Raw genomic sequence first — 230686 nt, forward strand, 5'->3', positions numbered from 1 at the left:
ATCGTACTGAGTGTCACTTCTTCTCTAGCAGCAAGCTCTGAAAGCCTGCTGCTTTCTTCCTTAGAGAATGAAAATGTAACGTGTTCCTGCCTGCTTTTTCCCTTTGTTTTTTTCTGCTTCGGGAGCACGGTTTGCTGTTCGTGGCCGGAAAGATAATGGTCCCAATAAGAAACTGCCTGCTCTTTGTCTTGCTCCATCAGCCATTTGATATACTTTCCGTATGGCTGGACCGGCTCCAATGTTATTGGGGATGCATTTACATAAGATGCGTAAATATGCAGAAACTCCTTTAGCACAATGCTGAGGCACCAACCGTCCATCATGATATGATGAAAGGTCCAAATGCAAGAGTACTGGCTCTCTCCTGTTTGAATCACAGCGATGCGCATGAGCACATCCTTTTGCAAATGAAACCCCTGGTCCCGGTCCTTTTCTTTCCATTGCTCGATAAACTGTGATTGCTCCGCCTCGTTTAAATGAGTAATGTTTTCTTCCAGTACGATGACATTTCGTTCTCTCAGAACAACCTGCTGGGGAGAGGAAACATTTTGGCTGATAAAAATCGTTCTGAAAATATCATGTCTTTCTACAAGAGCGTTGATGCTGTTTTGAAAAAACTGCGGGTTGACTTTTCCTTCTATTGTAAAAGAAGCTTGCTCAACATACGCCTGTGAATCTTTTTGCAGGAGGGAATGGAAAAGCATCCCTTCCTGCATGTAAGACAGCGGATAAATATCCTGAATTGAATTCGCTTTTGTCATGTTCATGTCTCCCTGTCACGATTTTCTACAATTCTTCCACCAAGCTGGATATGCTGTCCAAGTCCTCTGCCGTTAATGATTGACTGCTGAAATCGCTCAGTGTCTTTTCTGCTTTCTGTTGACCGGCGCAGTGTTTCATAATGTCCAGCAAAAAGTGTTCAATCCTGTTAATAAGCTGCTCCATTGTGTTTCTGTGAAAGCGGGCTGGCGGATAACTAAGATTGAAATGGAGCTTTTTGTCTGCTGCCATTGCGCTCATCTCGATAATTTGCTCGCGCTTCCATGTATGAGTGATATCCTTTCCGCTACCAAGGCTTGATGGGCGGAAGGTGTCCTGTCTTTCGATGTCGTTGAACTGGCCCAAATAGTTAAAGCTGATTTCAGGTGTTTTTGAAAACGTAATGCTTTTATTTTCAGGGTGTGTAAGGTATTCCAGCATACCGTAACCTACCCCTTTGTTTGGTATCCGGCCCAGTGTATCTTTAACGGTTTTTACTGCGGTTCCGAGCTCATCCCTATGATTTTCAAAGCTTATGAGGGCCGGATACATGGATGTAAACCAGCCGACCGTCCTGCTGATATCTAACTCTGGCAGAATGTGTTCTCTCCCGTGTCCTTCCATAGCGATACGGAGCTTGCTTCCTCCTGTCCATTCACAAATCGCCAAGGATGCTGCGGTTAACAGAATATCTTGTGTATCTGTGCCATAGGCGTAATTGACGTTTTGCAGCAAGACGGCGGTGTCTGCTTCAGTCAGTGAAAAGCTTAATGAGTCCCTTTTGCTGGAGTCGATGTTCAGATGATGCGGTATTTCATATGGCAGTTCTGCGGCTTGTTGTTCTTCTACACTTCGCCAATACGCCTCTTCGCGAATCAGCTTACTGCTTTGGGCATATTCCTGTATGCGTCTTGCGTATTCCTGATAGGAATCAGTTTTAGGCGGAAGCTGGATCGTCTGGCCTGCAGCAGCTTGTTGATATCCTGCTGACAAATCCTCCAGCAAAATCCGCCATGAGACACCATCAACGACAAGGTGATGGATCGCAAGGAACAAGTAATCTCCGGTCAGTGTTTTAAACAAAGCGGCGTGCAACAATGGTCCTTCCTGCAAATTGATGCTTTGCTGAAGATCTGCAACTTCTTGTTTGATTTGCGTCTCCCAGCCGCTTTCTGACTGTGAAAGATCAGAGGTTCTTAAGCTGTATAGCTGTGACTCATGAATGCCTTGGTTGATTTGAATCCATCGCCTGCCATCGTTGCGATAAACCATCCGAAGCGCATCATGATGCTCCGCCAGTTTTTTCAAGGCTGGTCTAAGGGCGTTTTCAGACAAACGTCCAGAATGGAATAGCATGACAGACTGATTGAAATGGTGTCTTTCTTCAATATCTTGTGAAAAAAACCATTGCTGAACAGGCGTCCAAGGAACGTCTCCCTGAACGGGTCCTTGCTCTATGATTCTCTCTGACTTACAGATAAATGGTGATAAGTCCTTTATCTTTGGATGACGGAATAAATCACTTACCTGCAAGCTTAGCCCATAGCGCCCAAGGCGTGCAGAAACTTGAAGCGCTTTGATTGAATCTCCGCCCAATTCAAAAAACGAATCCTCTATTCCGATCCTCTGGATGCCGAGAACCTCCTGCCAGATCAACACAAGTTGGTCTTCAAGGTCATTTCGAGGCGGAGCGTACGTTTGTTTAGATGTGAAATTTGGTTCAGGAAGTGCTTTTCGGTTCAATTTGCCGTTTGATGTGAGCGGAAGAGTCTCCATTTCAATAATGTACGCCGGGATCATATAGTTTGGCAGCGAACGCGCGAGAAGTGAACGCACTTGTTCAGCATTCGTGCCTGCTTTTACGCTGATATAGCCAAACAGCTCTTTGCTCCCGGTCTGGGCTGTACGTGCTAACACTGCGGCTTCTTTGACCCCGTCTATTTGACGAAGTGCTGATTCGATCTCACCCAGCTCCACACGATAGCCTCTGACTTTTACTTGATCATCAATACGGCCAACGTACTCAATTGTGCCATCAGGAAGCCAGCGTGCCAGATCACCTGTGCGATACAGTCGATCGCCAGGTGCAAATGGATGTGGGACAAATTTCTCTTTCGTTAAATCAGGACGGCCCAAATATCCTCTGGCGACGCCATCTCCGCCGACACAAAGTTCACCGACAGCTCCGACCGGCTGCAGCACTCCCCATTGATTTAAGATAAAAGCGGTGGAATTACCAACCGGCCGCCCGATCGGAATGGAAAGTTCATATGTTTTTTGAATGTGAAGGCATGTCGAAAAAGTTGTATTTTCGGTAGGGCCATATCCATTCCATATAGATACTTCAGGGCAGACATTTCTGATTCGATTGACGTGGCTCGGCGACACAGCTTCTCCGCCAATAATCAAATGTTTCAGCTGTGAAAATGTTTGTTCATTTTGCTCTGTCAAATGATTGAATAGAGAAGATGTCAGCCAAATCGTTGTGATTCCTTGATGTTCTATGTACCTCTTAAGCTGATGGGAATCGAGAAATGTTTGTTGATCGGACAGATGCAAAACGGCACCATTTAGCAGCGGTCCAAAAATTTCAAATGACCCAACGTCGAAACCGATTGATGATGTCATCAGAAGGCGGTCTTCAGGTGTAAATGTAATATAATTGCTGTTTTTAACAAGACGAATTACACTTCGCTGCTCAATCATGACACCCTTTGGTTTACCGGTTGATCCAGAAGTATAAATGATATATGCGAGTGAATGTGGCCCTGCTGAAGAATCAACGTTCTTCGTTTTTCCTTGCTTTTGAATATCTTCGATTATGATTTGTTCACATTCAATGTCTAATAGTTGTTTTTCTGTTTTTTCAGATTGAAGGAGTAATGCCGCCCCGCTGTCTGACAGCATATAAGCTATTCGTTCAACAGGCAGATCAGAAGCAATAGGCAGATAGGCTCCCCCGGCTTTTAGAATGCCCAGCATTCCTGCAATGAGTTCTGGTGTTCTGCCTGTCAACAAGGCTACAACACTATCAGGCCCTACGCCCTTAATCTGTAGAACTGAGGCAATTTGATTTGCCCAGCTGTTCAGGTCCTCGTAAGTAAATACTTGGGTGTCGCTGACAATTGCTACAGCATTAGGCGTTTGTTCAGCCTGCATTTCAAAGAGTCTGCTGATGGTTTCATTTCTTGGATAATCTATTTTTGTACGATTGAGCTCGTGGATAAGGTAATGGGTCTCATCCTCATTCAGGATATTTATTGTTCCGAGAGCGGCTTTGTTGTCTTTGATGATGGAGAGTAACATATTGATGAAGTATTGAAGCCACTTTTCTATCGTTTTTTTCTTATATAAGTCAGTACTAAACTCCATTTGGAACGTCAGCAAACCGTGGAGCTGTTCCTGGGCATATAGGGTTAAATCAAATTTGGACGTTTGATGCCCATTGTTTGCTGCAGGTTTGAGACAAAGTTCATCCAGCTCCAACGATTCCTGATCCATGTTTTGAAGAACAAACATTACGTCAAACAGCGGATTTCTGCTCATATCCCGTGTCAATTCAAGCTTATCAACAAGCTCTTCGAACGGGTAATCTTGGTGCTCAAAGGCTTCCAATGCTTTCTCACGCACTTCCTGCAAATACTGTACGAATGGCTTCCCGCCCTCCGGGCGTGTCCGAAGCGCCAGCGTGTTCACAAACATGCCGAGTATCGGCTCAAGATCCTTGTGCGGACGGCCGGCAATTGGCGAGCCGACGATGATATCCTCCTGTCCGCTTAAGCGTGACAAGAACGCGGTGTAAGCCGCAAGGAGCACCATGTACAGTGTGCTTCCGTTTTCTCGTGCCAGCTTGTGAAGGTCTGATGCAACCTCTTGATCCAGCGTAAATGAGACCTTGTCACCAGCGAAGCTTCGCACCGGCGGGCGGGCATGATCAGCCGGAAGATCCAGCACAGGCAGCTCGCCCTCGAGCTGCTTCAGCCAGTACGCCCCCTGCGTTTTGTACGCGTCTCCTGTTTTGAATCCTTCTTGCCATACGGCATAATCTTTATATTGAATGCGCAGTGCCGGAAGCTTCCGATTATTGTACAGCTCGCCGAATTCCCGAATCAGAATGTTGACAGAAACACCGTCTGAAATGATGTGATGCATATCAACCAGCAACAGGTGCCGCACATCTGATACCTTTACGATTTGGGCACGGAACAGCGGCGCTTGGCTGAGATCAAACGGTTTGATAAATGCAGCTGCTGCCTCCTGTTCGGTTCGTGCGCCGAGAACTGTAGTCTGTAACGTAAACGGCACCTCGTCATGGATGCGCTGCACCGGATCGCCTCCTGCGTCCTGTTCGAAGGAGGTCCGAAGCGACTCATGGCACTTGATCAGCTCTTTGAAAGCTCTGTCCATCCTTTCAGGGTTGAGCTTCCCTTCGAGCTCTAACACAGCCGGCATATTGTAGCCTGTCCCTCCGTCCTCCAGCTGCTGAAGGACATAAATCCGCTTTTGGGCAGAGGAAACCGGATAGGTTTCCTGTTTTTCAGCGGGCTTAATCGCTTCATATGGACTGTCTGTTCCTTCACGGATAACGGTAGCCAGTCCTTCTACCGTCGGATGGGCAAACACATCTTTTAGCGGCACCTGTACATCGAATTCTTTGGCGATCCGTGAGACAAGCGCTGTTGCTTTTAAGGAATGCCCCCCGCGGTCAAAAAAGTTGTCGTGAATCCCGACAGGGCCATTTTTCAGCACGTCCTCCCATAGCTGAGAAAGCTTCATCTCAGTCACGTTTCTCGGCGCCGTGTAGGTCTCCGCATCTGCCGCTCCGTCAGGAGCTGGCAGGGCGTTTCGGTCGAGCTTTCCGCTTGGCGTAACCGGCCACTGTTCCATCTCTATCATATAGGCTGGGACCATGTAGCCCGGCAACAGTCTCTCAAGCTGCGCTCGGATTTCGTTTCTTTGGAGCCCTTCTACATAAGCGCATAATTCCGGCTCGCCGCTGTCTGTCCGTACGGTAACGGCCGCCTCCCTTACGCCTTCTATGCTTCTTAGTGCCGCTTCAATCTCTCCCGGCTCAATCCGGTAGCCGCGGATTTTCACCTGATCATCCGTACGCCCGAGGAATTCAATATTCCCGTCAGGGAGCCAGCGTGCGACATCCCCGGTTTTGTACATGCGTTCCCCCGGGTAAAACGGGTCTTCAAGAAAACGCTCCTCCGTTAATGCCGGCCGATTCAAATAACCTCTGGCAACACCCGCTCCGGCAATGTACAGTTCGCCGGCGACAGCGGAAGGCTGTACGGCTAAATGCGGATCTAAAACATACAAACGCGCACCAGGTACGGGCTTCCCAATTGGAATCCGCAAACGGTCTCTGTCCCGTTCTGGATCCAATACGTAAAATGCCGCGTCTACCGTTGCTTCTGTCGGCCCATAGCCATGGATTAATGATACATGCGGCAATACAGAAGCAAAACGGGCTGCCGTACGGGGCGCAAGCGGTTCACCTCCGGCGAATACACGCTTCAAGCTTGTCCCGTCACGCAGCCTTTCGATTTCCGCTTGATCGAGAAAGCTGTTCAGCATAGCCGGAATAAAATGAGCCGTTGTCACTTTTTCCTGATGAATGGCTTGTACGATCAACGCGGGGTCTTTTTCCCAGCCGGGCGGAAGCAGATACGCCGAAGCACCGGAAAGAGTCCACCAAAACAGCTGCCACACAGACGCATCAAAGGAAAAAGAGGTTTTCACCATGACAATGTCATCTTCCGAAAGTGGAAACTGGTGCTGCATGCCGGTCAGAAAGGAAACAGCCTGGCGGTGCTCAACGGCCACTCCTTTCGGCTGCCCGGTAGAGCCCGATGTATAGATGACATAGGCGAGAGAACCGCCGTCAGCAGGAGTAAACTCATGGTTTTCTGCTTTTTCGCCTGCAAGAGATGTCATGTCCACTTCAAGCATTTCGCCAGAAAAGTTCGGTGCGGAGCATCCCGGCTGTGTCAGCAAGAGTGATGCCCCGCTGTCTTTCAACATGTAGCTCAGCCGCTCCTTTGGATACGCAGGGTCAAGCGGCAAATAGGCCCCTCCAGCCTTCAAGACAGCAAGGACAGCGATCAGCATGTCAGGTGAGCGTTCAGACAGGACACCGACGATACTTTCGTTTGTGACGCCGCGTGCTGCAAGGTGCGCAGCCAGCCGGCTGGCGTACATATCAAGCTCAGCGTATGTCAGCGAACCGCCGGAAAATCGGATAGCCGGCCGCTCCGGTGTGACTGCCGCCTGTCGTTCAAACAGCCCATGCAGGGTTGGGGCTTCAGGTGAAACAGATACTGTCCTGTTATTTTGAGAAACGATTTTCCGTGTTTTGTCCTCATCTAGCAATGTCATCTTTGACACAGGAAGAGATGGATCAGAGATGACGTCAGAGATCATGTGCTGTAAATAATCTTTTATCTCAGACATCATATTTGGTTGATAAGCGCCTGTATGAAAATGAATCCGAACGTACAAAGTACGCCCTGGGATCACTTTGACACTGCATCTATAATTAGTTACCTCTTCCATCTCAAAATCTTTCACGGAGAAATCAAATGATCCAGCTTGATTCAGCTCTTCAATCTCTTGTTGAGTAGGTGTATTTTCAAAGACGATAATATGATCGATCAGCTCTTGTTTAAGAGCGCTCTGCGCCTGAATATCATATAAGGGAAAGTAACTATAAGCTTCTGCCTCAGTCATGTCCTTTTGCATTCTGCTGACTAGGTCAGAAAAAGACAGAAAATCACTTTGGACTCGAATAGGAATGGTATTGATAAAAAGTCCGACCATGTTTTCCACATCTTTTAGCTCAGAAGGTCTGCCTGATATAACTGATCCGAATACGGCATCGTCGCGACGATTGAACTTTTGGAGCATGATTCCCCATAAAGCTTGGAACACAGTGTTAAGTGTCGCACCACATGCTGCAGCGATTTTCTGTAGTTCGGAGGTTTCTTTTTCAGGAATGGTAAACGTGATCTGCTGTAATGTCCCATCCGACATTTGATCTGTTCTTTTAGGCAGAGGCGAAGCTTTTTCGAAATGCTGAAGCCTCTTTTTCCAATACTCAGCTGCTTCTTCACGATCTTGCTGCATCAGCCATTTAATATACGTCCCGTACGGCTGTACGGGAGGCAAATCAGGAAACTGCCCCTTTCCAAGCGCTTGATAAATATGGAGAAAGTCTTTAATGACGATGCCTAAACACCAGCCATCCATTAAAATATGATGGTGGCTCCAGATACAGACATAATGATCAGGCGCCCATTTTAAAATAGATATTCTCATCAGTACATCCGTTTGGAGATCGAAGCCTTTGGATTTATCCTGCTCTTTGAATGCCTCTGTACAATGTTCTTTATCTTTTTCATTGAGATGAGAAATGTCTTCAACATGAACATGGCAATGACGTTGCTTGAGCACGACTTGGCGAGGTTTGGCTACATTTTTATAGATGAATGCTGTTCGAAAGATATCGTACCTGTCAAAAACAGCATCCATACTTTTCTGGAAACGCTCCAAGTCAAGCTGTCCATTGATCGTAAAAGAAGCCTGTTCAAAATAAGCTCTCGACTGTTCATCATACAATGAGTGAAAAAGCATCCCTTCCTGCATAAATGACAAAGGGTATATATCCTGTATTTCGGGTTGCTGCGGCATCAGTGAATCTCCTCTCCCTATAGTTTGTTGACGGCTCCCATAATCTCACTCAATTCATCAAGCGTTAAGTCTTCATCAGTGAAATCAGATGCGCTCCACTCTCGGTTTTCTTTGCTCGTACAATGTTTAATGATGTTTTCCAGAGTCTGTTTAAAATGCCCGGCAAATGTTTGAATGGTTTCTTCCTCAAATTGATGCCTGTTATAGATGATGTGCATGTTCAGGCACCCCGAAGAAACGGCGCCGCTGATATCCAGTGCATAAGGACGCTCCCAGTTCGGGCTGATCTCATTTCCTGGCTTGATGTCAGACACCTCAAAGGCATTTGATTGAATATCCTGATCAAACTGGCCTAAATAATTAAAGCTGATTTCTGGGCTGTTTTTCTCTGAGCCCCATCTTTTGCTGATATATTTCAGCACGCCGTAGCCCGCGCCTTTATGCGGTATACGGTGCAGCATATCTTTTGTCTGTTTAATAAGGTGGCCCAGTCGCTCTTCTTTGTCCTTATGATCGGAATCTCTCATATCAAGCCACACAGGATAAATGGAGGTGAACCAGCCAACAGTTCTGCTAATATCGATGTCCTCAAGATATGATTCCCTTCCATGGCCCTCCATGCTGATTTTAAATTGGTTATTTCCCGTCCATTTCTGCAAAGCAAGACCTAAAGCTGTCAGAAGGATATCATTCATCTCCGTGCTGTAAGCTTTATGTGCAGCCGTTAATAGTAATTCTGTGTGATGGCGAGATAGCTCAAAATCAATCACTTCTGTATCTATGAATGTGTTAGATGCTGCGTCATTGTCTTTTGGAACAGGCTGGATGTGACGGTTCTCGCACTCATCCCAGTACGCTGCTTCGCGCTGCACCTGGCGGCTTTTAGAGTAGTCAGCTATTCTTTGTGAATACGTTAAATATGAATCTGTTTTTTGCGGCAGTTTAATAGATTCTCCTGAGACTGCCTGTTTGTAAGCAGCTGAAAAATCCTCGAACAAAATTCGCCAGGAAACCGCATCAACAACTAAGTGATGAATCGTCAGAAATAAATGGTCACCATTCTCGGTTCTAAACAATCCAGCGTGAAGTAAGGGGCCGGTTTCCAAACGAATATGTTCTTGCATCCGGCTGGCTGCTTCCTCAATCGTGTTCCCTGCTTCTGTTAGGCTATCCTTTACATCAAACAGTTCAAGTGCATATAGCTCCTCATCTAAAAGATCTATCCCTCTGTTTATCTGCACCTGCCTGCCATCTTCATGCCGGCATACGATTCTCAGTGCATCATGATGAGTCACAAGGCTTTTTAGTACTTTTCTAAGCGCAGCCTCATCAAATCGTTCAGCCCGGTAGATCATAACGGACTGGTTAAAATGATGGCTTTCCAGAGATTGCGAGAAAAACCACTGCTGGATAGGTGTCCAAGTAATCTCGCCTTCGACCGGACCTTGGTCAATGGCGCGTACGTCTTTTCGAACCCGGGCGGACAGTTCACCAAGAGTCTGATGTTCAAACATCTCACGTACTGTCGTTTCAAATCCGCGCTGCTTCAGTCTGGCACAAACCTGCAGCGCTTTAATAGAGTCTCCGCCAAGCTCAAAGAAATTGGCGCTTACACCCAGCTCATCCACATTAAGAAGCTCCTCCCAAATTTCAGCCATGACCGTTTCAATCTCATTTCTAGGATTGATATCATCAGCTGTATAAGCGTGTTTTTCAGGTTCTGGCAGGGCTTTCTGATCGAGCTTTCCATTAACAGTCACCGGGATGCTGTCAATTTGTATCATACGGGCAGGCAGCATAAAGTCAGGCAAGGCGTTTTTTAGGTAAGCCCGGATGTCTGATATATTCGCAGCCTGTTGATCTTTTATCACCATGTAAGCATATATAGCTGTTTGCCCTTGCTCGTCTGCTCTGGTAATGACAGCCGCCTCTTTAATCATTGGATACTGAAGAAGCGCCGCTTGGATTTCGCCTAACTCAATACGGTGCCCTCTGACTTTCACCTGCTCATCAATGCGGCCTAAGTATTCCAGCTCGCCATTTGACAGGCGCTTAGCAAGATCTCCTGTTCGGTATAATCTGTCTCCCGGAAGATAAGGATTGGATACAAAACGGTCAGCGGTCAGCTCATCTCTGTTGAGATATCCCCGTGCCACACCTTCACCGCCTATATACAGCTCCCCTGGAACTCCGGTCGGCTGCAGGTTCATATGGGTATCCATCACATGAGCCTGCAGAGTAGAAAGCGGCCGTCCGATATTGCTTTTATTTTTTGCAATGTCTGCTGCGGACAATTTTTTGAATGTTACATGGACCGTTGTTTCTGTAATACCGTACATATTAATCAAATCGGTGTGAGGATATTTTTCATTCCAGCTTTGAAGCAATCCGGGCTGTAAGGCTTCGCCGCCAAAAATCACGTAGCGGATGCTTAAATGATCTGTATGATTTTGATCTTCAAGCATCAAGCCGTAAAAAGCAGTCGGGGTCTGATTGAGTACAGTGACGCGCTCTTTTTTTAACAATAAACGGAATGCATAGGGGTCACGGGCTGTTTCTTTAGAGACCACGACTAATGTACCTCCGTTCAATAACGCACCGAACATCTCCCATACAGAGAAATCAAAGCAATAAGAATGAAATAACGTCCAGATGTCTTCATGGTTAAATTCAAAAGGCAGGTTTTGATGCTTCAAGAGACTGATCACATTGCGGTGCTCGACAATGACTCCCTTTGGCTGACCAGTCGTTCCAGATGTGTATATCACGTATGCGGGCTGATCCGTTACTATTTCTTGAATGTTTACATCAGCCGGAATTGAGTCGTTTTCACATTCATCGATATACAAAATTTGCCCGATGTAGTCTGCAGGTTTGTTTTGACCGCGCTCTGTCAGCAGCAGTTTTGCTCCGCTGTCATTGAGCATAAAGCTGATACGCTCCTTGGGATATTCAGGATCAATCGGCAAATAGGCCCCTCCAGCTTTTAAAATCGATAAAATGCCAATGATCATATCAGGTGACCGATCGAGCATCAGACCGACGATATCGCCAGTTCTGACCCCTTGTTTGATCAGCATAGCAGCTGCCCGCTCGGCTTTTTCATTCAGGTCTCGATACGTAAGCTGAGAATGGCCGCACACCACTGCGATATGCTCCGGATACTGAGCGGCTTGCTTTTCAAATAAGCTTACTATGTTTTCATTTCTCGGATAAGCCGCATACTGCCCCATTTTTTCAAGGAGCAACCTACGCTCTGCAGCAGGAAGCAATTGCATGTCCGAAATTCTCATCTCGGTATCCGCCGTTACCCCTTTCACCAATTCAATAAAATAGGATGCCCACTGCGTAATGGTTTCTTCTTCAAAAAGAGCAGTGCTGTATTCAAAACGGCAGCGTATTCCACTCGGATGCTCCTCAGCGTGTAATGTTAAATCGAATTTGGATATATCATGTTTAGGAGTGACAGACGAAATCGACAGACCAGGCACTTCGAACCGGAAATCTTCACTGCTTTGAAGCACAAGCATCGCATCGAACAGCGGGTTGCGATTTACCTCTCGATTTGTATCGACCTTATCTGCCAGCTCCTCAAAAGGATAATCCTGATGCTCATAAGCGGTCAGAGCCAAGTGGCGAATGTCCTGCAAATAGGAGCTGAACGTTTTGTGGCCCTCGGGCTTGCTGCGCATCGCCAATGTATTGACGAACATCCCGATGACGCGCTCCAGATCGGCGTGCGGTCTTCCGGCAGCAGGCGAACCGACAACAATATCCTCTTGCCCGCTTAGCTTAGATAACAAAATAGAATAGACAGCCAGAAGAATCATATACAATGTTGTTCCCGTTTCAGCCATTAAACGGTGCAGCTCATCAGCCATGTCTTTATCAATGTTGACTTCAATTGTTCCACCGCTGAAATCAGGGAGACGCGGCCTTGTTTTATCAAGCGGTAATTCTAGTGTAGGAAGACTCCCGCCAAGCTGACCGAGCCAGTAGGCCTCCTGTTTTTTGTATAGCTCTTTCGGGTACTTCTCTTGCTGCCAAACAGCAAAATCCTTATAATGCAGGTTTAAAGCTGGCAGCTCTTTTCCGCAATATAAGTCAGTAAATTCTTGGACAAGAGTGCTCATCGAGACACCGTCGGCAATAATATGGTGCATATCGAGCAGCAAAAAGCCGCGATTATTGCCCATTGTAATGACACATGCTCTAAAAAGCGGACCGGATGATAGATCAAACGGTTTGATAAAGGTCTCGATTGCAGACTCAAGCATTTGTTCTGATTCCATTTCAAGCTCTTTTAGATCAAAAGCTATCTCTGGATAAATGATCTGCACAGGCTCGTCTCTGTCAAGCACAAAAACAGTCCGTAATGCTTCATGCCGATTCACTAGTTCTGTGAGAACGCTTCTCAACCGCTGGCGATTCAGATTACCGCGTAATTCAAGTACAGCTGGCATGTTGTAGCCTGTGCTGTCATCTGCCAGCTGATGAAGAGCATATAATCGTTTTTGCGAGAAAGACAGCGGATAGACATCTCTTTGATCCGCAGGTTCAATCTGTGTAAAAGCGTGTTCTTTTAAGCTCATCAATTTGCCCGCCATGCTTTCAACCGTCGGATATGAAAACACCTCACTGAGCGGCAGCTCGACATTAAGCTTTTTATGTATTCTTGATACTAGTGCGGCCGCTTTTAAGGACTGTCCGCTTAACTGAAAGAAATCATCACGAATGCCGATGTGCTGTTTATTCAGCACATCTTCCCAAATATGTGCGAGATCAGCTTCGATTAAGGTTCGGGGCGCCATATATGTGACACTCGTATTGTTTTCTGGTTCAGGAAGCGCAAACCTGTCAAGCTTGCCGCTGGATGTTAATGGCATCCGGCTGATGTTGATAATACTTGCTGGGATCATATAGGACGGCAATGTCCCGGCAAGATGCTGATACAAATCTGGGAGGCTGTTTCCCTTTTCTGGAACGATATAAGCAACGAGCTCCTTTTCCTCAGCAGAAACATCACGGGCCAGTACCGCGGCTTCCTTTACCCCCGGTGCTTGTCGAAGAACTGTTTCAATCTCTCTCAGTTCAATACGGTAACCCCTAATTTTTACTTGATCATCAAAACGCCCAATATATTCAATCGTTCCATCAGGCAAAAAGCGGCCTGCATCACCTGTTCGGTATAAACGCTCCCCTTCAAGGAATGGATGATCGGAGAATGCTTTCTGTGTCAGCTCTTGCTGTTTGTAGTATCCTCTCGCAAGACCCGCGCCGGAAATACACAGTTCACCCGCCGCGCCGATCGGCTGCATTTGATTTCCGTGCAAAACAAATACTTTTGTGTTTCTGATCGGGTGTCCGATCGTGATCCTCTCTTTTTCATTCAGATGCCGCAATATTGTTGTTGCCACACTGTTTTCTGTGGGCCCGTATTCATTTGCCAGTTCAGCAGAAGGACAAATCATTTGACTCAACTCAAGCAGATCAGGCGTGACCGCTTCACCCGCAAATGTCACAATACGAAGACTTTTTGCATCGTCAGCAGTCATCACTTCCAATAACACCCGGTACAGGGAAGGAACAATGATCATGTGGCTGACCTTATAACGGGCTATTTTTCGCTTAAGGGCCAGCACATCCTTCGCTTCGTCATCTGTTGTCAGCAGTACGCACGCACCAGATAAAAGCGGGGTAAATAAGCTCGTTACACAGCCGTCAAACACGTACGAAAACAAATGGAGGGATATATCCTGTTCGGTCATGCCATACTCTTCCCGTCTCCATTGCAATGTATTGGCAATACCGTGATGATCAACTAAAACCCCTTTAGGGCGCCCCGTCGTTCCCGAGGTATAGATCAAGTAGGCTAGGTCACCTGGCGGCATATTTGGAGCTTCTGTTTGGTAACTTTCTGTATGTTCTATCATTATTGTATTTCCTTCATAGGACGGAGGGATCAAGGAAATAAGGTCTTCTTCTATCAGCAATTGAGCCGCTTGACTGTCCTTCAGCAGGAAAGAAAGACGTTCTGCTGGAAAATGTGGATCAAGCGGCATATAAGCGCCGCCTGCTTTCCAAATCCCAAGCAGAGCTGCAGGCATTTCCATTGACCGGCCCATCATTACAGCAACGATATCTCCAGATCCAACGCCTTTTTCTATCAGAGCGTGCGCAATCTGATTGGCTCTTACTTGTAACTGGCGATAGGTCCAGCATTCGTTTCCCATTTTCAATGCAGCAGCTTCAGGTGTTTTGTGAGCTTGTTCCTCGAACAATTGGGGTATCGTTTTGTTCACATAAGGACGCTCAGTTTCGTTAAACAATTGGATAACCTGTTGCTCCTCCGGCGGCACGATATTGATGTCACTGACGGCAACATCGGGATTTGTCAAAATGCAATCCAGTGCTTGCTTTAGATGCCCCTGAATCCTCAGCATCTCCTCCCGCTCGTAAACGTCTGCGTTGTAGCTGAATTTGATATAAAATGATTCTCCCGGAACGATAACGATATTAAAGTCGTAATTGGTTTGTTCCGACATTGAAATGTCACTCAGCTTCAGAGCGCCTTCGTCATTTTCACTCTCCACGCTTAATGCCTGATGAAGCTGTACAGGGTAATTTTCAAAAACAAAAATATGATCGATCAACCCTTGCTTCAATGGACTATGGTTTTGAATCTCATAAAGCGGATAATACCCATGCTGTTCAGATGATAAAATATCCTCCTGCACGGCTTTGACCAGCGAAGAAAACGTTATGCCTTCCGCAGATCGGATTCGCACTGGAACAGTATTGATAAACAAGCCGACCATTGATTCAATCCCGTCAATCGCTGACGGGCGTCCTGAAATGACGGAGCCAAAAACGGCATCATCTGCAGCATTATATCGATGGAGCAGCACGCCCCAAATACTCATAAACAGCGTGTTTAATGTCACTCCCCAGTTTTGGGCAGCCTCTGTCAGTTTCTCAACTATATCCGGCGCTAATGAAAAGCTGACCTGGTCGGCTTTATAATCCCCGTCTGCCGTGCCGTGCCTTATTCTGGGAATAGAAGCAGTATTGCCGTACTCCTTCAAATATTCGCTCCAGTAGGCAGCAGTCTCTTCTTGATCTTGTTCTCCTAGCCATTCAATATAACGGCTGTACGGCACCGTGCTGCCAAGCTGTACAGGTGAGTTATTTTTGAGCGAATCATACATGCTGAAAAACTCTTTAAGAATAATGCCGAGACACCACCCATCCATGATGATATGGTGATGTGTCCAGACACATGTATATTGGCTGTCTCCTCTATCAAAAAGGGCAAGACGCATTAAAGGATCTTTTTGCAAATCAAATCCTTTTTCCCGATCCTTAGTCATAAAAGCATCAATCAGCGTCTGCTGTTCTTGATCAGCCAGGCGAGAAATATCTTCTCTATATACTGTCAATTCACGGTTTGATAGAACTACCTGCTGCGGACCTGTAAGATCTGGTACTTCTTTAATGAAAATCGTTCTGAAAATATCATATCTAGAAACAAGAAGGTTTAAGCTCTTTTGAAACGAGTCGACGCATAGATTCCCTTTGATCGTAAACGAGGTCTGTTCGATATATGCTTTCGAGCTGAAATCCATTAGTGAATGAAACAGCATTCCTTCCTGCATGTGCGATAACGGATAAATATCTTGAATTTGTGCCGATTGTGCCATCAATTCCACACACCTTTTCAAAAGTTAAAGATCTTTCACGAGATCTTCGATGCTAGATAATGCAGACAACGTTAATTCTTTATTGCTGAAATCGCTCAATGTTTTTTCGCGTGCTTTTTTCTGCGAACAATGCTCAATCGTCTCGATAAGATGCCTGTGAAAACGATCCATAAAGCACTCAATTGAGTGTTTGCTGAACACTTGGGTGTATACCGCTTTTACGTGAAGCCGTCCGTCCGTAATGAGAGCATTGATGTCCAGCTCATACTCTCGTTCTCTCTCACCCGCTATTTCGTAACGGGGCTGGTAATATGATAATTGAAACGTTTCAACTTCCTTCTCTTCGCTAAATTGACCGAGATAATTAAAGCTGACCTCAGGCTCTTTATGCCGCAGTTCTCCTATGTGTGTTAACAATCCGTATCCAGTTCCTTTGTTCGGTACTCTTCTCAGCATATCTTTTGTCGTCTTAATTCGGTATGCGAGCTGATCCTCGAAAGGCTCGGGAATACCCATGTCTAGCAGAATAGGATAAATGGAAGTAAACCATCCAACTGTCCTTGAAATATCAATGTTTGGCACATGCCCTTCTCTACCGTGTCCCTCAGTGCTGATCACGATTTGGTCATGCCCAGTCCATTCAGAAAGCGCCATTCCTAAAGCCGTAAGCAAAAGTTCGTTGGCATCAGTACCATAGGCTTGCTGGGTTTCAAACAGCAATTTTTCAGTCCAGTCCCCGGATAGTACAAACGCTGCTGCGTCGCTATTCATTTGGAGTCTGTCCGGCACATTTTCTATGTCCTTAGGAAGAAAAGCAGTGTGAGCGTCTAAAATCGTTTGCCAATACGTTTTCTCTGAAAGCAATTGTTTACTTTCAGCTATTTGGGTAAGACCATCGGCGTAGGATAAATAAGAATCCGTTTTTGGCGGTAATTGGAGTTCTTTCTTTTCTAAAGCCTGTTGATATGCTGCAGCTAAATCTTCAAGCAGAATTCTCCAAGAAACGCCATCTATCACAAGATGATGAAGTGCAATCAGCAAATGATCCCCTTCTGCCGTTTTAAACAAACCTGCTTGCAGCAAAGGCCCTTTTTCTACATTCATTTTGCTTTGAATGACGGTTTCCTCAGCGGCAAGTTTTTCATCAAGGTGAGCCCTTTCCAGCGATGCTTTTGTCCAATCTGAAATATAAAGGCCAAACAGTTCATGATCCTTGTGATTGATTCCGCGATTAAACTGAATGACATGGCCGTTTTGGTCACGTTGGAAAATCATACGAATGGCATCATGATGCTCGGTTATTTTACGCAGCGCTAGATGAAGCGCGTTAGCATTGAATCCTTTTTCACTGAAAAGCATGACGGACTGGTTGTAATGATAGTGAAAAGCATGTACCTGCCCGAAAAATCTTCGCTGAATCGGGGTGAGTTCAGCTTCACCTTCCGCAGGCCCCTGATCCGCTTGAGATGCCAATGGTGTGATATGTCCGCATAGTTCCTGAATCGTTGAATAACGGAATAAGTCGCGTATTGTCATGCTCCAGCCTTCAGCTGCCAGACGTGCTGCTACTTGTAATGCTTTAATTGAGTCTCCGCCAAGCTCAAAAAAGGAATCGTGAATGCCGACTCGTGGCATGCTCAGTACATCTTCCCATATATACGCCATCGTTTTTTGTATGTCGTTAACTGGTGCGGTATATGGACGCGATAACACATTATTTGGAGCCGGCAAGGCATTTCTGTCCAGCTTTCCGTTTAGGGTCAGCGGCATGTTTTCTAAAGGAATCAGATGTGCAGGAATCATATACGCTGGCAGCTCCTTTGTTAAAGCAGCCCGGAGAGCATTCGTATTGACGTCTGAAGGCACAATATATGCTGCCAAACCAGCCTGTCCATTTTTATCATGCCGAACGGCAACAGCAGCTTCTCTGACAAGCCCTGTTTGAAGCAGAACACTTTCAATTTCTTCTGTTTCAATTCTGTATCCATTTATCTTTACTTGATAATCCATTCGGCCAAGAAGCCGGATCGACCCGTTTGGAAGCCAGCATGCTCGATCACCGGTTCTGTACAGCCTTTCTCCAGAGACAAATGGATTTTCTGTAAATTTCATTTGCGTTAAGTCAGGTTTATGATGATAGCCTTTCGCAACACCTGCCCCGCCGATGCACAGCTCGCCGGCAACACCGATCGGCTGAATTTGATCAGTCTGGCTGAGTACATACATGTGTACATTCGGCAGCGGGCTGCCGATTGGCACGTTATCTCCCGTACACTCTCCACCCATACTAGTTTCATAGAAACTCGAATCAATGGTTGCCTCTGTGACACCATAGCTATTAATGATGCGCATGCTTTGGCCAAAGCGATCTGTCAATGTTTTGAAATCTTGAGCTTTCACCATGTCGGAACCAAGAATCAGTATGTCTAAGTCAGGAAGCTTGAACTGGTTACGGTATACATACTCCATCACCGGGATAATGAGAGCCGGTGTCGACTCCATCACCGTGATTCTCTGAAAGTTCATGATTTTATATATTTCAGCAGGTTCCAGCCGTGTTTCATCTGGGCAAATGATTAGAGTCCCGCCGTTGGTCAATGTTCTCGCCAAATCTCCTGAGAAGACATCAAATGAAAAGCTCGCGATTTGAAGCAGTCTGACAGGCTTCCGATCCAGCTCATAAATTTGACGCCAAGCCAGAGCAGCATGAGTAAAGTTCCGATAGGTGACAATGACGCCTTTAGGCGCACCCGTCGTTCCTGACGTATAAATGATATATACCGGCTCTTCAGGAGCAGGAGATAAGTTAAGGTTGCAGCTATTTTCTTCATAAGTGCTTTCATCGTCAAGGCAGATATGAGACATCTCAGATTCAGGCAAGTTTGAAATCAAATGCTTCAACTCCTGCTGTAAAAGAAGAATATCTGCCCCGCTATCACGAAGAATGTATTCAATACGAGCTTTTGGATAATGTGAATCGATTGGGATATACACTCCGCCAGCTTTCATCACTGCCAGCACGCCAACAATTGCATCGATGGAACGCTTGGCTAAAACAGCCACAGTTGGCTTCGGTCCTTTTCTGTTTTGCAATGTTCGTGCCAGACGATTGGCTCTTTCATTTAGAAGCCGATAGCTAATCTCTGTTTCGTTATCAATAACAGCTATATGTTCTGGATTTTCTTCAGCTTTCGCTTCAAATATGCGATGAAAAGGAATATCTTTTTGAGCAAATTCAACTTGAGTTTTGTTAAATTCAAAGACTATTTTTTGTTTTTCTTTATCACTAAGTATGTTTATTTGTGCAAGGCTTGTTTCAGGGGTTGAAAGTGCCGCATGCAGAAATTCGGTAAAATGATCGGCCCAGCGTTCAATCGTAGCTTTCAGGAATACTTCTGTACTAAATTCCATTTCGCAGCAAATAGATCCATTTATTTCCGTAGCTATTAATGTGATATCAAATAAGGAAATGTGATGTGCGAAATTGGCAGGCCGGACTTTTATTTCTCTCAGATCTATGTCTTGTTTTTCCACATTTTGAAGGATAAACATCGCATCAAACACTGGGTTCCGGCTCATATCCCGTGTCAATTCAAGCTTATCGACAAGCTCTTCGAACGGGTAATCTTGGTGCTCAAAGGCTTCCAATGCTGTCTCACGCACTTCCTGCAAATACTGTACAAACGGCTTCCCGCCCTCCGGGCGCGTCCGAAGCGCCAGCGTGTTCACAAACATGCCGAGTATCGGCTCAAGATCCTTGTGCGGCCGGCCGGCAATTGGCGAGCCGACGATGATATCCTCCTGTCCGCTTAAGCGTGACAAGAACGCGGTGTAAGCCGCAAGGAGCACCATGTACAGTGTGCTTCCGTTTTCTCGTGCCAGCTTGTGAAGGCCTGATGTAACCTCTTGATCCAGCGTAAATGAGACCTTGTCACCCGTGAAGCTTCGCACAGGCGGGCGGGCATGATCAGCCGGAAGATCCAGCACAGGCAGCTCGCCCTCGAGCTGCTTCAGCCAGTACGCCCCCTGCGTTTTGTACGCGTCCCCTGTTTTAAATCCTTCTTGCCATACGGCATAATCTTTATATTGAATGCGCAGTGCCGGAAGCTTCCGATTATTGTACAGTTCGCCGAATTCCCGAATCAGAATGTTGACGGAAACACCGTCTGAAATGATGTGATGCATATCAACCAGCAATAGGTGCCGCTCATCTGATACCTTTACGATTTGGGCACGGAACAGCGGCGCTTGGCTGAGATCAAACGGTTTGATAAATGCGGCTGCGGCCTCCTGTTCGGTTCGTGCGCCGAGAACTGTAGTCTGTAACGTAAACGGCGCCTCGTCATGGATGTGCTGCACCGGATCGCCTCCTGCGTCCTGTTCGAAGGAGGTCCGAAGCGACTCGTGGCGCTTGATCAGCTCTTTGAAAGCTCTGTCCATCCTTTCAGGGTTGAGCTTCCCTTCGAGCTCTAACACAGCCGGCATATTGTAGCCTGTCCCTCCGTCCTCCAGCTGCTGAAGGACATAAATCCGCTTTTGGGCAGAGGAAACCGGATAGGTTTCCTGTTTTTCAGCGGGCTTAATCGCTTCATATGGACTGTCCGTTCCTTCACGGATAACGGTAGCCAGTCCTTCTACCGTCGGATGGGCAAACACATCTTTTAGCGGCACCTGTACATCGAATTCTTTGGCGATCCGTGAGACAAGCGCCGTTGCTTTTAAGGAATGCCCCCCGCGGTCAAAAAAGTTGTCGTGAATCCCGACAGGGCCATTTTTCAGCACGTCCTCCCATAGCTGAGAAAGCTTCATCTCAGTCACGTTTCTCGGCGCCGTGTAGGTCTCCGCATCTGCCGCTCCGCCAGGAGCTGGCAGGGCGTTTCGGTCAAGCTTTCCGCTTGGCGTAACAGGCCACTGTTCCATCTCTATCATATAGGCTGGGATCATGTAGCCCGGCAACAGTCTCTCAAGCTGTGCCCGCACTTCGTTTCTTTGGAGCCCTTCTATATAAGCGCATAATTCCGGCTCGCCGCTGTCTGTCCGTATGGTAACGGCCGCCTCCCTTACGCCTTCTATATTTCTTAGTGCCGCTTCAATCTCTCCCGGCTCAATCCGGTAGCCGCGGATTTTCACCTGATCATCCGTGCGCCCGAGGAATTCAACATTCCCGTCAGGGAGCCAGCGCGCCACATCCCCTGTTTTGTACATACGTTCACCCGGGTAAAACGGGTCCTCAAGAAAACGCTCCTCCGTTAATGCCGGCCGATTCAAATAACCTCTGGCAACACCCGCTCCGGCAATGTATAGTTCGCCGGCGACACCGGAAGGCTGTACGGCTAAATGCGGATCTAAAACATACAAACGCGCACCGGGTACGGGCTTCCCAATCGGAATCCGCAAACGATCCCTGTCCCTTTCTGGATCCAACACGTAAAATGCCGCGTCTACCGTTGCTTCTGTCGGCCCGTAGCCATGGATTAATGATACCTGCGGCAATACAGAAGCAAAACGGGCTGCCGTACGCGGCGCAAGCGGTTCACCTCCGGCGAATACACGCTTCAGGCTTGTCTCGTCACCGAGCGCTAACATTTCCGCTTGATCGAGAAAGCTGTTCAGCATAGCCGGAATAAAATGAGCCGTTGTCACTTTTTCCTGATGAATGGCTTGTACGATCAACGCGGGGTCTTTTTCCCAGCCGGGCGGAAGCAGATACGCCGAAGCACCGGAAAGAGCCCACCAAAACAGCTGCCACACAGACGCATCAAAGGAAAAAGAGGTTTTCACCATGACAATGTCATCTTCCGAAAGCGGAAACTGGTACTGCATGCCGGTCAGAAAAGAAACAGCCTGGCGGTGCTCAACAGCTACCCCTTTTGGCTGCCCGGTGGATCCCGACGTATAAATGACATAGGCGAGAGATCCGTCGCTAACAGAAGCAGACACATAACGTTTTACTTCTTCACGCTCAAGAGATGTCATGTCCACTTCAAGCATTTCGCCAGAAAAGTTCGGTGCGGAGCATCCCGGCTGTGTCAGCAAGAGCGATGCCCCGCTGTCTTTCAGCATGTAGCTCAGCCGCTCCTTTGGATACGCAGGATCAAGCGGCAAATACGCCCCGCCGGCCTTCAAGACAGCAAGGACAGCGATCAGCATGTCAGGTGAGCGTTCAGACAGGACACCGACGATACTTTCGTTTGTGACGCCGCGTGCCGTAAGGTGCGCAGCCAGCCGGCTGGCGTACATATCAAGCTCAGCGTATGTCAGCGAACCGCCTGAAAAGCGAATGGCCAGCCGCTCCGGTGTGAAAGCTGCCTGTCGCTCAAACAGCTCATGCAGGGTGAAAGCTTTAGGCGAAACAGCTTCCGTCTTGTTAAACTCATACAACAATTTTTGCTTTTCTCTTGTATTCGTCATATCTAATTCTCTTATAAAGCTGTGCGGATGTTGAAGGGCGTTTTCCAGTATGGTAAGCAAATGAGATTGTATTCGTTTAATATCCTCAAGAGAAAACAAGGTATTTTGATAGTCGAAATTTAATTGAATGGTTCCATTGTCTATCCGTTCTTGTATTTGAACTGAAAGCTCGTTCGCGGTGTATCCGCTGAAATAAAGCGCTGTTTCATAGTCAAAATCATCTGCATTATGCCACTGAAGTGGCTGATACTGCATAGATATACCGATAAGGTTGTGTAAATCCTTCTGTTCATTTCTTAATTCATTTACAAGCAAATTATAAGGAAACCGTTGATGACGCATAACAGAAAGCTGTTCCCTGCCTATTGTGCGGACAAAGGAAAGAAAATCTGTGTCAGGATCAACCGTTATTCTGATTGGAAGAGAACTAACGAACATGCCGAGCATTTCTTTTTCAGCCTTTGACCCTCTGTTGCCATAGTAGGTGCCAATGGCAAGATCTTTTTTAGAAGTGATTCGGCTGATGCATATGTAAAATGAAGCCATAAATAAGGAAATGATATTGATCTTGTGTTCTTCGCAGAAGATTCGAATCGTTTGCTCTAGATCAGGTGAAAGAATGATGGTGTCTCTGGATGCAGATGTGCTCTGTTTTTGTAAGGACGTCTGGTCGGCTAACGAGTGGTATTCCAACGGGTGCTCAAAGGTTTGCGTCCAAAATAAACGGTCCTTTGCAAACCGCGGAGATTGTAGATATTGACTCTCTTTTTCGATGTAGCTCAAGTAAGAAGGTTCCGGCTGATCAGGTAAAGGATCTTTCTTTTTTATTTTTTGATAAAGATCTATAATTTGATTTCCCATCACGTTTAAAGAGATTCCATCCATTATGATATGATGGAATTTCGCAAATAGCCAAACTTCATGAGAGTCAATTCTAAGGAGGTAAAATTGATAAAGAGGCGAGTTGAACAGTTTAAATGGAATGCTCGCTTGATCCTGAATCCATTGCTCTATTTCTATCATTTCAACATTTGAAAAATCAATTATTCTAAGTGGATAATATTTATATTCAGTAAGGTGCAATCGCGGCTCAAGCTCTTCTCCTTCTAACAGCTGAAATCTAATGGCGTCGTTGCGGGAGATGGAATGATTCAGCGCTCCTTCCAGAGTATCAAGCTCAATATTGCCTTTGAATTTCACACAGGCTGTGAGATTGCAAATGCTGGTATCTGGCTCCAGCAGTTCGGTAAACCACACTCTCCTTTGGGCATGGGTTAAAGAATAAGTATGTTCGCTCAACGGATTCCCTCCAGTTCTCATAATAAGAGGATAAGAAAAAGTAGAAAAAAGCAGAAAAATGACAATAAAAGAAATTATATGACTATATAATCCATATATGCACTATATTAACGGATATTTTTTAAAGTACAATAAAAAACATTAAATTTTTATAACATTTTTTTGAATATAGTATTATTTCTTTATTTTTCGTTTCTTTTTTTATCAAATTTCCGGATATAAAGTGATAAAAGTATTGTTTTACATAAGGTCTTATACACTACTTTTTAATCGAACTAATTTGCTTTTGTGCATCATTCTTCTAATTATTGGAAGGTTCGACAAAGACAGACATAAAAAAACCTGTTTTCTCATGGAAAACAGGTCTGCCGCTATTATTGATTTGCCAAAATGACAGCGATTTGATCCTCAATATCTTTTCCATCCTCTTCATCAATCAATCCATTTAGAAGAATAGAGAAAACAAGTTTTTTTCCGCTCTTTGTTTCTGCGTACCCCGATAGAGAGCTTACCGTACTGAGCGATCCGGTTTTTGCTCTTACTTTTCCTTGTGCAGGAGTGTCTTTCATGCGGTTTCTCAGCGTTCCGCCCACCATTCTGTCAGGATTCCCCGCAACAGGTAAAGAATTTAGATAAGCCGAGAACCAACTCTGATCCTGAATGTCATATAACAGCTGTGAAAGTTGATCTGAGGATACAGCATCAATATGTGAGATTCCTGATCCGTCCCTTAAGACGAGTGATTTAGAATCAACACCAAATTCCGGAAGCGTACTGTTTAACACTTCGAGCCCCTTTTCCCAGCTCCCTTCTCCTTTTTTCACTTTCCCCATCTCTTTTACGAGCACTTCGGCATGTCCGTTATTACTTAATTTCATGAACGGCACAAAAAGTTTCGATAAAGGCATTGAGCGATGAGAGAGCAGCACATCTGAAGAACTAGGTGCTTCACCCGTCTTGATGTCCCCTTTCACAGTAATTCCTTGTTTTTTTAGTGACTGCTTAAATAAATCTAAGGCATATCCGGCAGGCTCCCAGACAGAAATCCATTCCTTTGTCTTGTTTGCGTCAACCGGTACGCTCCCTTCAATTGTAATCGTGTTTGTTCCATGCTCTCTTTCGATTGTGAGGTCTTTCTCTGAACCGGCAGCAGTCGTTTCAGCATCGTTCTTTATCGTTATATAATCGGTTTTCGGAGAGACAGACACGGCAGGCTCTTCCCCTTCTTTTTGATTTGGGGTGACTTCAACAATCACAGTGCCTGCATCATAGTCTTCGTTTGGAGACGCTGTTAGAGCGGAGATTGGCGCGCCATAATATGTGTATTCATCGCTCCAAGGCATATCAGGTGATAATCGCATGTCATCATGCCACGTATCATCACCGATCAGATTGCCTTTAATTACTTTTACGCCGGAATGTTTCAATTTCTCAGCCATTTTGTCAAAATCAGATGGTAAAAGTGTCGGATCGCCTTTCCCTTTCAAATAAAGGTTACCATTCAGCTTTTTCCCTTTCAGTGTTCCATCCGTCCGGACCTCGGTTGTAAAAGAATAGTTCTCGCCAAGGACAGAAAGTGCCGCGGCCGCTGTCAAAAGCTTTAGAGAAGAGGCAGGCCTCATTCGGGTGTCTCCTGAATGTTCATATAGAACAGCACCTGTTTCCGCAGAGCGAACGGTGATGCCGGCCATTGCGCCTTCGAGGGCAGGATGATCAGCTAAAATCTTATCGATCTGCCCGGAAAGTGCATCTTGTTTTTCAGCGGCAAGCGCAGCCTGATGCATATAAGGCACCGAAGCAACGACGAAAAGCAGTAAAACAGCAACATAAAGCTTTATGCTTTTTTTCATTAATTTCCCCGCCTCTCTGCGCTTCATCATTGGCTATTGATGATTCAGTTCAATGGTGATACTGCTTTTAGCTGTTGTTTCTTCTCCTGGCTCCAGCACTTGTAAACCAGTGAGTGACGAAGGTAAATCAAGATTCACTGCGTTTGTCACCCATGTGTAAGGTTCAGGGCATAAATACCCTTGTTTTCCGTCAGCATTGTATACAACCCAATGTTTAAACTGTTCATCTGCCTTATAAATAATGCTGATATGTGCATGCTGATGATAAATGACTGCCTGGTTTTCTCCGCCCCTCTTCTGATAAGAAGATAAAAAGACATCATCCAGCTGCTTGTGGCGCAAATCCATTCCTTCATGCAAAGCTTCTTTATTCGGTACATCCATCAGTTTCCCGGTCGGCAGCAGGCGTTCATCCAACTCCCATTGCTGATCTGCTGTCAGGGAGAATAACGAGCTTTCTGCCGGAAACACAAATGTAGTATGATAACCAATTCCCCAAGGAAACGCTTCCTTTCCTTTGTTCATGACCGTCGCATGTTTAAATAGAGTATTCCCTTTTACCGTGTATGTCATCCGAACGACGGCATGGTGAGGAAATTGCTTATACACATGGGGGAGCTCAGAAAGATCAATTTCTGTTTCAACAATCACTTCTTCATCAGTTTTCTTCGCGGTCACTACGTTCCACTTTTCATGGTAAAGAAACCCATGAAGATGGTTGTGTTTATCCTTCTCGTTGATATCAAAATGATACGTTCTGCCCCGGAAACTGAATGTAGCGTCACTTATGCGGTTAGGCGGGAACAGGATTGGAATGCCATACAATGTTGGTGTGTCGTGAAAACTTTCTGCTGTTTCCGGTTCACGCAAAAGCTGGACTTTTGTTGTGTTGTCCACGAGAGAAATGACGTTGCTCCCCCACTCAGGGACAACAATCATTTCTAGATATTCGTTGCCCGCTTTGATGGCCGGCGTTCCCAAATACGTGATTTTCTCAATAAAGTTTGCCATGTTTACTCAACCTCTCCTTGATTCATTGCTAGTATAAGAATTCAATGTACTGTACCATATTTCCTCCATTTTATATTTTCCCCTATCAAATAAAAAAACACCGTTCAAACTTATGAACGGTGTGATTCGAAGGCTATTGGATGAGACGTGTGATTTGTTTCTTTTTCCAGACGAATTGATAATACCCATAAATCAACAGCAAGCTGACGGCAAACGCAGCTGGATAACCAACCCAGACGCCGAGTATTTCAAGCTTTGTATAGTGAGAAAGGACGAAAGCGACAGGCACCTCTACTCCCCAGATTGCAAAAATACTGATGACGGTCGGCCATAAAACCGTTCCGCTTGCCCGCATCGTTGCAGAAATAATTTGGGCATTTCCAAACAGCAAATAGCTCCACAATGTAATCATCAAAAGACGGTGCGCAATGTAAAGCGTCTCTTGCTCGGTTAAAAATAACGATAAAATCTGATGTGAAAAAACATAGATCAGAATGATCAGTACGCCGCCAATGATATAATTCAGCCAAATCCCCACGCGAATGACCTGCTTTAAGCGGTCAAACTCGTTCGCTCCGATCGATTGCGCAGCGAAAATAGAAACCGCAATACCAAGGCTGACGGCCGGCATCTGTACATAGCTGGCCACCTGGTTGACCACTCCGTATGCAGCTGTTGCATTAGAGCCGTAATGATTGACGAATGAAATAACCGCTATCTCTGATAATGAGACAAGAATCATATTGATGCTTGCTGGAACCCCAAGACGCAGCAGGAGAACCAGCAGTTCCTTATCCATTTTCAAATAACGACGCACTGTTTTATCAAATTGCAGCGGGTGTTTTCGCTTTCGTAAATACACCATTAACACGAGAAAAGTCGCAATTGTGGAAATGACAGTTGCATATGCCGAGCCGTATATGCCCAGTTTCGGAAAACCAAACATGCCAAGGATTAAGACAGGCAAAAGCGCAATGTTGATAACCGTGCTCACAATCAGCGTATAAAACGGTGTCTTGGAATCTCCTGTTCCGCGCAAAAAGGTAGTATATGCAAAATATAAAAACATAAACGGCATAGCATAAAATAAAATACGTGCATAGTTAGCGCTGACATGAATGACATTTTCAGGCGTGCCCATTAAACGAAGGATATCCAGGGTGAAAATACTGCCGATGACGGCTAACACAACGCCTAATAAAAATGTAAACGTGAGCGTCGTCCCGACAACAGCCTTTAGCCGTTCCTCATTTTTCGCTCCGTAAGCTTGTCCGATCAGAATCGAACTTCCTGAACCGATCCCAATCGTAAATGAGATTAAAAGAAAAAATAACGGGAAAAAGGATGATACAGCTGCCACTGCATCAACACCGAGCCATCTGCCTACAGCCATCATCCCGACTAGCTGGCCGACTGATTGCAGCACATTGCTCAGCAGAAGCGGCACTAAAAAGAGTGACATCGACCGCCAAACTGATGGTTTGCTTTTCTTTTGAGTTACAAGAGGTTCTTGTGATGTTTCCATATTAAAGGACTCCTTTATTTGAAATCGTTTTTAAACATGCCCTCATTTTTTGACAAAAACAGGATATGTAACATGTTATTATTCATCACTGCACATATGAAACCCTTCCCGATTCTTCTAATTTTACACATCTTTTTAGCTTATGAAGAATAAACTAGCAAGTAATGGCGTATTTTTTGTGAGTAAAAGAATAAAAAATAATTTATGCAAAAGTATTGTAATCTATCCGTAATTATTGTAACATTTGTAACATAAGAGAAAGAGATTTTGAAGGAGAGAGCGATAATGAAAAAATGTCTTCTATTTCTAACAACCATTGCACTTATTCTGTCATTAAGCACAAATGCATTTGCGAAAAATACATCAGGCGATTTATCACAAAAACAAGCATTACAGTTGGCATTATCCGCTAGAGAACATTTTTGGAACACCATGAGCGGCCACAATCCAAAGGTGAAAAAAGCAGTTTGCCCATCAGGCACATTCGAGTATCAAAATCTTCAATATGTATACATGTGCAGTGATCTAGGCACTAAAGCAAAAGCGGTGAATTACTTAACTCCTATTTTTACAAAAACAGCAATCGAAAAAGGCTTTAAAGATTATCATTTCACTGTTTCAAAAGGAAAGCTTGCTGTTCCAATCGGTGACGGAGACAATCTTTTGAATTGGAAAAAATCAACTGCTAAACTGGTCTCTAAAAAAGGCGGCACAATCACATACGAATTTACCGTCCCTACATTAGACGGATCCCCTTCTGCAAAACGGAAAGTGACATTCGTGAAAGAAAATAAAAAATGGAAAGTCAATCAATTTGACGCAGTTATATAAGAAAAACGCCCGGTATAAGCGGGCGTTTTTCTATTTGGTTTGCATAAAGAAAGACAACAGGCGAAAAGTGCCTGTTGTCTTTTTGTGAATATAACGCTCTAGGAGAGATTCGAACTCCCGACCTGCAGTTTAGGAAACTGCTGCACTATCCGCTGTGCTACTAGAGCTTTTGGTATTTATATAGTAGCTCTGATAATCAATATTTTCAAGCGATTTGTATTAAAGCCCTCCAAAAACCTTATACGCGGCTCTTGTCGTATCTTCATCAATACCGATATAGCGCATTGTAATTGATGGTGATGAATGATTCAGTATTCTCTGCAGCTCGGCGATGTCTTTCGTTCGCTGATAAAAATGATAGCCAAACGTTTTCCGGAGTGTATGCGTCCCTATCTCCTCAAGTCCGCACGCCGCAGCGGCCTCTCTTAAAATTCTGTAGGCCTGAATGCGGGAAATCGGCTTCCTGGTCCGCACTGATTTAAAAAGATATTCGTTTTCCTTCATGTCTTTCGTATACTCGTATATTTCCTGTTTCAGCGATTCTAAAATAAGAATCTTTCTTTTCTTTTTCGTTTTGCTTTCAGTCGCCCATAAATGATCTTTATTTTGAACGTCCTTCACTTGCAGCGGCAGAATATCAGAAATGCGGAGCGCGCTGTTGATGCCGAAAATAAACAGAAAATAATCCCGCTTGTTTTTGTTAAGCAAATACTGTTTGACTTCTTGGATTTTCTCTAGACTGCGAATCGGCTGTACAATATGCATCAAAAAACTCCTTAAAAACCGTTATGTAACGTTTTGAGGTCTATGTTACTATTATAGCTGAAAAACGTTGAATGTCAAAGTGCGGCGGCATTTATGTAACATAATATACATAGTGTTACATAAGCTTTTAAAAAAGCTTCTTCAAACCTTCACCCTATAAAATAAGCTTTAAAGCCTCTTATAAAGCTTTTAACCTCTTGGATACTTATTCCCCTACTAATCCTCAAAAATCCTCTTAAAACGAAATCTGACGCTCCCAATTTTCTGGAGCTTCCGCAAAAAAACATAAAAAAAAGACACAACTTCAAATTGTGTCCTAATCCTCATCCTTTACATCAATATCTTCCGGGATTGGTTCATTTAATATTTCCTGCACAAGTGCTTTGTAATTCTCCAGCTGTTCGAGATGCGTTTTGAACTGCTCCTTATAAATCAAAAATTGCTCCCCGTCATGAACGGCTCTGATTTTCCCTTCGAGCACCAAGCTTTTAATATAATCCTCTGAAAGATTTGTATATTCTGCTGTTTCTTCAATCGTTAAATACATATAGCAGTCCCTTCTTAATCCGTATGCTGATTCTAATATAGCACATGGCTCATATCAATATAATCAATTTTGCACAGAAAAACGGCTTTATGCACTATATAATATACCATTTGTCACTTGTGAAAACGCTGTAATTTTTTTACGCTAAGATTGTAACAATACAGCTTCATATAGGAGGGAGAACATGAAAAGAACGTGGAACGTCTGTTTAACAGCTCTGCTTAGTGTTCTGTTAGTCGCTGGAAGTGTCCCTTTTCACGCGGAAGCTAAAAAACCGCCCAAAAGCTACGATGAGTACAAACAAGTAGATGTTGGAAAAGACGGCATGGTTGCGACCGCACATCCTCTTGCTTCTGAAATCGGTGCTGATGTGCTGAAAAAAGGAGGAAATGCTATTGACGCAGCGGTTGCCATTCAATTTGCACTCAATGTAACAGAGCCGATGATGTCAGGTATTGGCGGCGGCGGTTTTATGATGGTGTATGACGGAAAAACGAAGGATACAACGATAATCGACAGCCGTGAGCGTGCTCCAGCAGGCGCAACTCCTGATATGTTTCTGGACGAAAACGGAAAAGCAATACCTTTCTCTGAACGTGTAACAAAAGGTACTGCCGTTGGTGTTCCAGGCACTCTGAAAGGGCTGGAAGAAGCCTTGGATAAATGGGGAACCCGTTCGATGAAGCAATTAATTACCCCTTCTATTAAACTCGCTGAAAAAGGCTTTCCGATTGATTCTGTGTTGGCAGATGCCATTTCTGATTATCAGGAAAAACTTTCACGGACTGCCGCAAAAGATGTATTTTTACCAAATGGCGAACCGCTTAAAGAAGGAGATACCCTTATTCAAAAGGATTTGGCTAAAACATTTAAGCTTATTCGCTCCAAAGGCACTAACGCTTTTTATAAAGGAAAATTCGCCAAAACGCTTTCTGACACTGTCCAGGATTTCGGCGGATCAATGACAGAAAAAGATTTAGAAAATTACGACATTACAATTGATGAACCGATTTGGGGAGACTATCAAGGCTATCAAATCGCTACTACTCCTCCTCCAAGCTCCGGCGGTATTTTCTTATTGCAAATGCTGAAAATCCTTGATGATTTTAACCTTTCACAATACGATGTCCGCTCATGGGAAAAATATCAGCTGCTTGCTGAAACGATGCATTTGTCTTATGCCGACCGTGCGTCTTACGCAGGTGATCCCGAATTTGTAAATGTTCCTCTCAAAGGCTTGCTTCACCCCGATTATATTAAAGAACGCCAGCAATTAATCAACCTAGATCAAGTGAATAAAAAACCGAAAGCCGGTGACCCTTGGAAATACCAAGAAGGATCAGCAAACTATAAACAAGTTGAACAGCCGAAAGACAAAGTAGAAGGCCAAACAACCCACTTTACAGTTGCTGACCGTTGGGGAAATGTTGTTTCCTATACAACAACAATCGAACAGCTGTTTGGAACAGGTATTATGGTCCCTGATTACGGAGTCATCCTAAACAATGAATTAACGGATTTTGATGCGATACCAGGCGGAGCTAACGAAGTACAGCCAAACAAACGGCCTTTAAGCAGCATGACCCCGACGATTTTATTTAAGGATGACAAGCCTGTCCTCACTGTTGGATCTCCTGGCGGGGCCACAATTATTTCATCCGTTTTGCAAACCATTCTCTACCACATTGAATATGGTATGGAATTAAAAGCAGCTGTTGAAGAACCGAGAATTTACACAAACAGCATGAGCTCTTACCGTTACGAAGACGGAGTTCCTAAAGATGTCCTCAGCAAGCTAAACGGCATGGGCCACAAATTCGGCACAAGTCCAGTGGATATCGGAAACGTGCAAAGCATATCGATCGACCATGAAAACGGCACCTTTAAAGGTGTAGCTGATTCAAGCAGAAACGGAGCGGCGATCGGCATTAATTTAAAACGTAAATAAATAAAAAAACTGTACTCGCTTCAAATGAGTACAGTTTTTTTATACACATCTTTAAAATAAAAACTGACAAATGTCTTTATTCTGCTAATGCAGTGTATCAGACCAGAAATCCAACACGTCTATCTTCATCTTTTCATTTCGTTTATCTCATCAAGAAATGTCTGAAACGCACTCGTAATAAAAAAGTCTTTCCTGTGTATAAAGACGATCTCTAAGTCTTGATATGCTGGCGGCAGTTTATGAATCCATACATTTGTACGATGCTCGGAGCCGTCAACAGCGGACTTTGGGAGCAGCGCCGTACCCATCCCGGCGGAAACACCTTTTATAATGGCCTCCAATGTGCCAAACTCTATGATTTTTGGATTGTGTAGGCCTGCTTCCTCTAGTAATCTTTTGACCCTGTCACGATGAGAACAGCCAGCCCCAAAAAAGAGCATCGGCTGCTGAAGCATGTCTTCTGCCGTCCCTTCTCGTGATGAAATCAAAACTAATTCATCATGGGAAACATGGAGTTGTCTAACTGCAGCGTGTTCAACCGGCCCATATACAAAAGCGCCATCAACTTTATGATCAAGAACCTGTTGAATCAAATGATGCGTATCCGCTGTGTTCACTGATAAATCCACTTCAGGAAAACGCCTGAGGAAGGATGCTGCATGCTCAGGCAGATGCGTTACCGCCGTCGTTTCCAGTGATCCGATCCGCAAAGGCCCTTTTGGTTGCCTGCTCATTCGGGTCGATTTTTCAGCTTTGTCTAACAGCGATAATACTTGATCTGCATATTGTAAAAGATTTTCTCCTGCAGCAGTCAGCTTCATCCCCCGATTCGTTCGATGAAAAAGCCTGATATTCAAATCTTCCTCAAGGTTATGCACTCTGGCTGTCACATTCGACTGAACATAATTCAGCATTTGGGCTGCTTTCGTTATGCTTCCTTCGCGGGCGACAGCCTGAAAAATCTTTAAATCTCCGCTTTCCACGCGCTCTCACCTGCTTGCTATGATGAAAAGTGATATTGGCTATCATATTTGTTCATTTTACTCGAAGAAAACCGCTATGTAAAATATGTAAAGATATGAAAATACAATTCAATGAGGAGGCAGACAGCATGAAAGCTGTAATTCACAACGGAAAAGCCGGCCTTCAGGGGTTATCAGTCGAGGATGTTCCATCAACAAAGCCTGGATACGGAGAGGTAAAGGTTAAATTAAAATCCGCGGGCCTGAATCATCGTGACTTGTTTCTTATGAAAAACAAATCGGAACAAGATCCTCACATGATACTGGGTTCTGACGGCGCGGGTATCATCGAAGAGATTGGTGAAGGCGTGAAAAATGTTACTGTTCAGACAGAAGTAGTCATTTTCCCGACATTGAACTGGGATTTAACAGAGAATGTACCACCTGTACCTGAGATTCTGGGAGGTCCTTCGGACGGAACACTTGCTGAATATGTGATCATTCCTTCACAAAATGCAATCAAAAAACCTGCTTATTTATCTTGGGAAGAAGCGGGCGTTTTACCTTTATCCGCTTTAACTGCATATCGGGCTCTGTTTACAAAGGGGCAATTAAAAAAAGGCGAGCATCTATTGATACCCGGCATCGGCAGCGGTGTGGCAACCTATGCTTTATTTATGGCTAAGGCGATTGGGGCAACAGTAAGCGTGACCTCCCGCAGTGAGGAGAAAAGAAAAAAGGCGCTGCAATTAGGTGCTGATTACGCATTTGACAGCTACAGCAATTGGGATGAGCAGTTGCAGGGAAAAAAGGCGGATGTTGTTCTTGACAGCATAGGACCTGCTCTCTTTTCGGAATACTTCCGCCATGTAAAACCAAATGGCCGTATTGTCAGCTTTGGGGCAAGCTCAGGGGATAATCTCAGTTTTCCGGTGCGTTCTCTATTCTTTCCTCAGGTCAATGTTTTGGGAACCTCGATGGGAAGCGGTGAGGAATTTCAAGCTATGCTCGCTTTCATTGACAAACATAAGCTGCGCCCTGTAATTGACCGGATATATCCTTTAGAAAAAGCATGTGAAGCATATAAAAGAATGCAGGAAGGCAGACAGTTTGGAAACATCGGGATCATAATGGAATAAAAAAAGAAACCGGCTGGCAACAAGACCGGTTTCTCTTATATGATAATCCCCTTTATTTACGGAAGAACTGAACTCCCCATCAAATATCGATCCACTTCACGCGCCACTTCACGGCCTTCATTAATCGCCCATACGATTAAGCTTTGGCCTCTTCTTGCATCCCCTGCGGCGAATACACCATCGATATTTGTTTGATAATCCCCATATGCTGCACTGATTTTGTTATTTACTGAATCAACACCGAACTGTTTCAACAGCGGCTGTTCTGTGCCTTCAAAGCCGATAGCGATAAAGACAAGCTGAGCAGGCCATACTTTTTCCGTTCCAGGCAGCTCGCGGAACTCGTATTTTCCATGCTCATTTTTCACTTTTTCCATTTGGATGGTATGAAGCTCTTTCAGCTTTCCGTTTTTATCCGCAACCATTTTTGTCGTTTGAATGGAGTATTCTCTCGGATCTCTTCCGAATTTTGCTTCTGCTTCCTCGTATGCATATTCAAGCGTAAAGACGTGTGGCTGTTCAGGCCACATATTGTCATTCGTGCGGGCTGGCGGAAGTTTCGGGTGTTTGCCGAATTGGTGCACGCTTTTGGCTTTTTGACGCAGAGCAGTAGCCACACAGTCAGCTCCTGTATCTCCGCCTCCGATTACGATGACATCTTTCCCTTTGGCATCAATGAATTGCTTGTCTTTAAAATTAGAATCTAAATAGCTTTTTGTTGCAAGTGTCAGGTAGTCCATCGCGTAATGGACTCCTTTTGAGTCGCGTCCTTCAATTAAGAGGTCCCGCTGTTTTTGAGCGCCTGTGCATAGAATCACAGCATCAAATTGCTCCTTTAGCTCATCAGCTGTAATGTCAACACCGATTTCTGTGTTCGTGACAAAATCAATTCCTTCTTGCGTCAGCAATTTAATTCGGCGTTCTACAATGCCCTTCTCAAGCTTCATGTTTGGAATACCGTATGTTAAAAGGCCGCCCGCTCTGTCTGAGCGCTCAAAAACAGTGACGGAATGTCCCGCTTGATTCAGCTGGTCAGCACTCGCCAGTCCGGCTGGGCCCGACCCGACGATAGCCACTTTTTTGCCTGTTCGTTTTTTTGGAATTCTAGGTTGAATCCAGCCGTTCTCAAATCCTTTATCGATAATGGTCCGCTCGATGTTTTTAATTGATACGGCCGGATCTGAAATCGCTAAAGTGCATGATCCTTCACAAGGAGCGGGACATACCCGCCCTGTGAATTCAGGAAAGTTGTTTGTTTTCAACAGACGTTCCAATGCTTCCTTCCATCTGCCCCGGTAGACAAGATCATTCCATTCAGGAATTAAGTTGTAAATCGGACAGCCGGATGTAAATCCGTTAATGTCCGCACCGATCTGGCAAAACGGTGTACCGCAATCCATGCACCGCGCCCCTTGCCGTTTCGATGCTTCTTCTGAAAAAGGAGCAGAATATTCTTTCCAATCCTTTAAGCGAGTGAGAGGGTCCCGCTCTGCAGGTTTTTCTCTTTTGATCTCCATAAATCCAGTTGGTTTCCCCATGTTCCTCTCCCCTTCCTTACTGTACTACCGCTTGTTTTTGTCCCGAAGCTGCTGTATTCTGCTTTGGCTTCGTGTTGGCCTCAAAAGCGAACATGATGGCTTCTTCATCTGATAAACCTGCAGCTTTTTGCTCTTCGATGCTTGCGAGCATTTGTTTATAGTTTTTCGGAATGACTTTGACGAATTTTTTCACACTGTCTTCCCATTGATCAAGCAGATCTTCTGCTTTTTGGCTGTTTGTATACGCAGTATGTCTTTCAAGCATTGCTTTGATTTGCTGGATTTCTTTCTCATCCTCTAATGATTCAAATAAAATCATCTCAAGGTTGCATTTGCGTTTAAACGCCTTGACATCTTCGGCCAGTACATAAGCGATGCCGCCGGACATACCTGCCGCAAAGTTTTTGCCTACATCACCGAGAACGACAACGCTGCCGCCAGTCATGTATTCACAGCCGTGGTCGCCAATACCTTCTACAACTACGTTCACACCGCTGTTTCGAACGGCAAAGCGTTCACCAGCACGTCCGTTAATATATGCTTCTCCGCTTGTTGCACCGTAAAAAGCCACGTTGCCGATAATGACATTGTCATCCGAAGCAGAGTTGAATCCTTCTGGTGACTTGACGATGATTTTTCCGCCAGAAAGCCCTTTTCCGACGTAATCATTTGAGTCTCCGTCCAAATAAAGCGTCATCCCTTTAGGAACGAAAGCTCCAAAGCTTTGGCCGGCTGATCCCGTAAAGTGCAGCTTGATTGTATCTTCAGGAAGCCCTTCTTCTCCGTAACGCTTTGAGATTTCACTGCCGGTTATCGTTCCGGCTACACGATTTGTATTATTGATTTCAATCGAAATATCAGCTTCTTTTCCAGATTCGATGGCTTCTTGTACAGCCGGGAGAATTGTTGTGATATCAAGCGATTGATCAATTTTATGATTTTGCGGAGCTTGGAATGTCCGCACCCCTTCAGGCTGATAAAGAAGTGTAGACAAATCAAGCTGGCCTGCTTTCCAGTGCCCCTTCGCCCGTTCACTTACATGAAGTACATCAGTGCGGCCGATCATTTCATCAAATGTCTTGAAGCCTAACGCAGCCATGTACTCACGAACTTCTTCGGCAATGAACAGCATATAGTTCACAATATGGTCAGGATCTCCCATGAACTTTTTGCGAAGCTCTGGATTTTGTGTCGCTACACCGACAGGGCATGTATCCAAATGGCAGGCACGCATCATGACACAGCCGAGTACAACTAACGGAGCTGTTGCAAAACCAAATTCTTCGGCGCCGAGCAAGGCAGCCATCACAACGTCGCGGCCCGTCATAAGCTTTCCATCTGTTTCTAATACAACACGGTCACGAAGTCCGTTCAGCATTAATGTTTGATGTGCTTCTGCAAGGCCAAGCTCCCATGGAAGCCCTGTATGTTTAATACTGGTTTTCGGAGAGGCACCTGTACCCCCGTCGTACCCGCTGATCACAATGACATCTGCAGTCGCTTTGGCAACACCTGCAGCAATTGTTCCTACACCTGCTTTTGACACCAGCTTTACGCTGATTCTTGCGTCACGGTTGGCATTTTTCAAATCGTGGATCAGCTGGGCTAAATCCTCAATCGAATAAATGTCATGGTGTGGCGGAGGTGAGATTAATCCGACACCTGGCGTTGACCCGCGGACATCGGCAACCCATGGATATACCTTGTTGCCAGGAAGCTGCCCGCCTTCACCCGGCTTAGCACCTTGAGCCATTTTAATCTGCAGCTCGTCAGCATTGACGAGGTAATGGCTTTTGACACCAAACCGTCCGGATGCAATTTGTTTGATCGCACTTCTTCTATCATCGCCGTTCTCATCTGGAACAAAGCGTTTGGGATCTTCTCCGCCTTCACCGCTGTTGCTTTTTCCTCCAAGACGGTTCATTGCGATTGCTAAAGCTTCGTGCGCTTCCTTACTCAAGGACCCGAATGACATCGCACCCGTTTTAAAACGTTTGACAATCGATTCAGCGGATTCAACCTCCTCCAACTTCAAAGGCTTGCGGTTTCCGTCAAATGCGAACAAGTTCCGCAAAAATCCGATGCGTTCTTCATCAGCCGCTTTTGTATACTGTTTAAACAGATTGTAATCATTTCTGCGGCACGCCCATTGCAAAGTATGAATCGTTTTCGGATTAAACGCATGATGCTCTCCGCCATTTCTCCATTGGAAGTCACTTCCCGGTTCAAGCGTTTTGCTGTAATCATCCTGATACGCTTCCCGGTGGCGGCGCTGTGCCTCTTCTGCAATTGTTTGTAAATCGATGCCGCCGAGCTGTGATGCAGTACCTGTGAAATAGCGATCGATCACATCGCGGCTGATTCCTACCGCCTCAAAAATTTGGGCGCCTCTGTAGCTTTGCACAGTTGAAATCCCCATCTTTGACATCACTTTTACGACGCCCTCAGTAATGCTTTTTCCATATTTGCTGACCGCTTCTTCATAGCTAATATCCAAACGGCCTTCATCAATTTCCTGCTTGTATGTCGCATAAGCGAGATAAGGGTTAATCGCATCTGCGCCATAACCGATTAACGCTGCAAAGTGATGCACTTCACGTGCTTCTCCCGATTCCACAATAATGCTGACCTTCGTACGCAGCCCTTTGCGGATTAAGTGCTGGTGCAGCGCGCTTACTGCCAGAAGCGGCGGAATTGGTGTGAGGCGTTCGTTCATCTTTTTGTCTGATAAAATTAACAAACTTACGCCTTGGCTGATGGCTTTCTCTGCTTGTGTGAACATGTCCTTTAATCCGCGTTCAAGATCCTCTGAAAACAGCACATCAATTTTTTGGCTTTTTAAATCAGGATGAACAATCGTTTTCAATGCGTAAAACTGTTCATTGGATAAAACAGGTGTATACAGTTTAATCCGGCGAACATTTCGTTCACTCGGATGAAGAAGATCGCCTTCCGCACCGAGCCAAGTCATCGTTGAAGTGACAAGCTGCTCACGAATCGCGTCGATTGGCGGGTTCGTTACTTGTGCAAACAGCTGTTTAAAGTAGTTAAACAGTGATTGCGCTCGGTCAGAAAGTACAGCAAGCGGCGCGTCATTCCCCATTGAACCAAGGGGATCTTTGCCTTCTTTAATAACAGGAATTAGATATTTTTGGATATCTTCATATGTGTATCCGAATGCCTTCTGGCGAGTAAGAAGATCACTAAATTGTTCTTCTTCTCTTGACTCCGGATCAGGATTTACTTGTACAAGCTCTTCTTCAAGCCATTTTTGATACGGATAATCAGTTGCAATTTGTGTTTTGACTTCTTCATCGGAGATAATACGGCCTTCTTCCAGGTCGATTAAAAGCATTTTCCCAGGCTCAAGGCGGTTTTTATATAAAACGTTCTCCTGTTCAACTTCAATAACGCCTACTTCAGATGAGAAGATAATATAATCATCTTTTGTGACATAATAACGGGCCGGACGGAGACCATTCCGGTCAAGGATCGCCCCGATTTGTTTACCGTCAGTAAATGAAATGGCTGTCGGTCCGTCCCAAGGCTCCATCAGGGAGCTATGGTACTCGTAGAACGCCCTTTTTTCCTTGGACATATGCGTATTTTCCGTCCAAGGCTCTGGAATGAGCATCATTGCCGTATGTGCCGGTTTGCGTCCAGCCATCACAAAAAACTCAAATGCGTTATCCAAAATGGAAGAGTCACTGCCATCAGCATTGAGAATCGGCAAAATCTTGTTTAAGTCCTCACCGAAGCTTTCAGAAACAAATTGCTGCTCACGTGCTCTCATCCAGTTGATATTTCCGCGAAGGGTGTTAATTTCACCATTGTGAACCAAATAGCGGTTAGGATGCGCTCTTTCCCATGTAGGGAATGTGTTGGTACTGAAGCGTGAATGAACGAGCGCAAAAGCAGAAACGAATGCTTCGTCTTGCAGATCAGAATAAAATGCATCAACCTGTTCAGGTGTTAAAAGGCCTTTGTAAACAATGGTCTGGCTTGAAAGACTGGCAAAATAAAAATCAAGACCTTCCGTTACTCCCCAATTTTCAGCCTGTTTACGAATGACATACAATTTTCGTTCAAAAGATAAATTGTCCTTTAGATCAGAACTTGCGCCGATAAATACCTGACGGACAAACGGACAGCTTTTTTGCGCCACTGTTCCGATTTTTCCGACATTTACAGGTACAGTTCTCCATCCAAGAACGACTTGGCCTTCTTGTTCAATCAGTGCATTGATTTGCTTTTCAATTTTTTTTCTTTCATCTTCTTTCTGTGAGAAAAAGACCATTCCTACCCCGTAACGTTCTTTTTCTGGCAGATTGATGTCTTTGCACTCTTTTCTAAAGAAAGCATCAGGGATTTGAACCAGTAAGCCGGCTCCGTCTCCTGTATCCGGATCACTGCCTTGCCCTCCTCTATGGTCTAGCTGGCAAAGCATCTTAAGTCCTTGTTTGACAATGTCGTGAGTCTGCTTGCCCTTTAAGTGTGCATATAGGCCGATTCCGCATGCATCATGTTCAAATTCAGGACGGTAGAGACCTTGAGCTTTTGGCATTTGATTGTACGTCATAATTCCTCTCCCCCGATCAATTTCCGATAATACCGGTCATAAAATCTAACAACTCTATAATCATTGTAGGTTTTCAAAACGATATAAACAATATATAATTTAGATCAAAAGAATCTCAAAATGAGATAGATGGATGTGAGACAAACATGGAGCTGCGCCAACTGCGTTATTTTATGGAGGTGGCTGAAAGAGAACACGTTTCAGAAGCCGCTGATCATTTGCATGTGGCCCAATCAGCAATCAGCAGACAAATTGCCAATCTTGAAGAAGAATTAAATGTGACCTTATTTGAGCGTGAAGGGAGAAATATCAAACTCACGCCAATCGGAAAAGAATTTTTGATTCATGTGAAAACGGCGATGAAAGCCATTGATTATGCGAAAGAACAAATTGATGAGTATCTTGACCCGCATCGCGGAACGGTAAAGATCGGCTTTCCTACAAGCCTCGCCAGCCAGCTTTTGCCGACTGTCATTTCAGCGTTTAAAGAAGAATATCCGCACGTCGAATTTTTGCTGCGCCAAGGCTCCTATAAGTTTCTGATTGAAGCTGTCAGAAACCGCGATATTGATCTGGCCTTATTAGGGCCGGTGCCGACGAATTTCTCTGACATAACGGGAAAAATATTATTTACTGAAAAAATTTACGCGCTTGTTCCATTAAATCATCCGCTTGCTAAACAAAAAACGGTTCATTTAATCGATTTGCGCAACGACCAATTTGTATTGTTCCCGGAAGGATTTGTACTTAGAGAGATGGCAATTGATACTTGCAAACAAGCAGGCTTTGCTCCTCTCGTTTCCACGGAGGGTGAGGATTTGGATGCTATCAAAGGGTTAGTGTCCGCAGGAATGGGCGTTACCCTTCTGCCTGAAAGTACTTTTGCTGAAACAACACCTCGGTTTACTGTGAAAATTCCAATTGAGTTCCCTCAAGTAAAACGGACTGTCGGAATCATTAAACCGAAAAATAGAGAGCTTGCGCCTTCTGCGAATGATTTTTATGAGTTTGTCATTCAATTTTTCTCTAAGCTGGAGCAGTATCAATAAAAAAATGAACCCGAGCTTCTATATAGAAGCTTCGGGTTTTTTTCTGCAAATTAATTTACAGGTAAAGAAAAATCCACATGGCAAACAAATGCTTCTTGATCAATTAGAGCTCTGTTTGTCAGTTCCTTTTTCTTTTCCGGTTCTTGAAGCTGTACAGAAGAGTAATTGACGATTCCAAGGCCGATTTCCGTCCCTTTTGAATCCATCAGCCGAACAACTGAACCGCTTTTGAATTTCCCTTTAATCTTCTGTACACCGTCCAGGTATAAACTCGATTGGCCGTTTGTTATTTTTCGTGAACAATCATCTGATAAAAACATTTCACCTTCCGGACCGGAATTAAAAGCGATCCATTTCTCCTTTTGATTCAACGGAAGCGTTCCTTCTGCTTCAAAATAGGTGCCTTCCGCCTGTTCATGAACGGCGTGGTATAAAATATCGCCAGCATCTGCCTGACCTAGGAAACCTTTAATGCCAGACGCCATTACGATTTTAAACGCATCAAGCTTAGAGCGCATGCCGCCGGTGCCAACGATGCTCCCAGTGTCACCTGCGCATGCTTCGATGTCAGGTGTTATTTCACTTACCCGCTGTATCCTTTTCGCTTCTGGATTTGTGCGCGGATTGCCGTCATATAATCCGTCTATATCTGATAAAATCACAAGCATATCTGCATCAATCAAACCTGCGACTTTTGCCGCGAGCGTATCATTGTCGCCAAACTTGAGCCGATTGACAGTAACTGTGTCATTCTCGTTTATGATCGGGATGATGCCGCGCTCGAGCAGTACATTCATTGTATTCCTGACATTGTTGTATCGATATTCATCAGAAAAATCGCTTCTCGTAATTAAAATTTGGGATGCGACATAGCCGTGTGCCAAAAACAGCTTTGAATAAGCCTCCATCAGCAATCCCTGACCGATTGAAGCTGATGCTTGTTTTTCTGGAAGCTTCTCGGGCCTTTGGATAAATCCTAGCTTCCGATATCCCGCCGCCACTGCGCCTGAGGAAACCAAAATCACTTCATAACCGGCGTCTTTGAGTTTGACGACCTGGTCGACCAACGCTTCTAATTTTCGAATGCTGATTTCTCCATGAAGGCTTGTTAATGAACTGCTTCCAATCTTCACAACGACTCTTTTCATGCTTGTATCAGGCGTCACTTTATCACTCCTGATAGCGGCGCTGCAGTTTTTTCGATATCTTCGCTGATTTCCTTTGAACGCTTAGCCGCATGCTTTATTGCTTGAGAAATCGCTTCTCCGCCGCCGCTTTTTTTCAAGGCTTGCAGCCCCGCTGCTGTCGTTCCGTTCGGTGACGTGATATTATCTCTTAAGATCTCAGGATGTTCTCCTGTTTCCATGAGCATTTTTGCGGCACCTAAAAGTGTCTGTGCGCCGATGCTTCGAGATAACTGTTTATCGAGGCCCGCTTCCTCGCCTGTCTTTTCAATGAATTCCATTAAATAATAAAAATACGCGGGGCCGCTGCCTGCAATTCCGGTGAATATATCCATTTGATTTTCTTGGATTGTATAGACTTCGCCCATGCATCCGAGCAATGCTTCGGCCAGCTTCTTCAAGTCTTCCGACACATATTTGCCAAGGGCAATAGCTGTTGCAGAAGCGCCAATCATACTGGAAGTGTTGGGCATCACTCTGACAACCGGCTGTTCATTAAGCAATGATTGTTCAATAAAAGAGGTGGTTATGCCGGCAAGGACCGACAATATTAATTGATGGGGTTGAATACGTGATTTTAGTGATGACAGAGCGTTTTCGGCGTCTTTTGGCTTCATTGCCAAAATGAGCACATCCATGTCTTCAATACATAGCTGGTTCGGCAAGGCGCCTTTGATTCCATATTGAAGTTCAAGTTCAGTTAATCGCTCTGTATTGCTGCGGTTTGTAACGCAGATGTTTTGTTTCGGGATTTTGTTGGCACGAACGATACCTGATATCATTCCTTCCGCCATAGATCCTGCTCCTATAAAGGCTACTTTCTTTTGATCAAAGATCGGTAACATCTCCTTTGTTCGCTTTTTTGTTCGCATTTTCACACGTTTAAAATGTTACCACGTGAGGAAATGATGTCAAGTTTGAAGGTCATCATTGATTTGTATTGTTTCTTTTCGACAAATATGTATAATGAAAAGCAGAAAACACCCGGTTCATACTGCTGCGCCGGGTGTTTGTTTCTATTAAAAATTATCTGAGAGAGCTTTTTCAATCAGTTTTTTACAGCGATCCAGCTCTACCTTCAGCTGTTTTTTATATAGCTTGGCAGCTTCGTAATCTTTAAATTGATAGAGGACGACTTCCTGGAGCTTAGCCCCTTCTTTTTTTACTTTAATTTGTTTTAATATCCCGTCATCAAGAAGCTCATGCAAAGACCGGTATACTTCTGTATGATTTGGTTTAAAACCAATCTCTTTAAATTCAGACCGAAGTACTTCAAGCAGCTTTAACCCATAGAGTCTCTCTTGCTCTGTCATCGTTATCATATAAAGCTTCAAAAATGCGCGCTGTTTCACTAAAAAGCCTGTTGAACTCCTTTTTTCTTCTTTCATCATATGCACTCCTTCTTCTGTCACTGACAACACTATGTACTAAATATTCAATTTTCTTTTATTGTTTTCCTTCTTTATATTAAATACTGATAGTCCAGTCATTTCATGTTTACTGATTATAGGTGTAGCGGAGAAAATAAATTCTTACTGAACATTTGGTGCATAGTTTTCTTAGTTCTATTATAGCCTGCATTCACTGCTATCTTCAATTTAAACGATTGTCAGGTTTACATATCGCATTTTACCGGTACGGATTTCATTCAAATAAAAAAACCTGTCTTTCGACAGGTTTTCATTTTTAAGGATTTGTTGACCATAATCCCGCTGTTTTGATGAAAATGCGTGGATCTAATTTCAATTGTGCCACCATGTACTCAGCAAGATCCTCAGGCTGCATAACTTTTTCAGGGTTACCGTCTGTTAAGTTCAATTCGATAGACATATCACTAGCGACAGTGCTCGGCGTTAACGCGCTGACTCTGATATTATGTTTTCTCACTTCTTGCATAAGAGACTCTGTTAACCCGAGAACGGCAAATTTAGAAGCGCTGTAAGCACTTGTTACAGCTGCTCCTCTTTGGCCCGCTGTAGATGAAATATTAATGATGTCTCCGGCTTTGCGTTCGATCATTTCCGGAAGCACCGCGCGCGTGACATGGTACACACCCATTAGGTTGACTTGAATAATATTTTCCCACTCATCGGCTGACAGATCTAAGAAACCGCCAAATTTGCTGATGCCGGCGTTATTAATGAGGATATCGATATCACCAAGCTGTTCCTTCACTTGAGCTACAGCTTGATTAACCTGATCGGCATCTTTTACATCTGCAGCAGCAAATGCAGCTTTTACACCAAGCGCTTTGACTTCTTCAGCCACTTTTTCTACATTGGCGGAAGTCCGGCCAATTAACCCGATATTCACGCCTTCTTTGGCAAGCGCCAGAGCAGTAGCTCGGCCAATTCCTCTGCCTCCGCCTGTGATTAGTGCAGTTTTATGTTGTAAACTTTGCAATTGAAGCACCCTTTCTTTGTTTACATATGTACGATATCACATTATAAGTACAATACATCCAATACGCAAATCAAACGAACTGTGTAAATATCATTTCTTCTGATTAAAAAAACGGATACAGGGTAATGACATAAGAAAAGGAGTGAACATATGATTATTGTTTATATCAGTCTTGCAGTATTAGCAGTTTCTATTATCTTCTTAGGAGTTAGCGTGATTCAAAACAAGAAAAAAATGGACCCTGCACTAAAGGAGCTTTCCTCTGTTACGCAGGCTATGCAAAAACAAATCGAAGGATTAAAAACAGAAACAGAGCTGCTGACGCAAAAACAAAAGAAGATTCAGCAGGATGTCCAAATGAAAAAATCCGCGTTTCAGCAGACCGCAGCTGAAGTGAAAGAAGTTCCTAAAGCCGTTAAAGAGGTGTGGCAGGCTGGCCATTTAAATAGCAGGTAATGATGAATGATATCCCGTTGTTTCGATCAGAATGGACAATGGGATATCATTTTTTGAGGAGGCTTTCGCATGATTGTAAACCGCAGCTGCTTAAAGGAGTTCGAAGAAAAACTACATTCTCTTCCCTCTTCACTTACAAAGTCGGATTTACTTATTTCTCCATTTCATCTCCATCAAGAAAATGAACTTGACATCTACTATTCACCTCATAATGAATATATCAATCGGACTGCTACGATTGTGATTGCCGGGATCACGCCGGGTTTTTCCCAGATGAAAACAGCGTACGAAACAGCAGTCGAAAGTCTGCGGCAAGGCCGCACTCTTGAGCAAATGGCGGTAGATACAAAAATAGCAGCGGGTTTCTCCGGGTCGATGAGACATAACCTTATCACCATGCTGGATTTATGCGGGCTGCCGCAAGCTTTCGGCATTCAAAGCGCTGCAAAGCTTTTTGGAGAATTACGGCATATGCTCCATACAACTTCCGTTATTAAATATCCTGTCTTTATCCAGCAAAAAAACTATACCGGATACAAACCGGCTATCACTCATTCTCCTATTCTAAGCACTTATGCTTTTGGGCACTTCCCTGCGGAGCTTAACCATGTGACGGGACCAGCTCTTCTCATTCCGTTAGGAAAAGCGGCCGAAACAGTATGTGAAACATTGATCAGACAGCACAGCCTCCAGAATTTGATTTGCCTTAACGGCTTTCCCCATCCATCAGGCGCGAACGGCCATCGTTTGAAACAATTCAGCAAAAACAAAGAGCAACTAGAAACACAAATTCGTTCCTTTGCTGCATTGGTTGATTTCGCTATAGAAAAGAGGAAATAAAAGGGATATGATAAACAAAAACACAAACGTGGGGAGTGGTTGAATGTTTCCTATATTAGAAACGGATCGGCTTATACTTAGGCAAATCACAGATCAGGACGCGGAAGCCATTTTTGCTTGTTTCTCAAACGATGAGGTGACACGCTATTATGGGCTTGAAAACATGGAATCTATAGAACAGGCCATTTCAATGATTCAAACGTTTGCTGCCCTCTACAAGAAAAACGCGGTATACGGTGGGGAATTGAAAGACGGGACACTAAAGAACTGATCGGAACAATTGGCTTTCACGCTCTGGCCCAAAAGCATAGGCGCGCGGAAATCGGTTATGAAATCATCCCGGAGCATTGGCGAAACGGATTTGCATCAGAAGTCATTTCAAAGGTCGTATCTTACGGATTTTCTGCCCTTGGACTGACGCGTATTGGCGCAGTTGTATTTACCGCTAATGAAGCATCAAATCGTCTGCTTCTAAAAATGGGTTTTCAAAAAGAAGGCGTTTTAAGACAGTACATGTATCAAAATGGTACTCCATACGATACAAATGTGTATTCTATTGTAAAACCAAGAGAATGACGTCATTCTCTTGGTCTGTGCGCACATCCCTTTTCCTTTAAAATGTCCGATTCATGACCTGCACCAGCTGTGACGTTTTGATTCTTGATCAATCCCTACAAGATTTTCATCTCTTAAAACAAAGCTAATAACTTTTTTCCCCTACTCATAAATCCCTTTATTGGTTCTTCTTCTTGTGATAAAATCCCCAAGAAAACAAAACGCAGCCGACCACATCAAAATATAAATAACCTGAGTTTTGTATTCCCACATTGAATCCCCCATTTCTACCCCGTGAATGAAAGTCATATACGCTTTTTGCGGCAGTATCGCACAAAGAGCATTCAATATTGGATGATGTGGAGCAAAAGAAATAAAACAGCCTGACAATACACACGTGATCACACTGATACCACTCGTCATCAAACTGATGTTTCGATCCATCACAGAAGCCATAAAGATAGCGAATGCTGTTGCAAGCACTGTAAGAACACCCAGTAACCCAGCAAGAATATTTAAACGGAAACCAATTTCAGCATGAAAGAGTACATTTGTAATCAGGATGGCCAAGTAAGTGGGTATGTATAAACATAAAAAAGTAAAGATAAACTGAACCAACAAATATTTCCCCACATGCACGGGAGACACTAAAATCCTTTTGAAGGTTTTGAGCATCCGGTCTTCTGGATATAACGCAGCTAATGCCACACCTTGCATCAATACAAGCATCATGATAAAGCCTAATATATTCGTTCCCGTTCCCCGTTCCGTCCTTAATTCATCCTCTCCCCGGTAGCTGCCTGGCATTTCTCCAGTCTCAAAAAATTGCTGAATCATTTTTTGATCCGCTTTACTTTTCAACGTGGTTACTTTGTAATCAAGTTGATTTTTTTCTACAATGGCTGCGTATTTCCCTAACATCAGATCAGAAAACTTCGGCTTCTGATGTACCGTTACCACTCTAAATGCAGAATCACTCGGCAAATGATGAACTTCGTCCAGTTCTGTAACAAAAGCGATTGTTTCTTTGAAAACCGGCTTCCCGGAAAACATAATCGCAACGCCAATCATCAGAGGGATAATGATTAATGCAATGATAATAATGGCTTTTTTGGTCAGGATTCGCTCCCACCTGTTTTGGAATAAACTCAGCATATATATCCCTCCGGCTTAAATACAACATGAGAAACGGCAATACAAATGATTGAAGCCAATATTAGTCCTGACATAACAGGCAGCAGCATACTGAAATCATGATCATAAATGAGACGAAATGAACATTCTGTTACCCATTTAATCGGAGAAAGAATCGATATCTGATTGACGGTATCTCCAAATCTATGAATTCCGAAAAATACGCCGCCAAAGAAAACAAAAAAAGCTATCGGAATTTGCATAATCCCATTCGCCTGTTCTTCATTCTTGAACAAACTGCAGAACATTGTGCCAAAACAGCAACCGAAAAATAAAAATACATACAATAAAAGCATGAAATACGTAAGATATTGTCCTCCAAAGTTCAAATGAAAAATCGTTTGGGCTATCAACACATTCATGCTGTACATAATGACACTGAATATAAAGGTTGATAGTAATTTAGAAAGATAAATACTAGTTGTCGAAACCGGCGCATACACAATACGAAGGTTCGCCTTCTTCACCTTTTCCTCCATAAACGTATTAGAGGTCGTCATAGCAATCAGAGCTGCAGTGAAAATCATCATATTCACTCCGTAATAATCATAAGAACTGACCCCGCCTGCTCCAAAGCTGCTTTTCGTAACAAAGCCCATGACCAGAATCAGAACAAAAGGAAAGACCGTATTGGCTATTACAAGAACCGGATTCCTTAAAATATTCATAAAATCAAATGTTATTAATTTTAACAAACTCATTTTGCTCTCCTAATCTCTTAAATTTCTTCCCGTCAGCTCTAAAAATACCGTTTCTAACGATGCCTCTTTTTTGTTCATGTTTAGGATGCTGCAGCCTTGGGCACTCAATTCTAATATGATTTCACTCAGGTGATCTTGGTTCTTTTGAACGGTAACATTTAGTTGATGGTCAGAGAAATCAACTCCTGTCACTCCTATGATTTCTCTAATCGAGTTTTTATTTAATCGCTGAACATGCGCCAGTTGAAAAGCGTATGTTATTTCTTTATTGACTTCTCTGTACAGCTCTTCTTTTGTTCCATTGGCAATAATTCTTCCTTCATTCATGATCATAATACGATCTGAAATTGCCTCGACTTCTTCCATATAGTGTGTAGAGTAAATGATGCTTGCGCCTTTTGTTTTCAGCTCTTTTATCGATTCCAAAATGTGATGCCGGGATTGCGGATCGATTCCTACCGTGGGCTCATCCATGATAATCAGTTTCGGCTGATGGGCAATGGCGCACGCAATGTTTAATCTTCTTTTCATCCCGCCTGAAAACGTCTTTGGTTTGTCATCTTTCCGGTCGTATAGCTGTACGAGCTCCAAAGCCTCTTTGACTCGGGCTTTCAGTTCTTCTCCTTTAAGAGAATAAAGACTGGCAAAAAAACGAACATTTTTCTCAGCTGAAATCTCCTCATAAATCGCGATATCTTGAGGCACAATCCCAATGCCTTTCTTCATTTCCTTTGACCCTTTTTTCACACTATGGCCTAATATCGAAACGTTACCGGAACTGGCCGACAATACTCCTGATAAAATATGAATGGTTGTGCTTTTTCCTGCACCATTTGGACCTAGTAAGCCAAGCACTTCCCCCTCTCTCACTTCGAACGAAATCCCATCTACTGCCGTTTTGTTTTCATACTGCATTTTCAAGTTTTCTACTGTTGCTACGTTGTTCATAGTTGGTTCTCCTTTTTACTTTCTCCGTTTTGCGAATTCCTGCAATAAATTTGTTTTCAAATTGTCTCGGTTTTGTTCAATGTCAAAATCAGCAGCGTCTTCTTCAAAACCATCCTGTTCTTCTCCGTCAAAACTGTACAGTTTCTTCAATAAAATCCACAATGTTTCCAGCTCTTCCGTCGAAAAGCCTTTAAATAGATCGGCCATAAAATACACCGCTTTTTCACCGCATTCCTCCATGACACGCTTTCCTGAATCAGTAATCTTCACATTAACTGCACGCTTGTCGCGTTTACTTGGTACAGTGATGACATAACCTCTTTTTTCAATACCGCTGACAAGTCTGTTGATGTTTTGTTTTGAAGTGCCTAATTTTTTTGCAATGTTGTTGAATGTCGTTTCCTCTTCCGGTAAATGCAGTATGGCAACCATCGTCATAAATTGCCTCGACGTTAAGCTTTCATAATAATCGTCTCCGCGTGATTGGATTTTGTTTAAAGTGGAAAAAAATGTAGCGTAAGACTGTTGCATTAAAAATAAATCTTTCAGTTCCTTAGAATAATCCACGATGTTCCCTCCTTGAATGGACAACTTATTGTCTATACATCTTAACATTTCTCGTTACATTGTCAATATGTTGTCTATTTTTCTTTAGACTCCCTCGATAATTTATAGAATAGTTATATACTGATCGATTCAGAAAGAGGTAATGTTGATGGCTCGTCATCGAGAATTCAATGAAGAATAAAGCATTGGAGACCGTTATGAATTTGTTTTGAGAGAACATTCGGGCGAGCTAAGACGTGAAATTAACGTGGAACAAACGGCTCAGACTTATATTCTGTTTCTTATCGGCTGACTGTTATGGTTAAATCCCGTCCAGATCAATCATTTTTGCGTCATTCCGTATCGGAAATCCTTACATTGCTGAACAAATGATAAAAAGCGCCCCGGAAAATGGGCGCTTTCTAATTAAGATGCATATTGAGGAGATGATTCCTCCTTAACTGCTTTTTCCTCAGGTATATGAATACATTTCGTCAAGACCGCACTTGCAAGGTAAAGGACCGCAAAGATCCAGACGACGCCTTGCGCGCCGACGAGACCGATGAACAGCCAAGCGAGTGCAGGGCCGACAAACGCTGATAAACCTGCAGCCAAATTCAATACAGACATGGCTGCCCCTTTGTCTTTTCCGGCCACCGTCGGCACAATTGCACCAATCGGCACATAGCCTGCCAGCAAACCGCCCCAAATAAAGCCGATCACGCTGACAACCGCTAAGCTCCCGCCGGAGAAAACAGGTGCGTAGTATAATAAAACGGTGAAAATGCCGCAGCCGACTCCGCCGAACCAAATAACAGTATTTTTCCAGCCGAATTTATCGCCGACAATACCAAAGATAAGGTTAAACACAATGTTCCCCAGAAAAATCGTTCCCCAAATTTGCAGCCACACATTGGTTGAAATTCCATGCTGGGCCATGTGCATCGGCAAAAAGACTGGAAAACCATATGTACCTATGCTGTTGATGATTCTGATGATTCCGCCTGTAAGCACGCGCGGATTTGTAAATAGTATCGTAACCCCTTTTAAAAGCTCCTCGGCTGTTTCTGATCTTTTTCTTTTCTTCTTTTCAAAACGGTCTTTATTGATAAACAATGCAAAGAATGCACCGAGACATACCCAGAAAATAGAGCTCCAAAGCGTATTCAAATAACCGAACGCTTTGATCGCGTAGCTTGAGTACCAAGCGCCGAACACAAACATGCCGAGGCAATATGCAATCCAAAACCAGCCGACAGCAGTGCTCAGTTTGCTTTGCGGTGTTCTGTAAATGACCCATGTCAAGAAAGAATAAGCAAAAAGCGGGTAACCTAACCCTTTTACGAAGTAAGTCACATACATCACTGGCAGGTTCAGCTGTTCAAATCCACATACGATAAAAGCAGCTGTACCGATCACATAAAACAACAGCCCCATAAACATCGTTCGTTTTGCGCCAAATGCTTCGAGACATACACCCGAAAACCAGGAAGCTATGGCAAGCGCAATTCCGTATATACTAAAAATAGAAGCGGACTGCTGAACGGTGAGCCCGTTTTCGATCAAAAAAGGACTGAGCCAGCCTTGTTCAAGGCCATCTCCCATCATAAACAAAACAACCCCTAAAAATCCCCAGGCAAGCCGCTTCGGTATTCCTATTTTATCCAACATGTCTGTCTCCTCCTTAGATGCTCATATCAATCAATTACCGTATTACCTTATTAAAGTTGAAAATTAAATGATTCCTCAAAACAGCAGAAATGCCGCCTTAAATTAATACTTTGCTTTCTGAACCTGAAAAAAAGCGCTGTGTTTGCTTCCATTTCTCATATAAAGCCAATTCTGTCTGACAGTCCTTCGGTTCAATCACCTGGACATTTGCTGACATCTCCTCCGTTAATTGAAAGGTTTCATTGCAAATGACTGCAGCACCAACGACAGATGCCTGATGATATCCCTCTTGGACATAGACCTTTTTTTGAAGAAGATCCGCGATATATTGAGTGAGCACTTTGCTTTGGAATCCCCCTCCGCACACCCAAACATAGTCACGTTCAAACGGAGTAACCTCTGTTAAAATGTCAAAGTTCCATTTGATTGAAAATGCGATTTCTTCTAGCGCTGCACGTACAAAATGTGCCCTCTTTAAATGTGCTGACAGCGGGGCATCAAAAAGAAAACCGCCTCTCGTTAATGCATTCTTTTCAGCCGATAAATAAGAGCCGAGAGCCGCTACACATGCATGGTCTTCTTTTGCAAGTGCAGAAATCTCCTCCTCCATTACTTCGTACGTTTCATTCGGATAAAAAATCTGTTTTAATTTTTGATAATTCAAGCCGGTAATTCCCGGATTCGTTTCCACAAGCCAATGCCCTTGATCTGTATGACAGTTCAGCCAGGCTTTATGTTTTGTGTCGCCATGATCCGCACTAATTTTGGTTATTGGCGTTGTTGTCCCTGATACAATGACAATGTCCTCAAGTCCAGCTTCGGTGCTTTTGACAGCCAGCTGTGTATCCCCGCCCCCTGCTATAACCTTAGCATTTATTGAAAGGCCTAATTCGGATGTATATTCATTTGCTATCGTTCCAATTGCTGTTCCCGCTCTTACAAGAGGCGGAAGGATAGATGGAGAAAAGCCGAAAATGTCGCACATCTCTTCTGACCAAGTGTTTTGCTTCACATCAAATAGCAGGGTTTCTGTTGCCTGTGATGGTTCATATGTTAATATTCCGCTCAGTTGGTACGTCACCCAATCACTGATGCTTGTAAAGCTTGCAGTCTTTTCCCATAAAGAGGGCTGGCGCTGTTTTAATCCATAAAGCTTGAGCGCAGAAAAAAGTGCGGTCGGCAGGCGGCCTGTGCGACTGTATATCTCTTCCCGATCGGGAATGCCCGCCTCCCACTCTCGGCCGCGATTATCGATGTTCGGCAGCCCGAGAAAAGGATTGCCGTTTTGATCAATCAAAACAATCCCCTGTCTTTGGCTCGTCGATGTCAAACCAATGATGTCAATATCACGCGAACGGGATAGCGCACGTTTTGCCAAATCCATCACCTGCTTCCACAGCACCTGAGGAGAAAAATAACGGCTGTCCGGGTAAAGCGTCTCTGTGGAATACACGATGTCCTCCCGTTCAACTGTTAGAACACTGCCAGTTACACTCACGACCGCTACCCTCGCATTGCCTGTGCCAATATCAAAAACGAGATAGCCTTTTTGTTTTTTCATTCTCTTAGCCTCCTTTCTTATACCCCTGTTTTCAGTTCGTCCTTGTTATACATTGTCGGAATATTAAGAGTTTTTTCACCCTTCCACTTTTTGAGGGCGTTATTCAGTATCGTCACGTGATGATCCTCCACTTCAAATGTTGCTCCAGCGAGATGCGGTGTTGCCAGAACATTAGGCAATGAAATCAATTCATAATCTGATTTCTCTGGAGGTTCATGATAAAAAACGTCTAATATCGCACCTCTGATTTTATGTTCTTTTAATACAGATAAAAGATCTTCACGGTTTACAACAACTGCTCTTGAAGTATTGACGAAAATCGCACTCTGTTTCATCAGATCAAAATGCTTCCGATCAATAAGTCCAAGTGTTTCCTCAGTACGAGGCAGATGTACAGAAACGATATCACTGTCTGAAAACACCGTTTTAAGAGATACTTTTTCATACAGCGGATGATCGTCTTGAATGTATGGATCGTAATACTTTATTTTACAGTCAAACGCAGTCAGCAGTTTTGCAATCCTTTGGCCAACCGCCCCGAACCCAATCATGCCAACCGTTTTTCCTGATAATTCATTTCCTTTAAATTTGATATAAGCCTGTAGGTAATCACTGTCCCACTTTCCATCCTTCAGCCATTGATTCGAGACGCTGGTATGGCGGAGAAAGGTAATCACATTTCCAATAAACATTTCAGCAACGGCTTGTGCATTCCGCCCTGGTGTATAAAAAACAGGTATGCCTCTTTTTGAAGCAGCTGCCACATCCACATTGGAGGGCATTCCCCTGCAAACACCGACAAATGAAAGTTCGGGAACAGAAGCAAATACGCTGTCTGTTACCTGATCAAGCTCAGTAATCAAGCCTGTCGCATTTGTTGCTTTTAGCAGCTGAATGAGTTCATCTTCCCGAAATGCCCGGCCTTGTTCCTTCCAAGATTGATAAGCAACTGAGCCAAACAAGTTTTCTAGCTCTTTTCGTCCTTCTTCGTTGTACGGTGCTGTAACCAAAACCGTCATGGTGCAAAACATCCTTTTCATCGTATTTTTCATAAAAAAAATCTCTTTCCGAAGATGGAAAGAGATTCATATATAGGCGCGCTCTGTTACAGGCAGACGCCGGTATAAACCTTGCTTTCCTATCTTTCAAGCTGACGCTTGCTGGAATTGGCACAATAATGTTGCCGAGGTTTCATAGGGCCAGTCCCTCCACCTCTCTGGATAGAAAATGTTGAGTATGTAATTTTCAGAATAAAGAATACATTTATCATAAAGAAGTCTCAGATTGATGTCAATCTCTTTTTTCAGAATTGACGTTATGATCCGAAATGTTATAATTCTTACAAAATATCTAACTAGAGAGAGGAACTGGGCCATGAAATCTTTTGCCACACAACAAAACGGCATTTTCAAATCCGTTTGCTCGCTGGACTGCCCGGATCAGTGCGGATTGTTAATACATAAAAAAGACGGGAAAATCGTAAAAGTGCAAGGAGACCCTGATCATCCTGTCACAGCCGGAAACATATGCAACAAAGTCCGGAATATGACGGAGCGCATATATGATGAAAAGCGGCTGACTACACCGCTCAAACGAACAGGTGCTAAAGGCCAAGCGATATTTGAACCGATTTCTTGGGAAGAGGCAATCGATACGATCACCTCCCGCTGGAAACAGCTGATTGATGAAGAGGGAGCTGAAAGCATACTTCCTTACAGCTTTTACGGAAATATGGGGAAATTGACAGCTGAAGGAATGGACCGCCGCTTTTTTTACCGCATGGGGTCAAGCCAGCTTGAACGGACGATTTGCAGCAAAGCGGGATCTGAAGGCTATAAATATACAATGGGCATAAGCGCGGGAATCGATCCTGAGGAAACCATTCATACAAAACTATTTATTTTTTGGGGAATCAACGCGGTCAGCACAAATATGCACCAAATTACGATCGCCCAAAAAGCGCGAAAACAAGGTGCCAAAATTGTCGTGATCGATGTGCATAAAAATCAAACAGGACGTCTCGCAGATTGGTTTATTCCGATAAAGCCGGGAACCGACAGTGCACTTGCTCTTGGCATCATGCACATTTTATTTAAAGAAAATATGCATGATGAAGCATTTCTGTCCGAGTACACGGTTGGCTATGAAGACCTCCGTGAACACGTGAAACAATATGATCCTGAAAAGGTATCGACGATCACCGGTGTCAGTACCGAAGATATTTACCGACTGGCAAAAATGTACGGGGAAACCTCCCCTTCTTTTATCAGAATCGGAAACGGACCCCAGCATCACGATAACGGCGGGATGATTGTAAGGACGATTGCCTGTCTTCCGGCGATCACCGGCCAATGGCTGCACACAGGGGGCGGCGCAATTAAGCATAACAGCGGAATTTTAGAATATAACACAAATGCCTTGCAGCGGCCCGACTTATTGAAAGGGCGCACCCCGAGGTCGTTTAATATGAATCAGCTTGGCAAGGTGCTTTTGGAAACAGACCCGCCGATTCGCTCTCTATTTATTTACGGAACGAACCCTGCCGTCGTCGCGCCCGAAGCAAACAAAGTCAGACAGGGCTTGCTGCGGGAAGACTTGTTTACTGTGGTTCATGATTTGTTTTTAACGGAAACGGCTGCATATGCGGACATTGTACTGCCTGCAACATCCGCTTTTGAAAATACTGATTTTTACACCTCCTACTGGCACCATTACATTCAGCTTCAGCAGCCGGTGATTGAGAGATATGGGGAAAGCAAGTCTAACACTGAGGTTTTCCGATTACTGGCTGAAGCAATGGGATTCACAGATCAGGAGCTTAAAGATTCAGATGAAGAATTAATCCGCCAGGCGCTTGACCATCCAGATAATCCGCATTTGGCAGAGATTGATTACGATGCACTTGCTAAGCATTCATTTATGAAAGCGAAACGCGAAAAGCCGCTGTTTCCGGGCGAACTTCCAACGCCAAGCGGAAAAATAGAATTATATTCAGAACAAATGAAACAAGACGGCTTCCCTGCTTTACCGACATATACACCTCTTGTAACCGATAATGAACATCCGTTTATGTATGTTCCGGGGCCAAACCATAATTTCTTAAACTCAACATTTTCCAATAATGAAAAACACATCAAGCTTGAAAAGACGCCAAAGCTCTTTATCAACACAAAAGATGCTGAAGAACACGGAATCGTTGATGGGGCACCTGTACGAATTTGGAACAGCCGGGGAGAATGCCAGCTGACCGCTGCAGTTGGAGAACAAGTGCTGCCAGGTGTCGTTGTCAGCCAAGGATTATGGGCGGATGAACAAGGAAAAAAACAGCTTGTAAACGCGCTAACCCCAGACCGATTGTCCGATATGGGCGGCGGCGCCACCTTTTTTTCAGGCCGTGTACAGATTGAAAAAGTTTGAAAAATAATGAAACCCGGAGTATGCCAAGCCCGTATAACATAACATTGACATAATGGAGGCATACACATGGACGTTTTTTTAGGAATTGGTATTGCTTTGGCAGGATATTTTATCGGTGAAGGCTTAAAGCAGATGAACCATACAAAAGGTAGTGAACAAAATGATATCTTGCTTATAAAAGAACGGGATATTTACTTTTACATCGGACTTTTTTTAGGAATAACAACGACTGAAGCAAAACAGTTAGCTGGAGACATGGCAGACCTGCCTTACATTGAAATAAACGGAAAAAAATATGTCCAGAAACATATGTTAAAAGATTGGACATTCACATTAGTTGAAAAACATCAGGGTGAATAAAACAAATCTGAGGAGAGCGAGATTCATTGTCACGCTCTCCTCTGTTTAGCTTTAAATCCCCCCCCTACCACCACTTTTGGTAAAGCTCTTAAACCACAGTCAATGTTCTTTCCTTAAACGGTACAACATCCTATTTCCGCACTAATAGTTTTTTATTCTTTTTGATTGATATGATTTTGTGAACGGATGCGGTCGCAGCGTTTTCAGCATATTATTGATATTCCACCCATACTGCGCCTTTATCCGCGGATCGAACGCAGTTTTCCACCCAGCGTACACCTTCCACTCCCGCTTCGATTCCTGGATACCACATGTCATTCAATTCTTTCCCTTGATCTGCAGCCTCCATCGCTACGGCAAACCGTGAATAAAGATTTGACCACGCTTCAAACAGACCTTCTGGATGGCCGCCTCCAATCCGGTCATCTTGTAATGCTTCCGGATATAAATACCCCATTCCGCGCTCTAAAATCTGTACAGGTTTTCCCTGTATTTCCAAACGCAGCTGGTTAGGCTGTTCATCCCACCATTCAATACTTGCTTTGGAACCGATTACACGTATTTTCTGGCCATGCATTGATCCGGCGTTTACACATGAAGACCACACCGTGCCGAGCGCGCCATTATCGTATTCCATAATCGTATAAGCATTATCTTCAAGAGGCGCTCTGCTTCTTACAAAGCTCTGGCGAGTACATAACAGTTTGTTTATTTTCAGTTCCGGAAGCATGATTTCCGATAAAAATAACGGATGAGTCCCTAAATCTCCTAAAACGTAGCTCGGACCGGCAAATTTCGGGTCTACACGCCATTTTGTGCTTGGATTATTAGTTTCTACAGGATCTGAGTGAAAACCATGTGCAAATTGCATATTAATAATTCTGATGTCACCCAACTCTCCATTTGCGATCATCTGGCGCGCCTGTTCAATCATTTGATGCCCAGAATAACCATATGTAATGCCGACAACTCTGTTCTTTTTCTTTGCCAAATTCTCGAGCTCTTTTGCTTCTTCAAACGTGAAACAAAGAGGCTTTTCACATACAACATGCAAACTAGCATTCAGGGCTGCCTTACAAATTTCATAATGAGTGCCGTTTGGAGTTGCGATAGAAACAGCTTCAATACCGTCTTCTCGTTTCGCTTCTCCTTCAAACATTTTCTGGAAATTCGAGTAGCAGCGTTCCGGAGTAACATGAAGATTCATCCCAAAATCTTTTCCCCGTTCCGGATTGATGTCAAATGCCCCTGCAACCAACTGAAAGTGATGATCACGCAAGGCAGCCGAGCGATGAATGTATCCAATTTGACTTCCCCGACCGCCTCCTACCATTGCCCAGCGTATTGGTCTATCTACCTTTTTTTCACCATTAATCATTTTTGATTCCTCCCTCACTAGTAACCAACATTTTTTAAATAAGCAAGGCTTTGACTGACATCTCTTAAACTAGTATCAGAGTTTCTCGGATCACGTTCTTGTTCAATCGTAATATAGCCGTGATAGTGAATGTTTTTTAGCAACTTGTAAATCGCTTCATAATTAATAATTCCTTGGCCTATCGGACACATGACTCCTTTTGCGCAAGCATCAAAAAAGCGGATATGCTCAACCATTACTTGTTCATATACATGTTCATCAATGTCTTTAAAATGGATATAGTCGACACGGTCCGCATAGTCCCGCAGCCATTGTTCCGGATCCATCTTTGAATAATATAAATGTCCTGTATCAAGACAAAGCCCCGCAATATCGTACGGGATATCATTCAGTAATTGCTGAATCTCATCCTCGAATTCAATATATCCCCCTGCATGAGGATGGATGACGGCTCGTACGCCATATTGCTTCCACGCCCGTTCCGCAATTGTCCGAATATGAGACATCATACGGCTCCATTCCTTTTTAGATAACCGTTTCGCTTGATCAGGATGCCCCGCCTTATAATCTCTTTCGTCATGCCCCCAGTCAATCAGGACCAAATAAGGCGGTGTAAAGCGAAAGCGCTCCTCTTTATCCTGAAAAGAGAAAGGTAGTTTTGTAATCAGAGAACAAATCTCATCAACTTGCTCCAGCAAATTTCCTAAGTGCGACTCTGATACTAAATCATCAAAAATCGTACCGGCAATAATGGATAAATCGTTTTTCAAAAGCTCTGCTTGGACACGTTCGATATCCATCGGAATATAGCCGTATGGACCTAACTCAATCCCTTTATAACCAGCTTGTGATGCTTCTCGTAGCACTCTCTCCCATGGAGGAAGATAAGGATTTTTCGGATCGTCAACGCCCCAGCAGCACGGCGCGCCAGCAATGTGAATACTCATACAAGACACCTCTAATCAAATGAATTATGAACCGCGATCAAAGAATAAAGCGCTTTCTTTTAACTGGATTTAAAAGAAGATTCATTTCGGTTCTCCGAGTTGATCTTCTTTTTCATTTTTAATTATAATAGTGAACTTTAACTAAATCTGAAAACAAAATAATATAAAGCGCTTTACATACTGTTTTTAAAAGTGAATATATTGTTTTTTTCACAGGTTGTATACCCAAATTCAGAAAGCGCTTTATATTTTGTGAGTTGATTGTATAATATTCAATATATTTTGTAAACGTTTTTTTGAAATTCTTTTCATAAAATTATCAACAATACACCAATATATATACACCTTAAACTTTAAAAAAAGATATTCCGACCTATTAAAGTTGTTTTTTGAGTTTTTCTTGCTTCTCTTTTGTCATTCTTGGATTCAAATTGAGAAACACAAAAAAGCAGCGGGGACTTTCCAGCTGCTAAATATATTGATTTGGAATACAATTCTTTAATGAAAACGGCTTGTTGATTTTCGCACAATTAATTTCGGCAATACTAAAATTTTTTGTTTTTCTGAGGCTTTTCCTTCTATTTCATCAATCAGTAAATCCACTGCCTGTGAACACATGCTTTGTACAGGCACTTCAACTGTTGTCAAAGGAGGATCGCTACTTTTTGATAACAGTGTATTATCAAAGCCTGTGATAGAAAGTTCTTCAGGAACCACTACATGTTCCTCCCTTGCTGCAAGAAGCGCACCAATTGCTAAAATATCATTACAACAAATCATAGCTGTGGGCGGATTTGAAGATTGTAATAATGAAGAGGCCAAAGACTGTGCAGATTCGGCCGTTGAATCTGTTACAACGATCAGATCCTCGTGAATATCAAGATCAGACTCTTGTAAAGCCTGTGAATATCCGCGAAGTCGCTCCCTGCTGCTCGCATTGTCTTCTGCAATCACCGCAATCCTTGAGTGGCCAAGCGAAATTAAATATGCGGCTAATTCATACCCTCCCAAGAAATTATCAACTGTAACCGTTGTAAGAGATGAATATGGCTGTGATTCCGAAAGAAGGATAACAGGAATGTTATCGCTGATTAACTCATGAATAACCTCTTTATTCCTAAACCCCCCAGCTAAAATAAACCCGTCAACACGTTTCTGCTTTAATAATGAGACGTATCTCTCTTCCTTCTCTGACTTGAAATCCGTACTGCAAATGACGACATTAAATCCATACTCGTGTGCCCGATCCTCTACTCTTCGTGCCATTTCGGCAATCAGAGGATTAGCTATATCCGGTAAAAGAAAGCCTATTGTCGAAGTCCGTTTCCCTGTTAATGCTGATGCAAGCACACTTGGCTTATAATCAAGCTCTTGCATGGCATCCAGCACTTTTTGTTTTGATTTCATCCCGACCGGCTGATGATTGATCACTTTTGAAACTGTAGAAATGGACACACCGGCTTTTTCTGCCACATGATAGATTGTTGTTTTCATTTTGCTAAAAACCTCTTTCTCTATACAAGGTACCACCTAGGAAAATGCAATAAATATTTAGAAAGCGCTCTATATACGTTATTGTAAAGATAACTGTAAAGATTTCAACAATCTTGTTGCAATATCTTGCACAGGCACCATCTAACCTATTAATAAAGACTCACCAAGGAAATACTCTCATTTCAATCATTGATTTCTACTTTAAGTAAACTTGTAAAGATACATGATGATTGCCGTAAGACCAAACGGTGTTTTCAATTTTGAGATTCTGGCTGAATGTTTCGATCCATACCTGTTTTGAGTTTAATAAAAGCAGACAACTGTGCTGAGTTAAGCTCAACTTCTTTAATCTGTTCGCTTTTTTGAAACACAAATACAACTTTTATTGAATCTCCATTTTTCACCATGTTCATCTTCAATTCTCTCCCTTTATGATAAGTAAGAATGTCATTCATCAAAACAAATTACAGTTTTTTTAAAACTGACTTAGATATGTTCCCAGCTTTATAAAGCCTCTTCATATACGAAGTGTGCTAATAAAAGGTTTCAAAAACGACCGGAGTAGTGCTGACTCTCTTGTCTTAATGGGAAAGAGTCAACGAAAAAAAGTGAATGAATAGCTGCCTAACAGACAGAATAAGAACAGTTAAGGATTTCAACACTTTTCGTAAAGGAGTGAAACCAATGAGTAAAAAGGGAATTCAAAATTCAAGTATTGAACAAATGAGAAATGACCATGAGACTGAAACAGCTTTTAAAACAGATGATCCCAAAAAACATGGTTCTGAGCCTAAAAGAACGAAATAAGTTCTTACCCGCACAAAAATATCAATAATCTGGAGGAAGAAAAGTGACTCAAAAAAATGGAGCCGACAGACCTGATGATTATAAAAGATTTTCTTCATTAGATAATGAATATGATTTTCAGCAATCTATAAGCAGCAATACTGAGACAGAAAGTGTAAACACTGAAACACAAACTCATAACAAAGAAAACAAAAATGACACAACAGATGTTGCCGGGAAATACTTTGAGCCCTCAGATTATAAAGGAAGCACGCAATTAGAAAAAGGATTGGCTGAAACTCATGAACAGGTCAGTGATGACTATTTTGAAGGGACGATCGATCAAAATTTGGACTAGCCATACAAACAGAGCTAACTTAAAAGGTCAGTTAGCTCTGTTTTTAGAAACAACCACAGTAAAAGAGCCAACCCCCACCGAATAGGATGGGGGTTGCACGTAAGTAGCCTGTTTAATATTTAAAACGATTAATGACTTTTTGAAGTTCTTCTGCCAACTGAGATAGAGATTCTGCGGCATAGGAGATTTCCCCCATTGAATGAAGCTGTTCCTGTGATGAATTTGCAACCGCTTCTGTATTAGCAGACGTTTCTTTTGTTCCAGCGGCCAATGTATGAACTGTGTGCTGAATCACTTCAACGCCTGATGTAAGCTGTTGAGTTGCCGCTGCGACTTCTTGTATTTGAGAAGTGACCTGTTCCACGAGGTTCAGTATTTCATTGAAATTTCCTGTTGCCTCTTGAGAAAGAACAATACCTGAGCTCACATTTTCTTGAACAACCTTAATATTATTTACCGTTTCTATCGATTCATTTTGGATGGTCGCTACCACCGATTGGATGTGGTTTGCAGATTTATTTGTTTCATCCGCCAACTTCCGAACTTCTTCTGCCACCACAGCAAATCCTTTTCCTTGCTCTCCGGCTCTGGCCGCCTCGATCGCTGCATTTAGTGCCAACAAATTTGTCTGCTCTGAAATCGTCGTGATAAGCGAAGAGATATCGCTGATTTCTGCTGTGCTCGCTACCAATGTCTGCAATCCATTGCCGGCTGAATCTACAGATTTATCAATGAATTTCATCTGATCTAACATCTTGTTGACGGACTTAGAGCCTATTTCAGCCTTGTCTCTCATCGAAGAAGAAAGATCCGCTATGTTCCCTGTATTTGAAGCGACTGATGATATACTGTCTAATAATTCAGTGATGGATTCTGCGCTCTTTTCTGTCATTGAGCTTTGCTTCACATTGCTGTCGGCAGCCATCTGCATGGCTCGGGAAATATGTTCAGATGTTGATTTCGATTCTTCCGCGCTTGCCGATAATTCTTCGGAGGAAGCGGCGACTTGTTCAGATGAGCTGCTGATCTGCTTCACAATTTGAGTTAATGAATGAGTAAAAGAATTAAACGATTGGGCAAGCTGACCAAATTCATCTTTATTTTTCACAATGACTTTTTTGGTTAAATCAGCGTCGCCGTGTGCAATTTCCTCCAGCTGCTTATTTATGCTTCTTAGGGGCACCATTATAGACTTTAACAGCATTATGCTTAAAACAACGCCTAATATAACTGATATCCCGGTGACAATGATGATGAGCCATTGACTCATTTTCCCATTGCCTCGTATTTCATCTTTTAGATCCTCCACCTCTTGATCCAGGCGATCAGACAGCTTATTGACAGCCGGATCTACGCCTTCTTTTCTTAGTGTTCTTTCTTCTCCAAAATGGATGGTTTCTGCTTTTTTCGGATTTGAAGAGTAGGCTGTTACTACTTGCTGATTCAAAGCTCTATACTGAGTAAAACTTGTCTTAATGTCTTCGATATTTGATTGATATCTCTCTTCATCAATCAAGTCATTAACCCGGTCAAGACTCTTTAAGACATCGTCTGCTTTTTCCTTCATACCCTCGTCGTATTCTTTGTCTCCGGTAATCAAGAAGCCTCTTTCATCATTTGATAACCCGGTCAATTCATATTGGATGTGTTTTATCTCTTTTTGGAATTCCATTTTGTCTTTAAGTTCTTCATTCTTTTTCACAGTAGAAGAAATCATAAATACTGAGGAGCCTCCAATTCCAATAATTGAAACAACTAATATTGATATAATCCCCAGCAATTTTGTTTTCACTTTCATGTGTCGTTTTCCCTTTCCGCACAATGTAATGGCTGAAATAAAATATGTTCAAGCGCGTTTAAATCCAATTCGCTTACGCCCATGTCCATAATATCGACACGTGTTATCAAGTTTTATAGTGCCATTTTCATATGAATAAGCAAATTCTTTACGGCTCTGAATCTTCAAAAAGGCTTCAAGAAAAATTGGCTGTCTTTTGTTGTATAAGCTTCTTATTTTCTATTAGGCATACAAAAAAGGCTTTTCCCACCTCAAATTGGCTGAACCGGCTGTTTTCTCGAAAATATAATACAATACGCAGCATAATATGAAGGAGCGAAACTTAAATGGGGATCATCAATGGTAAAGAATTCATTGACCGATTGAATAAACTAGAAAACGAAATATGGTATGATGGCGAAAAAATAAAGGGTAACATTTCTGAGCATCCTGCATTTAAAGGAATAATCAAAACAAAAAGCTCACTTTATGAATTGCAAACAAAGGATGAGTTAATACATGAAATGACTTATTGCCTTCCTGGAGATCATAATCGAATCGGCCTTTCCTATCTCCAGCCTAAAACCAAAAATGATTTAAAAAAAAGAAGGAACATGATTGAACATTGGGCTAGACATACTCACGGAATGATGGGGAGAAGTCCGGATTACATGAATACGGTTATGATGAGCTTTGCTTCGTCAGCGGAGCTTCTCAAAGATAAAGAGAATTGCTTTCCTGAACATATACTAGATATGTATGAACAAGCTGCTAAGCATGACCTTTCCTTTACCCATACATTCATTACTCCGCAAGTGAACCGGTCACAGTCTTATTTTGGGCTAAGTGAAAAACCGATATCTGCTAAAGTCATTGATAGAACCGAAAAAGGTTTAATGATTCATGGCGCACGTCTGCTTGCAACACAAGGCGGATTGACCGATGAAATCTTGGTTTTTTCAGCGCCTAAATATTTCTTTGAAACAGATGAAGCTTATGCTTTTTCAATCCCTTCTAATACAAAAGGCGTAAAATTCATCACAAGAGAATCATTTGTATTAAGCGACTCTTCCTTTAATCATCCCTTAAGCTCAAGGTATGAAGAAATGGATTCAATTGTGGTTTTTGATCATGTGTTAGTGCCGTGGAATCGTGTGTTTTTTTACGATAATGTGGAAGCAGCTAAAGATTTTATGACAAAAAGCTCCTTTCATGCCTTTACCTTTCACCAGGTTGTCATTAGGCAAATGATAAAAATTGAATTTCTATTAGGTGTTGCACAGCTTCTTGTCGACACCATTAATGTTTCCGAATATCAGCACATCCAAGAAAAGCTCTCAGAAATCATTGTGGGATTGGAAACAATCAAAGCGCTCATTGACAAATCAGAAAATGATGCTCAGTTAGATGAATTCGGCTATATGCGCCCCTGTTTAATTCCTCTTCAAGTCATCAGTACGATCATTCCTAAGCTATATCCTCGATTTACTGAAATCATACAATTAATTGGAGCTAGCGGAATGGTGACACTGCCTACCGAAAATGCATTTGACTCAGAGATACGGGAAGATCTTGACCAATATCTTCAAGCAACCAATACAAATGCTGAAGAACGTGTGAAAATTTTCCGTTTGGCATGGGATTTAACAATGAGTTCATTCGGAACTAGACAAACTCACTACGAAAGATATTTTTTCGGAGATCCTATTCGGATTTCAAGCAGGCTGTATACCAGTTATCCAAAGCAGGAGCAGTTGAACATGATTAAAACATTTTTACATGCAGATGCAGAACAATGAAAAAACAGCGGGAAAAGATCCGCTGTTTCGTATTTTTTATTCAGGAAACTGAACATGGCCCGGTACAGTATAGGCTTTGGACGTTCCGCTTTCAGGCAGCTTTGGAATGGTGTCTTTCACAACTTTTCCGCGGATGTCAGTCATTCTGACTTTGAGAGAGCCTGTCCCTAAATTCGTACTCACAAAATGGTTATAGTCCATTTTCTCCATGTTGATCCACTTACCATCCTTTTCATATTCCATTTTCATAACAGGATACTTGTGATTTCTGACTTGGATTGCTGCCCACCACCTGCTGCTGCCTTCTTTGATCCGGTACGTGAAATTGCCGGTGATTGGGGCTTTGACAACACGCCATTTAATATTGATTTTTCCGTCTTTCATATTGCCGATTTTACGGAAGGCATTAGGTGACAGATCAAGAGCTCCCCGAGCGCCTTCGGGATAAAGATCAGTAACATATACGGTTGTTTTCCCTTTTGGCCCTTCAACTTCCAAATAAGAGCCGGCAAGTGCTGCTTTTACTCCTCCGTAATTGAGATCCGCCGAATTTATTGCAGTAATCTCCATATCGGAAGGAATGGGATCCAGCAGGAAAGCTCCTCCTGAATAACCTGACCCTGTATACGTTGCATAACCTTCATGCAGGTCGTCATATGCTGCCGAAGCTTGCGGGGAAAAACAGAAGATCGTCAACAAAACCATACCAACAAATGCACTCATGATCTTTTTCATATTTGGTCCTCCTCAAACCAGACTTCAAATGAGAATCATTATCATTATAAGACTCAATCCATCTGGTTTGAAAGAGGAAATAGATTCATAGATGATTTTAAGGCAAATTCACTATCATTCATATATCAAATGTAGCGTACTTATGAAAAAGCCAATACAAATGAACGAATGTGCACTTCAGCCGAATGTCTTATTTTTCCCTCTCAAAATTCGCATTTCAATAACGAAATGAGACAGGCTGTTGGCCTGATAACAGCTATACAGGAAAAGCTATTTTTCCCCGCTCAGTTTCAACTTAGCTGTCATCATGATGCCAAATATCAGCACAATCGGAACCCAAATAATGAAGTGATAAAAATCAGGCTCAGCCATAGCAACAATAATAGCCCCCACACAATACAAAATAATAGCCAGTGCTCTTAACACAGTATCTCTTAAGAAAGTCTTCTTCTGCTTCTTAAAAAACAATCGGCCGGATATATCCTCTAAAAGAGAAGCCAAAGTGCCGGTCAACACAGTTGAAGAAATACCTGCGATCCCCAGTTTTTTTGCTGCTGTAGTTTGAATCCCCATAGAAATGCTCATGAGTATAATTAGAATGTGCACAGGAACAAAAGCCCGGTAAAAAGAAAGACAAGCAAAGACAAACAAAATGAATGCTTCAAGTGCGAGGGCTTTTGTCACAGCAGAAGGCCAAAGGGTATTTTCCGCCTTTCCGACCATCAATGTGGCAATGATCACGCCGCATATAAATCCGATTAGCGCAGTCAAGGAATTAAAAACAGTGACCTGAATGGATTTGCCGATAGCTAACCCCAATAATACAATGTTTCCAGTCATATTAGCTGTGAACACATGTCCCAGGCTTAAATACCCGATTACATCCACGATTCCAGCTGTTAAACATAAAAGTGATAGCAAGGTGTTTCGATAAGCTGCTGCAGTCAACGGTGTATCAATCCTTTCTTCTATTTTAATTGTTAGTATGTCTTTTGGCGCAATCTGTATTTTTTAAGTAACCCAACATTAATTAGGAAGATAGAACCTATCATTCCTTTCCATTAAATGTAATAATAATCCCCGCAAGGAAATGATTAAAATTGAAAGGAAGCATATTGTGATGAAACGACTTTGTTTATGGTTCACCGTCTTTAGTTTGTTTTTGGTTCTCTTGCCTGGAAAAGCATTAGGTGCAGCCGATTTTCCGAATACCTCAACAAATGGCCTTTTAGGTTTTGCCGGAAATGCCAAAAATGAAAAAGGCATTTCTAAAACGGGCACAACGGGTGGAAAAAACGGGCAGATTGTTTACATTCAAAGCGTAAATGATTTAAAAACCCATCTAGGAGGATCCACTCCGAAAATTTTAGTGCTTCAAAATGATCTTTCCGCATCTGCGAAAACAACAGTTACCATTGGCTCAAATAAAACACTCGTGGGCTCTTACGCGAAAAAAACGCTGAAAAATATTTATTTAACAACTTCATCAGCTTCTGGAAATGTCATTTTTCAAAATTTAACGTTTGAACACAGTCCGCAGATTAACGGAAATAATGATATCCAGCTTTATTTAGATTCCGGTATGAACTATTGGATTGATCACGTCACATTCTCAGGTCATAGCTATAGTGCAAGCGGAAGTGATTTGGACAAACTCCTGTATATCGGAAAATCCGCAGATTATATCACGATCAGCAACTCAAAATTTGCGAATCATAAATACGGTTTGATTTTAGGATACCCGGATGATTCTCAGCATCAATATGACGGCTACCCTCACATGACAATCGCCAATAATTATTTTGAGAACTTGTATGTTAGAGGCCCAGGTCTGATGAGATACGGTTACTTTCATGTTAAAAACAATTACAGCAACAATTTTAACCAGGCGATTACAATTGCTACAAAAGCAAAAATATATTCCGAATATAATTACTTTGGGAAAGGCAGTGAAAAAGGCGGCATCCTTGACGACAAGGGCACTGGTTATTTCAAAGACATAGGCAGCTATCCATCACTCAACAAGCAAACCTCTCCGCTGACTTCTTGGAATCCCGGGTCAAACTACAGCTATCGTGTCCAAACGCCGGAATATACAAAGGAATTTGTCACGAAATATGCCGGATCACAAAGTACAACTCTGGTATTTGGCTACTGATATAAAAGAGGCCCTGCGTTAAAAACGCTGTGCCTCTTTTTATACTTATAGGCTATTTTTAAGCGATCCTTGTAACTCCATCAAGATCCAGCGTCGGTCCAACCAAAAAGCATATGTTTTTTTCCACAATAACTTCTTAAATGGCTTTCTTATTATACCAGTTTATCGCAAGTGAAAAGAAATCATTGTTCTGAACCTGTATTAAATGAACGTTCGTCCCACAAACTATTCAAAAACCCCTAAAAAGGATGATGGATATGTGCGGCAGGTTTACTTTGTACTCTGCATTTGATGATATTATTGACCAGTTTGACATCGATCAATTTTTTCCTAAAGGTGAATACCAGCCAAGCTATAATGCCGCACCATCACAAAACATCCTTGCAATCATCAATGATGGATCAAATAATCGCTTAGGCAAGCTTAGATGGGGACTTATTCCACCTTGGGCAAAAGATGAAAAGATCGGTTATAAAATGATCAATGCTCGAGCCGAAACAATTACCGAGAAACCGGCCTTTCGAAGACCGCTTGTCAGCAAACGCTGTATCATACCAGCAGACAGTTTTTATGAATGGAAACGGCTTGATTCCAAAACCAAAATCCCAATGCGGATCAAATTGAAATCATCTGCTCTTTTTGCGTTTGCTGGCTTATATGAAAAGTGGAGCACACATCAAGGATACCCTCTTTATACCTGCACCATCATAACAACTGAGCCTAATGAGTTCATGAAAGATATACACGACCGAATGCCGGTTATATTGGCCCATGATCATGAAAAGGAGTGGCTTAACCCCAAAAATACAAGCCCTGATTATCTGCAAAGTTTGCTGCTGCCTTATGATGCTGATGACATGGAAGCATACCAGGTTTCATCATTAGTAAATTCACCTAAAAATAATTCAGCTGAGCTTCTTGATGCAGAAAATCATATGTAGTGATTGAAATTCTCTAGCAAGAACTTGTCAAATAGCTTTGTTCCTTAGGTGCCAATCCCTCTAGTAATTATGAATATTTAGTACATAGATCAATTAGTTATTTTCAATATCAGTTTGAAATAATTTTATTATGTAAACTTAAATAAGCAATGTTATCCCTTTCATATAAAATAGTTTACATTTCTTATAAAATCGCTTCACTTTTCTATTTTGTCAGCAAAAAAACTGAACCACATTAAACTTATGAAACCTGCCGCACCTGTGATTGCAAATATGATATAAGCCCATATAGGTAAATCCATACACTTTCCCCCCTAAGAATTAATTGAAATTTCTTTCATCTTACATGAAGGTCTTCTTTCTTTTGTTTATCCAGTGTAATACTTAATAATATGTTGATGAATGCAGCTGGAAAATATATAAATCCCACTCCCAGAATGCCTAGTATCGTACTTAAACTTACTATGTAATTCTTTGTCATCGTTTGACTGTCAATCAATAATAGAAGTGAAATCAATCCAGCTAAAACACCTATAAACCAAGCATCGCCAACAGCATAAGAATCATCCAGCATCCCTAACCATCGCCCCAATATAGAGCTCCCAATAGCAGTCAAACTGGATAAAAATATGAGTGCTTTCATTCTTGTCCTCCTTTAAAGCCAATCAAACTGGTAGAAATCGGCCATTGAATTTCCATTAGCGGGTGGTTATCATTTCCACAGTAACATTTTAAAGCTCATTACAATACGATTCAAGCAGAAAAACCCTACATAACGTATATATAGGGATTTGATAAAACACAGGCCAACACCCAGCTCTAGTTACTTTAAGACCACTGTATGATCGGTTCAGTCTTTACGTACCGGGATATTTCACAACAGGCACTTTCTTCTTACGCAGAGAATCAAGCATGACTGATCCAGCATTCAAGTTGCTTTGCACTAATTCTTTAGGCGTCAATGCCATCCACTGATTGAGTGACACATCTGCATAGCGGTCACTTTTGAACATTTCTAAAAACCATAATGTTTCTGTACCAGTGTTTTGTATATAGTGTCCAGCATTAGAAGGCACGTATCCAACGTCGCCTGCTCTATAATCAAATGTGCGGGCAGTCCCATTTCCGATAAATACCGTCATTCGTCCCTGTCCTGTTAGATAATATTGCCACTCATCGCTATTGGGATGCCAATGAAGCTCTCTCATCGCGCCAGGCTCAATCTGAACAAGTGCAGCGGCTATCGTTTTTGAAATTGGAAAGTTAGAAGAATCCACAATTCGTACACTCCCCCCTGGCATTTGAATTGGGGGTTGATTTAACAGCTCGTGTTTAAAGGTCTTGGGGACTTTTCCATATGGTGACTGAATGTCTTCACTGGCGACTGATCCCGGCACATTCCCTTGGTAGATATAGACTTGCTCAGACGGAAGAGAGTTGAAAGCATTCACCGGGACACCGAAATTTGCAGACAGAACGTCTTTTGGTGTGTGTGCAAGCCAATCTGAAATGGTTAACGTTGAAAACTCAGAAAAGTTTCCATCATCGAATACGAGCAGAAACTCGCAGTGTTCCAATCCCTGTATGGAATGCGGAATTCCTGCTGGGAAGTACCAAAGGTCGCCGGGACCAACATCAGCAATGAAATTTCGTCCGTCTTGGTCAACAGCGGTGATACGTGCCCGTCCCAAAAGCATATAAGCCCACTCCGCTTGCTTATGCCAATGAAGCTCGCGGACGCCTCCCGCAGTTAAGCTCATGTTTACACCTGCAATCGCAGTCGAAATCGGAAGCTGTCTTACGGTGATTTCTCTTGACCAGCCGCCGTGATCTAATTTCATGGGAGCATCAGAGAATGAAAATCTCAAGTTAGGAATCATACCCTCATCTGTAACAGGCGGCACAAGTATATTCGGATTTTGAATATCCCGCATTATATTTCGCGGGCCTGCATCAATAGCTCCAGCTCCATCACTTCGAATAGGCTGCGGCACGTTTCTGTCTTCATGATTGATTGGTTGTTGTTCCAACAGCATGCACCTCGTTTTAGAAATGAACAAGATTTTATTTCAGCCTATGCAGAATCTTAGATTGCTGTGCCTAGGAATCCGCAAATAAAAAAGTGACCACCAATGTGTCACAAATACATCAAATAAGCTATTTTTTATACCATGACTTCTTATGTAATTTGATTTCTTCTGTCTGTTTTTTCTGGCCTGTCCTCCACTCCACTTTCACTAATACATCATGTCCTATCACTTCATCTTCAGGCATATAATCAAAGGTGGCAATATGGTCCTCCATGCGTCCCCCACCTGGCATTTCATCACCTGTGTATTCTGACAAATCATAATTTTCCCTGTCATCATACATTTTACCATCTATGTATAAGGTGATTTTTTCTATGACAGTCCTCTTTTCGTCCTTCTTACTCCCCTGCCAATACAGATTTAGAAAATAATTGGGTCCAATTGAAGTTTTGTCTGATTTTTCAAGGTTAGACATCCACAGTCCGTTTTTCCCGCTGCCCTCATATTTCACTTTGTTTCCTGACACCATTACAAATAATGTGGTGATGCAGATGATCAAGAATCCAGCAATGATCAATAGCCATTTCTTAATATTGTTCTTTTTTCTCATGTTTTTCCCCACTTTCCTAACTCGTTAGTAGGAAAATATGATCAAAATGTTACTGAAAAGAAAATTAAAAACTTCGAATTTAAATTAAAGCTCTTTCAGAGACAAAAATTTAAACGTATATCAACGCCTTACATACAATTTTGTTTTTAAATGGGCTTTTTATTTTTAAAAATCAAGCTAACAAGAGTTTATTAAGTAACTTTTCAAATTTATTTACACTCATGATCACATGAATCACAAATCTCCCCTCAAAAAACGCTAAAAGTTGTCCAAATAGCTGGTGACTTTTGTGCCTCTTCTTTCGATGATAACTGAATTGACTGAAATTGAACTCTGAAAATTTAGAAATTAGAGTTTTTTAATAATGAACGGGCTGCACTTGTTAGGTGTTACTGTCATTATCAGTAAAATATTATGCTGAAATACGCAGTCAGTCACAAAGTCTCTATCCGTATTCAATAAAGACTTTGTGATCATCGACAAACATTTCACTCCCATCGGATAATGTATCCAAAAGGCCTCCTCTGGTTCTTCTCTATAGTCATAAATCACAGTCACTTTGACATTTGACTCAGCTATGATTGGTTTCCCAACAATTATTTTCGTTTTTTCCTCAGGCAAAGTAAGAGATCGAATCATCAAAGCCATTCCATCTTTACTGTCTAATTAACGCCATCTTCAGTGAATTTAAAGGTCTGTTTTAAATTGCGTCCTTCTTGCCCCTTCTGTGTCCAAATAATCACAACCTCTAATTCAGAGGCCTTATCTGCCAGCATAAAATGATTGAACTTCAGCGGTGAGCCATCATTTAAACTTTCAGCTAACATTTTAGAATCTTCTTTTGGTTTGTCACAATTTTCATCGAGGCATCCAAAAAGTGAAAATCTTGTGATTGAATCAGGATCATTTCTATACAATTGCACATCCACTGTAGCTGCTTTTTCCCCTATATTTTTGACTTCCAAGGAATATACTTGATATTCTCCTTTTTGAGGTCTCGCAAATTCCTTTACATTTTTTGCTTCACTTACTTTTACTGACCACTGTTCTGTTTTTTGTGTAATAGGCAACACCGTAAAAGTCAGGGCATGCGCTTTTGATTGGCAAAACGTAAACCCAACTGCTGTAAAAACAATTACAGAAAATAATACCCTTTTCACTTCATTTATCCCTCCTTCCTTTCACTGGCCGCTCCTTAAAGAATTGATTTTGAGCAATCTACAAGCTCTCTTAACCAAAACCTTACCTGAGGTTTTGTCTTTACTGCTCTGCATTTATTTCTTTCGGTATCCGAGATGGAGCTTTGGGGATTTTTCTCAATTTGCTGTTTATCACATCAGAAGAGTATAGCGTAATAATCATACTTCCCCCATACCTTTTTGCCCGAATTAAGATTGGTTGGTTATATTGGTTTTGAAAGCGAAAGTCAGGACCTCCCCAGCTTACCGTCGCATCCCGTCCGGGCGGTACATATGGTACACTTCTAGTATGAGAATAGCGCTGAACGATCTGCAGTCCTGCACGATCGACTGCATTAAATAGAGTTGAGGACACCTGACAAATTCCTCCTCCTACACCTTCAGACAACTCCCCTTTTACAATAATGGGTGCACTTTTATATCCTTTGTTCCGAGTTCTCATTCCCACAACTTGGTTAAACGAAAACGTCTCATTAGGGAAAACAACGTGATTGTCGATTGCTTTTGCAGAAAGAGAAATATTGTGTGAACGGCTTTTATTGCTTGAGTTAAAATACGTCACGTACTGACCAAGCTGCTGCGTACTGATGTGAGCTAGCAGCTCGCTGTCAACTTTCGGATAAATGTTCATTTCCGGCACTTCTATCTTGGAGGGACCTTGGCCATAAAAATACGCATAAAACTTTTCCATAAACGCCTGTTGATACAGTTTGTAGCCAACCCTGCCCGGGACGATGCTTCCATGATCGTTAAGGACAGCATTTATCGGCTCACGGTACACTTTCTGATCAAGCTGTTTGATGAATTTACTGTATTTTTCATAGTCAACCATTGGAGTGCCGGGAAGAGGCATTGTAAAGTCTTCACGGTTAACAGTGGCAATCGTCCGTCCTTGCTGTGTGACCGTTAAACTGTCCTGCGGCTCACTCGGCTGAGCCAATAAAAAAAGACCAGTGATCAAAATTTGTATCATAAGTCGGTTTACCTCCCGATCATTAGTATGAACAGCCGCTTATCCTTTGATGTATTTCTTCCCATCGTTTGTTTGAATCTTTAGACGTTGATAAAAGCCTTCATAAAAGAGCTTAGCTTTATGTTCACACCGATCTCTAAGTTCACTGAGGCACACGGTTCATTCAGTCGGCAAAGTTTAAAATAGTTGAGCATCTCCCAGTGATGAGGGATGCTTTTTTGTCTTGTCAAAAATGAAAAGGATCTCCTATAACAACAACAAATCAATCCATTTCAATATTTTTTTATTGAGAAACGATAAATTTTTTGTTACATTCAATTAGACAACAAATAAATGAGGTGCTTGTTATGAATCGAATGTCGACAATTTTTTTAAAGATAGCTTTGGTTCTTATTGGAATTCCAATTCTTGCTTTATGCATTTTTTTAGTGCCTAAGATAGCCAACTATTCAGCGGATATATTTCCAAATATCGCTTATATAAAATATCTCGTTTTCATCTATTTGTATGTAACGGCGATACCTTTTTACTTTGCTCTTTATCAAGCGTTCAAACTTTTAAGCTATATTGACAAAAACAAAGCTTTCTCGGGTTTGTCTGTAAGAGCTTTGAAGAATATAAAATACTGCGCAGTCACTATCAGTATCTTTTACGCAGCAGGCATGCCTGTCTTTTATCTGATGGCCGAGATAGACGACGCCCCGGGTATCATTGTGATCGGATTGGTTATTATTTTTGCTTCAATGGTGATTGCGGTCTTTGCTGCTGTTCTTCAAAAACTGTTAAAAGAAGCGATAGATATAAAATCAGAAAATGACTTAACGGTCTGAGGTGATGACATGGCGATTATTATCAATATTGATGTGATGCTAGCTAAGAGGAAAATGAGCGTAACAGAGCTTTCAGAGAGAGTTGGCATCACCATGGCTAATCTTTCGATATTGAAAAACGGAAAAGCAAAAGCTATTCGATTATCAACTTTAGAAGCGATTTGCAAGGCTTTAGAATGTCAGCCCGGGGATATATTGGAATACCGAAGTGATGAAGACACACAGGATTCGTAAAGAAAAAATATGTAGGATCAACAGAAAAATAAAGTGATTGGCGGTGAGCTTATGGACATAAACTTATATCCATCTAGCTGCTATACTAAGCGTCCCTTTCATACACGAAGAACACAACTATGGAGGAGGCATACATCATGAGAGCCATAAAACAAATCGTTCATTTTGGCTGGGAACAAGCCCTTTCATGTTTGTTTCCTGCCGTTATTTTTGCCTCTTTGGCTATTACGCAAATCATCCCACTACCGTTCTTGCCGCGGTATGACTGGCTGCTCATTATCTGCGTTCTCATGCAATTGTGGATGGTGCGTTCCGGTCTTGAAACACGGGATGAATTAAAAGTGATCACATTATTCCACCTTATTGGGCTTGCTCTGGAACTTTTTAAAGTCCATATGGGCTCCTGGTCTTATCCAGAAGAAGGATACTCCAAAATATTTGGAGTACCTTTGTATAGCGGCTTTATGTACGCAAGTGTAGCCAGTTATTTGTGCCAGGCATGGAGAAGGCTTAAGGTTGAACTGGTTAAGTGGCCGCCTTTTTTTGCAGTTGTTCCGCTTGCCGCAGCGATTTATTTGAATTTTTTCACCCACCATTTTTCTATAGACATTCGATGGTGGTTGTCTGGGCTTGTCATCATTGTCTTTTGGCAAACATGGGTTACATACGAGGTGAATGGAGCTCGTTACCGTATGCCGCTCGCACTTTCTTTTGTACTCATCGGATTTTTTATATGGATAGCGGAAAATATCGCTACGTTTTTTGGAGCTTGGAAATATCCAAACCAAATCGATACATGGAGTCTCGTACACCTTGGAAAGGTAAGTTCATGGCTCTTGCTAGTGATTGTTAGCTTTCTTATAGTAGCATCATTAAAACAAGTTAAGGAGCAGAATCCCACAAAGGCAGAGATGGGTGAATCTTTTTCTTAGCATTCAAGTCCCAAATAGAGTGAAAAGCAACGTTCAAATGGTTGCTTTTTTCTACTCTGCCGCTGAGTATTCATCTTCTTCAAATTTCATCGCACCACGATAACTGATTCAGATTACAACTGCTTTCAACACCTTGACAAACTCATGCGCCGCCGGCGTTATCTCTTCAAATGAATGTGCGATGACGCCAATATCGCGTGTGACCCTAGGAAAGATGTCCTTTTTAATCAATTGATGCGGGACGGATGAAAGTGTAAAGTTTGAAATGATGCCGATACCCAAGTTATTTTTGACCATATTAATCAAGGTTTCGGCATTTTGCACAGTTAAGTTTTCCTTTAATTCGATGTTGTATTGCGAAAATGCGTTTGACATCGCGATTTCATGACCGCCTTTACAAAAAATTAGGTCATCTTGATATGTTTCAAGGTCGACATGCTTTTCAAGTTTTAATTCATCACGCTGCGGCGGGATGACGGCCACCATATAGTCGTTACACAACACCTGATTTTCAAACGGTTCAAATGGAGATGCTGCGATCCCGATATCAACCGTCCGATCCTCAACCCATCCTTTTATTTGGTCAGAGGTTCCTTCGATCAATTCTATGCGGATCAGCGGGTAGTTTGATCTGAATGCCGCAATCGCCTGTGGCATGATATTTGTTGAAACTGCAGGAAAATGAACCAATTTTCACCTTCCCGTTTAACAGCTTGTTTTCCCGGTTGGCTACTTGATATATTTTGCTTTCAATTCCCTTCATTTGCCTCGCCAGCAACAATATTTCTTTTCCGATGTCAGTCAGCATTAAACCATGATGTTTATCCCTGATCAATAATTTGAGCTGCAGTGAGCTCTCCAGGTTTTTTATCGCTTTACTTACCGCCGGCTGAGAGATGAACAATTCTTTTGCCGCTTCTGTAATATTCAATTTCTCCCCGACTTTTACAAATATGTGAAGATGGTTCATGTTCATAACCATTTGGTTATACCCCCAATAATAAAAATGTATTTCAGTTATACATAAATGTAACATATGATAGAAACCAGCACGATATTTAAACAAGAAAGGCGGCTTCATTATGGTAAAAGTTATGCTGGGAATCATATCTGTCACACTTATTTGGGGTTATACTTGGGTTGCGATGAAAGTAGGAATTCATGACATCCCCCCGCTTTTATTTTCGGGTTTGCGCCTGTTCATCGGAGCGGTTCCTTTATTTCTCATTCTCTTCATCCAAAGAAAAAAGCTTTCAATTAAAAAAGAACATCTCAAAAGCTATATCATCATGAGCCTCTTGATGGGGCTGGGCTATATGGGGATCTTGACGTATGGAATGCAGTTTGTCGATTCAGGGAAAACCTCTGTTTTGGTATATACAATGCCTATATTTGTTACGGTGATCAGCCATTTTACATTAAACGAGAAAATGAATGTGTATAAAACGATGGGACTGGTCTGCGGCCTCTTCGGACTGTTATTTATATTTGGAAAGGAAATGCTCAATATCGATAAAAGCGCTTTATTTGGGGAGCTGTGCGTCCTTGCGGCAGCGCTTAGCTGGGGAATCGCGAATGTGTTCAGCAAGCTACAATTCAAGCATATCAATATTATTCACATGAATGCCTGGCACCTTATGATGGGAGCCGTCATGTTATTGGTGTTTTCCTTTATATTTGAGCCGGTCCCTTCAGCCGAGTGGACATATCAAGCGGTGTGGTCATTGCTGTTTAATGGCTTGCTTTCCACCGGCTTTACCTTTGTCGTATGGTTTTGGGTGCTCAATCAAATCGAAGCGTCAAAAGCATCCATGGCATTAATGTTTGTTCCCGTATTAGCCCTATTCTTTGGATGGCTGCAATTGCACGAACAGATCACCATCAACATTATCCTCGGCGCACTGCTGATATGCTGCGGGATTTTTATGAATACATTTACATTTTCACGACGGAAAGTGTGAATGATATACATTTCCCCTGTCATTTGGGCTTCATGTGACAGGAGACGACTATTATGAGAAAGTCTTCTAGAATCCTGACGACAGCCTATTAAACAATGAAAAAAGCTAGTGTCTGCATGTGAGACATTAGCTTGGCTGGCGTTTAGGCCGGTGAGAATCTAGATTCTTTTTTATTACCATTCTGGCTGATCAAACTGAAAACCGTATAGACCTTTTACTTTAACATCTCCGCAATCTGGATCTTTTGTCAAAATCAAATAATGAGTCTTATAAGGCATCGTCTCAACTCGATCAGTTGCACTCAAATCAAAATGATCCCCTGAGAAGTTTTTTTCACTAACGGTTATTTCATATCCTGACAAAGTCATTCGCATGATTCTTGTGTTAATTGTACATCCTTCAGTATCGAAAATGGTGAATCTGTACCCAAAGTGAGATGTCCAATGGTTTGAATTTAGGTCATCAGACTTCATAAACCATTTTTCATTTTCTGTCATTGTAAAACTCACTTTCTCCTCATCTTTCACGATAACGGCCGAAGCTTCCCCTACATGGATAGTCAAAGCCAAAAGAAATGTAAAAGCTAACATCAACATCTTTTTCAAAAGAGTTCCTCCCGATATCTTTTTACTTCAATATATTGGAAGGGTCTTTTCTGATCAAGACAGTCTTCTCCAAATGAATCTTTAGCACCATGAAAAGAGCCTTAAAGAGAACAGTTTGCATCGAATCTATTTCCTTTTTAAGAGCCAGTGAAGCTTTTATATTTAATTTGATATGTCATCTGAAGTCTATCCTGATAAATAACGCCCTGTGGGTCGTAACAGCCCTTGTTCTCCCAACTTATTAAAAATATAAGATAAATTGATTCTATGTTTACTAGCTCAAAGGGGTTTGTTACACTAACTGTCATGGGAAACATTTCAAAGGTAATACAAAATCATTTGAACGAGGAGGCCTGATGAAGTTGAAAAATTTAGCGTCAATAAAATTCGGAATATGTGTTGGGCTTTTATGTTTAAGCATTACTGGTTTCACACCTTTTTACAGCTCAACACATGCCGAAGCAAAATCCATAGAAGACACAAACATGGCAAGCTGTATAACGAATAAAAAATTTGTTCAACTTGAGAAAAAATTTGATGCCAGGCTTGGTGTTTATGCCATTGATACAGGTTCAAACAAGACAATCGCCTATCGGTCGAATGAGCGATTTGCTTACGCATCAACCTATAAAGTTCTAGCCGCAGCTGCTGTCCTGAAGAAAAACTCAATTGAAAAACTTAATGAAGTCATCCACTACAGCAAGGACGATCTTGTTACATATTCTCCAATCACAGAGAAACACCTCGAAACAGGCATGAGCCTAAAAGAAATCTCGGAAGCGGCTATCCGTTACAGCGATAATACCGCTGGGAACATCTTGTTGCAACAGCTTGGCGGCCCTAAAGGTTTTGAAAAGTCACTGAAACAGATTGGGGATCATGTAACGAAAGCTAAACGATTCGAGACGGATCTAAACTCTGCGATTCCTGGTGATATTCGTGACACCAGCACCGCAAAAGCACTGGCAACCGATCTTAAAGCTTTCACTTTAGATAACACGCTCACGACTGACAAACGCACGATCTTAACCGATTGGATGCGAGGCAATGCTACTGGTGACGAACTGATTCGGGCAGGCGCTCCAATAGGATGGGAAGTCGGCGATAAATCTGGAGCCGGAAGTTACGGGACACGAAACGACATTGCTATCGTTTGGCCGCCTAACAGAGCTCCTATTGTTTTGGCAATTCTGTCAAACCGCTTTACGAAAGATGCTAATTATGATAATGCTCTTATCGCTGAGGCTGCAAAAGTCGTCCTTAACGATCTCAAATAATATGTTTAGCCTTTTGCCACAAAGGAAAAGACATTATTTTTTTAACTCCTACCGTTCATTTTTTGATGAACGGTTCTTTCATAAGACCTCTAGAATCATATATTTAAACACCACAAAATTAAACGTTATTATAATTAACGGTAGTTTTCATTTTATGGAACAAGTAAAGTTTGATCTGACAAGAATTAAGATTAAGCACCTAAAATCCGTTATCTTTTCTTGCAAGAATATACTCCTTAGTGCAAGCCATTATAAAGAAGTGAACATACAATGCAGACAACTCCCTTAAGTCTCTTATTCTGTGACCAATTTGTAATACTCATGAATATCCGGACTCACTTCCAATATTTCGTCTCGTTCGAAGACACTAACATATCAAACCACTTGAATTAACATAACTGAACTTGATATTGGTCACTGGCAGTTTCAATGCAAAAGAACAACATTTGTTGTCTCAGAGGTTATCTATATGAGAATTCAACAATTTTTTTATAATAATTCATATTTTTGTATCGTTGCACTTGGTGGATTTGACTCTTTTCGTGTATGGAACCACACTTTTATTTTTTCACCTCTTTTGAGATCATCTGTGTTATCAATCTCACTTAATCCTACAATTACTATGTTATTTTTAAACTTGTTCATAAGTTGTCCTTCAGAAAGATCGTAATCTTCTTTTACTGGAGTTTCTGTAGTGGTAATGAGAATTGCCCTATTATTGTCTTTAAGCACGACATAGCCTACTAGGCTCTGCATCTTTGTTTCGTCTCCGTTTTGTTCATTTTTGCAGCCTACAAGGAAAATAATGAGCACTATCAAGCTTACTCCGATTTTCGGCAACCTTTCTCCCTCCCGTCATGTTTAACAATCTCACTCCATAACTACATATCAATAAACTGTAGTGTAAACCTATCCAGAAACTTCTTCATTTTCTCATATTGAATCTTTTACAAGCTGTTAATACACAGACTAAATCCGGTAAAAATTCGTAGAGGTGATTTTATTGAATGATGATCATAAAGTAACTCATTACTCTTCATTTATTTTTTCAACAATCATGGTATTGGCGGTCGCCATCTTTCCACAATACACTTCTTGTTTTGTAACAGTTTTCTTCTTGGGTTTTGCACTTATCTATACATTCCCAAAACATAAAACAAGTTCATCAAAAGCAATATCTTATATTTCGTATTTTTTATTCATTGTTTCATTGACTTACACTTTAGTTAATATGTAAGGGACATTCACCAAACGGATCTACTTCTTTTTGTTCTTTCTCAAATGTTCGTATGTGGTTGCCTTCGAACCATACCCTTACTCTTATTCCGCTTTCAAACTCATTATTGCATGCTGCTTCTTTTTGGGTTCCAGCATAAATATACTTATCATTACTGTCGTCTACTATACATATATTTGCTCCCTTTAAAATCGAGATTTTTACTTTTTATGATCCATTATTCACTTCTAAAAAACTTCCAATTACAACATAATATATGTATAAATTGTAAATGGAGTTGATATAATTGAAGATTAGGAAAATCTTATTGAGTTCTGCTTTATCCTTTGGCATGCTAATATCCGCGGTTCCCGCATTGGCTGCTGGCACTTCGTCTGAGGTTGCAGTAAAAAATGAAGAATATGATTACGATACTATATACCGCATTAGTCCTCTGCCAATGGACCTCCAGCCAACAATAGAATACAACGGTTATACTTATACGCTTACACGTCATTATTTTGATTACTCAATCGGGTTTTACACGGCTATTTATACAAAAGTTGTTTAAACTTATAAAGGAGCTTTTTAGCTCCTTTTTCTCTTGTTTTAAGCAAGGTATTTCTTTCTATGTCGTCCCCTATCAAATACAATATCAACATTCTCCAGTTCTCTTTGACACGAACAAAATCTAAAGTTTGGTTTTAAATGCTGGTAATAAAAAATTCACTTTAAAGAAGTGCCGCCCGCAAAATGCGGCTTTTGTACACTACGCCAATTTTATATTGAAAAGCCAGACCTCCTCCAAGAGGTTCCAGCTTTTCTTAATGTGCTATCGATCTTCGTTAGTTCAACGGGAACTTTATCATTCGGTACAAATGCAGCCTCCCAACTTCTAGTTAGGGCTGATGGCGGAATATCTGATGGTTCTCTACACACATCAGACATTATAAGATTTCAATGTAGCCTTCTGTACCATGAACGCGAATTCGTTGCCCATCTTTTATCAGCTTAGCAGCATTTTCAACGCCAACAACTGCAGGTAAGCCATATTCACGGGCTATAACAGCTCCATGGGTCATCAGCCCCCCAACTTCGGTGACTAGGCCTTTTATGGATACAAACAATGGTGTCCAGCTTGGATCGGTAAAGGAGGTAACTAATATATCTCCATCTTCTAAATCAGCATCTTCCATGTTTAAAATGACACGCGCTCGCCCCTCTATAACTCCGGAGGAAACAGGTAGACCTACAATCGCTCCGGCTGGGAGATTTTCTCGTTTATACTCACCTGTAACGATTTCACCATCAGACGTGATAACACGTGGTGGAGATAGTTTTTCATATAATTTGTACTCGTCTTTTCGTGTACTGATGATTTGATAATCCAGTTTATGTGTGCGTACGACTTCGTGAAGTTCTTCAAAAGTGAGATAGTATATATCTTCTTTTTCATGAATAACGCCCGCTTCTATGAGTTGTTCGGCTTCTTTCAGTAAAGACTGCTTATAAACGAAGTATCGATTAATCATGCCATATTTTGGATATTCCCTAAACCCGCTGAAATTCCGGATGATATCTATCATTCGTTTTGTTTCTTTGGCTTTTTGTTCACCATCCGGTAATTGCTTCAATCGATCTAATAACTCTTGTTCTTTCTTCAAAGCTTCCTGTCGCCCTTGCTCAAATTTCCGATGGCTGGCATTAGGCCCACTGTTATTGATATTATTAAGAATCATTGGGATAAGTGTAGTTGGTTTTTCGCTCCATCGAGTTCTTGTAATATCAATTTCTCCGGTACATCGCATTCCGTATTTGCTGAGATAATCATAGATTGCGTCTCGGGTTTTGCTTCCGCCATCAAACTTAGCCAGTTCATCCAAAAAGTTATCATCTTTTACATGTTGTAAGTAATCAATTACCTCTGGATAAGGACGAATCACATCTGCGACGTCTAATAGCGCAAGACCCATTTCTGAAGTAATATTATGGGGTACAGATTGAGAAAGCGTATCTGCTGCGTTTTTTTCACCTAACCACTCGTTCATTTTTTCGTTAATCCATAATGAAGCATTCATAGCAGTTCGAATTAGAACCGAACTTTTTGGGTTAAATAAAATCTTCTTTAATTCCTGAATATCTTCCAGAATAAAACGAAATAAATCTGATCCTGATTTCGTTTGGATGTTTTGTTTTAACTCTTCTATCGATGTTTGACTGCTCTCAATCAAATCAGACACGATTGTCGGATCGTTTTCAACTTGAGCCGGCATATCTGCATTGCCTCTGCTGGGATTTGGTGCTGTTTTATCATTTGGTATCGACTTTATGAAATCTCGTCGCTTTATTATGGTCATAAGTGCGTCTTTTAAGAGCTGATCGTGCTGCCCCATGCCTTTTAAGAAAACTTCTCTGCTGTCAGGGGATGCCAGATGATGTGTGACATCAACAAATAGCCTTCCACCGGCTTTACGCATGGGTGCAACAGTCGTCAACAGAAAAAAAGACAATCCCAGTGGTTTTATGGGATCCGTCATCATTTGTTGATGACCAACAGAAATATAGACGTGATTTTCTTGGTCACTCGCTTCAGGGATGGGGAATAAAGTAGTGATTGGACGACTCTGTACAATATAAAAAGTATCGCGGGCCAAACACCATTCGATATCTTGCGGCTGGCCGAAATGAGCTTCGATCTGTCTTCCAATGCGTGCCAGCTGTAAAATTTGTTCATCAGTCAGTGTTTGAGCCTTTTGCTGATCAGAATCGATCTGCTGTGTTTCTGTTCCGCCTTCTTTTCGTCCGTAGATAGCCATTTTTTTAGTTGCTATTCTCTTATCGATGATTTGCCCATCCTGTACTTTATAACAATCGGCAGATACCAAGCCAGAAACCAGTGCTTCACCAAGTCCAAAACCGGCATCGATGGATAACACCTTTCGGTTGGAGGTAATCGGATCAGCGGTAAATAAAATCCCCGAAGCCTGAGGGAAAACCATCCTTTGAACGATAACGGATAAATAGACTTGGCTGTGGTCAAATCCATTTTGCATACGGTAAATAACCGCGCGATCCGTAAATAGGGACGCCCAGCATTTACTGATATGCTGCAAGATTGCATCGACGCCGGTAATATTTAAATAGGTGTCTTGTTGACCGGCAAAAGAAGCATGTGGTAAATCCTCAGCAGTCGCACTAGAACGCACGGCATAGGCATGTTCCTCGCCAAACTGGGAGAGATATTGAGCCACTGCTTTCACAACATCGGAAGGAATGTCTACTTCCATAATGATTTGCCGAATCTTCCGGCTGATGTTACCAATCTGATCTCGGTCCTCAACTTTTAGCATGGTCAATTGATCCAACAACACTTGTAACGTTTCGTTTTGTTCGATGGCTTTTTGATATCCTACTGTTGTGACACAAAATCCTTCTGGTACTTGTATACCTTGAATTTTTGATAATTCCCCTAAATGTAACCCTTTTCCTCCAACGAGCGAAAGCTGTGTTTTTTCAATTTCATGTAAACCGAGAACCAAAGAACTCATTCTACATCTCCCCTTCAAAAAATAAATATTGACAAGAGCTTCCCAGCAGGATATAATAAAATTATAAGATGGGTATCTATAACTTTTTAACCAGAAAGCGCACGTAGTATGATTATATCACCGTGTCTGTTTTTGTGCAATATAAAAAGAACCTGGGCAATTTCACCAGGTTCTTTTCTTAATTTCCGTAACTAGTCACATTAAAAAACTTGGTTCGAGATGATTCAATCCTCTTAGGAAATCCTAAAGTTGGGTTCTTTTTGGAACTAACCTGCTTTATTCGTAGGTCCCCATTTATAAATTAGACTTTTTGTTTTTAACAGTCCCACCTTTAACTAGTATAAAGTTATGAGGATCTGGTTAACTACCAGATATTTTTATTTTGAAAAAGGCTTATGTTTGATAAAGAAGGGTTATGTAAAAGTATCTGTTGTGAGCAAGCGCTGACTACAAAAAATTGATAGCATTCTCATTTAAATACCATTCTATTAACCTATAGGGAAAGTTTTAAAACCAGATGGAGAATACCCTACCTCCAGCAATTCCAAGGCCGTTCACCTAGTAGAAAACAACCTTTAACCATTACTAACGATTTTAATAATCATTGATTATAAAACTTCTCAAGGAACGATCAGCAGCCCGTTAGCTACCCCTGATTAAGGATGATCTGCTACCACACTGTTACGTTAGAACTTCCACTACTTTGATATCCTTCTGTCGCCATGACTTGGTAAGCCCAATTACTGCCCAGATTCATTCCATGGCTCTTCCATGCGTTAACATGATTGCTGAAAGTGATTGTAGCGTTGCTTCCGGTTGGTCTCTTCGACTGGCGAACACTCCAGTACTGCGTAAAAGTAGTGCGATCGCCATCAATGGAAGGTGCGTTATAACGTGTAGTTGTATATATGTCATATGTACCCCCATCACTTTTTACAGTACCCTTATACGTTCCAGTAGGTCTATAAGTACCCCATGAATCCACTACATAATATTCTATGAGCGGTGATCTCGTCCAACCATATAAAGTTAAATATCCATTGCCATTCGGTGCCCAAACTCCGGCATTATAGTTTATCGTCCTAAATGGCGAACCTGTAGTCCAACCTTTACCAACAACGAAATTTCCGGTATTAGACCAATTAACACTGTAATTCCCGCCAGACCCATTGACAGCGTTTACTATACCGCCCCCATCAGTCCAATTTTGCCAGTAGTCTGTGCTAGCTGCAGAGGCGGTTGCCGAAAACAAGCTAATACTCATTAAAGCTGCCGATAATCCAACTAAGAAATTCTTTTTAAACTTAAACATATGTTACCTCCTATAATATTTTTTCCGACTTTGAGGCAGCACCCGTATACATTTAAAACATTCTTAATTACTAACGCCAAAGCTTTTGATCGTCCTCTTCAGTATAATAACACGAATTCACGAGCGAATATTAAAAGTATTTGTAATTTAATTACAAATACCTAGAAACACATTATAAGTGGTCTTCTTCCACCATATCCTGATCCTTTTTTCGCAGGATCACAATTCTTGTTTCTAATTCAGATGGAGTAATATCTGTATTGAATTCCCATGCGAACCATTTCGTATAAAGGTGATATACATTAGAGATTGTGAAATTATTGTAGCTGACCCAGGTGGTGCTCTTGACTTTGAAGCTGTAGTGCAACGTTTCATGTCCAAAAAATCAGCTTATAAGATTGTCGATGTTATCTATAAAGACGGTCAGTCAATAGCCTCTAAGCCGCTCACTGTGAGTAAGACAGTTTTGAAATCACTATAGTTATGAATTACTCACGATTAATTTAGACAAAATAAGACAAGTTTTATTACGTTTTCAATCACATTAATAAAGTAATCCTTGCATTCCTTTGCCCGCCATGCTTTATTGAGATAGCGATGAACTGAATTGTGTAAGCCGATTACATGCCCTTTGCGGCACACACGATGTGGTGTGTTCAAAGAGGTATGCCAAAGCCTTACACAGCACAATTCATCGCTTTTTTATTTCGTCAGGTGACATGTGAGGTCACAATTTTAACAATAAATCCATCTTATTTGCTGCTTCTAATTGCATACTTAAATTGTTTGAGATTACAAAGAGGATCCTGATGTAAAGTACGGCCACTGTGACAATTGCGATTACACACTGTTAAAAGCTCTGTGAAGAGTGGAATATTCTTGCGTGAATGCCGGCGCTGTGGGATGAAAAAGAGCATTTAGTTTAATGAATTCCAGTGTATGTATAATCTAAAGACATTGAGGTCAAGCCCTACAGTTTTTTTCTATAGGGCTTTGAAACTGTTACATTAGTAGCTTTCCTCTGTGTCGATTGAAGTGAAAGGTTCTAACTCAATGGCCTCATGTACTTCTGGGAAAAGATAAATTTCTCTCTGTTGCCCTTCACTGTATGCTTTAACCAATGGAGCAATGGCATCTGACCATTTTTTAAATTCTGTAGGGTTTATTCTTGGAGTAGGAGTGTAAGCGTGATGAATTGCATACGCAGTTGTTTTATTTAAAACACTTCTAGGAATCATTTCATACCATGTGTCAGTTCTATTATGTCCTCCCAACGCTGTACCATTTACACCATACCTACGTGGAGCTGTTGCATACAGAATGTTCCCCCTTGAATCAGTTAAGAAAACAACTACTGTGCCGGTGAACCCTTTCCACTTTTTACTAGTCCATGTTTTAGTGGTTGCATCTAATCTTCCACTTGAGGATATAATAATATTGGTTGCCATTCGTCTATGATCCCCTAATTCTGTATGCTGTGAGCCCCGTAAAGGAAATGTCACACGCTCATCACTTTCAATACTTTCTACGTAAGGATTAAAGTTTAAGTAATCATTTCTGTAGTCAAACGATACAGGATACATTGCGTCGTCCCAATTTTGATAGAATTTTTGGAATTGATAATTATACACAACAAAACACCTCAGTAAATAATTTAGGTCAATGACCAAAATCAACATATTCAGTTAACTCGAACAAAGTTCCTAAATATTTACAATTAAATATGACAGTGTAGGTTCCTTAAAGATCGCAACCTTAACTCAAGAACTGTATAATTTATCTTCCTCTTCATCATTTTTAGGTATTCATAAATGTTTTCAAATGTAGCTTATAACTCACTCATTTTTCTTCATTTTAAATTTCAGGAATTGTTCCATAATCAAAATAAAAATATCTTCTGTTGGCTTTTCTTATATACTTACTTTTCTTGTTTAAGCTCTTTCTTTTTATTCCTTTTGTAACCTGCATAAGAGCCGCCAAAAATAGCTATAAACATGGCAATCCAAATAAAAATGTTCAAGGCAACTTCCCCAATTTTAAATAAAACACTTCTTTTATCTTGGCCCTTTGCCTCTTCCCAATAGAAAATGACCTTTAATTCCACAGGAATATAGAGTCCCAAAACCAATAAATGAGAGCTGCAACAATACTCATAATGTAATAATTTATGCTTTTTAGCACAGCAAGAGCACTTGTTGGATTAGTTACAACAAAAAACGATAACGCAGCTACAAAGGCTGTTGCTGTGTAAATAATAAGATTAATTAAATTAAACTTTTTTCCCCTTTTTCGCAGCCACATTTGAAAAGGAACAGCAAACACCAAGTAAGTGATTAAAGCGTAAAATGCAATGATCCCAATAGTTACTAACGCGATTGCCATAAACAAACATGTACAAGCCAAAGATTAGACCATAGGACAAACTTGAAAATGCCAATGTATAAGCGTAACTGTCTAACGGTCTATATAACCCCAAATTAGTACCTCCGCATTGTCCCGTTTCTATAAAAAAGTTGTTTTATTCATTTATGCAATTGCTCAAGATCTTCATCAATTTTGTCATTTTAATTTTTAAACTCCAAATAACAAAGTTCCGCCTATAAACCAGAAAAAGGAAATAGAAACATAATTGCATTTAATACTATCCCATATACAGCACATCGTTTATTTGCCTTTATTAAGACCAACGCCAAGATTATCCCTATAGGGGAAAGTATTAATGGAAAAAACACCGGCATACCTTGCCATGGAATTGAAATAACTCCCGTAAAAAAATTAATAATTAAGATAGCTGAGATAATTGGAATAGTGATTGAAAAATACATGGAGCATTTTTAACATTCATATTGAAGGTAAGTCTCCGTTCTCTTTAAAATCGTAGTTTTATTGTCTATTTGTCTGTTTTAATCACAATTTGACACTCAATTTTATAATCTGTTTCACCGGTCTCAATCTTTGTATCATCACGGTTAACTTTATATTTTCCTCCATACAAGCTTGCTGAGATTGGGTGCCTTATACCACCTTTTAATTGATCGTAAATGTATTTCTTGCCTTCTTGAAAATTCTTTCGCGGAACATGTCCGACTTTGCAATCATTTACATAGACAGCTATAGCTTCCGGATCGTACTTGTTGTTCTCTTCTAACCGCAATTCACAATTTGAGAAAAGAACATTATGATAAATAAATATCGGCTCATCAAAAGTTGATTCTATAATCTCTTTATTTGTCATACCGCCATATTTTTCATCGAAGAAAAAGCTATCTTCATCCTCAATCTTGATGGCTTTCTTAATATCTTTTTGATAGTGTGATGTTCCTGCAACCTTAAAGTCTATATACTCTAAATCGAAAAATGCAGACTTTTCCTCATACTTCCTTGAGAAATCTGTTTCTTGAATCAAGATTGGAAAATTTTCTTTTTCTAATGCCACCTCTGTTTCGTTATTAACCTCAACAGTGTTAATACTATTATTTCTATTCTCATGCTGTTCATTTTTATCTTTGTTCTTGAAAAAGTTGAGTATGCCCAAAATGAACCCCTCCAATTAAAATAAAAGATTGGTTTAATCAAATAACTCATCATCAATAAAATCATTTTCTCTTGCAAGTTTATTCGGATCCTTTTTTAAAAACCTTTGCTTTAATTTTTCTTTAACTGTTAATTTTTTGTTTTTGTCCTGACATATATGGCATACATAATCTCCGTTGTTTGATAAATGAACTAGTAATTTACCTACACCCGATCTTTTGCAGATGCACATCCTATGCTGGCCATCACTAAATGAAATATGTCCGCAAGCATTTATGCTTGCATAAATACCTGAATGTTTTTTATGCATGTCTGGCTTTATGTAGTGTGCAGCCAATCTTCTGCATTTTAGAGCATACTCACGCTCTTCACCTTCTAAAGCATTAAATTCCTTATCATTTAAATCTAAAGAGCACTTTCCTGTTCGGACTTTATAACAGTCAAATTTACTTAGCCTAAAATAAAAAGAATGTTTTGTAGGATTTATTAACCTGTCCAACCTGATCATCCTTTCTCTTTAAAAGAATGATTTTATCTTAACTTACACTCTCACGAAACTTGAATTTTCGTGTATGAAGCACCAGACCTTCTTATTTACTAACTCATAATTCAACAATTTATGGAATATAAATTCTTTCTTTCCCCATTATTTTTTAAACGTGTTCTTTTAATACGAACAATTTTGATGATTCTAAACAATTAACTTGATCATCCATAATATAAGCCTCCGACAACCATTCAGGCACATGTCCTAAATGTTGTTTGCCCAAAACTAATCTTTTTAAAGCTAAATTAATTTTCATCTGAACCCAATAGAGATTGGAATAAGTTCCAAGGTATTTATTGAAACTATATTTTTTACCCTCATGTTCAATAACCTCAGTATATTGGTTTACATAACAATCTTCTTTTCCAGTGTGAGGAGTGTTTCGAACCCATATGGTTTGGTTCTCTACTTTCAAAAAAGAGATGTTCTTTTTATGGTTCTTTCGCATAACCAGTGCACCTTTCTTCAATAGTTGCTCATCATACTCCTCCAGAAAACCAAAGCATCCTTTCCACTTTTGATCATTAATTTTAGGGCTTATAACATTATGCTCTTTTATAATTTCATTTTTCATTCCCAAATCTTTTCGACTCATAACGAGCTTCACTAGCTGCGCTCAATGTTTTTCGTAATAATAGGATTTGACCCAATGATAATTTCTACCCTTATATTCACACCATTCAATAAATCCCTTTGATTGTTTTTCTGTAAACAACACCCAATCATTCAACAGATCTTGATAATAGTTAAGTGCTTCGTTATTGTTATTTCTTGTTTGTTGACATTCTACCTTGTTGTTTAGCTGCAGCGACTTAATAATAAGTGCTGTATCTTCTTTAATATCGCCAAGATACAAATCTTCGGATATATGATGAAATGAATACCAAAGGGCGTTCAAATTAATATCGATTAGCGTTAATAAGGATAATTGTTCATTGCTGCCACCAAGTCTAAGCGCATTGTGTAAGTAATCGACACGTTTTTCAGTATTTAAAAACACGCCATACCACCTATATGGCCTTGGATCTTCCGGATTATTCTTCATCCATCCCTCAAGTAAAGGCTTTAAAAGTTCCTCTTCCAAAGGATGAACGAGTACATGGTGAATATCATCTGATGTTTCAAATAAAGCAAATAGCCAACAAGCAAACTTCTGTTGGGCATTATTATCCCACGTCTTTGCTTCATCAATAAAGGAAGATAATGCTTTAAAGGATTCCTTACGTAACCCTTTTTCTTTGAGGGAGCAGCACTTTTGAAGTAATGGATATTCATCCAATCTGTCACTTTTCAAGATATTAGTTAAGATATTTACCATTGCTCACATCTCTCTTCGTTAAGAATAAAGTCCATGTTTTATTTAGGTTTTGTACCTTGCTATATCACTAAGAATAACTTGATTTCCATTTTCCTTTTTCTACACCTGAATGCTTTTCAAAATGCTATAGTTGCATTATTTAATTTGCTTCACTGAAAGTAATATGAACAATAAACTGAGTTGTTATCTTCAACTATAAAGTATGTATCCTGGATTAAGAAATTTGTAAAGCCAGCTGTTTTAAGTATCGCTTTACTCATCTTGAGCATATCCATCTGGATATCATAATCAGTTTGAAGATCCAAATTAGTAGTAAACGCTGCATGTAATTCAAAGAAAGAATTATCAAATTTAAAGTTTAAGATTTTCATAACGATCCCCACCTTACCGTTTCCTTTATTATACAGTGAGAGCTTAACTAATTAAAACTGCTGTTTTATTCAAAACTTAATGTCCTTTGTTCCTTTCCCTCTTCCGACCATTGCGGATGCTAGCCACTTCATAGTTTCTTTAATATAGTTTTAATATAATAAAAGCTTCATGAGAAAAGGTCATTTTTTGCCCGCTTGCACACCTCCCAACATTTTTAGTTATAATTATTATAAAAATCAATAGGAACTATAAATATATTAAAGAGGGATTGCTATGACTAAATTATATACATGTTTAATTTGCGGATATAAAGGATTAAGTGAAAACCCAATAAACAATGATGGTGAGTATCAAAAAACATTTGAAATCTGCCCTTGTTGCGATTTTGAATACGGCTACAGTGAAGATCATGAAGTAAGCTTAGGTTTTATTGTAACGCCAGATTACTTAATTGAAGCTGCAATTCAGTTATACCGAAAACAATGGATTGAGAATGGCATGAAAATTGCAAATCCTAAATATATTCCAGATGAATTAAGAAACGGTGACTGCTTAAAATTTGAGGTGTTGTTAAAGCAATTGAATAGCCTAAATCTCGATACAGAAAACTTTGAAATCAAGGGATTTAATGGTTATTAGGCAGCTTCAAGCCCCCATATGGGGGCGTTCTTATTATTGTACAGTCTATCAGAACAATTTATAGAAAAACTATTTAATGTATTGTATAAATATCACTGACCTTTTCTTTCTCCATTCAACTTCCTTAACCTCAACTGTTTGCTGCTGCATCACATTCCTCCTTTTTGATTTTTGTGTATCAAGCCTGTACAATATTCAAAAACCCTAAAGGATGATGAACATGTGTGGCAAGTTCACTTTATTTTCTGAGTTTGATGACATCATTGAGCAATTCAACATAGATCAATTCTTACCTGAAGGTGAATATCACCCTAGCTATAATGTCGCTCCTTCCCAAAACATTCTGACAATTATCAACGATGGATCCAATAACCGGTATTATCCCTCCATGGGCTAAAGATGAAAAGATCGGCTATAAAATGATTAATACCCGCGCTGAAACATTGTCCGAGAAACCCAGCTTTCGAAAGCCGCTCGTAAGTAAACGAATGGAAACGCCTTGATCCAAAGACATTGTATTGTCATTCTAGTCTTTTACATGAAGCCTGTGTTGTTCAAAATTAATGTAATGGACTCTGCCGGTGACATTTTCAACGAAGCCATTGTTAATTAAATTCAAGTACCTCAGAGACGAGAAGATCCATCTCTTCAATTTGTTTGTCATCTAAGGATGGTTTTTCAATTTTGATACATCAATCAAATCTTGTTTAAGTTGTGTTAAATGTTCTGGAAGCATCATTGATGTCCATTTGATTTTTCCTCGATCCCTAAGCATATCGACTCACTCCTTTATTGATCTAATATCAATAGAACTAAAGTTCTTTATTCAATATAAATAAGAACAAAAGTTCGATGTGAATGTTGGTAATAAAATATAAAGGTCAATAATGATATAGGTAGTATTAATAAAGGAGAGATTCTTATCGACGAGGGAGAGAGTAATGGTGAATGAAGAAGAGGTTAATTGGATTTTTGATTTTAGTTCCTGTTTTGATTATGTCAGGTATAACTTTAACCGAAGCAAATAAAAAGTCCCCTTTGGAAGTAATTGATAGTATTCGGGATGAATTTGGTTTATTTAGTGTGCAAATTGGTCAAACAGATCCGGCAATTACAATTGGCATGGATCAAACCAAAAGTGAAGCAAAGCTCCGTGAATATTTAGAACATAATCTATCAAGAGAAGCAAAGGAAAAATATAAGATTTATATATTCAAAGATAATATTGATAAGTTGAAGAAAGAGCATCAAAAGTATTTGCGAGAAAATAACCTCAATAAATAAAATACCCAGCACTAAGCTGGGCATTGTTTCATATTTAAATTGAATTTTTATAAGCATTAATTGCTTCGTTTCGCAACAGCATATTATTTTTGTTAACCATGCCTAAGTTGCAAGCTTTTTTGATAATATCTAATACCTGTGAATCTAATGCAGAGAGATTGCCTCCTGGATTAAATCTTGATTTCCAATAGTCTAAAGACTTATTTAGGTCAAGTGAGCTTTTTTTGTTCTCGGGATTAACTACTTCATTTTTCTCAAGTTTTTCACAGAATTCACTAAAACCAATGGATCTACTAGGAGCTGAGTTATTCCCCCCGTATCCTTCTGTAGCCAAGCTGCAAAATGCTAAGAATTTTGGATCTTTAGTTACATCATAATTAGAAGAGCTAATCACCTGGTTCACTCTCTTTCAAAATCAATTTTTTGGCTGTAAACAAAAGTGGTGCCTGAGCTTAATGCTTTAATCTGTATAGAGTTATCTTGAAGTGCGTCCATTGGAATCTCAAAATATTTATCCCAGCCTATAACCACCTTATTCTGACCAAGAATGGCATCAGATTTGTACATCCTAGCTGTACCATCATATAACAGATTTTTCCCATCTTTACCCGTGATAACTGTTAACTTTGTATACCCCATAAAACGAGCCCTAACGTGAAGTTTATCACCTTTTAAAACACTTGGAGCTTTGGTTTGGTTAAAGTTAATGTAATCCCAAGCAAAGTCGTTTCCATCTGATGTTATCCCTGTAATTTGCAGATAATAAAGTGGTGTTGCTTCTGCTGCTTTGGCTTTTGATGAATCAGTGAAAGCAAAAGCTACTACTGCTAGAAGAGCAAGCAGCACATACGTAATTCTCTTCTTCATTTCCTAAATCCTCCTTGGTACAAGTTTACATGTTAAATATCGTCATTTGAAGGGAATTGTTTAATATTTGAAATAAAAAAAGAACCTGCATTAAGCACGTTCTTTTCATACTGTCAATTTATTGTGAATTTTTAACGACAAGGACATTTATGTATAGTAAAATATTCCCTGCTCATTAAGTTTGCTCACTCAAGGGAGTCTTGCTCATCCCCTATGAAAGAGGGTGAGGCTATGTCAACATCCAGGCATTAATGCTAATGCTTGCATTCGGGTCATTTATAATTGCCCTGTTGACATATATAAATAAAAAATAGACCTCCCTTGAGCCTAAGAACCTGAAGTGATAGGTCTACCAAGAAATCACATCGAGCAAGCCCTTTAGTGGGTAGCTTTAGTACAGAGACGGGGTGTTGATAGCACCCTAGTCTTTTTATTTTTTGCATTTTTTATACCTTAAAAAGCATAATCCTTATCCTAATTATAACCATATAGAAATGTTATTTGAATACAATTGCTTTATGGATAAAACCATTATTTTATTTAGATTGAGGATGTGCAACTCAAGTGTATCTATTGAGCAATTGCAATATTTTTACTTAATCGTCCCAGTCTTCATCCTCTTCCCAATCATCTTTCGCTTCCTGAATCTTATTATAAAAAAATTCAATAAAGCTTTCTGCAACAGTATCTTGATAACCAACTACCCTATCCCATTCAACTACAGGGCATTCTCCGTCTTTCATTTTATTTGTATCTAGACAGTAAGCAAAGTAATCAACATCTTCAATAACCACAAGTCCATCAGTAAGACCATAGTGTTCTTTATATTCATTAGTTCTATTTACAACTAATGCATGATCAAAGTTGTAGCCTAAAACTAAAACACCGAATAAACCACCAGCACCGTATTTTTCTAAAAACCATTTATAACTGTTGGGGAGATCGCATTGGAGGTTTTCTTCAATGCGACCAATGTTTTCATGACTTGCGCCTTCTGTAAATATAGCATTTTGTTTATTTTCATTAATAAAGTTCTCAACCTTCGAATAAATCATATAAACACCTCAATTCTCATTTTCAAATTGTTTCTCCACTTCCAATATCTCTTTCTAAAGCTCTCGTATTGTGCTTTTAAAACCTTAGCATTTCTAAAACTTTCACCATCAGACTTAAGCTGATGAATGACATCACTGTATTTTGTATGTAACCTGTTCGGGATTTCAAGCATTGGGCCAGGTTCTTCTTGAATCAAGTGATGTAAATTAATCTGTGTACCGTCTTTTGCATAAGGGGCATTCCCGTTTTTCATTAGCTGAAGATTTGTAACACCGAATTCTGTTTTTTGATTAATATCAATATCTTTCATAGTATACACTCTACGGCTTACATCTTTAACTTTCCCCTTCGCCTTTACCTTCCCCTCTATTTCATATGCTTCATACTTTTCTTTATTTAGCCATGGAGGACTTATCTTTTGGCCAGTAAACGGTTTTCTTGTTCCATCCGGTATTTTCTTCGCATTAGTCAAAAGTTCATTCTTAAGGCTTTGGCTATCAACCACATTGTATGGCACATTATCAGCTAGAGCAAAGTCGTACTTAGGATTATAAGGCAGCAAATCTGTCCTTAATTTTCTTCCCTGCCTGACTTGCTTTGTTTATGACCTTCCCCCACCAAAGTTAGTCACATACATCACCCCTTTATTTCCTTTTAACAATAACCTTTCAAATTCCAAAAGTTGTGGACAGATCGTGATAGGCGCTCTTTTCAATGAATATAATGCAATAAATTCTAAAAAGAGGTGCCTCCAAAAAAGTGAATTCTCTAATGAATGATGACATGGTAAAGATCATTAGAAATGGCCTTAGCGCATCGCAGCATCCTAAGCACATTCTTGTTATAGGAGCTGGATTGTCCGGGCTTGTATCAGCATCTTTGCTGAAAAATGCCGGTCACAGAGTAACGATTCTCGAAGCGAGCGGCAGAGCGGGCGGCCGTGTCTGCACTTTAAGATCTCCCTTTAGTGATGATTTGTATTTCAACGCTGGCCCGATGCGCATACCGAATAACCATTCGTTAACCTTAGAGTATATAAAAAAATTCAAATTGCCAACAAATGTATTTATCAATAGAACCCCTATGGACATCATTTATGCAAATGGAATCAAAACACGTCTCCAAGTTTTTGAGCGAGCTCCTGGAATATTGAGATACCCAGTTGCACCAAATGAACAAGGGAAAACGTCTGAAGAGCTGATGCTTTCTTTACTGCAGCCTATTCTAAATTTTATCAATCAAAATCCAGCGAGAAATTGGCGGATTGTCGAAGAACAATACAAAAATCATTCGTTAAGCTCTTTTTTAAACACGTATTTTTCATATGGCGCGATCGATATGATCGGTGTACTTTTGGATATGGAAGCGTATATGGGGATGTCCCTTGTTGAAGTATTGCGGGAATCTATCTTTTTTTCTTCACCCGCTCACTTCTATGAGATAACCGGCGGCATGGATCTGCTGCCTCACGCGTTTCTTCCTCAATTAAAAACAAACATTCTATACCATCAAAAAATGATGAAAATTTCTCAGGGTGAAAATAGTGTTACGATCCATTGTCAGCATCAACAAACGGCAGAATTCACATCATTCACAGCTGATCTCGCTATTGTAACCATTCCTTTTTCAACATTGCGATTTGTAAAAGTCGAACCATACCATTCATTCTCGTACTATAAACGGAGGGCAATCCGTGAGCTAAACTATATCAGTGCAACAAAAATCGGCATAGAGTTTAAAAGCCGATTTTGGGAAAAAGCCGGGCAGCGCGGCGGCAAATCTATTACTGATCTACCGATTCGTTTTTCGTATTATCCAAGCAGAAATATTGGAGCAAATGGACATGCCGTCATTCTGGCCAGTTATACTTGGGCTGATGAGGCACTGATATGGGACAGTCTTTCAGAAGGAGAGCGAATCCAGTATACTTTACTGAATTTATCTGAAATCTATGGTGATATTGTGTGGTCTGAATTTGTGTCTGGCACTTCTTTTAGCTGGAGCCAGTACCCGTATTCTGCGGGAGGTTTTACAGCTTTCGAACCAGGACAAGAATTAGAGCTGTATCCCTATATTCCTGTCCCTGAGGGCAGAGTTCATTTCGCCGGAGAACACGCCTCACTCACTCATGCGTGGATGCAAGGCGCGATTGAATCTGGAATACGTGTTGCTTATGAGGTCAATCGCTTACCTTAGATCATGCTCACCTTCTGTACTAAAAGATTATTACATTTCATATAATAAGATCTTGATTAGACGGACAAATTCAACCACAAAAACAAAGTAATCCTTGCATTCCTTCGCCCTCCATGCTATATTCATATAGCGATGAGCTGAATTGTGTAAGCCGATGTACATGCCCTTTGCGGCACACACGAATGTGGCGTGTGGTGCATTGCCTCAATACGCAAAGACGTTTGCCTTAGGCAAACGTCTTTTTTGTGTTATCCGATTTTTGTGCCGTTTGAAACAGGCTGATCCGGCTGCAGCAGAACAACATCGCCCTGGCCGGGAATGCCGCCGAGGACCAAGACTTCCGATTTAAATCCGGCGATCCGGCGGGGCGGAAAGTTCACGACTGCTATGACTTGCTTGTTGATGATATCTTCCGGCTTGTAACGCTTCGTGATTTGTGCGCTGGATTGTTTTATGCCGATTTCAGTCCCAAAATCTATCACAAGCTTGATTGCCGGTACTCTTGCTTCAGGAAATTCTTCAGCTTTTACAATTGTTCCCGTTCTGATATCCAATTTCTCAAAGTCTTCAATAACTGCCATATCAATAACTCCTTTTTCTCCTATTGTAAAGGAGATATACAATATTCTTTTAACGAAAGAGCCATCATTTTTTATCCGAATATAAGGTGTTTCGATACAGGCGGGGCGGCATTCCTGTGCTTTTTGTGAACCATCTGGTAAAAGAAGAAAGGTTTTGAAAGCCCAGCGCCTCGCTCACGACGGTAAGGGTTTCATTTCTCTCCATCAGCATTCGTTTTGCTTCCTCAAGGCGAAGGTCGGCAATATAGTTCTGCGGGGACTTCCCTGTCTGTTTTTTGAACCAGCTTGAATAGTAAGCTGGGTGATAATGCTCGATTTCTGCCAGCTTCTTAATCGTCAGCCGCTCAAATAAATGGCTGTGAATGTATGCAATTGAGGCATAGCTATGGGATTGAAGCTTTTCTTTTATGTATTGTACTAGCATATGAAGCGAGTTGGCTGTTCCGGCCTTTGCTTCCTCTGTCAGCAAGTACCTGATCGAAGACCAGAAAGGATCGAGTGCAGCTTCAATTCCCGATCCTGCACGATACTCATCAATTTTCATTGCATGAAGCGGAACATCCAGTACAAGACATTCATTTCTTCCGATAGAACGGAAACGATGCTCACACTCCGGCGGAATATATAAAAAATGATCTGGCTTTAATTTCACCTGGCGCTCTTCAGTCTCAAGATCAATACTCCCTTCAAGCGGAAAAAGAAATTGGCTGTATGCGTGCTTATGTGAATGATAAAGGTGTGTGTATGTCCGTTTTTCGCAAATCATCTCTTGAAGCGAGTCCATTAGCAAACCCCTTCCTTTGGTCATCTTTTAATCCGGTAATGGTGTTCCGATATAGGTGAGAATCCGATTTTTTCATATAAAGAAACTGCCGCCAGATTTTCTTTCATCACTTGTAAAAACATGCGTTCCGCTCCGTTGTTTTTTGCCCATTCAGTCAACACCCTGATCACTTGGGTTCCTGCCCCTTTTCCTCTGTGCTCCTCAGCTACAACGATATTACTAAGTCCGCCATAACCATCAATGACAGAAACCGTGCCAAGCGCTGTCAGGCTTTCTTTGTCATACATCTTGAAAAAAGTTTTACACGGCGGCATGCGTTCGAATATGTGTTTGTAACCTTTGTGACGTTCGGGTGAAAACCCTTCTAATTGAATAAATTCATCTATCCAAACAGATGATGGCTCTTGTTCCCACTTGTATGTAAATCCGCTGTTGTCATTTGTTCGGCTCATAATTGACCGGCACAACGCTGTCATCTGGAAGCACTCGTCTACCTTTTCATAACGGCTATCTGCCAATGCGTCATCAAGCCCTTTCGGTGATGCGTTGCTAATATGAAAACAAACAGGTAAGCCTAAACTTTGATAAAAAAGTTCGGCCTCTAGCTGAAAATCCCCTTCAGGCATATCCGCAGACGTCCATACGCTATTTGCCCTTTTGGTTACGCCAAAATTCGCTCTGAGAAGCCATTTCCCTATGCTTTTTTGAAAATAAGCCGGCCATGAAGCTGCCGCTAATCGTTCAATCTTGTGAATGTCATCCATTGCATAATGCCTCTCCCCTATGTATACTCCCTTGATATTATACAATATTCAGAAATATAAGACATCCATTTATTTGTTTACATAATATTTTTATTGTTTATTAATAATCCTGACAAAAATGTCCGAATTGAAAATGACAGGCTTTCTAAAATGTCCTCCTCACGTTCAAATGCTTCTTTTGCGATTAAAACAGCAAAGCCATGCAGCAGGCTTCTGAGCCCCCTTGTCGCATGAATGGCAGTCTTTTCACTTGCATAGCCGTTTTCAATGAGCAGCTTCGTCACAAGACAGACAATTTGGTCAGAGACGATTTCCGTCCGTTTGTCCTGAACCTTAAGAAGAGCCGCTTCATAATATCCGGGATTTTCAATTGCAAAATCAACATATGCATGAGCTAAAGAAAGCATCGCGGAATCTCCCTTTCGTTCGGTTACGGAGTCCGCCATTTGATCAAAAAGCTTTGTCAGTCCTCTGACAGCAAGTTCTGCTCTGATCGCTTGCAGCCCGTTGATATGGTTATACAATGACGGGGGGCGCACATTCATTTTTTTAGAAAGTGCCGCAAGTGAGACACCATTTACCCCTTCCTGATCGGCAATCTCCGCTGCAGCGTCTACAATCATTTTTTGGGTCAAACCTATTCTCGGTGACATGCTCATCATCCTTTCTTTGCTTTTTGGATCGCCTGTCTCATCCGCTCTGAAGGTGATCGCAGGAATTTTCCATGTCCGACAGCGAGACAGGAAGGCGCCTTATCGGCGAGCAATTGTGCACTTTTGATGGCCTCCTCCTTATTCCATGTGGCGAAAGCGGGAAAAGGAAACGTCCATTTTATCTGACCTGATACAGCGATTCCTCCGCGCAACTGAAACGCATCTCCTGCTATTAAAGTGCCGTTTCTTGTATCAAGAAATGACATGCTGCCCGGTGTATGGCCCGGTGTTGGAATGGCAAGCAGAGAACCAATTGTTTCACCGCCCGTCAGCAGTTGGTGAGGCTTTGTTTGTATGTGTTTCGGAATACCTCCTTTTATAGGCGTCTGCGGCTCATCTTGCCACAAGGATGTGTCACCTTGGAGCAAGAATGAATCCCGTTCCGAGATCATGACCTTTGCATGCGGAAATGTTTGTGCCAATGTATCCAGTGATCCGACATGGTCCCCATGTGCATGAGTCAGTAAAATATGCTGAAGCGGTTTTCCAAGTTGATTCACAGCTTGAATAATCCCTTTATAGCTGCCTGGCAGTGCAGCATCAATAAGGGTGACTTCGTTTTCTTCCTCTACTAAATAGCAATTAACCGGAAACAATGCTGGAAAAAAAGTCAGCTGCCAAACCGTTTGGTACTGAGTAATTCTCATCTTTTTATTCCTCCTAACAAAAACTAATGTCGTTAGTTTTATTATTAACTAACACCATTAGTTTTTCAAGAGTTTATTATTTTTTTATCGCTACATAAATGTTAACTTGTGCTCGCTGTGGCACTGCGGCACTTTGATCATACATCTCAAAATCACCTGTAAACGTGCGCAGATGCCGCTTATCCCAAGTCCAAATTTCCTTCCACGTTTCAAGCACAATCTCTTCAATAGGACCGATTCTGGAAGTGAAAACGGCGTAAGCGGAAGCCGGCAAATCAATGTTTTCATATGGTCCCGGAAGAATGTCGTCGTATTCCTGAAACGTTCCGACTGAAAACGTATAAAACCCATTCGTCTCTTGTTCATAATTCGAATATAAGGCAATAATGCTTTTGTCTTTTTCAGCCTGTGATAAAAGAGCGCTCATATCCTGCTTCCAGAATTGGTCCCACAGTGCCGGAATCCTCCTTTCTTCCGTCATTTCCAGTGCGTTGCTTGTCCGTTGTGACAGTCCGGCAAATCGTTTCCGGTCTAAGTGTGTTATATGTGAAAAGCCCATACGATCTCCTCCTTTTGTTAAGATTATAGACAAAGAAACCTGACAGCAGTGTGTCAGGTTTCATATATTTTTTGCATGTGATGAATGGTTTCTTTTACTTTATCCCGTATATGAAGAGGCTGCAGAACCTCAATATCCTTTCCGAACTGGAGCAAAAAACCGATCAGCCATTGATCTTCTGGAAGTGAAATCACTGCCCGGCAGATTTCATCTTCCTCACAGTGAAGGACATCATATCCGAACCATTCACCTATACGCTGACGTGCTGCCGGCTGAACAAGAATAACCAGTTCAGTTAAACGGCCCTTCTGGTACCAATTCTTATCCCATGGCAAAGTATCCAGCTGAATGTCTTTTCTGATAAAGGTTTGATGTAAGATGGCCAGATCTTTCATCCGGTTCAGTTTAAAAAAACGAAAATCATTTCTTACCAGGCAGTAGGCATATAAATACCAGTGCCCCGCCTTGCAAACCAATGTATAAGGTTCAGTTTCCCGAAGTAGTGTTTCCCCGCTTGCGCTTGTATATGTAAAAGATATCGTTGACAATCGATCGATGGCGGCGCTGATTTTCTCACGAAACGCCTTTTCATCCTCGGTATGGCCCCATGCCGTCATGTCAATAAACCATTTTTCTGTTTGGTGCTTAAATGCTTGAGCAGAGTGCTCCGGTATAAGGTGTTTGATTTTTTGATAGGCTGTGCTGTGAGAAACGGGTTCATACATAGATGAAACGCTCTGCAAAGCGGAAGCAATTGCAAACAATTCCTCCTCCTTCAGCCACTCTCTTTCAAGCCGATACGTTTCCATGATGCCAATTCCGCCCCCGGAACCCTGTGAGGTCACAATCGGAATACCAGCCCTATTGATCGTCTCAATATCACGGTAAATTGTTCTGACAGATACTTCAAACAGCTCAGCAAGCTCTGCAGCCTGCACTTGTTTTTTGCTGATCAATAACACAACCATCGCTAACAAACGTTCCAGTTTCATTCTGCGCACCTTTTCTTCTTGTATTTTCCAACAAAACAATCATAACATTTTGATAAAGCTTGGGCATATCTATTATGCGGCGGAATACACCTCGCATATGCTATGAAAACAGGGGGTTCCCCTTCTTTTTTGTGTTCAGTATTTATTTCAGCTACTATTTCCAACCGGATAAGCATACACTTCTCAACGGAGGGGATTTCACATCATGCATCTTACACTTCAGAGCGTTTATCCTGCCATGATCATTATCTTTTTTCTGTATAAAAAAATTAAAAGGTCCATCGGATACCAGCCGCTGAAGCCCCGCTGGCTGTTCACCCGTATCATTCTTTTCTCGCTGTTTGCTTTTGGCCTTTCAATCTTCAGCGCCATTCACCCTTTTTTATATGGATATCTCATTTTGGGCATTCTTGGCGGATGGCTCCTTGTCTTTTTCGCTAAGAAAAACATCTCCTTTGAAAAACGCAGAGGAAAGATCTATTTTCGGACTCATATTTGGGTAGAAATGATTCTCTTAACCTTATTCCTGTCAAGATTTCTATATCGAGTGACAGAGCTTTATCTTACCTCGCCTGATCTAAACAGCCTTGGATCTTACAGTCAGTCAATCGGAACGGACCCTCTGACAATAGGCGTCTTTTTTCTGATAGCCGTTTATTATATCGGTTTTTCTTCTTTTGTCATCAAGCTCAGCAGAAACGAACTCGAACAGCACGGACACAATAAAGAAAAAGACATCCTTGCCCGCTAGCAGCGAGTTAAGCAAGGATGTCTTTTTCAATCATGCTGTGTATGATGGATCATTTGCTGAAGAACATCTAAAACATGTTCATCCTCCGGAGAGTAATAAATCGATGTTCCTTCTCTGCGCGATTTGACAAGTCGAAGATTTTTTAAAAATCTAAGTTGGTGGGACACGGTGGATTGCAGTAAATTCAGCTTTTCTGCAATTCCGTTTACTGCATGCTCACCCTGGGACAATAAATGGAGAATCCTGATTCGGGTAGGATCAGAAAGCGCTTTGAATGTTTGCGCGACTAGAAACAGCGTCTCCTCGTCCAGATCAGCAGCCGATTGTTCCGTTTCTCTAAATTCAGTCATATGTATCACCTTTCTTTATTCATAGTTTTATCTTATAACAAATGCGCTTGAGTGCAAACCAGCCTGCTTGTATTCCATTTCAATCTCATAGTTTAAATTTATGTTTCAAATCAGGTTTTTACTTGGTCTGATATACCGTCTTATGTCATAATAAAAAAGGTCATACTGCTCCAAACATTGAGGGTGAAACACAGTGAAGAAAAAGAGAAAAGGCTGTTTCGCTGCTGCGGGTTTTATGATGATTTTTGTCTTTGTCATCGCCTCTTTTTTATTGGTCCTGCTTTTTTTCAACCGGGATTTAATCAAAAAACTTCCGATCGATACGAAAACGATTGTTTTAGAACGTTTAACCGATTACAAACCCTTGGTGGAAGAAGAGCTTGAAAGCCAAGGACTCTCTAATTATACATCACTCATATTAGGCATGATGTATCAGGAGTCAAAAGGAAAAGGCAATGATCCCATGCAGTCCTCTGAATCTCTGGGGTTAAAACGCAATGAGATAACAGACCCTCAACTCAGTGTTAAACAAGGCATCAAGCAATTTACCCTCATGTACAAGACCGGTAAGGAAAAAGGCGTGGATTTGGATACCATTATTCAAAGCTACAACATGGGGGCAGGTTACATTGATTTTGTAGCTGAACATGGAGGAACGCATACTGAGGAATTGGCAAAACAATACTCCGAGCAGCAAGTCAAAAAAAATCCTGATCTGTATACTTGCGGGGGAAATGCGAAAAATTTCCGCTATCCGTATTGCTACGGTGATTATACGTATGCAGAAAAAGTAAAAGAAAAAACAAAAACTGTTGAAGAATCTTTGCAGGTTGCAACACTTGAAACCATGGAATCCAAGGCTCATGAATAAGAGTCTATCAATTTACTGGCAAAAGCCCAAAAATAGATTTGGGCTTTTGCCATGTTTACATGTAAAAAAAGCCATACTGAGTATGGCTTTTAATAATACGGTGAAATCATCAAATATACAATAACGCCTGTAAGGCTTACATACAGCCATAGAGGCATTGTCCATCTCGCAATTTTTTTGTGGCGCTCTACCTGCATGCTGAAGCCTCTGATCAGCGTAAACAGCGCAAGCGGCACAATGATTGCAGAAAGGCAGATATGTGTAATTAAAATAAAGAAATAAATCGGGCGCATAATACCTTCTCCGCCATAGAGCGTGTTTTCCGCAATCGAGTGGTACGTCACATAGCAAATCAAAAATAGTAAAGTTGTTGTGAATGCGGCCAAAATAAAGCGTTTGTGAGCTTTGATATTTTTCTGTTTAATCATAATCAGCGCGGCCAATAAGAAGATAAACGTAAAGCTGTTGAATATCGCATTCAGCATTGGCAAAATGTGAATATTCGCATGGCTGAACTGATCTAATTTAGGCATAAAAAACAGCACTGCGATTAAACCGTTAATCAGAACTGTCAGCGTAAGGACAATCCCCGTGTAATTTTTCGGTTTATTTTCTGTTTGGTTCATTTGGTGACCTCTCCTAATTTGTACTGGCTATCCAAATCGTATGCAAATTCAAAGAAGATGTCAACGGTTTCGATTGCTTCGTCAGAAATTAGACACACTTCAAAGGCCGGAGGCTATTAGCCCCGGCCTGTTAGGTTTACGCCTCTTTTATCAAATGTTCAATGACCTTATGTTCATTTTCATTCAGCAGGTTCTTTTGAATTTTCGAATGAATGGGTTTATTCATATGCTGATCCAAGATATCGGCCGTTTCTTTATCCCCGGCGATAACCATTCGTTCCCATCTTTTCGCGGCAGCTTTTTGATCAAGGCTGGCAGCCAGCCGCTTATACAGTCTCGATTGGTTCTCTGTTACATGTTCCCTCATCCGGTTCTCTTCAAATCGTGCCGCTTTGTCTACAGCTGAATGGCAATTCTTCCAAGATTCATTGATCATATCATACTCATAACGCTCCACCGCCTCAATTTTCCCTAAAACGGTTTCAATAATTTTCACTTCATGCTGCTGAGTTAAAATAAACGCCGTACTTGGGTATGTCTGGCGCAAACCCTTTAGCTGATCCAGGACAGCTGTTTCTTCCCAGTAAAATCTTGTATCTACAGGGACTTGAAGCTTAATAGGCTCCCATATGCCGCTGTCGGAAACAAAAAACACGAGACTGCGGGGCATGTCTTTTCCTATTGCATTCAAGTATTGATTCATTTTAGCCCTGATTCCATCCAGACACTTTTCCTCCTCTGGATCACTAACTGCCAAATACTCTTTTAATCGGCTGAATCCTGACTTTAGGGCAATCTTCCATTCTCCCCCCTGCTGCTCTGGATCTCTCATGTCTGTATTGAGATACAGGGAGAGAATTTTATCCGGCGGTTCCAATTGGACATACTGTAATTTGTTAATCAATGAATCAATCGCCATTCTGATTCCTCCTTTTTCACAGGTTAGTTTTCTTTTTCCTCTCTTAAAAACGATCAAACCTGACTTTCCGCTAATTTCTAGTAATAATGGAATTGTTGTTTACAATACGCCTCTCTTCTAATACAATTGGTAACTGTGTTTCTAAGCTGATTTTTGAAAGGAGTTTGATCTTGTTTACTATTAAAGAAAAAAATCGTCAAGAGCTTGAAGAAGAATTAAATGATTTAGAATTTCAAATTTATCGCATGCAGGAGAATATGAAGGATTTATCTAAAGATGCCAAAGTGCTTGGTATTGATCAATCGAACAATGAAGAATGGATGATTGTTTCCTCGATTGATGATGGCCAAACATGCAAAATTATGCTAACTGATTGTAAAACGGCTTACCGAGGAAAAGGCTGTTTTTCACTTGTAGCGTCTTACAAGGACGATGCCATTCATATAGGCGATATAAAAGGCCCTCCGAATCACGGGTTTGGTTCCATTTGCATGAAATATTTAAAAGATATAGCAAGAGACCACAATATACCGAAAGTCACCGGAGACATCGCCAAACGGGATTGGAATCATGTAGACCGGCTGATTCACTTTTATGAAAAACATCAATTCAAAGTATGTATCGATCATGATACCCAATCCGGCAGCATTAAGTGGGTTGATTTGTAAAAAAGTCTGGAAGAAAGAGCCAAGATATGCTGTAATGGTATAAAACCATTGATGGAGGGTTCTATGTACGCCTCAAAACTGAAAATGGGAGACGAAATCCGGATCGTGTCTCCCGCGACCAGCATGTCTATATTAACAAATGAAGCAAAAATCCAAGCAAAAACGGCGTTAGAACGCTTAGGTTATCGGGTAACCATCGCTGAACACGCAAATGAATGTAACGAATTTGATTCATCCTCTATCGAGTCAAGAGTCCAAGATCTGCACGCTGCCTTTTTTGATCCAGGCGTCAAAGCGATTTTAACGACACTCGGAGGGTTTAATTCAAATCAGCTGCTGCGTTATCTTGATTACGAGAAAATCAAACGACATCCAAAAATTCTGTGCGGCTATTCCGATATAACCGCTCTTTGCAACGCTATTTATCAAAAAACGGGTCTTGTTACGTATTCAGGTCCCCACTTCTCAACATTTGCAATGAAAAAAGGACTCGATTATACAGAGGAGTATTTTCTTTCTTGCTGCGCTTCAGACGACCCGTTTGAAATTCTTCCTTCAAGTGAGTGGAGCGATGACCGCTGGTTTTTGGATCAAGAAAACAGGCGTTTTTATCCTAATAACGGCCCTGTTGTAATCCAAGAAGGTTATGCGGAAGGCACTTTAATTGGCGGAAACTTATGCACGCTTAATTTGCTGCAGGGAACGGAGTATTTTCCTGAAACAGAACATACTATTTTATTGATTGAAGATGATTATATGTCAGACATCCACATGTTTGACCGCGATCTGCAATCACTCATCCACCTCCCCGCTTTTTCACATGTAAAGGCGATTTTGATCGGCAGATTTCAGAAAGCATCAAACGTATCAATGGATCTTGTAAAAGCCATGATCGAAACAAAAAAAGAATTATCCGGCATCCCGATCATCGCAAATATAAATGCCGGACATACCTCGCCAATTGCCACGTTCCCTATAGGAGGAACATGCAGGATTGAAGCTATTTCGGGCACATCACGAATATGGATTGATAAGCATTAATCAGCTTGTAAATTTTTTTACAAGCTTTTTTAGCGCAATCGGTTATGCATGCCGCACGAGACATGACAAATGTCATATAGGAGGCATGATGTGTGCTACTACAAAAGACTTCTCTCATTAGCGTATACTGAACCGAGACACACAATGAGAGGATACTTACTATGACTGAACAAACCATTGCACATAAACAAAAACAGCTGACAAAGCAAGTCGCTGCATTTGCTCAGCCTGAAACAAAAAACAGCCTGATTCAGCTTTTGAACACGTTTATCCCATTCTTCGGCCTGTGGTTTCTTGCTTATCTCAGCCTCGATGTCTCCTATCTTCTTACGTTAGCATTAACGGTGATTGCCGCAGGTTTTCTAACAAGAATTTTTATCATCTTCCATGACTGCTGCCATCAATCTTTTTTCAAACAAAAACGCTATAACCACATTCTCGGTTTTCTGACAGGTGTCCTGACTTTATTCCCGTATCTTCAATGGCAGCACAGCCATTCGATTCATCATGCAACTAGCAGCAATCTGGATAAACGCGGAACAGGAGACATCTGGATGTTAACAGTAAACGAATATAAAGCTGCATCCAGACGAACAAAGCTTGCATACAGACTTTATAGAAACCCGTTTATCATGTTTATTCTCGGACCGATTTATGTTTTTCTGATCACGAACCGTTTTAACAAAAAAGGCGCAAGACGCAAGGAACGTGTAAACACATACCTTACGAATCTGGCAATTGTCGCGTTGGCTGCCGCTTGCTGTCTGATCTTTGGCTGGCAATCGTTTTTACTGGTGCAAGGCCCGATATTTCTGATTTCAGGTTCAATCGGTGTTTGGCTGTTTTATGTGCAGCATACCTTTGAAGATTCTTATTTTGAAGCGGATGAAAACTGGAGCTACGTTCAGGCTGCTGTTGAAGGCAGTTCATTTTATAAACTCCCGAAACTGCTTCAATGGCTAACAGGCAATATCGGTTACCACCACGTTCATCATTTGAGTCCAAAGGTGCCTAACTATAAGCTTGAAGTTGCTCATGAACATCACGAACCATTAAAAAACGTACCGACAATCACCTTAAAAACAAGCCTGCAATCACTCGCGTTCCGTCTATGGGATGAAGATAACAAACAGTTTGTGTCATTTCGGGCTATAAAACATATACCTGTAAGCCTTCCGCCTGATTCACCAGAAAAACAGAAGCTGCGGAAGAATGCCTGATGATAAAGGAGGTCTTCTAATATACTAGAAGGCTTCCTTTTTATTGTTGGAGGGTGCATTCTGGCTTTCACAATGATAAAGTTACAAGTAAGATGAAAAGCTGAAAATGAGGTAAGATCATGATTAAAAATCATTTTACATTTCAAAAACTAAACGGGATTACGCCCTATATATGGACGATATTTTTCATCCTCCCCTTCTACTTTATATGGAAATCATCATCTACATTTGTTATTATTGTCGGCATCATTTTGACGCTTTTATTTTTTTCGGTATATCGATTTGCTTTTGTCTCAAAAGGCTGGACCATTTATTTGTGGGGATTTTTATTAATTGGCATTTCAACCGCCTCCATTACCCTGTTCAGTTATATTTATTTTGCTTTTTTTATCGCGTATTTTATTGGAAACATTAAGGAACGCGTCCCTTTTCATATTTTATATTATGTCCATTTAATAAGCGCAGCCGTCGCAGCCAATTTCAGTCTCGTATTAAAGAAGGAATTCTTTCTGACACAAATTCCTTTTGTCGTCATTACCCTCATCAGCGCAATTTTATTGCCCTTTAGTATAAGAAGCCGCAAGGAGCGCGAACGGCTTGAAGAAAAGCTCGAGGATGCAAATGAACGGATTGCAGAACTGGTAAAATTAGAAGAACGTCAGCGAATTGCCCGCGATCTCCATGATACGCTTGGACAAAAGCTTTCTCTTATTGGTTTAAAAAGCGACTTAGCAAGAAAATTGATATACAAAGATCCCGAACAAGCAGCTCGTGAACTGAAAAGTGTTCAGCAAACTGCACGAACTTCTTTAAATGAAGTAAGAAAAATCGTTTCCTCTATGAAGGGCATCCGGCTCAAGGATGAATTGATCAACATCAAACAAATTCTCGAAGCAGCTGACATTATGTTTATCTATGAAGAAGAGAAATGGCCCGAAAATATCTCATTGCTGAATGAAAACATTTTGAGCATGTGCTTAAAGGAAGCTGTCACAAATGTCGTCAAACACAGCCAGGCTAAAACTTGCCGAGTAGACATTCAGCAGCTCTGGAAGGAAGTTGTGATTACAGTGTCTGACGATGGAACATTCAAAGGAGAAGAAAATTCCTTTTCAAAAGGACATGGCTTACTCGGGATGAGAGAACGGCTTGAGTTTGCAAACGGAAGCCTTCACATCGATACCGAAAACGGAACCAAGCTTACCATGGCAATTCCTAATAATTCAAAATAAACATAAAGGATGGCTTATATGATTAGTATATTTATTGCAGAAGATCAGCAAATGCTGCTGGGCGCTTTAGGATCACTTTTAAACCTAGAAGACGATATGGAAGTCGTAGGCAAAGGTACAACCGGCCAAGATGCTGTTGATTTTGTCAAAAAACGCCAGCCTGATGTATGTATTATGGACATTGAAATGCCCGGAAAAACAGGGCTTGAAGCTGCTGAGGAGCTAAAAGATACAGGCTGCAAAATTATCATCTTAACCACCTTCGCCAGACCCGGTTACTTTCAGAGAGCTATTAAAGCTGGCGTTAAAGGCTATTTGTTAAAAGACAGTCCTAGTGAAGAGCTGGCCAACGCCATCCGTAGCGTCATGAATGGAAAACGCATCTATGCACCTGAGCTGATGGAGGACTTATACAGCGAAGCTAACCCTCTTACAGATAGAGAAAAAGAAGTGCTTGAACTTGTGGCTGACGGTAAAAACACAAAAGAAATCGCTCAGGAACTCAGCATCAAAAGCGGGACGGTGCGGAATTATATCTCAATGATTCTAGAAAAGCTTGAAGTGAAAAATCGAATTGAAGCCATTACCCGGTCAAAGGAAAAAGGCTGGTTTAAATAAAAAAGGATCTTGGCATCTGCCAGGATCCTTTTTGTTAACCTGAAATTCCCGTTTGAGAACCTCGCCGCAACCAGAATTAAATTGATCCATATCCTCGCTCCTATACCCGCTGAACATTGCTTGGTTAACAGCCCAATAAAAGACTGGATTGAATGATATCCCTGTTAAAATGGTCGGCCATTGCACATCAGCAGAATTTCTGATATTGATTATTTTGTATTTTCAGTATGACAAAGTTGTGCCACTTCGCTCCCGAAGCTGCCATGCCCAACTGCAAGAGCCTAATATCACAATAAAAAACCGTCTGAAATCAATCCGATTCCGTTCCGTAAATGGCATCTGCTACATCCAACTGCTTATTATCTGCCAAAAACACCAGCTCGTTTCGCTGATCAAAGATATTAACAACCAGCTATAAATGTCATGATGCCGAATGTCTCTGTAATGTGGAATCAATCATTTAACCCGAGAGCCCCTGAATCGCACATAAAGAGAAAAACGGGACCACTTTCTTTTATCAGCATATGATATAAACAGCTCTAAGCAGAACAAAAAAAGACACAAGCCAAAAGCTCATGTCTTTTATCACAATCTATATTATTAGTTTAAGACTTTAACACTTACAGTTTTGACGCCCCAATTAGAAGCATCACTTTTACTTGGTACAAATACGTCGATTTTATTTCCTTTAATAGCGCCGCCAGTGTCTGCTGCTGTTGCTTCCCCGTAGCCTTCAACATAGACTTTAGAACCTAGCGGAATTACATTAGGATCAACCGCAATAACTTTCGCGTTCGGGTTCTTATTTAAGTCAATGCCTGTAGCTGTAACGCCGGAAATGCCGCCGTCGTTAGCAGTGTAAGCAGTAGCAGTAACTGTTAGTTCTTTTGAAGCTTCTTGATTATTTGTATTTGATTGAACAGCCTTCTCCTCTGTGTTAACAGAAGTTTCTGCCTCAGCCTTTGTTTCTTGTTTAGGTTGCTGTTGTACAGCTTCTTGTTTAGGTTGCTCTTTTTGCACAGCCTCTTGTTTTGGCGCAGCTTGAGGTGCGTTTGTTTGCGCATTCTCAGTAGCTGTGTTTGCTGCTGTTGCCTGACCTTTTACTGAAAGAGTTGATCCAGCATAGATCATGTCAGAGCTTAAGTTATTCCAAACTTTCAGGTTGTTGACTGTCGTGCCGAATTTTTGAGCAATCTTAGAAAGCGTATCTCCCGCTTTAATTGTATATTGCCCAGTCGTGGTTGTTTCTTCTGAAGAAATGGTCAGTTTTTCTCCTGCAATGATTTTATCAGAAGTTAACTTGTTCCATTCTTTTAAGTCCTTTAGGTTCACTCCATTTTTCTGAGAGATTCCCCAGAGCGTATCACCCTTTTGCACCGTAATTTCTTTTGCAGAAGCGTGAGCTCCGAATGCAGTTGTTGAAAGTGCAGCAACTGCCACAAAGGACATAATCGTCTTCTTCATAAGTAAATCCTCCCTTGTTAGCTTTTTATTGGCGGCTAACAGGTGATATCGTAACACACGTAAATGTCAAATCAATAACAAAAAGATATGATTTAGATTACAGTTCCTTTACATGAAGGATTTCTCTCTGATGGAAAGACTTGCTGAACCCTTGATATAATAGGCTTCGCAGGTCTTTTTATTTTGAGGCAAAACAGAGAAAATAAAATGTGTTTTTTATAGAAAAAAAGATTGTTTTTCTGTTTTTTAGTCTGTCATCCTTGCATAAGCTTGTATTTCTTGTAAAAAAAGCCGGCCGTATTTTGCTCTTTTTTGTTCTCCGACTCCTTTTATAGACAAAAGTTCATCATCATTTACGGGCTGTTTTCCTGACATTTCTTTTAACGTTTGGTCAGAGAAAACAACAAATGGCGGAACACCCTGCTCAGCCGCAATTTCTTTCCGAACCATGCGCAATCGTTCAAATAGCTCGTCATTTTCAGTAATCGCTGCCGCTTTTAACGCTTCTTTTCTCGCTACTGATAATTCTCCTTTCAGCACATTCCTTCCTTTACTGCTGACAAAAAGAGTCGGAAACGTTCCGTCTGACATCCTGATGAAGTCGTCAGAAATAAGAAATTCGATAAAATCACTGATTTCGCCAACGGATTGGTGTTTTAATATCCCGTATGTTGAAAGGTCTGAAAAGCCATTTTCAAGAACTTTTTTATTTTTGGAGCCGGCAAGCACCTGGGCAACCATCGTCTTGCCAAACCGTTCTTTCATGCGAATGATACAGGATAAGACCATTTGCGCCTCCCGCGTCACGTCATGGGCCGCTCTTGTATCGGTACAGTTTCCGCACTGTCCGCACGCATCAGGCTCCTTTTCTCCGAAATACATAAGGATAAAACGCTGCAGACAATCTTCCGTATGACAGTAGTCGACCATTTGTCTCAGTTTTTTTAAATCCTGCTTTTGTTTCTCTTCATGTTCTGATTGCTCAATTAAGAAGCGCTGCACCATAATATCCTGCGGTGAAAACAGGAGAACACATTCACTGGCAAGACCGTCCCGTCCAGCTCGTCCTGCCTCTTGATAATAGCTTTCCATATCTTTCGGAATTTGTGCATGCAGAACAAATCTGATATTTGATTTATCAATACCCATTCCAAAAGCAGAGGTTGCCACCATCACTTGAAGCTCATCATTAAGAAACCTTTCCTGCTGCTCTTTTCTCTCATCATCAGCCATACCTCCATGATACCGGCCTGCCCTGACATGGTTTCGTTTCAATCTCTCATATATCCGATCAGCTTCTTTTCTGGTCGCTGTATAGACAATTCCTGCTTCATGCCTGTTGTTTTGCACATATTCGTCTATAAACCGATCTTTATTTTCTCCTTTTACTACTTTAAAGGTTAAATTCTCTCGGGAAAATCCGGTATATACCGTGTTTTCTTTTTGAATATGCAGCTGTTTGCAAATATCATCATGAACCTCGGGTGTGGCTGTTGCTGTTAACGCCATGATGACAGGCTTGTCGTGTAATTCACGGAACAAGATTTCAATATTCCTGTAGCTTGGCCTGAAATCATGGCCCCATTGAGAAATACAGTGCGCCTCGTCTATTGCGACCAAAGGAACATCTATGCCCTGCAAAATCCGGATAAATTCTGTGGACGTTAGTCGCTCTGGTGTAATGTAAAAAAGCTTATAAGCCCCTTCTTTGAGTCCGTTCAGCCTCTCATATATTTCCTGAATGGATTGTGTGCTGTTAATGTAGGCGGCGTTAATCCCCGCTTCTTCTAACGCATCAACTTGATCCTTCATCAAGGAAATCAACGGTGATATGACGATCGTCGTCCCTTCAAACATTAATGCCGGAATTTGATAGCAAATCGATTTGCCGCCTCCCGTCGGCATAATGCAGGCCGTATTTTGCCTCGCTTCCATCACCAAGCGGATCGCTTCATCTTGGCCGCTCCGAAACTTCTCATAACCAAAATAATGAGCCAGAAGGGATTGGGCTCTATGTAACATAACGTGTAAACCTCGCTTTTCCTTGAATTTCTCCCATCATATCATAAAAAAGCGGCCTTCATTTCTTTCACACAAAAATGGAATATTCACTATACCAAACCTTTTTAGATAAAATAAAAAGCCATTTCCGAAAAGGAAATGGCTTTCGCTACGTCTTGCCGTATGCAAGTAAGAAAGTTTTAAACCACCACTCCTCAAAGTGGGTGTTTGCAGAAACGTTCCTGTCGTCCTCTGCAATGGAGGCATGACATTCCGGCTTCGATATAAAACTCCCTATTACAGCTTAAAGGTTAAAACTTAATTAACAATACGCACAAAGTAGCTTCTTTAATATAGTACACCATCAGGCGGTTTTAATCAAGAGGTCAGAACAATTGTTTAGAAAAACTTTTTCCAGTGAATAAAACTGCTTTTTCTCCAAAATACCTGACAATTCGACAAACAAAAAATATATTACAATAAAAAAAACAGCCTTTTTCGCTAAAAGCGAATGATTATTTTCTTCTATATTAATGTGTATATACAAAAAGACTCCTATTTGTAACGATAGGAGTCTTGGCTTTATTAGAATTTTGCAGCAAGATCTTTTGCTTCTTGTAAACCTTTTTCAACGATTTCTTGCGCTTGATCAGGTGCTGCGTTATGTCCTTCGATGACAACTGTGTGCAAGTCTTGAACACCCCAGAAACCAAGAACTGTTTTCATGAAGTTTAATGACATTTCAAGTGCAGCCATTGGTCCTTCTGAGTAGACACCGCCGCGAGCGTTAAGAAGCGCAACTTTTTTGCCGCCCATTAAACCGACTGGTCCTTCTTGTGTGTATTTGAATGTAACGCCTGCGCGAGACAGATAATCAACATAAGTATGAAGCACTGCTGGCACTGTGAAGTTCCAAAGCGGGAATGCGAAAACAACTTTGTCAGCTTTTACAAACTGGTTCAGATATTTGTCAGCAATTGCTGCTTGTTTTTTCTCATCTTCTGTCATTTCCATTCCTTGACCTGCTTTAAATGTTCCGTTAATCATATCTCTGCCAAGGTAAGGAAGGTTTTCCTTATGAAGATCTAATTCAACCACTTCATCATTAGGGTTGTTTTCTTTATAAGCAGCTAAGAAAGCTTCGTAAAGTTTAGTTGAAACGCCTTCTTCAGCTGTACGGTCGCTTGATTTTACAAATAAAACTGTAGACATTTGTATTCCTCCCGGTAAACTTTTTATATTTACTTACAAATAGTATGTTACTTTCTTTTTTACGCAAAGTCAATCACTTTATTTTGAATATGAGATTTTTTTTCAAAAAAAAGCAAGTACATCTAATATCGGTGTACTTGCTTGCCATTTTTACTTCGAATCTTGTTCACGATCTAAGATTTCATACGTCTGCGAGCTTTTTTGATCAATTGTTTCTTTGTTGGATAAGTCTTTTACCTGTTCATGAAACTCTCTTTCATAAGAAGGAGCATCTGTCTCCAGATCATCCTCCACATCAGCTTGGGCCTCAACTGTCATTCTTGCATAAGGAACAGCTTCAAGTCTTTCGTAAGGAATCTCTTGACCGGTTTTTTCACACACGCCATAAGTTCCATCTTTCATCTTTTGTAATGCACGGTTGACCTCCTCTAACAGCTCCCGGTCAATCTCTTTCACTGTTTGGTCTGTCATCCGGTCTGTGACGAGCGTCCCGTGATCTGCCATATGGTTGTCAACCCCATTGGAAAGCTCCCCCACTTCTTCCGTCATTGATTCTGTTTCCTTTTTCTCGCCAGACAATTCTTTTTGCATATCGAGCAATTTATGATAGAGATGCTGTGTTTGTTCTTTTGTCAGTGCCATGTATATCCTCTCCTTTCTATCCTGTTTCCCGTTTTGCCTTCTGTCAAACATGGGAACATCGATGGAAAGATGAGCTACTGCCTTTTTGAACGGATCGTGACCGCTGGCGTCGATGGTGCTTCGGGTTTTCGTTGGCACTTTTTGTTCTTCTCTTCTGGCGGTATATAATAGGTTGCGCCTATATTTAATCTGCCGCTCAGTTCATCAATGGTCAGCTCGCCGAATTCAAGATGATAGTCAATTTTTTCGACATTCAGCGTTTCAATATGTATATAGGTTTCTTCAGATTCCTGTTTGCTGCTTTGTTTCTGTTTCTCAAGCACTGAAAGTCTTTCTTCACATTCACGCAGTTTGTCAAGTTCTGGTTTCAAGCAATGCCTGATCAGCGACCGGAACATTTTTTTCATGACATCACGACCCTTTGCATACTCCTCTTTCGTCTACATATATAATGAGGTATATCCCATAGAAAGGAGAGGTTTTCATGCTTCCGACTAACATCAATATTTCTCATCTCAAGACTAACTCGATAGGCACCGGCTCATCCCTTACCTTTGGTTCTGCGGAGTTAAGGAACAGGTGCTCTGCTATCAAAAGAAATAACGGTTTTGGGGAACAAAATGCAGATGTTATTGTTATGGTCATTCCGATTGAATCAATTGATGACCGTGATGGGGCAGATGCACTCAGTATGAAAATCAATCATCAATAACAATGGTTTTCGCTTGACCTTCGTCTTTTTGAATGGTGATGTATAGGATTCCGTCTTTAAAAATGGCATTCATCTTTCCATGAAGATGGTCGGAAAGCGGAATTTTCTTTTCAAAACTTCCGTATTTCCCTTCTTTTTGGCGAAAGTCCTGTTCATTAAAATAGGAAAAGCGCTGCCCCTTCACCACTAAATAATCTCCGTACGATAATATGTGAACGTCTTGTTTACGATAGCCTGGAAGATAAATTAAAAACTGCACTTCCGCAACGGTATCTACAATATCCATGCTCGGAAATGAAGCATCTCCTCTCCCTCGCTGATCTTGCTGCGCAAACGGAAACGGAGATTGGCCATTTGTCATAAAAGGGGTTTTTTGGTCTTCATCAAATACCTGTTTCCAAAAGTCACCGCCGTACATCTGCTGTGCGAATTCCATCCACTGCTTCATCTTTTCGAAATCCATTTGAAGCCCCCTGTCTTAACATACTTTATAACCGCCAGCATACAACTATAGAAAGGAGGTTTGCCTGTGGTTCAACCAACTCCGTATATCAATATTAATATTTTCATGCTGAAAATTAATTCCTTTGAAAATGCTTCAGCGGTTAACGTAGGACAAAATTTATTGGCAGAATGGCAAAATTCAGATAAAAAAAATCAAGGCTACGGACAGAATTTTGGAGATGCGAGCGGATTTATGGGCACGAGAAGCCATGTGGATGACAGAGACCAAATTGATTCTCCGGCCTCTTTTGAAAGTGAAGCGGTTAACTCCTCAATCAAAAGGAAGTGATGAGATGTTCTTTTCTCCCTCCGTCGTGAATGTCGGCGGATTTAAAATCAATACGATGGACCGTGGTTCCTCTTTAACACTCGGTCCGTATCAGCAGGTCGATTACTTTTTATCAGCTAAAATAAATCAAGGGTTTGGAGAAGAAAATGGCGACTTTACTCCTCTTGTCGTACCGATTTCAAATGTATTAGATGCAGATCTTGTTGATTCGAACTCAGCGAAAAACAGTGTGGTGTAATAAGAACAGGGCGCACATGCCCTGTTCTTTTTTTATATATAAAAAAAAGCCTAACCATTTTTTGAACGGCTGGCTCATCAAATATTCAGCTGCACAAATGCTTTGTCAGCACCGCCTGAACCTCGCTTAAATCGGTGTCTTTCGCAAATTCTAATTCGAACGTTTTGCTTCTTGTCATCAATAAAAGCCCAGTGTCCGGATCAAACATTCCCGCTTCTTGGATGGCAAAGCTTTCAATTGTTTTATATGGAAGAAATACACGAACCTTCTTTTTGGAAAACATTTTATTGTCAAAGAAAATGATCCGCTTATTTGTAAAGCAAATTTGGTCCACTCGGAGCTTATAAATCGATTCTATTCTTTCCCCTTCAACGAGCAAAGCCTCAAGCTTCTTTGCGTCCGTTGATCTGCTAACAGAAAAAATACCCAATGAAGAACCCCTCTTTCTGCATTTATCTATTTGTTTTATCATTCACTACATAAAAATAAGTCCTTTATCCCTATATAAGAATACGACATAGAAGACATTTAAACCATTACGAACAGATTACATTTTTCAAATTTTTGATTTGTTTTTTGGCTTTTAAGCTGTTGTCATCAAGTAATACGCACAGATAGAGAAAAAAGTTTCAATATTCAGCAATGTTTTTATAAAAAAGTGGTTTTTAATGATTTTTTTAATTTTGTTTTATATTTCCTGTTTTAACCACAAAAAAACCGCAGCTGGGCTGCGGTTTTATGTATCGACTGCTTTTAACAAAATCTGTTTGATGCTTCAAGGAAGCATTACATCTCTTCGAAGTATTCTTTATAATAGCCGCCGACTTTATTCGTATTGTCGACCACAAAGAGAAACTCCTCTGTTTCATTTTTTACTTCATATTCTTTTCCCGGCGTTAAAACGCGGTTTACGATATATTTTTTTGCGTTTGTCTGCACACACTTTACTTTTTTAATTGTTTCTTTTTCAAGCCAATTTTTATGAATCATGATGAAATCTCCTTTTCTTATCTATAAGCTTATTGTAGCTTTTTTCTTTTGTAAATTGCAATATCGGTTATTCATTGATTTTGCCTTGATTTCTATTATAGAATGTTTGTATACGCTTACGTTTGAAGCAACTATCACAGCATATTTCTGCTATTCAATCCAGGAATCAATGTGCTATCACCAAGAATCTCAGAACAGACCATAAAAAATGACTGGAGGTTTGTTACGGATGAGTTCTTTAACGATGCAAGTGACGAAAAGGCTGGAGACATTTTTACAGGGAACAAAGAAGCTTTATATTGACGGAAAGTTTGTTCCGAGTGCCTCAGGGGCAACCTTTGACACTCCAAACCCGGCGACCGGCGAAACCTTGATGACGCTGTATGAAGCCCAGGCTGCGGATGTGGACAAAGCTGTTAAAGCTGCCCGGAAAGCCTTTGACCAAGGTGAATGGAGAACAATGTCTCCAGCTTCGAGAAGCAGACTGATGTATAAGCTGGCAGACTTAATGGAAGAGCATAAAACTGAGCTTGCTCAGCTTGAAACACTTGATAATGGGAAACCGATCAATGAAACGACTAATGGAGATATTCCGCTGGCTATTGAGCATATGCGCTATTACGCCGGCTGGTGTACAAAAATAACAGGACAGACGATTCCGGTTTCCGGCGCTTATTTTAATTATACGCGTCATGAGCCTGTCGGTGTCGTCGGCCAGATCATTCCATGGAATTTCCCGCTCCTGATGGCGATGTGGAAAATGGGCGCGGCACTTGCAACAGGCTGTACAATCGTCCTCAAACCGGCTGAACAAACACCGCTTTCAGCTCTTTATTTGGCAGAATTAATTGACCAAGCCGGTTTCCCTGCCGGTGTAATCAACATCATCCCAGGATTCGGTGAAGATGCGGGAGAAGCGCTGACGAACCACGAAGCGGTTGATAAAATTGCCTTTACCGGTTCCACTGAAATCGGAAAGAAAATCATGTCCACCGCAGCGAAAAGCATTAAGCGTGTGACATTGGAGCTGGGCGGAAAATCGCCTAATATTCTTCTGCCGGATGCGAATTTGAAAAAAGCCATCCCGGGCGCTTTAAACGGTGTGATGTTTAACCAGGGTCAAGTCTGCTGTGCGGGCTCACGTGTCTTCATTCATAAAGACCAATATGATGAAGTTGTTGATGAAATGGCATCCTATGCTGAGTCACTCCGCCAAGGAGCGGGACTTCATAAAGATACTCAAATCGGGCCTCTCGTAAGCAAGGAACAGCATGAACGCGTTCTTTCCTATATTCAAAAAGGAAAAGATGAAGGAGCAAAAGCAGTGACCGGCGGAAGCTGTCCTTTTGAAGCAGGATATTTTGTCGCACCGACTGTGTTTGCGAATGTTGAAGACGAAATGACCATCGCAAAAGAAGAAATTTTCGGACCCGTGCTGACTGCAATTCCGTACGAAACAGTCGATGAAGTTATTGAACGGGCAAACCATTCAGAATATGGGCTTGCAGCCGGACTATGGACAGAGAACGTCAAGCAGGCTCACTATATCGCGGACCGACTTCAAGCCGGAACCGTTTGGGTCAACTGCTATAATGTGTTTGACGCGGCGTCTCCATTTGGCGGTTATAAACAGTCAGGACTCGGACGAGAAATGGGATCATATGCCTTGGATAATTACACAGAAGTCAAAAGTGTATGGATAAACCTTGAAGACTAACATGTATGTTTAAAAAACTGCTGCCTGCCAGCAGTTTTTTTCTTTCTGTAATGGCAGTAAAAGACGCTGAATATATATGCTTCTGAAGGAGTTGAGCGTGATGGGCACACTTCAGGAGAAAGTGAGGCGTTTCCAAAAGAAAACCATTACGGAGTTAAGAGACAGGCAAAATGCTGATGGTTCATGGACATTTTGCTTTGAAGGACCAATCATGACAAATTCCTTTTTTATTTTGCTCCTTACCTCACTAGATGAAGGCGAAAACGAAAAAGAACTGATATCAGCCCTTGCAGCCGGCATTCATGCAAAACAGCAGCCCGACGGCACATTTATCAACTATCCCGATGAAACGCGCGGAAATCTAACGGCTACCGTCCAAGGATATGTCGGGATGCTGGCTTCAGGATGTTTTCACAGATCTGAGCCGCACATGAAGAAAGCTGAACAATTTATCATCTCACATGGCGGTTTGAGACATGTTCATTTTATGACAAAATGGATGCTTGCCGCGAACGGGCTTTATCCTTGGCCTGCTTTGTATTTACCATTATCACTCATGGCGCTCCCCCCAACATTGCCGATTCATTTCTATCAGTTCAGCTCATATGCCCGTATTCATTTTGCTCCTATGGCTGTAACACTCAATCAGCGATTTGTCCTTATTAACCGCAATATTTCATCTCTTCACCATCTCGATCCGCACATGACAAAAAATCCTTTCACTTGGCTTCGGTCTGATGCTTTCGAAGAAAGAGATCTCACGTCTATTTTGTCACATTGGAAACGCGTTTTTCATGCACCATTTGCTTTTCAGCAACTGGGCCTACAGACAGCTAAAACGTATATGCTGGACCGGATTGAAAAAGACGGAACATTATACAGCTATGCGAGCGCAACCATATATATGGTTTACAGCCTTCTGTCACTTGGTGTGTCACGCTATTCTCCTGTTATCAGGAGGGCGATTACCGGCATTAAATCACTGGTGACTAAATGCAACGGGATTCCTTATCTGGAAAACTCTACTTCAACTGTTTGGGATACAGCTCTAATCAGCTATGCCCTTCAAAAAAATGGTGTGACCGAAATGGATGGCTCTGTTACAAAAGCAGCCGACTTTTTGCTAGAACGCCAGCATACCAAAACAGCAGATTGGTCTGTCAAAAATCCAAATTCAGTTCCTGGCGGCTGGGGGTTTTCAAACATTAATACAAATAACCCTGACTGTGACGACACTGCAGCCGTTTTAAAGGCGATTCCCCGCAATCATTCTCCTGCAGCATGGGAGCGAGGGGTATCTTGGCTTTTATCGATGCAAAACAATGACGGCGGATTTTCTGCTTTCGAAAAAAATGTGAACCATCCACTGATCCGCCTTCTGCCGCTTGAATCCGCCGAGGACGCTGCAGTTGACCCTTCAACCGCCGACCTCACCGGACGTGTACTGCACTTTTTAGGCGAGAAAGTTGGCTTCACAGAAAAACATCAACATATTCAACGCGCAGTGAAGTGGCTTTTCGAACATCAGGAACAAAATGGGTCTTGGTACGGCAGATGGGGTGTTTGCTACATTTACGGCACTTGGGCTGCTCTTACTGGTATGCATGCATGCGGGGTTGACCGAAAGCATCCCGGTATACAAAAGGCTCTGCGTTGGCTCAAATCCATACAAAATGATGACGGAAGCTGGGGAGAATCCTGCAAAAGCGCCGAAATCAAAACATATGTACCGCTTCATAGAGGAACCATTGTACAAACGGCCTGGGCTTTAGACGCTTTGCTCACATATGAAAATTCCGAACACCCGTCAGTTGTGAAAGGCATGCAATACCTTACCGACAGCAGTTCGCATAGCGCCGATAGCCTCGCGTATCCAGCAGGGATCGGATTGCCGAAGCAATTTTATATTCGCTATCACAGTTATCCTTATGTGTTCTCTTTGCTGGCTGTCGGAAAGTATTTAGATTCTATTGAAAAGGAGACAGCAAATGAAACGTGAATCTTATCAAACGGAGATGTTCAATTGGTGTGAAGCCCTGAAAGATCAGATTCAAAAGCGAGGTCAACTTGACCAGTTTGAAGATCAAATCGACAAGATGATTGAGGCTCTGGAAGATGACCAAACAACAGAAGAAGATTGGTATAAACAGGCCGCTGCCCTTTATCGGGATATTACAGAATCAGATGATACAAGTGAAAGACGCGCTTATGTCCCTATAGGGAAACACGTGCTGCCAAAGCTTCCTTACAAATACTCCGCCTTAGAACCTTATATTTCACGCGATATTATGGTCCTTCATCATACAAAACATCATCAAAGCTATGTCGATGGCCTTAACAAAGCAGAATCAGAGCTTAAAAAAGCGAGAGCGACAAAGAATTATGACTTAATCACTCATTGGGAAAGAGAGCTTGCGTTCCATGGAGCGGGCCATTATTTGCATAGTATTTTTTGGTTTTCTATGCATCCAAACGGAAAACGGCGTCCTACAGGGGCATTGTTCCAAATGATAGACCTTTCATTTGGAAGCTATTCCGCTTTTAAAGAACATTTTACCCAAGCCGCTAAAAAAGTGGAAGGCGTCGGCTGGGCCATTCTGGTCTGGGCACCTCGATCAGGACGGCTGGAGATTTTAACGGCAGAAAAACACCAGCTCTTCAGCCAATGGGATGTGATCCCCCTTTTACCGCTTGACGTATGGGAGCATGCCTACTATTTGCAATATAAAAATGACCGGGCCAGCTATGTAGACCACTGGTGGAATGTCGTGGATTGGCGCGAGGCAGAAAAACGTTTTGAGCAGGCAAAAGAAGTCGTTTGGAAGCTCTATTAAAAAAAGCCCCCTTTCCCCGGGGGCTTCGTGTTTTAAAAAATCCCTACCACATGCAAAAACACGATGATAATGGCAACAGGAGATAGATATCGAATGAGCAGCAGCCAAACAGCAAACCACTTTCGTTTGAGATTGGAACCGCTTTTCAGCTCGTCAAACAAATCCTGTTTCGGTATTTTTAGTGGGACAAAAATCGAAATCAGTAACGCACCTAACGGCATTAAAATATTGCTCACAAGATAGTCGGCGGCATCAAAAATAGACAGATGAAATATAGAGACGTCACTTAAGACGCCGTATGATAATGCAGACGGCACACCGACAATAAAAATAGCAATTCCGCCTAACCAAGCGAATCGTTTTCTCTTATTGACATCGCCTTTCGAAAGTACTGCGACCAAAATTTCCAGCATTGAAAAAGCAGATGTCAATGCAGCAAATAAAAATAGAAGTAAAAATGCTAATAAAAAGATAATTCCGAACGGCATTTGATTAAACACAGTCGGCAGCACGTTAAATAGCAGAACCGGGCCTTGGTCTGGTTTGAGGCCGAATGAAAAGACAGCTGGAAAAATCGCAATTCCGGCCATTACAGCAACAAGCATGTTCATAACAGTTACAGATACAGCGGACTGTACCAGATTTTCCTGTTTCTCTAAATAAGCGCTATACGTTACCATGACAGATACACCGACACTTAATAAGAAAAAGGATTGTCCCATTGCATATAAAATGGTATTGGCATCAATTGCAGTTAAATCAGGCATCAGGAAAAATTTGATTCCTTCCATCGCGCCATCAAGTGTAACCGAACGCACCATTAAAATGATGAATAATAGAAAAAGCGCCGGCATTAATACTTGGCTTGCTTTTTCAATTCCGCTGCTTACCCCTTTTGCAACAACTAAAATTGTTACCACCATAAAGAGCAGCTGGCCTCCTACAGCCAAATAAGGATTTGAAATGGTACTTGCAAATATCGTATCAAAACCAGATGTCTGCGATAAACCGCCAGTGAAGCCTTTTATAATATAAATTAAAATCCATCCGCCTACGACACTGTAGAAAGATAGAAGAATAAAGCACGTCACCATGCCTAAATAACCGATCCAATGCCACTTCGTTCCTGGAGCAAGTGTTTTATAGGACTGAACGGCATCTTTCTGTGTTCTTCTGCCTATGATGAATTCACCTAACAATAAAGGCAGTCCGATTAAAACCGTAAATAAAATAAAAATAAGTAAAAATGCGCCTCCGCCGCTGGTTCCGGCAACATATGGGAATTTCCATATCGCACCAAGCCCGATAGCTGATCCTGCCGCGGCTAAAATAAAGCCGAGCTTCGAAGACCATTGATTTGCTTCCTTCACCGTATCACTCCTATTTGATCTAACCATTATAAAGGTTCATTGTAAGAATATCTTCCTATATAGTCAAGAACATTTTGATTAGTTTACATCATATATCTATAGACATCTGCCAAAAAATAATATTGAATTATTCAGAAAATTATTTATAATAAGAGAATGTTATGAAATTTGTAAGAATTTCTGCTGAAGTTCTTGATAAGTGTGTTAGGAGTGTTTTTATGGACATCATTAGAAAAATAAGTCATTTCGCAGGACAAACCTTTGGCATATGGGTCATTGTTTTTGCAGTGCTGGGATTTTCTTTCCCATCTTTATTTACGTGGATCAGTTCTTATATTACGATTTTTCTTGGCATTATCATGTTTGGGATGGGCCTTACACTGCAAGCCGATGATTTCAAAGAGCTGGTCAGAAAGCCTTGGCAAGTTATTATTGGAGTAATAGCTCAGTATACGATCATGCCGCTCGTTGCTTTCGGCCTCGCATTTGGGCTTCATCTTCCAGCTGAAATCGCAGTTGGTGTTATTCTTGTCGGCTGCTGTCCCGGGGGAACTGCATCTAATGTTATGACATTCTTAGCAAAAGGAAATACTGCCCTTTCTGTTGCGGTTACGACAATTTCTACCTTATTGGCACCTGTTGTAACACCGTTGTTGATTATGCTGTTTGCCAAAGAATGGCTTCCTGTCTCGCCGGGGTCTTTGTTTATCTCAATCTTACAGGCGGTTTTATTTCCGATCATTGCAGGTCTGATTGTCAAAATGTTTTTCAGAAAACAAGTGGCAAAAGCCGTACATGCCCTTCCGCTTGTTTCTGTCATTGGCATCGTTGCGATTGTCTCAGCTGTCGTCAGCGGCAATCGGGAAAATCTGCTTCAATCGGGGTTGCTCATTTTTTCAGTTGTTATCCTGCATAACGGTATCGGTTATTTACTTGGTTTTTTTTGTGCAAAGCTTTTAAAAATGGATTACCCGTCTCAAAAAGCGATTGCAATCGAAGTCGGCATGCAAAACTCCGGGCTTGGGGCTGCACTTGCCACGGCTCATTTCTCACCGCTATCGGCCGTACCAAGCGCAATATTCAGTGTGTGGCATAACCTTTCAGGTTCTATGCTTGCAACATATTGGTCAAAAAAAGTGAAAAAGAAACAAGCTGGATCCAAAAGCAGCAATCTATCACTTTAAATATGCATCAAAAAAGGTACATCACTTTATCGTGATGTACCCTTTTTTATTATCCTTCTAATAAAAGCTGTTCAGGATCTTCCAGTAAATTTTTGATTGTCACGAGGAAGCCAACCGCTTCTTTACCGTCTACAATCCGGTGATCATAAGATAAAGCGAGATACATCATCGGACGGTTTTCGAAACGCTCTTCATCAATTGCTACTGGGCGCAGCTGAATCTTATGCATGCCCAGTATACCGACTTGAGGGCTGTTTAAGATCGGAGTTGACATCAGTGAACCGAAAGTCCCTCCGTTGGTAATCGTGAAGGAACCTCCCTGAAGCTCGCTAAGGGTTAATTTATTGTTTCTTGCTTTTTTCGCAAGCTCGCCGATCTCTTTTTCGATTCCTGCAAATGTCAGGCGGTCCGCATCCCGCACAACCGGAACGACAAGGCCTTCATCAGCCGCAACAGCGATTCCGATATCGTAGAATTTTTTAACGATCAACTCATCGCCTTGAATTTCTGCATTCAACAGCGGATATTTTTTCAATGCAGCCACGACCGCTTTCGTGAAGAAAGACATAAAGCCGAGCTTCACTTCATTTTGCTCAAAGAATTGATCTTTGCGGCGTTTTCTGAGATTCATGACAGCCGTCATGTCCACTTCATTAAATGTGGTCAGCATCGCTGATGTTTGCTGTACCTCTACAAGGCGTTTTGCAATCGTTTGTCTGCGGCGTGACATTTTTTGCACTTCAACAGGTTTGTCAAAGCTTTGCTGTGCTTTTTGAGCCTGAGGCTGCTGCTTTTGCTGAGGAGCCGGTTTTGATGCCGGTTTTTCGTACGCTTCGACATCCTGCTTGCGCACTCTTCCAAGCGGATCTCCAGTTGGAACTTGAGACAGGTCAATTCCTTTTTCTCTCGCCAGCTTACGGGCCGACGGAGAAGCGATCGTTCTTGATTTTGCTTCAGATTGTGTTTCCTGGCTCACCTCTTGTGCAGCTGGTTCAGCCTGTTTCTCTTCTTTCACGCTTTCCTTGCTTTCTGCTTTCTCTGTAGGAGCAGGGGCAGAACTTTCACCCGCGCCTTCTGAAATCGTACCGATAATTTCTCCGACCTGGACGGTATCACCCGAATCTTTCAATACCTCTTGAAGTACACCCGATTCTTCTGCTGTCAATTCAACATTCACTTTATCCGTTTCTAGTTCAAGCAGATATTCACCCTGTTCTACATAGTCACCAGGCTGCTTTAACCATTGGGCTATTGTTCCTTCTGAGATTGATTCTGCTAATTCAGGTACCTTAATTTCCGCCATTTTTTCATTTCCCCCTTAGTTTTTGCGAGTCAAGCTATCAGATACAATACGTTCCTGTTCTTTTTTATGAACTGTCGGATCTCCCTCTGCAGGGCTGGATCGTCTTCTTCGTCCAATATATTGAACGCTTACTCCCTCTGGTGCAATCTCTGTCAAATACGGGCTGATATAACCCCAAGCCCCCATGTTCTGCGGCTCTTCCTGCACCCAAACGATTTCTTTCAGGTTCGGAAGTTTTGCAAATAACTCTTTGACTCCTTTTGCCGGGAATGGATACAACTGTTCAATTCTCGCAATGTGAAGCCACTCTTTACCGTCTTCTAACTTATTAAAATGATCACTGATGTCTATAGACACTTTACCGCTGGATAATACAAGTCTGGTTACTTTTTCATAGTCATGAGAAAGTCCCGACTGTTCATAAACAGGCTGGAAGCGGCTTTCGCTGAGCTCCTGCACTTCCGACACCGTATTTGGGTTGCGAAGAAGGCTCTTCGGCGTCATAATGACGAGCGGTCTGATTTCTTCACGAAGCAGCATTTTAGCCTGTCTTCTTAAAATATGGAAATACTGTGCCGCGCTTGTCAGGTTGGCAACCGTCCAGTTGTTTTCTGCTGCAAGCTGCAGGAATCGCTCGATTCTTCCGCTTGAGTGCTCAGGCCCCTGTCCCTCGTAACCGTGCGGAAGCAGCATGACTAATCCGGATTTTTGGCCCCATTTCGCGCGTCCGGCAGAAATAAATTGGTCAAAATACACTTGAGCAGCGTTGGCAAAATCTCCGTACTGTGCTTCCCACAAAACAAGCGTTTCCGGTGAATGCACGTTATAGCCGTATTCAAAACCGAGAACCGATCCTTCAGACAGCGGGCTGTTATGAACAGCAAATGATGTGCTGCAGTCAGATAAGTGATGAAGCGGCACAAATTCTTCGCCCGTCTCACTGTCATGAAGCACAAGGTTTCTTTGGGCGAACGTTCCGCGCTCGGAATCCTGTCCTGTTAAACGAATCGGTGTTCCGTCTTTCAAAATTGAAGCAAACGCGAGTGATTCTGCCAAAGACCATTCCACTTTTCTGTCATCATCGAACGCCTTGGCGCGTCTTTCTAAAATGCGCTTTAGCTTGCCGAAAACATTAAATGACTCCGGCCAGTTGATCAATTCGCCATTCAGCTTGCGGAGCACATCAAAATCAATCGAAGTGTCCACATCTGGGAAACCGTTTGATACAGGCTCTGGAAGTTCAATTTCACAGGCAGTGTGTTCCTTTTTAGACGGAACTTTCTGATATGCATCCTCAATGCGCTTCGTTACCGATTTTTCGATGTTTTGAACAACTTCCTCGGTAAGCACGCCTTCTTTTACCAGCTTTTCAGCGAAAATTTGTTTGACGGTCGGATGCTTTCTGACAGCGTCATACAGCATTGGCTGAGTGGTTGACGGTTCATCCATTTCGTTGTGTCCATAGCGTCTGTACCCGATCAAATCAATCAGAAAATCTTTGTTGAATGTTTTTCGGTATTCGACCGCAAACTTAACAGCTGAAAGACAAGCTTCAGGATCGTCCGCATTCACGTGAACAATCGGAATTTCATAACCCTTGGCCAGGTCGCTGGCATATTTTGTCGATCTGGATTCAGCGCTTTCTGTTGTGAATCCGATCATGTTATTGGCGATAATATGAATCGCCCCGCCTACTTGATACCCTTTTAAAGAGCTTAAATTCAATGTTTCAGCTACAATTCCTTCCCCAGGGAATGCAGCGTCTCCATGGATTAAAATGGCCAGCGATTTTGTTTCATCTTGTACCGGGTATCCGCTTTGTGTTCGCGTTTCCTGTGCCGCTCTTGTGCTGCCTTCAACAATCGGATTGATAAATTCCAAGTGGCTCGGGTTGTTCGCTAACGTAATGCGCGCTGATTTTGTTTCAGCGTCTTGAAGCTCCCGATTCGCCCCCAAATGGTATTTGACATCCCCTGTCCATCCGTAGCTGATTCCAATTGATCCCTCAGACGGGACAAGATCTTTATTCGGCGCATGCTGGAATTCAGAGAAGATGATTTCATACGGTTTGCCGAGCACATGTGCCAAGACATTCAGGCGTCCCCTGTGCGCCATCCCGATGTTGACACTTGTCGTGCCTGATTTGACAGATTGTGCAATAATGTCATCAAGCACTGGAACAAGAGCGTCCAGACCCTCAATGGAAAAGCGCTTCTGCCCGACGAATGTGCGGTGCAAAAACTGCTCGAAGCCCTCTACTTCAGTCAGTCTTTCCAGCACAGCCGACAGTTTTTCAGCTGAGTTCTTCTGGAACAGCTCGCCAGATTCAATCTTTCTTGTCAGCCACTCGCGCTCTTTGAAGTCATGCACATGGTCAAATTCAAAAGAGATGGTTCTTTTATACGTATTTCGTAAATACTGAATGGCTTCTAAACCGTTCGTAATGTTTTTAGGAGCGTCTTTGCAGATGACAGACGCAGGTATTGCTTTTATTTCCTCTTCTGTTAGCCCGTAATCGGATAATGGAAAAAGTTCGCTCTTTTTCCCATCCTTTCTGAGCGGATTGACGGAAGCGTTCAAATGGCCATAGGTTCGGATATCTTCTGCAAGTCTGACTGCGGATGCGATCTTTTGAATCAGATCGGCTGTAACACGTCCCTTTTCTTTTGTTCCCGAGGCCTCTTTTATATCGCTTGGCGGAGCACCGAGCTCGTCGAACATTTCCTTCAAATCCGGGTCAATGCTGTCCGGATCCTGGGTATATTGATCGTAAAGCTCCAGCGCATAGCCGAGGTTCGGACCGTAAAAATCTTCCCAATTCATTCGTTGTTTCATACTATTTTGAAACATTTGAATATTACCCCCAACTTAGATAATCAAGTGATTGATTCACTATCTTGAAATAACTTTCGAACGCTGTGTCCAAAATTATGTAATAAAAACGCTTCCAACGATATTTTACCACTGTTTGCAATTTGATTCTACCTTGATTGTTCACAAAATAGTAAAAAACCTTTATAAAAAACAAAAAATTTAATCATTCGAAAAAACAAACGCCAAAAAGCATAGGATTAAGGGCTACCCTATGCTTTTATGAAGCAGTTTTTTCAGCAGCGGATACAGAACATCCGGTAACTGATCAACATCCGGGACAAATATACTGAATTTTCCGTACATATCCTGGATCGTCTTCATTTGCGATTCTTCTATTTCTGAGTTGGAGAGAAAAACATTTATCACTTCTATTCCTCTTTTTCGGGCTTCGATAACCGCCTCACTTGTATCGACGATCCCATTTTGTTCGTAGCCAAATGCGGCCGGCTCTCCATCTGAGAAAACAATTAAGAACTTTTGCGCCTCGCTGCGATGCAGCATTTTTTTCGTCATCTGCCTAATTGCGTACCCGTCACGGTTATCTTCTTCTGGCTCAAGCTGCATAATGGCCGGTCCAGACTCTTGTCTTAATGATGATTGGAAGGGAATAACCGTATTGAAATAGTTTGGCTGGCTTGTTTCGGTTGCATCATTTGTGTCCTCCCAGAACCCGACAATCTGATGCGGAACCGCTACCGATTTCAACGCTTCGTGAAACAGCACGATTCCACGTTTTGTTTCGTCCATTTTGTCGAACATGCTGGCTGAACAATCGACCAGCAATGTAAAAACTGCGTCGATTTCTGAAGATGGTTCTTGCTTTTTGTAGAACAGGCGCGGATTTCGCTCAGTGAAGTAGCGAAGAAGCTTATTGTTCAGTCTCCCGGCATGAAGGTCTGTTCTCGGCAATGTTTTTTTATGCTCCAGCGTTTTTTGAATCATTTGTTTCAAACGCTTTTGATACGATTCAATCGTTTTTGCCTGCTGTTTATAAGAAAGCTCTTCTTCACTGGTTGCCGGCTGCGGTTCTTTATAAATTGGAAATGCATATTTATTTTCTTTACCGTCAGCCATACCCGCTCCGTTCGGCTGGTCTTTTTGGGACTCCAGCGCTTCCAGCTTGGAATAGTCTTTCCGTTTCGTTTGTCTGGCTGATCCTTGAACAGAGCCAAGGGCCTGATCTCCATCGTCGCCTTCCCTTGAAGCATCTTTTCCTAAATCTGATTTTGCGCCGTGTTCAATATCAAATTGAAGGAAGCTTTTGGACGGTGCTTCTGTTTCCCGGTGCCATGTCGGCATTTCTTCTTCATGGATATCCTCATCACCGTCTGATTGTTTTGGAAGCGTGATGTCATCACTCAGCTTCGGCGCTTTTTTCTCTTCTTCAAATAACGGCTGTTCTGCAGCTTTTGCGTAGTCAATCTCAGGCAAAAAGAAGTAGGTGTTCAACATGTCTTTATCGAGCACCTCTTCAAGCCCATCCATGAGGTCCTCAACAATTTTCAGAACCTGCCGTGTCGAATCTGCTTCATACACACGCAAGAGCTGCTGCTCAATAAACGGGCGCATCAGATCGATATCTTCACGCATGGACGGAAGGGTCTCAAGCGGCGATTCCGCTGTGAGCTTGACATAGATCGCGCAAAAGAGCGCATCGGTAAAAATGCTTCGTTCCAAATTTAAGGTCAGCTGGGTTGAGAAATGTTTTCTGTACATGTCTTTTCGCTTCGCAAATACATGTTTCGTACCCGGACGCTCATGTTTGATGCGTTCTTCGATTCTAATGTCTTCAAGCAGCATAAAGAGCTGCTTGGCAAAACTTTTAAACGTAAGATGGCGATGGATATCATTCAAAAAGTTCGCAAACTCATGCAGCGAGCTATATCTTGTTCCGACTGAACGCAGGTAGACGTCGCTTTTCAGACCCGCTTCCATGTCCTCAGCTGCCCTGTCTTTCCAAAAGTGGCTCATATAGATTTTCTTTTCAAATGGATTGTAATAGGACTGAACGCCATACTCCACTTCTACCACTTCACTCTTGGTGAGTGTTTTGGCCAAATCAGTCAGCATCATAAATAAAAATGAATCAATTGTGCTGTCGTTAAATTTGATAAATTTCATCGCAGCCCCCTCATTCAAACAGAGTTTCTGCAATATTTCGGACGGCCGCTTTTTCCCGATCATCATCAAGCTTTTCTACAATTCCCCGCTCAATGGCACGACGCGGCGGAATATAAGCAGCTAAATCACATGTATCGATTAAAGCTCTGATGGATGCCGCTTCTTCAGACACCTGTCCGTTATTGGCCTGAACGATCAAGTCAGAGGAAAGCGTGATAAATCTGTCAATCAATTTCTCGTCTTTCAAGGCTGACTGAGACATGAGCACTTGTTTCAGCAGCTCGCCTTTAATATAAGGCACATCAATGATGACAAAACGGTTTTTCAACGCTTCATTCAGAGGAACAGTTCCGACATAGCCTTCATTGATGGCTGCAATGACCCCGAAACCGCTTTTAGCCCGTATGACCTCGCCTGTAAACGGATTTGTCATCATTTTTCTGTAATCTAATACACCGTTCAAAATAGGCAGTGTTTCCGGCTTCGCCATATTGATTTCATCTATATAAAGAAAATGGCCTTCCTTCATTGCCTTTGTAACAGGTCCTGAAACAAACTCGATTGTTGCCTGGCCAGATTGATTTTCAATCGTTTTATAACCGACCAATGCCTCAGCGTCCAAGTCGACTGAACAGTTGACGCTGTGCATCGGTTTATGAAAATAGCTGGACAATGTTTCTGCCAACTTTGTTTTTCCTGAACCTGTAGGCCCTTTCAGCAGGACATTTTTCCCCATGGCTAATGCAATAATGGCGTCAAATAAAATGGCTTCATCCTCCGCCTCATAGCCTGATGTTCCTATAAGCGATTGAAACTCTGGGGAAATAGGCTGCTCTTTATATGATAAAAGCTTTTGTTGTATATCTTCCGGCAATGTTAAGTGCTGTAGTTGTGTTGTCATAGACAGATTCCCTTTCCTATTCATATTCCTTAATGAGTATACTAAAAAAGCCCCTGTATGCTCAATACAAAAGGGCTTGGATGATATTACTGCTTCTCGTTATTTCCCAAAAGGGCTCCGCAGACAATACGCGCACCGGAATTGCCGCTTGGGTTTGTCAGATAATCGTCCGCTTGTTCATGAATAATAAATGCACTTCCGTCCTCGTCGAGAATATTTAGTTTACTTCCTTTTTTCAGTGAAGTGTCAGGCGCATTCATTATGACATCTACCTTTCCATCAGCACCGACTTCAAGGTTCGGCAGATCTCCGGCATGATGCCCCATCGGATTATTGAAGCCGTGTTCTTTGTTCAGTGGATTAAAGGGACCGCCCGCTGATTCAAAATCCGGCCTGACACAAGAACCTTTCTCATAAATATGAAAACCGAGAGATGCACCTGGACGCAGGCTGTTTGCGGAAATATGAATATCGAGGCCTTCATCATCTGATTCTTTGATCTCTATAAAGCCGACTGCTTTCCCTTCACGATTGACCAACTGGACATGATGACCAAACGCTGACGTTTCAACCACTTTTTTTTCCGGCACCCGGTTAGGAGGGTCTGGAGGTTTTTTTTGTCCGCATCCGGCAACTCCCAGTGCCGTCAGCATCATCAACAGCAAGAGACGGTACATACTGTCTCCCCCTTGTTTTTTCTAACAGTGTGGTCAATCATTGTCTGGTATAAACAAAAAAGCCTATAAAAGGCTTTTTGTCATACTCATTTTTAAAAATAACTTCTTGCGCCCAAGTACCGCTGTTTCCAATACGAATTGCTGAGATTGGAAATGTCGACGCCCGATGAGCTTGCATGAATAAAATCACCGCCGCCTAGATAAATCCCCATGTGAGACGGGCCGGATTTATATGTGGTAAAGAAGACAAAGTCTCCTACTGACGGCTGGCTGACTTTCTGCATGACATTCCAATATCCTGCCGTACTCAATCTTGATATAGATGATACATTATTAATGAGGTAATAAATGAAGCCGCTGCAATCAAAACCGGCAGGCGTGTTTCCGCCCCATCGGTAAGGCACTCCGACATATTTTTTCGCTTCCGTTATCATTCTGTCAATCTTCGAGCCTATTTGAATGTTTGACCCTGAGTTATCTTTTGGCTTTGTTGGCTTTGTCGGATTTGAAGGATTAGATTTTGATGCTCCCGAAATAGTCAGAACCTGCCCGATTTGCAGCACATCCGATGATAAATTGTTTTTATCACGGATGCTTTGGACAGTGACTCCGAGCCGATTTGCAATTTTCCACAGCGAATCGCCTGCTTTTACCTTGTACGTCGTTGTTTTTGAGGGATTGGAGTTTGACGGCTTTTTGGAACCGCTGTTTCCGTTCTTAGGTGAACTGCTTCCTTTTATTTTGAGCACCTGTTTAGGATAAAGTGTATCTGATGTTAAGCCATTTAAGGTTTTTAATTCGGCTACAGTCATATTTAAGCTGTTTGCGATTTTCCACAGTGAGTCACCAAGCTTGACCGTATATGTACTTTTTGAAGAACCTGAAGAATTGGAACCGCTGTTTTTCTTTGATCCATTTGATCCGCTTGAACTGCTTGTCCCTTTGATCTTAAGCTTTTGCCCCGGACGAATCAGGTCACTGCTCAGGCTGTTTAAGCTTTTAAGCTCAGAAACACTCATTTTATGATTTTTAGCAATCATCCATAGGGAATCACCATATGCAACTGTGTATGTTGATGTTTTGCTTGAGTTAGATGGGGATGTCGTGCTTTTTTTGCTGCTTTCAGGAACCTTAAGGCTTTGTCCGACATAAAGCACTGTTGATTTCAATTTGTTTTCGGATTTCAGAGCTGATATTGTCGTATCATACTGGCGGGAAAGTTTCCAAAGAGAGTCACCGCTTTTTACTTTTATCGTTTTTGCTTCCGCGGGTGCTGCGGCCATCGACGACCCAACAACTGCAGAAACAGCCAAGCCGGCTACAATCTTCTTTTTCATTCATTCAACCTCCTAAACTGTTTTTTGCAAAAACAGCTAGTATTTTGTTTCCAAAAATGGCACACAACTGTTTTATCGTCAATTTTTCAGCAAGTTAAACCCTTTTCAAACATTTGGCGCAGCATTTTCAGCATCGTTCGACCTTTAAACCTTCAAATAAACATCTAACATTTTACATAAGCACGATATGTTTTTCGAAAGTCTAAGGAACTATTTAAGCGAGGGTAAAAATGATGGTTTTCTATTGATGAACGAAGCAGTTTCTCCTCCTTTCTTGTCTATTTTTCTAATCAATTCTCTATCGGCGTGTCAAATCCCTCTTATGAAATGGCAAAAAGCCTGTTCTTTCGATAAGAACAGGCTTTTACACTATGCATTTGCTGATTGAGTTTTTTGTTTTACAGCTTCAAGAATGCTATCGGCCGCTTTTTTAGAGCCGCCTGCCGCTTTCAGTGATTGTCCAATTTCTTTTGCCTTTTCAGCATACGAACGATTATTCATTACTTCTTGTATCGTCTCTTTCAGCAGGCTTTCAGATAATTCTTCTTTTTTTAACACTTTTCCTGCACCGACTTTTTCCACCTGATCTGCGACAACAAATTGGTCGCCTCCCATCGGAATGACAACGAGCGGGGTTTCAAAATACAAACCTTCACTTGTGCTGTTCATTCCGCCGTGGGTCACAAATAAGCTGGCTCTTTTCAAGATCTCAAGCTGAGGGACATACGGGCGTACAATGAAATTCTCCGGAATGTCGTTTAACTCACTTGTTTTAATATGCTTGCCGATGGAAAGCACAACTTTACCGTCAAAATCCTTACACACTTCAAGGCATTGATTAAAAAACTGCTTTTGATTATTAAAAATGGTTCCCATTGAAATAAACAGCACGTTTTCATTGTCAATCTGATCAAATGGGAAATCATTGTTTCCGGCTCTTTCTGTAATGGAAGGACCGACAAATACATATCGCTCGCCAAATTGCTCAGCCAGTGGCTGAAATCCCCTTGATGTAAAGACGATTGTCAAGTCACCATCAGCTAAAAAAACATCAAATGGCTTCTTGATCTCTGCTTGAAAATCAGCATTTAAAGTTTCTGCAAGCTGCTGGTATGATTCATAATGAGGCGAATCTTCAAGTGATCCTTTCATGTACGCTCCCATCATTTCCTTCGCAAATTCCTCATTCATCGCAAAGGTTGTACACAATGAAAATCTTGGCAGCTTCAGCATGTTGGCAATGACTTTACCCGCGAGAAGATGGTGATCATATATGACATAATCATACGATTCATGTTTGACTTCCTCATAAATATGAGTCGCGATATCCTTACAGGCTTTCAAAAAAGCGCAGAGCATTTCTGTGAAATCTCTTTCTTCATCGCCGGTTGCGTTTTTCCCGAAGTAATCTCCTCTGAAATCATGATACTCACGAAACTCTATATCAAGAGCTGTGATTTTTTCTTTATATTCCTTCACTGCGTAGTACGTAATGTTTTCTCCCCGGGATTTCAGCTCCTTCATCACACCGATAGAGGGATTAATATGCCCTTCACCGGGGAAACCGATCATTAATACATTAGCCATGCGGCAGCACCCTTCCTTTGAAAATTTATGTAATATTTTATACGGTACTATAAATACATAAACAGGTAAAGTATTTCACTTAATTAATATTCATTACATATAACTTTTCTACCAGTTTATATTTCCTGTCTTCAAGACAAAAAGCATTCAGCTTGAAGCGAATGCTTTAATAAAGATGCGAATTCAGTCATTTTGTCTCATGATAGGATTCTTAATCAGGCCCTTTTTATTATTTTTACGTTCTTGGTGAAATTAACGGATATAATACACCGTCTTTGGCAAACGACATCTTACCTGTTTCCTCTGAAACCACGAGCACCAGTGCATCCGTATAGCCCGACATACCGAGAGCCGCCCGGTGCCGGGTTCCCAAATGGATATCCACTTCCTTCGTCGTCAGCGGGAGCACATTGGCTGCTGACACGAGTTTGTTTTCCCTCACTAATAAAGCGCCGTCATGAAGAGGGTTTCCGGGAAAAAAGATGCTTTCAATTAATGAAGAGCTGATCTCGGCGTGTAGGGAGGTGCCTTTTTGAATAAAATGTTCAACCGGGTCTGCTCTTTCAATCACAATTAAAGCTCCATGCTTATGTTCCGATAAGGCTTTAATCGCCTTGGCCAGCTCAATAAATGCCGGCGTAAATTCCTCAATGTATGATTGCAAATAAAAGGAGGATGCAATCCCCTGCATGTCCTGAAAAACGTGCCCTAAATCATCTAATTCACAAAGGAGACACTGGTCTTTTTCGTGAAGCGTTTTCAAGATTAGAGATGCATCACCTAATATTTGCTCTAAGTACACCTGTATTTTCCCCTTGAACGCATTTTCTGATATCTGCTCATAGCGCATAGCCTTCATCTCCTGTTCAAATTTCCAACTTTTCACGAATGCTTATCTTATTGATGCACATTCTATTGGTAAAGGAGGGATGTAAAGAATGGAAATCGAAAGAATCATTCAGTATATTTGCACCTTTTTAGGCGTGATTTCGCTTTCTTTTATTTATGCCCAAATGTTTAGAAAAACGAAACCGACAAAAAAAGAATAGGCCCGGCGTTCATTGCTTTTTATACATAAAATGTTATAATTTCTCTCGTTATGAAAAAGAAACGGAGATCAATGTATGAAAGAAACTCAAAACGCCCGGGAAAAAATCAAACAGCTCTTGCACATTTTAATACCGATATTCATTACCCAAGCGGGGCTTTCTCTGATCACTTTTCTAGATACTGTGATGTCAGGGAAAGTCAGCCCCGCTGATTTAGCTGGTGTCGCCATTGGCTCAAGCCTTTGGACCCCTGTTTACACAGGACTTGCAGGTATATTAATGGCGGTCACCCCGATTGTCGCTCAGTTATTAGGTGCAGAGAAAAAACAGAAGATTCCCTTTACTGTTTTACAAGCTGTATACGTGGCCGCGCTTCTTAGCATCGCCGTTTTAGTGATTGGATATGCTGCAGTTGACCTTATTCTTGGCCGATTGAACCTTGATATTCACGTGCATCAGATTGCTAAACACTTTTTAGGCTTTTTATCACTGGGAATTTTCCCTTTATTTGTTTACACCGTGTTGAGATCATTCATCGACTCATTAGGAAAAACGAGAGTCACCATGATGATTACACTCAGTTCTCTTCCAATCAATTTTGTATTGAATTATGTATTTATCTTCGGGAAGTTCGGAATGCCGGCACTTGGGGGTGTAGGCGCGGGGCTGGCATCCGCGTTAACTTACTGGTGTATCTGCATCATCAGTTTTTTCATTATTCATAAAAACGCACCGTTTTCTGAATACGGGATTTTCCTTACCATGTATAAGTTCTCTTGGAAAGCATGCAAAAATTTGCTCAAAATCGGGCTGCCTATTGGGTTCGCCGTGTTTTTTGAAACGAGCATTTTCGCAGCTGTCACGCTTCTAATGAGCCATTTTCATACAGTGACCATCGCGTCCCACCAGGCAGCCATGAATTTTGCGTCTCTTTTATATATGCTGCCGCTTAGCGTGTCCATGGCTCTAACAATTGTTGTCGGGTTTGAAGCTGGTGCAGCCCGTTTTAAGGATGCACGCTCATATAGCTTAATCGGCATCATGATGGCGATCGGCTTTTCTTTGTTCACTGCCGCCTGTATCCTTTTATTCAGAGAGCAAATTGCGGGCATGTACACTTCTGACCCCGATGTGCTCCGGCTGACACAGCACTTTTTAATTTATGCGCTATTTTTTCAGCTTTCCGATGCTGTTGCCGCACCGATCCAGGGAGCACTCAGAGGGTACAAAGATGTGAACTATACGCTTGCGGCCGCTTTTGTCTCTTACTGGGTCATTGGCCTTCCGGTCGGTTATATGGTCGGTACGTTTACAAGCCTCGGTGCATTCGGCTATTGGATTGGATTAATAGCGGGACTCGCCGCCGGAGCAGTTGGGCTGTTTTTCAGGCTGGCAAAACTGCAAAAACGTTATTCGCAAAAACAACACATTTAAAAGAGGTGATCAATCATGGCAAAAAACAAAAAATTATTCGAGTATCTTTCCCAGCATGCGGAAACCATCAGTTCAACATGGTATGAAACAATCGAGGAGACTGATCCCAATTCCATTTATGCCTCAACAGACCCTGTTGTCATTCACAATTTAAAGAGCCAGAATCTTGCCTTTAACTATAAAATAAACCGTATTTTTATAGATGATGAGGACATATACTTGCCTATACTGAAAGAATGGGCCTTTGAAGTCACACAGGATCAAGAGCATTTAAAAACTCCTATCCACTATATTATTCGGGAGTTTGTCAGAGTGAGAGATTTATATGTTTCTTATGTGAAAGAATTTGTCCATCTCAATCAGAATACTGTGAAAAGCGAAGAAGCCGAAGACCTGTATCACGCCCTTATAAAAGCGTTTGATCTTGTGATTCATATTTTTATAGAAGAAATGTACAAAAACACAAGCCTTCAGCTTCAGGCCCAAAAAGATATGATTACTGAATTGAGCGCTCCGGTCATCGTGCTGTTTCACAGCGTCGGACTGCTGCCTTTAATCGGAGATATTGATACAGTCCGCGCCAAGCTGATTATGGAAAACACACTGCATCAATGTGCGAAAAAAAAGGTGACACAACTGTATATTGATTTGTCAGGAGTAGCTGTGATTGATACGATGGTTGCCCATCAGCTGTTCAGTCTGATTGAGGCGCTTCGTTTAATCGGTGTTTCTTCAACTTTGTCTGGAATCCGTCCGGAAATCGCGCAAACAGCGGTTCAGCTAGGTTTGTCTTTCGAAGGTATTTCCTTGAGATCCACTCTCGCTTCAGCAATTGCATCGGACTTAAAATTAAAAAAGGTATAAGGCTTAAGGCCTTATACCTTTTTGATTAATCATTCCATTGATACGTCCAATATATTTCTTCTTCAAACCATGTTGCCATAACAGGTTCATTATTTTTCAATTTCTCTTCAAGCTCTCTGAGCATGCCTTCTGTTTGTGTGCGGTGAGCTCTTAACGCATTCATTTTAATATCAGCTACTTCTTTGATATCAAGTACGACATCAGCTTCGCCGAGAACCTCTTCTCTGTTGCGGGTAATGGCCATGCAGATTGTACGCGGACGGTCTTCTTTCTTTTTGCGATATAATGCACGGATAACCGCTTCCCCGCATGCATCATGGTCAGGGTGCACACCGTGTCCGGGATAAAATGTGACAATTAAACTTGGTTTTACATCATCTATGATCTCTTCCATGATATCAGCTAAATACTCATCGTCTTCAAATTCGAGCGTTTTGTCACGGAGTCCAAGCATACGAAGGTCATTGATATCCATTTCTTTGCAAGCATTGATGAGCTCTTGTTTTCTTAGCAGCGGCAACGTTTCCCGATTCGCGAAAAATGGATCGCCCATATTTCTGCCCATTTCACCTAAAGTGGCGCAGGCATACGTAACGGGAATGTCTTTTTTTCTGTTTAAGGCAATGAGGCCTGCCACTCCATATGATTCATCATCAGGGTGAGGCAGGATTACTAGTACATGTTCTTTCATTATTATTCACCCTTTTCTTTAAACTGTGAACGGTTTTTCGCTGATTTGCAGAGAAATAGCCAGTTTACCGCCCGGCAGGTGTCCCGCCATTAATAAACGGTTTTCTTCATCTACCGTGTATTCAGTCAAGCCTTCAGCATAAATCCAGCCTTCTTCTGTTTTCAAGCCAACGCGGTAAGGTCCGTTGCCTTTGATTTTTGCCTGATGATAAGTGACTTTTGCATTGCGGATATACGCAACAACCGTCATGTTCTTTTCATTTAAGTGCGCTGAATAAGAACCTGTGGTGGTTTCTAAATGGATATATACAGGGCGGTCCGCATATCGTTCTAAAGATGCTTGCACATCTTCTTTTATGATCGCTTTCATGATTGCTCCCCTCTTTCTTCTTTTAAATACTCTGCACGTTCTGTATGTAATTTGACCAGCTGATATTTCACAGCCGGTTCGAGCTGTGAATTCACAATGCGCTGAATCGCGGCAAAATATTTTTCCAGCATCGGTTTTCGGAGTCTTGGATGTGTTCGTTTATCCAAGAGCTCAAGATCAATCGCCTCTGCTACCGCTTCTGCGTCATCATGTGCGAGAGATCGGTTATTCCAAAGTGAAGCATAGGCTTTCACTATCTCTTTATCATTGTCCATCGTCTTGCTCCTTTATGTCTTACATACATGAAATGATTATACATAATATATGCATCAGCTGAAAAGCCAAAGGCCTCAATGGCTTTTTGACGCCCGTTTCCACTTCACTTGTGAAAACGTAAACAAGAGCAGCGCAGCCCATATACAGCTGAATGTAAAAGCCTTCGAGCTTGAAAATGGCTCATGGTAAACAAACAGCCCGATCAGCAGGGTAATGGTCGGCGCAATATATTGTAAGATACCGACTTGATACAGCGGCAGCCGTTTCGCTCCTTCCGCAAACAATAAGAGCGGCAAAGCCGTAAACACACCGGCCAAAAAGAGAAGCAGCCACGTCCCTCCGCTTTCTGCACCCGCTGGCTGAACATGTCCGCTGAACAGCAAATACCCCAATGCAATGGGCATAATCATGAATGTTTCCAGCGTTAAACCGATGGCGCTCGGCAGGCTTGTTCTTTTTTTGCTTAACCCGTACAGCCCAAAGCTGAATGCAAGCAGAAGCGCAACATAAGGAATGGAGCCGTATTGGAACGCCGAGATGATGACACCGGCTGCCGCAATCGAAACGGCCACTAATTGCAGGCGATTCAGTTTTTCCTTTAAAAATAAAATCCCAAGGAGCACTGATACAAGCGGATTAATGTAATAGCCAAGACTAGCCTCAAGCAAAAAGCCATGGTTGACAGCCCATATGTATACAAACCAGTTGATCGAAATCAGGATAGAAGCAAGAAATAAAGAGAGGATCCCTCCGTTCTTTTTCAAAGAGCACAGTTCCTGCCATCCTAATTTCCATTGCCGCAAGAAAAAAAGTACGATACACATAAAAACAAAAGACCATATAATACGATGAGCCAAAATATCAAGAGCCGGCAGCTGTTCGAGAAGCTTCCAATAGAGCGGAAACAGGCCCCACATGATAAAGGAAACGGCTGTGTAAATAACGCCTTTTTTTGTTTCTGAATATTGCATTTATATCCCTGCCTTTCTTTAGAGCATCTTATATTATATCACGTGAAAGATCTGGCGGGCATATACTATTTTGTCCGTGAAGAAAGGATGTGAAGACAATGTTTGAGTGGAACAAGTACTTTCCTTTCCACAATCAATTTTCTAAAGAAGCATTAAAAAAAGCTGATCCGAAAGAAGTTGAAACGTATGTCAATCGTGTGATGGAAAGTGTGTTCGGCAGTGATTATGCGGCTCAATTTCCTTTCCGCGATCCTCTCCCCCAAAAAGAACATCCCGCCAAACCTGATGCAAAACCTGATGTCAAACCTGATATTGATATATTCGAAACAGCAGACCATGTGTTTGTAAAGGTGCCAATCAGCGAAGAATGGCTGGAACAAGTGAGAATCAAACACACATCTCACGAATTATGGTTGGAAAACTTCCCAAGAGCAGATCATCCGAAAAAAGTAAACCTTCCTTGTTTAGTCAAACGCAAAGGAACAAAAGCCGTCTATAAGGATGGCCTTCTGGAAGTCATGTTTCAAAAGCAGCAAGACTACAATATGTCCGAGGTAGAAATCATCCGATAAAAAACGGCCTGCAATCGATGCAGGCCGTTTTTTATTAATAGAAGCCGGGATATCCCCCGTATGGCACGCCGGCACCAAAACCGTACGGTCCGCCTCCATATCCATAAGGGCCAGGAGGATAGGCATAGGGACGAGAATAGTTAAACAGCGCACTCCCGAGAAAACCGCCTAATAAACCGCCGACTAGAGGAGCGCCAAACAAAAAAGGACTACGCGCCGGATATCCGGCTGGACCTGGGATTCCGCGTAAATACGAATGATGAGGGTACATGATTTTTTCCTCCTTTATGTCTGCCTATACGTAAAGTATTCAGCAAGGAAGAAAAACGATTGGGCTACGGACTGTCTATGATTGTTACATCACAAGCCCTGCCAATAACACACAGCCGAGTCCTGTAACCGAAAGAACTGTTGTAAGCAGCGTCCAAGTTTGAAATGTTTCTTTCATGCTCAAGCCGAAAAATTCCTTTACCATCCAAAATCCTGCATCATTTACATGACACGCAATGACACTGCCGGCTCCTGTTGCAAGCACCATTAACGCGGGGTTTACACTGCCAGCCTCCATAAGCGGAGCTGCCATTCCCGCTGTGGTAAGCGCAGCCACGGTAGCAGAGCCTAGACACAGACGCAGAACCGCGGCGATGGTCCATGCAACGAATAGCGGCGACATGTTTGTTTGACGGAAAAAATCAGCGACATAATCGCCGACCCCGCCGTCAATCAGCACCTGTTTAAACGCTCCTCCCCCTCCTATGATGAGCAGCATCATCGCAATTTGGGAAATTGATTCTGAAATAGATCTGCTGATTTCCTGCATAGATATTTTACGGGCATATCCCATCGTATAGAGTGCAAGCAACAGCGAAATGAGCATTGCCGTTCCCGGAGTGCCGATAAATTCTATAATGTCTTTTCCTTTTGAATGTTCACTCAATAATAAAGAAAAAACTGTTGCCATTGCCATAAAGATAACCGGGAATAAAGACGTGACAGCACTGATCGCAAAGCCCGGTGTTTCATCCAGCTGAAATTCTTTCCTCGGTCCTAACCCCGATAAGTTTCCATGCTTTTGATACGCACCAGGAAACCGTTTCATCGCAAATTTATTAAATAAAGGCCCGGCAATCACAGTTGTCGGAACAGCGATGATGATTCCCAAAAGCAGCACCTGGCCAATATGGGCACCGTATGCAACTGAGATAGCAGTTGGAGCAGGATGCGGGGGCAAAAATCCGTGAGTAACATTTAAGGCGGCGGCCATCGGGATTCCCAGATACAGAAAAGGCATTTTTAATTCTTTAGCAATCGCGTATACAATCGGTATCAACAGAACAAGAGCGACTTCAAAAAACAGCGCAATACCGATGATAAAAGAGGCAACCACAACCGCCGCCTGTATTCGTTCCTTCCCGAATTTGTCAATCAGCGTAATGGCAATCCGGTAGCCGCCCCCAGCATCTGAGACAAGCCTCCCGAGCATCGCGCCAAGTCCAAACACTAAAGCTAAATGCCCCAGCTGCCCGCCAATTCCAGCCTCAATTGAAAGAACAATTTTATTGATATCCATTCCAAGTCCGATGGCTACTAAAAATGAAACGACAATCAGTGAGACAAAGGTATTTAATTTTACTTTAATAATGAGAAATAACAGAATCAGCACTCCGACAGCTACAATTAAAATCGGCATGGTACCCCTCCAAAAGTGTTTTATATGATTCTCGCGACAATGTTTTGGCGCTTTTCATGCCTAGATGAACAGAAAGCGCTTTCGTTAATAACTAAAAACGTCTTGGTTATATGATTGTTATCTTTTGATCAACTAATATGTTCATACTAATCTCCTAATCAATGACTGTCAATCGTTTTTATGAGCTTGTCTCGATTACCTACCGCCTAACCCAATGATTTATTAGTTATATGTTGATTAACTTTTGGTTATATGTTATGTTTTTTAAAGTTGACTGCCAATCATTATATCTCTCCATTGTCTGGAAGCAAATGAGACAATATGAGAACAGACGGATAACAACTTCACAAGAGGAGGAGTACACATGCCATTATTGCGTTTTGATGTAATTGAAGGCCGTGACGAAAAATCGCTGCAATTGTTATTAGATACTGCTCACCAAGCGATGGTTGAAGCGTTTGGCGTTCCGGAAAGAGACCGTTATCAAATTGTCCATCAGCATCCCGCAAACGAGCTTATAATCCAAGATACGGGATTAGGGTTTCAGAGAACCAAGGATCTGGTCATCATTAGCATGACAAGCAAAGCAAGAACCGAAAGCCAAAAGGAAAAATTGTATGCTCTGCTTGCTGAAAGGCTAGAAGAAAAATGCGGAATTTCCCCTGAAGACCTCATGGTATCTATTACTGAGAATGGTGACGCAGACTGGAGTTTCGGTCTCGGTGAGGCGCAATTTTTGAATGGAAAACTATAAGATTTCGTCTCCCCATAAAAAAAAAGAGAGAGCTCCAAAGAAGCTCTCTCTTTTTTTCATAAATGCGGAAGTCATCAGTATAGAAGCATCCAGCAATACGAAAAACCTGGATCTCCTTATTAGATCCGGTTTAAACGCCAATTGGATGCTGACTGGGTTTTGGCCGAAAATATAAAATTTTGCTGATTTGCATAATAAGATAACTCATAATCCCCATTTACAACAGGTTGGATGCTATAACTTATTGATCATTTCCATGAACATGACACTTTTGCCAATCCGGAAATGTCAGTCTGACAAATATAAAAAGTCATGTAAACGGGGTGCGAACCGTACTTACATGACTCACCATGGAAACAAAGGCTCTTTTTCAGACGCCGCTTTCCTTATTTCTCTTCTTCACACACTGTGTCACCAGGCTCGCAAAATTGATCGGCCCATGCCTGCATCTCTTGAAATACAGCTTGAAGCGCTGTTCCTTTTTCAGTCAGCGTGTAGATGACTTTGACCGGCGTTTCAGGGAGAACCTGCCGTTCGACAATCTCGTTTTGTTCAAGCTCCTTCAAGCGCTCTGCCAACATTTTTTGGCTGATCATCGGTATTGTTTCCGTTATCTCTTTAAACCGTTTCGGCCCATCCATTAGCACATGGATGATCAGACCGTTCCATCGTTTTCCCAGCAATGAGAATGCGGATTCCATTTTAGGGCACATCGTATTTCCCACAAGTCTTCATCCCTTCATCTATTGATTGACATGTATTCAATGATCCATTACAATAATCTTTCAAGTTACATTTAGTAAGCTTCTAACTTTTCTATTATCATACCACGTTTATCCGAAGGAGGAAACACTATGACGAATACTCTGGATGTTTTAAAAGCACGTGCATCTGTAAAGGAATATGATACAAATGCCCCGATCTCTAAGGAGGAGCTGACTGAGCTATTAGACCTTGCCACTAAAGCGCCTTCTGCTTGGAACCTTCAGCATTGGCATTTTACAGTATTCCACAGCGATGAATCAAAAGCGGAGCTTCTTCCTGTAGCGTATAATCAAAAACAAATCGTTGAGTCTTCTGCTGTTGTTGCCATTTTAGGCGATTTAAAGGCAAATGAAAACGGTGAAGAAGTTTATGCTGAATTAGCAAGCCAAGGCTATATTACGGATGAAATCAAACAAACATTGCTCGGCCAAATCAACGGTGCTTACCAAAGCGAGCAATTCGCACGTGATTCAGCTTTCTTAAATGCTTCTTTAGCTGCTATGCAGCTTATGATTGCCGCAAAAGCAAAAGGTTATGACACTTGCGCAATTGGCGGATTTAACAAAGAGAAGTTCCAAAAGCAATTTGATATCAGTGAGCGCTATGTTCCGGTTATGCTAATTTCAATCGGCAAAGCAGTGAAGCCTGCGCATCAAAGCAACCGTCTGCCGCTTTCAAAAGTATCAACTTGGCTGTAAGGATATGAAAAACCTTAGTCCGAAATCCGGACTAAGGTTTTTTTATACAATCGCCTCTTTGTACCATTCACGAGCCTGTTCAGCTTCATGCTGAGTCAGCTGATGGCCCCCGTCCTGCCAGAAAACGGAGGCTGATGCCCCGCTGTCACGTAAATAGCGGTAAAGCTCTTCTGATTCTTCCTTCGTGCAAAGAGGATCGTATTTCCCGGCACCGATAAAAACAGGGAGCCCCGCCATATCAGGCAGCTCGATACCCCGAATCGGAACCATTGGATGATGCAGAATAGCCCCTTTTAACACATCTTTATAATGAAAAAGCAGGCTTGCCGCAATGTTTGCGCCGTTTGAATAACCGACTGCAATCACTTTGCCGCGATCAAACTGATGCGTTTCTGCAGCCTCGTCGATAAAATCTTTCAATTCTCTTGTCCGCACCACAAGATCTTTTTCATCAAAAACTCCTTCACTCAGACGTTTGAAAAATCGCGGCATTCCATTTTCAAGCACCGATCCTCTGACACCAAGCAAATGGGCATCAGGGTCTATAAACCGCCCCAATGAAAGCAGATCGTGTTCATTACCGCCCGTGCCATGCAACAGCAAAAGTACGTTGTCAGATGTTCCTTTTTCATAAATATGCTTCATTATAAATTCCCCCTTTTAAAGTTCAGGTAAAATGTCTGTAATTTGGTGTCTATGTTTCTCCAGCCATTCAGGCAGTTTTAAGGAAGTCCCTAGCTCAGAAAACGTTTCATCTGTCATAAAGCCCGGTTCATCTGTGGCAATTTCAAATAAGATACCGCCTTTCTCCCTGAAATAAACTGATGTAAAGTATTCCCTGTCGAGAATTTCTGACGAAGGCAGATGGTTTTCAGCAATAATCGGCAGCCATTTCGCCTGTTCGTTTTTCTTTGTCCGAAACGCTACATGATGTACCGTACCATATCCTCCGACTCCTCTTTTTTCAGGGTGTAAATGGACATCAATGACACCGCCGACGGCCGCTGAGGTTGCCAGTCTGACAATCTGGTCTTCTTCGGCCACTTTGGTGTATCCAAAGCTTTCCGTTAACAATTGTATGGTCGCCTGCGGGTCGTAGGAATATAGCAGCACACCTTTCATTCCCGTAATTGCTTCATTTGTTGTGATCCCGTCAGGCGTCCACTCGCTTTTGCCGCTTTTCGCATCCTCCATGATCGCCAGCGGAAGGTCTTCTGTATCATCAAAAATAAGACCTTTTTCACCAAACAACGTTTTTTCCTTTAGGCTCAGCCCGCTTTTCTCAAGACGTTCCTTCCAAAAAGACAGGGAGCCTGAGGGAACTGAAAAGTACACCCGGCCCGCTTGGCCTTTTCCTACCGTTCCCTGTCCGCTTCCTTGGAACGGAAAAAAAGTCATTATTGTACCGGGATCTCCGTTTTGATTCCCAAAGTAAAAATGATACGTTCCGGGATCATCAAAGTTTACTGTTTTTTTAACAAGCCTGAGCCCAAGCACTTCTGTATAAAATCGCAAGTTTTCTTGCGGATCTCTGGCGAATGCTGTGACATGGTGCAATCCTTCTGTTTTCATTTTCTCACTCCCATTTATCTCGATTTCAAGATATTTATTATTTTAAACCTTTATTGAAAAGGATGCAAACCATGTGTTTTGATTAAATAATTGAAAAAATCATTTTTTTCTAATAATTATCTTGTGATCTTTTCTTACAACTGCTATTATAGTGAGCATTATCATGTTTCAGGAGGAAAGTAAATGGTTAAAAAAGCACTTATTGTTATTCTCATTCTTTTGCCATTCGTTCAGCTCGCGCTTTTGCCGCTTGTGAATCGAATAGAACCGATTATGTTCGGCCTGCCGTTTTTCCACTTTTGGCTGCTGCTGTGGATTATTGTTACGCCGTTATGCTCGTTTGGCATTTATCAGATGCAAAAAAAAGATGGAGGACTTGAATAATGCAAGGGAATCTGACTGCACTTCTCATTACTGCTATTATTGTTTTAACCGTTGTCTGTATCGGCTTTCTCGCCGGAAGAGACAAATCCTCACGCACTTCTGTGGAAGAATGGTCTGTCGGCGGCAGACGCTTCGGCGGTCTTCTCGTCTGGTTTTTAGTAGGCGCTGACCTTTATACGGCCTATACTTTCTTAGGGTTGACCAGTACTGCTTTTACAGGCGGAAGTGTTGCATTTTTCGCCATTCCTTATTCTGTGTTGGCCTACTTTATCGCCTACTTCTTCTTGCCGAAACTTTGGAAAGTTGCGAAAATTCATAAATTAACAACACTCGCGGATTATGCCCGGGAACGTTTTAACAGTAAGCTTTTGGCAAGCCTCGTTGCCATCGTCGGGGTACTCATGCTTATTCCGTACATATGCCTTCAGCTGAGCGGCATTCAAGACACGCTTCAGGTTGCCGGCACCGGATATATTAACGTAAAATTCGTTGTGATCATTTCATTTATTCTTGTTGCTCTTTACACATTCTTCAGCGGGATTAAAGGGCCCACATATACAGCCATCATTAAGGACATTTTAGTATGGGTCATTATGCTGTTTATGGTGGTGTCCCTCCCTCTCATTCATTTTAACGGCTGGACACCGATGATTGACACGTTAGTGAAGGAAGCGCCGCAAATGCTGACGATACCTGCAGAAGGGCCAAAAGGCATCCCTTGGTTTATCACAGCATCTATTGTTTCCGCTTTGGCACTTTTTATGTGGGCGCATGCCGCTACAGGTGTTTTCACGGCGAAAAGCGCTGATGCAGTAAGAAAAAACAGCATGTTTTTGCCGCTTTACAATATTGTGTTAATATTGGTTATTTTTCTTGGCTTTATCGCCTTTCTTGTCCTGCCGGAAGATACAAATCCAAGGCTGGCGCTGCTGTATTTGATTCAAACATCTTACGGCGGCGTGGCACAAGGCTTTGCATATGCCACTATCGCTCTTGCTTCATTAATACCTTGTTCCATTATGGCAATCGGCGCATCGAATTTATTCGCCAACAACCTATACCGGGATTTGATTCATCCGAATGTGTCGCAAAACAAGCTGACCCTCGTCACACGTTCAATGGTCTTTGTTGTCATCGGTCTTGCGCTGCTGTTTGGAATGCTGTTCCCGACTGCCTTAGTGACACTTCAGCTATTAGGTGTATCCGGTATGGTGCAAATCTTCCCTGCGATTGCTGTCAGCCTGTTCTGGAAAAACCAAACGAAAGAAGCAACGGTTATCGGATTATTAGCCGGCCTAGCGGTAACGTTTATTGTGTATATCACTCAATCCGCACATGGCATTTATGAAGGATTCTGGGGATTGGCCGCCAACATGATCGCTGTGGTTATCCTGAATCCGCTGTTCGTTAAAAACGCGGGATCCAATCCTGTCATTGAAGGTTTATTTGGCAAAAAACAAGACGCTAATCCAAATCAAAAGGGCGCATAAAAAAACCATACGCGGCAGCCGCGTATGGTTTTTTTACATTTCTTTTTTCAATGCTTCAATTGCCTTTTCCATTTGCGTATCATTATCAGACAGTTTCTTTTGAAGTTCTATCATTAATTTCGTTGTTGTATCGCCAGTCAGTATGCCTGTTTCATTCAGCTTCTCTTTTTTCTGGAACTGTTTGACGACAGATACAAAATCCTGGTCATACGTACTGTTAACCTTTACCTTGTAACCAAGTGCTTTGAGCATTTTCTGAGCCACTTTGACGTTTGTGCCTGTATCACCTGATTTGTACGTTTTATCTGCGTCCAAATACGGCAGCTTCGCGTAATCAGGCAGCTCTGCTTTCACTTGAGGCTTGATGCCTTTTTTGTGAATCCATTCGCCGTCAGCAGTCAGCCATTTGGCAACTGTCAGTTTGACGGTAGAGCCATCATCATATTCTTTTGCCGTTTGTACTGTACCTTTGCCGAATGTCGTCTCGCCGATTAACGGTACGTTTGACGATTCATGAAGGGCAGCGGCCATAATTTCGGCTGCGCTTGCTGTACCGTCATTTACTAAAACGACGGTCGGCTTGGTCACTTTCCGTTCTTTTTCGGCCTTCATGACTTCTTTTGAACCGTTTTTGTATTCAACCTGCATGATGTTTTTCCCTTTATCAATGAACAGGTTGCTCATCGTAATCGCCTGTTCCATTAAGCCGCCCGGGTTGCCTCTCAAGTCTAAAATATAGCCTTTGGCGCCTTTTTTCTCTAAACTGTCAATCGCATCTGTCAGTTCTTTAGCTGTTGTTTCAGAGAAAGAAGTGATTTGAATTTCTCCAATGTTGTTGTCTTTCATCTCTGAATAGACAGTCTCTACAGGAATGGTATCGCGCTTAATGGAAAGATCGATATTCCCCACTCCCGCTCTGTTCAGTTCAAGCTTCACCTTTGTGCCCTTTTTGCCTCGGATTAAAGCGACGGCTTCATTTACATTCATGCCTTTTACGCTTTTTCCATTCACCTTAATGATTTGGTCTCTCGGTTTGATACCGGCTTTTTCAGCAGGTGAACCTTTAATTGGGGATACAATAAGGATTTCTCCGTCTTTCTCCTCTACTTGGGCTCCGATTCCTTCAAAAGATGCTGAAATCGTCTCGTCGAATGATTTCGCTTGCTCTTGATCCATATATGTAGAGTACGGATCATCCAGTGATTGAATCATTCCTTTAATTGCTCCGTCTACTAATTTGTCATCATCTGTTTTTTGGTAATAATCACTTTTGATTTGCTCATACGCTTTATTTAATTTGTCGAACTTACTGTCTCCTGTGCTTGCTGATTTTTGGCCCAGGATACTGGAATTGCCCGTAATAAATAAAGTAAGCGCCGAAGCGACAACTGCAGTGATCAGCACAATAAAAAACAGTTTTAATTGCCGTTTCAATTAAACACCACCTTTTTCTTCTTACATTATTATCATGGACGAATTCTTATTCGTCAACTCGGAGCAGAAATGAAAGAGAAACGCCCTTCTTTTGCTTTTCATAAACCTATGTCTTTATACGACATATGATAAGGAAAAAGGAGGATTCGATATTGAGCCGATATTTAGAAATGCTGTCCTTATTCGGTGTCGCAGGGGCGCACCCAGGCGGGCTGGCTTTTTCAAAAGCGGTCTTGCAAAAGGCTGCGCCCTCCCCGGATCAGCCGATTCTTGATGCCGGATGCGGAACAGGGCAAACGGCGGCTTATTTAGGACATTTGCTGTATCCTGTAACAGTCGTTGATAAAGATCCTATTATGCTTGAGAAAGCGAAAAAAAGATTTGCGAATGAAGGGCTTGCCATCCCTGCATATCAGGCGGAGCTGGAACATCTCCCGTTTTCTTCTGAGTCCTTTTCCTGCGTCCTGTCAGAATCGGTCCTCAGTTTTTCACGCCTGACATCCTCTCTTCAAGAAATTTCAAGAGTTTTAAAACCCGGCGGGATGCTGATTGGTATCGAAGCTGCTTTAAAAAAACCGATGCCCCCTGCAGAAAAGAAGCAAATGATGGATTTTTACGGATTTACTTGCTTACATGAAGAAAGCGAATGGCATAAACTCCTAAGATCCTATGGCTTTCAAAAAACAGAAGCGATGACACTTCTTCCGGAAGACATGGAATTTGAACCAACCACAGAAATGGATTTATCGCAAACGATTGATCCCATCTATTACGATACGCTTCAAACACATTATCAGCTCATGCAGTTATATAGTGAGTACATGGGTCATTGTATTTTTATCGCGTACAAGTAAAACGGCGTATCGCCCCCTGTTTTCGTCCAACCTTTTTTTCCTATCTATCATATGCTGATAGAAAGTCAGGATAGGAGGGGAACAATATTGGAGAGATATTATCATCTTTGCAAAAACCATCAAGGTAAAGTCGTCAGAATTACAGAGAGAGGCGGGAGAGTTCACGTCGGCAGAATTACCCGTGTAACAAGAGACAGAGTTTTTATAGCTCCGACCGGCGGAGGGCCAAGAGGTTTCGGTTACGGATATTGGGGCGGTTATTGGGGATACGGAGCAGCTTACGGTATTTCCCTCGGTTTAATTACAGGGGTCGCTCTTGCTGGTTTATTCTTCTGGTAAGCATAGAACAAATGCTAGATTCACCAGACACAATGAAGCCCGCTTATCTAGTGTAAGCGGGCTTTTCATTTTAAATTTTCTTCACTTTTTCAAAGTACTCTTCAAGCGTTAAATCATTATCTTGGATGACCTTTGCGGCTTTTTTGCCTACATAGCGCAGATGCCATGGCTCATATTCATATTTCGTGATATCTTCTTTATTTTTCGGATAGCGAATGATAAAGCCATATTTATAAGCATTGTCCTGCACCCATTTCCCGTCTGCCGTGCTTCCGAACGCTTCATTTAGCTCAAAGCCATTGCTCCGGCTCGAAATGTCCATCGCGAGGCCTGTTTGGTGCTCGCTTTCACCCGGGTAAGCAACCGCTTCCTTTGCCTTCTTTTCCCCTTTTAGGCTTACTTCATTGTCAAAAATGACTTTCTGTCTGTCATACGAACGGTACCCTGAGACAGCTGCCAGTTCATAGCCTTCCTTTTTGGCAGCATCGAACATTGTTTTTAATGCGTCGGCCGCTTCTTTTCTGATGTAACGTTTTTGAATCTTTTCTTCAAAAGAAAACTCTACATCTGGTATGACAAGATCGCTAGGTTCATAGTTTCCGGGCAGTGCATATTGTTTATTGACAAGCGCGAGTATATTTTCTGGATTTTGAATGGTTTCCAGACCATCGACTTTTTTAATATCATTGAAATACTGGCTTTCCAATGAAAACTCACTGTTTTGAGTGTTTGATTTTTTGCTGTCAGCTGTTTTTTGTTCTGTTTGCTTTGTTTCTGCTGTGGTTTTCGTATCCTTTTGAGCATCTCCGTTCGACATGCTGCAGCCGGCTCCGACTATTGCCGTTACACTCAGAGCGGCAGCCAGTGAGAACCATTTACCGGACTTTTTCATATTACATTACCTTCCTTTTATCAATCGTTTCCGCATTCATAAAGAAGAGGCTGCCGGCACCCAGCACGCCTCTTGATATATTTTATTGTGATACGGAATGTAAAGCCACTTCTATCATATCATGAAATGTCGTTTGACGCTCTTCCGCTGTCGTTTCTTCTCCTGTTAATACGTGATCACTCACGGTGAGAATTGACAGGGCTTTTCTTCCGTGCTTCGCTGCTAATGTATACAATGCAGTTGTTTCCATTTCAACGCCAAGCACACCGTATTTTGCAAGTTTTTCAATTTGTGAATCGTCGTTGTAGAACTGGTCAGCTGTAAATACGCTTCCTACAGTCACCGGCACACCTTTATCCTTTGCGGCATCATAGGCATTTTTTAAAAGCTCGAAATCTGCGCAAGGCGCAAAATCAATGCTTCCAAAAGCGACTCTGTTCATTTGTGAATCAGTTGAGGAGGTCATCGCCAAAATGACGTCTCGCACTTTGACATCTTTACGAATAGCGCCGCAAGAACCGACTCTTATTAGATTTTGCACATCGTAGCTTTGAATTAATTCATTCACATAAATTGAAATAGACGGAACACCCATTCCCGTGCCTTGTACTGAGATTTTTTTACCTTTATATGTACCCGTAAATCCATACATGCCTCTGACTTCATTGTAGCATTCTACATTTTCAAGATACGTTTCTGCAATAAATTTTGCTCTGAGAGGATCTCCCGGCAAAAGCACTGTATCCGCAATTTGTCCTTTTTCAGCACCTATATGTACACTCATCTCATATCCTCCTGTAAATCAAAATTATCATCCAGCCCGTCCATTTTACAACGAATGTCATGATGAAACAAACTTCAGCATTGATTATAAAGGAATATGTCGAAAAAAGAAATGTTCGAGGATCTGTTAGGCACTTCCTCAGAAAAACGGATAATCGGGGTGTTAATTTGAAAACCTAACCGCAGGAAGGAGGGGTGGGACATGGGTAAAAAACATCGTAACCGGATCACCGGCCAAAAAAAGAACAATCATATACCTGAAAAAGATATCATTGCAGCTGAAGAAGCACACGGGAAAGAATATTCTGCTGCCAAACGCAAGCCTTAAAACTGCAGAAAACTGCGGGTTTCCGCAGTTTTCTTTTCATTATGTCGTTTGTACAATCAGACGATTGATTTTCCTCCAGCCGGCGGGAAGCAGTTGATAATATGTTTTCCCTTTTCTGCCTTCATCAATCAAGATCACGTCCCCTGTGGCCATAAATCTTGCATCATAATCACTCGGAACAGTGTCGAATACATTAAACAAAGAGAATGCTCTTTTCAGCACGTCTTGATGATCGCTCCCGTTCAGTTCAGTTCGATAGACGGCTCTGTAGCCCTTTTTTTCGCCAAACCGGGGTGTCTGAAATATTGTCACGTCATAGGAACAAGACTTCTTTTTAAACACGGATAACATCATCAAGATCCCCTCCCTTTTATTTCTTTAACATATTGGCGTTTTTGCTGTGTTTTCCTCTCTCTATTTTTGTCGAAACCGCTTAATCTTTTCGTCAAAACCTTTTACTAGGAAAAACAGAAGCAAGCCGAGGCTAAAGCCTCCTAACACATCTGTCACAAAATGAACCCCCAGATACACTCTGCTTATGCCGACTAAAACAGCAATTACACCGGCTATGATATATACCATTTTTTTATGCTTGGACAAAAACGGGAGGTGTTTCACTAAAAAGTAAGCAATAACAGGATAGACACAAGCAGCATTCATGGAATGGCCGCTCGGAAAACTGAAGGATGATTCATGAACCAGCGGTGCAAAATCAGGCCTCACTCTTTCGATCCATTCTTTTAAGACTTTGTTTAACAGCCGATCTGTGCCGAATATCAAGAGCATCAACAGGCCGTCCCATGTTTTTCTGTAGAAAAACAGGCCTGCTCCAATGATGACAATTAGAGGGAGCAGAAAAGAAGAAGCACCAAGATGCGTGATCCCCGTCATGACTTCATTAAGCCATGGCTGACGGATCAAAACAGCTGCCTTGCTTATTGCTTCATCTGCAGATTGAACAGCATTTGTATGAATGGCCGCAGCTAGAATTAAAAAGAAAAGAAACAAACTAACGGGCTTGTACAATTTTAACCACCTCAATTTTCACAGAAGTCATAGAACATGAATAATAAAACCGGAGCTGACCGCTCCGGTTTTAAGCCTCACTCATCTTCATCCAGCTCTTCATCTATCATACATTTTTCTATCAAATAATCAAAGGTAATATCAGCGATTTCAAACAGCTCATCCTCACTCGGTATGTAGCCCCGTCTTGCAAGCTCTCTGTAAAAAAATTCAGCGATTTCTTCCGTATCAATCACAAGATCTATTTCTTTCATCTCCGTACCGCCTCCTTTTTTATGTTTTATGAAAAAACAGGCTGAATTATACCCGGTGTTCTAAACAATTCTTTCAGTCATATATTGAATAAAAAACGAGCCATGGGAGGCTGACGCTATGATTGCTAAAATGATGGAAGCACTGGACGGAGAAAGATTTGATATCATAATGGAAAAAACGCTCAAAGGAATGACGCATGTGATGATTTGGGGCTGTCTGCCATATTTTTTATATGTCTTGATCCGTATGTTCACAAACTAACTGAAATGCTCTTTTAAACTTTCCAAAACAAACATCATCATGTCTTTATATTCTTCATCATGAAACATTTCGTACAGAATTTTGTAGTCATTATAAATATCCAGAAGCTCATCAACAATTGACACAGCAAGGATGTGAAGGGTATCTTGATCTTCATCATCGCCTTCAAACTGAAGAAGAGCAGACGATGCGATATCTTCGCCGATCTCATGGCCAGTTTCTCCGACATAATGGACAAACAACAGCTGATGCACAAACTGGTCCATTTCATATTTTCTAAGCACCAGCGTGAGATCCTCTTCCTCCGTTTCAAGCCACTCTCCATCCTTTAAACGGGTCAGCTCATAAATGATATCTTCCCAGCCATCTTCTAAATATCTCCAAATTTCTGTTCTATGGCCGATAATGCGAAAGAGTTCTTTTCCATAATCTTTTACATAAACAACGTCCCCAATAAGGAATTCATACTCAATATCAAGCTTCTCCATGTCGACAATGACACCCTCATAATCTTTATAAAGCTGAATAGATGATTCAAAGTATAAAACTTCGTTATGATTGACTTCATAAAGATAGTGTTTATCAATTTGGTGTACTTTTGTGATGGTGCCGACTGTTCCATACATAATGACGACTACGATATCCCCTACTTGGAATTTCGGTTTATTTTGCTTCATGGTGTCTCCCCCTCGCCGCAACATTTCTCATACGCTATCGTATGCCGGGTGAAGCCAATTCGCATGGGCATGAAAACCAAAGGAAATATCCAATTATGGTATGGGGGACATAAAAAAATCCGCAGTGATCTGCGGATGAAACAGCTATTATCTGCCGTGCACTTCAGACTCGTATTGATCCCAAGCTTCATCAAACGTCGCCATCGTGTGAAGGTAATCAGCATTCAGCTCCAAATATGAACTGATTTCATGATAATCGGTTGATGTTTTTGGAAAGCTGTGATCCTCATACGCCTGATTGGCAAATTCACTGATGCTGTCCTTCGGCTTAGGGTGTCTGTATTTCAATAAATAGTGATAAAAGGATTTCATGGGTTTCCCCTCCTGGTGTCTGTCTTTTGTTGTTCTATTATACAGTTCAAGTGTAAAATTACAACAAAAGAATACTGAAACATGACTCAGGAGAAGTCAAAATAGTTGCGTTTCAAAATTCTTTCTGTCTCCATGAGCTGCTGATATGTCAGGCTTTCAGGCAGTTTGTTTGTTTGAATTAAAAGCAGCTGATCCTCAATCTCCTTAACCGTGTTTTCCTCTTGATAGGTCATACCGCAGGAAGAACATACCATGGCAGGAGTGTCTGTCAGTTCTATAGCCCTCGTTCCATCAGGAAGCTCCCAGTACACCGTGTTCCTGCCGGGCACCGCTTCAAGCTCGCCGCACCATTCGCATGTTTTCATGAAGAATCCCCTCCGCATTCAGTCTCTTTCTGTTTTTTCTGCTGCGCCAAAAATTTCTTTTCTTTGAGCTGATCTCTTTTCTCACGCCGGTCTTTTAATGTTTCATGCTCCGGATTTGCGATGTATGCCTCTCTCCTTTTGATTCTGTCTACATTTTCAGGTGTAAACGAAACTTCTTTGTCAGCAAAAATGGCACTCAGCCCGATCGGCTCCTTTTTGTCAGCGGTTTCAGGGAAAACGGACTCAAAATAGGCGTCTGCCTGATTGGGGATATAATTCTCTGGTTCCGGATATGACGTAATCACACCTTCAAAATTTCTTAAGATCACTTTGTCAGGACTTTGTGACAGGACATAGTTTGGCTGCAGGGCGATTTTACCTCCTCCGCCTGGTGCGTCAACGACAAAGGTAGGAACCGCATAGCCTGAGGTATGACCTCTCAGCCCTTCAATGATCTCCAAACCTTTGGAAACAGGAGCTCTGAAATGCCCGATTCCCTCTGACAGATCACATTGGTAAATATAATAAGGACGGACTCTGATTTTTACCAAGTCATGCATGAGCTTTTTCATAATTGGAACCGAATCATTAATACCTGCTAATACGACAGCCTGATTCCCGACCGGCACTCCCGCGTTCACCAGCTTTTCACATGCCTCAACGGATTCTTCTGTCATTTCGATGCTTGTGTTAAAATGGGTATTCAGCCAGACCGGATGATATTTTTTCAATATCTCGCACAGATGATCGGTAATGCGCTGCGGAAAGACAACGGGCGCTCTTGTTCCGATTCTGATGACTTCCAGATGCGGAATGCTGCGCAGCTCTTTTAAAATATATTCTAAAATTTGGTCGTTGATGAGCAGCCCATCACCGCCTGAAATTAAACAATCGCGGATTTCGGGTGTTTCCCGGATATAAGCAATTGCAGCATCAAGCTGTTTTTTTGGGACGCCCATTCCGATTTGTCCGGAAAAGCGCCTTCTTGTGCAGTAGCGGCAGTACATAGAACATTGATTCGTGACAAGAAACAGCACACGGTCGGGATAGCGGTGTGTCAGACCGGGTACCGGTGAATCTTCATCCTCATGAAGCGGGTCTTCCAGATCGTATTTTGTTTTGTGCATTTCTTCAGAAAGCGGCACAGACTGCATGCGTACCGGGCATCTCGGATTGTCGGGGTCCATTAAAGAAGCATAGTAAGGTGTAATATTTAAGGGGATCGTTTTGGTAGAAATTCTGACGCCTTCCTCTTCATCCTCAGTCAGATTGATGACTTTCTTTAAATCATCTAACGTTCTTACAGTATGTGTCAGCTGCCAAAGCCAATCGTTCCATTTCTCTTCCGGAACGTCCTTCCATAACTCGATCTCCTTCCAATGCCGTTTCGGTTTATACCATTTGTTTTTCAAACGAATTCCTCCTCGCGCATATTTTGACTTACAGTTGCTTGCACCAAATATTCATGTTTTCAAGGCCTTCGGCTATAAAGCAATTATTGATCAGCCTTCCGCCATACTGATAACCTGAATGGTACAACACAGCATTCATCCCAAAAGACGAAGCACGGGCGAGAGAAAATACATGAAAGATATCCTTTCCAGCCATTTCTTTTTCTAACGCCTCGATTAAAAAGCTTGTTAACGAATGGCCGCGATATTCCGGCAGCACAGCGCAATCGGTTATTTCTGCATGCCCAAGCTCTGGATTGATTTCTGCACTTGCTGCGCTGATCAGGCGGTCATGATCAAGCATGATATAATACACCGTATTTGCATTCATCGTCTTTTCAATATAAGCGGGGTCAAATACCGGTGTTGGGTACGTGCGGAATACTTTTTTATACAACATCGATAGCTGGTACATGTCATTTGTTTCTGCTTTTCTCATCGTAAAAACGGGTGTACTGTCGTTGTGAAGACGGGGCGCTGTGCGATATATGGCTTCGATGATCTCCTGTTCCTCTGTATAAGAATCTGTTTGTCTCCGGCTTTCTGAAAGGTAACGTACCATGACACAAGCCGAATAGCCGAGATAATAGCCCTTTAGATAACCCTCCGGCGCAAATAATTGTTTGGCAAGGATTGGCTCATCATGCTGCTTCGCATAAACAATGATTTTTTCTGCATCCTCTTCTTTTGCCGCTGCCACGATATCCGGCAGGGCCTTCTCAATAGCTCCGTCATAACGGACCACTCTGATTCGTTTATTAAAGCCGTCATGGTCCAAAACTGCTGTGACACCGCTACTCTTTATTGACTTGAGCATCCGCATCCTCCCCATCTGTATGAAGGCCGCACCAATCCATGACAAAAAGTGCAATAATTTTAGCAGATTCTATCATGGCTTCAACCTCAATGTATTCATTGGCCTGATGAGCCGTTTTTGTTTCCCCCGGCCCGAAAACGATCACTGGTGTATCTCCTGCATGGTACAAAAGCCCTCCATCCGTTCCCCACGGGGAAGCCTCAATAATCGGCTCTGTCTGTTTCATTTTTTGATAGGCTGATTGCAGCACAGAAATTAAAGGGTGATCATCAGGTAAATCATTCGGCAGCCATTGAGCGCCAAACCATTCGACTTGTACGGGATGGCGTTTAAACCATTCGTCATAGTATTCTAAATCCTTCAGCCAGTTTTCCAATTCAAGTTTTACAGCTTCTGGTTTCTCATGGGGAGCAATTCCGCATCTCCCTTCTATAACGACACGGTCTGCAACTGAAGATGGCCAGGCACCGCCCGAGATGGTGCCGATATTCACCGGTACCGGTATTGGGATATTGTCATACAGCGGATCTGAAATTCTCGCATTGCGGACTTTCTCCAGCTCTTGTATCGCTGTGATAACGTGCATGCTTTTTTCAATCGCGCTTACCCCTTCGTAGCGTGTGCCCCCATGTGCGGATAATCCCTTCACAGTGATCCGAAACCACATCGAACCCTGCTGCTTAATAAATAGTTTCATATTCGTCGGTTCAGGAATCAGCGCCCCGTCAGCACGATAGCCTCTCATGATGGCGGACAGTGTACCGGCGCCGCCGCACTCTTCATCTACAACACTCTGAAACAATACATCTCCCTTCAATTTGACATCGCAAGCGTGCAGGGCTTCTAAAGCAAAAAGAAGGGCTGTATTGCCTCCCTTCATATCCGTTGAGCCGCGGCCGTATATTTTACCGTTTTCTTCGACAGCTTGATACGGTTCATACTTCCAATCCTTTACGCTTCCTTCAGGCACAACATCGATATGACCGTTCAAAATCAGGGACCTGCCTCCGCCGGCTCCCGTTTTTTTAGCCACGATATTCGGGCTCTCATGAAAATCGGATCGGTTAGATTTAAAGTAGGGATGCTGTTTTAATTGCTTTATGCTTGGCTCCCATACATCAATGTCCATCTGAAATTGCCGCAGCTTTTCAAGCACAACAGCTTGGGCATTAAACTCTGACCCCAATGTGCTTTTTTCCCCAATCAGCCTTTTGAGAAGACGAATGGCTTTGGCCGAATGCTGATCAAGCCACTCGATTACTTTTCTTTCAATGTCTTGCATCCTCATTCCCCCTCTTAAGAAAAAGGCATATCTATTTTGATTTCAGCTTCTGTCAGCCTCGTCACCTCATCGATTGTCGAACCATTCATCAGCTCTTTTAAAATGAAGTGATGGCTATCGACCTCAAGAACCGCTTTTTCGGTAATAATCAAATCTACACAGCCTGCAGCAGTTAATGGCAGCGTACATCTTTCTGTTAATTTAGGCCTTCCCTTTTGATCTGTATGACTCATGACGACAACCACTTTTTTCGCTTTTTGGGCAAGCTCCATCGCCCCGCCCATACCAGGCACCTTTTTTCCCGGAACAAGCCAATTTGCCAAATCTCCTGATTGGCTCACCTGCAGGGCTCCTAAAATCGTAATGTCAATTTTGCCTTTTCTGATCATCGCAAAAGACATGGTTGTATCAAAATAAGAAGCCCCTTTTACAGCGCGGACAGGATAGCCCGCGGCGTTGCATAAATGGGCATCCTCTTCTCCCTTTTCGGGACTTTCTCCAATGCCAAGGACACCGTTTTCCGCTTGAAACATGACCTGCATGTCAGGCGGCAAAAAGTTCGGTACCAAGGATGGGATACCGATACCGAGATTCACAATCATGCCCTGCTTAATTTCAGTAGCAGCCCGTTTTGCAATCTGTTCTCTTTCGGCTACTCCCAAGCCCATTTCCATTTCACTCCCTCGCTTCGTACAACTCCCTCAACAAAAACCCCCGGTGTGACAATCATTTCTTCAGAAATCTCACCCATCGGAACGATACGCTCAGCTTCGGCAAAGGTTCTCCTGGCGGCCATTGCCATAAGCGGATTCATATTGCGCGCGGTTTTGTCATACGTTAGATTGCCGAATTCATCTGCAATGTAAGCATTGATGAAAGCAAAATCAGCCGTCAGCGCCTCTTCAATCAAGTATCGTTTTCCCGCCACTGTTACGATGTCCTTTTTTTCGCAAACCATTGGATTATCAATGCCCACATCGGTTAAAATACCGCCAAGCCCCGCTCCGCCGGCGCGAATCCGTTCCGCAAGCGTTCCCTGAGATGAAAATTGAACCTCTATCGTCCCCTCTGTCATCTGTTTTCCGGCTACAGGATTGGAACCGATATGCGAGGCGATCAGGGTTTTGACCCGTTGATTAACAATAAGCGGGCCGATCCCGATATCCGGGAAACCGGCGTCATTGCAAATCACAGTTAAATCCGTTACACCGCTGTCCAATATCGCTTCAATCAATGAAGGAGGCGACCCGACTCCCCCAAAACCGCCAAACATCAGAACCGATCCATCCCGAACATCTGCAATTGCTGTGTCAATGCTGATTGCTTTTTGAAATGGCGCCATTTAATGTCAATCCTTTTTTAAGTTTTTTTCGACCGCTGCAACTGTTTCTGAAAAAATAGAGATAAGCTCTTCCATTTCACCGTCTGAAATGGTAAAAGGAGGAGCAATAATGACAGCATCTCCTTCTCCGCTGTCTATTCCAGCTTTGGAAGGATAAACAATCAGCCCGCGTTTTTTCGCCTCGCTGACAATAATCTGAGTTATCGCCTGCTCTGGCGGAAACACTTTCTTCGTTTTTTGGTCTGCTACAAATTCAACGCCTAATAGCAGTCCTTTTCCGCGCACATCACCTATAATGCCGCTTTGAGATGCCGCCTCATCAAGCTTTTTCTTCAGCACAGCGCCCTTTTTTTCTGATTGTTTGATCAAGCCGTGCTTTAACACATATCGCAAAACTTCAAGAGCAGCTTTGGCTGAATAGGGATGTGCACTATATGTGTGACCGCTCATAATCACACCTGACCCTTGTTTTATCGTTTCAATAATAGAATCAGATACGACGGCAGCTGCAATAGGCGCATACCCCGCACCGAGTCCCTTCCCCAGTACAGCAATATCAGGTACGGTGTCCCAATGCTCTGTCGCGAGCATCCTTCCTGTTCTCCCAAGCCCCGTCATCACTTCATCTGCAATAAAAAGCACATCGTGTGTGCGGCATACCTCACTTAATCCCTCATAATATCCCGAAGGCGGAGTAATCGCTGCTCCTGCAGCACCAATAATAGGCTCAGCCACAAAGCCGGCGATGAATTGGCTTCCGATTCTTTTGATCATAGTGTCCAGTTCATCAGCTGCAGTCTGAACAAAGTCTTCTTCTGTCTCGTGATTCAGCCGATAAATATGTGGAACTGAGATAGCTGGATACCGCTCAATGAGATGGGTGAACCGGTATCTCCTTTCATAAAAACCAGACAATGAAAGCGCTCCCAAAGTTATTCCGTGGTAACTGCTCCATCGAGATAAAAAGATGGATTTTTGTGTTTGCTTTTTTTCCTGCCAATACTGAATGGCGATTTTCATAGCTGTTTCTATCGCTTCTGATCCGCTGTTGACAAAAAAAGACCAATTCACATCTCCGGGCAGCTCCTGTGCCAAGAGCGCGGCTAATTGCTCGGCGGGCTCACTCGTAAACTGTGAGCGGTAAGCAAAAGACACCTGATCAAGCTGTTCTTTCAGCTTCTCAGTCACATCACGAACTCCGTGGCCGATATTACATGTCACCGCACCTGACGAGCCGTCGAGATATTTTTTTCCGGTCTGATCATAAACATATGAACCCTTCGCATAACTGACAACCGGATAGGCCGAGCTAAGCTCTGGCTTAATCAAATAACTGCTCATGCTCCCACCTCAAAACCCCTTTTACCATATTGTATGAGTGTCCAAATGGCGGCATGACGTTCCCCGCAAAAACTTTTTCACATAAAAAGAGCCTTCCTAATAGGGAAGGCTCTTTTGGAATTTCAGCATCTAGCAAATAAAAGCGGCTCCAACAATAATTAATAAAATGAACAAGACAACAATTAACACAAATGTATTTGTCCCGCAGCCAAATCCGTAACCGTACCCAGAGTATCCATACATGCTGTTTTCATCCTTTCTTATCACGATATACGGCATTTTATGCGGGCCAAGTCCCAAATGGTTTGTGCAAACGCCTATTTCATGTAAGGAAATAATGAAATACAGTATGCACCCGCTCATATTTTTTAAACGTCAGCTTTTCGTAAAACTGAGTTGCACCGTCAGTGCTTGCAGCAACTAAGTAGGCTGCTTCCATTCCTAGTGATTTGGCGATGGACAGCATTTCTTTCACTAAGATACTGCCATAGCCCTTCCTTTGAAACTGATCTAAAATTGCCACTTCTTCGATTTTAGCCGTTTTCTCTTGATGATCGATAAACAGCTCGCCGCACCCAATGGGAACTTTCTGTGCCTGGTCGCTGTAACAAACAACAAGAATGATTATACCTGCTTCATAGAAAGGATATTTTCTTTTTAATTTTTGTTCAGCGATTGCTTCTCCAATATAAATGGAATCGTAAATTTTCATAATAGAAGATCCGTCGCTAAGACTTTTCGCCGTCCCCCATGCGGTTAAAGGATGTCCCATCTGCCCCTTCGTCCCCCATGCGGTTAAAGGATGTCCCATCTGCCCCTTCCAGTCACTAAGCTTCATGTCATATAGTAGCTCATCCTCGACGACAAAACCGCTTTTTACAAGCGACTGCTTCAAGCCGAGCGGAAAAACATGCTGCGGCGACGCTTTTAAATGGAGATAATTCGCATCAAGCAGCTTTGGTACGGAGGGTAAAAAGTTAAGTAACCGCTCCAATGGAAACGTATCATGAAGCTGAACAAAGTTATGAGAAAAAATTTGTGGAAGCTGCGGATCTCTGTATACGCTGTAATGATCAAACGATGCCGATTCAGACGTTAACAATATATATTGATGTTCCGTTTTTGAATAATGTCCTGTCATGAACGTCTCCTTTTTATGACCTATACCTTTACTCTGTTGCAATATTCAATTTCTTTATAATCTCATCGTACACCGGATAAAACGGCTTTCCAATTGGAAATTGCTGAATATTTCGGAAAGAAGCGGAGATTGGCTTCTGATGTAAAAAAAACTTCCTTGCTACTTGTTCACTAATCGGGTGAAAGACGCCGTTTAGAAACAAAAACGGCTCGCGTTCGATGAAAAACACCCGTCGGCCAGGCGGATTTTTGATCAATTCAGATCGTTTCCACGTAATCGGCGGCCCTTCCGGAAGCGTCTCCATCTCTTCTTTTCCAATTGTCACTATGTCTTTTCTTTGAAATTGATAAAATTGAAACGCATACTGGTTCACAATTCGCCTTTTTTTTCCGGCTTCGATATAAAATATTGCAGGATGATTAGCTTCATTTACTAAAATATAATTCGGAATGTTTAAAATTTTGCCAATCCTATATTGGAATAAATATGGGTCTGGAACAGCGACAGTCCGATTTAGATACAAAAAACCCCACTTTTCTCCAACAGGATGCCTTACACCCTGATCAAAAAAATACACATATTGATCTGAACCTTTTACAAAAGAGCCGTCAATCAAATCGGCGGGCAGAAACCGATATGCATTTTGAAATGAATCTGGGGTTTTATAGGTTGTGTCTAATACTTCATTTATCGGCAGAAATGGGGTAAAGTTGTTGAGTCTCGCCCAAAAAATTGCGTCGCCATGATTCCAATGCTTCATATCATCATCCCAGTAGCCTCCAAATTTATGGTGGATGAGATTAAGTAACGAACGGCGATGCATAACTGAGCAATGATCAACTTGAAATGCGGCCTGATCAAGCACTGCATTGGCATTTCTGTAGAAATGTGAGATTTCCTCTCCCCTTTCGTTTACATGTACAACTTTTTGTTTTGAATAGACCGCCTGCGCTTCAGGCTTATGTGAAAACTCTTGCACCATACGGCTCAGCCGCTCAGGATGATAAACAGTGTCGTCAGTAAGATAGGAAATGTAATCGCCGTCTGCAAATGGGAGCGCACTGTTAATTAATGTGGCATAACGAGCTGTTTTTAATCGATCTGCAGGATGCACGAAACTGTTATGATATTGAATGCGCCGGTCATGGAGATACTTGTGAATCACCGCAGTTGTTTCTGCATTCGAATGATCATCCATGATAAAAAGCTCCCAAAGATCATGCGTTTGCTGTATCACGCTTTCGATCGCTTTTTGCAAATAATCGGGTTTGTTGTAACTTGTTAAAATAATAGACACTTTCTCTCCCATCTATACCGCCTCCCGCCGTCAAACATAAAAACGGCTCCGCAGCAAGCAGAGCCTCTGTCATCATTTAAAAAGCACCCCAGCTTACAACACTTGAGAGTGAAACATGAGATCTCGTGTTATTTAACGGGTTTTGGAAAATAACCAAATCAGTCAGAACTTCTTTTACGATTACATTTTGAAGTGTATCTCCGTTGATCAAATTGACTTTTGAAACCGGTACGCCCAGCTCTTTTGCAAAAACAAGCTGGCGTCTGAGGTCAGATGGATTTCCTTCAGAAGACGATTGACGTATAAGCAGAATCAGCAAAAGCAAAATAAAATGCAGATCATCTTGGTTTTCTTCTCGATCCACTTGTTTCTCTAAATCCAAATCATCCCTCTCCCTTATCCTTATCTCTGTTTCACAATATGTGCGACTTCGATTTATGGTATAGGCTATGTCCACTCCATTAAAAAATCAGCATTTTCCTTAAATAGATGAAAAATAGATCAGGTACGGCGTTCGACTCATACCAAATAACAGCCGGAAGAATATGAATAACGTGAGTTCACTATCGAATAGGAGGTGTGTGTAATGAGCTCTGAAAATGCACAGTTAAAAAAGGATTTAATTAAAGCCGTTTTAAGCCCTTTATTTCCAACTGCAACAGAAGGAGGAGAAAATATGGATAGTAATCTTAAAGCCTTGCTTGATGCTGCCATCGATCAAAAAGTAGATGAAAGTGAAACGGTTACGGCAGAATCTATTTTAGACCCTTCTCTTCCGGCAAGATGGATTTTTGCCAGAATTACGCCAGGCACGACAATCAGCATTGTGACTGATTCAGGTGACATGATCGGACCGGTTGTTTTCGTTGCTTTCGATCAAGTTCACGGTATCGTCTTTGTAACACAGGAAAGCTCCGTCACTCCGGCAGGCCAAGCTACAACATTAATTGATGTAGACAAAGTAGAAAGCGTTACGTTCTTTTCATAACATCCGATGAAAGTCTTGTATATCCAGTCGGGATACGGAGGAATATACAGTTATTTTGATCGCTGGGCTGAAGAATGTTTTCAGAACACTCATACAGAGTATATGATTGCAGATAAACCTGAAGCAGAATCTTTGATGAAGATCGAAGCGTTTCAGCCGGACTTCACACTTATGATGGTTGGAGACCGCGTTCCTCACGACTGGCTGACCTGGTTAAAGGGTAAGGATATCCCCGTGTATGTTTGGCTGACCGAAGACCCATTTTATATGGATATCAGCCTTCAGGTAATTAAGCTTGCTGACGCCATATTAACGATAGAACAAAATGCAGCTCTCTACTATCAAGAGCTCGGCTACCAGAACGTCTATTATGTTCCGATACCAGTTAACCATCGGCTGTTTAAAAAAATGGGCACCGAACATTCCTATCATTCAAATCTGTTAATCATCGGCTATCCTTACCCTAATCGGGTTCAGCTTATGAAAGAAGCGGTCCATCTGCCATTCACGGTTCGGGTAATCGGCAAGGAATGGGGAAAATATCTGCCTAAAAAAGTGCTCAAACAGCCGCATATTGATGTCGTCAGCACATGGGTTCCACCCGAACAGGCCGTTCATTATTATAATGGGGCAGACATCGTAATTAATGCGCATCGTCCCTATCATTTTGCTTTCAACCAAAATACTATGCGCATCAAAAATGCCAGTTTTAATAACCGAACGTTTGATATCGCTGCATGCGAAGCATTTCAATTAACAGATTTACCCGCGGCGCATCCTTTTTCATCCTTTATTTCTTATCACGGCATGAACGACTTTAAGGAAAAAGCCGCTTTCTATATCAACCACCCTGAAGAACGGCAAAAAGCTGCAGCAGCTAATTATAAAGAGATCGTACCCGCATTTACGTTTGATGAGCTTCCTGCAAAACTAAAAGCGATTCATCTGGCGCTTTCTTGAAAAATCGTTCATTGCTATGAACGATTTTTTTATTCATAGAAAAAAGCAGCTGCACAAGCTGCTTTCAATTCTAGCCGTCAGAACGGTCTTTCAGCTTCCTCGGATTTACCTGTTTATGAAGATCAGGCATTTCGCCGAGATGCTGTGCAATTTGTTCCCACGATACAATTTTGAAATTTTGATTGACGGCTTGTCCGTTATCGATATTTTCGCCATCCTGCGCCACAAAAATCCCGTACGGATATTTTGGGCCAAGTCCGAAACCGAGAACATCAATACCATCCGTGTCACTAGTACCGTCTATCTTCTCGCCATCTGTAATCTCAAAATTGGCTACATAACGATTTTTCCCCTGCCGTTCATACATTGCATAGCTGTTATTTCCTTGACTTGAAGCCATGAGATATCCTTTGCCATTTGGTGCATAATAGATTGTCAGTCCTTCAATATCAGCTGTCAAATGATCTCCTGTCGCACGGTCAACTACCTGCCCCTTTGATCCTCCGCCGGGCTCAGCGTTAAATTTCCAGATGGCCTCATCTTCCTCTGCTATGTATAGGTTTCCGTACTCATCATCCGCAACAAGGCCTTCGGTCTGAGTATTCAACTTAAATTCACGCACCTTTTTCCCTGTTACATAACCCTTTCCACCATCAACAATTTCATACTGCTCAAATTCCCCTTGTTTGCCTGTCACTAATGCGTAAAATGCTCCTGTTTTCTGGCTGTGATACAAGCTGAATCCATAAACCTCAGAAATATTGGTAGAAATAGGATGTTTCGGATCTGTAATGCTTTTCAATTTTCCTTTATCCCCATCTATTGCATATACTTCAATTGTATTTTTTCCTTCGGACCGATTGGATGCGGCAGCAATATCAATTTTTTCGCCGTTCAATGGAAAATCATAGCGCAGATCGACATTATTGAGCTTGCCAAACTCATAAGAATGAAGCTGTTTTCCGTCTAAATCATACACGACGAGCCCTGACTTCTTATTTGTCGTAATCAACTTGCTTTTTTCCGGGTGTTTTTCATGAACCCAAATGGCCGGGTCATCTGCTGCGTCATCGCCAGATGCGACCGGATCTGTCTCCGTGTGTGCAGTCACTTTGAAATGATGTTCCTCATTCACATAATGAGCCGACACCGAGGTTGCTGTCAGGCTAAGCAATAAACCCGCGGCAGTGCTTAGCAGCATTGTTTTTGAAACCTTCATTTGGTACCCTCCTCTTTTATCACTATCACTACTATTGTAAAATATATACAGGTGATTACCGTGAGGAAAATGAACCTTTTTTTATAGGGTTTCTGACTCATAAACAACTTTTCCCCAAAGAGGTACGTGAGATGGACTTTGTCAGGTTTGCTTTTGCGGAGTGAAATAAAAATATGTTGAATATTTAGTACATTGTTCATTTAGGTTTGTTGTTCCCTAGTTACGTTCATTTTTCCATTTTCTATTAAAAAAGAACACTTTGTGACATGATCATTCCCCTAAATTTTGTTTTATTGGTTGCTTTCATTAATTCGATTACAAAGTTGAACATATGATGCATGGTAGAGAAACGAGAGTTGGAGGATAAGCCATGCCTAAACAGCAAACAGCAGAACTAAAACCATTTTTCCATAACAAAACAGTTTTAGTCACTGGCGGAACGGGTTCAATCGGGAGTCAAATTGTCAAACGCCTTTTGCTGCTTACACCTAAACAGGTGATTGTATTCAGCAAAGACGACAGTAAACAGTATGTCATGAGCCAAAAGTATGCGGAGGATAAGCGGCTATTATTTGTACTCGGAGATATACGCGATCACAGAAGGGTGAATCAGGTGATGAAAGGCGTCGATATCGTCTTTCACGCGGCTGCGCTGAAACAGGTTCCGACATGTGAGGACCATCCATTTGAAGCGATCCAGACCAATCTCATCGGCGGACAAAATGTGGTGGAAGCTGCCCTTTCACACCGAGTGCAGCATGTCATTAATATCAGTACAGATAAAGCTGTATCTCCTGTGAACACAATGGGTGCCACCAAGCTGTTATCTGAAAAGCTGTTTCATCAAGCAAACCGCCACGTCCAAAACAAAGGAACCTTGTTTTGTTCGGTACGCTTTGGAAATGTTCTCGGTTCCAGAGGTTCGGTCATCCCGATATTATTTGAACAGATGATGGAGGGTGAACCTCTGACCATCACAGACAAAAACATGACCAGATTTTTCATGTCAATAGACGATGCAGCTACATTGACATTGCAATCAGCTGCTATTACAAAAGGCGGAGAAACCTTTATTTTCAAAATGGAATCACTGAAACTTGAAGAACTGATTCATGGGTTTGAAGAATATGCATCGCAGCACGGGCTCCCGCGGCCGGCTGCAGTAGAAGTGGGCAAGCGTCCAGGTGAAAAGCTTCACGAAGAATTAACATCTCCACATGAAATTGAATCACTGTATGAATGGGGCAACCTTTATGCGATCCTTCCAGAGCCGGAAAAACATCCTGACTTTCGCAAAGTCAATCTGCCTGGGTATCAATCAGATCAAGCCCCGCTCATTACGAAAGAAAGGATTGCTCAGATTATTGAAGAATTGCATCAAGAGAAAAAGGCATAAAAACAAGCCTGTCTATCCATTAGGCAGGCCTGTTTTTAACACTTTATTTATTAAAGAGATGCAGATAGCTTTCGTATCCTTCTTCTTTCAGCTTATGCTTCGGAACAAACCGCAGCGCTGCTGAATTTATGCAGTAACGAAGTCCGTTTGGCCCCGGTCCGTCATTAAATACGTGGCCAAGATGAGAATCAGCAGTTCGGCTTCTTACTTCTGTGCGAATCATGCCGTGGCTCGTGTCCAGTTTTTCTTCCACTTCTTCTTCTTCAATCGGCTTTGTAAAGCTTGGCCAGCCGCAGTGGGAATCAAATTTATCCTTGGATGTAAACAATGGCTTGCCTGACACAATGTCTACATACAACCCTTCTTCCTTATGATCCCAATATTCATTTTGAAATGGCGGCTCCGTGCCGTTATTTTGCGTTACTTCATATTGCATGCGATTTAATGACTTCAATTTTTCTTCTTTATTGTACGCCATTTATTTAGCCCCCCAATGCTCGTTGATAAATCCCGCTCGTCCGGAACCTGTCCGGTAGCGCTGATAATGTGCTGGATTCTTTTTATAAAAATGCTGATGGTAGCCTTCCGCTTCATAGAAAGGTTCAGCTTTTAAAATGTCCGTTACAATCGGATCTTTAAAGATGCCGCTTTCCGCCAGACGTTGCTTGGAAGCTTCCGCAAGCTCCTTTTGTTTATCATTATGATAAAAAATGGCTGCGCGATAGGAACTGCCGCGATCAGCAAACTGCCCCCCGGCATCTGTCGGATCGATTTGCTGCCAAAATAATTCAAGCAGTTTTTCATAAGGGAATACATCAGGATTAAACGTGATTTGAACGGCTTCACGATGTCCCGTCGTTTCACTGCACACCTCTTCATACGTAGGGTTTTCAGTATGGCCGCCTGTATACCCGGACACCACTTTTTCAATTCCCGGCTGTTCGTCAAAAGGTTTAACCATACACCAAAAACAGCCTCCTGCAAATGTGGCGATTTCTTTTTTTTCAGACATACTGGTGCCTCCTTTGTTAATACGTGGTATTATTATATTATAGCATGTAAAAATAGAATGAAAATGATTCTGCTTTTCAATAAAATCTATAGGTTTTAAGCAATATGCTTATGTAATGGAGGTTCACAAATTTGAAAGTAAGAACACAGATGATGTACGATATGGAAACTTTACTCCGTAAAGTCTTTAAACAAATACGCAATGAAATCAATGAAATTTTAGATAAAGAGCTGTCGCGGAATGAATTCACCATTCTTCGGATCCTCAGTGAACAAGGGCCTAAAAAAGTCACTGAATTTGCGCCTATTTTAGAGGTATCGGCAAGCCACATTACGGCTGTGACCGATGCGCTGGTAGAAAAGGAATGGATTACGAGAATCAGATCGAAGGAAGACAGACGCATCATCCGCATTCATATCACTGAAGCGGGCGAAAAAGTCCTTCAGCACTTTAACGAGAAAAAAACGGAATATTTCTTTAAACGCTTTGACTGCTACACTGATGCTGAACTTGCCACGTTAATCGAGCTCTTCAGCAAACTTGATAAAAAACGGTGAAAAAAAGCACATACCGATATATAGGTATGTGCTTTTCGCAGTGCTTCACTTATTTTTCAGTAAACAGCTTCATTGCTTTCCAGCGGCCATATCTATAATACAAAAATGCCGCGCAGCTGCTAAATAAAAAACTCATTCCGATTCCAAGCCCGATTCCTTTTTGTCCAAGCCAAGCTGAAAATAGAGCTGTGAAAGGATATCTCAACACCCAAAACGAGATTAAATTTAATACCAGAACCTGCAGCATCGCTCCCGCGGCCCTGACGATTCCGTTCAGCACAAAATTAATCCCAATAAAAGGGTAGAAAAACGCGATCCACTTCAAATATTGTTCACCAAATGCGACCGCATCGGGCTCACTGATAAATAACCTTATGAGATATTTACCAAATACCCAAATCATAACCGCAATCACCAGCATGCAGGAAATAACAGCTATCACACCCAGCCTTGCAATTGTTCCCACTCTTTTTTCGTTTCCGATTCCAATATTTTGCCCTGCCATACTGTTGACGGCCGTACCGGCAGCCATTGCTGGAAGCGTGATGATGCTATCAAGCCGCTGCACCGCGCCAAAGCCTGATACCACGTGATCTCCGTATGAGTTGACAACACTCATAATCGCCATCATACCGCCTGTAATCACCATCATCTGCAGACCTGCCGGAATCCCGAGTTTCAAAATCAGCGCGGACTCTTCCCACTTGGGCATTCTCGGAATCGAGAATGGCACAAGCTTGTGTTTGATGACATAAAACAACCCATACAAAAACGCAATGCCCTGTGACAAAATCGTTGAATAAGCCGCTCCCGCTATTCCCATGCGGAACACAGAAATAAAGAGCGGCGCAAGCACTGTATTCAGTACAACAGCAAACGCAATAAACCGGAGAGGTGTCTTGCTGTCACCCAGCGCACGAAGCACAGTACTGATAAAGTTATAACCAAACAAAAATAAAATGCCGATAAATTGAATCTGTAAATACGTCTCAGCAAGCGGAATCATTGACTCCGGCGTTTTTAGAAGACGCAGCAAAAGCTCTGAGAGAAAAAAACCGGCAACGCCGAATCCGATGCTTAGGCCTGTTAATAAAACAACAAAAGCGTTAATATACGACGCCATTCCTTTTACATCATCTTTTCCTTTTTGCTGAGATAAAATGGTTAACGTCGCATTGTTAAGGCCCAAAATAAAAGACAGCACGGTCAAAACAATCGTGCTTGATACCGCGGCTGCCCCAAGGGCCTTTGCCCCCAGTAAATTGCCGATCCACAAGCTGTCTATAAATTGAAAGGAAACCTGTAATGCGTTTCCGAGCATAATAGGCATTGAAAACAGTACAAGCTGTTTCAGCACGTTCCCCTGTGTAAAATCGTATGCTTTCATCTTTTCTCCTTGTGTTCTCAAATTTTCTTCGGACCGCACGAAAAAAGAGACGTTGTTTCATGTCTCTTTTTTCATGACTTATCGGTTTTTTTTCGGTCTCGCATACCGAATGTAAACACCATCACACTTAGGAACAAGGCACAATAGGAAACATTCAAATACATTTGATCCATGTCTTCAGCAGTCAGATGATGATAAGCAAGCCAGCCGAAGTACAGGGAAAATGTAAAAGATAATAAACTGAAATACTGGTAAATCCGTTTCATTTTCAGTCACCTCTATTGTTTGGGATGGTAATAGGAAAACTCAATTTCATCTTTTTCTAAATTTATCTTATCCGCTTTGACATACATTCCATTCGTTAAAGGCATTTCTGACAAACGCACTTCAATGCTTTTATCTCCGGGGTGAACATGGACAAATGACGGCAATTCATAAAAGCTGTCCATATAATTTAACACAAAGCTAATTGGTATACTCAATTTCCCTAACGAAAATTTCGTGACATTCAGCTCTACATCACCGTTTTTTTTCACGGTCGGCTCAAAAGCGATAAACGCATCAATAGACGTGGAAAATGCCTTGATTTTCCCTGCGACATGAACATCATCATCAATCTCTACTTTATAATCAAGCTTGTTTGATGCTTTGTCGTTTAAATATGAGTTAACAAACGCAGCTAATGATTCTTTTGTGCTTGTCACTTGAAATCCATACTCGCTCTCAGATGAATCCTTCACCTGAGCCTGTTCCCCCGGGAGCAAAACAAGTGCCACAAACCCGGCGGCGAGGATAAAATTAATTGCAAGCAATATAAAAAACAGTCGCTTCCACTTATTCATGCTGTCACCCTACTCTTTCGGTAATCCTTCTTTTTTAATGGCTTGATAGACGCGCTTTGCGATAAGAGAATAACCCGTACCATTAGGATGAAAATCATCCTCCTCAGAAATTCGGCTGCTGTCACTTTTTTGATTGAACAAATCTTCGATATGAACGATTTTTGCATGTTTATCTTTTTTCAGCTCTTTTTCAGCAATATGGTTCCAATCCGTGACGACACCATTTATTTCATTTAGTTCTGATAATGTAAACGTAAACGGATTGTACATGCTGACATAAATCAGCTCAGCGTGATCATTCAGCTCGCGAATTTCAGAAATGATTTTTTCAAAGCGCTTTTCGTACGGTTTTTCCGCTTCCTGAAACGGTTCAACGGTTAATTGCAGAAAGTTTTGGCGAAGGATTTTCATCAAATCATTACCGCCAATTGTAAAAAAGACATAATCTGCGTCCTTTATGCCTTTTTGAACCTTTTTATCTTTTAGTTTTTCTAATAAATCATCCGAACGGTTCCCTTTTACGGCATAATTTTTCACGTCGACCGTTTTGACTTGTTTATCTGACCGGATAGAATCCGCCACCTTGCCGACATATCCCTTTCCGTCGGGATCTCCGACTCCTTCTGTCAGCGAATCTCCGACAGCCGCTATGACAATGTGTTCTTTTGTTTTCGTTTCATGGGCTTTTTGTTTTCCCTCAGATGATGTACGTATGCTCGTACACGCAGTAAGAAGCAAAATCAAACTGGCCATGATTGAAAAAATGCGCAGCTTCAATCTTGTTGCTCCTTCCCATTCTACTAGTGGAAAGTGTATCATGTTTTAGAAGATTTGCAAATGCCTAGTCTCTTAGCTTACTTGAGTGTACTGGCTGACTTCACATCGGAAATGATATCATCGTACGGTGTATTCTCTACTCCATTGTAATCTTTCAGCACCTTACCGTCCGGACCTACCAAATAAAAAGAAGATTGATGAATCACTTGGTCCTCTCCCTCCGGCTTCTTTACGATCGCTTTAAAGCTCTTAAGTGCGAACTCCTCAATCTCACTCTGGCTGTATCCCGTGAGAAAATCCCAGTTATCAAAAGATAATGGATAATTTGCGGCAAATTTCTTCAGCTGTTTCGGCTTATCGTTTTCTGGGTCAACACTAAATGATATGATGCGGACATCTATATTTTCGGCTTTCAGTTTTTTTTGCAGATCGGTCATATGAGCGGTCATTGGCGGACATATAGTTTCACAATTGGTAAAAATAAAATCCGCCAGCCATACTTCTCCTTTTAAACTCTCTAAAGAAACGTTCTTGCCGTCTTGGTTTTGAAATGTAAAAGGCTCCACCTCGTAATTGAGCGGATTTTTAATCTGCTGTCCTCCGCATGCACACAAAAACAGAAAAATCAGCCCAGCCGTTAACCCCTTGATAACCTTCATGACATCCACCCTTTCCAGCCAGCATAAAAACGCTTTCTAAAACCGTCCTTACTGTCCCATGTTTGTATTCGATACTGAGCAAAAAAAATCCTGCATGCCTCCCATTAACGATTACAAAGGAGGGCATGCAGGTAAAAAACGGCATGTTACGCGTTGTGCTTTAACACCTCTTGATGAAATACAGCCTGATAATCTGCCCACTTCATCCGGCGCTTCATATAATGTCGGAAAGAATACACTTTTGCCCTGCTGTTTGATGAAAACACTTCTTTTAAGTAGAATTGCAAATGGTGATGTAACATAAAGAAATAGTGCTCATCTTCCTTTAATACAGGTATTTCTGTCACTTTCACCTGAATCCCGTCACCGCGTTTGAACTCTAGGCTTTTGAGTAACAAGTTATCAATCCTCTTTTTTGTTTTTCTTCTATTATATATGATGCCAGCCGGGCTGTCTGTCATTTTGCGCGGTTGTGTAAAAAAATTAGATCAGCAAATGGAACAAGTCCTCATCCTTGTTCACCTCTACATAATGAAACGGTTTTTTGTTCATCCGTTCAATCAGCGGCCCATAATCGGCTTTGTTCTGCAGCTCGATGCCGACAAGAGCAGGTCCGTTGCTTTTATTATTTTTCTTCGTATATTCAAATCTTGTAATGTCATCATTCGGCCCGAGGACTTCGTCAAGAAATTCGCGGAGCGCCCCCGCTCTTTGCGGAAAGTTGACGATAAAATAATGCTGAAGACCTTCAAAAATCAAGGAACGCTCCTTCATTTCCTGCATTCTTCCGATATCGTTATTCCCCCCGCTGACCACACACACCACATTTTTTCCTTTGATTTCATCTTTGTACAAATCAAGCGCTGCGACAGAAAGAGCTCCGGCCGGTTCAGCAACAATCGCACATTCGTTATATAATTCAAGAATGGATGTACATACTTTTCCTTCAGGCACAAGGAGAATGTCATCAACGACAGTTTCCAGCGTCTGGAAGGTTTCCTCGCCAATTTTTTTAACAGCCGCCCCATCTACAAACTTGTCAATTTTATCAAGTGTGACGACATGCCCAGCTTTGTTTGATTCAAAGTAGGATGCCGCTCCCGCCGGCTCAACAGCAATTACCTTTGTATCAGGAGACACGTTTTTCAAATATGTACCTGCCCCAGAGAGAAGGCCGCCGCCTCCGACACTTGCAAAAAGAAAATGCGGTTCTGCATCAATGTCGTTTAAAATCTCGACTGCGAGCGTCCCCTGTCCGGCCATCACATCCGGATCATCGAACGGATGGATAAACGTCCGAGATTCAGCCTCACAGCACTCAACGGCGCTTTTATACGCGTCGTCAAACGTATCACCTGTCAAAATAATATCGATAAATCCTTTTCCGAATAGTTCAACTTGAGATACTTTTTGTCTCGGTGTAGTAGACGGCATAAAAATTTTCCCGTGAATGCCAAGATGTTTACACGAAAATGCCACACCTTGAGCGTGGTTTCCGGCACTTGCACACACAACTCCGTTTTCTGTCTGCTCGCTGGAAAGCTGTTTCATTTTATGATAAGCCCCTCTGAGCTTAAAAGATCTGACAACTTGCAAGTCTTCACGTTTTAAATAGATATTGCATTCATATCTCTCAGAAAGTCTGTCATTCCTCTGCAAAGGTGTGTGAATGACAACGTCCTTTACGTTTTGGTGAGCCTTCAAAATGTCTTTCACTTGGATGAGAGAGTTTTCTTTAAGCAACGGTTTCATGTACAGATTCCTTTCTTGTTTTAAATCCCTATTTAATATGCCATTATAACATGAATATTCAAAAAATAAGACAATTATTTTTATTTAATAATTAAAAAAATACAGACTATGTCCATCACATCTTGTGGTAACTTCTTTTCAACCATTATCCTGCAGAGCCAAGAAAAAAGATGATCGTAAAATAAAGGGTGTTTTCAACCAAAAGGCATGATATAATGAAACCAATTAGAACCAAAAGGAGCCAATTGATGAATAGTGCACCAAAACTCAATACATTTCAACATCTAATCGGAGAACATCAAACTTTCCTGGAAGCGAAGCGAATCGCCAAGCAGTTCTCGTTATCGGAGCTTCCTGTCTTAATAACAGGAAAAATCGGAACAGGCAAAAATCACTTCGCACATGCCATACACTTGGAATCTTCGAGAAGCAATGAACCGTTTATAAGCGTCAATTGCAGCACCCATTCGGAAGAAACCCTTATTCATGAGCTTTTTGGCCCTAACGGAAACACAGGTGTTTTTCAAAAAGCAGTACGAGGAACCCTTTTTCTTGATGATGTATGGCGCATGCCTGCTTCTGTACAAGCTCAGCTGTTAAAAGCGCTTGATTCAGACACGGAGAAACCGCGAATGATCTGTGCTTCTGCAGACCGATCCGTGGAACATACCTTCAGGCAAGACTTATTCTACAGACTGAACATTTTAACGCTCACACTGCCCGAATTATCGGAACGAAAAAGCGATATTCCGCTTTTGACACAGCATTTTCTCTCAAATTCCGGTCAGCAATTGTTAATCGATCCCTCCGTTTTTCCCGTGCTTGAGAAGCATGCATTTGAAGGCAATGTCAGGGAATTAAAAAACGCTGCAGATTATATGGCGGCAGTATCAAGCGGAGGAACGATTCAGCCATATGACCTGCCGCCATATATTAGAGGCGCGATAGACGGAAAAACGTCGAAGAAAAAAGCGAAGCTGCTGACTTTAATGGAAAAAGCTGAGTTTTTGTTTATTTTGGAAACAATAAAAGTATTGAACGAAAAAGGAGAACCTGCCAGCAGACGGATCATTTCTGAACACAGCAAAAATACCCAAACCTCGTTAACTCCTCAGCAGGTCAGAAGCCGTCTCGACTATTTGGAGAAAAAAGATTATGTCACCAAAAGCCGCGGACGCGCAGGCACAAAAATTACCTTTGAGGGCTTGAGCTTTATAGATACGTTAAAAAATCAAATGATCTAGCGATCGAAAGGAGAATGTACTTGTTTACAATCAAAGAAGAGATCGCCAATGCGATTACACACGGCATCGGTGTCCTCTTATCCATCCCAGCATTAGTGTTTCTAATCATATTTGCGGCTAATTACGGGTCTGCATGGGACATTGTCAGCTTTACAATATTCGGTGTCTCTATGCTGCTGTTATATTTGAGCTCCACCCTGCTTCACAGCATCACACATAAAAAAACGAAGGACATTTTGGAGATTATTGATCATAGCGCGATTTACGTACTCATCGCCGGAACCTACACGCCTTTTTTGCTTGGACCGCTGAAAGGCACACTCGGCTTTACCCTGTTGGTTATCGTATGGTCACTTGCCCTAGGCGGAATCGTTTTTAAAATTTTCTTTGTGAAACGGTTTATCCTATTGTCAACCTTCGTGTATTTAGTCATGGGGTGGCTGATGATTATTGCAGTTAAACCTTTATATGCTTCACTGAGCGGAGCGGGATTCAGCCTCCTTTTTCTCGGCGGCATTTTATACTCTGTCGGAACCATCTTTTACATTTGGAAAAAGATCCCCTTCCATCACGCCATTTGGCACAGCTTTGTATTGGGCGGGAGCGCTGCCATGTTTTTCTGCGTGCTCTTCTATTGTGTAAAGGTGCCGTTCCTTTCGTAACAGTAACAGAAAAGCGCAGTCTTCACGACTGCGCTTTTTTATGCACGTAATTGTTTTTCATTGGCAGGTATATAAGCTTTTGAAAAGGACAATTCAATGTCTGCCGGTTTTAAGCGTTTAAAAAACGAGCCCTTTTGCATGTTATCTGTTCCTTTCGTTTCCACCATCACCAACGGAAGATGATAGCGGGCCGCAAGTTCTATAGGATCAATAGAACCATCTAGTGAAAGAATCAGGCTTTGTCCCTTTTCCAGCTGTTTTGTCACATCTTCATATACCTTTTCTGAATCACCGTCTGAAATCACATCCATCCGATCCAGCCATTGCCCGATAAAAGGCAAGCGGAACACTTTTGGGTTGGCGATAAAGCCGGCCGGTTCCTCAATATATCCAGCAATTAAGGCCAGTTCAGCCAAACGCAAACGGGGATGCACATACAAAACAGGACCGTGTGGTATTGGCTCTGGCTGATGGATCGTCACAACTGAACCGGAGATGCCGATACAGCCTTCCAAAAACGCCTTTGGCTGTTCGTACACAAGAGTCATCTGTTTTTTGTATGACAGACGGGGATCGAGCATTGTTTGATTAAATAATTGTTTCATATTTTTTAACAGCATATACACAATATAAACCACTAGAAGGCTGTAGCGAACCAATTAAAATCCTCCCGCTTTAGAAGAATTCTTTTTTTCATACATTAGAAATTCGTAATCATACGGGTTTTTTTCGTCTTTGATCCCCTGCTCAGAAGAAACCAGCTTCCAATTGGATTCATCAAATTCAGGGAAATGACGGTCACCCTCAAACTCGTGATGAATTTTCGTCATATACAGTCTGTCCGCATAAGGGAAAAGGTCCGTATAGAGCTGAGCCCCTCCGATCACAAAGCATTCTTCAGGGCCTGAACAAATGTCCAGTACATCCTTTAATGAACCGACAACCGTGCATCCCGAAAATTCTGAAGCCGGCGCTGAGGTAACGACAATATTTTTCCGATTTGGAAGCGGACGTCCGATCGATTCAAATGTTTTTCGGCCCATAATGATTGAATGGCCCGATGTTACTTTCTTAAAGTATGCAAGATCATTGGGCAAATGCCACGGCAAATCATTGTCTTTGCCGATAAGCCTGTTGGCATCCATCGCAAAAATGAATGAAATCATACGCTGACCGCCCCTTTTATATGAGGATGCGGATCATAATCCTCGATGATAAAGTCCTCAAATGCAAAGTTGAAAATAGAATCAACCTTTCTGGCGAAACGAAGCTGCGGAAGCGGTCTAACATCTCTTTCCAGCTGCAAATTGACTTGTTCAATATGATTTTGGTAGATATGAACATCACCAAACGTATGGATGAACTCGCCCGGTTCAAGCCCAGTCACATGAGCAATCATCATGGTTAGCAGGGCATAAGATGCAATATTAAACGGCACACCTAAGAAAACGTCGGCAGAGCGCTGATACAGCTGACAGGACAGCTTGCCGTCAGACACATAGAATTGGAACAGGCAATGGCACGGCGGCAACGCCATTTTATCAATTTCACCAACATTCCAGGCGCTGACGATTAAGCGTCTGGAGTTCGGATTTGTCTTAATATCTTCAATAAGACGGGAAATTTGATCAATGGTTTCTCCATCAGCTCCCCGCCAAGAACGCCATTGGGAGCCATATACAGGTCCAAGTTCACCGTTTTCATCAGCCCACTCATTCCAGATTCGCACTCCGTTTTCCTGCAAATAGCGTACATTCGTATCTCCTTTTAAGAACCACAGCAGTTCATGCGCAATTGATTTAAAGTGGAGTTTTTTAGTGGTGAGCATCGGAAAGCCTTCCCGTAAATTAAATCTCATTTGATATCCGAAAGTGCTGATTGTTCCGGTCCCTGTCCGGTCTCCCTTTTTCTCACCATGCTCTAAAACATGTCTGCATAAATCCTTATACTGTTTCATTTTTTTCATCCTTTAAAAGTAGTCTTCTAGTAGTGTAACACAATAAAAAATCATTTCTGAACCCAGAAATGATTTTTTTATAGTCAGCTGACGACAGGCTTTTCATCCTGTTCTTTTTCTTCATCTTGCAGATCCTGATGCGTATGGGCAATTCTGCTCGCCGCTGCTGCAGCAAGAGCTGCCACAATATCATCCAAAAAGGTGTGAATACCGTCTGGACTTTCATCAAGTTCCTTAATAATTCCAATCTTCTCTTTATCCAAATAACCGAAATTGGTCAAACCGATCGACCCGTACACATTAACGATTGAAAGCGGGATAATTTCATCTATGCCGTAAAGCGGTTTATCCGTTTCAACAAGGTGTTGCAGCGGTTCGGGGAGAAGCTTCTGTTCTGCAAGCTGATCGAGTGCAAGGCCTGTCAAAACAGCATGAATAATTTCACGTTTGTTCAGGACTTTTTCTACATTCTCCATGCAAACACTAAGCGGCAGATTTGGATTGTATTTTTCCTGAAGTTTTTGAACAATCCGTGCAATATCTTCTATCATAACGCCCCGTTTGTTCAGCATATCCTTTGTTATATCGACCATTTCATTCATTGTGTACTTTTTCATGTCTAATGGCATCTCCTTTAGGCACTCATCCAGTTGGGAGGCGTGTTGCGGTCCCAGTAAATGCTCCCAAGCTCATGATGTGATTGAAATCCATCTTCTGCTGTATGATAATGAAAATTAAACCAGTAGCCGTCATGCGGCGGATGGTCTCTTCGCACATGGAATCTGAGAAGATCTTCTCCAGTTGTCCGATTGTAAACGTTGAAAATTTTTTCCGTTTTGCCCGCTGAAGGCATGCTTGAGATCACAACATCTTGGTACGCCTCATCAACTTGCAATGTCGCTAAATATTCACTAATCACATTTTCGATTTTTGGCAGGATCTCTTTCCGATAGTCATCCTCAATGACCGGAGCGATTCTGCTGCCGAATTTTAAAAAGGACTGATCCTCAGCGCTGTCAAGGAGCTGTTCCTTGTACGATTGAAAAAGCAGTTCAGGATTTTGCCTGTCATCCGACTCATCATCGTACAGGTCATGCTCATCATAAAAAGCGGTGTAATCATTCTGCTCAAGACTGCTCGGCTGTCCGGAAGGCTTGTCCGCCATAAGGGCAGCCGGAGGAGATACGAGCCCGAACGTTACAATGGTAAATAAAACCACAAGGGTCTTTCTCATCCACAATTTCATGACTGCTTATTCCTCTCTATTTTATTGTCATGTTTCTCTTATTTTAGCACATCCAAAACATGCAAGTCATGTACTATATGAAACTGATATGCAAATTAGGAGATTCGTTGCTATGCACTTTGTGTAAAAACGCTTACAATATTCAATGAAAGGAGGCTTTCCGCATGATTGACGCTCTGTTTGCCACAGTTTCACTCTTAACATTATTATACTTTGTCGTCATGGAGGTCACCGATTAACAGAAAGCCCGTGATATGAATCACGGGCTTGTTTGAATGACGCCATAATGGAACAGTGCTGTTTTTCTTTTCATGACGTTAAAACCAAACTGTTCAAACCGCGGACTTTTCCAGTGGTCTTTTAGCACAACGCTTTTTCTGGCGACTCGTACCGCTTCATTGATACATCCTTCGTGTAAAACTGAATCCTCTGCCAAATCACGTAAAGGCGCGATGCCGTCAGAGGTCTCTACAGGTTCATGAAACATTGGATCGAAATAAACCACATCAACAGAGTTGTCAGGAAGCTGTTTGATGTATTCTAAGCAATCACCATTCTTCACCTGGATTCTTCTCATCGCAGTTTGAAGCTCTTCTATACCCGTTTCCCATGAATGCAGCCCCATCCTCACTAAAACAGACACAAGATGGTTTTTTTCAATCCCAACAACAGAACCCGTTTCGCCTACTGCCATACTTGCGATAATGGCATCTGACCCCAGCCCGAGTGTGCAATCTAAAAACGTATCCCCTTCAGATAAGCCGGCAGCCCGAAGCATAGGCTCTTGCTCTCCCTGTAAGAAGCGTTTGGCTCTAAACATCGCTGTATTCGGATGAAAAAAGAATTTGGCACCTTGTTTCGTATACAGCTCAAACCGCTCTTTGCCGACCACAAGCAAATCACGTTCAGCTGACCTCAGCAGGTGTTCAACCGTTTGTTTATTCCGGCCGCAGTATGGCATATTTAGCTCTTTAGAAAGCTGCTTTGCGGTTTTTATGGTGTGTTCAGACGGTCTATAGCTTGTTGTTATCATCTTCTGTACTCCCAAAAAGAAAATGCCCGGAAAACGGGCATTTAGCAGTGCGCATCGAAGGCAGCAGTCAGATTTTTCATGATTTCTTCCATATCGTGTCCTTCAATTTCATGACGCGGAATAAAATGTACGACTTCTTTGCCTTTCAAAAGAGCCATTGATGGTGAAGAAGGCTCCTGGCCAGTAAAATACTCACGCATTTTCGCAGTAGCTTCTTTATCTTGGCCCGCAAAAACAGTCACCGTATTGTCAGGTGTTTTGTCATTCTGGAGGACTGCCTGTGTAGCCGCAGGACGCGCAAGGCCTGCCGCGCAGCCGCATACAGAGTTAACGACTACAAGAGTTGTGCCCTCTGCCTTTTCCATAAAGTTTTCTACTTCTTCTGCTGTTGTTAACTCTTCAAAACCTGCTCCAGTCAGCTCGCGGCGCATCGGTACGACAAGCTGGCGCATGTATTCTTCATAAGCCATTGACATAAAAAAAGCCCCCTCTAGTATCCTTCATCTGAAGTAAAGGATACTATAGAGAGGGCCGGATTTCAAATGTTCACACCATAAAATAAAAGAAAGTGTCCCCAATATCTAGATTTTCATAATACCGCCGGTGTTGGCACTTGTCACAAGTTTAGAATAACGTGCCAGGTAGCCGGTTTTCACTTTCGGTTCAAAACCTTTCCAGTTCGCTTTTCGTTTTTCCCACTCTTCTTCTGGCACTTGTACATCCAAGATACGTTTTTCAATATCAACGATAATATGGTCTCCGTTTTCAACAAAGGCAAGCGGCCCGCCCTCAGCGGCCTCAGGTGATACGTGGCCGATTGAGAGGCCACGGGAAGCTCCGGAAAAACGTCCGTCTGTAATCAATGCCACTTTTGGTCCGAGTCCCATTCCAACGATTTGGGATGTTGGCGCCAGCATTTCCGGCATGCCAGGTCCGCCTTTTGGCCCTTCGTATCTGATAATGACAACGTCGCCTTCTTTTACTTTTCGGTTGATAATGCCGTCAAGCGCCTCGTCCTGAGAATCGAATACGACAGCCGGCCCTTCGTGTCTTGTAATCCCATTCTGTACGCCGCCTGTTTTAATGATAGCGCCGTCCGGAGCTAGATTACCGAATAAAACAGCAAGGCCTCCCTTTTCAGTGAATGGTTGATCCAGCGGGTGAATGACGTCATAATCCTTTACTTCATGTCCGGCAATGGTTTCTCCAAGAGTTTTTCCTGTAACAGTCAGCGCGTCTAAATGAAGCGCTCCTTCTTTCTTGGAAAGCTCATTCAGAGCCGCTGACACGCCGCCCGCTTCATGAAGATCTTCAATAAACACATCCGATGCAGGCGCCAGCTTGGCCAAGTGCGGCACGCGCTCAGCGACTTCGTTAATGCGTTCTAAAGAGTATTCAACGCCGGCTTCGTTTGCAAGGGCAAGGGTATGAAGAACGGTATTTGTAGAACCTCCGAGCGCCATATCGAGTGCAAACGCGTTATCAATCGCTTTTACTGTAACGATATCACGCGGTTTGATATCTTTGCGAATCGTTTCCATTAATTGCGCAGCCGATTTTCTCACAAACTCTTTGCGTTCCGGAGATGTCGCCAGAATGGTTCCATTACCCGGCAAGGCAAGACCAAGTGCTTCTGACAGACAGTTCATTGAGTTCGCCGTAAACATGCCTGAGCAAGACCCGCACGTTGGGCATCCGAACTGCTCTAGTTCTTGAAGCTCGTTTTCGTTGATTTTCCCTGCTTGGTAGGCGCCTACCCCTTCGAATACTGAGGAAAGGGAGATTTTTCGCCCGTCACTTGTTCTTCCTGCCGCCATCGGTCCGCCGCTGACAAAAATCGTCGGAATGTTGATGCGCATTGCCGCCATAAGCATTCCCGGTGTGATTTTGTCGCAGTTCGGAATACAGACCATTCCGTCAAACCAGTGTGCGGATACAACCGTTTCCACAGAGTCTGCGATAATTTCACGGCTTGGCAGCGAATATCTCATACCGATATGCCCCATTGCGATGCCATCATCTACCCCAATGGTATTAAATTCAAACGGCACGCCCCCTGCTTCTCTGATTGCTTCTTTTACGATTTTCCCAAACTCCTGCAAGTGAACATGACCGGGAACGATATCAATGTATGAATTACACACCGCAATAAACGGCTTGCCGAAATCCTCTTCTTTTACCCCTGCTGCACGAAGCAAACTGCGGTGCGGAGCTCTATCGATTCCTTGTGTGATCATATTACTGCGTAATTCTGCCATGGTGATCCTCCTAAATTCTTTCAATTGTTTGATTGGATTTTATTTTGAAAATTTTCAGTTTATTTATGAGCTGTTTTTGCAAATAAGATAAATTCAGGCCGCCCTCACCTTGTTTTGTTCTTTCGTGTTTTTATATTTATATAGCTTTCTTTCGATTTGAACCCTCCAACTATTAATATTGTTACTTACTATAAATAGTTTTCGGATATTTTTCAACAATATTCGAAATAATTTTTATAAAAAGTGAATTCACATAAAAAAGGTGCATGATCTGCACCTTTTTTATTTCTATTCGCCTTTTTTTCTGCTTTCCGTCATTTGTTTCCAAACAGAACCTTTTGCTTCTTCTCCATGCTCAATACGTTCAAGCGCCATTTTGACTTGAAGGCTGACCTCAAATTCGGGGTCATCTTCGGCAGCGCGCAAAGCTTCAATTGCACTTTCATCGCCGACTTCGTACAGGAACATGGCCGCACGCCAGCGAACAAGCTTGCTGGAGTCGCTTAACGACTTGATCATAGCAGGAATGGCTTGAGGATCGCCGATATCAGACAGGCAGTCTCCGGCCGTTCTTCTGACTGATACAGCTTTGTCCTCAAGTGCTTTATACAATAGAGGAAGAACATCAGGTGTTTCAATCATTCCTAAGTACACAACAGCCTGTCTTCTGATGGACACCTTTGGATCATCCAATACCTTCTGTAAAACCGGGATATCCTCTTCTTTCGGATCCATTTGTTCCAAGTGTGCATAACGCTTTTTCCAGTCCTCATCATCCAGCATGTCAAGCGTTACTTTATACGCTTTGCGCTGTACAGCTTGTTTTGCTCCGCCCTTTCCTTGAGCGGCTGCTTCAGTCAGTCGTTTCAGCCGTTCATCACTGTATGCCGCCTGAAGTTCTTCTGTCACGTCATGGCCGATTTCATCAAAGTCACCGAATCTGACACCTTGTTCTTTCCAAGCCCGCTCAAACACAACATTGGAAGCTTCAGATCTAAGTTTTAAGATCGCCTGCTGAAAGCGTTCAGGTAAGCCGAAGCGTTCTTCCCGCTCCCCATCGGTTAATTTAACTTGCATAGGAATGCCGCTGAACATCTGCACAAAAACTTTTACCTCTCCAAAAGATTCTTGATCAGAACGATTTTCTTCTGCGCTTTCAGCACTTTCCATCCCAAATGCAGTGCGGACTTGCGGTAAAATGTCTTTCCAGTCGTATCTTGCATTCCGTTCAACAGCAAGAAAATCTGCGACGTGATATACCCCTTTAACTCCATCTATTTTAAGGATTTCCGCTATAACAGGCGGTGCGCCTTCTGCTTGCTCAAGTTTATAGTTATTGCTTTTGCCCGCCGGAAGCTCTTCCGTTAAGATGACTTTCATTGTATTCGGGCTTGGTGTAGGTTCAATTGATTTTATCTTCATGATCGTCCTCCTATAGCATATCTGTGACTTATTCTATCATAGTCGCTCCAAGCCTTCTATTACGACGTTTTGGCATCAATCCCGGGTATTTCTTTTTCTAATTGGCGGACAAACTGAAGCATAAAATTGTGTCTTTCTTCTGCCAGTTCCCGTGCAGTGTCTGTATTCATCATATCTTTCAGCCGCAGCAGCTTATGAAAAAAATGAGCGTAGGCGCTTTGATCATCTCCATAAAGGCCATGCCCGTTTGCGCCCGCAAACATGAAAACTCTCGCAATGCCGACAGCACCAATCGCATCAAGTCTGTCAGCATCCTGTACGGCTTTTCCCTCAATTGAGAGCGGCTCCTTCGCCAGCTTTTCCCTGTCTCGAAAGGACATCCTTGTTATAATATGAATCACCCTGTCAGCATTCTCTTTTCCTACTCCGAAAAAAACGAGCTGATCATATACTTCGCTCACAGAAAGCCTGACCGTGTCAGGCAGCTTCACATCAATTAAATCATGAACCAAAGCCGCCGTTTCAACAATGAACAAATCCGCTTTTTCCTTTTCTCCAATATACGCTGCAATATCTGCTACTCTTGATACATGATGCCAATCATGTCCAGAGCTTTCGTCAGTCATGATAGATTGAACCCATGCCCTGATTTGCTCTGCCTGCTTCAATTCCTTCACAAAAACACCCTCTTTTTATTGCTCTAATAGCTTCACGATATCGTCTTCCAGCTCTTTCGGATTTGTATTTGGTGAATAACGACCAACGATTTCTCCATTTCTATCCACTATAAATTTCGTGAAATTCCACTTGATCGCCTTAGTTCCCAGCATCCCTTTCGCATGTTCTGTCAAATATACAAACAGCGGGTGGGCGTTTTTCCCGTTTACATCCACTTTTGAAAACATAGGAAATGTAACACCGTAATTTGTTTCACAAAATTCCTGTATGTCAGCCTCTTCACCAGGCTCTTGGTTCATGAATTGATTGCAGGGAAACCCTAAGATCTCCAGCCCCTCCTGTTGATATGTATCATATAATTCCTGCAGCTGCTTCAATTGGGGAGTAAAACCGCACTTACTTGCTGTATTCACTATCATCAGTACCTTTCCCGCGAAAGGCTGAAGTGTCATGTCTTTCCCTGTTATTGTACGTACCTTTATTTGATAAATAGACATGTAAGTCCCTCCTATGTCCTTGGTGCTGATTATTTTACCTTTTTTAAATCTCAATTCAAAATGTAAACATCAATTAAGAACTCATAAGAAACTTAACAATATGAGCGTCCGTTCATTATCAATTCATATGGCTCATTTTTTATCTTATCATTCTATAAAACATTACAATTCCCTCTGACATCATGGAAAATCATTTTACTGTGAAACCAAAAGGCGTGTCAGTGCGTTTTATTTAAAGAGTTTTCTGTTGTTTCCCCCTCAACACGCATAGATAGATTGAAAATTGGCGTGAAAATTCCTATAATGAAGAAAATTAACGGGGAAATAATGGAGGTGGCACGTTGCCTATTAATATACCAACACACCTGCCGGCAAAACAGGTGCTTGAAAGTGAACAGATATTTGTAATGGATGAAAGCAGAGCATTTCATCAGGATATCCGGCCGCAAAAAATTATTATATTAAATTTGATGCCGAAAAAAATCCAAACAGAGACTCAGCTTCTCAGATTGCTTGGAAATTCGCCTTTACAGGTTCATTTCACATTTTTAATCCCAAGCACACACACGCCGAAAAATACTGCGAGAGAACACCTTGACGAATTTTACACGACTTTTTCCAATATCCGTCACAAGAGGTTTGACGGCATGATTATCACCGGTGCGCCGATCGAGCATTTGGCGTTTGAAGAGGTTTCATATTGGGAAGAGCTCAAGGAAATCATGGAGTGGAGCAAAACAAATGTCACTTCAACCTTGCATATTTGCTGGGGTGCTCAAGCAGGTTTGTATTACCATTACGGTGTGGAAAAAATTCAAATGCCGAAAAAAATCTTCGGTGTGTTCGAACATACCGTTCTTTCAAAACACGAAAGATTGGTAAGAGGTTTTGACGAGCTATACTACGTGCCGCATTCCCGGCATACAGATATAAATATGGAACAGCTTCAAGCAGTGCCCGAGTTAAACATTCTTACCGCATCAAAGGAAGCCGGGGTTTGCTTAATTGTGTCTAAAGACGAAAAACAAGTCTTTTTGACAGGGCACCCTGAATATGATACAAATACGCTTCTTCAAGAGTATGAAAGAGATTTGGAACGAAACCTTTCTACTGTCGAGGCACCTAAACATTATTTTGCAAAAGGCAGCAACGAGCCAGTGAATCGCTGGAAAGCGCATGCCACATTATTGTTTATGAATTGGCTGAATTATTACGTTTACCAGGAAACTCCTTATGAATGGGACTAATTTTTCTTTTTTTAGTGATACGCTGAGCAAAAAATATGATAAAATACATCTGATTCAGTCTGCGTATAACAAAAATTTAAAATACTGGAATCCAAATCATTTAAAATTAGCTTAACTTTTTCACTGCATTAATAATTCGATTATGTATTTGTGTTATGTTTATGTATAGACAATAACTCCTTACGATGCATGAAGCTTGCTTGTTGTTGATTACATTGAGGTGAATTTACTTGAATACCAATAAAAGAGTATTAATTTTGACTGCAAATTACGGAAATGGACATGTGCAGGTAGCCAAAACACTATATGAACAATGTGTACGGCTCGGCTTTCAGCATGTAACAGTTTCTAATTTGTACCAAGAGTCAAATCCGATTGTTTCAGAGGTAACTCAATACCTTTATTTAAAAAGCTTCTCAATCGGGAAACAGTTTTATCGTTTGTTTTATTACGGAGTTGACAAAATCTATAATAAACGTAAATTCAATATTTACTTTAAAATGGGTAATAAAAGATTGGGCGAACTTGTCGATGAACATCAGCCCGATATTATTATTAATACATTTCCGATGATCGTCGTGCCTGAATACAGACGCCGAACTGGAAGAGTCATTCCTACCTTCAACGTTATGACTGATTTTTGTCTTCATAAAATTTGGGTTCACGAAAACGTGGATAAATATTATGTGGCGACAGATTACGTGAAGGAAAAACTGCTGGAGATCGGCACTCATCCAAGCAACGTAAAAATCACAGGAATTCCAATCAGGCCGCAATTTGAAGAATCCATGCCGGTTGGCCCGATATATAAAAAGTACAATCTTTCACCAAACAAAAAAGTGCTTCTGATCATGGCAGGTGCTCACGGTGTATTAAAGAACGTAAAAGAGCTGTGCGAAAACCTTGTCAAAGATGACCAAGTGCAAGTGGTTGTCGTGTGCGGGAAAAATACGGCTTTAAAAGAATCTTTGAGTGCGCTTGAGGCGGAAAATGGTGACAAATTAAAAGTTCTGGGCTATGTGGAGCGCATTGATGAGCTATTCCGAATCACAGATTGCATGATTACCAAGCCCGGCGGCATTACTTTGACAGAAGCCACAGCCATTGGAGTGCCTGTCATTCTGTACAAACCCGTGCCTGGACAGGAAAAAGAAAATGCAAACTTCTTTGAAGACCGCGGAGCTGCCATCGTTGTGAACCGTCATGAAGAGATTCTCGAGTCAGTCACTTCCCTTCTTGCAGATGAAGATACCTTGCATCGCATGAAGAAAAACATTAAGGACCTTCATTTAGCAAACTCCTCTGAAGTGATTTTAGAGGATATCCTGAAGGAATCAGAAATGATGACTGCCAAACAAAAAGCCAAAGTGCTATCGTAATGGCGTACTTGAGAGCATACGAAAATCGTGTGCTCTTTTTATTTATATTCAGCCATTAATAAAAGCGGTTACATTTTTTTATGAAACTTGCCCTTCTTTTGAAAAATAAGCCGTTTCGAAACTTGACGGGTGCTCCCAGATGGTGTATAGTTGAACCATCATTTAACAATGAATCAAAGTTAGATGATGACAAAATTTTTTTTAGCACATGGGTGCTACAGTACTAGGAGGAATTAAGCAATATGCAAAACGGTAAAGTAAAATGGTTCAACAACGAAAAAGGATTCGGCTTCATTGAAGTTGAAGGCGGAGACGATGTATTTGTTCACTTCACAGCTATCGAAGGAGATGGATACAAATCATTAGAAGAAGGACAAGAAGTTTCTTTTGAAATTGTCGAAGGTAATCGTGGACCTCAAGCTTCTAATGTTGTAAAACTCTAAACTCAATACATGATGATGAGATGACAAATAGAGGAGAGGCATTCGCCTCTCCTATTTGATTTTCATCTGGATTTCAATCGCCAAAATGTTTTGTTTACACCTCTGTTCAATCTCTTCAACATACTTTTCCATTGATGGTTTTCCTTTTTTCGCGATATCCGCCAGTTCTTCTAAATCACTGTATATTTCTATAAATGTTTTGTGAAGGATCAACTTCAAGTCTTTATCATCCATAGCTGCGTTCCCCTTCTCTATCAAGATACCTCAAATAGTAAAACGGTCCTATTTATTCTGGTTCAATAGTTATATCGGCTTATTTTTATTTTCTTTTCTATTTTGGTACATAAATTTCAAAAAAACTCTGCAAAATAATGGCGGAGGTGTTTTTTGTGACTTCAGAATTTCATAATGAGGATCAGACTGGCTTTACGGATAAGCGGCAGCTGGAACTAGCGGTGGAAACAGCGCAGAAAACAACAGGCGCCGCGACGAGAGGCCAAAGCAAAACATTAGTCGACTCTGCATACCAAGCCATTGAGGATGCTAGAGAACTGTCACAATCTGAAGAGCTGGCAGCTCTCGATGATCCTGAATTTGTAAAGCAGCAACAGCAGCTGCTAGATGACAGCGAGCATCAGCTGGATGAATTCAAAGAATAAAAACCGCAGCTTCTGCGGTTTTTATTTTTAGTGATTGGTTAAGACATCTCCGTATTGTTTCAGCTTTTCACCAACCGTACATTTATTGATACAAAATGAATGCGCATAAGTTTTGCCAAATTCTTTGCGAAACTGCTTCTTAATAAAACAGTCCTTGCAATATTCATCGTGCAGTTCTGTCAGTTCTTTAAAGATCATTTTCTTATCCAATATCGTCATCTCCGTTACGGTCTAATTTCGTGTGGCTTTCTACGAATTGATGGGATAGAATTTTTTTAGCGAGGCCGTCAGCTTCCTGATTGTCTTTTCGTTGTATTGTTTCGTAGGTTGGAGTAAGCTTCAGCGATTCAAGGAGTGCTTCTATTTTGTCCAGCCATTCATTATGAGATGGATCATAACAAGGCCAGCTGCCGTCAAGCTGATTCAGCACAACAAGCGAGTCCCCTTTGATTGTAATTGAATTTCTGCTTGCCCCAAGCTCTCTTACTTCTCTTATTGCTTCATAAAGCGCTGCGTATTCAGCTTCATTATTGGTTTTCAGCCGGAAGCTTTTATTTTTTCTCAAGCGATGCCGGGTTCCTCCCAGTGAATAATAGATGACGATCCCGAGACCGGCCAGTTCGCTCTCCTTATCGAAACTGCCGTCAAAATAAACAGTAATGTCATCAGGCTCTTGAGCAAGCTCCTCTGTCAGCTTTTCCAATTCCTTCAGCGTCCAGCTGCCGCCTTTCTCGTCTTCGAACTCTAGCTCTTTCATGTATGGAAAACGTCCAAGTTCTCTGGCGAGCATACGTGCCTGCTGTGCTGTCAGCCAGTCTTCGCTAAAAAATGAGACGGATCCTGTTCCTTTTGCTTCTATTTTCAAATGCGGTCTGAGCTTCATTACAATCACCTTACCATTCATTAGTTGCCGGGCATATGCTATAATCAAACCAATCTTACCCCGGAAAGGAAGCTTTTTCATCTTGTTTAATAATTCGTTTTGGATCTTTTTTGCGATCATTCATTTTATCATTGTTCTTTTATTTTATAAAGGATTTGGCAAAATGGGACTGTTTGTTTGGATCGGTTTTGCGACAGTCTGCGCCAACCTCCAAGTCGTCAAAACAGTCGAACTGTTTGGCTTAACAGCGACACTCGGGAATGTGATGTATGGCACAATCTTTTTTGCGACAGATGTGCTGAATGAAAAATACGGACCAGCTGAAGCCAGAAAAGCGGTATGGCTCGGATTCTCAACGCTCCTGACGCTGACATTTGTCATGCAGGGCGTGCTGCTTTTCGAACCGGCTTCCAGCGACATATCACAAACAGCGCTGGAAACGATTTTCGGATTCCTTCCGCGAGTTGCGTTAGGAAGTCTGCTTGCCTTTATCTTCAGCCAAACGCTGGATGTTTATGTATATTCGGCAATTAGAAGGATATTTCCTTCTGATCGGCTTTTATGGCTCAGAAACGGCGGCAGTACAGCAGTCAGCCAGTTGTTTGATACATTCATATTCACTGCAGTCGCCTTTCTCGGCATTTATCCGGCAGGCGTGTGGCTTCATATTTTTATTTCTACATATTTGATTAAGTTTGCGGTATCTTTAATTTCATTGCCTTATGCCTATGCAGCCAAAAAAATGATACCTAATGATGAAAGGAGTTTATAATGCCTACAGAAATATATGTAGACGGCGCAAGCGCCGGTAATCCAGGGCCTTCCGGTATCGGCATTTTTATCAAACATGAGGGAAAAGCAGAATCCTTCTCTATTCCAATCGGAGTGCATACAAACCAAGAAGCGGAATTTCTTGCATTAATTGAAGGGATGAAGCTATGTGCAACGCGCGGGTATCAATCGGTTTCCTTTCGAACCGATTCAGATATTGTGGAACGCGCCACTGAGCTTGAAATGGTTAAAAATAAAACGTTTCAACCGTTCGTAGAAGAAATCACCCGATTAAAAGCGGCATTCCCTCTTTTTTTCATCAAATGGATACCGGGCAAGCAAAACCAAAAAGCCGATCTTCTGGCAAAAGAAGCGATTCGGCTGAATGAAAAGAATTAAATCTTGATCATTGGTTCATCCTAATGGCGAGGTGAACTAACATGAAAAAGAAAGATAAAGGCCGGCTGACCGGCGGTGTTACTCCGCAAGGCGACCTGGAAGGCAATACACATAATGACCCTAAAACAGAGCTTGAGGAGAGAGCAAAAAAAAGCAATACAAAACGCTAGAGAAGATCTAAACGATCTCTCTAGCGTTCAGCTTTTCAAGCATACGCTCAATTCCTTTGATTTGGTGGCGGCGAAGCATGTCAGCCGCCTGCTCCATTTGCAAAGTAAATAAAGCGTCTTTCAGTGTGCAGGCCAGCGGCACTGAGCAATGAATTTCCGCAAGCTTCCTCGACATCTCCAAATCGCTTAAACCTTGCTGAATTTTTCCCTGCTGTCCTTTTGGAAGAAGAGAAAGATTTTCCAATAAATGGTCGATCGTTTCGTATTCACGGATCAGTTTGTAGGCTGTTTTTTCTCCAATCCCTTTGACTCCGGGATAGTTATCACTGGAATCTCCCATAAGCGCTTTAATATCAATCAAAGCCTTCGGCATTACGCCTGTTTCTTCATAAAAAGTCTCTTTTGTATAGACTTTATAATTTCCGATTCCTTTTTGAAGCAAAGCAACGCTTACTTTATCCGTTAACAGCTGAAGTAAATCTCTGTCCCCTGTTACGACCGTAATGTCCGCTTCATTCGCAAATAAATCGGCAAGAGTACCGATACAGTCATCCGCTTCATAGCCGGCAAAGCCAATATTCATGATTCCAAGCTCTGCGGCTGCTTCCTTTGCCAAATCAAACTGCGGAATCAGCTCCACAGGCGGCGCGCTGCGGTTGGCCTTATAATCTTGGAACAAGTCATTTCGGTACGTTTTGCTCCCCATGTCCCAGCAGCAGACGACGTGTGTCGGCTGGAATGTTTCCACAGCTGTAATCAAATGCTTTAAAAAGCCGTTGACGCCGTTCGTCGGCACCCCGCTGTCATTTATCATAAAGTTGCGATGTACGGCCGTGGCAAAAAAGGCCCGGAATAAAAGAGCCATGCCGTCAACCAGCAATAGTTTATTATTATTCATCAAATAACTCCCTTTTCTTTCATTCCTTCTATTTTATCATAAAGCAGCCCAAAAATAAAAAACAGTATCTCTTTAATTAGAGATACTGTTTGGATATTTATCAATCGTTGTGTCTTTTGTTGCTGGCGATCAGCTTTTCAGCTTCGCGTCCTGCGTAAGAGTCAAAATGGGTTTGAAATCCGTTTTTCTTTTTGACATTGTTATTCGCCTGTGCATTTCTGTTTCCGAGCTTTGTTCTGCCCAACATGAATCCCCCCTTACGTCGGATGCATATAGTATATGCTTCCGGCAGGAGGTTCACTCGCGACAGGATCATCCAGCTTACATGCGGCTTACGTATTCTCTGACCATTTCTTTTGATACAAGCCGTCTTGTCGGGACGATGCCTTTTTTAGCGAGCTGATTCATTTGCTCGGTAATTTCATTAATTGCATCTGTAGTATAAGGCTCATCGTTTCTGCATTTAGCAACAGCTTCTTCAATCGCCAATTCACGCATATTTTCAAGACGCATAAATGCTTTGATATGCTCGTGCTGTTTTGATGAATGTGCTGAAATTGCTTTATGTACCTCTGACATTAATCGTTCATCTCGCTTTTTTCTATTTAGTCTATCATGACTTGAAATACAAGCCAACTGAATTTTACATTTTTATTGTATTGTCTGAATTTTTCCAGGAGATGCACGCCTGATACGCCATTTCAATCTCTTTCGCATGTTCCCCTTCCGCATATCCTCTTAAATATGTCTCTTTTTGATCCGTTATTTGCGCGATTGCTTTTTCACCCATATCTTCCTGTAAGCGTCTGAGGTGAGCAGTGTAATGAGATATCAGGCTTTCTTCTTCATTTTTTATCCATGCCTCTGTGATTTTCGTAAGTTTCATCCGTACAGCTTCGATAAAGGCCGCTTTTCCTTTCTGCTCAAAAAACTGCTTCGGTGATCTGATCTCTTTTAGTTCCTGCTCAAAAGCACGTTCTTCTATTTCCGGTTCAACTTCCTTCAACTGTATGCCGTTCGAATGCTGATCACCCGCATAAACGGAAAAATAACCGTCCTCGTTTAATGTTTTTTGAAAATGATCCAGCCATTCTTCATTGATATGCCGTTCGATGAAACCGCTCATGCGAACATCAAGCGTTTTGATTTCCTGAATATATTCAAATTGATATTCATGTAAGGCTGTTGTCATCGCCTTACTGACGTTCTTTTTCCAATCCCCGTTTTGCAGCCCGGGATGAAATGCCGATTTTAATAAATCATTTGCAAAATATGATAATCGCTGTGTAATGTGATAAAGCTGCTCTCTTGTATCTTTTTTTACTTTCTCAATGATGGTTTCTGAGTTCCGCCGTTTCTCGATATCGGCCGCTGCCTGCTCAAATGACAGCATAAGGCGCTGTTTCTGCGCTTCCTTCTCTTCTCGGGACTGATGCTGGGATTGGTGAAGCTGAAAAACGGTTTCGCATAGTTTGTCTGCCTCCGAACTGAGCTGCGCTGCTGACGCTTTTTTTACATCCACTTCGATAAACCGGTCTAAATGTTTTCTTACTTTCGAGAACTGATTGTAAAATGACTCCGGTTTTCCCACCAGTTCCTCCTTACTTGATACGGTAAAGAGCTGCGGCTCATAAACCCCTTCTTTTACAAGCTCTGCGCTGACATAATCGGTCACTGTTTCGAGCTCTGTTTTATCTTTTGCAAGGTCTGCAGCATTAATAATAAAAAACATTTTATCCATGCTGAGCGATTCTTTCACAAGTCCAAGCTTTCGCAAAAATGAACGGTCTCCTTTTGAAAAAGAGTGCTGATAATAAGTCATATAAAAAAATGCATCAGCATCTTTGATATATTGGAATGCCAGTTCTGTATGCCGTTTATTCATGCTGCTCGCGCCGGGTGTATCAACGATCGTAATCCCTTTTTCAGTTAGCGGGCATGTATAGTAGACCGTTACCTCTTTCACAGCACAGGCCGTTGTTTCCTCTGCTACATACGGCTTTAATTCAGAGAGCGGAATCGTTAATTTCTTCTGTTCCTGTATATACTGCTGATACTTCTCGTATGCAAGCAGGAAATTGCTGATCAATTTCACGTGTTCTTCCTGCAGCCTGTTTTTTTTGACTGCCTTTTCCCACTTCTCTGTGAAGGAACGGCCTGCCGGTTCCTTTGGTATTCCGGTGAGCTGCAAAATTTCAGCCGTTATGTCATCCTCTGTCTTAAACACTACATCCGCTGTTTTGTTTAAGTTGCCATTGATTGGCTTTGTGATCTTGTTAATTGTCGCTGTGGTTGGCGTTGGTGAGGATGGCAGCACTCTTTCGCCGACAAGCGCATTGGCAAATGATGATTTCCCCGAGCTAAAGCCTCCAAAAAGAGCGAGTGTAAATTTCCGTTCCTCAAGCCTTTTCACCCTTTCACGAAACGCTGAAGTTTGCTTTAACAACATGCTGCATTCGCCTAAAAGGTCAGACAAAGTGTAAAAGCGTTTGATTTGGTCTTGAAGCGGCATTTCTTGTTCCATTTTGATTTCTGATTTCGGCATCGGCTGCGCCGTCAGCTGGCTTCGGCCTTGTTTCTGCTCTGGAGCCGCCACTCTTGTTTTCTTCGATTTAAACCATTCTGTGTCTATATGCATTGGGCATGCGGACTCTTCTTCCCAAATGGCCCACAGGCGATCGGTTTTCTCTCGGGCATTATTCTCTAAACGCGCCTGTTCTTGAAGAAAGACAAGTTTTTCTGATTCTTGGACGAGCCGGTCGTTAATTGTTTGCACATCTTTGGAAACACGCTCTTTCACCATAGCGGAGAGCACCTTTATGATGTCTGCGGCTTCTCTTTTCGCCTCTTTCCGGATGAGCTCTGCCAAGTCTTTTGTATATTGCAATACATATTCAGAGGAAAAGGCTGCACCATGCTTGACCGCGCGTTCAATGATGCTTATATCAAGCGGTGTGCGATAGGCCTGAATCAGCTTTTCACTTTCAGCGGTATAGACATCAAATACCTTGGCGAGTTTATGAAGCGTGTCTATCATATGCCAATCCGCTTCGGCCTCTGTTCGTTTTGCCACATCAGAGAAAAAAGCATTCCGCCTTTTATCTCTTTCCTGTGCAGTTTTCGCTTTAGAAAAGAAAAAGCCGGTTTTAAAAGAAGGCTCTTGTGATTCTAAAAATGCAGCTGCCAATTCACGCATTTCAAAAGGCGTCAGGTTTGCGTTTTTTAAAATACGATTGATTTCTTCCTGCATCCTCTTCTCTGCCTCAGTCGTTTGTTTTTCGGCCTCATTCAATTGATCACGCAGCGATTGGACCAGTCCAATTTGGATATTAAGCTGTTCAGCGAAACTCGGAGCACCTGTTTCGTCTTTCTTCAGCATTTCCGTATGTTCCTTTAGCAGATTACGGACTTTTTGTTCCGTTAAAGCCTGCATATTGCTTTTTGATTGCTGTTCTATTCTTCTTAACTCTTCTCTCAGGGCCCCCATCTGATTGAACGGGTGATCCGGTTCTGTTACTGATGTAAAATAGAGCGCTTCCCTTGAAATCCCTTCATTGCAAAGCATCTCCTCTACCTGCGCTTGATAGTCTCCAAATTTCGTCTCCGTCTCATCATGGCGGTCAATTTGATTGACGATAAAATACACATTCGGAATGCTTTCTTTTATTGATCTGAGAAACTTTACATTTTCCTCAGAGTGCACGTGATTATAGTGAACGACGTAAAACAGCGCATCCGCTTGGTGAAGAATAGAAGCAGCCGATAGAAAATGAGCATCATCTGTTGAATCTATCCCTGGAGTATCAATATACGCAACCCCGGAATCGATCTCAGTATACCTGTCAAAAATTTCGACGCTTTCAATCTCTTCCCCGTCTTTACAATATTGCTGCACCTTGTCTTTCTGGTAAGTCCCTTCCAGCTCAGCACACGCTCCGTCTGTTGTATGAAGCCGAACTCGCTTTTCCCCGTTTCTGATCACAACAAGGTTAGCGCTTGTCGGAATCGGGCTTGTCGGCAAAATATTCTCCATTAACAGGCAGTTCAGCAGTGACGATTTTCCCGCTGAATAATGCCCGGTAAACGCGATATAAACCTCTTCATCAGCCGCTTTTTTCATGACCGCAGCCAGTTTAGCAGCCCTTTGTTCATCTTGATTCTCAATAAATTGCTTATAAATTTCCCCAGTTTTTTGCAAAAGCTCTTTTCTGTTTTGATCTGTCATAAGTCTGAACCCCTTTGTGCCATTTCAATTGTGAACCTTTTTCGAAAGATCTGAAATCATTCCCTTTTCATTTTACACAAGAATAAACCAAATTTCTTTAGGAGAATAGAAAAAAGCCGCCATTACGGCAGCTTCTATAAAAGAAAATCTGCAACTTTTACAAGTTCCAGATTCATCAAACAGATTTATTAGAGATTCCTTTTAATACAAAACCAATTAATACACTATATGTACAAACCGCTCCAAGCAAAAACAGCATTGTCATTTGCTTCACCATCCTGATTGAGAATCTTTTTCAAATTCATTTTAACATGGTTGAGAATGATTTTCAATCGCTATTTTACGCTGTATTCCTGTAATGCTTTGTCTTCTGCGCGAATTCTGACGCTTAACAACACGGCATTGAAAATGGAAAACAGACACATGGTGACGTATGCTTGATAAAGCAGCGGAATCAGCAAAATTTCAAGTATAACAACGGCATAGTTTGGATGTTTCATCCATTTATATGGACCTTTTTTTACAAGCTCTACACCTGGAACAACAAGGATTTTCGTATTCCAATATGCCCCTAAGGAACAAAGCGCCCAATACCGTACGATCTGTACGCTTAAAATCACTGCAGCGATACCGAGCCACCAGTTGGACGGCTGTTTATTCATCAGCAGCACCTCGGCAATTAAGGACAGGAAAAAAAGGATATGCATCGTAATGATATACGGATAGTGGCTCTCGCCAAATTCAATTGCTCCTTGCTTCTTTACCTTTTGTTCGTTTTGCCTGGCCACTGCCATTTCTGCTGCTCTTTGAACAATGAGAATGGCGATCAACAACCAAAACATGAGTCAAGCCCCCTTTTCCCAGCTGAATAACAGCAACTCTGATGAGAAACCCGGCCCTAATGCGCCAATCATTCCTCGTTCAGCTTCCTTTTTATGTCCGTTCTGCAGATGGTCTTTGATCACATACAAGATTGTAGCTGAAGACATATTTCCGTGCTTTTGCAAAATGCTTTGCGCAGATGAAAGCTTTTCTGACGATAGCCCGAGACTTTTGATGTATGCATCGATCACTTTTTTTCCGCCTGGATGCGCCAAAAAAACACTGATATCATGGAATGACAGCTTATGTTTGTCCAAAAAAATCTGTACATTTGTTTTGAGCCATTTTTCCACCAAGGTCGGAATGTCTCGTGAGAAAATGACTTTGAATCCTTGATCGGTAAAGTCCCAGCCCATGACATCTTCTGATTGTTTCATCAAAACAGATTGGGCGTCCATTATCTTCGGCGCAAGTTGCAGCTTTGACATCCTGCGGTCCGCCTTCTCTCCGCATAATAAAGCTGCGGCAATGCCGTCACCAAAAAGCGAGGTGCCGATCAGATTGCTTTTTGTTTTATCTTCCGGCTGGAATGTCAGGCTGCACAGCTCGGCAGCAATGACAAGCACAAAAGCCTTAGGATACGCTTTGCAGTATTCGGCTGCACGCGCAAGTCCGCTGGCTCCTCCTGCACAGCCAAGCCCCCAAATCGGAATCCGCTTCGTATATGGAGAAAACGGAAGTTCATTCATAAGCCGCGCCTCGATACTCGGTGTGGAAAGGCCTGTGCTGGAGACGAAAAAAACAGCTTCCACTTTCTCATAAGGAATGGCTTCTTGAAAAAATTCCGGATGAGAGAGGCACTCACGAACAGCCGCTCTGCTGTGTTTAAGTGTTTCTTCTATGTATATTTGATTTTTTTCTTCAAAGCTGTGCCCCTCTTTATACCATTCAATCGGCTTAACAAACTGTCTCGAATGGATTTGCCCGTTTTTAAAGGAGGATAACAGCCGGTCAATATCCTTAAAAGAATGCTGAAACATATAGCGGGCGAACTCGGCCGCTTTCTCTTGGTTTACATTATACGCAGGAAGACTTGTTCCAATGGATAAAATAAACGCCATGCGATCACCTCTTTGCATACATTGTGCCGCAACAATCTTTTTTATATGCAAAAAAACTCCGCCGCGGCGGAGTTAGACTGCTGTTTTTTGTTCAGTGAGGTCAGCTTCTTGTTCTGATTTTTTAGCTTTAGAAAAAACGTTATATACAATATTTAAGACGACTGCAGTAAAGCTGCCCGCCACAATGCCATTCGTTGTAAGCAGCGTTAAGGCACTCGGAAGCTGTTTGAAAATATCCGGCACAACGGTCACACCGAGCCCCAATCCCACTGAGCAGGCAACAATCAGCAGATTTTCCTGTTTCGCAAAATCAATGCGGCTGAGCATTTTAATTCCGTAAGCAATCACCATTCCAAACATCGCCACCATTGCACCGCCCAAAACAGCGGATGGAATAATGGTCGTGAAAGCAGCGATCTTTGGAAACAGCCCAAATGCCATTAGGATCACACCTGTGACCACAATGACGGTATTTTTTTTGATCCCTGTGAGCTGAACAAGCCCGACATTTTGAGAGAATGCCGTGTAAGGAAAAGCGTTAAAAATACCGCCCAGAAGCACAGCCAGTCCTTCAGCTCGATAGCCTTTAGACAGATCTTTCTCTGTCAAACGGCGGTTTGTCAGGTCACCTAAAGCAAAGTAAACACCAGTTGACTCCACAAGGCTGACAATTGCAACGATGGACATCGTAATGATAGGCGCTGCGTGAAAAGACGGCGCTCCGAAGTAAAATGGCTGAATCATTTGAACAACTGCCGCGTCCGAAACATTATCAAATTGAACTTTTCCCATAAAATATGCGATGAAGGTGCCAATCAAAATACCGATCAAAATCGAGACGGACTTGATAAAGCCTTTTGTAAAACGGTATAGAAGCACAATGATACTCAACACGGTAAAAGCAAGAGCAAGATTGGAGAGATCTCCGAAATCTGCACTTCCTTCTCCGCCGGCCATGTTATTCATGGCAACCGGCATCAGTGTAATACCGATAATCGTAACAACAGAGCCTGTCACGACCGGCGGAAAAAACGATACGAGCTTTCCAAAGAAAAATGAAATAAGAATGACAAGAATGCCTGAAGCGATAATGCTGCCGTAAACAGTTGAAACCCCATATTCAGATCCAATCGCTATCATCGGCGATACAGCTGTAAAGGTACAGCCAAGCACTACCGGAAGCCCGATCCCAAAAAATCGGTTGCTCCACACTTGCAGAAGTGTAGCCACACCGCACATAAAAATATCAATTGATACTAAATAAGTCAGCTGCTCGACGGTCAGTCCCATTGCTTTTCCGACAATCAGAGGAACAACAATGGCGCCGGCATACATGGCAAGAACATGCTGAATCCCTAAAGACAGCGTTTTGCCGAATCCATTTCTCATGAATGAACCTCCTGTACGAAGGACACTTTTCCTTCTTCTAAAGACTGAATTCTTGCCAAAGATTCCACTCGATAGCCCAGTTTCACAAGTTCATCTCTTCCCGGCTGAAATGACTTTTCAATAACAATGCCAATTCCCGCAATAGAAGCTCCCGCTTGCTTCACAATCGACACAAGCCCGTGCGCTGCCTGTCCATTTGCCAAAAAATCATCGATAATCAGCACATGATCCTGATCCGACAGATGGGTCCCAGACACTGCGATTTGGCTTTCTGTTTGCTTCGTAAAGGAATAAACAGACGCTGTCAGCAAGTTGTCGGTGAGTGTTAACGATTGATGCTTTCTCGCGAAGACAACTGGCACACCCAGCTTCAAGCCCGTCATTACAGCGGGAGCGATACCTGATGATTCGATTGTCACAATTTTGGTAATACCGTCTTTTGCAAACCTGGACGCAAATTCGTCACCAATTCTCTGCATAAGCAGCGGATCAATTTGGTGATTCAAAAAAGAATCCACTTTCAATACCTGATCAGATAATACGATGCCTTCTTCCTCTATTTTCCGTTTCAGTGCTTCCATCCTGTCTACCTCCGTTATGAGAATAAAAAAAGCATTGCCCGCTCAAATAAAGAGCAAGCAATGCTGATATCACAAAAAACCGTACACGTGCGGTTCCATTGCTCACCCATAGTCGGACATTTACGGTGCCCGGTAGAAACTTGCGTGCCATATCCACGCGATTATATGAGTGTTCCTATTATATTGTAATAAATTATATCAAGATTCTAATCTCTTGCATAGACTGAAAATAAAAATTCCCGAACTTTAATTTTGTTTTTTTAGATATCATTCGTATTTCAAGGGGATTCGATATAAAAGAGCCTGACGACGCGCCGCCAGGCTTTTGATTATGACAGATAGAGATTTGAATATTTGTTTGATAAATAATCAATTAAATAGCGAACATTCAGCTCTTCTCCTGTTGCATCTTTAATAATGTCTAACGGCTTTTTCCGTTTTCCGTGAATGTGCACCTTTTCCGTCAGCCATTGCTTTATCGGATGGAACTCTCCTCTTTCCAAGAGAGCGTCAAATTCAGGGAGATCCTCAAGCATTTTTTGTTTCAGCTGAGCCGCATACATGTAGCCGAGCGCATAGGATGGGAAGTAGCCGAAATCTCCACCTGCCCAATGGACGTCCTGTAAAATCCCCTCTGCGTCGGTCTGCGGTGTAATCCCTAAATAATCCTGGTATTTTTGATTCCAAAGCGACGGCAGATCTTCCACAGACACTTCATTGCTAAAAATCGCTTTTTCAATTTCATAACGGATGATGATATGAAGAGGATACGTTAATTCATCCGCTTCGACCCTGATAAATGAAGGTTTTGATTCATTGATTGCCCGGACAAAATCATCCAGGGAGATGTCCTTGAACTGTTCAGGTGATGCTTCTTGAATCTTCTGATAGTACGGTGTCCAAAAATGCTTGTTGCGGCCGATAAAATTCTCGTAAAATAATGATTGCGATTCATGAATTCCCATTGATGCGCCGTCTGACAAATTCGTGCCACTGAGTGCTTCATCAATATTTTGCTCGTATATCGCGTGCCCGCACTCATGAATGGTGCCAAAGATCGCCGTCCGGAAATCTTTTTCATCATATCTCGTCGTGACCCGAACGTCTCCCCGATTCAGCGTAGTTGCAAACGGATGAACGGTTTCATCAAGTCTTCCGCCATCAAAATCGTAGCCAAGCTCCTGTAAAAAATACAGACTGAGCTCTTTTTGCTTTTCTTTCGGGAACGCTTTTGTAAGAAAGCTTGTATCTGGTTTATTTCCGGAAGCTGTCACCTGTTTAACAAGAGGGATAATCGCTTCCTTCAGCTCAGTAAACAGCTGATCAAGCACCTTTACCGTGACGCCGGGCTCAAACAAATCAAGCAATGCATCATAAGGATGCTCTTGATATCCCCAATACGTAATAAAACGTTTATTGAATTCAATCAGCTGTTCTAAATAAGGAGAAAACAAGCTGAAATCAGATTTTCCTTTCGCTTCCTCCCACGCTGTTTCTGCCTTTGAACACAGAATCACGTATTCTTTGTATTCAGCCTCAGGGATTTTCTTATTCTCTTCATACTCTTTTTTCGCCAGTTCCACTGCTTTTTTCGTATCTTCCGACAAGTCATCAAATCGTTCATACAGGACATCGATAAGCTCCTTCATTCGATCTGATGTTTGGATATTGAATATATCTGTTGAAAGCTGGCCGATGCTTTCGGCACGATCCTCTGAGCCGTTTTTCGGCGCTCCTGTTCTGGAGTCCCAGTGCATTAACGCAACTGCTTCGCTGTAATGTGAGATTCTTTTTAAAAGATCAAAAAATTCTTTTTCATATGTATGTATCTCCATATCCATTCCCTCCCTATTCTAGCCGTTCCATTACAGGCTAATGGAAGGGGGTATGAAAGTCAAATTGTTTGTATAAAAGGCTGCCGGTATGTTTTGCGGCAGCCTTTTTATTCAGTTGATCGTCATTTGATTTTTTGGTGGAGGTGTTCTCCGCTTTTTCTGCTTGATTTTTTTATCCACCCACACTGTTGCCAGCGGGGTTAAGAGCGAGGTGACAATAACGCTTGTCGCGATAATTGCAGTTGCCGACTCAGCAACTGGCGCAAATGAGGCATTCGCTTCCGCTAATGCGTATGGCACGGCTACAGCCGCCCCTGCCGTAGAAGAAGCGGCCACACCCGCGACACCGTCTCCCCGCGCGACAAAACGATCAAGTAAAAACAAGGAACTGCCCGATAAAATGACGACAGAAACTCCGATAAAAATGCCGAGCAGCCCTGATTGGATCAGCATTCCAAAATTCAAGGTATTGCCGAGCGAAAAGGCGAAAAATGGAATGATCGCCGGCACAACCTTGCTGAATAAGTCTCTGAGATCGTGATCCAGATTTCCAAGTATACATCCAAGTAAAAACGGGATGACTGTCGCTGCCAGCGTTTCCCATGGGAATGCGGCAAGTCCCGTCACACCAAACGTCACCATGGTCATAAAAGGACCAGATTCTGTACTGATAAAGGCGAAAGCGCCCGCATCCTCTTTTCTTCCCATGTGATTCATGAGCGCCAAATATAGTCCGCCGTTCGTTTCATTCATTACCGCGACAATTGCTAAAACAGAAAGGCCTGCAAAAAAGCCGGATTGTATGCCATCGTCTGGTATAAATTGCGCTGCGATCACGCCGAGTAGCGCCGCAAATCCGATCTTTCCCAATAATAACGTGATTCCTTTTCTTGCGATATAGCCTGAAGAACGAAAATCAATCGTTGCTCCTACGCAAAAGATAAAAACACCCAGTATCGGCAGCGTTCCGGTAATCAAAGCACCCGTAAACCCTCCAAAGAACTCCGCTGTTCCAGGCGCAAACGTGTTGAGCGCCGCTCCAAGAAATAGCGGAATAATCATCATTCCGCCAGGTACCCGTTCAATTGTCGCCTTGATTTTCATATTGTGGATTCTCCCATCCTCCGGTTATGAAAAAACAATTCCGCTTACACTTGGAAAACAGCCTGCAAATCCTCTTTTGAACAGCTGCCCAGCTGGCTGCCGACTCCGACGGCGCCAGCTCCGGCTCTAAGCCAATCCGGCACTTCAGACGGATGTATCCCGCCTGTCGGAATAAAGGTCACCTGCGGGAAAGGACCCGCTAAATTTTTCATAAACGGGATGCCAAACACACCGCTTGGGAACAGCTTTAATGTCGTAAAACCGAATGTCAGCGCTTCCATAATTTCGCTCGGAGTCAAGACGCCGGGGATATAATGTGTCTTTACAAAAGATAGATGTTCAGCAAGATCAGCTGAAAAACCCGGACTGACAATAAACTGCGCGCCAGCCTCAGCAGCTTCCCCAGCTTGCTGCGCGGTGATGACAGTGCCCGCGCCAATTAAAATATCTTCCCTATTACGGAAGGATTCGATAATATCTGATGCCCCGGGGGTCGTATACGTCACTTCAACTGCACGAATCCCTTTATCTAACAAACTCTCAATCTGCTGACAGGCCTCCTGCGTATCCTTTGAACGAATGACTGCAATCAGCTTTGCTTCTTTCAGACGGTTTTCAACTACTTTGGACTCCATATTAATAATCCCCTTTCTTTTGGTGAACCGTTCTTTGAGCAGATAAAAAAGAAGCTAATTTCTCCCTGGTCGGCAAACCGTCCATATCCCCCGGTGCCTGCACTTGCAAAGCGCCAATCGCATTTCCCCTTTGCACCGCATCCTTGTACGACAAACCGTCTAGGATACCGCTGATTACACCGACTGCAAATCCGTCTCCGGCGCCGACCGTATCAACCACCCGGTCGACCCGGCAGCCTTCTAGAAATCCTTCACTTGTCCCCGTTTTAAAGTAAGCGCCTTCTTTTCCGAGTTTAATAGCGACAAAGCTGGCACCTTTTTTCAAATAATAGTCGGCAATGCCTTCAGGTGTTTTTTCTCCGGTCAATAGCTCTCCCTCTGCGATACCCGGGAAAAACCAGTCTGCAAGCCCAGCCAGATCGTTGATTGTGTGTACCATTGTTGCTTGATCAGGCCAAAGCGAAGGTCTTACATTAGGGTCGAATGAAATGGTTTTCCCTGCGTTTCTCATGTCGTTCATGACATGGTACGTGAAGTCTTTCATCTCGGCTGATAAGGCAGGCGGAATACCTGTCACATGCAAATGGCCTGCGCATTGAAAATAATCTCTCGGATATTCAGCAGAAGTTAATGTGCTTGCAGCTGAGTTTTTCCTATAGTAGGTAACTTGCGGGTCGCCTTCTTTCACTTTTGACTTAAGCAGCAGCCCGGTGGGATTTTCGTCCTGCGAGCGGATCACGCGGGACACATCCACTCCCTCTTTTTTAAGCTCTTGTAAAATAAACGTTCCGAGCTGATCATTGCCGACCTTGCTCATCCATCCCATTCGGAATCCGAGTCTGGCAAGGCCGCAGGCGACATTGCTTTCTGCTCCGGCAAGCCCTTTAGAAAAAGTGGATACTTCATGAAGGCCTCCATACTCATTTGCGTAAAACATGGCCATTGATTCCCCGAATGTCACCGCATCAAGCTTCATCTCTTCCCAACCTCCTCTTAGTTGAGGGCACCTAGGATTAAAGTGACTTTCTCATGATGACTTTTGCCTCTAATTCAATGGTTTGAGGCGCTCCTTTGTCACCTTCAATCCTTTTTAATACACGTTCCATCGCCGTCCTGCCCATATCATGTGACGGCTGGGCGATCGTTGTAATGCCTGGACCGATCAGTTTGTACCACTCCGTATCATCGAATCCTGCAATCCCTATATCTTGAGGGATGCGCAGGCCAAGCTCTTCCATACAGCTGATGATTTTCAGCATAATCAAGCCATTCAAAGCCAGAATCGCTTTTTTTTGCTCCGGCATTTCCTTGTGAAAAGAACGAAGCGCCGCCTTAAGCTGCTCCTTGTCTTTTACGTCAATTTCATGCAATCTGACAAGCCCGTTCACATTTTGAACCGAAGCCATTTCCTGATACACAGCTGCTCTTTCTGCACGAGGGCTGATAGAGGAAATCGGTTCGGTAAACAGCGCGACATCAGTATACCCTTTGCTGTACACCTTCTGAAGAATCTCTTTTGTGATCCATCTGTTGTCAGTCGTTACGGTATCCAGTTTCAGATCCGGCAGTTTCCGGTCAATTAAGATTGTTGGAATTTGCTGTTCAGCAAAAGCGCGCAGTACATCCTTGTTTTCCCCTGTTGCGTTTAAAATCAGGCCCTCAACCGAATGGGCTTCTAGCTTTAAGAGCATTTCCCGCTCTTTTTCAGGACTGTTATCTGTGTTGCACACCATAATGCTGTATCCATATTGATCACAAACCTCTTCGACTCCCCTGAAAGCAGCGACCGAAAAAGGATTTGTAATGTCAGCCACAACAAATCCGATTAACTTGCTTTTTTTTATTTTCAAACCTTGTGCCATTTTACTCGGCCGATAATTCAATTCTGCGATTGCCTTTTTAATGTTTTTCACTTTTTCAGGAGAAATCGCGTCAATTTTTCCGTTAATATAGCGGGAAACTGTCGATTTCGAAACTCCTGCACATTCAGCTACGTCTTTGATGGTTGTATGGCCTGTTGTTTTCTTTTTCATTCAAGTGCTCCTGTATCTCATATATTTGAAACCGATTTCAAAACCGTTACAACAAAAGAATACCATAATTTTAAAATTCGGGAAGAGTTTTTTTAATAATGTGTCAATTCATTATTTTTTCGTTGACTCTTTTCACTATTTATCCTAAAATTTTCTTTGAAACCGTTACCAAAATATTTTCATTCAAGTGATGCTGAAATCCTAACCAAGGGGGAAATATAATGGAAAATCGTTATTCTGTACATCCTGAACAAGTAAAACGCTTTACAACAGAGGAGCTTCGCAGTCATTTCTTAATGGATTCTTTATTTACAGAAAACAAACTTACGATGTATTACTCACATGAAGACCGGGTTGTCATCGGCGGAGCGGCTCCAGGGCAAAGTGAACTGAAGCTTGATGCAGGTGATTTTCTAAAAACAGACTTCTTTTTGGAACGGCGTGAAATCGGGATTATTAATGTCGGCCAGCCTGGTGCCGTTAGAGTCGGCGATGATGAATATGTGCTTCAAACAAAGGATTTTCTCTATATTGGAATGGGCAATCAGGATGTATCGTTTTCAAGCCTGAACGGGGAAAAAGCGAAGTTTTACTTCGTCTCCGCTTGCGCCCACAAAAGCTATCCGACACAAAAAGCCGCCCTACCTGAACTGACACCGGACCGCCTTGGTGATGATGCAGCATCTAATGTCAGAAGTCTGTACAAAGTCATTCATCAGGATGGCATTAAAAGCTGTCAGCTGATGATGGGAATAACGATGTTAGATCAAAACAACAACTGGAATACCATGCCAGCACACGTTCATGACCGTCGGATGGAGGCTTATCTTTATCTGGATCTTGAAAAGGACTCAAAGGTATTTCATTTCATGGGCCAGCCGGATGAAACACGCCATCTTGTTGTTGGAAATGAGCATGCTGTCCTTTCTCCCGCCTGGTCTATTCATTCTGGCGCAGGAACATCAAACTATAGCTTTGTGTGGGCGATGGCTGGAGAAAATTACACATTTACGGACATGGATCTCGTTCCGATGGATGGGCTGAAATAAGATGGGTTATCTACATGACGCCTTTTCATTAGAAGGAAAAACAGCGCTGGTGACAGGCCCGGGAACAGGGATCGGTCAAGGAATAGCCAAAGCCCTAGCCGGGGCTGGCGCTGATATTATCGGCACATCACATACAAGCAGTCTGTCTGAAACACAGCAGCTTGTGGAACAGGAAGGCCGGATATTTACATCTTTTACATTGGACATGAGCAAGCCGGAAGCGATAAAGGATTCTGCAGCTGAGCTGTTTGAAAACAGGCAGATCGACATCCTTGTCAATAATGCCGGCATTATTCATCGGGAAAAAGCGGAAGATTTTCCAGAAGAGAACTGGCAGCACGTACTGAATGTCAATCTAAACAGCCTGTTTATTCTGACACAGCTTGCTGGCAGGCACATGCTGAAAAGAGGTCATGGAAAGATTATTAATATTGCCTCTCTCCTGTCTTTTCAAGGCGGCATCCTCGTTCCGGCTTACACCGCGAGCAAACACGCTGTTGCCGGTTTGACAAAATCATTTGCAAATGAGTGGGCAGCGTCAGGTATTCAGGTCAACGCAATCGCCCCAGGCTATATTTCTACTGCGAATACAAAGCCTATTCGGGATGACGAAAAGCGAAATGAGGACATTTTAAAGAGAATTCCTGCCGGCCGCTGGGGCCAAGCGGATGATATCGGGGGGACTGCAGTCTTTTTGGCATCACGTGCTTCAGATTATGTAAATGGACATATTTTAGCAGTTGATGGCGGCTGGCTATCCCGCTGACAAATAAAAAAAGCTGACGAACGATCGTCAGCTTTTTTCCATTACATCATGTGCGGTTCAACAGGCAAGACCTTTTTGACCTCATCAATGATGCGTTCATTTTCTCCGCCAGCGTAAATGTGAATCGAGCCGCTGTCTTGATTCGAGCGAATCAGGCGCCCGATGCCCTGCCGTACACGTAACAACATATATGGCAGATCAACTTCTTCGAACGGATCTTTTTTCGCTCCGTTGCGCTTCGCTGTAAATACAGGATCGTGTGGCGGGAACGGCAATGACCAAATGGTAACATTCTTCAATGCGTCACCGGGAATGTCGAGTCCTTCCCATAAGTGAACTGAACAAAGTACTGTTTCCTCTTCCTCTTGGAATTTCTCTACTAAGCTGCTGATTTCCTCATCACCTTCGAAGAAAATTGGATACGGCAGCTCCCATGCCGCCGACAGCTCTTTAAACTCGTTTAATTCTTCAAAAGAAGGGAAAAGCACCAGCGTTCTTCCTTTGTAACGTTTGATTGTTTCAATCGTTTCAGCCGTTTTTTGTTCAGCGGCCATATCTGTTTTTGCGTATAGATTAATACTCATTTGCTCGTCATAATCATAAGGGGAATCAACAGTTAATGACAAATAATCATGAATCCCAAGACTGTCGGCAATATAATCAAACGAACCGCCTTCTGACAGCGTAGCAGAAGAGAAGATATAAGGAATTTTCTTAGAAAACACTTTTTCGCCAAGTACTTCTGCTACCGTTCTCGGCATCACGACAAAAGTTGATTCTGCTTCCTTTTTCTCCAGCCAGCTGATCGCATCCTTTTGATATAGAGATAATGAATACGCCATTTGTTCAACATATTCTTCCACTACTGACAGCTCGTATTGATCAATCGTATACATTTCAGACTCAAATACAAGTGCCTCACCGATTTTATCAAGTAAACGGCAAAGCTCGTCCGCCGCCTTTTTGACACGCTGGTCATTTTTTATTTCTAAACGGTGTGAACCGGCTACTTCCTTTGATTCTTCAGAAAGAACATAGAAAAATTCGTCGTTTGCGAGAAGCGCATCTTCAATCAATTCTGCAAACTCTTCTCTGATGTCATTTTGCAGCAATCGTTCTAAAAACAATTCAAGAGTAGACTGCTTCACTCTATAGGTTAGCGCTTTTTGCGCAGCAAACTCTAACAAATGCCCCTCATCAAATACAACTGCACTATGATCAGGCAAGAGCGGCAGCTGGCCCTCTCGTTTGCGTGATTCTTCCGTCCACACATGCTCCATATAAAAATCATGGGAACAAATGATTAAGTCCGTTGACTTGCGGTAGTAATCTCTGGAAAGCGTCAGACCGCATCTGTGTCTCATATCACAAGTCAGACAGTCCTGAAACGAGTCGTAGCTTACGTCAGACCACTCTTCATTCGATAGATTTGCGTACTGCTTACGGTCGCCATACGGATAAAAGCGCTGCATCGCCTGTGACTCGTGGACAAATGACGGTAACGACTCATAAAGATCCAGCCATTTATCATCATCAGAACGCTGCATTGTTTTTTCAAGTTTCTTCAAGCATAAATATTGCTCATGTGATTTTGACAGCCTTGTATCAATTTTCAGATCAAGATGCTCAGCCAGCTTAGAAATATCGCCCTCTTTTTTCACCAGCTGTTCAATTAATGTTTCATCTGCACAAGCGATGATGGCGGGTTTGCCGACATACCTTGCATAGCTGATTGCAAAAAGAAGATAAACCAGCGTTTTCCCCGTTCCCACTCCAGCTTCGGCGAACATGACTTTTTTCTCTTTAAACGCCCGCTCCAGCTGAAAAGCCATAAATACTTGCTCATCCCGAAGATCAAACCCTTTTTCGGGAAGGATATCGTAAAACACGTCACCAATCCAATTGTTCAATTCTTCATAAAAATTCTTTGTTTTCGTTAAAGAAAAAGGCAAACGTGATGTTGTCACCTAGTTCCAACCCCCAACTATTCGACATTCAGACCACCAATAATATCATTTTCCGCTGATGAATACAATAAAAAAACTTGGCAATGCCAAGTTTTTTGCAGTTTACTTACGATTGATCACATGCGACGATAAAAAAGGATGGTCTGTTGAATAAATATGTTCTACCGCTTTTTCTAAATCAGTTTGCGCATGCGAAATCACAGACGGAGACGAATCAGTCCCGAGCTCCTTCAGCTCGTTTGCTGTTGCGTCAAGCGCCCTTTGAATAAGATTAAAATGTTCGCTGTTCAGCATGAGATCACCTCTGATGGAAATAATCATCATTGTATGCGAACTTTTCATTTTATATACATGCTTTACCGCATGTTATCACCGAAACATGCACAAACTACACTTGATATTCCGTCTCCGGATTATCCGTCTTATCAACAATATTCTATCAGGGAGTGATGTTGACATGAGTTATAGAAACCGATTAGATCAGCATTCTGAACTGTTTCATCACAATTGGACGCGGCCTAAACGTTCTAAGTCTCAAGTAAACGGTCACACTGAAATGTCCCAAACCAACATTATATTGAGAAGCAACGCGAAAGCTCACCGTTGGTAAAGATAGAATAGGGCTGAAAGATGAAAGAAGACGCATGCAGAGCGTCTTCTTTTTATGCGTTTTCTGTTTTCTTGCGCTGCGGTCTTACTTTTGACCAGTATTGATAATAATCCGTTTTAATAAACCCGTTAAAGAGTTTTCGTTTCTTCGTTGCTTTTCTGCCATATGCTTCCTCAAAGTTTTCATTTGATGTCAGCATATACACAGACCAAGTATCAAGCGGCTCGAACGCCTGCCCCATTTCTTTGTACATCTGTTCAACGGCTTTTTTCTCGCCGAGACGCTCTCCATATGGCGGGTTGCCGACAATTACGCCAAACTCCAGATTTGTGGTAAAGTCTTTGACCTGCATCTGTTTGAACTGGATTAGATCTCCCAATCCTGCTTCCTCTGCATTTTCTTTTGCGATTTGAACCATGCGGTGGTCTATGTCGCTAGCGAAAATTGTAAGCGGCTGATCATAATTTGCCTTTTCTTCGACTTCAAGCCGCGCTTTGTTCCACAGATCTTTACCGATCCATTCCCAATCCTCTGAAACAAAATCGCGATTGAATCCCGGGGCGATGTTTTGGCCGATTAGCGCCGCTTCTATCGCGATTGTTCCGGAGCCGCAGAAAGGATCAACAAACGGGCGGTCCGGCGTCCAATTGGTTAATTGCACCAAAGCGGCAGCAAGTGTTTCTTTAATCGGCGCACCGCCCTGATCGACACGGTATCCTCGTTTGTGAAGGCCTGTCCCTGATGAGTCCAGTGTAATCAAAGCCTGATCTTTCAATAAAGAAATTTCGACTTTATACTCGGCACCTGTTTCTTCAATCCAATCATTGGCTTTGCCGGACTGCAGCTTGAGCTTTTCGACAATTGCTTTTTTGACGATCCGCTGACAGTCGGGAACGCTTGCAAGTGTTGATTTTACCGATTTTCCGATGACAGGGAATTTCCCGTTTTCAGGTATAAATGAGCGCCAGTTAATCGCTTTCGTTTTTTCAAACAGTTCATCAAATGTTTTCGCTTTAAAAGAAGCAACCTGAACCTTTATGCGGTCGGCTGTTCTAAGCCAAAGGTTCGCACGGCAGATGGTAAGTGCATCACCTTCAAAAATAACTTTCCCGTTATCAACCTTGCATTCGTATCCTAAATCTCGTACTTCCTTTGCGACAACAGCTTCAATGCCCATCGGCGCCGTTGCAATTAGTGTATACTTCTTCATCGTATCACCCTGTCTTTTAAAACTTTTCTCTTTTCAAGATAAAAGCTCTCCTTATACGGGAGAGCTTGTTTTCATCATTTTAAATGTAAGTGGTCTAACGTTCTGTAAGCCATGTTTTGTTCCGTCGTACTGCAAACGGCTCATCACCTCGTACTCAGGCGGCAATCATCTATCTACAGAAAGCATTCTGTCCTTCTCTCCGTTGAATTCCGTTAAGAAGGTTCCCCTACCAAAATTTGGGTTTCTCGCTCGAGGGGTTTACCGCGTTCCACTCTCACCATTTCTAGTGAGACTTCGTCACTGTGGCACTTTCAAGGATACTCAGCCATATCCGAAGACGTAGGCTTTTTTCCTGCCGTCAGCCTCTAAAGACTGCCCTAGCTTATGACTTCGCTAGGCACGAACACTACGGGCATCTCAGCACCGTGCGAGCATGGACTTTCCTCTACAGATTCAAGATCTGCAGCGATTACCCGAACGTTAAGAACATGAATTATTATATAACAACTGATTACAATTTACAAGTGCCATTTTTTTCAAGCGTGATCAATCATAAAGCTTGCTGCCAAAAACGTGTTTTTCTAAGTTAGACAGCCGTTTTAAAATATCAAAGTTTGTTGTGTTAGATTGCACAGGCTGTTTTTTGCTGGCTTCTTCAAGCTGTTTTTTCAGCTGCAGATTTTCCTGCTGCAGTTCTTCAATTTCTTGATGGAAGGTTTCATAATCCTTAATAATCATATCTAAAAATTTGTCAACGTCTTCTTGCTTGTAGCCTCTAACGCCTGTTTTAAATTCTTTTTCCAAAATTTCTTTCGCAGAAAGCTTTACTTTATCAGCAAGCATCTTTTTCACCTCGTATCGTGAATCATCACATATATTTTTTCAGAAATCTGTACGGTTGTCAAATTTCTCTTATTGCTATGAGTAGCTGTCTTCCTCTACTGTCACTCTCAAGTCATCCATTGTAATAAAGTAGATGGGATAGCCATTCTGTTCGCGCCTTTTTTCCGCTGTCCCAAGCATATACTTAGGGGAGCCTTCCTTTTCCGGGTCATATAAAAGCAGAAGCCCGTCGGACTTATCAATGAAGAACTGATTTTTTTGTTTGAATTGAAGCGGGCTTTCATAAGGACGGTGAGTCAGGCTTGCTTCATAGTCTGCCTGAGCCAGAACTGCTTCATACTGTTCCTTATTCGGTTCTTTCCAGTTCTTTTCCTGCTCGTAAAATGGTGTGATGACAGCTACCTTTAAGTCAGGGTATTCTTCCTGCAAATCATATGCGGCTTCTGCCGCCCACAGCTCTGCTCCAAGCTGGCCCGAAATTAAAATCCATTCTAATCCTTCATCCAAAAAAGCAATCAGCCGGTTCTTAATGGCTTTTTTTATGTAATACAGCGCCTTGTCATCCTGCTTAAATATCCCGAGTTCAAACGGTTTATAGCCCGTTATTGCCAATACTTTCATCATTTCACCTGCTTTAAAAAATGGGGCTCCCGTGGGCCCCATTTGTTGTGCTGCATTGTTTACACCATCAAGCTGCACGTTTTCCATACTAGTAGTCGCAGCAAGGTTTTCCTGCTTGAAAATGCTGATGCGTAGCCGGGTCAACATTTGAGAAAGTGTGTGGAAAGTAGTGAACGTGCTGAAAATGCTGGTGGTTTACGTTTGTTGTATGCTGTGGGTGAATGTGCGGCACGATAGTCTTCGAAAACGTATGGTGTTCACAGCAATGAGTAGGATGGACAATTGGCGCCATCATATGCGGTCTGCAGTGATGCATGATAAAATCCCCTTTCCATAAACTTTATTACAATACTAAGTTATGAAAAATAAGGGGTACATGTTCTGATGCAAAGACCTATTTTAAAAGTGTGCAATTAAGCTGTCTTTAAAGTTTGAAAACACAAAAGCAATCAAAAATACCACAACAAAGAACAAGTAAAAAACACCCTTATACATACCAACTCTCCCTTTAAAAATAACTAACGTCATTTTACAGGATTCGCCGCTATTCTACAACAAAATCAATGTGAATTCAGCAAAAAAAATTCATGGCGAAACAAGTCGTCTTTTGCGCTTTCCCGGGGAATATTCAAGAGGAATATTTCCTCTTTAGCCGGGCAATTCTCACATGCAGTTTTTCAGTTTCTTTCTCTGATAAGCATGCCGCATCGCTAAGCAATTGCTCTGCTATTTGCAATGCTTTTCCGAATTCTTTTTTCTTATGCTCAAAATATTTCGCGAGCTCTATTACAGCAGCGTATCTGCACTTCTGGTTTTGCGAGCGGGACAGCTTTTCCCAAAGCGGCACTGCTTCTTCCAAGCGGTTTTGTTTTTTGTACAGGAGCGATAAATCCAGCTGTGCACTGTCCTGGTCCTCAAACGATTTTTCTATAAGCCTTTCCAACTGCTTGATCGCTTGGTCCGTTTCTTTATGAGCCATAAACCATTTCGCCATAGCATAGGCTTCACTGTGTTCTTTTGGCGCATGTGATTCTGAAAGGATTTTTTTAGACATATGGATGTACAATGAAATGAGCGATAACACATCCATTTCATTATGATGCAGGACACCTTTTAAAAGATCCGGCTCTTGCGCCTTTATAAAATGAAAGTAAAGCATTGGCGCCAAGTAGCCCGGTGTGTCTTCTAGTCTGCGGATTCCGAGCTCCTCTTTTTCAACCGTGCCAAGAGATACGCGGTCCATTTTGTGTTTCCACAGGCGTCTAGCTCCATGCAAAAGATCAAAGTGGCCAAATTCCGGAAGCTTCGGAAGTCTGTCACGCATCAAGGTGTGTCTTGTTTTCACCTGCGGCCAATCAAAGGCTTTGCCGTTGTAGGTCACAAGTGATGTAATGTCAACCTCGCTTAAAAAGCTTTGGTACAAGGCGACTTCGTTCCCCGGTTTGGGCAAAAGATGCTGTTTGACTGTCACTCGGTCTTCATATACTCTCGCATGCCCAAGCAAAAAAATGGTATTCCCAGCTCCACCCCCAAGACCGGTTGTTTCTGTATCAAAGAAAAAGAGGTTGTTTTTGTTATACCCTTTTGCTGACAATGTATGCGACAGGCCGCTTTGATTCCACAGTGTGATCACTTCCTCAAGCTCAGAAAAGCTGTATAACCCATGGCGGTGAGAAAGCGGATATTCCACTTCTCTGATAAGGCAGTATTCATCTTCGAAGATGAAAGGCTTCATACCAAAAGCCTCCCACTCTTCTAAAAACGGGATGTCATCAAAGTGGTTTTCTTGTTTGCCTGCTTCTATTTTTTGTTCTCCTTCATCGAGCACCATGTGCTTTTTCATCCGCTCGAGTTTCCCTTTTAATGACATATCCGGCCTCCCTCCTTACGACATTTGATCCAACAGCTGCAAAATTCTTTTCTTTGCTTTTATCCCTTCTATTTCCGTACCTATACAAGACGGACAGCCGTCATGACAAGGACAATGTGTAATCAGTTGTTTCGCCGCTTCATTAATGTCTGAAAAACGTTTAAAGACTTCCTCCGCCAAACCGATACCGCCCGGATAATGATCATATAAAAATATGGTTGGCAATCCGGTATGGGCTGCTTTAATTTGAGAAACAACATGAACATCATTTCGATCACACATGATATACACAGGGACAATATGCTGCAGCACATTCGAGATGCCAAGAAGCAGCTGTTCCAGTGTCTTTTCCCCGATGTCTTCATCCGCTGTTTTGATTTCGAGCCAAGCTGCACTTGTATGCAGTTCTTCTTCCGGCAAATGAATGGGTCCAGACCCAATATTTTCAAAAGTGGTCATTTTTATTTTTTTAAAAATGGTCGGCAGGGCATTGACAGTGACGTCTCCGTAGTGCAATGACGTACGGCTTTTTTCTTTCGTTTTATCGATTTCTAATACCTTCAGCTGAACTGCCAGGTTTGCATCCGTATAATATTCGACATCGACTTTTCTGACATATGCTTTTTTATGGTCCCAATCGAGCTTCTCAACTTGATACTGAACGCCTTCATGCAAATAAATTGCTTCATCATGTAAAAGCGTCATCGCGCTAAAACGGTCCATTTCACCGATAATCCTTACATTTGCAATATCCGACTGATCAACTATAACGACATTTTCCTGGGAGGCGGAACGCAAACTGATGTTTGAAGCAGGAAACGACTCACTTGCCCAATGGTACCGTTCGCCGTTGCGGTGAAGAACAGCCTCTTCCTGAAGATACTCAAGAATATCGCTGACTTCCATGGCTCCAAATTCTTCATCAGCTCTAAAAGGAAGCTCATAAGCCGCACACTTTAAGTGGTCTACTAAAATAATCAAATTCTCCGGATTGATTCTTGCAGATTCCGGCGAACGATTAAAGAAATATTCAGGATGCCGCACAATATATTGGTCAATCGGTGTTGAATTGGCTACCATGATAATCAAAGATTCACCGTGTCTTCTGCCAGCTCGTCCCGCCTGCTGCCAAGCACTTGCAACACTTCCGGGATACCCCGTCATTACACACACTTGCAGCTGGCCGATATCAACACCAAGCTCTAAGGCATTCGTACTGACCACTCCTAAAATGTCGCCTTCTCTCAGTCCTCTTTCGATTTCTCTTCGCTCTTTCGGCAGATAGCCTCCCCGATAGCCTCTGATTGATTTTGTTCCAATCTCTTTTTTCACAAGCTCCTGAATATGGCTTAAAATAATTTCCACCCGAACTCTGCTTCTGGCAAAAACAATGGTCTGCACTTTGTTTTTAAGGAACTCTTTCGCCAGTTCATTCACTTCTGCGGTTGCGCTCCTTCTAATATTCAGCGGTTTGTTCACAATTGGCGGATTGTAAAACACAAAATGCTTGCGTCCGCTCGGTGCGCCGTTGTCATCGACCAGCCGCATCGGTTTGCCTGTCAGCTGCTCTCCCAATTCCTTTGGGTTGGCAATTGTTGCGGAAGTACAAATAAAAACCGGATCACTTCCATAAAACCGGCAGATCCGCTTCAGCCGCCGGATCACATTTGCCACATGGCTGCCGAACACACCTCGATACGTATGAAGCTCATCGATGACGATATACTTAAGGTTTTCAAACAAACTGACCCATTTCGTATGATGCGGTAGAATGGCAGAATGCAGCATATCGGGGTTTGTAATGACAATATGACCTGCTTTTCTCACCTTTTGTCTGATTGCCGGAGACGTATCCCCGTCATATGTAAAGCTTTTAATATCAATGCCCATTTCATCAATAATTTCATTTAGCTCGCTCTTTTGGTCTTGTGCCAGCGCTTTAGTCGGAAATAAATATAACGCCCGGTTTGTTTCATCTTGGGCGATGGACTGCAGGACTGGGAGGTTGTAGCATAACGTTTTTCCTGATGCTGTTGGCGTTACGGTAACGATGCTTTCTCCTTTTTGCACATATTGAAAAGCGGAATATTGGTGAGTATATAGTTCATCAATGCCCCTTTTCGAAAGGGCCGCTTTGATTCTCTCGTCTATACTTTCGGGCATAGGCCTTGTTTTTGCTTCCCGAGGCTCAATTTCATGCCAATTCACAACGTTTTCATTTCCTTTTAAATCAGAAATGAGTTCAGTCAGTGATTTCTTTTTCATTCTTTACACCTCTTTGTCAAGTACAGTTTACCGAATATTTGTTTGCATGGCTAGGTGCAAATTTTATACAGTTGAATAAAAAAAGCAAGGCATACGCCCTGCTTATTTCGCTTTTATTGTAAGGAGCTTTGATTCGCCTTTACGAGCAGCCTTTTCGCCTGCCGGCACAATTGATCCTACAGCCTCACCATTCATTATAACGATTGGGATGACTGTGCTGCTCGCTTTTTCTTTTATTAATTCCAAATCACATGTAATCAGCGGGTCACCGACCTTCACTTTATCCCCTTCTTTAATGTGGGCAGTAAATCCTTCTCCGTTCATATTGACTGTCTCCAGCCCGACATGAATTAACAGCTCAATTCCCGAGCGAGTCCGAATGCCAACGGCGTGTTTGGTGTGGAAAATCTGAATGACTTCACCTTCAGCGGGAGAAACGATTTCACCGTTAGAAGGTTCCACCGCTATTCCTTCTCCCATCATTTTCTGTGAAAAAACAGGGTCCGGCACATCTGACAGGTCCATTACTGTACCGTCTGCCGGAGAATAAATAACCTCTTCTGTCACCTTTTCCTGAGTTTTGCCCATTCCGAATAATTTTTTCAGCAATGTATTTTCTCCCTTCTCATTCACTTCAACCGTTATCCCTTCATTCACCACTATTTAACCACACTTTCAATTTTGCTTCAATTTATAACAACATCTGGCATAGACGCATAATCTGGTTAAAAAAGGCGGTGGCGAAATTGGAATTCCATGATGACAAAAAGAACGAACTGCAAAAGAAAGAAGAAATCATAACGGAGGCAATCGACACTCTTTTCCAATCCTCAGCGTTCGGCAACCTTATAAACGGATTTCAGAACCTTATCAACTCGAGTTTAAAGGATGTGCAGACGACCATACATGTCAGAGAAAAAGATACTGGGCTGTATATCGATATTACCATACCGGCGACGTTTCGAGATGGCGAGATCGTCGTTGATGTTAAATCGAGGTATCTCCATGTAACACTCCAAGAAAAACAGAAACACCAAAATGAGGCTACCTTTACAAGCATGACAAGAACGGTTCAGCTGCCTTATGAAGTTCGCCAAGAAGATATGGAAACGTCTTGGAACGAGCAGACAATGACACTTTTCTTTCCAAAAAATAAGCATGAATGAACGATTCATTCATGCTTCTATCATTTAAAAAAGCTGGTAAATCCCTTTATTAAAGATCCGACCTGATTCATTGCACTCATTACTTGACCTGTCGTATCCATCATTTTATTAAAATCAAATTGCCCATTGGCTTTTTTGAACTGCGACATAATGCTTTGAAATTGCGAAGGCTGCTGTTGATTAGGCCTTGGGATAGGATAAGGGTTAGAAAATACAGGCGGCTGCATAGGCATAGGCTGGATCGGAGCATAGGGCTGATAATAATCCTGCTGTCCATAATGCTGCTGAGGCAGTTGTTGCTCTAAATAACCGGGTGCAGCCTGCTGATAATATCCTTGCATTTGCTGAGGATAATAATAGCCCATTTGCCGAGGATAGCTTCGAGAGCTCCTGTTCATTGCGATTCCCCCCTAAACACAACATATTTCTCTTCTATATATGTATGAATGACTTCTATTGTTTGTGTCACAAGTGATGATTAGCATTTGTCAAATTGTGTCGAAAGTTTAAATTTTTTAAAAACAGAAAAAAGTCGAATCATTATGGTACCATATTTTCAATACAGATGAGAGGGGATGCACCATAATGAACGTATCATACTTAAGCAAACGTTTTGCAGAAATGAAGAAATATGAAACAGACTGTATGAATAAACTGATGGACTTTGCCAAGTTCCTCTATATTCAAGGACATCTCAGCATAACTGAGTTTCGTAACAGTATGAAGGTTCTCGAAGCAAATGGAGCAGAAAGCCCGGCATATGAGATGAATTAACGTCCGGCCCCCTATAAAAACGAAAAGAAGACAGCCTTTTACCGGCTGTCTTCTCTTGCAATTTCATCCTTTACTGCGTGCAATGTATAAAGGACTGACTCAGTGATGTCCTTGAACCGTTTTTTATGAATATGATGAACATATGATTGAAGGACCAATTCCAGGAAATTATCTTTTACGGTCTCAATTTGCTCTTTATGCACATATTTTGGCCGGTGGGCTTTTATCAATTCAAGAGCACCCTCTGCCCAGCGGGCCGCCAGTTCATCATTCTCTTCAACTGCAGGCTTTATCGTCTCAAAAAAATCATAAGAATGATTACTGTTTTTTCCTTCCTGATACCGATCAGCGCCTTTTTCAGCAACTTCAATCATTTGCTCGGTCATTTCCAGCAATGTTTGTGATAGCAATACCTTTCACCTCAATGCCTATCGTACCAAATTTCACTCACAAATTCAGCCGATGCGGTATACCTTCTCAAACGCATACCTGTGTTCAGGCGATTGATACAGCTCATTTATACAAATATGAAGATCTATGATTTCTTCTTCAAGCATACTTAGGCGATCGTTTTCCGTTTCCCGCATCTCAGCCTCTAATGCATTTACAGAATGATTCAGGCTTTGCTCAGCTCGCGTTAATTCATCTTCTATATCAGAAAGCATACGGAGAATATCTGTCTTGCATACATAACCGGACATTCGTGTACCTCCCTTTCCTTGTCTCTCCCGGTTAAAATTCTTTGCTCTCCAGGCTCTTTCCTTCCTCATGACAAAACTAGAAGCAAATCGCCAAACAAACAGGTATTCCACGAAAAGCTGAAGTTTTCGACAAAAACACCCGCAAAAATTGTATGATCCTCCTCCTTAATGCAAACGATACTTGTGAGGAGGTGCCGTATGAAAACAAGACCGAAAAAAGCCGGCCAGCAAAAAAAGACTGAATCAAAGGCAATCGATTCTTTAGATAAAAAATTAGGCGGCCCGAACCGCCCTTCTACGTAAGAAGCAAGGAATTTCCTTGCTTCTTTATTTTTTCAGCCACTGCTCCACCGCAAAAAGCGCATGAAGCTGGCGCTTTTTATGTAAATACCAGTCTGTCAATTCAATCTGCTTCGGCAATTCCTCGCGCCTAAAGAACGTTTTCTTTATCTTTCCATGAAACCAATCTGTTTTCGTTCCGTCTAATGAGTGGATTAACTCAGGGTAGCATGTCCTTAGCATAGGAGATGTTCTTTTTGTAATCCCGATCATCTTTTCCATATCAAAACGGGAACCTGTGTGCGGCACTGTGTGCAAAAAGTGATAAAAAGAGGAGAACAATTCTGGCTTGAACAGCAATTGAGACAGCTGCTTTCCCAGCCTTATCCTTTCCTCCGCCTTTGAAAAGCGTTTCACTGAAATGCCGTAAAGAAACCCATTTGAGGAAGGAAAAATAACGGTGTTAAAATGAAACCAGTCACTTAAATAAAAAGGAATCGTGTCAAAAACATTCTTTTTAAACGAAGGATTTTGTATAATAGGTGTTTGGATAGTGTTTTGTTCATTTATAATGAGGGCATACATTAGCCGCTCCGTATTTCGCTCATGCCAAAAACGGGTCCATTCTTCCGACATAAATTGTGAGACGCCAAACACATGCAGCAGATGAAACAGCGGTTTCCCAACTCTTTTTGACCAGTGGTATAGTAGAAGCTGCGGATAGGCATCCGAAAAAATAAGCCAGTTCGCTCTTTCATAGGCTAAAAAGAACCATTCTTGCTGTCTCTCACGGAGTCCAAGCTGAAACAGACTGCCTTTTAAGTCAGTCATTGACCAGCCGGCATTACGAGAAACGAAAGAAGCCAAAAGCGACCATTTGATTTCCGGGTGACGGTCGTAAAATGCTTTATAAGCATTTGTTCTTGAAATGTTATCCGCGTTTTTTATTTTTGTCTGCCGCTCAATCCGGCTCAGAAGCTTTCTAATGGTCTGTTGTTCTTGCACGTTCATTCACTTCCGTCATGATTAGTTTAATAAGGAGGATGAGAAAGTGATTCGGTATCCTAACGGAAAAACATTTCAGCCGAAACATTCGGTTTCATCCCAAAACAGTCAGAAAAGGTCCCCGTCTTACAGTAATCGCGGAATGACCCTCGAAGATGACTTAAACGAAACGAATAAGTATTATCTGACAAACCAAATTGCCGTTATACACAAAAAGCCGACACCTGTTCAAATTGTAAATGTCCATTATCCAAAAAGAAGTGCCGCAGTGATTAAAGAAGCTTACTTTAAACAATCATCGACAACAGACTACAATGGGATTTACAAAGGGCGGTATATTGATTTTGAGGCGAAAGAAACGAAAAACAAGACCTCTTTCCCCCTGCAGAATTTTCATGACCATCAAATCGAGCATATGAAGCAGGTAAAGGCTCAAGACGGTATTTGTTTTGTTATTATATCCGCTTTCGACCAGGTTTATTTTTTGGAAGCCGATAAGCTGTTTTATTTCTGGGACAGAAAAGAAAAAAACGGCAGAAAATCAATTCGAAAAGATGAGTTGGAAGAAACAGCTTATCCGATTTCTCTTGGATACGCACCCAGAATTGATTATATTAGTATTATTGAACAGCTTTATTTTTCGCCATCATCTGGTGCGAAAGGTTGATTAACGAAAGGTTGAGATGTTATGTCAGATCAATTTAACAGCCGTGAAGCTCGACGAAAAGCGAACAGCAAGTCGAGTCCTTCACCGAAAAAAGGCAAGAAACGAAAAAAGGGCGGATTGTTTAAAAAGACCCTTTTCACTTTACTCATTCTGTTTGTTTTAGGCGTAGTCGGCGGTGCTGTTACATTTGCCGTCATGGTTTCTGATGCGCCGTCCCTTGATGAAAGCAAATTGAAGACGCCTTATTCATCAACGATTTATGATAAAAATGGAAAAGAGATCGCCGAAGTCGGCGCCGAAAAACGGACCTACGTCTCGATAGATGAAATTCCCGATGTTGTAAAAGAAGCCTTTATCGCGACAGAAGACGCCCGTTTTTATGAGCACCACGGGATTGACCCTGTCCGTATCGGCGGTGCTTTAGTTGCCAACTTTAAAGACGGCTTCGGGGCTGAAGGCGGAAGTACGATCACCCAGCAGGTCGTCAAAAACTCCCTTCTTTCACATCAGAAGACGTTGAAACGGAAGGTCCAGGAAGTATGGCTTTCGATTCAGCTGGAGCGCAATTACTCTAAAGATGAAATTTTAGAAATGTATTTAAACCGGATTTATTTTTCTCCTAGAGCATACGGAATCGGAAAAGCGGCGGAAGAATTTTTCGGCGTTACAGATTTAAGCAAATTGACTGTCGAACAGGCTGCGACGCTTGCAGGAATGCCGCAGAGCCCGACAGCGTACAATCCCGTTAAAAACCCGGATAAAGCGGAAAAACGACGGAACATTGTACTCAGTCTGATGAAAAAGCAAGGATTTATTTCTGATTCTCAATATAACAAAGCGAAAAAAGTGGCAGTGAAAGACGAAGGCGTCGTGTCACAGAAGGAATATGAAAAAGCAAGTACAAACAAATACAGCGCATTTGTTGAAGAGGTTATGAAGGAAATTGATGAAAAATCTGATGTCGATCCATCTGCTGACGGATTAAAGATCTATACGACATTAGATACAAAAGCACAAGATAAACTAGATGAATTAATGGACGGAGACACCGTCGGGTTTACTGAAGGCATGCAGGGCGGCGTTACCCTTCTCGATACGAAAACCGGAGAAGTGCGGGCGATTGGCGCCGGAAGAGATTCTACGGTTGGTGGCTATAATTACGCGACCCAAGCCCAGCGACAGCCTGGGTCTACCATTAAACCTATTCTCGACTACGGTCCAGTGATTGAAAATAAAAAATGGTCAACTTACGAGCAAATTGATGACTCAGCTTACACGTATTCAGATGGAACACCTATTCGAGACTTTGACCGTTCCTATAAAGGGGTCATGTCTATGCGTGAAGCCCTCGCCCAATCACGTAACATCCCGGCTCTAAAAGCATTCCAAGCAGTCGGAAAAGATGCCGCGGTAGACTTTGCCAATGGACTTGGGCTGGGATTAGATAAAGATACTGTATATGAATCCTACTCTATTGGAGGATTCGGAAAAGGGAATGTCGGTGTCTCTTCACTGACAATGGCAGGAGCATACAGCGCCTTCGGAAATAACGGAACATATAATGAACCGCATTTTGTAAAGTCTATTGAATTTAACGATGGCACAAAGCTTGACTTAACACCAAAATCAAAATCAGCCATGAGTGATTATACTGCGTTTATGATTACAGATATGCTGAAAACAGCTGTGAAGACAGGTACTGGACAGCTCGCCCAAGTTCCGGGAGTGGAAGTTGCAGGTAAAACAGGTACAACAAACTTTGATGAAGCGGATATGCAAAAATACAATATCGCACAAGGCGGTGTACCAGATTCATGGTTTGTAGGATATACACCTCAATATACCGCTGCTGTTTGGACAGGTGTAGATTCTCAAAATAAGATAGGAAAAAAATCTTTAAATAAAACAGAGCAACAGATTGCAAAGCGCATCTTCGCCCAACTCATCGCCGATGTCGATGACGGAAGCGGATCATTTGAGAAGCCTGACAGCGTAGTGGAAGCCACCGTAGAAAAAGGTTCTAATCCGGCAAAACTGGCAGGTCCAAATACGCCAAGCGATAAGAAGCTCACAGAGTACTTTGTTAAAGGCACAGCTCCTTCTACTGTTTCTAAAACATATGTGAAAGAAGAAAAAGAGGAAACAGCTAAACTGTCTGGTTTAAACGTGAAATACGATAAAGACAATCAATCTTTAACGTTAAGCTGGAATTACGACGGAGATGCAACCTTTGCTGTTAAGCAATCTGTTGACGGCGGCAGCTACTCGGAAATTCAAAACAGCTCTGCAAAAGAGGCAGTTATTTCGGGTGTGCAGCCAGGATCTGTGTACAAATTCGAAGTAACAGCCGTCAGTGATGATGGCAAAAGTACAGCTTCCACATCCTTTGAGGTGCCAAAAGCTGAAGACGATGAAGATAAAAAAGACCAGCAACAAACGGATGATGAAAAACAAGATGATGAGAAGACTCAGGATGATACACAAACTGATGATTCTCAAAAAGATGACGGTCAGACGGATCAAGATCAGACAGATGATTCAACAAACGATCAAGACAAAAAACAAGACAATACGAACACCAATCCGTCCGACAACAATAACCAAGACCAATCAAACGATAACGATAACGACAACAGTAACAACCAGGATACGTCGGATGGTGATTCGAACTCTGGTAAGAATGATTCAACAGGTTCTGACACGAATAAAAATAAAACAGACACATCTAATAAAACACAAACAAACTCATCATCCATTGAAAAAACAAATTAAACAAAAAAGCCGTCACCTTTGGGGTGATGGCTTTTTTGGTACACAATAAAAAAACCTCCCGTTTTAAGAGGAGGTTTTATCGATTCATCGCATGATATTTATAAAAATGCTTTTTCATTTCGGTAATCAGCTCATCAAGCTGAATAAAGCAATGGTATTGGGTCGGCTTAAGAAGAATAAATTCCACTCGTTCAGCCCAATTAATCGGCTTTGCGGGATATGATTTCTCCCTCAGTTCTTGCCAATCGAGCGATTTCACCGGCTCACCTGCTGTCCAATGTAACGAAGCCAGCAAACACACAATGCCCTTTAACATTTCGTTTTGGTCACATCTCGATTTTCGTGTTTGAAAGACTGGGAGAAGTGATGCTTTGATGTCATCCCACACTTCAAATAAAAGCGGAACGTATTTCCCGCTGTCCTCCCATGGCAAATCGCCTTGTAATTCCGTGCAGAAATCAAAATACACGGGATTGGTCTGCAAGGTTTTCTTCATATCCGAGGAACTCTTCTGGCCAAGACTGCGCAAGTATTGCTCATAGGAAGACAACACTTCTTTTGCTTGCGTCATCGTTTCACCAGTCCTTTTTTATCTCTCTTCTGCCCTTCTCTGCACAAAGAAAGCAGCGGACACTCCGCACAGCGCGGAGATTGGGCTTTACAGTGATATCTGCCGAAGAAAATAAGCCGGTGATGCGTAACGGACCAGTCTTCTTTGGGAACCTTGCGCATCAGCGTCTTTTCAACTTCCAGAACCGAGTCCTTCCACCGACAAATGCCCAATCGTTTGCTGACTCTCTCCACATGGGTATCTACGGCTATGGCCGGCACGCCAAACGCAACGGATACCACTACGTTTGCGGTCTTTCTCCCGACCCCTGGCAGTTTGACAAGCTCATCGCGGTCTCTCGGCACTTCTCCGCCGTAATCTTCAATAATCATTTTACTCAGCTTTTGAATATTTTTCGCTTTATTACGATATAAACCGATTGATTTAATATCCTGCTGAAGCTCTTCCAGCGGAACAGCCAAATAGTCTTCCGGCCGTTTGTATTTTTGGAATAATGTTTTGGTCACTCTGTTTACAAGTGCATCTGTACATTGCGCAGATAAAGCAACAGCCACCACTAATTCAAAAGGATTGGAATGAACCAGTTCACACTCCGCATGAGGAAACATGTCACCTATCTTGTCTAAACAGAATTCAATTTGTTTTAGATTTAACACGATTGTCACCTTTTCACTTTATTGTTCAAGCCAATTGTAAAAAGGAACCTGCCTTTTATACTCTTTTTGCGGTTCATTCTGCTTTGCTTGTACACGCCGGAATTTTTGGCTGTGTATTTTTGCTTGCTCCACAGTTTTAAGCCCGTTTTTCTTCCATTCAAACAAAATCCGGTCAATGTAGCGGAAACTGAGTTTTCCTGATAGTACAGCCTCTTTTAACGCGTGTTTGATCAGTTGTGCGTCATGCTGATCCTGGTCCTGCCAGATC

The 230686-nt window shown here is 42.2% G+C and carries 229 protein-coding genes, 1 tRNA gene, 2 other RNA genes, 13 pseudogenes and 2 riboswitches (2 of these 247 cut by a window edge); of the genes and pseudogenes, 75 read left to right on the forward strand and 170 right to left on the reverse strand.

From position 1 onward, the window contains the following. The 7 genes from ppsD to CW370_RS05195 form a co-directional block, all read right to left on the reverse strand. Nucleotides 1-761 carry the start of a plipastatin non-ribosomal peptide synthetase PpsD gene (gene ppsD / locus CW370_RS05165; protein WP_101169514.1) on the reverse strand. It extends 10039 nt beyond the left edge of the window, so 761 of the gene's 10800 nt are visible here — the first part of the coding sequence; its start codon is at nucleotides 759-761; its stop codon lies beyond the left edge, outside the window. Between the two features lie 25 nt (nucleotides 762-786). After that, nucleotides 787-8454, reverse strand: a complete 7668-nt coding sequence (gene ppsC / locus CW370_RS05170) for a plipastatin non-ribosomal peptide synthetase PpsC (protein ID WP_101169515.1) — start codon at nucleotides 8452-8454, stop codon at nucleotides 787-789. Nucleotides 8455-8471: 17 nt separating this feature from the next. After that, nucleotides 8472-16154, reverse strand: coding sequence for a plipastatin non-ribosomal peptide synthetase PpsB (ppsB, locus tag CW370_RS05175; RefSeq protein WP_101169516.1), 7683 nt, complete (start codon nucleotides 16152-16154; stop codon nucleotides 8472-8474). A 24-nt stretch (nucleotides 16155-16178) separates the two neighbouring features. Then, nucleotides 16179-23864, reverse strand: a complete 7686-nt coding sequence (gene ppsA / locus CW370_RS05180; protein ID WP_101169517.1) for a plipastatin non-ribosomal peptide synthetase PpsA — start codon at nucleotides 23862-23864, stop codon at nucleotides 16179-16181. A 374-nt stretch (nucleotides 23865-24238) separates the two neighbouring features. Further along, the gene (gene dacB / locus CW370_RS05185; protein ID WP_024573330.1) at nucleotides 24239-25714 is read right to left on the reverse strand and encodes a D-alanyl-D-alanine carboxypeptidase/D-alanyl-D-alanine endopeptidase; all 1476 of its coding nucleotides are present in this window, start codon (nucleotides 25712-25714) and stop codon (nucleotides 24239-24241) included. A 33-nt stretch (nucleotides 25715-25747) separates the two neighbouring features. Then, complete coding sequence (gene galM, locus CW370_RS05190; protein WP_024573329.1) at nucleotides 25748-26725, reverse strand: aldose 1-epimerase; 978 nt, start codon at nucleotides 26723-26725, stop codon at nucleotides 25748-25750. Nucleotides 26726-26858: 133 nt separating this feature from the next. Then, nucleotides 26859-28250, reverse strand: coding sequence for an MATE family efflux transporter (locus CW370_RS05195; RefSeq protein WP_004399508.1), 1392 nt, complete (start codon nucleotides 28248-28250; stop codon nucleotides 26859-26861). 285 nt (nucleotides 28251-28535) lie between these two features. Between CW370_RS05195 and iseA the strand changes: the two genes are divergently transcribed. Next, complete coding sequence (gene iseA, locus CW370_RS05200; protein WP_014479968.1) at nucleotides 28536-29081, forward strand: DL-endopeptidase inhibitor IseA; 546 nt, start codon at nucleotides 28536-28538, stop codon at nucleotides 29079-29081. Nucleotides 29082-29175: 94 nt separating this feature from the next. Here the strand turns inward: iseA and CW370_RS05205 are convergent. The 3 genes from CW370_RS05205 to CW370_RS05215 form a co-directional block, all read right to left on the reverse strand. Then, a tRNA-Arg gene (locus CW370_RS05205) sits at nucleotides 29176-29248 on the reverse strand. 52 nt (nucleotides 29249-29300) lie between these two features. Continuing rightward, nucleotides 29301-29846, reverse strand: a complete 546-nt coding sequence (locus CW370_RS05210; RefSeq protein ID WP_003231473.1) for a site-specific integrase — start codon at nucleotides 29844-29846, stop codon at nucleotides 29301-29303. 316 nt (nucleotides 29847-30162) lie between these two features. Further along, nucleotides 30163-30393: an excisionase family DNA-binding protein gene (locus CW370_RS05215; protein WP_003231472.1), complete on the reverse strand. Its 231-nt coding sequence runs from the start codon at nucleotides 30391-30393 to the stop codon at nucleotides 30163-30165. Between the two features lie 184 nt (nucleotides 30394-30577). Between CW370_RS05215 and ggt the strand changes: the two genes are divergently transcribed. Continuing rightward, nucleotides 30578-32341: a gamma-glutamyltransferase gene (gene ggt / locus CW370_RS05220; protein ID WP_024573328.1), complete on the forward strand. Its 1764-nt coding sequence runs from the start codon at nucleotides 30578-30580 to the stop codon at nucleotides 32339-32341. Nucleotides 32342-32466: 125 nt separating this feature from the next. Here ggt and yofA read toward each other — a convergent pair whose 3' ends face one another. After that, on the reverse strand, nucleotides 32467-33324 hold the full coding sequence (yofA, locus tag CW370_RS05225) for a LysR family transcriptional regulator YofA (protein WP_029946498.1): 858 nt from the start codon (nucleotides 33322-33324) through the stop codon (nucleotides 32467-32469). 128 nt (nucleotides 33325-33452) lie between these two features. On the opposite strand from yofA, the gene CW370_RS05230 reads away from it, so the two are divergent. Next, complete coding sequence (locus CW370_RS05230) at nucleotides 33453-34442, forward strand: zinc-binding dehydrogenase (protein WP_024571769.1); 990 nt, start codon at nucleotides 33453-33455, stop codon at nucleotides 34440-34442. A gap of 56 nt (nucleotides 34443-34498) precedes the next feature. Here the strand turns inward: CW370_RS05230 and gltD are convergent, their stop codons facing one another. Together gltD and gltB are read right to left on the reverse strand one after the other, a co-directional pair. Continuing rightward, nucleotides 34499-35980 carry a glutamate synthase small subunit gene (gene gltD, locus CW370_RS05235; RefSeq protein WP_014479972.1) on the reverse strand — a complete coding sequence of 494 codons (1482 nt, stop codon included), beginning with the start codon at nucleotides 35978-35980 and terminating at the stop codon, nucleotides 34499-34501. Between the two features lie 16 nt (nucleotides 35981-35996). Further along, the gene (gltB, locus tag CW370_RS05240; protein ID WP_024571768.1) at nucleotides 35997-40559 is read right to left on the reverse strand and encodes a glutamate synthase large subunit; all 4563 of its coding nucleotides are present in this window, start codon (nucleotides 40557-40559) and stop codon (nucleotides 35997-35999) included. 146 nt (nucleotides 40560-40705) lie between these two features. On the opposite strand from gltB, the gene gltC reads away from it, so the two are divergent. Continuing rightward, nucleotides 40706-41608, forward strand: a complete 903-nt coding sequence (gltC, locus tag CW370_RS05245) for a glutamate biosynthesis transcriptional regulator GltC (RefSeq protein ID WP_004399246.1) — start codon at nucleotides 40706-40708, stop codon at nucleotides 41606-41608. A 50-nt stretch (nucleotides 41609-41658) separates the two neighbouring features. On the opposite strand, the gene proB is transcribed toward gltC, so the two are convergent. From proB to CW370_RS05265, 4 genes are all read right to left on the reverse strand, one after another. Beyond that, nucleotides 41659-42774 (reverse strand): glutamate 5-kinase, encoded by a 1116-nt coding sequence (proB, locus tag CW370_RS05250; protein WP_024571767.1) that lies wholly within the window; start codon nucleotides 42772-42774, stop codon nucleotides 41659-41661. Next, a complete protein-coding gene (gene proC, locus CW370_RS05255; protein ID WP_010886524.1) occupies nucleotides 42771-43664 on the reverse strand; it encodes a pyrroline-5-carboxylate reductase in 894 nt (297 codons plus the stop codon). The genes proB and proC overlap by 4 nt, the downstream gene beginning before the upstream one ends. A gap of 147 nt (nucleotides 43665-43811) precedes the next feature. Then, nucleotides 43812-44180: a replication termination protein gene (gene rtp, locus CW370_RS05260; RefSeq protein WP_003220337.1), complete on the reverse strand. Its 369-nt coding sequence runs from the start codon at nucleotides 44178-44180 to the stop codon at nucleotides 43812-43814. A gap of 298 nt (nucleotides 44181-44478) precedes the next feature. Beyond that, nucleotides 44479-45195: a 3-ketoacyl-ACP reductase gene (locus CW370_RS05265; RefSeq protein WP_004399223.1), complete on the reverse strand. Its 717-nt coding sequence runs from the start codon at nucleotides 45193-45195 to the stop codon at nucleotides 44479-44481. A gap of 150 nt (nucleotides 45196-45345) precedes the next feature. On the opposite strand from CW370_RS05265, the gene CW370_RS05270 reads away from it, so the two are divergent. The 3 genes and pseudogenes from CW370_RS05270 to CW370_RS05280 all read left to right on the forward strand — a co-directional run bounded on the left by CW370_RS05270 (nucleotide 45346) and on the right by CW370_RS05280 (nucleotide 47067). Then, the gene (locus CW370_RS05270) at nucleotides 45346-45651 is read left to right on the forward strand and encodes a DUF948 domain-containing protein (RefSeq protein ID WP_024571766.1); all 306 of its coding nucleotides are present in this window, start codon (nucleotides 45346-45348) and stop codon (nucleotides 45649-45651) included. Nucleotides 45652-45720: 69 nt separating this feature from the next. Next, nucleotides 45721-46491, forward strand: a complete 771-nt coding sequence (locus CW370_RS05275) for a hypothetical protein (protein ID WP_024571765.1) — start codon at nucleotides 45721-45723, stop codon at nucleotides 46489-46491. 43 nt (nucleotides 46492-46534) lie between these two features. Then, a pseudogene (locus CW370_RS05280) lies at nucleotides 46535-47067 on the forward strand (GNAT family N-acetyltransferase). 141 nt (nucleotides 47068-47208) lie between these two features. Here the strand turns inward: CW370_RS05280 and CW370_RS05285 are convergent. From CW370_RS05285 to CW370_RS05315, 7 genes are all read right to left on the reverse strand, one after another. Next, nucleotides 47209-48201 (reverse strand): ABC transporter permease, encoded by a 993-nt coding sequence (locus tag CW370_RS05285; RefSeq protein ID WP_024571764.1) that lies wholly within the window; start codon nucleotides 48199-48201, stop codon nucleotides 47209-47211. Further along, nucleotides 48195-48941, reverse strand: coding sequence for an ABC transporter permease (locus CW370_RS05290; protein WP_024571763.1), 747 nt, complete (start codon nucleotides 48939-48941; stop codon nucleotides 48195-48197). The genes CW370_RS05285 and CW370_RS05290 overlap by 7 nt, the downstream gene beginning before the upstream one ends. 9 nt (nucleotides 48942-48950) lie before the next feature. Continuing rightward, nucleotides 48951-49889: an ABC transporter ATP-binding protein gene (locus CW370_RS05295; RefSeq protein WP_014479987.1), complete on the reverse strand. Its 939-nt coding sequence runs from the start codon at nucleotides 49887-49889 to the stop codon at nucleotides 48951-48953. A gap of 15 nt (nucleotides 49890-49904) precedes the next feature. After that, nucleotides 49905-50456 carry a MarR family winged helix-turn-helix transcriptional regulator gene (locus tag CW370_RS05300; RefSeq protein WP_024571762.1) on the reverse strand — a complete coding sequence of 184 codons (552 nt, stop codon included), beginning with the start codon at nucleotides 50454-50456 and terminating at the stop codon, nucleotides 49905-49907. 405 nt (nucleotides 50457-50861) lie between these two features. Beyond that, nucleotides 50862-52106, reverse strand: coding sequence for an MFS transporter (locus CW370_RS05305; RefSeq protein WP_024571761.1), 1245 nt, complete (start codon nucleotides 52104-52106; stop codon nucleotides 50862-50864). 97 nt (nucleotides 52107-52203) lie between these two features. Beyond that, complete coding sequence (locus CW370_RS05310) at nucleotides 52204-53667, reverse strand: FGGY-family carbohydrate kinase (RefSeq protein ID WP_024571760.1); 1464 nt, start codon at nucleotides 53665-53667, stop codon at nucleotides 52204-52206. Nucleotides 53668-53684: 17 nt separating this feature from the next. Further along, complete coding sequence (locus CW370_RS05315) at nucleotides 53685-54719, reverse strand: 2-hydroxyacid dehydrogenase (RefSeq protein ID WP_024571759.1); 1035 nt, start codon at nucleotides 54717-54719, stop codon at nucleotides 53685-53687. A gap of 83 nt (nucleotides 54720-54802) precedes the next feature. Continuing rightward, a riboswitch (SAM riboswitch) is annotated at nucleotides 54803-54894 on the reverse strand. Nucleotides 54895-55041: 147 nt separating this feature from the next. Between CW370_RS05315 and CW370_RS05320 the strand changes: the two genes are divergently transcribed. After that, a complete protein-coding gene (locus tag CW370_RS05320; protein WP_024571758.1) occupies nucleotides 55042-57084 on the forward strand; it encodes a molybdopterin oxidoreductase family protein in 2043 nt (680 codons plus the stop codon). A gap of 66 nt (nucleotides 57085-57150) precedes the next feature. Beyond that, nucleotides 57151-57444, forward strand: a complete 294-nt coding sequence (locus CW370_RS05325) for a hypothetical protein (RefSeq protein WP_015251960.1) — start codon at nucleotides 57151-57153, stop codon at nucleotides 57442-57444. A gap of 211 nt (nucleotides 57445-57655) precedes the next feature. On the opposite strand, the gene CW370_RS05330 is transcribed toward CW370_RS05325, so the two are convergent. The 4 genes from CW370_RS05330 to CW370_RS05345 all read right to left on the reverse strand — a co-directional run bounded on the left by CW370_RS05330 (nucleotide 57656) and on the right by CW370_RS05345 (nucleotide 61676). Beyond that, complete coding sequence (locus CW370_RS05330; protein ID WP_024571757.1) at nucleotides 57656-58822, reverse strand: Gfo/Idh/MocA family protein; 1167 nt, start codon at nucleotides 58820-58822, stop codon at nucleotides 57656-57658. Nucleotides 58823-58839: 17 nt separating this feature from the next. Continuing rightward, nucleotides 58840-59769 carry a sugar phosphate isomerase/epimerase family protein gene (locus tag CW370_RS05335; protein ID WP_024571756.1) on the reverse strand — a complete coding sequence of 310 codons (930 nt, stop codon included), beginning with the start codon at nucleotides 59767-59769 and terminating at the stop codon, nucleotides 58840-58842. 498 nt (nucleotides 59770-60267) lie between these two features. Then, nucleotides 60268-61263, reverse strand: a complete 996-nt coding sequence (locus tag CW370_RS05340) for a LacI family DNA-binding transcriptional regulator (protein WP_024571755.1) — start codon at nucleotides 61261-61263, stop codon at nucleotides 60268-60270. A gap of 254 nt (nucleotides 61264-61517) precedes the next feature. Then, a complete protein-coding gene (locus CW370_RS05345; RefSeq protein ID WP_234398213.1) occupies nucleotides 61518-61676 on the reverse strand; it encodes a hypothetical protein in 159 nt (52 codons plus the stop codon). Between the two features lie 271 nt (nucleotides 61677-61947). Between CW370_RS05345 and CW370_RS05350 the strand changes: the two genes are divergently transcribed. Together CW370_RS05350 and CW370_RS05355 are read left to right on the forward strand one after the other, a co-directional pair. Continuing rightward, a complete protein-coding gene (locus CW370_RS05350) occupies nucleotides 61948-62070 on the forward strand; it encodes a hypothetical protein (protein ID WP_024571754.1) in 123 nt (40 codons plus the stop codon). A gap of 43 nt (nucleotides 62071-62113) precedes the next feature. Further along, the gene (locus CW370_RS05355; RefSeq protein ID WP_024571753.1) at nucleotides 62114-62407 is read left to right on the forward strand and encodes a YozQ family protein; all 294 of its coding nucleotides are present in this window, start codon (nucleotides 62114-62116) and stop codon (nucleotides 62405-62407) included. Nucleotides 62408-62519: 112 nt separating this feature from the next. Here CW370_RS05355 and CW370_RS05360 read toward each other — a convergent pair whose 3' ends face one another. Further along, nucleotides 62520-64205 (reverse strand): methyl-accepting chemotaxis protein, encoded by a 1686-nt coding sequence (locus CW370_RS05360; RefSeq protein ID WP_024571752.1) that lies wholly within the window; start codon nucleotides 64203-64205, stop codon nucleotides 62520-62522. A 326-nt stretch (nucleotides 64206-64531) separates the two neighbouring features. On the opposite strand from CW370_RS05360, the gene hpaB reads away from it, so the two are divergent. After that, entirely contained in the window at nucleotides 64532-65983 is a 1452-nt protein-coding gene (hpaB, locus tag CW370_RS05365) for a 4-hydroxyphenylacetate 3-monooxygenase, oxygenase component (RefSeq protein WP_024571751.1), read from the forward strand. Nucleotides 65984-66019: 36 nt separating this feature from the next. Here hpaB and exlX read toward each other — a convergent pair whose 3' ends face one another. Next, the gene (gene exlX / locus CW370_RS05370; RefSeq protein WP_024571750.1) at nucleotides 66020-66718 is read right to left on the reverse strand and encodes an expansin ExlX; all 699 of its coding nucleotides are present in this window, start codon (nucleotides 66716-66718) and stop codon (nucleotides 66020-66022) included. 270 nt (nucleotides 66719-66988) lie between these two features. Further along, nucleotides 66989-67666 (reverse strand): YoaK family protein, encoded by a 678-nt coding sequence (locus tag CW370_RS05375; RefSeq protein ID WP_024571749.1) that lies wholly within the window; start codon nucleotides 67664-67666, stop codon nucleotides 66989-66991. Between the two features lie 172 nt (nucleotides 67667-67838). Between CW370_RS05375 and CW370_RS05380 the strand changes: the two genes are divergently transcribed. Both CW370_RS05380 and CW370_RS05385 read left to right on the forward strand, forming a co-directional pair. Then, nucleotides 67839-68876, forward strand: a complete 1038-nt coding sequence (locus CW370_RS05380) for a polysaccharide lyase family 1 protein (protein ID WP_024571748.1) — start codon at nucleotides 67839-67841, stop codon at nucleotides 68874-68876. Between the two features lie 257 nt (nucleotides 68877-69133). Continuing rightward, on the forward strand, nucleotides 69134-69817 hold the full coding sequence (locus CW370_RS05385; RefSeq protein ID WP_024571747.1) for an SOS response-associated peptidase: 684 nt from the start codon (nucleotides 69134-69136) through the stop codon (nucleotides 69815-69817). Between the two features lie 337 nt (nucleotides 69818-70154). Here CW370_RS05385 and CW370_RS05390 read toward each other — a convergent pair whose 3' ends face one another. The 7 genes and pseudogenes from CW370_RS05390 to CW370_RS05420 form a co-directional block, all read right to left on the reverse strand. Then, a complete protein-coding gene (locus CW370_RS05390) occupies nucleotides 70155-70460 on the reverse strand; it encodes a hypothetical protein (protein WP_024571746.1) in 306 nt (101 codons plus the stop codon). 214 nt (nucleotides 70461-70674) lie between these two features. Then, on the reverse strand, nucleotides 70675-71853 hold the full coding sequence (gene oxdD, locus CW370_RS05395; RefSeq protein ID WP_029878377.1) for an oxalate decarboxylase: 1179 nt from the start codon (nucleotides 71851-71853) through the stop codon (nucleotides 70675-70677). A gap of 121 nt (nucleotides 71854-71974) precedes the next feature. Beyond that, nucleotides 71975-72457 carry a DUF4944 domain-containing protein gene (locus CW370_RS05400; protein WP_024571431.1) on the reverse strand — a complete coding sequence of 161 codons (483 nt, stop codon included), beginning with the start codon at nucleotides 72455-72457 and terminating at the stop codon, nucleotides 71975-71977. A 172-nt stretch (nucleotides 72458-72629) separates the two neighbouring features. Next, nucleotides 72630-72789, reverse strand: a pseudogene (locus CW370_RS05405) (YoaP domain-containing protein); the annotation flags it as partial. Between the two features lie 9 nt (nucleotides 72790-72798). Next, nucleotides 72799-73015 (reverse strand): annotated as a pseudogene (locus tag CW370_RS05410) (hypothetical protein). Between the two features lie 104 nt (nucleotides 73016-73119). Beyond that, a complete protein-coding gene (locus CW370_RS05415) occupies nucleotides 73120-73617 on the reverse strand; it encodes a hypothetical protein (RefSeq protein ID WP_024571432.1) in 498 nt (165 codons plus the stop codon). A 100-nt stretch (nucleotides 73618-73717) separates the two neighbouring features. Further along, the gene (locus CW370_RS05420; RefSeq protein WP_015714063.1) at nucleotides 73718-74629 is read right to left on the reverse strand and encodes a VanW family protein; all 912 of its coding nucleotides are present in this window, start codon (nucleotides 74627-74629) and stop codon (nucleotides 73718-73720) included. A 347-nt stretch (nucleotides 74630-74976) separates the two neighbouring features. On the opposite strand from CW370_RS05420, the gene CW370_RS05425 reads away from it, so the two are divergent. From CW370_RS05425 to CW370_RS05435, 3 genes and pseudogenes are all read left to right on the forward strand, one after another. Next, the gene (locus CW370_RS05425; RefSeq protein ID WP_024571433.1) at nucleotides 74977-75459 is read left to right on the forward strand and encodes a DUF2975 domain-containing protein; all 483 of its coding nucleotides are present in this window, start codon (nucleotides 74977-74979) and stop codon (nucleotides 75457-75459) included. Between the two features lie 9 nt (nucleotides 75460-75468). Then, nucleotides 75469-75725 (forward strand): annotated as a pseudogene (locus CW370_RS05430) (helix-turn-helix domain-containing protein). Nucleotides 75726-75830: 105 nt separating this feature from the next. Then, nucleotides 75831-76625, forward strand: a complete 795-nt coding sequence (locus CW370_RS05435) for a DUF817 domain-containing protein (RefSeq protein WP_024571434.1) — start codon at nucleotides 75831-75833, stop codon at nucleotides 76623-76625. A gap of 108 nt (nucleotides 76626-76733) precedes the next feature. On the opposite strand, the pseudogene CW370_RS05440 reads toward CW370_RS05435, so the two are convergent. Next, nucleotides 76734-77607 (reverse strand): annotated as a pseudogene (locus CW370_RS05440) (LysR family transcriptional regulator). A 100-nt stretch (nucleotides 77608-77707) separates the two neighbouring features. Between CW370_RS05440 and CW370_RS05445 the strand changes: the two are divergent. Then, nucleotides 77708-78586 (forward strand): DMT family transporter, encoded by an 879-nt coding sequence (locus CW370_RS05445; protein WP_024571435.1) that lies wholly within the window; start codon nucleotides 77708-77710, stop codon nucleotides 78584-78586. A 173-nt stretch (nucleotides 78587-78759) separates the two neighbouring features. Here the strand turns inward: CW370_RS05445 and CW370_RS05450 are convergent, their stop codons facing one another. Further along, on the reverse strand, nucleotides 78760-79191 hold the full coding sequence (locus CW370_RS05450) for a hypothetical protein (protein ID WP_024571436.1): 432 nt from the start codon (nucleotides 79189-79191) through the stop codon (nucleotides 78760-78762). Nucleotides 79192-79547: 356 nt separating this feature from the next. On the opposite strand from CW370_RS05450, the gene bla reads away from it, so the two are divergent. Next, nucleotides 79548-80468 carry a class A beta-lactamase gene (bla, locus tag CW370_RS05455; RefSeq protein ID WP_029878349.1) on the forward strand — a complete coding sequence of 307 codons (921 nt, stop codon included), beginning with the start codon at nucleotides 79548-79550 and terminating at the stop codon, nucleotides 80466-80468. Between the two features lie 489 nt (nucleotides 80469-80957). Here bla and CW370_RS05460 read toward each other — a convergent pair whose 3' ends face one another. Further along, nucleotides 80958-81308, reverse strand: a complete 351-nt coding sequence (locus CW370_RS05460; RefSeq protein ID WP_101169518.1) for a DUF3221 domain-containing protein — start codon at nucleotides 81306-81308, stop codon at nucleotides 80958-80960. 163 nt (nucleotides 81309-81471) lie between these two features. On the opposite strand from CW370_RS05460, the gene CW370_RS21475 reads away from it, so the two are divergent. Further along, nucleotides 81472-81705: a hypothetical protein gene (locus tag CW370_RS21475; RefSeq protein WP_080262573.1), complete on the forward strand. Its 234-nt coding sequence runs from the start codon at nucleotides 81472-81474 to the stop codon at nucleotides 81703-81705. Nucleotides 81706-81711: 6 nt separating this feature from the next. Here CW370_RS21475 and CW370_RS21480 read toward each other — a convergent pair. Next, a pseudogene (locus CW370_RS21480) lies at nucleotides 81712-81897 on the reverse strand (hypothetical protein); the annotation flags it as partial. A gap of 94 nt (nucleotides 81898-81991) precedes the next feature. Here CW370_RS21480 and CW370_RS05470 point away from each other — a divergent pair. Beyond that, a complete protein-coding gene (locus tag CW370_RS05470) occupies nucleotides 81992-82255 on the forward strand; it encodes a hypothetical protein (RefSeq protein ID WP_024571439.1) in 264 nt (87 codons plus the stop codon). Nucleotides 82256-82631: 376 nt separating this feature from the next. On the opposite strand, the gene ppsA (CW370_RS05475) is transcribed toward CW370_RS05470, so the two are convergent. Together ppsA (CW370_RS05475) and xynA are read right to left on the reverse strand one after the other, a co-directional pair. After that, nucleotides 82632-85232, reverse strand: a complete 2601-nt coding sequence (ppsA, locus tag CW370_RS05475) for a phosphoenolpyruvate synthase (protein ID WP_024571440.1) — start codon at nucleotides 85230-85232, stop codon at nucleotides 82632-82634. A 670-nt stretch (nucleotides 85233-85902) separates the two neighbouring features. After that, complete coding sequence (xynA, locus tag CW370_RS05480; protein ID WP_003231377.1) at nucleotides 85903-86544, reverse strand: endo-1,4-beta-xylanase XynA; 642 nt, start codon at nucleotides 86542-86544, stop codon at nucleotides 85903-85905. Between the two features lie 301 nt (nucleotides 86545-86845). Between xynA and CW370_RS21485 the strand changes: the two are divergent. Continuing rightward, nucleotides 86846-87022 (forward strand): annotated as a pseudogene (locus CW370_RS21485) (ATP-dependent DNA ligase); the annotation flags it as partial. Between the two features lie 312 nt (nucleotides 87023-87334). Continuing rightward, nucleotides 87335-87465 (forward strand): annotated as a pseudogene (locus CW370_RS05490) (hypothetical protein); the annotation flags it as partial. A gap of 86 nt (nucleotides 87466-87551) precedes the next feature. Here the strand turns inward: CW370_RS05490 and CW370_RS05495 are convergent. The 8 genes and pseudogenes from CW370_RS05495 to CW370_RS05530 form a co-directional block, all read right to left on the reverse strand. Further along, nucleotides 87552-88175: a hypothetical protein gene (locus tag CW370_RS05495; RefSeq protein WP_024571441.1), complete on the reverse strand. Its 624-nt coding sequence runs from the start codon at nucleotides 88173-88175 to the stop codon at nucleotides 87552-87554. Nucleotides 88176-88462: 287 nt separating this feature from the next. Further along, the gene (locus CW370_RS05500) at nucleotides 88463-88648 is read right to left on the reverse strand and encodes a hypothetical protein (RefSeq protein ID WP_101169519.1); all 186 of its coding nucleotides are present in this window, start codon (nucleotides 88646-88648) and stop codon (nucleotides 88463-88465) included. Then, nucleotides 88639-89020: pseudogene (locus CW370_RS05505) on the reverse strand (UPF0715 family protein). The gene CW370_RS05500 and the pseudogene CW370_RS05505 overlap by 10 nt, the downstream one beginning before the upstream one ends. Before the next feature lie 95 nt (nucleotides 89021-89115). Further along, nucleotides 89116-89389, reverse strand: a pseudogene (locus CW370_RS05510) (hypothetical protein). Between the two features lie 45 nt (nucleotides 89390-89434). Beyond that, complete coding sequence (locus tag CW370_RS05515; protein ID WP_024571442.1) at nucleotides 89435-90079, reverse strand: HIRAN domain-containing protein; 645 nt, start codon at nucleotides 90077-90079, stop codon at nucleotides 89435-89437. Between the two features lie 33 nt (nucleotides 90080-90112). Beyond that, the gene (locus CW370_RS05520; protein ID WP_024571443.1) at nucleotides 90113-90577 is read right to left on the reverse strand and encodes a hypothetical protein; all 465 of its coding nucleotides are present in this window, start codon (nucleotides 90575-90577) and stop codon (nucleotides 90113-90115) included. Between the two features lie 154 nt (nucleotides 90578-90731). After that, nucleotides 90732-91220 carry a hypothetical protein gene (locus CW370_RS05525; protein WP_024571444.1) on the reverse strand — a complete coding sequence of 163 codons (489 nt, stop codon included), beginning with the start codon at nucleotides 91218-91220 and terminating at the stop codon, nucleotides 90732-90734. A gap of 21 nt (nucleotides 91221-91241) precedes the next feature. Then, on the reverse strand, nucleotides 91242-91943 hold the full coding sequence (locus CW370_RS05530) for a hypothetical protein (protein WP_024571445.1): 702 nt from the start codon (nucleotides 91941-91943) through the stop codon (nucleotides 91242-91244). Nucleotides 91944-92588: 645 nt separating this feature from the next. On the opposite strand from CW370_RS05530, the gene CW370_RS05540 reads away from it, so the two are divergent. Continuing rightward, nucleotides 92589-92954, forward strand: coding sequence for a hypothetical protein (locus CW370_RS05540; protein WP_024571446.1), 366 nt, complete (start codon nucleotides 92589-92591; stop codon nucleotides 92952-92954). 220 nt (nucleotides 92955-93174) lie between these two features. Continuing rightward, nucleotides 93175-93467, forward strand: a pseudogene (locus CW370_RS05545) (SOS response-associated peptidase family protein); the annotation flags it as partial. A gap of 13 nt (nucleotides 93468-93480) precedes the next feature. Here CW370_RS05545 and CW370_RS05550 read toward each other — a convergent pair. Further along, nucleotides 93481-93729 (reverse strand): annotated as a pseudogene (locus CW370_RS05550) (YolD-like family protein). 173 nt (nucleotides 93730-93902) lie between these two features. Between CW370_RS05550 and CW370_RS05555 the strand changes: the two are divergent. After that, on the forward strand, nucleotides 93903-94238 hold the full coding sequence (locus CW370_RS05555) for a hypothetical protein (RefSeq protein ID WP_024571447.1): 336 nt from the start codon (nucleotides 93903-93905) through the stop codon (nucleotides 94236-94238). 34 nt (nucleotides 94239-94272) lie between these two features. Here CW370_RS05555 and CW370_RS05560 read toward each other — a convergent pair whose 3' ends face one another. Together CW370_RS05560 and CW370_RS05565 are read right to left on the reverse strand one after the other, a co-directional pair. Continuing rightward, a complete protein-coding gene (locus CW370_RS05560) occupies nucleotides 94273-94632 on the reverse strand; it encodes a hypothetical protein (RefSeq protein WP_024571448.1) in 360 nt (119 codons plus the stop codon). Between the two features lie 5 nt (nucleotides 94633-94637). After that, nucleotides 94638-95105 (reverse strand): DUF4879 domain-containing protein, encoded by a 468-nt coding sequence (locus CW370_RS05565; RefSeq protein ID WP_003241736.1) that lies wholly within the window; start codon nucleotides 95103-95105, stop codon nucleotides 94638-94640. A 239-nt stretch (nucleotides 95106-95344) separates the two neighbouring features. On the opposite strand from CW370_RS05565, the gene CW370_RS21195 reads away from it, so the two are divergent. Next, the gene (locus tag CW370_RS21195) at nucleotides 95345-95419 is read left to right on the forward strand and encodes a putative holin-like toxin (protein ID WP_413927852.1); all 75 of its coding nucleotides are present in this window, start codon (nucleotides 95345-95347) and stop codon (nucleotides 95417-95419) included. 282 nt (nucleotides 95420-95701) lie between these two features. Here the strand turns inward: CW370_RS21195 and yobK are convergent, their stop codons facing one another. Next, nucleotides 95702-96160, reverse strand: a complete 459-nt coding sequence (yobK, locus tag CW370_RS05570; RefSeq protein ID WP_024571449.1) for a type VII secretion system immunity protein YobK — start codon at nucleotides 96158-96160, stop codon at nucleotides 95702-95704. 9 nt (nucleotides 96161-96169) lie between these two features. Continuing rightward, a pseudogene (locus CW370_RS05575) lies at nucleotides 96170-96775 on the reverse strand (HNH/ENDO VII family nuclease); the annotation flags it as partial. 145 nt (nucleotides 96776-96920) lie between these two features. On the opposite strand from CW370_RS05575, the gene CW370_RS05585 reads away from it, so the two are divergent. After that, nucleotides 96921-98357: a flavin monoamine oxidase family protein gene (locus CW370_RS05585; protein ID WP_154217702.1), complete on the forward strand. Its 1437-nt coding sequence runs from the start codon at nucleotides 96921-96923 to the stop codon at nucleotides 98355-98357. A 248-nt stretch (nucleotides 98358-98605) separates the two neighbouring features. On the opposite strand, the gene csaA is transcribed toward CW370_RS05585, so the two are convergent. From csaA to CW370_RS05620, 7 genes are all read right to left on the reverse strand, one after another. Continuing rightward, nucleotides 98606-98938: a chaperone CsaA gene (gene csaA / locus CW370_RS05590; protein WP_024571452.1), complete on the reverse strand. Its 333-nt coding sequence runs from the start codon at nucleotides 98936-98938 to the stop codon at nucleotides 98606-98608. A gap of 64 nt (nucleotides 98939-99002) precedes the next feature. After that, entirely contained in the window at nucleotides 99003-99728 is a 726-nt protein-coding gene (locus CW370_RS05595) for a helix-turn-helix domain-containing protein (protein ID WP_015251919.1), read from the reverse strand. Between the two features lie 14 nt (nucleotides 99729-99742). Further along, a complete protein-coding gene (locus CW370_RS05600; RefSeq protein WP_024571454.1) occupies nucleotides 99743-100486 on the reverse strand; it encodes a GNAT family N-acetyltransferase in 744 nt (247 codons plus the stop codon). A gap of 77 nt (nucleotides 100487-100563) precedes the next feature. Then, nucleotides 100564-101139 carry a TetR/AcrR family transcriptional regulator gene (locus CW370_RS05605; RefSeq protein ID WP_024571455.1) on the reverse strand — a complete coding sequence of 192 codons (576 nt, stop codon included), beginning with the start codon at nucleotides 101137-101139 and terminating at the stop codon, nucleotides 100564-100566. Between the two features lie 5 nt (nucleotides 101140-101144). After that, nucleotides 101145-101846: an MBL fold metallo-hydrolase gene (locus tag CW370_RS05610; protein WP_024571456.1), complete on the reverse strand. Its 702-nt coding sequence runs from the start codon at nucleotides 101844-101846 to the stop codon at nucleotides 101145-101147. Nucleotides 101847-101922: 76 nt separating this feature from the next. Continuing rightward, the gene (locus CW370_RS05615) at nucleotides 101923-102405 is read right to left on the reverse strand and encodes a GyrI-like domain-containing protein (protein ID WP_014480008.1); all 483 of its coding nucleotides are present in this window, start codon (nucleotides 102403-102405) and stop codon (nucleotides 101923-101925) included. A 53-nt stretch (nucleotides 102406-102458) separates the two neighbouring features. Continuing rightward, complete coding sequence (locus CW370_RS05620) at nucleotides 102459-103397, reverse strand: helix-turn-helix transcriptional regulator (RefSeq protein ID WP_024571457.1); 939 nt, start codon at nucleotides 103395-103397, stop codon at nucleotides 102459-102461. Nucleotides 103398-103602: 205 nt separating this feature from the next. Between CW370_RS05620 and csk22 the strand changes: the two genes are divergently transcribed. Further along, complete coding sequence (csk22, locus tag CW370_RS05625) at nucleotides 103603-104148, forward strand: mother cell-specific sporulation protein Csk22 (RefSeq protein ID WP_095843767.1); 546 nt, start codon at nucleotides 103603-103605, stop codon at nucleotides 104146-104148. A gap of 26 nt (nucleotides 104149-104174) precedes the next feature. On the opposite strand, the gene czrA is transcribed toward csk22, so the two are convergent. Next, nucleotides 104175-104498 (reverse strand): Zn(II)-responsive metalloregulatory transcriptional repressor CzrA, encoded by a 324-nt coding sequence (czrA, locus tag CW370_RS05630; RefSeq protein ID WP_003231284.1) that lies wholly within the window; start codon nucleotides 104496-104498, stop codon nucleotides 104175-104177. 193 nt (nucleotides 104499-104691) lie between these two features. Between czrA and CW370_RS05635 the strand changes: the two genes are divergently transcribed. Then, a complete protein-coding gene (locus CW370_RS05635; RefSeq protein ID WP_003231283.1) occupies nucleotides 104692-105369 on the forward strand; it encodes a lysozyme family protein in 678 nt (225 codons plus the stop codon). A gap of 89 nt (nucleotides 105370-105458) precedes the next feature. On the opposite strand, the gene CW370_RS05640 is transcribed toward CW370_RS05635, so the two are convergent. Beyond that, on the reverse strand, nucleotides 105459-105995 hold the full coding sequence (locus CW370_RS05640; protein WP_003231280.1) for a DUF420 domain-containing protein: 537 nt from the start codon (nucleotides 105993-105995) through the stop codon (nucleotides 105459-105461). Nucleotides 105996-106131: 136 nt separating this feature from the next. After that, nucleotides 106132-106914, reverse strand: coding sequence for a VLRF1 family aeRF1-type release factor (locus CW370_RS05645; RefSeq protein WP_024573290.1), 783 nt, complete (start codon nucleotides 106912-106914; stop codon nucleotides 106132-106134). A 170-nt stretch (nucleotides 106915-107084) separates the two neighbouring features. On the opposite strand from CW370_RS05645, the gene CW370_RS05650 reads away from it, so the two are divergent. The 5 genes from CW370_RS05650 to desR all read left to right on the forward strand — a co-directional run bounded on the left by CW370_RS05650 (nucleotide 107085) and on the right by desR (nucleotide 111693). After that, complete coding sequence (locus CW370_RS05650; RefSeq protein WP_024573291.1) at nucleotides 107085-107582, forward strand: N-acetyltransferase; 498 nt, start codon at nucleotides 107085-107087, stop codon at nucleotides 107580-107582. A gap of 63 nt (nucleotides 107583-107645) precedes the next feature. Beyond that, nucleotides 107646-108623, forward strand: coding sequence for a S66 family peptidase (locus tag CW370_RS05655; RefSeq protein WP_024573292.1), 978 nt, complete (start codon nucleotides 107646-107648; stop codon nucleotides 108621-108623). 161 nt (nucleotides 108624-108784) lie between these two features. Next, on the forward strand, nucleotides 108785-109843 hold the full coding sequence (gene desE, locus CW370_RS05660) for a fatty acid desaturase DesE (protein WP_004399588.1): 1059 nt from the start codon (nucleotides 108785-108787) through the stop codon (nucleotides 109841-109843). A 119-nt stretch (nucleotides 109844-109962) separates the two neighbouring features. Further along, complete coding sequence (gene desK / locus CW370_RS05665) at nucleotides 109963-111075, forward strand: two-component sensor histidine kinase DesK (protein WP_015251908.1); 1113 nt, start codon at nucleotides 109963-109965, stop codon at nucleotides 111073-111075. 18 nt (nucleotides 111076-111093) lie between these two features. Then, nucleotides 111094-111693 carry a two-component system response regulator DesR gene (gene desR / locus CW370_RS05670; RefSeq protein ID WP_004399356.1) on the forward strand — a complete coding sequence of 200 codons (600 nt, stop codon included), beginning with the start codon at nucleotides 111094-111096 and terminating at the stop codon, nucleotides 111691-111693. A 600-nt stretch (nucleotides 111694-112293) separates the two neighbouring features. Here the strand turns inward: desR and CW370_RS05680 are convergent. The 6 genes from CW370_RS05680 to CW370_RS05710 all read right to left on the reverse strand — a co-directional run bounded on the left by CW370_RS05680 (nucleotide 112294) and on the right by CW370_RS05710 (nucleotide 117419). Then, nucleotides 112294-113157 (reverse strand): LysM peptidoglycan-binding and 3D domain-containing protein, encoded by an 864-nt coding sequence (locus CW370_RS05680; RefSeq protein ID WP_003231267.1) that lies wholly within the window; start codon nucleotides 113155-113157, stop codon nucleotides 112294-112296. A gap of 246 nt (nucleotides 113158-113403) precedes the next feature. Then, on the reverse strand, nucleotides 113404-115179 hold the full coding sequence (gene recQ / locus CW370_RS05685; RefSeq protein WP_024573294.1) for a DNA helicase RecQ: 1776 nt from the start codon (nucleotides 115177-115179) through the stop codon (nucleotides 113404-113406). A gap of 141 nt (nucleotides 115180-115320) precedes the next feature. After that, nucleotides 115321-115507: non-coding RNA, 6S RNA (ssrS, locus tag CW370_RS05690), on the reverse strand. 236 nt (nucleotides 115508-115743) lie between these two features. Then, nucleotides 115744-116370, reverse strand: a complete 627-nt coding sequence (azoJ, locus tag CW370_RS05700; RefSeq protein ID WP_003231260.1) for an FMN-dependent NADH-azoreductase AzoJ — start codon at nucleotides 116368-116370, stop codon at nucleotides 115744-115746. 150 nt (nucleotides 116371-116520) lie between these two features. Then, complete coding sequence (locus CW370_RS05705; RefSeq protein ID WP_003231259.1) at nucleotides 116521-117012, reverse strand: TraR/DksA family transcriptional regulator; 492 nt, start codon at nucleotides 117010-117012, stop codon at nucleotides 116521-116523. Nucleotides 117013-117086: 74 nt separating this feature from the next. Continuing rightward, nucleotides 117087-117419 (reverse strand): hypothetical protein, encoded by a 333-nt coding sequence (locus CW370_RS05710; protein ID WP_024573296.1) that lies wholly within the window; start codon nucleotides 117417-117419, stop codon nucleotides 117087-117089. Between the two features lie 77 nt (nucleotides 117420-117496). On the opposite strand from CW370_RS05710, the gene CW370_RS05715 reads away from it, so the two are divergent. Then, nucleotides 117497-117724 carry a hypothetical protein gene (locus CW370_RS05715; protein ID WP_015383862.1) on the forward strand — a complete coding sequence of 76 codons (228 nt, stop codon included), beginning with the start codon at nucleotides 117497-117499 and terminating at the stop codon, nucleotides 117722-117724. Here the strand turns inward: CW370_RS05715 and yocM are convergent. After that, nucleotides 117711-118187: a salt stress-responsive protein YocM gene (gene yocM / locus CW370_RS05720; protein WP_024573297.1), complete on the reverse strand. Its 477-nt coding sequence runs from the start codon at nucleotides 118185-118187 to the stop codon at nucleotides 117711-117713. The genes CW370_RS05715 and yocM overlap by 14 nt on opposite strands. Nucleotides 118188-118253: 66 nt before the next feature. Between yocM and CW370_RS05725 the strand changes: the two genes are divergently transcribed. Next, nucleotides 118254-118517 carry a hypothetical protein gene (locus tag CW370_RS05725; RefSeq protein ID WP_004399338.1) on the forward strand — a complete coding sequence of 88 codons (264 nt, stop codon included), beginning with the start codon at nucleotides 118254-118256 and terminating at the stop codon, nucleotides 118515-118517. 4 nt (nucleotides 118518-118521) lie between these two features. After that, on the forward strand, nucleotides 118522-118755 hold the full coding sequence (locus CW370_RS05730; protein ID WP_003231251.1) for a hypothetical protein: 234 nt from the start codon (nucleotides 118522-118524) through the stop codon (nucleotides 118753-118755). 85 nt (nucleotides 118756-118840) lie between these two features. Here the strand turns inward: CW370_RS05730 and CW370_RS05735 are convergent, their stop codons facing one another. Both CW370_RS05735 and CW370_RS05740 read right to left on the reverse strand, forming a co-directional pair. Then, nucleotides 118841-119185, reverse strand: coding sequence for a PH domain-containing protein (locus CW370_RS05735; protein WP_003220141.1), 345 nt, complete (start codon nucleotides 119183-119185; stop codon nucleotides 118841-118843). Nucleotides 119186-119541: 356 nt separating this feature from the next. Continuing rightward, nucleotides 119542-119745, reverse strand: a complete 204-nt coding sequence (locus CW370_RS05740) for a DUF6501 family protein (protein WP_003231245.1) — start codon at nucleotides 119743-119745, stop codon at nucleotides 119542-119544. A 229-nt stretch (nucleotides 119746-119974) separates the two neighbouring features. Between CW370_RS05740 and dhaS the strand changes: the two genes are divergently transcribed. The 3 genes from dhaS (at nucleotide 119975) to CW370_RS05755 (ending at nucleotide 124296) form a co-directional block, all read left to right on the forward strand. Continuing rightward, nucleotides 119975-121462, forward strand: coding sequence for an aldehyde dehydrogenase DhaS (gene dhaS / locus CW370_RS05745; protein WP_015714095.1), 1488 nt, complete (start codon nucleotides 119975-119977; stop codon nucleotides 121460-121462). 100 nt (nucleotides 121463-121562) lie between these two features. Beyond that, a complete protein-coding gene (sqhC, locus tag CW370_RS05750; protein WP_024573579.1) occupies nucleotides 121563-123461 on the forward strand; it encodes a sporulenol synthase in 1899 nt (632 codons plus the stop codon). Next, nucleotides 123451-124296 carry a superoxide dismutase gene (locus CW370_RS05755; RefSeq protein ID WP_015251901.1) on the forward strand — a complete coding sequence of 282 codons (846 nt, stop codon included), beginning with the start codon at nucleotides 123451-123453 and terminating at the stop codon, nucleotides 124294-124296. The genes sqhC and CW370_RS05755 overlap by 11 nt, the downstream gene beginning before the upstream one ends. A 32-nt stretch (nucleotides 124297-124328) precedes the next feature. On the opposite strand, the gene CW370_RS05760 is transcribed toward CW370_RS05755, so the two are convergent. Next, nucleotides 124329-125666 carry a sodium-dependent transporter gene (locus CW370_RS05760; protein WP_014480024.1) on the reverse strand — a complete coding sequence of 446 codons (1338 nt, stop codon included), beginning with the start codon at nucleotides 125664-125666 and terminating at the stop codon, nucleotides 124329-124331. A 218-nt stretch (nucleotides 125667-125884) separates the two neighbouring features. Here CW370_RS05760 and CW370_RS05765 point away from each other — a divergent pair, with 218 nt between their 5' ends. After that, nucleotides 125885-126850 carry a bile acid:sodium symporter family protein gene (locus tag CW370_RS05765; RefSeq protein ID WP_024572776.1) on the forward strand — a complete coding sequence of 322 codons (966 nt, stop codon included), beginning with the start codon at nucleotides 125885-125887 and terminating at the stop codon, nucleotides 126848-126850. A gap of 49 nt (nucleotides 126851-126899) precedes the next feature. Here CW370_RS05765 and odhB read toward each other — a convergent pair whose 3' ends face one another. The 8 genes from odhB to cdaS form a co-directional block, all read right to left on the reverse strand. Next, complete coding sequence (odhB, locus tag CW370_RS05770; RefSeq protein WP_024572777.1) at nucleotides 126900-128153, reverse strand: 2-oxoglutarate dehydrogenase complex dihydrolipoyllysine-residue succinyltransferase; 1254 nt, start codon at nucleotides 128151-128153, stop codon at nucleotides 126900-126902. A 15-nt stretch (nucleotides 128154-128168) separates the two neighbouring features. Then, nucleotides 128169-131003, reverse strand: coding sequence for a 2-oxoglutarate dehydrogenase E1 component (sucA, locus tag CW370_RS05775; protein ID WP_024572778.1), 2835 nt, complete (start codon nucleotides 131001-131003; stop codon nucleotides 128169-128171). Between the two features lie 228 nt (nucleotides 131004-131231). Continuing rightward, complete coding sequence (locus tag CW370_RS05780) at nucleotides 131232-133148, reverse strand: vWA domain-containing protein (RefSeq protein WP_101169521.1); 1917 nt, start codon at nucleotides 133146-133148, stop codon at nucleotides 131232-131234. A gap of 10 nt (nucleotides 133149-133158) precedes the next feature. Next, entirely contained in the window at nucleotides 133159-134073 is a 915-nt protein-coding gene (locus CW370_RS05785) for an AAA family ATPase (protein WP_010886530.1), read from the reverse strand. 62 nt (nucleotides 134074-134135) lie between these two features. Further along, nucleotides 134136-134726: a superoxide dismutase family protein gene (locus CW370_RS05790; protein WP_015251895.1), complete on the reverse strand. Its 591-nt coding sequence runs from the start codon at nucleotides 134724-134726 to the stop codon at nucleotides 134136-134138. 92 nt (nucleotides 134727-134818) lie between these two features. Next, a complete protein-coding gene (gene cwlS / locus CW370_RS05795) occupies nucleotides 134819-136063 on the reverse strand; it encodes a D-gamma-glutamyl-meso-diaminopimelic acid endopeptidase CwlS (protein ID WP_004399265.1) in 1245 nt (414 codons plus the stop codon). Nucleotides 136064-136432: 369 nt separating this feature from the next. Further along, a complete protein-coding gene (locus CW370_RS05800; RefSeq protein ID WP_029946436.1) occupies nucleotides 136433-137650 on the reverse strand; it encodes a macrolide family glycosyltransferase in 1218 nt (405 codons plus the stop codon). A gap of 235 nt (nucleotides 137651-137885) precedes the next feature. Next, a complete protein-coding gene (cdaS, locus tag CW370_RS05805; protein WP_080030734.1) occupies nucleotides 137886-138509 on the reverse strand; it encodes a cyclic di-AMP synthase CdaS in 624 nt (207 codons plus the stop codon). 265 nt (nucleotides 138510-138774) lie between these two features. On the opposite strand from cdaS, the gene CW370_RS05810 reads away from it, so the two are divergent. Together CW370_RS05810 and rsbRC are read left to right on the forward strand one after the other, a co-directional pair. Beyond that, the gene (locus CW370_RS05810) at nucleotides 138775-140133 is read left to right on the forward strand and encodes an MATE family efflux transporter (protein WP_003231218.1); all 1359 of its coding nucleotides are present in this window, start codon (nucleotides 138775-138777) and stop codon (nucleotides 140131-140133) included. 15 nt (nucleotides 140134-140148) lie between these two features. Beyond that, the gene (rsbRC, locus tag CW370_RS05815) at nucleotides 140149-140997 is read left to right on the forward strand and encodes an RsbT co-antagonist RsbRC (RefSeq protein WP_024572324.1); all 849 of its coding nucleotides are present in this window, start codon (nucleotides 140149-140151) and stop codon (nucleotides 140995-140997) included. 25 nt (nucleotides 140998-141022) lie between these two features. Here the strand turns inward: rsbRC and bshB2 are convergent, their stop codons facing one another. The 4 genes from bshB2 to rarD all read right to left on the reverse strand — a co-directional run bounded on the left by bshB2 (nucleotide 141023) and on the right by rarD (nucleotide 143304). Beyond that, nucleotides 141023-141688 (reverse strand): bacillithiol biosynthesis deacetylase BshB2, encoded by a 666-nt coding sequence (bshB2, locus tag CW370_RS05820; protein ID WP_003231215.1) that lies wholly within the window; start codon nucleotides 141686-141688, stop codon nucleotides 141023-141025. Nucleotides 141689-141706: 18 nt separating this feature from the next. Continuing rightward, the gene (locus CW370_RS05825) at nucleotides 141707-142057 is read right to left on the reverse strand and encodes a YojF family protein (RefSeq protein ID WP_003231213.1); all 351 of its coding nucleotides are present in this window, start codon (nucleotides 142055-142057) and stop codon (nucleotides 141707-141709) included. Next, nucleotides 142054-142332 (reverse strand): hypothetical protein, encoded by a 279-nt coding sequence (locus CW370_RS05830; RefSeq protein ID WP_003231211.1) that lies wholly within the window; start codon nucleotides 142330-142332, stop codon nucleotides 142054-142056. The genes CW370_RS05825 and CW370_RS05830 overlap by 4 nt, the downstream gene beginning before the upstream one ends. Before the next feature lie 75 nt (nucleotides 142333-142407). Then, complete coding sequence (gene rarD / locus CW370_RS05835; protein WP_015714103.1) at nucleotides 142408-143304, reverse strand: EamA family transporter RarD; 897 nt, start codon at nucleotides 143302-143304, stop codon at nucleotides 142408-142410. Nucleotides 143305-143402: 98 nt separating this feature from the next. Here rarD and gerT point away from each other — a divergent pair, with 98 nt between their 5' ends. After that, nucleotides 143403-143876, forward strand: coding sequence for a spore germination protein GerT (gene gerT / locus CW370_RS05840; RefSeq protein ID WP_024573595.1), 474 nt, complete (start codon nucleotides 143403-143405; stop codon nucleotides 143874-143876). Between the two features lie 34 nt (nucleotides 143877-143910). Here the strand turns inward: gerT and CW370_RS05845 are convergent, their stop codons facing one another. Both CW370_RS05845 and CW370_RS05850 read right to left on the reverse strand, forming a co-directional pair. After that, nucleotides 143911-144147, reverse strand: coding sequence for a hypothetical protein (locus CW370_RS05845; protein WP_004399366.1), 237 nt, complete (start codon nucleotides 144145-144147; stop codon nucleotides 143911-143913). Between the two features lie 84 nt (nucleotides 144148-144231). Further along, the gene (locus CW370_RS05850) at nucleotides 144232-145566 is read right to left on the reverse strand and encodes a gluconate:H+ symporter (RefSeq protein ID WP_024573523.1); all 1335 of its coding nucleotides are present in this window, start codon (nucleotides 145564-145566) and stop codon (nucleotides 144232-144234) included. Between the two features lie 364 nt (nucleotides 145567-145930). On the opposite strand from CW370_RS05850, the gene CW370_RS05855 reads away from it, so the two are divergent. Then, nucleotides 145931-146320, forward strand: a complete 390-nt coding sequence (locus tag CW370_RS05855) for a tautomerase family protein (RefSeq protein WP_014477090.1) — start codon at nucleotides 145931-145933, stop codon at nucleotides 146318-146320. Between the two features lie 386 nt (nucleotides 146321-146706). Here CW370_RS05855 and yodB read toward each other — a convergent pair whose 3' ends face one another. Next, nucleotides 146707-147045, reverse strand: a complete 339-nt coding sequence (yodB, locus tag CW370_RS05865; RefSeq protein ID WP_004399427.1) for a transcriptional regulator YodB — start codon at nucleotides 147043-147045, stop codon at nucleotides 146707-146709. Between the two features lie 129 nt (nucleotides 147046-147174). On the opposite strand from yodB, the gene CW370_RS05870 reads away from it, so the two are divergent. Beyond that, on the forward strand, nucleotides 147175-147783 hold the full coding sequence (locus CW370_RS05870; RefSeq protein ID WP_024573521.1) for a nitroreductase family protein: 609 nt from the start codon (nucleotides 147175-147177) through the stop codon (nucleotides 147781-147783). Between the two features lie 42 nt (nucleotides 147784-147825). Here CW370_RS05870 and CW370_RS05875 read toward each other — a convergent pair whose 3' ends face one another. After that, nucleotides 147826-148428, reverse strand: a complete 603-nt coding sequence (locus CW370_RS05875; protein ID WP_024573520.1) for an alpha/beta hydrolase — start codon at nucleotides 148426-148428, stop codon at nucleotides 147826-147828. A 15-nt stretch (nucleotides 148429-148443) separates the two neighbouring features. Further along, the gene (locus CW370_RS05880; RefSeq protein ID WP_024573519.1) at nucleotides 148444-149355 is read right to left on the reverse strand and encodes a ring-cleaving dioxygenase; all 912 of its coding nucleotides are present in this window, start codon (nucleotides 149353-149355) and stop codon (nucleotides 148444-148446) included. A gap of 183 nt (nucleotides 149356-149538) precedes the next feature. On the opposite strand from CW370_RS05880, the gene CW370_RS05885 reads away from it, so the two are divergent. Continuing rightward, complete coding sequence (locus CW370_RS05885) at nucleotides 149539-149739, forward strand: DUF3311 domain-containing protein (protein ID WP_003231189.1); 201 nt, start codon at nucleotides 149539-149541, stop codon at nucleotides 149737-149739. Then, nucleotides 149739-151229 (forward strand): sodium:solute symporter family protein, encoded by a 1491-nt coding sequence (locus CW370_RS05890; RefSeq protein ID WP_029946437.1) that lies wholly within the window; start codon nucleotides 149739-149741, stop codon nucleotides 151227-151229. Before CW370_RS05885 ends, CW370_RS05890 begins: the two co-directional genes overlap by 1 nt. A gap of 33 nt (nucleotides 151230-151262) precedes the next feature. Here CW370_RS05890 and ctpA read toward each other — a convergent pair whose 3' ends face one another. Then, nucleotides 151263-152663, reverse strand: a complete 1401-nt coding sequence (gene ctpA, locus CW370_RS05895; RefSeq protein ID WP_024572725.1) for a carboxy-terminal processing protease CtpA — start codon at nucleotides 152661-152663, stop codon at nucleotides 151263-151265. Between the two features lie 152 nt (nucleotides 152664-152815). On the opposite strand from ctpA, the gene CW370_RS05900 reads away from it, so the two are divergent. Together CW370_RS05900 and CW370_RS05905 are read left to right on the forward strand one after the other, a co-directional pair. After that, entirely contained in the window at nucleotides 152816-153517 is a 702-nt protein-coding gene (locus CW370_RS05900) for a class I SAM-dependent methyltransferase (protein ID WP_015714112.1), read from the forward strand. Between the two features lie 87 nt (nucleotides 153518-153604). After that, nucleotides 153605-153856 (forward strand): hypothetical protein, encoded by a 252-nt coding sequence (locus CW370_RS05905; protein WP_014477099.1) that lies wholly within the window; start codon nucleotides 153605-153607, stop codon nucleotides 153854-153856. Between the two features lie 70 nt (nucleotides 153857-153926). Here the strand turns inward: CW370_RS05905 and ldcB are convergent, their stop codons facing one another. Further along, complete coding sequence (gene ldcB / locus CW370_RS05910; protein ID WP_014480046.1) at nucleotides 153927-154748, reverse strand: LD-carboxypeptidase LdcB; 822 nt, start codon at nucleotides 154746-154748, stop codon at nucleotides 153927-153929. A gap of 82 nt (nucleotides 154749-154830) precedes the next feature. Further along, a complete protein-coding gene (deoD, locus tag CW370_RS05915; protein ID WP_003241589.1) occupies nucleotides 154831-155532 on the reverse strand; it encodes a purine-nucleoside phosphorylase in 702 nt (233 codons plus the stop codon). Between the two features lie 201 nt (nucleotides 155533-155733). Between deoD and CW370_RS05920 the strand changes: the two genes are divergently transcribed. Further along, on the forward strand, nucleotides 155734-155859 hold the full coding sequence (locus tag CW370_RS05920) for a hypothetical protein (protein WP_003231174.1): 126 nt from the start codon (nucleotides 155734-155736) through the stop codon (nucleotides 155857-155859). A 39-nt stretch (nucleotides 155860-155898) separates the two neighbouring features. On the opposite strand, the gene yodL is transcribed toward CW370_RS05920, so the two are convergent. From yodL to CW370_RS05935, 3 genes are all read right to left on the reverse strand, one after another. Next, entirely contained in the window at nucleotides 155899-156213 is a 315-nt protein-coding gene (gene yodL / locus CW370_RS05925; protein WP_004399431.1) for a shape determination protein YodL, read from the reverse strand. 60 nt (nucleotides 156214-156273) lie between these two features. After that, entirely contained in the window at nucleotides 156274-156885 is a 612-nt protein-coding gene (gene pgpB / locus CW370_RS05930) for a phosphatidylglycerophosphatase PgpB (RefSeq protein ID WP_024572726.1), read from the reverse strand. Between the two features lie 77 nt (nucleotides 156886-156962). Next, nucleotides 156963-157139, reverse strand: coding sequence for a YozD family protein (locus tag CW370_RS05935; RefSeq protein ID WP_003231166.1), 177 nt, complete (start codon nucleotides 157137-157139; stop codon nucleotides 156963-156965). 118 nt (nucleotides 157140-157257) lie between these two features. On the opposite strand from CW370_RS05935, the gene CW370_RS05940 reads away from it, so the two are divergent. Then, nucleotides 157258-157401, forward strand: coding sequence for a hypothetical protein (locus tag CW370_RS05940; protein WP_003218150.1), 144 nt, complete (start codon nucleotides 157258-157260; stop codon nucleotides 157399-157401). Here the strand turns inward: CW370_RS05940 and CW370_RS05945 are convergent. The 14 genes from CW370_RS05945 to cgeC all read right to left on the reverse strand — a co-directional run bounded on the left by CW370_RS05945 (nucleotide 157398) and on the right by cgeC (nucleotide 167868). Then, nucleotides 157398-158078 (reverse strand): hypothetical protein, encoded by a 681-nt coding sequence (locus tag CW370_RS05945; protein ID WP_014480050.1) that lies wholly within the window; start codon nucleotides 158076-158078, stop codon nucleotides 157398-157400. The genes CW370_RS05940 and CW370_RS05945 overlap by 4 nt on opposite strands. 147 nt (nucleotides 158079-158225) lie before the next feature. Further along, nucleotides 158226-158450, reverse strand: a complete 225-nt coding sequence (locus CW370_RS05955; protein ID WP_003231160.1) for a YozE family protein — start codon at nucleotides 158448-158450, stop codon at nucleotides 158226-158228. A gap of 86 nt (nucleotides 158451-158536) precedes the next feature. Next, nucleotides 158537-158815 carry a YokU family protein gene (locus tag CW370_RS05960; protein ID WP_024572727.1) on the reverse strand — a complete coding sequence of 93 codons (279 nt, stop codon included), beginning with the start codon at nucleotides 158813-158815 and terminating at the stop codon, nucleotides 158537-158539. Next, complete coding sequence (gene ablA, locus CW370_RS05965; RefSeq protein ID WP_004399420.1) at nucleotides 158812-160227, reverse strand: lysine 2,3-aminomutase; 1416 nt, start codon at nucleotides 160225-160227, stop codon at nucleotides 158812-158814. Before ablA ends, CW370_RS05960 begins: the two co-directional genes overlap by 4 nt. Nucleotides 160228-160255: 28 nt before the next feature. Continuing rightward, nucleotides 160256-161083: a putative beta-lysine N-acetyltransferase gene (ablB, locus tag CW370_RS05970; protein WP_101169522.1), complete on the reverse strand. Its 828-nt coding sequence runs from the start codon at nucleotides 161081-161083 to the stop codon at nucleotides 160256-160258. Next, nucleotides 161061-162371: a peptidase gene (locus CW370_RS05975; protein ID WP_101169523.1), complete on the reverse strand. Its 1311-nt coding sequence runs from the start codon at nucleotides 162369-162371 to the stop codon at nucleotides 161061-161063. Before CW370_RS05975 ends, ablB begins: the two co-directional genes overlap by 23 nt. Nucleotides 162372-162379: 8 nt before the next feature. Further along, a complete protein-coding gene (locus CW370_RS05980; protein ID WP_015383895.1) occupies nucleotides 162380-163033 on the reverse strand; it encodes a 3-oxoacid CoA-transferase subunit B in 654 nt (217 codons plus the stop codon). Continuing rightward, entirely contained in the window at nucleotides 163018-163707 is a 690-nt protein-coding gene (locus tag CW370_RS05985; protein ID WP_101169524.1) for a CoA transferase subunit A, read from the reverse strand. The genes CW370_RS05980 and CW370_RS05985 overlap by 16 nt, the downstream gene beginning before the upstream one ends. A 6-nt stretch (nucleotides 163708-163713) precedes the next feature. After that, nucleotides 163714-165048: an aspartate aminotransferase family protein gene (locus tag CW370_RS05990; protein ID WP_101169525.1), complete on the reverse strand. Its 1335-nt coding sequence runs from the start codon at nucleotides 165046-165048 to the stop codon at nucleotides 163714-163716. Further along, nucleotides 165029-165184, reverse strand: a complete 156-nt coding sequence (locus CW370_RS21200; protein WP_015714119.1) for a hypothetical protein — start codon at nucleotides 165182-165184, stop codon at nucleotides 165029-165031. The genes CW370_RS05990 and CW370_RS21200 overlap by 20 nt, the downstream gene beginning before the upstream one ends. After that, a complete protein-coding gene (locus CW370_RS21490) occupies nucleotides 165178-165327 on the reverse strand; it encodes a YjcZ family sporulation protein (protein ID WP_015251877.1) in 150 nt (49 codons plus the stop codon). The genes CW370_RS21200 and CW370_RS21490 overlap by 7 nt, the downstream gene beginning before the upstream one ends. 43 nt (nucleotides 165328-165370) lie before the next feature. Beyond that, the gene (gene cgeE, locus CW370_RS06000) at nucleotides 165371-166189 is read right to left on the reverse strand and encodes a spore maturation N-acetyltransferase CgeE (RefSeq protein WP_101169526.1); all 819 of its coding nucleotides are present in this window, start codon (nucleotides 166187-166189) and stop codon (nucleotides 165371-165373) included. Between the two features lie 28 nt (nucleotides 166190-166217). Further along, nucleotides 166218-167498, reverse strand: a complete 1281-nt coding sequence (gene cgeD / locus CW370_RS06005) for a spore maturation glycosyltransferase CgeD (RefSeq protein ID WP_024572014.1) — start codon at nucleotides 167496-167498, stop codon at nucleotides 166218-166220. A gap of 64 nt (nucleotides 167499-167562) precedes the next feature. Beyond that, nucleotides 167563-167868, reverse strand: coding sequence for a spore maturation protein CgeC (gene cgeC, locus CW370_RS06010; RefSeq protein WP_003230826.1), 306 nt, complete (start codon nucleotides 167866-167868; stop codon nucleotides 167563-167565). A gap of 204 nt (nucleotides 167869-168072) precedes the next feature. On the opposite strand from cgeC, the gene cgeA reads away from it, so the two are divergent. Both cgeA and cgeB read left to right on the forward strand, forming a co-directional pair. Then, entirely contained in the window at nucleotides 168073-168474 is a 402-nt protein-coding gene (gene cgeA, locus CW370_RS06015; protein ID WP_003230824.1) for a spore crust protein CgeA, read from the forward strand. Between the two features lie 6 nt (nucleotides 168475-168480). Beyond that, nucleotides 168481-169434 carry a spore maturation protein CgeB gene (gene cgeB / locus CW370_RS06020; RefSeq protein WP_024572013.1) on the forward strand — a complete coding sequence of 318 codons (954 nt, stop codon included), beginning with the start codon at nucleotides 168481-168483 and terminating at the stop codon, nucleotides 169432-169434. Nucleotides 169435-169504: 70 nt separating this feature from the next. On the opposite strand, the gene CW370_RS06025 is transcribed toward cgeB, so the two are convergent. Next, nucleotides 169505-170653: a phytase gene (locus CW370_RS06025; RefSeq protein ID WP_024572012.1), complete on the reverse strand. Its 1149-nt coding sequence runs from the start codon at nucleotides 170651-170653 to the stop codon at nucleotides 169505-169507. Between the two features lie 370 nt (nucleotides 170654-171023). Between CW370_RS06025 and CW370_RS06035 the strand changes: the two genes are divergently transcribed. Then, nucleotides 171024-172049: an SDR family NAD(P)-dependent oxidoreductase gene (locus tag CW370_RS06035; protein WP_024572010.1), complete on the forward strand. Its 1026-nt coding sequence runs from the start codon at nucleotides 171024-171026 to the stop codon at nucleotides 172047-172049. 43 nt (nucleotides 172050-172092) lie between these two features. On the opposite strand, the gene msrB is transcribed toward CW370_RS06035, so the two are convergent. Together msrB and msrA are read right to left on the reverse strand one after the other, a co-directional pair. Then, nucleotides 172093-172527: a peptide-methionine (R)-S-oxide reductase MsrB gene (msrB, locus tag CW370_RS06040; protein WP_024572009.1), complete on the reverse strand. Its 435-nt coding sequence runs from the start codon at nucleotides 172525-172527 to the stop codon at nucleotides 172093-172095. After that, the gene (msrA, locus tag CW370_RS06045; RefSeq protein WP_024572008.1) at nucleotides 172528-173061 is read right to left on the reverse strand and encodes a peptide-methionine (S)-S-oxide reductase MsrA; all 534 of its coding nucleotides are present in this window, start codon (nucleotides 173059-173061) and stop codon (nucleotides 172528-172530) included. It abuts the gene before it with no gap. 131 nt (nucleotides 173062-173192) lie between these two features. On the opposite strand from msrA, the gene CW370_RS06050 reads away from it, so the two are divergent. Beyond that, nucleotides 173193-173618: a MarR family transcriptional regulator gene (locus CW370_RS06050; RefSeq protein WP_004398634.1), complete on the forward strand. Its 426-nt coding sequence runs from the start codon at nucleotides 173193-173195 to the stop codon at nucleotides 173616-173618. A 49-nt stretch (nucleotides 173619-173667) separates the two neighbouring features. Here CW370_RS06050 and CW370_RS06055 read toward each other — a convergent pair whose 3' ends face one another. The 7 genes from CW370_RS06055 to ilvA all read right to left on the reverse strand — a co-directional run bounded on the left by CW370_RS06055 (nucleotide 173668) and on the right by ilvA (nucleotide 179035). Next, nucleotides 173668-175005, reverse strand: a complete 1338-nt coding sequence (locus tag CW370_RS06055; protein ID WP_024572007.1) for an MATE family efflux transporter — start codon at nucleotides 175003-175005, stop codon at nucleotides 173668-173670. A 71-nt stretch (nucleotides 175006-175076) separates the two neighbouring features. Beyond that, nucleotides 175077-175271: a protein YpmT gene (gene ypmT / locus CW370_RS06060; RefSeq protein WP_017696912.1), complete on the reverse strand. Its 195-nt coding sequence runs from the start codon at nucleotides 175269-175271 to the stop codon at nucleotides 175077-175079. Nucleotides 175272-175283: 12 nt separating this feature from the next. Next, nucleotides 175284-175847 carry a YpmS family protein gene (locus CW370_RS06065; RefSeq protein WP_015251867.1) on the reverse strand — a complete coding sequence of 188 codons (564 nt, stop codon included), beginning with the start codon at nucleotides 175845-175847 and terminating at the stop codon, nucleotides 175284-175286. Between the two features lie 9 nt (nucleotides 175848-175856). Beyond that, nucleotides 175857-176624, reverse strand: a complete 768-nt coding sequence (locus CW370_RS06070) for an SGNH/GDSL hydrolase family protein (RefSeq protein WP_003245956.1) — start codon at nucleotides 176622-176624, stop codon at nucleotides 175857-175859. 77 nt (nucleotides 176625-176701) lie between these two features. Next, entirely contained in the window at nucleotides 176702-177283 is a 582-nt protein-coding gene (gene scuA, locus CW370_RS06075; RefSeq protein WP_024572006.1) for a cytochrome c oxidase assembly accessory protein ScuA, read from the reverse strand. Between the two features lie 146 nt (nucleotides 177284-177429). Beyond that, nucleotides 177430-177681: a YpmP family protein gene (locus tag CW370_RS06080; protein ID WP_004399020.1), complete on the reverse strand. Its 252-nt coding sequence runs from the start codon at nucleotides 177679-177681 to the stop codon at nucleotides 177430-177432. Nucleotides 177682-177766: 85 nt separating this feature from the next. Continuing rightward, nucleotides 177767-179035, reverse strand: a complete 1269-nt coding sequence (gene ilvA / locus CW370_RS06085) for a threonine ammonia-lyase IlvA (RefSeq protein ID WP_024572005.1) — start codon at nucleotides 179033-179035, stop codon at nucleotides 177767-177769. A 248-nt stretch (nucleotides 179036-179283) separates the two neighbouring features. On the opposite strand from ilvA, the gene CW370_RS06090 reads away from it, so the two are divergent. After that, the gene (locus CW370_RS06090; RefSeq protein ID WP_029946001.1) at nucleotides 179284-180279 is read left to right on the forward strand and encodes a sigma 54-interacting transcriptional regulator; all 996 of its coding nucleotides are present in this window, start codon (nucleotides 179284-179286) and stop codon (nucleotides 180277-180279) included. A 20-nt stretch (nucleotides 180280-180299) separates the two neighbouring features. Next, nucleotides 180300-180941, forward strand: coding sequence for a PAQR family membrane homeostasis protein TrhA (trhA, locus tag CW370_RS06095; RefSeq protein ID WP_004398522.1), 642 nt, complete (start codon nucleotides 180300-180302; stop codon nucleotides 180939-180941). 38 nt (nucleotides 180942-180979) lie between these two features. Here trhA and CW370_RS06100 read toward each other — a convergent pair whose 3' ends face one another. The 11 genes from CW370_RS06100 to CW370_RS06150 all read right to left on the reverse strand — a co-directional run bounded on the left by CW370_RS06100 (nucleotide 180980) and on the right by CW370_RS06150 (nucleotide 190032). Beyond that, on the reverse strand, nucleotides 180980-181600 hold the full coding sequence (locus tag CW370_RS06100) for a lysophospholipid acyltransferase family protein (RefSeq protein WP_024572094.1): 621 nt from the start codon (nucleotides 181598-181600) through the stop codon (nucleotides 180980-180982). Further along, nucleotides 181601-182107 carry a dihydrofolate reductase DfrA gene (dfrA, locus tag CW370_RS06105; protein ID WP_024572095.1) on the reverse strand — a complete coding sequence of 169 codons (507 nt, stop codon included), beginning with the start codon at nucleotides 182105-182107 and terminating at the stop codon, nucleotides 181601-181603. It abuts the gene before it with no gap. Then, on the reverse strand, nucleotides 182104-182898 hold the full coding sequence (locus tag CW370_RS06110; RefSeq protein WP_024572096.1) for a thymidylate synthase: 795 nt from the start codon (nucleotides 182896-182898) through the stop codon (nucleotides 182104-182106). Before CW370_RS06110 ends, dfrA begins: the two co-directional genes overlap by 4 nt. Before the next feature lie 83 nt (nucleotides 182899-182981). Next, complete coding sequence (locus CW370_RS06115; protein ID WP_101169527.1) at nucleotides 182982-183515, reverse strand: phosphatidylglycerophosphatase A family protein; 534 nt, start codon at nucleotides 183513-183515, stop codon at nucleotides 182982-182984. A gap of 17 nt (nucleotides 183516-183532) precedes the next feature. Next, the gene (locus CW370_RS06120; RefSeq protein ID WP_024572097.1) at nucleotides 183533-184144 is read right to left on the reverse strand and encodes a YpjP family protein; all 612 of its coding nucleotides are present in this window, start codon (nucleotides 184142-184144) and stop codon (nucleotides 183533-183535) included. A gap of 259 nt (nucleotides 184145-184403) precedes the next feature. Next, a complete protein-coding gene (locus CW370_RS06125) occupies nucleotides 184404-185177 on the reverse strand; it encodes a class I SAM-dependent methyltransferase (protein ID WP_024572098.1) in 774 nt (257 codons plus the stop codon). A gap of 41 nt (nucleotides 185178-185218) precedes the next feature. Continuing rightward, nucleotides 185219-185653, reverse strand: coding sequence for a bacilliredoxin BrxA (gene brxA, locus CW370_RS06130; RefSeq protein WP_003230794.1), 435 nt, complete (start codon nucleotides 185651-185653; stop codon nucleotides 185219-185221). Nucleotides 185654-185758: 105 nt separating this feature from the next. Continuing rightward, nucleotides 185759-187435, reverse strand: coding sequence for a dihydroxy-acid dehydratase (gene ilvD / locus CW370_RS06135; protein WP_009967560.1), 1677 nt, complete (start codon nucleotides 187433-187435; stop codon nucleotides 185759-185761). Between the two features lie 288 nt (nucleotides 187436-187723). Then, complete coding sequence (locus tag CW370_RS06140) at nucleotides 187724-188857, reverse strand: conserved virulence factor C family protein (protein WP_024572333.1); 1134 nt, start codon at nucleotides 188855-188857, stop codon at nucleotides 187724-187726. A gap of 59 nt (nucleotides 188858-188916) precedes the next feature. Next, on the reverse strand, nucleotides 188917-189534 hold the full coding sequence (gene hdhQ / locus CW370_RS06145; protein ID WP_024572334.1) for an Mn(2+)-dependent (deoxy)ribonucleoside pyrophosphohydrolase: 618 nt from the start codon (nucleotides 189532-189534) through the stop codon (nucleotides 188917-188919). 15 nt (nucleotides 189535-189549) lie between these two features. After that, nucleotides 189550-190032 carry a glutathione peroxidase gene (locus tag CW370_RS06150; protein WP_024572335.1) on the reverse strand — a complete coding sequence of 161 codons (483 nt, stop codon included), beginning with the start codon at nucleotides 190030-190032 and terminating at the stop codon, nucleotides 189550-189552. A 341-nt stretch (nucleotides 190033-190373) separates the two neighbouring features. Between CW370_RS06150 and metA the strand changes: the two genes are divergently transcribed. The 4 genes from metA (at nucleotide 190374) to cspD (ending at nucleotide 193101) form a co-directional block, all read left to right on the forward strand. Next, nucleotides 190374-191279 carry a homoserine O-acetyltransferase MetA gene (gene metA / locus CW370_RS06155; RefSeq protein ID WP_024572336.1) on the forward strand — a complete coding sequence of 302 codons (906 nt, stop codon included), beginning with the start codon at nucleotides 190374-190376 and terminating at the stop codon, nucleotides 191277-191279. A gap of 230 nt (nucleotides 191280-191509) precedes the next feature. Beyond that, the gene (locus CW370_RS06160; protein ID WP_003246153.1) at nucleotides 191510-192658 is read left to right on the forward strand and encodes a diglucosyl diacylglycerol synthase; all 1149 of its coding nucleotides are present in this window, start codon (nucleotides 191510-191512) and stop codon (nucleotides 192656-192658) included. Nucleotides 192659-192738: 80 nt separating this feature from the next. After that, nucleotides 192739-192885, forward strand: a complete 147-nt coding sequence (locus CW370_RS21210) for a hypothetical protein (protein WP_123373170.1) — start codon at nucleotides 192739-192741, stop codon at nucleotides 192883-192885. Between the two features lie 15 nt (nucleotides 192886-192900). Next, nucleotides 192901-193101 carry a cold-shock protein CspD gene (cspD, locus tag CW370_RS06165; protein WP_003230776.1) on the forward strand — a complete coding sequence of 67 codons (201 nt, stop codon included), beginning with the start codon at nucleotides 192901-192903 and terminating at the stop codon, nucleotides 193099-193101. Nucleotides 193102-193152: 51 nt separating this feature from the next. On the opposite strand, the gene degR is transcribed toward cspD, so the two are convergent. Further along, nucleotides 193153-193335 (reverse strand): transcriptional regulator DegR, encoded by a 183-nt coding sequence (gene degR / locus CW370_RS06170; RefSeq protein WP_003230774.1) that lies wholly within the window; start codon nucleotides 193333-193335, stop codon nucleotides 193153-193155. A gap of 155 nt (nucleotides 193336-193490) precedes the next feature. Here degR and CW370_RS06175 point away from each other — a divergent pair, with 155 nt between their 5' ends. Beyond that, entirely contained in the window at nucleotides 193491-193760 is a 270-nt protein-coding gene (locus tag CW370_RS06175) for a DUF2564 family protein (RefSeq protein WP_004398863.1), read from the forward strand. Between the two features lie 27 nt (nucleotides 193761-193787). On the opposite strand, the gene CW370_RS06180 is transcribed toward CW370_RS06175, so the two are convergent. Together CW370_RS06180 and CW370_RS06185 are read right to left on the reverse strand one after the other, a co-directional pair. Then, nucleotides 193788-193970 (reverse strand): zinc-finger domain-containing protein, encoded by a 183-nt coding sequence (locus CW370_RS06180; protein WP_004399003.1) that lies wholly within the window; start codon nucleotides 193968-193970, stop codon nucleotides 193788-193790. Then, nucleotides 193963-194643, reverse strand: a complete 681-nt coding sequence (locus tag CW370_RS06185; protein WP_014477138.1) for a ribonuclease H family protein — start codon at nucleotides 194641-194643, stop codon at nucleotides 193963-193965. The genes CW370_RS06180 and CW370_RS06185 overlap by 8 nt, the downstream gene beginning before the upstream one ends. Nucleotides 194644-194725: 82 nt before the next feature. Between CW370_RS06185 and CW370_RS06190 the strand changes: the two genes are divergently transcribed. From CW370_RS06190 to sspL, 3 genes are read left to right on the forward strand one after another with little or no spacing between them, the layout of a single operon-like run. Next, nucleotides 194726-195415: a queuosine precursor transporter gene (locus CW370_RS06190; RefSeq protein ID WP_024572337.1), complete on the forward strand. Its 690-nt coding sequence runs from the start codon at nucleotides 194726-194728 to the stop codon at nucleotides 195413-195415. Then, nucleotides 195415-195813: a reverse transcriptase-like protein gene (locus tag CW370_RS06195; RefSeq protein WP_024572338.1), complete on the forward strand. Its 399-nt coding sequence runs from the start codon at nucleotides 195415-195417 to the stop codon at nucleotides 195811-195813. The genes CW370_RS06190 and CW370_RS06195 overlap by 1 nt, the downstream gene beginning before the upstream one ends. A 41-nt stretch (nucleotides 195814-195854) precedes the next feature. Then, entirely contained in the window at nucleotides 195855-195983 is a 129-nt protein-coding gene (sspL, locus tag CW370_RS06200; protein WP_003218255.1) for a small, acid-soluble spore protein L, read from the forward strand. A 7-nt stretch (nucleotides 195984-195990) separates the two neighbouring features. Here sspL and exnP read toward each other — a convergent pair whose 3' ends face one another. From exnP to kdgR, 14 genes are all read right to left on the reverse strand, one after another. Continuing rightward, nucleotides 195991-196881 carry a 5'-3' exonuclease ExnP gene (gene exnP / locus CW370_RS06205; protein WP_024572339.1) on the reverse strand — a complete coding sequence of 297 codons (891 nt, stop codon included), beginning with the start codon at nucleotides 196879-196881 and terminating at the stop codon, nucleotides 195991-195993. A 100-nt stretch (nucleotides 196882-196981) separates the two neighbouring features. Beyond that, nucleotides 196982-197128, reverse strand: coding sequence for a hypothetical protein (locus CW370_RS06210; protein WP_080262618.1), 147 nt, complete (start codon nucleotides 197126-197128; stop codon nucleotides 196982-196984). A 74-nt stretch (nucleotides 197129-197202) separates the two neighbouring features. After that, a complete protein-coding gene (locus CW370_RS06215) occupies nucleotides 197203-197460 on the reverse strand; it encodes a YpbS family protein (RefSeq protein WP_003230757.1) in 258 nt (85 codons plus the stop codon). 64 nt (nucleotides 197461-197524) lie between these two features. Next, on the reverse strand, nucleotides 197525-201106 hold the full coding sequence (gene dynA / locus CW370_RS06220) for a dynamin GTPase (protein ID WP_024572340.1): 3582 nt from the start codon (nucleotides 201104-201106) through the stop codon (nucleotides 197525-197527). A 175-nt stretch (nucleotides 201107-201281) separates the two neighbouring features. Continuing rightward, a complete protein-coding gene (fbpC, locus tag CW370_RS06225; protein ID WP_100069434.1) occupies nucleotides 201282-201371 on the reverse strand; it encodes a Fur-regulated basic protein FbpC in 90 nt (29 codons plus the stop codon). 70 nt (nucleotides 201372-201441) lie between these two features. After that, nucleotides 201442-201948, reverse strand: a complete 507-nt coding sequence (bpsB, locus tag CW370_RS06230; protein WP_024572341.1) for an alkylpyrone methyltransferase — start codon at nucleotides 201946-201948, stop codon at nucleotides 201442-201444. A gap of 3 nt (nucleotides 201949-201951) precedes the next feature. After that, nucleotides 201952-203049 (reverse strand): type III polyketide synthase BpsA, encoded by a 1098-nt coding sequence (gene bpsA / locus CW370_RS06235; RefSeq protein ID WP_024572342.1) that lies wholly within the window; start codon nucleotides 203047-203049, stop codon nucleotides 201952-201954. 72 nt (nucleotides 203050-203121) lie between these two features. After that, a complete protein-coding gene (gene pbuX, locus CW370_RS06240) occupies nucleotides 203122-204438 on the reverse strand; it encodes a xanthine permease PbuX (protein ID WP_029945979.1) in 1317 nt (438 codons plus the stop codon). Beyond that, nucleotides 204435-205019, reverse strand: coding sequence for a xanthine phosphoribosyltransferase (gene xpt, locus CW370_RS06245; RefSeq protein WP_024572344.1), 585 nt, complete (start codon nucleotides 205017-205019; stop codon nucleotides 204435-204437). Before xpt ends, pbuX begins: the two co-directional genes overlap by 4 nt. An 89-nt stretch (nucleotides 205020-205108) precedes the next feature. Further along, nucleotides 205109-205208: riboswitch (purine riboswitch) on the reverse strand. A gap of 140 nt (nucleotides 205209-205348) precedes the next feature. Next, the gene (ypwA, locus tag CW370_RS06250; RefSeq protein WP_017696980.1) at nucleotides 205349-206854 is read right to left on the reverse strand and encodes a carboxypeptidase; all 1506 of its coding nucleotides are present in this window, start codon (nucleotides 206852-206854) and stop codon (nucleotides 205349-205351) included. A gap of 111 nt (nucleotides 206855-206965) precedes the next feature. Then, nucleotides 206966-207958: a 2-keto-3-deoxygluconate transporter gene (gene kdgT, locus CW370_RS06255; protein ID WP_029945980.1), complete on the reverse strand. Its 993-nt coding sequence runs from the start codon at nucleotides 207956-207958 to the stop codon at nucleotides 206966-206968. A gap of 44 nt (nucleotides 207959-208002) precedes the next feature. Continuing rightward, on the reverse strand, nucleotides 208003-208593 hold the full coding sequence (eda, locus tag CW370_RS06260; RefSeq protein ID WP_014480094.1) for a bifunctional 4-hydroxy-2-oxoglutarate aldolase/2-dehydro-3-deoxy-phosphogluconate aldolase: 591 nt from the start codon (nucleotides 208591-208593) through the stop codon (nucleotides 208003-208005). A gap of 1 nt (nucleotide 208594) precedes the next feature. Further along, a complete protein-coding gene (gene kdgK, locus CW370_RS06265) occupies nucleotides 208595-209569 on the reverse strand; it encodes a 2-dehydro-3-deoxygluconokinase (protein WP_015251846.1) in 975 nt (324 codons plus the stop codon). Nucleotides 209570-209606: 37 nt separating this feature from the next. After that, nucleotides 209607-210626: a pectin utilization transcriptional regulator KdgR gene (gene kdgR / locus CW370_RS06270; protein ID WP_015383935.1), complete on the reverse strand. Its 1020-nt coding sequence runs from the start codon at nucleotides 210624-210626 to the stop codon at nucleotides 209607-209609. A gap of 221 nt (nucleotides 210627-210847) precedes the next feature. Here kdgR and kduI point away from each other — a divergent pair, with 221 nt between their 5' ends. Together kduI and kduD are read left to right on the forward strand one after the other, a co-directional pair. Beyond that, nucleotides 210848-211675 (forward strand): 5-dehydro-4-deoxy-D-glucuronate isomerase, encoded by an 828-nt coding sequence (kduI, locus tag CW370_RS06275; protein WP_029945981.1) that lies wholly within the window; start codon nucleotides 210848-210850, stop codon nucleotides 211673-211675. 1 nt (nucleotide 211676) lies between these two features. Next, on the forward strand, nucleotides 211677-212441 hold the full coding sequence (kduD, locus tag CW370_RS06280; RefSeq protein ID WP_024573410.1) for a 2-dehydro-3-deoxy-D-gluconate 5-dehydrogenase KduD: 765 nt from the start codon (nucleotides 211677-211679) through the stop codon (nucleotides 212439-212441). Nucleotides 212442-212482: 41 nt separating this feature from the next. Here kduD and CW370_RS06285 read toward each other — a convergent pair whose 3' ends face one another. Both CW370_RS06285 and CW370_RS06290 read right to left on the reverse strand, forming a co-directional pair. Beyond that, nucleotides 212483-214408, reverse strand: coding sequence for an ATP-dependent DNA helicase (locus CW370_RS06285; RefSeq protein ID WP_014477152.1), 1926 nt, complete (start codon nucleotides 214406-214408; stop codon nucleotides 212483-212485). Nucleotides 214409-214510: 102 nt separating this feature from the next. Continuing rightward, on the reverse strand, nucleotides 214511-214702 hold the full coding sequence (locus CW370_RS06290) for a hypothetical protein (RefSeq protein ID WP_003246090.1): 192 nt from the start codon (nucleotides 214700-214702) through the stop codon (nucleotides 214511-214513). Nucleotides 214703-214865: 163 nt separating this feature from the next. Here CW370_RS06290 and CW370_RS06295 point away from each other — a divergent pair, with 163 nt between their 5' ends. Next, complete coding sequence (locus tag CW370_RS06295) at nucleotides 214866-215018, forward strand: YpzG family protein (protein WP_010327933.1); 153 nt, start codon at nucleotides 214866-214868, stop codon at nucleotides 215016-215018. Between the two features lie 52 nt (nucleotides 215019-215070). Here the strand turns inward: CW370_RS06295 and CW370_RS06300 are convergent, their stop codons facing one another. The 9 genes from CW370_RS06300 to CW370_RS06335 form a co-directional block, all read right to left on the reverse strand. Further along, entirely contained in the window at nucleotides 215071-216228 is a 1158-nt protein-coding gene (locus CW370_RS06300; protein ID WP_029946164.1) for a THUMP domain-containing class I SAM-dependent RNA methyltransferase, read from the reverse strand. A 100-nt stretch (nucleotides 216229-216328) separates the two neighbouring features. After that, an RNA gene (rnpB, locus tag CW370_RS06305) (RNase P RNA component class B) lies at nucleotides 216329-216709 on the reverse strand. A gap of 65 nt (nucleotides 216710-216774) precedes the next feature. Beyond that, a complete protein-coding gene (gpsB, locus tag CW370_RS06310; protein WP_003225629.1) occupies nucleotides 216775-217071 on the reverse strand; it encodes a cell division regulator GpsB in 297 nt (98 codons plus the stop codon). Between the two features lie 75 nt (nucleotides 217072-217146). Then, nucleotides 217147-217692 (reverse strand): DUF1273 domain-containing protein, encoded by a 546-nt coding sequence (locus tag CW370_RS06315; RefSeq protein WP_024571852.1) that lies wholly within the window; start codon nucleotides 217690-217692, stop codon nucleotides 217147-217149. Nucleotides 217693-217780: 88 nt separating this feature from the next. Beyond that, a complete protein-coding gene (gene cotD / locus CW370_RS06320) occupies nucleotides 217781-218008 on the reverse strand; it encodes a spore coat protein CotD (RefSeq protein ID WP_010886551.1) in 228 nt (75 codons plus the stop codon). An 83-nt stretch (nucleotides 218009-218091) separates the two neighbouring features. Continuing rightward, complete coding sequence (locus tag CW370_RS21215; protein WP_003230707.1) at nucleotides 218092-218220, reverse strand: hypothetical protein; 129 nt, start codon at nucleotides 218218-218220, stop codon at nucleotides 218092-218094. A gap of 100 nt (nucleotides 218221-218320) precedes the next feature. Beyond that, entirely contained in the window at nucleotides 218321-219562 is a 1242-nt protein-coding gene (gene mrfB, locus CW370_RS06325; protein ID WP_024571851.1) for a metal-dependent exonucleaseMrfB, read from the reverse strand. A gap of 15 nt (nucleotides 219563-219577) precedes the next feature. After that, the gene (gene mrfA, locus CW370_RS06330; protein WP_024571850.1) at nucleotides 219578-221827 is read right to left on the reverse strand and encodes an ATP-dependent helicase MrfA; all 2250 of its coding nucleotides are present in this window, start codon (nucleotides 221825-221827) and stop codon (nucleotides 219578-219580) included. A gap of 102 nt (nucleotides 221828-221929) precedes the next feature. Beyond that, nucleotides 221930-222436, reverse strand: a complete 507-nt coding sequence (locus tag CW370_RS06335; RefSeq protein WP_024571849.1) for a PTS sugar transporter subunit IIA — start codon at nucleotides 222434-222436, stop codon at nucleotides 221930-221932. Between the two features lie 137 nt (nucleotides 222437-222573). Here CW370_RS06335 and CW370_RS06340 point away from each other — a divergent pair, with 137 nt between their 5' ends. Then, entirely contained in the window at nucleotides 222574-222993 is a 420-nt protein-coding gene (locus CW370_RS06340; RefSeq protein WP_014477158.1) for an Hsp20/alpha crystallin family protein, read from the forward strand. Nucleotides 222994-223013: 20 nt separating this feature from the next. On the opposite strand, the gene CW370_RS06345 is transcribed toward CW370_RS06340, so the two are convergent. Beyond that, on the reverse strand, nucleotides 223014-223391 hold the full coding sequence (locus tag CW370_RS06345) for a YppG family protein (RefSeq protein ID WP_014477159.1): 378 nt from the start codon (nucleotides 223389-223391) through the stop codon (nucleotides 223014-223016). A 187-nt stretch (nucleotides 223392-223578) separates the two neighbouring features. On the opposite strand from CW370_RS06345, the gene CW370_RS06350 reads away from it, so the two are divergent. Further along, nucleotides 223579-223767, forward strand: a complete 189-nt coding sequence (locus CW370_RS06350; protein WP_003230690.1) for a YppF family protein — start codon at nucleotides 223579-223581, stop codon at nucleotides 223765-223767. 38 nt (nucleotides 223768-223805) lie between these two features. On the opposite strand, the gene CW370_RS06355 is transcribed toward CW370_RS06350, so the two are convergent. Both CW370_RS06355 and CW370_RS06360 read right to left on the reverse strand, forming a co-directional pair. Next, nucleotides 223806-224177 carry a YppE family protein gene (locus CW370_RS06355; protein ID WP_015714151.1) on the reverse strand — a complete coding sequence of 124 codons (372 nt, stop codon included), beginning with the start codon at nucleotides 224175-224177 and terminating at the stop codon, nucleotides 223806-223808. 45 nt (nucleotides 224178-224222) lie between these two features. Continuing rightward, nucleotides 224223-224468: a YppD family protein gene (locus tag CW370_RS06360; RefSeq protein WP_015251831.1), complete on the reverse strand. Its 246-nt coding sequence runs from the start codon at nucleotides 224466-224468 to the stop codon at nucleotides 224223-224225. Nucleotides 224469-224666: 198 nt separating this feature from the next. Here CW370_RS06360 and sspM point away from each other — a divergent pair, with 198 nt between their 5' ends. Further along, nucleotides 224667-224771 (forward strand): acid-soluble spore protein SspM, encoded by a 105-nt coding sequence (gene sspM / locus CW370_RS06365; protein WP_003225606.1) that lies wholly within the window; start codon nucleotides 224667-224669, stop codon nucleotides 224769-224771. 24 nt (nucleotides 224772-224795) lie between these two features. Here the strand turns inward: sspM and CW370_RS06370 are convergent, their stop codons facing one another. Then, complete coding sequence (locus CW370_RS06370; RefSeq protein ID WP_029878384.1) at nucleotides 224796-225758, reverse strand: DUF2515 domain-containing protein; 963 nt, start codon at nucleotides 225756-225758, stop codon at nucleotides 224796-224798. Between the two features lie 40 nt (nucleotides 225759-225798). On the opposite strand from CW370_RS06370, the gene recU reads away from it, so the two are divergent. Both recU and CW370_RS06380 read left to right on the forward strand, forming a co-directional pair. After that, nucleotides 225799-226419 carry a Holliday junction resolvase RecU gene (gene recU / locus CW370_RS06375; RefSeq protein WP_024571847.1) on the forward strand — a complete coding sequence of 207 codons (621 nt, stop codon included), beginning with the start codon at nucleotides 225799-225801 and terminating at the stop codon, nucleotides 226417-226419. Between the two features lie 21 nt (nucleotides 226420-226440). Then, entirely contained in the window at nucleotides 226441-229191 is a 2751-nt protein-coding gene (locus CW370_RS06380) for a transglycosylase domain-containing protein (RefSeq protein WP_024571846.1), read from the forward strand. 76 nt (nucleotides 229192-229267) lie between these two features. Here CW370_RS06380 and CW370_RS06385 read toward each other — a convergent pair whose 3' ends face one another. The 3 genes in view from CW370_RS06385 to dnaD are tightly spaced (at most 18 nt apart) and all read right to left on the reverse strand, a layout consistent with a single transcriptional unit that may run on beyond the window. Continuing rightward, entirely contained in the window at nucleotides 229268-229762 is a 495-nt protein-coding gene (locus tag CW370_RS06385; RefSeq protein WP_024571845.1) for a YpoC family protein, read from the reverse strand. Continuing rightward, nucleotides 229759-230418 (reverse strand): endonuclease III, encoded by a 660-nt coding sequence (gene nth / locus CW370_RS06390; RefSeq protein WP_009967580.1) that lies wholly within the window; start codon nucleotides 230416-230418, stop codon nucleotides 229759-229761. Before nth ends, CW370_RS06385 begins: the two co-directional genes overlap by 4 nt. An 18-nt stretch (nucleotides 230419-230436) precedes the next feature. Then, nucleotides 230437-230686: the final stretch of a DNA replication protein DnaD gene (gene dnaD / locus CW370_RS06395; protein WP_004398499.1), read on the reverse strand. It continues 449 nt past the right edge of the window; only the last 250 of its 699 coding nucleotides appear in the window; the start codon falls outside the window, past its right edge; it ends in the stop codon at nucleotides 230437-230439.

It is taken from the genome of Bacillus sp. SN32, from assembly GCF_002837495.1.
Lineage (GTDB): Bacteria > Bacillota > Bacilli > Bacillales > Bacillaceae > Bacillus > Bacillus subtilis.

Bases quoted from the DNA above. Each gene is read 5' to 3' on its own strand.
- odhB (WP_024572777.1), bottom strand. From the start codon at position 128,153: ATGGCGGAAATTAAGGTACCTGAATTAGCAGAATCAATCTCAGAAGGA.
- CW370_RS05885 (WP_003231189.1), top strand. From the start codon at position 149,539: ATGGTTAAAAAAGCACTTATTGTTATTCTCATTCTTTTGCCATTCGTT.
- CW370_RS05880 (WP_024573519.1), bottom strand. From the start codon at position 149,355: ATGAAAACAGAAGGATTGCACCATGTCACAGCATTCGCCAGAGATCCG.
- CW370_RS05345 (WP_234398213.1), bottom strand. From the start codon at position 61,676: ATGAACATGGTGAAAAATGGAGATTCAATAAAAGTTGTATTTGTGTTT.
- sucA (WP_024572778.1), bottom strand. From the start codon at position 131,003: ATGTTTCAAAATAGTATGAAACAACGAATGAATTGGGAAGATTTTTAC.
- rarD (WP_015714103.1), bottom strand. From the start codon at position 143,304: ATGCAATATTCAGAAACAAAAAAAGGCGTTATTTACACAGCCGTTTCC.
- CW370_RS05335 (WP_024571756.1), bottom strand. From the start codon at position 59,769: ATGAGTATTCACATTGCTGGCGCGCCGTGCTGCTGGGGCGTTGACGAT.
- cgeD (WP_024572014.1), bottom strand. From the start codon at position 167,498: ATGGGAGAGAAAGTGTCTATTATTTTAACAAGTTACAACAAACCCGAT.
- CW370_RS05610 (WP_024571456.1), bottom strand. From the start codon at position 101,846: ATGAGAATTACTCAGTACCAAACGGTTTGGCAGCTGACTTTTTTTCCA.
- CW370_RS05870 (WP_024573521.1), top strand. From the start codon at position 147,175: ATGACGAATACTCTGGATGTTTTAAAAGCACGTGCATCTGTAAAGGAA.
- CW370_RS05425 (WP_024571433.1), top strand. From the start codon at position 74,977: ATGAATCGAATGTCGACAATTTTTTTAAAGATAGCTTTGGTTCTTATT.
- ppsB (WP_101169516.1), bottom strand. From the start codon at position 16,154: ATGGCACAATCGGCACAAATTCAAGATATTTATCCGTTATCGCACATG.
- csk22 (WP_095843767.1), top strand. From the start codon at position 103,603: ATGCATCTTACACTTCAGAGCGTTTATCCTGCCATGATCATTATCTTT.
- CW370_RS05940 (WP_003218150.1), top strand. From the start codon at position 157,258: ATGATTGCTAAAATGATGGAAGCACTGGACGGAGAAAGATTTGATATC.
- CW370_RS06300 (WP_029946164.1), bottom strand. From the start codon at position 216,228: ATGAAGAAGTATACACTAATTGCAACGGCGCCGATGGGCATTGAAGCT.
- CW370_RS05645 (WP_024573290.1), bottom strand. From the start codon at position 106,914: ATGGCGATTGATTCATTGATTAACAAATTACAGTATGTCCAATTGGAA.
- cgeA (WP_003230824.1), top strand. From the start codon at position 168,073: ATGAGCTCTGAAAATGCACAGTTAAAAAAGGATTTAATTAAAGCCGTT.
- ilvA (WP_024572005.1), bottom strand. From the start codon at position 179,035: ATGAAACCGTTGCTTAAAGAAAACTCTCTCATCCAAGTGAAAGACATT.
- kduD (WP_024573410.1), top strand. From the start codon at position 211,677: ATGGGTTATCTACATGACGCCTTTTCATTAGAAGGAAAAACAGCGCTG.
- CW370_RS05565 (WP_003241736.1), bottom strand. From the start codon at position 95,105: ATGAAGAAGAGAATTACGTATGTGCTGCTTGCTCTTCTAGCAGTAGTA.
- CW370_RS05615 (WP_014480008.1), bottom strand. From the start codon at position 102,405: ATGGGCTTTTCACATATAACACACTTAGACCGGAAACGATTTGCCGGA.
- fbpC (WP_100069434.1), bottom strand. From the start codon at position 201,371: ATGACAATGCTGTTTTTGCTTGGAGCGGTTTGTACATATAGTGTATTA.
- CW370_RS06055 (WP_024572007.1), bottom strand. From the start codon at position 175,005: ATGAAAGCATACGATTTTACACAGGGGAACGTGCTGAAACAGCTTGTA.
- CW370_RS06210 (WP_080262618.1), bottom strand. From the start codon at position 197,128: ATGTTGGGCAGAACAAAGCTCGGAAACAGAAATGCACAGGCGAATAAC.
- gltD (WP_014479972.1), bottom strand. From the start codon at position 35,980: ATGGGGAAACCAACTGGATTTATGGAGATCAAAAGAGAAAAACCTGCA.
- CW370_RS05785 (WP_010886530.1), bottom strand. From the start codon at position 134,073: ATGAATAGGAAAGGGAATCTGTCTATGACAACACAACTACAGCACTTA.
- gltC (WP_004399246.1), top strand. From the start codon at position 40,706: ATGGAGCTGCGCCAACTGCGTTATTTTATGGAGGTGGCTGAAAGAGAA.
- CW370_RS05290 (WP_024571763.1), bottom strand. From the start codon at position 48,941: ATGAGTTTGTTAAAATTAATAACATTTGATTTTATGAATATTTTAAGG.
- CW370_RS06090 (WP_029946001.1), top strand. From the start codon at position 179,284: ATGAATAGTGCACCAAAACTCAATACATTTCAACATCTAATCGGAGAA.
- CW370_RS21215 (WP_003230707.1), bottom strand. From the start codon at position 218,220: ATGACGTTAGTTATTTTTAAAGGGAGAGTTGGTATGTATAAGGGTGTT.
- CW370_RS05960 (WP_024572727.1), bottom strand. From the start codon at position 158,815: ATGAAAACATGCGAATGGTGCGGCGAGCTTGAAGCGGTGCCCGGCAGG.
- CW370_RS05935 (WP_003231166.1), bottom strand. From the start codon at position 157,139: ATGAAAGAAATAGATCTTGTGATTGATACGGAAGAAATCGCTGAATTT.
- CW370_RS05390 (WP_024571746.1), bottom strand. From the start codon at position 70,460: ATGAAAGCACTCATATTTTTATCCAGTTTGACTGCTATTGGGAGCTCT.
- CW370_RS06345 (WP_014477159.1), bottom strand. From the start codon at position 223,391: ATGAACAGGAGCTCTCGAAGCTATCCTCGGCAAATGGGCTATTATTAT.
- CW370_RS05525 (WP_024571444.1), bottom strand. From the start codon at position 91,220: ATGAGTCGAAAAGATTTGGGAATGAAAAATGAAATTATAAAAGAGCAT.
- CW370_RS05740 (WP_003231245.1), bottom strand. From the start codon at position 119,745: ATGATTCATAAAAATTGGCTTGAAAAAGAAACAATTAAAAAAGTAAAG.
- CW370_RS06065 (WP_015251867.1), bottom strand. From the start codon at position 175,847: ATGAATAAGTGGAAGCGACTGTTTTTTATATTGCTTGCAATTAATTTT.
- CW370_RS05380 (WP_024571748.1), top strand. From the start codon at position 67,839: ATGAAACGACTTTGTTTATGGTTCACCGTCTTTAGTTTGTTTTTGGTT.
- dynA (WP_024572340.1), bottom strand. From the start codon at position 201,106: ATGACAGATCAAAACAGAAAAGAGCTTTTGCAAAAAACTGGGGAAATT.
- CW370_RS05945 (WP_014480050.1), bottom strand. From the start codon at position 158,078: ATGAAGCAAAATAAACCGAAATTCCAAGTAGGGGATATCGTAGTCGTC.
- gltB (WP_024571768.1), bottom strand. From the start codon at position 40,559: ATGACGTACAATCAAATGCCAAAAGCTCAAGGTCTCTACCGTCCTGAA.
- mrfA (WP_024571850.1), bottom strand. From the start codon at position 221,827: ATGAAAAAGAAATCACTGACTGAACTCATTTCTGATTTAAAAGGAAAT.
- recQ (WP_024573294.1), bottom strand. From the start codon at position 115,179: ATGTTACATAGAGCCCAATCCCTTCTGGCTCATTATTTTGGTTATGAG.
- iseA (WP_014479968.1), top strand. From the start codon at position 28,536: ATGAAAAAATGTCTTCTATTTCTAACAACCATTGCACTTATTCTGTCA.
- CW370_RS05985 (WP_101169524.1), bottom strand. From the start codon at position 163,707: ATGGCGCCATTTCAAAAAGCAATCAGCATTGACACAGCAATTGCAGAT.
- CW370_RS05230 (WP_024571769.1), top strand. From the start codon at position 33,453: ATGAAAGCTGTAATTCACAACGGAAAAGCCGGCCTTCAGGGGTTATCA.
- CW370_RS05270 (WP_024571766.1), top strand. From the start codon at position 45,346: ATGATTATTGTTTATATCAGTCTTGCAGTATTAGCAGTTTCTATTATC.
- CW370_RS06035 (WP_024572010.1), top strand. From the start codon at position 171,024: ATGCCTAAACAGCAAACAGCAGAACTAAAACCATTTTTCCATAACAAA.
- xynA (WP_003231377.1), bottom strand. From the start codon at position 86,544: ATGTTTAAGTTTAAAAAGAATTTCTTAGTTGGATTATCGGCAGCTTTA.
- pbuX (WP_029945979.1), bottom strand. From the start codon at position 204,438: ATGAGAAATGGATTCGGCAAAACGCTGTCTTTAGGGATTCAGCATGTT.
- CW370_RS05360 (WP_024571752.1), bottom strand. From the start codon at position 64,205: ATGAAAGTGAAAACAAAATTGCTGGGGATTATATCAATATTAGTTGTT.
- ppsC (WP_101169515.1), bottom strand. From the start codon at position 8,454: ATGCCGCAGCAACCCGAAATACAGGATATATACCCTTTGTCATTTATG.
- CW370_RS06110 (WP_024572096.1), bottom strand. From the start codon at position 182,898: ATGAAACAGTATAAGGATTTATGCAGACATGTTTTAGAGCATGGTGAG.
- exnP (WP_024572339.1), bottom strand. From the start codon at position 196,881: ATGAATAATAATAAACTATTGCTGGTTGACGGCATGGCTCTTTTATTC.
- CW370_RS05890 (WP_029946437.1), top strand. From the start codon at position 149,739: ATGCAAGGGAATCTGACTGCACTTCTCATTACTGCTATTATTGTTTTA.
- ilvD (WP_009967560.1), bottom strand. From the start codon at position 187,435: ATGGCAGAATTACGCAGTAATATGATCACACAAGGAATCGATAGAGCT.
- CW370_RS05600 (WP_024571454.1), bottom strand. From the start codon at position 100,486: ATGGATGACATTCACAAGATTGAACGATTAGCGGCAGCTTCATGGCCG.
- cwlS (WP_004399265.1), bottom strand. From the start codon at position 136,063: ATGAAAAAGAAGATTGTAGCCGGCTTGGCTGTTTCTGCAGTTGTTGGG.
- CW370_RS05330 (WP_024571757.1), bottom strand. From the start codon at position 58,822: ATGATTAATGGTGAAAAAAAGGTAGATAGACCAATACGCTGGGCAATG.
- CW370_RS05920 (WP_003231174.1), top strand. From the start codon at position 155,734: ATGGGTAAAAAACATCGTAACCGGATCACCGGCCAAAAAAAGAACAAT.
- CW370_RS05855 (WP_014477090.1), top strand. From the start codon at position 145,931: ATGCCATTATTGCGTTTTGATGTAATTGAAGGCCGTGACGAAAAATCG.
- CW370_RS05295 (WP_014479987.1), bottom strand. From the start codon at position 49,889: ATGAACAACGTAGCAACAGTAGAAAACTTGAAAATGCAGTATGAAAAC.
- mrfB (WP_024571851.1), bottom strand. From the start codon at position 219,562: ATGTCATTAAAAGGGAAACTCGAGCGGATGAAAAAGCACATGGTGCTC.
- CW370_RS05875 (WP_024573520.1), bottom strand. From the start codon at position 148,428: ATGAAGCATATTTATGAAAAAGGAACATCTGACAACGTACTTTTGCTG.
- CW370_RS05790 (WP_015251895.1), bottom strand. From the start codon at position 134,726: ATGTACCGTCTCTTGCTGTTGATGATGCTGACGGCACTGGGAGTTGCC.
- CW370_RS05310 (WP_024571760.1), bottom strand. From the start codon at position 53,667: ATGAAAAAACAAAAAGGCTATCTCGTTTTTGATATTGGCACAGGCAAT.
- CW370_RS05850 (WP_024573523.1), bottom strand. From the start codon at position 145,566: ATGCCGATTTTAATTGTAGCTGTCGGAGTGCTGATTCTGTTATTTCTC.
- CW370_RS05830 (WP_003231211.1), bottom strand. From the start codon at position 142,332: ATGGACAATGATAAAGAGATAGTGAAAGCCTATGCTTCACTTTGGAAT.
- CW370_RS05305 (WP_024571761.1), bottom strand. From the start codon at position 52,106: ATGTTGGATAAAATAGGAATACCGAAGCGGCTTGCCTGGGGATTTTTA.
- cgeB (WP_024572013.1), top strand. From the start codon at position 168,481: ATGAAAGTCTTGTATATCCAGTCGGGATACGGAGGAATATACAGTTAT.
- desE (WP_004399588.1), top strand. From the start codon at position 108,785: ATGACTGAACAAACCATTGCACATAAACAAAAACAGCTGACAAAGCAA.
- sspM (WP_003225606.1), top strand. From the start codon at position 224,667: ATGAAAACAAGACCGAAAAAAGCCGGCCAGCAAAAAAAGACTGAATCA.
- CW370_RS21210 (WP_123373170.1), top strand. From the start codon at position 192,739: ATGAAACTTGCCCTTCTTTTGAAAAATAAGCCGTTTCGAAACTTGACG.
- CW370_RS06120 (WP_024572097.1), bottom strand. From the start codon at position 184,144: ATGAAATTGTGGATGAGAAAGACCCTTGTGGTTTTATTTACCATTGTA.
- CW370_RS06215 (WP_003230757.1), bottom strand. From the start codon at position 197,460: ATGTCAGAGGTACATAAAGCAATTTCAGCACATTCATCAAAACAGCAC.
- kdgK (WP_015251846.1), bottom strand. From the start codon at position 209,569: ATGAAGCTTGATGCGGTGACATTCGGGGAATCAATGGCCATGTTTTAC.
- sqhC (WP_024573579.1), top strand. From the start codon at position 121,563: ATGGGCACACTTCAGGAGAAAGTGAGGCGTTTCCAAAAGAAAACCATT.
- azoJ (WP_003231260.1), bottom strand. From the start codon at position 116,370: ATGTCTACAGTTTTATTTGTAAAATCAAGCGACCGTACAGCTGAAGAA.
- CW370_RS06150 (WP_024572335.1), bottom strand. From the start codon at position 190,032: ATGTCTATTTATCAAATAAAGGTACGTACAATAACAGGGAAAGACATG.
- galM (WP_024573329.1), bottom strand. From the start codon at position 26,725: ATGGCAAACTTTATTGAGAAAATCACGTATTTGGGAACGCCGGCCATC.
- CW370_RS06295 (WP_010327933.1), top strand. From the start codon at position 214,866: ATGAGTTATAGAAACCGATTAGATCAGCATTCTGAACTGTTTCATCAC.
- CW370_RS05340 (WP_024571755.1), bottom strand. From the start codon at position 61,263: ATGAAAACAACAATCTATCATGTGGCAGAAAAAGCCGGTGTGTCCATT.
- eda (WP_014480094.1), bottom strand. From the start codon at position 208,593: ATGGAGTCCAAAGTAGTTGAAAACCGTCTGAAAGAAGCAAAGCTGATT.
- ppsA (WP_024571440.1), bottom strand. From the start codon at position 85,232: ATGAGTTCTTTGGTTCTCGGTTTACATGAAATTGAAAAAACACAGCTT.
- CW370_RS05710 (WP_024573296.1), bottom strand. From the start codon at position 117,419: ATGAAAAAAATGTTCCGGTCGCTGATCAGGCATTGCTTGAAACCAGAA.
- kdgT (WP_029945980.1), bottom strand. From the start codon at position 207,958: ATGAAAATCAAGGCGACAATTGAACGGGTACCTGGCGGAATGATGATT.
- CW370_RS06360 (WP_015251831.1), bottom strand. From the start codon at position 224,468: ATGTCCGGTTATGTATGCAAGACAGATATTCTCCGTATGCTTTCTGAT.
- CW370_RS05810 (WP_003231218.1), top strand. From the start codon at position 138,775: ATGAAAGAAACTCAAAACGCCCGGGAAAAAATCAAACAGCTCTTGCAC.
- scuA (WP_024572006.1), bottom strand. From the start codon at position 177,283: ATGAAGGTTATCAAGGGGTTAACGGCTGGGCTGATTTTTCTGTTTTTG.
- gerT (WP_024573595.1), top strand. From the start codon at position 143,403: ATGTTTGAGTGGAACAAGTACTTTCCTTTCCACAATCAATTTTCTAAA.
- CW370_RS05275 (WP_024571765.1), top strand. From the start codon at position 45,721: ATGATTGTAAACCGCAGCTGCTTAAAGGAGTTCGAAGAAAAACTACAT.
- CW370_RS05780 (WP_101169521.1), bottom strand. From the start codon at position 133,148: ATGAAATTTATCAAATTTAACGACAGCACAATTGATTCATTTTTATTT.
- CW370_RS05210 (WP_003231473.1), bottom strand. From the start codon at position 29,846: ATGCATATTGTACAGCCGATTCGCAGTCTAGAGAAAATCCAAGAAGTC.
- CW370_RS06025 (WP_024572012.1), bottom strand. From the start codon at position 170,653: ATGAAGGTTTCAAAAACAATGCTGCTAAGCACTGCCGCGGGTTTATTG.
- desR (WP_004399356.1), top strand. From the start codon at position 111,094: ATGATTAGTATATTTATTGCAGAAGATCAGCAAATGCTGCTGGGCGCT.
- CW370_RS05800 (WP_029946436.1), bottom strand. From the start codon at position 137,650: ATGGCTAATGTATTAATGATCGGTTTCCCCGGTGAAGGGCATATTAAT.
- CW370_RS05755 (WP_015251901.1), top strand. From the start codon at position 123,451: ATGAAACGTGAATCTTATCAAACGGAGATGTTCAATTGGTGTGAAGCC.
- CW370_RS21490 (WP_015251877.1), bottom strand. From the start codon at position 165,327: ATGCCGTATATCGTGATAAGAAAGGATGAAAACAGCATGTATGGATAC.
- CW370_RS05955 (WP_003231160.1), bottom strand. From the start codon at position 158,450: ATGAAATCCTTTTATCACTATTTATTGAAATACAGACACCCTAAGCCG.
- brxA (WP_003230794.1), bottom strand. From the start codon at position 185,653: ATGTCAATGGCTTATGAAGAATACATGCGCCAGCTTGTCGTACCGATG.
- CW370_RS05980 (WP_015383895.1), bottom strand. From the start codon at position 163,033: ATGGGCTTGGGAGTAGCCGAAAGAGAACAGATTGCAAAACGGGCTGCT.
- CW370_RS06350 (WP_003230690.1), top strand. From the start codon at position 223,579: ATGAACGTATCATACTTAAGCAAACGTTTTGCAGAAATGAAGAAATAT.
- kdgR (WP_015383935.1), bottom strand. From the start codon at position 210,626: ATGAAAAAGAAAACAACAGGCCATACAACCATCAAAGACGTAGCTGAA.
- CW370_RS06195 (WP_024572338.1), top strand. From the start codon at position 195,415: ATGCCTACAGAAATATATGTAGACGGCGCAAGCGCCGGTAATCCAGGG.
- bpsA (WP_024572342.1), bottom strand. From the start codon at position 203,049: ATGGCGTTTATTTTATCCATTGGAACAAGTCTTCCTGCGTATAATGTA.
- dfrA (WP_024572095.1), bottom strand. From the start codon at position 182,107: ATGATTTCATTCATTTTTGCGATGGATGCCAACAGGCTTATCGGCAAA.
- cotD (WP_010886551.1), bottom strand. From the start codon at position 218,008: ATGCATCACTGCAGACCGCATATGATGGCGCCAATTGTCCATCCTACT.
- CW370_RS06140 (WP_024572333.1), bottom strand. From the start codon at position 188,857: ATGAAGATAAAATCAATTGAACCTACACCAAGCCCGAATACAATGAAA.
- CW370_RS05285 (WP_024571764.1), bottom strand. From the start codon at position 48,201: ATGCTGAGTTTATTCCAAAACAGGTGGGAGCGAATCCTGACCAAAAAA.
- CW370_RS05435 (WP_024571434.1), top strand. From the start codon at position 75,831: ATGAGAGCCATAAAACAAATCGTTCATTTTGGCTGGGAACAAGCCCTT.
- rtp (WP_003220337.1), bottom strand. From the start codon at position 44,180: ATGAAAGAAGAAAAAAGGAGTTCAACAGGCTTTTTAGTGAAACAGCGC.
- CW370_RS06115 (WP_101169527.1), bottom strand. From the start codon at position 183,515: ATGAAAAAGTACACAATGAATGAAATGGTCGATATAACAAAGGATATG.
- bla (WP_029878349.1), top strand. From the start codon at position 79,548: ATGAAGTTGAAAAATTTAGCGTCAATAAAATTCGGAATATGTGTTGGG.
- ypwA (WP_017696980.1), bottom strand. From the start codon at position 206,854: ATGGAGATACATACATATGAAAAAGAATTTTTTGATCTTTTAAAAAGA.
- CW370_RS05975 (WP_101169523.1), bottom strand. From the start codon at position 162,371: ATGAGGATGCAAGACATTGAAAGAAAAGTAATCGAGTGGCTTGATCAG.
- desK (WP_015251908.1), top strand. From the start codon at position 109,963: ATGATTAAAAATCATTTTACATTTCAAAAACTAAACGGGATTACGCCC.
- CW370_RS05845 (WP_004399366.1), bottom strand. From the start codon at position 144,147: ATGTACCCTCATCATTCGTATTTACGCGGAATCCCAGGTCCAGCCGGA.
- CW370_RS05215 (WP_003231472.1), bottom strand. From the start codon at position 30,393: ATGTATTTAACGATTGAAGAAACAGCAGAATATACAAATCTTTCAGAG.
- CW370_RS05530 (WP_024571445.1), bottom strand. From the start codon at position 91,943: ATGGTAAATATCTTAACTAATATCTTGAAAAGTGACAGATTGGATGAA.
- ldcB (WP_014480046.1), bottom strand. From the start codon at position 154,748: ATGAAAAAGTCCGGTAAATGGTTCTCACTGGCTGCCGCTCTGAGTGTA.
- oxdD (WP_029878377.1), bottom strand. From the start codon at position 71,853: ATGCTGTTGGAACAACAACCAATCAATCATGAAGACAGAAACGTGCCG.
- msrA (WP_024572008.1), bottom strand. From the start codon at position 173,061: ATGTCTGAAAAAAAAGAAATCGCCACATTTGCAGGAGGCTGTTTTTGG.
- kduI (WP_029945981.1), top strand. From the start codon at position 210,848: ATGGAAAATCGTTATTCTGTACATCCTGAACAAGTAAAACGCTTTACA.
- CW370_RS06385 (WP_024571845.1), bottom strand. From the start codon at position 229,762: ATGACGCAAGCAAAAGAAGTGTTGTCTTCCTATGAGCAATACTTGCGC.
- yodL (WP_004399431.1), bottom strand. From the start codon at position 156,213: ATGATGTTATCCGTGTTTAAAAAGAAGTCTTGTTCCTATGACGTGACA.
- CW370_RS05620 (WP_024571457.1), bottom strand. From the start codon at position 103,397: ATGAAACTGGAACGTTTGTTAGCGATGGTTGTGTTATTGATCAGCAAA.
- CW370_RS05640 (WP_003231280.1), bottom strand. From the start codon at position 105,995: ATGAACCAAACAGAAAATAAACCGAAAAATTACACGGGGATTGTCCTT.
- bpsB (WP_024572341.1), bottom strand. From the start codon at position 201,948: ATGTTTTGGTTGTTGATCGCCATTCTCATTGTTCAAAGAGCAGCAGAA.
- CW370_RS06370 (WP_029878384.1), bottom strand. From the start codon at position 225,758: ATGAACGTGCAAGAACAACAGACCATTAGAAAGCTTCTGAGCCGGATT.
- ggt (WP_024573328.1), top strand. From the start codon at position 30,578: ATGAAAAGAACGTGGAACGTCTGTTTAACAGCTCTGCTTAGTGTTCTG.
- CW370_RS05655 (WP_024573292.1), top strand. From the start codon at position 107,646: ATGTACGCCTCAAAACTGAAAATGGGAGACGAAATCCGGATCGTGTCT.
- csaA (WP_024571452.1), bottom strand. From the start codon at position 98,938: ATGGCAGTTATTGAAGACTTTGAGAAATTGGATATCAGAACGGGAACA.
- CW370_RS06290 (WP_003246090.1), bottom strand. From the start codon at position 214,702: ATGCTGAACAGCGAACATTTTAATCTTATTCAAAGGGCGCTTGACGCA.
- yocM (WP_024573297.1), bottom strand. From the start codon at position 118,187: ATGGATTTCGAAAAGATGAAGCAGTGGATGGAATTCGCACAGCAGATG.
- ypmT (WP_017696912.1), bottom strand. From the start codon at position 175,271: ATGAAACGGATTTACCAGTATTTCAGTTTATTATCTTTTACATTTTCC.
- sspL (WP_003218255.1), top strand. From the start codon at position 195,855: ATGAAAAAGAAAGATAAAGGCCGGCTGACCGGCGGTGTTACTCCGCAA.
- CW370_RS05350 (WP_024571754.1), top strand. From the start codon at position 61,948: ATGAGTAAAAAGGGAATTCAAAATTCAAGTATTGAACAAATGAGAAAT.
- CW370_RS05990 (WP_101169525.1), bottom strand. From the start codon at position 165,048: ATGAGCAGTTATTTGATTAAGCCAGAGCTTAGCTCGGCCTATCCGGTT.
- proC (WP_010886524.1), bottom strand. From the start codon at position 43,664: ATGCGAACAAAAAAGCGAACAAAGGAGATGTTACCGATCTTTGATCAA.
- msrB (WP_024572009.1), bottom strand. From the start codon at position 172,527: ATGGCGTACAATAAAGAAGAAAAATTGAAGTCATTAAATCGCATGCAA.
- ablB (WP_101169522.1), bottom strand. From the start codon at position 161,083: ATGCTCAAGTCAATAAAGAGTAGCGGTGTCACAGCAGTTTTGGACCAT.
- CW370_RS05825 (WP_003231213.1), bottom strand. From the start codon at position 142,057: ATGAAAGCGATCATAAAAGAAGATGTGCAAGCATCTTTAGAACGATAT.
- CW370_RS05445 (WP_024571435.1), top strand. From the start codon at position 77,708: ATGGTAAAAGTTATGCTGGGAATCATATCTGTCACACTTATTTGGGGT.
- CW370_RS06315 (WP_024571852.1), bottom strand. From the start codon at position 217,692: ATGAAAGTATTGGCAATAACGGGCTATAAACCGTTTGAACTCGGGATA.
- CW370_RS06125 (WP_024572098.1), bottom strand. From the start codon at position 185,177: ATGATAACAACAAGCTATAGACCGTCTGAACACACCATAAAAACCGCA.
- dacB (WP_024573330.1), bottom strand. From the start codon at position 25,714: ATGAAAAAAAGCATAAAGCTTTATGTTGCTGTTTTACTGCTTTTCGTC.
- xpt (WP_024572344.1), bottom strand. From the start codon at position 205,019: ATGGAAGCACTGAAACGGAAAATAGAGGAAGAAGGCATCGTATTATCT.
- rsbRC (WP_024572324.1), top strand. From the start codon at position 140,149: ATGGCAAAAAACAAAAAATTATTCGAGTATCTTTCCCAGCATGCGGAA.
- CW370_RS05605 (WP_024571455.1), bottom strand. From the start codon at position 101,139: ATGTCACCGAGAATAGGTTTGACCCAAAAAATGATTGTAGACGCTGCA.
- dhaS (WP_015714095.1), top strand. From the start codon at position 119,975: ATGAGTTCTTTAACGATGCAAGTGACGAAAAGGCTGGAGACATTTTTA.
- CW370_RS05680 (WP_003231267.1), bottom strand. From the start codon at position 113,157: ATGAAGAAGACGATTATGTCCTTTGTGGCAGTTGCTGCACTTTCAACA.
- CW370_RS05540 (WP_024571446.1), top strand. From the start codon at position 92,589: ATGACTAAATTATATACATGTTTAATTTGCGGATATAAAGGATTAAGT.
- CW370_RS05730 (WP_003231251.1), top strand. From the start codon at position 118,522: ATGTTCTTTTCTCCCTCCGTCGTGAATGTCGGCGGATTTAAAATCAAT.
- bshB2 (WP_003231215.1), bottom strand. From the start codon at position 141,688: ATGAAAGAACATGTACTAGTAATCCTGCCTCACCCTGATGATGAATCA.
- cgeE (WP_101169526.1), bottom strand. From the start codon at position 166,189: ATGACAGGACATTATTCAAAAACGGAACATCAATATATATTGTTAACG.
- CW370_RS05320 (WP_024571758.1), top strand. From the start codon at position 55,042: ATGAAATCTTTTGCCACACAACAAAACGGCATTTTCAAATCCGTTTGC.
- CW370_RS05705 (WP_003231259.1), bottom strand. From the start codon at position 117,012: ATGGCACTGACAAAAGAACAAACACAGCATCTCTATCATAAATTGCTC.
- cdaS (WP_080030734.1), bottom strand. From the start codon at position 138,509: ATGAAGGCTATGCGCTATGAGCAGATATCAGAAAATGCGTTCAAGGGG.
- CW370_RS05765 (WP_024572776.1), top strand. From the start codon at position 125,885: ATGGACATCATTAGAAAAATAAGTCATTTCGCAGGACAAACCTTTGGC.
- CW370_RS05420 (WP_015714063.1), bottom strand. From the start codon at position 74,629: ATGATACAAATTTTGATCACTGGTCTTTTTTTATTGGCTCAGCCGAGT.
- CW370_RS05555 (WP_024571447.1), top strand. From the start codon at position 93,903: ATGAAGAAGAGGTTAATTGGATTTTTGATTTTAGTTCCTGTTTTGATT.
- CW370_RS05315 (WP_024571759.1), bottom strand. From the start codon at position 54,719: ATGAAAAATACGATGAAAAGGATGTTTTGCACCATGACGGTTTTGGTT.
- cspD (WP_003230776.1), top strand. From the start codon at position 192,901: ATGCAAAACGGTAAAGTAAAATGGTTCAACAACGAAAAAGGATTCGGC.
- exlX (WP_024571750.1), bottom strand. From the start codon at position 66,718: ATGAAAAAGATCATGAGTGCATTTGTTGGTATGGTTTTGTTGACGATC.
- czrA (WP_003231284.1), bottom strand. From the start codon at position 104,498: ATGACTGAATTTAGAGAAACGGAACAATCGGCTGCTGATCTGGACGAG.
- CW370_RS05385 (WP_024571747.1), top strand. From the start codon at position 69,134: ATGTGCGGCAGGTTTACTTTGTACTCTGCATTTGATGATATTATTGAC.
- yobK (WP_024571449.1), bottom strand. From the start codon at position 96,160: ATGATTTATTCGAAGGTTGAGAACTTTATTAATGAAAATAAACAAAAT.
- CW370_RS05400 (WP_024571431.1), bottom strand. From the start codon at position 72,457: ATGAGAAAAAAGAACAATATTAAGAAATGGCTATTGATCATTGCTGGA.
- CW370_RS06380 (WP_024571846.1), top strand. From the start codon at position 226,441: ATGTCAGATCAATTTAACAGCCGTGAAGCTCGACGAAAAGCGAACAGC.
- CW370_RS05715 (WP_015383862.1), top strand. From the start codon at position 117,497: ATGCTTCCGACTAACATCAATATTTCTCATCTCAAGACTAACTCGATA.
- degR (WP_003230774.1), bottom strand. From the start codon at position 193,335: ATGGATGATAAAGACTTGAAGTTGATCCTTCACAAAACATTTATAGAA.
- deoD (WP_003241589.1), bottom strand. From the start codon at position 155,532: ATGAGTGTACATATAGGTGCTGAAAAAGGACAAATTGCGGATACAGTG.
- hpaB (WP_024571751.1), top strand. From the start codon at position 64,532: ATGGGGATCATCAATGGTAAAGAATTCATTGACCGATTGAATAAACTA.
- CW370_RS05195 (WP_004399508.1), bottom strand. From the start codon at position 28,250: ATGGAAACATCACAAGAACCTCTTGTAACTCAAAAGAAAAGCAAACCA.
- CW370_RS05325 (WP_015251960.1), top strand. From the start codon at position 57,151: ATGGACGTTTTTTTAGGAATTGGTATTGCTTTGGCAGGATATTTTATC.
- CW370_RS06185 (WP_014477138.1), bottom strand. From the start codon at position 194,643: ATGAAGCTCAGACCGCATTTGAAAATAGAAGCAAAAGGAACAGGATCC.
- gpsB (WP_003225629.1), bottom strand. From the start codon at position 217,071: ATGCTTGCTGATAAAGTAAAGCTTTCTGCGAAAGAAATTTTGGAAAAA.